This is a genomic window from Halorubellus sp. JP-L1, assembly GCF_011440375.1.
Classification (GTDB): domain Archaea; phylum Halobacteriota; class Halobacteria; order Halobacteriales; family Natrialbaceae; genus Halorubellus.
Genome location: NZ_JAAOIR010000001.1, coordinates 1 through 227721, shown reverse-complemented (window position 1 = coordinate 227721; position 227721 = coordinate 1). Strand labels below are relative to the sequence as shown.

At 66.8% G+C, this 227721-nt stretch carries 214 protein-coding genes, 4 tRNA genes, 3 rRNA genes, 1 other RNA gene and 1 pseudogene (1 of these 223 only partly in view); 108 read left to right on the top strand and 115 right to left on the bottom strand.

Going from position 1 to position 227721, the window contains the following annotated elements:
- From G9C85_RS01120 to G9C85_RS01110, 3 genes are all read right to left on the bottom strand, one after another.
- A protein-coding gene (locus G9C85_RS01120; protein WP_166036326.1) for a CAP domain-containing protein crosses the window boundary here: on the bottom strand, positions 1 to 2120 show its 5' end (the start). The gene continues 3799 nt to the left of window position 1, outside the view; 2120 of the gene's 5919 nt are visible here — the first part of the coding sequence; the start codon lies at positions 2118 to 2120; its stop codon lies off the left edge, out of view.
- Between the two features lie 646 nt (positions 2121 to 2766).
- On the bottom strand, positions 2767 to 3282 hold the full coding sequence (locus tag G9C85_RS01115) for a hypothetical protein (protein ID WP_166036325.1): 516 nt from the start codon (positions 3280 to 3282) through the stop codon (positions 2767 to 2769).
- Between the two features lie 318 nt (positions 3283 to 3600).
- The gene (locus G9C85_RS01110) at positions 3601 to 4839 is read right to left on the bottom strand and encodes a PQQ-binding-like beta-propeller repeat protein (protein WP_205254293.1); all 1239 of its coding nucleotides are present in this window, start codon (positions 4837 to 4839) and stop codon (positions 3601 to 3603) included.
- Positions 4840 to 4978: 139 nt separating this feature from the next.
- On the opposite strand from G9C85_RS01110, the gene G9C85_RS01105 reads away from it, so the two are divergent.
- Both G9C85_RS01105 and G9C85_RS01100 read left to right on the top strand, forming a co-directional pair.
- Positions 4979 to 5854, top strand: a complete 876-nt coding sequence (locus G9C85_RS01105) for a CbiX/SirB N-terminal domain-containing protein (RefSeq protein ID WP_166036323.1) — start codon at positions 4979 to 4981, stop codon at positions 5852 to 5854.
- A gap of 4 nt (positions 5855 to 5858) precedes the next feature.
- A complete protein-coding gene (locus G9C85_RS01100; RefSeq protein ID WP_166036322.1) occupies positions 5859 to 7022 on the top strand; it encodes a DR2241 family protein in 1164 nt (387 codons plus the stop codon).
- A gap of 191 nt (positions 7023 to 7213) precedes the next feature.
- Here G9C85_RS01100 and G9C85_RS01095 read toward each other — a convergent pair whose 3' ends face one another.
- From G9C85_RS01095 to G9C85_RS01085, 3 genes are all read right to left on the bottom strand, one after another.
- Entirely contained in the window at positions 7214 to 7546 is a 333-nt protein-coding gene (locus G9C85_RS01095) for a putative quinol monooxygenase (RefSeq protein WP_166036321.1), read from the bottom strand.
- A gap of 74 nt (positions 7547 to 7620) precedes the next feature.
- On the bottom strand, positions 7621 to 8181 hold the full coding sequence (locus G9C85_RS01090; protein ID WP_166036320.1) for a hypothetical protein: 561 nt from the start codon (positions 8179 to 8181) through the stop codon (positions 7621 to 7623).
- 32 nt (positions 8182 to 8213) lie between these two features.
- Positions 8214 to 8411, bottom strand: a complete 198-nt coding sequence (locus G9C85_RS01085; protein ID WP_166036319.1) for a methytransferase partner Trm112 — start codon at positions 8409 to 8411, stop codon at positions 8214 to 8216.
- Positions 8412 to 8547: 136 nt separating this feature from the next.
- On the opposite strand from G9C85_RS01085, the pseudogene G9C85_RS01080 reads away from it, so the two are divergent.
- Positions 8548 to 8904 (top strand): annotated as a pseudogene (locus G9C85_RS01080) (group 1 truncated hemoglobin); the annotation flags it as partial.
- Between the two features lie 61 nt (positions 8905 to 8965).
- Here the strand turns inward: G9C85_RS01080 and G9C85_RS01075 are convergent.
- The 3 genes from G9C85_RS01075 to G9C85_RS01065 all read right to left on the bottom strand — a co-directional run bounded on the left by G9C85_RS01075 (position 8966) and on the right by G9C85_RS01065 (position 11257).
- A complete protein-coding gene (locus G9C85_RS01075; RefSeq protein ID WP_193570580.1) occupies positions 8966 to 9523 on the bottom strand; it encodes an NUDIX hydrolase in 558 nt (185 codons plus the stop codon).
- Between the two features lie 103 nt (positions 9524 to 9626).
- A complete protein-coding gene (locus G9C85_RS01070) occupies positions 9627 to 9812 on the bottom strand; it encodes a hypothetical protein (RefSeq protein ID WP_166036119.1) in 186 nt (61 codons plus the stop codon).
- Between the two features lie 68 nt (positions 9813 to 9880).
- The gene (locus G9C85_RS01065) at positions 9881 to 11257 is read right to left on the bottom strand and encodes an adenylosuccinate synthase (protein ID WP_166036318.1); all 1377 of its coding nucleotides are present in this window, start codon (positions 11255 to 11257) and stop codon (positions 9881 to 9883) included.
- Positions 11258 to 11509: 252 nt separating this feature from the next.
- On the opposite strand from G9C85_RS01065, the gene G9C85_RS01060 reads away from it, so the two are divergent.
- The gene (locus tag G9C85_RS01060; protein ID WP_166036317.1) at positions 11510 to 11815 is read left to right on the top strand and encodes a hypothetical protein; all 306 of its coding nucleotides are present in this window, start codon (positions 11510 to 11512) and stop codon (positions 11813 to 11815) included.
- A 144-nt stretch (positions 11816 to 11959) separates the two neighbouring features.
- Here the strand turns inward: G9C85_RS01060 and G9C85_RS01055 are convergent, their stop codons facing one another.
- The gene (locus G9C85_RS01055) at positions 11960 to 14386 is read right to left on the bottom strand and encodes a transcriptional regulator (RefSeq protein WP_166036316.1); all 2427 of its coding nucleotides are present in this window, start codon (positions 14384 to 14386) and stop codon (positions 11960 to 11962) included.
- Positions 14387 to 14580: 194 nt separating this feature from the next.
- Positions 14581 to 14859 (bottom strand): UPF0058 family protein, encoded by a 279-nt coding sequence (locus G9C85_RS01050; protein ID WP_166036315.1) that lies wholly within the window; start codon positions 14857 to 14859, stop codon positions 14581 to 14583.
- Between the two features lie 122 nt (positions 14860 to 14981).
- Here G9C85_RS01050 and G9C85_RS01045 point away from each other — a divergent pair, with 122 nt between their 5' ends.
- Positions 14982 to 16109 (top strand): hypothetical protein, encoded by a 1128-nt coding sequence (locus G9C85_RS01045; protein ID WP_166036314.1) that lies wholly within the window; start codon positions 14982 to 14984, stop codon positions 16107 to 16109.
- A 24-nt stretch (positions 16110 to 16133) separates the two neighbouring features.
- Here G9C85_RS01045 and G9C85_RS01040 read toward each other — a convergent pair whose 3' ends face one another.
- Positions 16134 to 17765 (bottom strand): TrkA family potassium uptake protein, encoded by a 1632-nt coding sequence (locus tag G9C85_RS01040; RefSeq protein ID WP_166036313.1) that lies wholly within the window; start codon positions 17763 to 17765, stop codon positions 16134 to 16136.
- Positions 17766 to 17837: 72 nt separating this feature from the next.
- Positions 17838 to 18497, bottom strand: a complete 660-nt coding sequence (locus G9C85_RS01035) for a DUF998 domain-containing protein (protein ID WP_166036312.1) — start codon at positions 18495 to 18497, stop codon at positions 17838 to 17840.
- Positions 18498 to 18674: 177 nt separating this feature from the next.
- Between G9C85_RS01035 and G9C85_RS01030 the strand changes: the two genes are divergently transcribed.
- From G9C85_RS01030 to G9C85_RS01020, 3 genes are all read left to right on the top strand, one after another.
- Entirely contained in the window at positions 18675 to 18896 is a 222-nt protein-coding gene (locus G9C85_RS01030) for a DUF4175 domain-containing protein (RefSeq protein WP_166036311.1), read from the top strand.
- A gap of 45 nt (positions 18897 to 18941) precedes the next feature.
- Positions 18942 to 19292, top strand: coding sequence for a VOC family protein (locus G9C85_RS01025; protein WP_166036310.1), 351 nt, complete (start codon positions 18942 to 18944; stop codon positions 19290 to 19292).
- 197 nt (positions 19293 to 19489) lie between these two features.
- Positions 19490 to 20149 carry a dolichyl-phosphate hexose transferase gene (locus G9C85_RS01020; protein ID WP_240148796.1) on the top strand — a complete coding sequence of 220 codons (660 nt, stop codon included), beginning with the start codon at positions 19490 to 19492 and terminating at the stop codon, positions 20147 to 20149.
- A gap of 27 nt (positions 20150 to 20176) precedes the next feature.
- On the opposite strand, the gene G9C85_RS01015 is transcribed toward G9C85_RS01020, so the two are convergent.
- From G9C85_RS01015 to G9C85_RS00990, 6 genes are all read right to left on the bottom strand, one after another.
- Positions 20177 to 22375, bottom strand: a complete 2199-nt coding sequence (locus G9C85_RS01015) for a glycosyltransferase family 39 protein (protein WP_166036308.1) — start codon at positions 22373 to 22375, stop codon at positions 20177 to 20179.
- Positions 22376 to 23533 (bottom strand): ABC transporter ATP-binding protein, encoded by a 1158-nt coding sequence (locus tag G9C85_RS01010; protein WP_166036307.1) that lies wholly within the window; start codon positions 23531 to 23533, stop codon positions 22376 to 22378.
- 14 nt (positions 23534 to 23547) lie between these two features.
- The gene (locus G9C85_RS01005; protein ID WP_166036306.1) at positions 23548 to 25152 is read right to left on the bottom strand and encodes an iron ABC transporter permease; all 1605 of its coding nucleotides are present in this window, start codon (positions 25150 to 25152) and stop codon (positions 23548 to 23550) included.
- Positions 25152 to 26306, bottom strand: a complete 1155-nt coding sequence (locus G9C85_RS01000; RefSeq protein ID WP_166036305.1) for an extracellular solute-binding protein — start codon at positions 26304 to 26306, stop codon at positions 25152 to 25154. The genes G9C85_RS01005 and G9C85_RS01000 overlap by 1 nt, the downstream gene beginning before the upstream one ends.
- Positions 26307 to 26485: 179 nt before the next feature.
- Positions 26486 to 27655 (bottom strand): alpha-1 4-glucan-protein synthase, encoded by a 1170-nt coding sequence (locus tag G9C85_RS00995; RefSeq protein ID WP_166036304.1) that lies wholly within the window; start codon positions 27653 to 27655, stop codon positions 26486 to 26488.
- A 133-nt stretch (positions 27656 to 27788) separates the two neighbouring features.
- Positions 27789 to 28445, bottom strand: a complete 657-nt coding sequence (locus G9C85_RS00990; protein ID WP_166036303.1) for a MaoC family dehydratase — start codon at positions 28443 to 28445, stop codon at positions 27789 to 27791.
- Between the two features lie 218 nt (positions 28446 to 28663).
- Here G9C85_RS00990 and G9C85_RS00985 point away from each other — a divergent pair, with 218 nt between their 5' ends.
- The 5 genes from G9C85_RS00985 to fabG all read left to right on the top strand — a co-directional run bounded on the left by G9C85_RS00985 (position 28664) and on the right by fabG (position 32351).
- Positions 28664 to 28990, top strand: a complete 327-nt coding sequence (locus G9C85_RS00985) for an AbrB/MazE/SpoVT family DNA-binding domain-containing protein (protein WP_166036302.1) — start codon at positions 28664 to 28666, stop codon at positions 28988 to 28990.
- A 13-nt stretch (positions 28991 to 29003) separates the two neighbouring features.
- On the top strand, positions 29004 to 29447 hold the full coding sequence (locus tag G9C85_RS00980; protein WP_205254292.1) for a hypothetical protein: 444 nt from the start codon (positions 29004 to 29006) through the stop codon (positions 29445 to 29447).
- A 43-nt stretch (positions 29448 to 29490) separates the two neighbouring features.
- Positions 29491 to 30036 (top strand): poly(R)-hydroxyalkanoic acid synthase subunit PhaE, encoded by a 546-nt coding sequence (locus G9C85_RS00975; protein ID WP_166036300.1) that lies wholly within the window; start codon positions 29491 to 29493, stop codon positions 30034 to 30036.
- 1 nt (position 30037) lies between these two features.
- Positions 30038 to 31438 carry a class III poly(R)-hydroxyalkanoic acid synthase subunit PhaC gene (phaC, locus tag G9C85_RS00970; RefSeq protein WP_166036299.1) on the top strand — a complete coding sequence of 467 codons (1401 nt, stop codon included), beginning with the start codon at positions 30038 to 30040 and terminating at the stop codon, positions 31436 to 31438.
- Positions 31439 to 31607: 169 nt separating this feature from the next.
- On the top strand, positions 31608 to 32351 hold the full coding sequence (gene fabG, locus G9C85_RS00965) for a 3-oxoacyl-[acyl-carrier-protein] reductase (RefSeq protein WP_166036298.1): 744 nt from the start codon (positions 31608 to 31610) through the stop codon (positions 32349 to 32351).
- Between the two features lie 168 nt (positions 32352 to 32519).
- Here fabG and G9C85_RS00960 read toward each other — a convergent pair whose 3' ends face one another.
- Together G9C85_RS00960 and G9C85_RS00955 are read right to left on the bottom strand one after the other, a co-directional pair.
- Positions 32520 to 33431, bottom strand: coding sequence for a metallophosphoesterase (locus G9C85_RS00960; RefSeq protein WP_166036297.1), 912 nt, complete (start codon positions 33429 to 33431; stop codon positions 32520 to 32522).
- Positions 33432 to 33511: 80 nt separating this feature from the next.
- Positions 33512 to 34738 (bottom strand): orc1/cdc6 family replication initiation protein, encoded by a 1227-nt coding sequence (locus G9C85_RS00955; RefSeq protein ID WP_166036296.1) that lies wholly within the window; start codon positions 34736 to 34738, stop codon positions 33512 to 33514.
- 976 nt (positions 34739 to 35714) lie between these two features.
- Here G9C85_RS00955 and G9C85_RS00950 point away from each other — a divergent pair.
- Both G9C85_RS00950 and G9C85_RS00945 read left to right on the top strand, forming a co-directional pair.
- On the top strand, positions 35715 to 36878 hold the full coding sequence (locus G9C85_RS00950) for a thiolase family protein (RefSeq protein ID WP_166036295.1): 1164 nt from the start codon (positions 35715 to 35717) through the stop codon (positions 36876 to 36878).
- A gap of 122 nt (positions 36879 to 37000) precedes the next feature.
- Entirely contained in the window at positions 37001 to 37420 is a 420-nt protein-coding gene (locus tag G9C85_RS00945; RefSeq protein ID WP_166038895.1) for a nucleic acid-binding protein, read from the top strand.
- 50 nt (positions 37421 to 37470) lie between these two features.
- Here G9C85_RS00945 and G9C85_RS00940 read toward each other — a convergent pair whose 3' ends face one another.
- Both G9C85_RS00940 and G9C85_RS00935 read right to left on the bottom strand, forming a co-directional pair.
- Positions 37471 to 38277 (bottom strand): NAD(P)H-hydrate epimerase, encoded by an 807-nt coding sequence (locus G9C85_RS00940; protein WP_193570579.1) that lies wholly within the window; start codon positions 38275 to 38277, stop codon positions 37471 to 37473.
- Entirely contained in the window at positions 38274 to 39143 is an 870-nt protein-coding gene (locus G9C85_RS00935) for a hypothetical protein (protein ID WP_166036294.1), read from the bottom strand. The genes G9C85_RS00940 and G9C85_RS00935 overlap by 4 nt, the downstream gene beginning before the upstream one ends.
- 217 nt (positions 39144 to 39360) lie before the next feature.
- Here G9C85_RS00935 and G9C85_RS00930 point away from each other — a divergent pair, with 217 nt between their 5' ends.
- The 5 genes from G9C85_RS00930 (at position 39361) to G9C85_RS00910 (ending at position 45574) form a co-directional block, all read left to right on the top strand.
- Positions 39361 to 40044, top strand: coding sequence for a hypothetical protein (locus tag G9C85_RS00930; protein ID WP_166036293.1), 684 nt, complete (start codon positions 39361 to 39363; stop codon positions 40042 to 40044).
- Between the two features lie 152 nt (positions 40045 to 40196).
- Entirely contained in the window at positions 40197 to 42590 is a 2394-nt protein-coding gene (locus tag G9C85_RS00925; RefSeq protein ID WP_166036292.1) for a hypothetical protein, read from the top strand.
- 105 nt (positions 42591 to 42695) lie between these two features.
- Complete coding sequence (locus tag G9C85_RS00920; RefSeq protein WP_166036291.1) at positions 42696 to 43097, top strand: thioesterase family protein; 402 nt, start codon at positions 42696 to 42698, stop codon at positions 43095 to 43097.
- A gap of 115 nt (positions 43098 to 43212) precedes the next feature.
- Positions 43213 to 43992, top strand: coding sequence for a ribonuclease H-like domain-containing protein (locus G9C85_RS00915; RefSeq protein ID WP_166036290.1), 780 nt, complete (start codon positions 43213 to 43215; stop codon positions 43990 to 43992).
- Positions 43993 to 44086: 94 nt separating this feature from the next.
- Positions 44087 to 45574 (top strand): cytochrome P450, encoded by a 1488-nt coding sequence (locus G9C85_RS00910; protein ID WP_166036289.1) that lies wholly within the window; start codon positions 44087 to 44089, stop codon positions 45572 to 45574.
- A gap of 33 nt (positions 45575 to 45607) precedes the next feature.
- Here G9C85_RS00910 and G9C85_RS00905 read toward each other — a convergent pair whose 3' ends face one another.
- Positions 45608 to 46054: a Rossmann fold nucleotide-binding protein gene (locus G9C85_RS00905; protein ID WP_166036288.1), complete on the bottom strand. Its 447-nt coding sequence runs from the start codon at positions 46052 to 46054 to the stop codon at positions 45608 to 45610.
- Between the two features lie 102 nt (positions 46055 to 46156).
- Between G9C85_RS00905 and G9C85_RS00900 the strand changes: the two genes are divergently transcribed.
- Complete coding sequence (locus G9C85_RS00900; protein ID WP_166036287.1) at positions 46157 to 46717, top strand: hypothetical protein; 561 nt, start codon at positions 46157 to 46159, stop codon at positions 46715 to 46717.
- 27 nt (positions 46718 to 46744) lie between these two features.
- Here the strand turns inward: G9C85_RS00900 and G9C85_RS00895 are convergent, their stop codons facing one another.
- The gene (locus G9C85_RS00895; protein WP_166036286.1) at positions 46745 to 48730 is read right to left on the bottom strand and encodes a 3-hydroxyacyl-CoA dehydrogenase/enoyl-CoA hydratase family protein; all 1986 of its coding nucleotides are present in this window, start codon (positions 48728 to 48730) and stop codon (positions 46745 to 46747) included.
- A gap of 116 nt (positions 48731 to 48846) precedes the next feature.
- On the opposite strand from G9C85_RS00895, the gene G9C85_RS00890 reads away from it, so the two are divergent.
- The 4 genes from G9C85_RS00890 (at position 48847) to G9C85_RS18635 (ending at position 51674) form a co-directional block, all read left to right on the top strand.
- A complete protein-coding gene (locus tag G9C85_RS00890) occupies positions 48847 to 49998 on the top strand; it encodes an acyl-CoA dehydrogenase family protein (RefSeq protein ID WP_166036285.1) in 1152 nt (383 codons plus the stop codon).
- 264 nt (positions 49999 to 50262) lie between these two features.
- The gene (locus G9C85_RS00885; RefSeq protein ID WP_166036284.1) at positions 50263 to 50550 is read left to right on the top strand and encodes a winged helix-turn-helix domain-containing protein; all 288 of its coding nucleotides are present in this window, start codon (positions 50263 to 50265) and stop codon (positions 50548 to 50550) included.
- 54 nt (positions 50551 to 50604) lie between these two features.
- Positions 50605 to 50907 (top strand): hypothetical protein, encoded by a 303-nt coding sequence (locus G9C85_RS00880; RefSeq protein ID WP_166036283.1) that lies wholly within the window; start codon positions 50605 to 50607, stop codon positions 50905 to 50907.
- Positions 50908 to 51005: 98 nt separating this feature from the next.
- Positions 51006 to 51674: a hypothetical protein gene (locus G9C85_RS18635; protein WP_205254291.1), complete on the top strand. Its 669-nt coding sequence runs from the start codon at positions 51006 to 51008 to the stop codon at positions 51672 to 51674.
- Between the two features lie 16 nt (positions 51675 to 51690).
- Here the strand turns inward: G9C85_RS18635 and G9C85_RS00870 are convergent, their stop codons facing one another.
- The 3 genes from G9C85_RS00870 to G9C85_RS00860 all read right to left on the bottom strand — a co-directional run bounded on the left by G9C85_RS00870 (position 51691) and on the right by G9C85_RS00860 (position 53074).
- A complete protein-coding gene (locus tag G9C85_RS00870; protein ID WP_166036282.1) occupies positions 51691 to 52092 on the bottom strand; it encodes a hypothetical protein in 402 nt (133 codons plus the stop codon).
- A gap of 63 nt (positions 52093 to 52155) precedes the next feature.
- The gene (locus G9C85_RS00865; protein ID WP_166036281.1) at positions 52156 to 52563 is read right to left on the bottom strand and encodes a hypothetical protein; all 408 of its coding nucleotides are present in this window, start codon (positions 52561 to 52563) and stop codon (positions 52156 to 52158) included.
- Positions 52564 to 52666: 103 nt separating this feature from the next.
- A complete protein-coding gene (locus tag G9C85_RS00860) occupies positions 52667 to 53074 on the bottom strand; it encodes a hypothetical protein (RefSeq protein ID WP_166036280.1) in 408 nt (135 codons plus the stop codon).
- A gap of 168 nt (positions 53075 to 53242) precedes the next feature.
- On the opposite strand from G9C85_RS00860, the gene G9C85_RS00855 reads away from it, so the two are divergent.
- From G9C85_RS00855 to G9C85_RS00845, 3 genes are all read left to right on the top strand, one after another.
- Entirely contained in the window at positions 53243 to 53899 is a 657-nt protein-coding gene (locus G9C85_RS00855; RefSeq protein ID WP_166036279.1) for a DNA-3-methyladenine glycosylase 2 family protein, read from the top strand.
- Positions 53900 to 54078: 179 nt separating this feature from the next.
- Positions 54079 to 54801 (top strand): AzlC family ABC transporter permease, encoded by a 723-nt coding sequence (locus G9C85_RS00850; protein WP_166036278.1) that lies wholly within the window; start codon positions 54079 to 54081, stop codon positions 54799 to 54801.
- Positions 54798 to 55142, top strand: a complete 345-nt coding sequence (locus G9C85_RS00845; RefSeq protein WP_166036277.1) for an AzlD domain-containing protein — start codon at positions 54798 to 54800, stop codon at positions 55140 to 55142. The genes G9C85_RS00850 and G9C85_RS00845 overlap by 4 nt, the downstream gene beginning before the upstream one ends.
- Before the next feature lie 3 nt (positions 55143 to 55145).
- On the opposite strand, the gene G9C85_RS00840 is transcribed toward G9C85_RS00845, so the two are convergent.
- Together G9C85_RS00840 and G9C85_RS00835 are read right to left on the bottom strand one after the other, a co-directional pair.
- Positions 55146 to 56501 carry a RimK family alpha-L-glutamate ligase gene (locus G9C85_RS00840; protein WP_166036276.1) on the bottom strand — a complete coding sequence of 452 codons (1356 nt, stop codon included), beginning with the start codon at positions 56499 to 56501 and terminating at the stop codon, positions 55146 to 55148.
- Between the two features lie 179 nt (positions 56502 to 56680).
- Positions 56681 to 57436, bottom strand: a complete 756-nt coding sequence (locus G9C85_RS00835) for a GNAT family N-acetyltransferase (RefSeq protein WP_166036275.1) — start codon at positions 57434 to 57436, stop codon at positions 56681 to 56683.
- A 163-nt stretch (positions 57437 to 57599) separates the two neighbouring features.
- Between G9C85_RS00835 and G9C85_RS00830 the strand changes: the two genes are divergently transcribed.
- The 6 genes from G9C85_RS00830 (at position 57600) to G9C85_RS00805 (ending at position 62983) form a co-directional block, all read left to right on the top strand.
- Complete coding sequence (locus tag G9C85_RS00830; RefSeq protein ID WP_166036274.1) at positions 57600 to 58640, top strand: succinylglutamate desuccinylase/aspartoacylase family protein; 1041 nt, start codon at positions 57600 to 57602, stop codon at positions 58638 to 58640.
- A gap of 121 nt (positions 58641 to 58761) precedes the next feature.
- Positions 58762 to 59163: a succinate dehydrogenase, cytochrome b556 subunit gene (gene sdhC, locus G9C85_RS00825; protein ID WP_166036273.1), complete on the top strand. Its 402-nt coding sequence runs from the start codon at positions 58762 to 58764 to the stop codon at positions 59161 to 59163.
- Entirely contained in the window at positions 59163 to 59540 is a 378-nt protein-coding gene (locus G9C85_RS00820) for a succinate dehydrogenase hydrophobic membrane anchor subunit (protein ID WP_166036272.1), read from the top strand. Before sdhC ends, G9C85_RS00820 begins: the two co-directional genes overlap by 1 nt.
- A gap of 2 nt (positions 59541 to 59542) precedes the next feature.
- Positions 59543 to 60433, top strand: a complete 891-nt coding sequence (locus G9C85_RS00815; RefSeq protein WP_166036271.1) for a succinate dehydrogenase/fumarate reductase iron-sulfur subunit — start codon at positions 59543 to 59545, stop codon at positions 60431 to 60433.
- 6 nt (positions 60434 to 60439) lie between these two features.
- Positions 60440 to 62284, top strand: a complete 1845-nt coding sequence (locus G9C85_RS00810; protein ID WP_166036270.1) for an FAD-binding protein — start codon at positions 60440 to 60442, stop codon at positions 62282 to 62284.
- Between the two features lie 174 nt (positions 62285 to 62458).
- Positions 62459 to 62983 (top strand): DUF6789 family protein, encoded by a 525-nt coding sequence (locus G9C85_RS00805; RefSeq protein WP_166036269.1) that lies wholly within the window; start codon positions 62459 to 62461, stop codon positions 62981 to 62983.
- A 22-nt stretch (positions 62984 to 63005) separates the two neighbouring features.
- Here the strand turns inward: G9C85_RS00805 and G9C85_RS00800 are convergent, their stop codons facing one another.
- On the bottom strand, positions 63006 to 63200 hold the full coding sequence (locus G9C85_RS00800; protein WP_166036268.1) for a XapX domain-containing protein: 195 nt from the start codon (positions 63198 to 63200) through the stop codon (positions 63006 to 63008).
- Positions 63201 to 63402: 202 nt separating this feature from the next.
- On the opposite strand from G9C85_RS00800, the gene G9C85_RS18555 reads away from it, so the two are divergent.
- On the top strand, positions 63403 to 63708 hold the full coding sequence (locus G9C85_RS18555) for a TrmB family transcriptional regulator (RefSeq protein ID WP_193570578.1): 306 nt from the start codon (positions 63403 to 63405) through the stop codon (positions 63706 to 63708).
- Between the two features lie 48 nt (positions 63709 to 63756).
- Here the strand turns inward: G9C85_RS18555 and G9C85_RS00790 are convergent, their stop codons facing one another.
- The 3 genes from G9C85_RS00790 to G9C85_RS00780 all read right to left on the bottom strand — a co-directional run bounded on the left by G9C85_RS00790 (position 63757) and on the right by G9C85_RS00780 (position 65541).
- Entirely contained in the window at positions 63757 to 64071 is a 315-nt protein-coding gene (locus G9C85_RS00790; protein ID WP_166036267.1) for a hypothetical protein, read from the bottom strand.
- A 73-nt stretch (positions 64072 to 64144) separates the two neighbouring features.
- A complete protein-coding gene (locus G9C85_RS00785) occupies positions 64145 to 64966 on the bottom strand; it encodes an HD domain-containing protein (RefSeq protein WP_166036266.1) in 822 nt (273 codons plus the stop codon).
- Positions 64967 to 65064: 98 nt separating this feature from the next.
- Positions 65065 to 65541, bottom strand: coding sequence for a redoxin domain-containing protein (locus tag G9C85_RS00780; protein ID WP_166036265.1), 477 nt, complete (start codon positions 65539 to 65541; stop codon positions 65065 to 65067).
- Between the two features lie 188 nt (positions 65542 to 65729).
- Here G9C85_RS00780 and G9C85_RS00775 point away from each other — a divergent pair, with 188 nt between their 5' ends.
- The 10 genes from G9C85_RS00775 to G9C85_RS00730 all read left to right on the top strand — a co-directional run bounded on the left by G9C85_RS00775 (position 65730) and on the right by G9C85_RS00730 (position 77924).
- Entirely contained in the window at positions 65730 to 66047 is a 318-nt protein-coding gene (locus G9C85_RS00775) for a twin-arginine translocase TatA/TatE family subunit (protein WP_166036264.1), read from the top strand.
- A gap of 21 nt (positions 66048 to 66068) precedes the next feature.
- Positions 66069 to 66141 (top strand) — tRNA-Arg (locus G9C85_RS00770).
- Positions 66142 to 66679: 538 nt separating this feature from the next.
- The gene (locus tag G9C85_RS19170) at positions 66680 to 70552 is read left to right on the top strand and encodes an ATPase, T2SS/T4P/T4SS family (protein WP_166036263.1); all 3873 of its coding nucleotides are present in this window, start codon (positions 66680 to 66682) and stop codon (positions 70550 to 70552) included.
- On the top strand, positions 70549 to 72603 hold the full coding sequence (locus G9C85_RS00760; RefSeq protein ID WP_166036262.1) for a type II secretion system F family protein: 2055 nt from the start codon (positions 70549 to 70551) through the stop codon (positions 72601 to 72603). Before G9C85_RS19170 ends, G9C85_RS00760 begins: the two co-directional genes overlap by 4 nt.
- Entirely contained in the window at positions 72600 to 73109 is a 510-nt protein-coding gene (locus tag G9C85_RS00755; protein ID WP_166036261.1) for a hypothetical protein, read from the top strand. The genes G9C85_RS00760 and G9C85_RS00755 overlap by 4 nt, the downstream gene beginning before the upstream one ends.
- The gene (locus G9C85_RS00750; protein ID WP_166036260.1) at positions 73103 to 73723 is read left to right on the top strand and encodes a hypothetical protein; all 621 of its coding nucleotides are present in this window, start codon (positions 73103 to 73105) and stop codon (positions 73721 to 73723) included. The genes G9C85_RS00755 and G9C85_RS00750 overlap by 7 nt, the downstream gene beginning before the upstream one ends.
- Complete coding sequence (locus G9C85_RS00745) at positions 73717 to 74766, top strand: hypothetical protein (RefSeq protein WP_166036259.1); 1050 nt, start codon at positions 73717 to 73719, stop codon at positions 74764 to 74766. The genes G9C85_RS00750 and G9C85_RS00745 overlap by 7 nt, the downstream gene beginning before the upstream one ends.
- Positions 74763 to 75323: a hypothetical protein gene (locus tag G9C85_RS00740; RefSeq protein WP_166036258.1), complete on the top strand. Its 561-nt coding sequence runs from the start codon at positions 74763 to 74765 to the stop codon at positions 75321 to 75323. Before G9C85_RS00745 ends, G9C85_RS00740 begins: the two co-directional genes overlap by 4 nt.
- Positions 75320 to 76090 (top strand): hypothetical protein, encoded by a 771-nt coding sequence (locus tag G9C85_RS00735; protein WP_166036257.1) that lies wholly within the window; start codon positions 75320 to 75322, stop codon positions 76088 to 76090. The genes G9C85_RS00740 and G9C85_RS00735 overlap by 4 nt, the downstream gene beginning before the upstream one ends.
- Before the next feature lie 82 nt (positions 76091 to 76172).
- Positions 76173 to 77924 carry a bacterio-opsin activator domain-containing protein gene (locus G9C85_RS00730; RefSeq protein ID WP_166036256.1) on the top strand — a complete coding sequence of 584 codons (1752 nt, stop codon included), beginning with the start codon at positions 76173 to 76175 and terminating at the stop codon, positions 77922 to 77924.
- A 32-nt stretch (positions 77925 to 77956) separates the two neighbouring features.
- Here G9C85_RS00730 and G9C85_RS00725 read toward each other — a convergent pair whose 3' ends face one another.
- Positions 77957 to 79192 carry an NAD(P)/FAD-dependent oxidoreductase gene (locus G9C85_RS00725; protein WP_166036255.1) on the bottom strand — a complete coding sequence of 412 codons (1236 nt, stop codon included), beginning with the start codon at positions 79190 to 79192 and terminating at the stop codon, positions 77957 to 77959.
- A 189-nt stretch (positions 79193 to 79381) separates the two neighbouring features.
- Here G9C85_RS00725 and G9C85_RS00720 point away from each other — a divergent pair, with 189 nt between their 5' ends.
- Together G9C85_RS00720 and G9C85_RS00715 are read left to right on the top strand one after the other, a co-directional pair.
- Positions 79382 to 80416: an ABC transporter ATP-binding protein gene (locus G9C85_RS00720; RefSeq protein ID WP_166036254.1), complete on the top strand. Its 1035-nt coding sequence runs from the start codon at positions 79382 to 79384 to the stop codon at positions 80414 to 80416.
- The gene (locus G9C85_RS00715; RefSeq protein ID WP_166036253.1) at positions 80413 to 81189 is read left to right on the top strand and encodes an ABC transporter permease; all 777 of its coding nucleotides are present in this window, start codon (positions 80413 to 80415) and stop codon (positions 81187 to 81189) included. The genes G9C85_RS00720 and G9C85_RS00715 overlap by 4 nt, the downstream gene beginning before the upstream one ends.
- 56 nt (positions 81190 to 81245) lie before the next feature.
- Here G9C85_RS00715 and nucS read toward each other — a convergent pair whose 3' ends face one another.
- Together nucS and G9C85_RS00705 are read right to left on the bottom strand one after the other, a co-directional pair.
- Positions 81246 to 82013, bottom strand: coding sequence for an endonuclease NucS (nucS, locus tag G9C85_RS00710; RefSeq protein ID WP_166036252.1), 768 nt, complete (start codon positions 82011 to 82013; stop codon positions 81246 to 81248).
- 77 nt (positions 82014 to 82090) lie between these two features.
- Positions 82091 to 82714, bottom strand: coding sequence for a DUF420 domain-containing protein (locus G9C85_RS00705; RefSeq protein ID WP_166036251.1), 624 nt, complete (start codon positions 82712 to 82714; stop codon positions 82091 to 82093).
- A 183-nt stretch (positions 82715 to 82897) separates the two neighbouring features.
- On the opposite strand from G9C85_RS00705, the gene G9C85_RS00700 reads away from it, so the two are divergent.
- The 3 genes from G9C85_RS00700 to G9C85_RS00690 all read left to right on the top strand — a co-directional run bounded on the left by G9C85_RS00700 (position 82898) and on the right by G9C85_RS00690 (position 85473).
- A complete protein-coding gene (locus tag G9C85_RS00700; RefSeq protein ID WP_166036250.1) occupies positions 82898 to 83314 on the top strand; it encodes a cobalamin B12-binding domain-containing protein in 417 nt (138 codons plus the stop codon).
- Positions 83311 to 84366, top strand: coding sequence for a methylmalonyl Co-A mutase-associated GTPase MeaB (gene meaB / locus G9C85_RS00695; RefSeq protein WP_166036249.1), 1056 nt, complete (start codon positions 83311 to 83313; stop codon positions 84364 to 84366). Before G9C85_RS00700 ends, meaB begins: the two co-directional genes overlap by 4 nt.
- Before the next feature lie 123 nt (positions 84367 to 84489).
- A complete protein-coding gene (locus G9C85_RS00690) occupies positions 84490 to 85473 on the top strand; it encodes an alpha/beta fold hydrolase (RefSeq protein ID WP_166036248.1) in 984 nt (327 codons plus the stop codon).
- Between the two features lie 64 nt (positions 85474 to 85537).
- On the opposite strand, the gene G9C85_RS00685 is transcribed toward G9C85_RS00690, so the two are convergent.
- Positions 85538 to 85933 carry a Zn-ribbon domain-containing OB-fold protein gene (locus G9C85_RS00685; RefSeq protein WP_166036247.1) on the bottom strand — a complete coding sequence of 132 codons (396 nt, stop codon included), beginning with the start codon at positions 85931 to 85933 and terminating at the stop codon, positions 85538 to 85540.
- A 55-nt stretch (positions 85934 to 85988) separates the two neighbouring features.
- On the bottom strand, positions 85989 to 87155 hold the full coding sequence (locus G9C85_RS00680; RefSeq protein ID WP_166036246.1) for a thiolase domain-containing protein: 1167 nt from the start codon (positions 87153 to 87155) through the stop codon (positions 85989 to 85991).
- A gap of 143 nt (positions 87156 to 87298) precedes the next feature.
- Here G9C85_RS00680 and G9C85_RS00675 point away from each other — a divergent pair, with 143 nt between their 5' ends.
- From G9C85_RS00675 to G9C85_RS00660, 4 genes are all read left to right on the top strand, one after another.
- Complete coding sequence (locus G9C85_RS00675) at positions 87299 to 87739, top strand: cox cluster protein (RefSeq protein ID WP_166036245.1); 441 nt, start codon at positions 87299 to 87301, stop codon at positions 87737 to 87739.
- A gap of 69 nt (positions 87740 to 87808) precedes the next feature.
- Positions 87809 to 88213: a DUF6684 family protein gene (locus G9C85_RS18735; protein WP_193570577.1), complete on the top strand. Its 405-nt coding sequence runs from the start codon at positions 87809 to 87811 to the stop codon at positions 88211 to 88213.
- A 298-nt stretch (positions 88214 to 88511) separates the two neighbouring features.
- On the top strand, positions 88512 to 90368 hold the full coding sequence (locus G9C85_RS00665) for a cbb3-type cytochrome c oxidase subunit I (protein WP_205254290.1): 1857 nt from the start codon (positions 88512 to 88514) through the stop codon (positions 90366 to 90368).
- A gap of 213 nt (positions 90369 to 90581) precedes the next feature.
- A complete protein-coding gene (locus G9C85_RS00660; RefSeq protein ID WP_166036243.1) occupies positions 90582 to 90863 on the top strand; it encodes a cox cluster protein in 282 nt (93 codons plus the stop codon).
- A 15-nt stretch (positions 90864 to 90878) separates the two neighbouring features.
- On the opposite strand, the gene acs is transcribed toward G9C85_RS00660, so the two are convergent.
- On the bottom strand, positions 90879 to 92870 hold the full coding sequence (acs, locus tag G9C85_RS00655; protein WP_166036242.1) for an acetate--CoA ligase: 1992 nt from the start codon (positions 92868 to 92870) through the stop codon (positions 90879 to 90881).
- A gap of 178 nt (positions 92871 to 93048) precedes the next feature.
- Here acs and G9C85_RS00650 point away from each other — a divergent pair, with 178 nt between their 5' ends.
- Together G9C85_RS00650 and G9C85_RS00645 are read left to right on the top strand one after the other, a co-directional pair.
- Positions 93049 to 94440, top strand: coding sequence for a UDP-N-acetyl glucosamine 2-epimerase (locus tag G9C85_RS00650; RefSeq protein ID WP_166036241.1), 1392 nt, complete (start codon positions 93049 to 93051; stop codon positions 94438 to 94440).
- An 89-nt stretch (positions 94441 to 94529) separates the two neighbouring features.
- Positions 94530 to 95834, top strand: coding sequence for a hypothetical protein (locus G9C85_RS00645; RefSeq protein ID WP_166036240.1), 1305 nt, complete (start codon positions 94530 to 94532; stop codon positions 95832 to 95834).
- A gap of 45 nt (positions 95835 to 95879) precedes the next feature.
- On the opposite strand, the gene G9C85_RS00640 is transcribed toward G9C85_RS00645, so the two are convergent.
- The 4 genes from G9C85_RS00640 to G9C85_RS00625 form a co-directional block, all read right to left on the bottom strand.
- On the bottom strand, positions 95880 to 97580 hold the full coding sequence (locus G9C85_RS00640) for a methylmalonyl-CoA mutase (RefSeq protein WP_166036239.1): 1701 nt from the start codon (positions 97578 to 97580) through the stop codon (positions 95880 to 95882).
- Between the two features lie 79 nt (positions 97581 to 97659).
- A complete protein-coding gene (locus tag G9C85_RS00635) occupies positions 97660 to 98430 on the bottom strand; it encodes an ABC transporter permease (RefSeq protein ID WP_166036238.1) in 771 nt (256 codons plus the stop codon).
- Entirely contained in the window at positions 98427 to 99578 is a 1152-nt protein-coding gene (locus tag G9C85_RS00630) for an ABC transporter ATP-binding protein (protein WP_166036237.1), read from the bottom strand. Before G9C85_RS00630 ends, G9C85_RS00635 begins: the two co-directional genes overlap by 4 nt.
- Before the next feature lie 102 nt (positions 99579 to 99680).
- A complete protein-coding gene (locus G9C85_RS00625; protein WP_166036236.1) occupies positions 99681 to 100484 on the bottom strand; it encodes a CBS domain-containing protein in 804 nt (267 codons plus the stop codon).
- A 266-nt stretch (positions 100485 to 100750) separates the two neighbouring features.
- Between G9C85_RS00625 and G9C85_RS00620 the strand changes: the two genes are divergently transcribed.
- Both G9C85_RS00620 and G9C85_RS00615 read left to right on the top strand, forming a co-directional pair.
- Positions 100751 to 102514, top strand: a complete 1764-nt coding sequence (locus G9C85_RS00620) for a right-handed parallel beta-helix repeat-containing protein (protein ID WP_166036235.1) — start codon at positions 100751 to 100753, stop codon at positions 102512 to 102514.
- Positions 102515 to 102861: 347 nt separating this feature from the next.
- Complete coding sequence (locus G9C85_RS00615) at positions 102862 to 104649, top strand: right-handed parallel beta-helix repeat-containing protein (protein WP_166036234.1); 1788 nt, start codon at positions 102862 to 102864, stop codon at positions 104647 to 104649.
- A gap of 68 nt (positions 104650 to 104717) precedes the next feature.
- On the opposite strand, the gene G9C85_RS00610 is transcribed toward G9C85_RS00615, so the two are convergent.
- The 16 genes from G9C85_RS00610 to G9C85_RS18545 all read right to left on the bottom strand — a co-directional run bounded on the left by G9C85_RS00610 (position 104718) and on the right by G9C85_RS18545 (position 122763).
- Entirely contained in the window at positions 104718 to 106241 is a 1524-nt protein-coding gene (locus G9C85_RS00610) for a DHH family phosphoesterase (RefSeq protein ID WP_166036233.1), read from the bottom strand.
- Positions 106242 to 106350: 109 nt separating this feature from the next.
- Positions 106351 to 108078: an NADH-quinone oxidoreductase subunit N gene (locus G9C85_RS00605; RefSeq protein WP_166036232.1), complete on the bottom strand. Its 1728-nt coding sequence runs from the start codon at positions 108076 to 108078 to the stop codon at positions 106351 to 106353.
- Complete coding sequence (locus G9C85_RS00600) at positions 108078 to 109625, bottom strand: NuoM family protein (RefSeq protein WP_166036231.1); 1548 nt, start codon at positions 109623 to 109625, stop codon at positions 108078 to 108080. The genes G9C85_RS00605 and G9C85_RS00600 overlap by 1 nt, the downstream gene beginning before the upstream one ends.
- On the bottom strand, positions 109626 to 111743 hold the full coding sequence (nuoL, locus tag G9C85_RS00595) for an NADH-quinone oxidoreductase subunit L (protein WP_166036230.1): 2118 nt from the start codon (positions 111741 to 111743) through the stop codon (positions 109626 to 109628).
- 1 nt (position 111744) lies between these two features.
- Complete coding sequence (gene nuoK, locus G9C85_RS00590) at positions 111745 to 112050, bottom strand: NADH-quinone oxidoreductase subunit NuoK (RefSeq protein ID WP_166036229.1); 306 nt, start codon at positions 112048 to 112050, stop codon at positions 111745 to 111747.
- Complete coding sequence (locus tag G9C85_RS19325) at positions 112050 to 112652, bottom strand: hypothetical protein (RefSeq protein ID WP_240148763.1); 603 nt, start codon at positions 112650 to 112652, stop codon at positions 112050 to 112052. Before G9C85_RS19325 ends, nuoK begins: the two co-directional genes overlap by 1 nt.
- Entirely contained in the window at positions 112649 to 112918 is a 270-nt protein-coding gene (locus tag G9C85_RS00575; protein WP_166036228.1) for an NADH-quinone oxidoreductase subunit J, read from the bottom strand. The genes G9C85_RS19325 and G9C85_RS00575 overlap by 4 nt, the downstream gene beginning before the upstream one ends.
- Before the next feature lie 17 nt (positions 112919 to 112935).
- Complete coding sequence (locus G9C85_RS00570) at positions 112936 to 113397, bottom strand: NADH-quinone oxidoreductase subunit I (RefSeq protein WP_166036227.1); 462 nt, start codon at positions 113395 to 113397, stop codon at positions 112936 to 112938.
- Positions 113394 to 114473 (bottom strand): complex I subunit 1 family protein, encoded by a 1080-nt coding sequence (locus G9C85_RS00565; protein ID WP_166036226.1) that lies wholly within the window; start codon positions 114471 to 114473, stop codon positions 113394 to 113396. Before G9C85_RS00565 ends, G9C85_RS00570 begins: the two co-directional genes overlap by 4 nt.
- Positions 114473 to 116143 (bottom strand): NADH-quinone oxidoreductase subunit D, encoded by a 1671-nt coding sequence (locus G9C85_RS00560; protein ID WP_166036225.1) that lies wholly within the window; start codon positions 116141 to 116143, stop codon positions 114473 to 114475. Before G9C85_RS00560 ends, G9C85_RS00565 begins: the two co-directional genes overlap by 1 nt.
- The gene (locus tag G9C85_RS00555) at positions 116140 to 116841 is read right to left on the bottom strand and encodes an NADH-quinone oxidoreductase subunit B (protein ID WP_166036224.1); all 702 of its coding nucleotides are present in this window, start codon (positions 116839 to 116841) and stop codon (positions 116140 to 116142) included. The genes G9C85_RS00560 and G9C85_RS00555 overlap by 4 nt, the downstream gene beginning before the upstream one ends.
- Positions 116842 to 116853: 12 nt before the next feature.
- Positions 116854 to 117252: an NADH-quinone oxidoreductase subunit A gene (locus G9C85_RS00550; RefSeq protein ID WP_166036223.1), complete on the bottom strand. Its 399-nt coding sequence runs from the start codon at positions 117250 to 117252 to the stop codon at positions 116854 to 116856.
- A gap of 295 nt (positions 117253 to 117547) precedes the next feature.
- Positions 117548 to 118549 carry an alcohol dehydrogenase catalytic domain-containing protein gene (locus G9C85_RS00545; protein WP_166038887.1) on the bottom strand — a complete coding sequence of 334 codons (1002 nt, stop codon included), beginning with the start codon at positions 118547 to 118549 and terminating at the stop codon, positions 117548 to 117550.
- A gap of 111 nt (positions 118550 to 118660) precedes the next feature.
- Positions 118661 to 119299, bottom strand: coding sequence for an AIR carboxylase family protein (locus G9C85_RS00540; RefSeq protein WP_166036222.1), 639 nt, complete (start codon positions 119297 to 119299; stop codon positions 118661 to 118663).
- An 89-nt stretch (positions 119300 to 119388) separates the two neighbouring features.
- Positions 119389 to 120552 (bottom strand): 5-(carboxyamino)imidazole ribonucleotide synthase, encoded by a 1164-nt coding sequence (locus G9C85_RS00535; protein ID WP_166036221.1) that lies wholly within the window; start codon positions 120550 to 120552, stop codon positions 119389 to 119391.
- Positions 120553 to 120579: 27 nt separating this feature from the next.
- Positions 120580 to 122763 (bottom strand): flippase activity-associated protein Agl23, encoded by a 2184-nt coding sequence (locus tag G9C85_RS18545; protein WP_193570576.1) that lies wholly within the window; start codon positions 122761 to 122763, stop codon positions 120580 to 120582.
- A gap of 155 nt (positions 122764 to 122918) precedes the next feature.
- Between G9C85_RS18545 and ribH the strand changes: the two genes are divergently transcribed.
- Entirely contained in the window at positions 122919 to 123332 is a 414-nt protein-coding gene (ribH, locus tag G9C85_RS00525; RefSeq protein ID WP_166036220.1) for a 6,7-dimethyl-8-ribityllumazine synthase, read from the top strand.
- Positions 123332 to 124474, top strand: a complete 1143-nt coding sequence (locus G9C85_RS00520; RefSeq protein ID WP_193570575.1) for a pyridoxal phosphate-dependent aminotransferase — start codon at positions 123332 to 123334, stop codon at positions 124472 to 124474. The genes ribH and G9C85_RS00520 overlap by 1 nt, the downstream gene beginning before the upstream one ends.
- An 8-nt stretch (positions 124475 to 124482) precedes the next feature.
- Here the strand turns inward: G9C85_RS00520 and G9C85_RS00515 are convergent, their stop codons facing one another.
- Positions 124483 to 125163 (bottom strand): DNA methyltransferase, encoded by a 681-nt coding sequence (locus tag G9C85_RS00515; protein ID WP_166036219.1) that lies wholly within the window; start codon positions 125161 to 125163, stop codon positions 124483 to 124485.
- Positions 125164 to 125313: 150 nt separating this feature from the next.
- On the opposite strand from G9C85_RS00515, the gene G9C85_RS00510 reads away from it, so the two are divergent.
- Positions 125314 to 125688: a cyclic nucleotide-binding/CBS domain-containing protein gene (locus G9C85_RS00510; RefSeq protein WP_193570574.1), complete on the top strand. Its 375-nt coding sequence runs from the start codon at positions 125314 to 125316 to the stop codon at positions 125686 to 125688.
- Positions 125689 to 125705: 17 nt separating this feature from the next.
- On the opposite strand, the gene G9C85_RS00505 is transcribed toward G9C85_RS00510, so the two are convergent.
- Both G9C85_RS00505 and G9C85_RS00500 read right to left on the bottom strand, forming a co-directional pair.
- Positions 125706 to 126137 carry an adenylyltransferase/cytidyltransferase family protein gene (locus G9C85_RS00505; RefSeq protein WP_166036218.1) on the bottom strand — a complete coding sequence of 144 codons (432 nt, stop codon included), beginning with the start codon at positions 126135 to 126137 and terminating at the stop codon, positions 125706 to 125708.
- Positions 126134 to 126658, bottom strand: coding sequence for a Mov34/MPN/PAD-1 family protein (locus G9C85_RS00500; RefSeq protein ID WP_166036217.1), 525 nt, complete (start codon positions 126656 to 126658; stop codon positions 126134 to 126136). Before G9C85_RS00500 ends, G9C85_RS00505 begins: the two co-directional genes overlap by 4 nt.
- A 344-nt stretch (positions 126659 to 127002) precedes the next feature.
- Between G9C85_RS00500 and G9C85_RS00495 the strand changes: the two genes are divergently transcribed.
- Positions 127003 to 128904 (top strand): DHH family phosphoesterase, encoded by a 1902-nt coding sequence (locus G9C85_RS00495; RefSeq protein ID WP_166036216.1) that lies wholly within the window; start codon positions 127003 to 127005, stop codon positions 128902 to 128904.
- A 71-nt stretch (positions 128905 to 128975) separates the two neighbouring features.
- Here G9C85_RS00495 and G9C85_RS00490 read toward each other — a convergent pair whose 3' ends face one another.
- From G9C85_RS00490 to G9C85_RS00480, 3 genes are all read right to left on the bottom strand, one after another.
- Complete coding sequence (locus G9C85_RS00490; protein WP_166036215.1) at positions 128976 to 130736, bottom strand: phospholipase D-like domain-containing protein; 1761 nt, start codon at positions 130734 to 130736, stop codon at positions 128976 to 128978.
- 75 nt (positions 130737 to 130811) lie between these two features.
- Entirely contained in the window at positions 130812 to 132359 is a 1548-nt protein-coding gene (locus G9C85_RS00485; protein ID WP_166036214.1) for a HEAT repeat domain-containing protein, read from the bottom strand.
- 51 nt (positions 132360 to 132410) lie between these two features.
- On the bottom strand, positions 132411 to 133133 hold the full coding sequence (locus tag G9C85_RS00480) for a protein sorting system archaetidylserine synthase (RefSeq protein WP_166038881.1): 723 nt from the start codon (positions 133131 to 133133) through the stop codon (positions 132411 to 132413).
- 189 nt (positions 133134 to 133322) lie between these two features.
- Here G9C85_RS00480 and G9C85_RS00475 point away from each other — a divergent pair, with 189 nt between their 5' ends.
- Positions 133323 to 133748 (top strand): plastocyanin/azurin family copper-binding protein, encoded by a 426-nt coding sequence (locus G9C85_RS00475; protein ID WP_166036213.1) that lies wholly within the window; start codon positions 133323 to 133325, stop codon positions 133746 to 133748.
- 120 nt (positions 133749 to 133868) lie between these two features.
- Here G9C85_RS00475 and G9C85_RS00470 read toward each other — a convergent pair whose 3' ends face one another.
- The 4 genes from G9C85_RS00470 to G9C85_RS00455 are packed head-to-tail and all read right to left on the bottom strand — an operon-like array spanning position 133869 to position 136440.
- Positions 133869 to 134528 carry a 30S ribosomal protein S3ae gene (locus G9C85_RS00470; protein WP_166036212.1) on the bottom strand — a complete coding sequence of 220 codons (660 nt, stop codon included), beginning with the start codon at positions 134526 to 134528 and terminating at the stop codon, positions 133869 to 133871.
- Complete coding sequence (locus G9C85_RS00465) at positions 134525 to 134761, bottom strand: KEOPS complex subunit Pcc1 (RefSeq protein WP_166036211.1); 237 nt, start codon at positions 134759 to 134761, stop codon at positions 134525 to 134527. The genes G9C85_RS00470 and G9C85_RS00465 overlap by 4 nt, the downstream gene beginning before the upstream one ends.
- Positions 134758 to 135963: an exonuclease RecJ gene (locus G9C85_RS00460; protein ID WP_166036210.1), complete on the bottom strand. Its 1206-nt coding sequence runs from the start codon at positions 135961 to 135963 to the stop codon at positions 134758 to 134760. The genes G9C85_RS00465 and G9C85_RS00460 overlap by 4 nt, the downstream gene beginning before the upstream one ends.
- Positions 135964 to 135969: 6 nt before the next feature.
- The gene (locus G9C85_RS00455) at positions 135970 to 136440 is read right to left on the bottom strand and encodes a 30S ribosomal protein S15 (protein ID WP_166036209.1); all 471 of its coding nucleotides are present in this window, start codon (positions 136438 to 136440) and stop codon (positions 135970 to 135972) included.
- A 278-nt stretch (positions 136441 to 136718) separates the two neighbouring features.
- Here G9C85_RS00455 and G9C85_RS00450 point away from each other — a divergent pair.
- A tRNA-Ala gene (locus tag G9C85_RS00450) sits at positions 136719 to 136790 on the top strand.
- 215 nt (positions 136791 to 137005) lie between these two features.
- On the opposite strand, the gene G9C85_RS00445 is transcribed toward G9C85_RS00450, so the two are convergent.
- Both G9C85_RS00445 and G9C85_RS00440 read right to left on the bottom strand, forming a co-directional pair.
- Complete coding sequence (locus tag G9C85_RS00445) at positions 137006 to 137476, bottom strand: type IV pilin (protein ID WP_166036208.1); 471 nt, start codon at positions 137474 to 137476, stop codon at positions 137006 to 137008.
- Positions 137477 to 137543: 67 nt separating this feature from the next.
- Complete coding sequence (locus tag G9C85_RS00440; protein ID WP_166036207.1) at positions 137544 to 137969, bottom strand: type IV pilin; 426 nt, start codon at positions 137967 to 137969, stop codon at positions 137544 to 137546.
- Between the two features lie 553 nt (positions 137970 to 138522).
- Here G9C85_RS00440 and G9C85_RS00435 point away from each other — a divergent pair.
- The gene (locus G9C85_RS00435; RefSeq protein ID WP_166036206.1) at positions 138523 to 138663 is read left to right on the top strand and encodes a hypothetical protein; all 141 of its coding nucleotides are present in this window, start codon (positions 138523 to 138525) and stop codon (positions 138661 to 138663) included.
- A 109-nt stretch (positions 138664 to 138772) separates the two neighbouring features.
- On the opposite strand, the gene G9C85_RS00430 is transcribed toward G9C85_RS00435, so the two are convergent.
- The 8 genes from G9C85_RS00430 to G9C85_RS00395 form a co-directional block, all read right to left on the bottom strand.
- The gene (locus G9C85_RS00430; protein WP_166036205.1) at positions 138773 to 139576 is read right to left on the bottom strand and encodes a protein-glutamate O-methyltransferase CheR; all 804 of its coding nucleotides are present in this window, start codon (positions 139574 to 139576) and stop codon (positions 138773 to 138775) included.
- On the bottom strand, positions 139573 to 140094 hold the full coding sequence (locus G9C85_RS00425) for a chemotaxis protein CheD (RefSeq protein ID WP_166036204.1): 522 nt from the start codon (positions 140092 to 140094) through the stop codon (positions 139573 to 139575). The genes G9C85_RS00430 and G9C85_RS00425 overlap by 4 nt, the downstream gene beginning before the upstream one ends.
- A gap of 57 nt (positions 140095 to 140151) precedes the next feature.
- Positions 140152 to 141396, bottom strand: a complete 1245-nt coding sequence (locus G9C85_RS00420) for a chemotaxis protein CheC (protein ID WP_166036203.1) — start codon at positions 141394 to 141396, stop codon at positions 140152 to 140154.
- On the bottom strand, positions 141393 to 141998 hold the full coding sequence (locus tag G9C85_RS00415; protein ID WP_166036202.1) for a chemotaxis protein CheC: 606 nt from the start codon (positions 141996 to 141998) through the stop codon (positions 141393 to 141395). The genes G9C85_RS00420 and G9C85_RS00415 overlap by 4 nt, the downstream gene beginning before the upstream one ends.
- Before the next feature lie 13 nt (positions 141999 to 142011).
- Positions 142012 to 145689 carry a chemotaxis protein CheA gene (locus tag G9C85_RS00410; protein ID WP_166036201.1) on the bottom strand — a complete coding sequence of 1226 codons (3678 nt, stop codon included), beginning with the start codon at positions 145687 to 145689 and terminating at the stop codon, positions 142012 to 142014.
- The gene (gene cheB / locus G9C85_RS00405; protein ID WP_166036200.1) at positions 145682 to 146812 is read right to left on the bottom strand and encodes a chemotaxis-specific protein-glutamate methyltransferase CheB; all 1131 of its coding nucleotides are present in this window, start codon (positions 146810 to 146812) and stop codon (positions 145682 to 145684) included. Before cheB ends, G9C85_RS00410 begins: the two co-directional genes overlap by 8 nt.
- Positions 146809 to 147171, bottom strand: a complete 363-nt coding sequence (cheY, locus tag G9C85_RS00400; protein ID WP_166036199.1) for a chemotaxis protein CheY — start codon at positions 147169 to 147171, stop codon at positions 146809 to 146811. The genes cheB and cheY overlap by 4 nt, the downstream gene beginning before the upstream one ends.
- A 145-nt stretch (positions 147172 to 147316) precedes the next feature.
- A complete protein-coding gene (locus G9C85_RS00395) occupies positions 147317 to 147919 on the bottom strand; it encodes a chemotaxis protein CheW (RefSeq protein ID WP_166036198.1) in 603 nt (200 codons plus the stop codon).
- 171 nt (positions 147920 to 148090) lie between these two features.
- Between G9C85_RS00395 and G9C85_RS00390 the strand changes: the two genes are divergently transcribed.
- Positions 148091 to 148438, top strand: a complete 348-nt coding sequence (locus tag G9C85_RS00390; RefSeq protein ID WP_166036197.1) for a helix-turn-helix domain-containing protein — start codon at positions 148091 to 148093, stop codon at positions 148436 to 148438.
- Between the two features lie 210 nt (positions 148439 to 148648).
- On the opposite strand, the gene G9C85_RS00385 is transcribed toward G9C85_RS00390, so the two are convergent.
- The 4 genes from G9C85_RS00385 to lrpA1 all read right to left on the bottom strand — a co-directional run bounded on the left by G9C85_RS00385 (position 148649) and on the right by lrpA1 (position 151397).
- Positions 148649 to 149602 (bottom strand): DMT family transporter, encoded by a 954-nt coding sequence (locus tag G9C85_RS00385; RefSeq protein ID WP_166036196.1) that lies wholly within the window; start codon positions 149600 to 149602, stop codon positions 148649 to 148651.
- Positions 149603 to 149740: 138 nt separating this feature from the next.
- Positions 149741 to 150307, bottom strand: coding sequence for an FAD-dependent oxidoreductase (locus G9C85_RS00380; protein WP_166036195.1), 567 nt, complete (start codon positions 150305 to 150307; stop codon positions 149741 to 149743).
- 81 nt (positions 150308 to 150388) lie between these two features.
- Positions 150389 to 150868, bottom strand: a complete 480-nt coding sequence (locus G9C85_RS00375; RefSeq protein WP_166036194.1) for an SRPBCC family protein — start codon at positions 150866 to 150868, stop codon at positions 150389 to 150391.
- Between the two features lie 100 nt (positions 150869 to 150968).
- A complete protein-coding gene (gene lrpA1, locus G9C85_RS00370; protein WP_166036193.1) occupies positions 150969 to 151397 on the bottom strand; it encodes an HTH-type transcriptional regulator LrpA1 in 429 nt (142 codons plus the stop codon).
- A gap of 205 nt (positions 151398 to 151602) precedes the next feature.
- Here lrpA1 and G9C85_RS00365 point away from each other — a divergent pair, with 205 nt between their 5' ends.
- Positions 151603 to 152916, top strand: coding sequence for a sodium:proton antiporter (locus G9C85_RS00365; protein WP_193570573.1), 1314 nt, complete (start codon positions 151603 to 151605; stop codon positions 152914 to 152916).
- Positions 152917 to 152984: 68 nt separating this feature from the next.
- On the opposite strand, the gene G9C85_RS00360 is transcribed toward G9C85_RS00365, so the two are convergent.
- From G9C85_RS00360 to aroA, 5 genes are all read right to left on the bottom strand, one after another.
- Positions 152985 to 153920, bottom strand: coding sequence for a thiamine pyrophosphate-dependent enzyme (locus G9C85_RS00360; protein ID WP_166036192.1), 936 nt, complete (start codon positions 153918 to 153920; stop codon positions 152985 to 152987).
- A 3-nt stretch (positions 153921 to 153923) separates the two neighbouring features.
- On the bottom strand, positions 153924 to 155849 hold the full coding sequence (locus tag G9C85_RS00355) for a 2-oxoacid:acceptor oxidoreductase subunit alpha (RefSeq protein ID WP_166036191.1): 1926 nt from the start codon (positions 155847 to 155849) through the stop codon (positions 153924 to 153926).
- Between the two features lie 239 nt (positions 155850 to 156088).
- The gene (aroC, locus tag G9C85_RS00350) at positions 156089 to 157240 is read right to left on the bottom strand and encodes a chorismate synthase (protein ID WP_166036190.1); all 1152 of its coding nucleotides are present in this window, start codon (positions 157238 to 157240) and stop codon (positions 156089 to 156091) included.
- Positions 157241 to 157471: 231 nt separating this feature from the next.
- Complete coding sequence (locus G9C85_RS00345; protein WP_166036189.1) at positions 157472 to 158758, bottom strand: alkaline phosphatase family protein; 1287 nt, start codon at positions 158756 to 158758, stop codon at positions 157472 to 157474.
- Between the two features lie 111 nt (positions 158759 to 158869).
- A complete protein-coding gene (gene aroA / locus G9C85_RS00340; protein ID WP_166036188.1) occupies positions 158870 to 160192 on the bottom strand; it encodes a 3-phosphoshikimate 1-carboxyvinyltransferase in 1323 nt (440 codons plus the stop codon).
- 97 nt (positions 160193 to 160289) lie between these two features.
- Here aroA and G9C85_RS00335 point away from each other — a divergent pair, with 97 nt between their 5' ends.
- The 6 genes from G9C85_RS00335 to G9C85_RS00310 all read left to right on the top strand — a co-directional run bounded on the left by G9C85_RS00335 (position 160290) and on the right by G9C85_RS00310 (position 165541).
- Positions 160290 to 160808 (top strand): hypothetical protein, encoded by a 519-nt coding sequence (locus tag G9C85_RS00335; protein ID WP_166036187.1) that lies wholly within the window; start codon positions 160290 to 160292, stop codon positions 160806 to 160808.
- A gap of 31 nt (positions 160809 to 160839) precedes the next feature.
- Positions 160840 to 162021 (top strand): Xaa-Pro peptidase family protein, encoded by a 1182-nt coding sequence (locus G9C85_RS00330; protein WP_166036186.1) that lies wholly within the window; start codon positions 160840 to 160842, stop codon positions 162019 to 162021.
- A gap of 108 nt (positions 162022 to 162129) precedes the next feature.
- The gene (locus G9C85_RS00325; RefSeq protein WP_166036185.1) at positions 162130 to 162930 is read left to right on the top strand and encodes a prephenate dehydrogenase/arogenate dehydrogenase family protein; all 801 of its coding nucleotides are present in this window, start codon (positions 162130 to 162132) and stop codon (positions 162928 to 162930) included.
- Positions 162927 to 164384: a class I SAM-dependent methyltransferase gene (locus G9C85_RS00320; protein WP_166036184.1), complete on the top strand. Its 1458-nt coding sequence runs from the start codon at positions 162927 to 162929 to the stop codon at positions 164382 to 164384. The genes G9C85_RS00325 and G9C85_RS00320 overlap by 4 nt, the downstream gene beginning before the upstream one ends.
- 92 nt (positions 164385 to 164476) lie before the next feature.
- The gene (gene surE / locus G9C85_RS00315; RefSeq protein ID WP_166036183.1) at positions 164477 to 165277 is read left to right on the top strand and encodes a 5'/3'-nucleotidase SurE; all 801 of its coding nucleotides are present in this window, start codon (positions 164477 to 164479) and stop codon (positions 165275 to 165277) included.
- A gap of 33 nt (positions 165278 to 165310) precedes the next feature.
- Positions 165311 to 165541, top strand: coding sequence for a SelT/SelW/SelH family protein (locus tag G9C85_RS00310; RefSeq protein WP_166036182.1), 231 nt, complete (start codon positions 165311 to 165313; stop codon positions 165539 to 165541).
- Here G9C85_RS00310 and G9C85_RS00305 read toward each other — a convergent pair.
- The 3 genes from G9C85_RS00305 to G9C85_RS00295 form a co-directional block, all read right to left on the bottom strand.
- A complete protein-coding gene (locus G9C85_RS00305) occupies positions 165538 to 166485 on the bottom strand; it encodes a hypothetical protein (protein ID WP_166036181.1) in 948 nt (315 codons plus the stop codon). The two genes, G9C85_RS00310 and G9C85_RS00305, sit on opposite strands and share 4 nt — an antisense overlap.
- Positions 166478 to 169939: a PKD domain-containing protein gene (locus G9C85_RS00300; RefSeq protein ID WP_166036180.1), complete on the bottom strand. Its 3462-nt coding sequence runs from the start codon at positions 169937 to 169939 to the stop codon at positions 166478 to 166480. Before G9C85_RS00300 ends, G9C85_RS00305 begins: the two co-directional genes overlap by 8 nt.
- 203 nt (positions 169940 to 170142) lie before the next feature.
- Positions 170143 to 173361, bottom strand: coding sequence for a methyl-accepting chemotaxis protein (locus G9C85_RS00295; protein WP_205254289.1), 3219 nt, complete (start codon positions 173359 to 173361; stop codon positions 170143 to 170145).
- Between the two features lie 253 nt (positions 173362 to 173614).
- Here G9C85_RS00295 and G9C85_RS00290 point away from each other — a divergent pair, with 253 nt between their 5' ends.
- From G9C85_RS00290 to G9C85_RS00280, 3 genes are all read left to right on the top strand, one after another.
- Entirely contained in the window at positions 173615 to 174889 is a 1275-nt protein-coding gene (locus tag G9C85_RS00290; protein WP_166036178.1) for a hypothetical protein, read from the top strand.
- Positions 174890 to 174957: 68 nt separating this feature from the next.
- Positions 174958 to 175944: a glutathione S-transferase family protein gene (locus G9C85_RS00285; protein ID WP_166036177.1), complete on the top strand. Its 987-nt coding sequence runs from the start codon at positions 174958 to 174960 to the stop codon at positions 175942 to 175944.
- Positions 175945 to 176139: 195 nt separating this feature from the next.
- Positions 176140 to 179982, top strand: coding sequence for a VWA domain-containing protein (locus G9C85_RS00280; protein ID WP_166036176.1), 3843 nt, complete (start codon positions 176140 to 176142; stop codon positions 179980 to 179982).
- Between the two features lie 355 nt (positions 179983 to 180337).
- Here the strand turns inward: G9C85_RS00280 and G9C85_RS00275 are convergent, their stop codons facing one another.
- The 6 genes from G9C85_RS00275 to G9C85_RS00250 all read right to left on the bottom strand — a co-directional run bounded on the left by G9C85_RS00275 (position 180338) and on the right by G9C85_RS00250 (position 184011).
- Entirely contained in the window at positions 180338 to 181378 is a 1041-nt protein-coding gene (locus G9C85_RS00275; protein ID WP_166036175.1) for a site-specific integrase, read from the bottom strand.
- A 406-nt stretch (positions 181379 to 181784) separates the two neighbouring features.
- Positions 181785 to 182033, bottom strand: a complete 249-nt coding sequence (locus tag G9C85_RS00270; protein ID WP_166036174.1) for a hypothetical protein — start codon at positions 182031 to 182033, stop codon at positions 181785 to 181787.
- 31 nt (positions 182034 to 182064) lie between these two features.
- The gene (locus G9C85_RS00265; protein WP_166036173.1) at positions 182065 to 182382 is read right to left on the bottom strand and encodes a hypothetical protein; all 318 of its coding nucleotides are present in this window, start codon (positions 182380 to 182382) and stop codon (positions 182065 to 182067) included.
- On the bottom strand, positions 182379 to 182762 hold the full coding sequence (locus G9C85_RS00260) for a hypothetical protein (RefSeq protein ID WP_166036172.1): 384 nt from the start codon (positions 182760 to 182762) through the stop codon (positions 182379 to 182381). The genes G9C85_RS00265 and G9C85_RS00260 overlap by 4 nt, the downstream gene beginning before the upstream one ends.
- The gene (locus tag G9C85_RS00255; protein WP_166036171.1) at positions 182759 to 183103 is read right to left on the bottom strand and encodes a hypothetical protein; all 345 of its coding nucleotides are present in this window, start codon (positions 183101 to 183103) and stop codon (positions 182759 to 182761) included. Before G9C85_RS00255 ends, G9C85_RS00260 begins: the two co-directional genes overlap by 4 nt.
- Entirely contained in the window at positions 183100 to 184011 is a 912-nt protein-coding gene (locus tag G9C85_RS00250) for a hypothetical protein (RefSeq protein WP_166036170.1), read from the bottom strand. The genes G9C85_RS00255 and G9C85_RS00250 overlap by 4 nt, the downstream gene beginning before the upstream one ends.
- A 269-nt stretch (positions 184012 to 184280) precedes the next feature.
- Between G9C85_RS00250 and G9C85_RS00245 the strand changes: the two genes are divergently transcribed.
- Positions 184281 to 184544: an ArsR family transcriptional regulator gene (locus tag G9C85_RS00245; protein WP_166036169.1), complete on the top strand. Its 264-nt coding sequence runs from the start codon at positions 184281 to 184283 to the stop codon at positions 184542 to 184544.
- A 3-nt stretch (positions 184545 to 184547) separates the two neighbouring features.
- Here the strand turns inward: G9C85_RS00245 and G9C85_RS00240 are convergent, their stop codons facing one another.
- Positions 184548 to 184817 (bottom strand): hypothetical protein, encoded by a 270-nt coding sequence (locus tag G9C85_RS00240; protein ID WP_166036168.1) that lies wholly within the window; start codon positions 184815 to 184817, stop codon positions 184548 to 184550.
- 388 nt (positions 184818 to 185205) lie between these two features.
- On the opposite strand from G9C85_RS00240, the gene G9C85_RS00235 reads away from it, so the two are divergent.
- From G9C85_RS00235 to G9C85_RS00225, 3 genes are read left to right on the top strand one after another with little or no spacing between them, the layout of a single operon-like run.
- Positions 185206 to 186312 carry a DNA cytosine methyltransferase gene (locus G9C85_RS00235; protein ID WP_166036167.1) on the top strand — a complete coding sequence of 369 codons (1107 nt, stop codon included), beginning with the start codon at positions 185206 to 185208 and terminating at the stop codon, positions 186310 to 186312.
- Between the two features lie 3 nt (positions 186313 to 186315).
- Positions 186316 to 187677, top strand: a complete 1362-nt coding sequence (locus G9C85_RS00230) for an ATP-binding protein (RefSeq protein WP_166036166.1) — start codon at positions 186316 to 186318, stop codon at positions 187675 to 187677.
- 3 nt (positions 187678 to 187680) lie between these two features.
- Positions 187681 to 188640, top strand: coding sequence for an O-methyltransferase (locus tag G9C85_RS00225; RefSeq protein WP_166036165.1), 960 nt, complete (start codon positions 187681 to 187683; stop codon positions 188638 to 188640).
- Positions 188641 to 188727: 87 nt separating this feature from the next.
- Here G9C85_RS00225 and G9C85_RS00220 read toward each other — a convergent pair whose 3' ends face one another.
- A complete protein-coding gene (locus G9C85_RS00220; RefSeq protein WP_166036164.1) occupies positions 188728 to 189723 on the bottom strand; it encodes a Cdc6/Cdc18 family protein in 996 nt (331 codons plus the stop codon).
- Between the two features lie 125 nt (positions 189724 to 189848).
- Here G9C85_RS00220 and G9C85_RS00215 point away from each other — a divergent pair, with 125 nt between their 5' ends.
- Both G9C85_RS00215 and G9C85_RS00210 read left to right on the top strand, forming a co-directional pair.
- On the top strand, positions 189849 to 190208 hold the full coding sequence (locus G9C85_RS00215) for a hypothetical protein (RefSeq protein WP_166036163.1): 360 nt from the start codon (positions 189849 to 189851) through the stop codon (positions 190206 to 190208).
- 33 nt (positions 190209 to 190241) lie between these two features.
- Entirely contained in the window at positions 190242 to 191129 is an 888-nt protein-coding gene (locus G9C85_RS00210; RefSeq protein ID WP_166036162.1) for a hypothetical protein, read from the top strand.
- Between the two features lie 12 nt (positions 191130 to 191141).
- Here G9C85_RS00210 and G9C85_RS00205 read toward each other — a convergent pair whose 3' ends face one another.
- Positions 191142 to 191426: a hypothetical protein gene (locus tag G9C85_RS00205; protein WP_166036161.1), complete on the bottom strand. Its 285-nt coding sequence runs from the start codon at positions 191424 to 191426 to the stop codon at positions 191142 to 191144.
- 153 nt (positions 191427 to 191579) lie between these two features.
- Between G9C85_RS00205 and G9C85_RS00200 the strand changes: the two genes are divergently transcribed.
- The 15 genes from G9C85_RS00200 to G9C85_RS00130 all read left to right on the top strand — a co-directional run bounded on the left by G9C85_RS00200 (position 191580) and on the right by G9C85_RS00130 (position 205422).
- Positions 191580 to 191828, top strand: coding sequence for a hypothetical protein (locus G9C85_RS00200; RefSeq protein WP_166036160.1), 249 nt, complete (start codon positions 191580 to 191582; stop codon positions 191826 to 191828).
- Entirely contained in the window at positions 191825 to 192097 is a 273-nt protein-coding gene (locus G9C85_RS00195; RefSeq protein ID WP_166036159.1) for a hypothetical protein, read from the top strand. The genes G9C85_RS00200 and G9C85_RS00195 overlap by 4 nt, the downstream gene beginning before the upstream one ends.
- A gap of 112 nt (positions 192098 to 192209) precedes the next feature.
- Entirely contained in the window at positions 192210 to 193652 is a 1443-nt protein-coding gene (locus G9C85_RS00190) for a hypothetical protein (protein ID WP_166036158.1), read from the top strand.
- A 4-nt stretch (positions 193653 to 193656) separates the two neighbouring features.
- On the top strand, positions 193657 to 194088 hold the full coding sequence (locus tag G9C85_RS00185) for a hypothetical protein (RefSeq protein ID WP_166036157.1): 432 nt from the start codon (positions 193657 to 193659) through the stop codon (positions 194086 to 194088).
- A 92-nt stretch (positions 194089 to 194180) separates the two neighbouring features.
- Positions 194181 to 194603: a hypothetical protein gene (locus tag G9C85_RS00180; protein ID WP_166036156.1), complete on the top strand. Its 423-nt coding sequence runs from the start codon at positions 194181 to 194183 to the stop codon at positions 194601 to 194603.
- Positions 194593 to 195039 carry a hypothetical protein gene (locus G9C85_RS00175; protein WP_166036155.1) on the top strand — a complete coding sequence of 149 codons (447 nt, stop codon included), beginning with the start codon at positions 194593 to 194595 and terminating at the stop codon, positions 195037 to 195039. Before G9C85_RS00180 ends, G9C85_RS00175 begins: the two co-directional genes overlap by 11 nt.
- Positions 195036 to 195335, top strand: coding sequence for a hypothetical protein (locus tag G9C85_RS00170; RefSeq protein ID WP_166036154.1), 300 nt, complete (start codon positions 195036 to 195038; stop codon positions 195333 to 195335). Before G9C85_RS00175 ends, G9C85_RS00170 begins: the two co-directional genes overlap by 4 nt.
- A gap of 58 nt (positions 195336 to 195393) precedes the next feature.
- On the top strand, positions 195394 to 195765 hold the full coding sequence (locus tag G9C85_RS00165) for a hypothetical protein (RefSeq protein ID WP_166036153.1): 372 nt from the start codon (positions 195394 to 195396) through the stop codon (positions 195763 to 195765).
- Positions 195758 to 196066, top strand: a complete 309-nt coding sequence (locus tag G9C85_RS00160) for a hypothetical protein (RefSeq protein WP_166036152.1) — start codon at positions 195758 to 195760, stop codon at positions 196064 to 196066. Before G9C85_RS00165 ends, G9C85_RS00160 begins: the two co-directional genes overlap by 8 nt.
- A 5-nt stretch (positions 196067 to 196071) precedes the next feature.
- A complete protein-coding gene (locus tag G9C85_RS00155; protein ID WP_166036151.1) occupies positions 196072 to 197850 on the top strand; it encodes a hypothetical protein in 1779 nt (592 codons plus the stop codon).
- A gap of 83 nt (positions 197851 to 197933) precedes the next feature.
- Positions 197934 to 198161, top strand: coding sequence for a hypothetical protein (locus G9C85_RS00150; protein WP_166036150.1), 228 nt, complete (start codon positions 197934 to 197936; stop codon positions 198159 to 198161).
- Positions 198154 to 198975 (top strand): hypothetical protein, encoded by an 822-nt coding sequence (locus G9C85_RS00145; protein ID WP_166036149.1) that lies wholly within the window; start codon positions 198154 to 198156, stop codon positions 198973 to 198975. The genes G9C85_RS00150 and G9C85_RS00145 overlap by 8 nt, the downstream gene beginning before the upstream one ends.
- A gap of 1 nt (position 198976) precedes the next feature.
- Positions 198977 to 200725 carry a hypothetical protein gene (locus G9C85_RS00140; RefSeq protein ID WP_166036148.1) on the top strand — a complete coding sequence of 583 codons (1749 nt, stop codon included), beginning with the start codon at positions 198977 to 198979 and terminating at the stop codon, positions 200723 to 200725.
- A 321-nt stretch (positions 200726 to 201046) separates the two neighbouring features.
- Positions 201047 to 205114, top strand: coding sequence for a hypothetical protein (locus G9C85_RS00135; protein ID WP_166036147.1), 4068 nt, complete (start codon positions 201047 to 201049; stop codon positions 205112 to 205114).
- Positions 205111 to 205422: a hypothetical protein gene (locus G9C85_RS00130; RefSeq protein ID WP_166036146.1), complete on the top strand. Its 312-nt coding sequence runs from the start codon at positions 205111 to 205113 to the stop codon at positions 205420 to 205422. The genes G9C85_RS00135 and G9C85_RS00130 overlap by 4 nt, the downstream gene beginning before the upstream one ends.
- Positions 205423 to 205564: 142 nt before the next feature.
- Here the strand turns inward: G9C85_RS00130 and G9C85_RS00125 are convergent, their stop codons facing one another.
- From G9C85_RS00125 to G9C85_RS00110, 4 genes are all read right to left on the bottom strand, one after another.
- On the bottom strand, positions 205565 to 205858 hold the full coding sequence (locus G9C85_RS00125) for a hypothetical protein (RefSeq protein ID WP_166036145.1): 294 nt from the start codon (positions 205856 to 205858) through the stop codon (positions 205565 to 205567).
- Positions 205859 to 206081: 223 nt separating this feature from the next.
- Positions 206082 to 206552 carry a hypothetical protein gene (locus tag G9C85_RS00120; protein ID WP_166036144.1) on the bottom strand — a complete coding sequence of 157 codons (471 nt, stop codon included), beginning with the start codon at positions 206550 to 206552 and terminating at the stop codon, positions 206082 to 206084.
- 577 nt (positions 206553 to 207129) lie between these two features.
- On the bottom strand, positions 207130 to 208773 hold the full coding sequence (locus G9C85_RS00115; protein WP_166036143.1) for a hypothetical protein: 1644 nt from the start codon (positions 208771 to 208773) through the stop codon (positions 207130 to 207132).
- A gap of 197 nt (positions 208774 to 208970) precedes the next feature.
- Positions 208971 to 209045 (bottom strand) — tRNA-Arg (locus G9C85_RS00110).
- Positions 209046 to 209140: 95 nt separating this feature from the next.
- On the opposite strand from G9C85_RS00110, the gene G9C85_RS00105 reads away from it, so the two are divergent.
- The 3 genes from G9C85_RS00105 (at position 209141) to G9C85_RS00095 (ending at position 211310) form a co-directional block, all read left to right on the top strand.
- Positions 209141 to 210001 (top strand): geranylgeranylglycerol-phosphate geranylgeranyltransferase, encoded by an 861-nt coding sequence (locus tag G9C85_RS00105; RefSeq protein ID WP_166036142.1) that lies wholly within the window; start codon positions 209141 to 209143, stop codon positions 209999 to 210001.
- Positions 210002 to 210136: 135 nt separating this feature from the next.
- On the top strand, positions 210137 to 210769 hold the full coding sequence (locus G9C85_RS00100) for a recombinase RecA (protein WP_166036141.1): 633 nt from the start codon (positions 210137 to 210139) through the stop codon (positions 210767 to 210769).
- A gap of 130 nt (positions 210770 to 210899) precedes the next feature.
- Positions 210900 to 211310 carry a CoA-binding protein gene (locus tag G9C85_RS00095; protein ID WP_166036140.1) on the top strand — a complete coding sequence of 137 codons (411 nt, stop codon included), beginning with the start codon at positions 210900 to 210902 and terminating at the stop codon, positions 211308 to 211310.
- 72 nt (positions 211311 to 211382) lie between these two features.
- Here G9C85_RS00095 and G9C85_RS00090 read toward each other — a convergent pair whose 3' ends face one another.
- The gene (locus G9C85_RS00090; RefSeq protein WP_166036139.1) at positions 211383 to 212363 is read right to left on the bottom strand and encodes a PLP-dependent cysteine synthase family protein; all 981 of its coding nucleotides are present in this window, start codon (positions 212361 to 212363) and stop codon (positions 211383 to 211385) included.
- Positions 212364 to 212468: 105 nt separating this feature from the next.
- Positions 212469 to 212897, bottom strand: a complete 429-nt coding sequence (locus G9C85_RS18725) for a DUF5798 family protein (RefSeq protein WP_166036138.1) — start codon at positions 212895 to 212897, stop codon at positions 212469 to 212471.
- A 119-nt stretch (positions 212898 to 213016) separates the two neighbouring features.
- Between G9C85_RS18725 and G9C85_RS00080 the strand changes: the two genes are divergently transcribed.
- The 6 genes from G9C85_RS00080 (at position 213017) to G9C85_RS00055 (ending at position 218340) form a co-directional block, all read left to right on the top strand.
- Positions 213017 to 213460, top strand: coding sequence for a hypothetical protein (locus G9C85_RS00080; RefSeq protein WP_166036137.1), 444 nt, complete (start codon positions 213017 to 213019; stop codon positions 213458 to 213460).
- A 120-nt stretch (positions 213461 to 213580) separates the two neighbouring features.
- An RNA gene (gene ffs / locus G9C85_RS00075) (signal recognition particle sRNA) lies at positions 213581 to 213893 on the top strand.
- A gap of 200 nt (positions 213894 to 214093) precedes the next feature.
- The gene (locus G9C85_RS00070; RefSeq protein WP_166036136.1) at positions 214094 to 214681 is read left to right on the top strand and encodes an AsnC family transcriptional regulator; all 588 of its coding nucleotides are present in this window, start codon (positions 214094 to 214096) and stop codon (positions 214679 to 214681) included.
- A 199-nt stretch (positions 214682 to 214880) separates the two neighbouring features.
- Positions 214881 to 215147, top strand: a complete 267-nt coding sequence (locus tag G9C85_RS00065; RefSeq protein ID WP_166036135.1) for a HalOD1 output domain-containing protein — start codon at positions 214881 to 214883, stop codon at positions 215145 to 215147.
- A gap of 180 nt (positions 215148 to 215327) precedes the next feature.
- Positions 215328 to 217964, top strand: coding sequence for a heavy metal translocating P-type ATPase (locus G9C85_RS00060; RefSeq protein ID WP_166036134.1), 2637 nt, complete (start codon positions 215328 to 215330; stop codon positions 217962 to 217964).
- Between the two features lie 4 nt (positions 217965 to 217968).
- On the top strand, positions 217969 to 218340 hold the full coding sequence (locus G9C85_RS00055) for an SHOCT domain-containing protein (protein ID WP_166036133.1): 372 nt from the start codon (positions 217969 to 217971) through the stop codon (positions 218338 to 218340).
- 39 nt (positions 218341 to 218379) lie between these two features.
- Here G9C85_RS00055 and G9C85_RS00050 read toward each other — a convergent pair whose 3' ends face one another.
- From G9C85_RS00050 to G9C85_RS00040, 3 genes are all read right to left on the bottom strand, one after another.
- Positions 218380 to 219270 carry a mechanosensitive ion channel family protein gene (locus G9C85_RS00050; RefSeq protein WP_394352698.1) on the bottom strand — a complete coding sequence of 297 codons (891 nt, stop codon included), beginning with the start codon at positions 219268 to 219270 and terminating at the stop codon, positions 218380 to 218382.
- The gene (locus G9C85_RS00045) at positions 219267 to 219515 is read right to left on the bottom strand and encodes a YhbY family RNA-binding protein (RefSeq protein WP_166036132.1); all 249 of its coding nucleotides are present in this window, start codon (positions 219513 to 219515) and stop codon (positions 219267 to 219269) included. Before G9C85_RS00045 ends, G9C85_RS00050 begins: the two co-directional genes overlap by 4 nt.
- 90 nt (positions 219516 to 219605) lie before the next feature.
- Positions 219606 to 219884, bottom strand: a complete 279-nt coding sequence (locus G9C85_RS00040; RefSeq protein ID WP_166036131.1) for a ribonuclease P protein component 4 — start codon at positions 219882 to 219884, stop codon at positions 219606 to 219608.
- A 222-nt stretch (positions 219885 to 220106) separates the two neighbouring features.
- Between G9C85_RS00040 and G9C85_RS00035 the strand changes: the two genes are divergently transcribed.
- Positions 220107 to 221168 (top strand): glycosyltransferase family 4 protein, encoded by a 1062-nt coding sequence (locus tag G9C85_RS00035; protein ID WP_166036130.1) that lies wholly within the window; start codon positions 220107 to 220109, stop codon positions 221166 to 221168.
- 75 nt (positions 221169 to 221243) lie between these two features.
- Positions 221244 to 222344 carry a glycosyltransferase gene (locus G9C85_RS00030; protein ID WP_166036129.1) on the top strand — a complete coding sequence of 367 codons (1101 nt, stop codon included), beginning with the start codon at positions 221244 to 221246 and terminating at the stop codon, positions 222342 to 222344.
- A 161-nt stretch (positions 222345 to 222505) separates the two neighbouring features.
- Here the strand turns inward: G9C85_RS00030 and G9C85_RS00025 are convergent, their stop codons facing one another.
- The 5 genes from G9C85_RS00025 to G9C85_RS00005 all read right to left on the bottom strand — a co-directional run.
- On the bottom strand, positions 222506 to 222913 hold the full coding sequence (locus tag G9C85_RS00025; protein ID WP_166036128.1) for a hypothetical protein: 408 nt from the start codon (positions 222911 to 222913) through the stop codon (positions 222506 to 222508).
- A gap of 463 nt (positions 222914 to 223376) precedes the next feature.
- Positions 223377 to 223498, bottom strand: a 5S ribosomal RNA gene (rrf, locus tag G9C85_RS00020).
- Positions 223499 to 223617: 119 nt separating this feature from the next.
- Positions 223618 to 226542: ribosomal RNA gene (locus tag G9C85_RS00015) — 23S ribosomal RNA — on the bottom strand.
- 206 nt (positions 226543 to 226748) lie between these two features.
- Positions 226749 to 226820: transfer RNA gene (locus G9C85_RS00010), tRNA-Ala, on the bottom strand.
- Positions 226821 to 226934: 114 nt separating this feature from the next.
- Positions 226935 to 227721 (bottom strand): 16S ribosomal RNA (locus G9C85_RS00005); the annotation flags it as partial.

Genomic DNA, 227721 nt, shown 5'->3' with positions numbered 1-227721 from the left:
GCCGCCGCCACGACCTGCCGGGTCTCGCCCGCCGCGAGACCGGCCTGCACGGTCCCGTTCGGTCCGGTGACGTTCACCGTCACGGGCACGTCGTTCGGGTTCGTGACGGTCACGTTCTCGCAGTCCGTCGCGACCGCGAGCGGCGTGACCTCCGGCGGGTCGTCGGGGTCGAGTGGGTCCGTTCCCTCCTCGACCTCCGTCCCGTCGGAGATACCGTCGCCGTCCGTGTCGGGGTCGGTCACGTTCGTCCCGATGGCCTCCTCCGCCTCGTCCGGGAGGCCGTCGTCGTCGGCGTCTCTCTGGACCGGATCGTTCGGGTCGAGCGGGTCGGTGTCGTTCTCGACCTCCTCACCGTCGGGGAACCCGTCGCCGTCGGTGTCGTCGTCGAGCGGGTCGGTGAACGTGGACAGGACCTCTTGGCCGTCCTCCAGCCCGTCGTCGTCGGTGTCGGGGTCGTTCGGGTCGGTCCCGAGCCGCTCCTCCTGGGCCGTTCCCAGGCCGTCGTCGTCCGGGTCCGGCGGCGCGGGGTCGTCGGGGTCGGTCGGATCGGTGCCGCGGACGAGCTCCGCTCTGTCGGTGAGGCCGTCGCCGTCGGTGTCGGGGTCGGTCGGGTCCGTCCCGAGGTCGACCTCGCTCCCGTCGCCCAGGCCGTCGCCGTCCGTGTCGAACGCGAGCGGGCTCGAGCCGTAGGAGTTCACTTCGGTCCCGTCGTCGATGCCGTCGCCGTCGGTGTCGAGGTCGTTCGGGTCGGTGCCGAGTGCTCGCTCCTCGCGAAGCGTCAGGCCGTCGCCGTCGGCGTCGGTCTCGGCCGGATCGTTCGGGTCGAGCGGATCCGACCCCTGCTCGAGTTCGTCGCCGTCGTCGACGCCGTCGCGGTCCGTATCGGCGCGCGTCGGGTCCGTCCCGATCTCGACCTCCTCGCCGTCGTCGACGCCGTCGCCGTCAGTGTCGGGGTTCAGCGGGTCGGTGGACTCGATGAGGACCTCGGTCCCGTCGTTCAGGCCGTCGCCGTCGGTGTCGACGTCGTTCGGGTCGGTGCTGATGAGGCGCTCCTGGTCGTCGGAGAGGCCGTCGCGGTCGCGGTCGCCGGGCGAGCGGTACTTGTCCTTGCCCTTCCGCTCGCCGTCTCGCGTAATCTTCGACGGACTGGACTCCCCGTCCTTCACGGCCTCCTTCGTGGTCTCGGCGGCCGTGATCTGGACGAATATCTGTATCTGGACGATGTTCACGACCTGGACTTGCGTCACCTGCCCGAGGACGCCCCGGCAGGCGCCCCTGGCCGCGGACTGGATCTGCGTGACGCTCGCCGACTGGCTCTGGGAGAGCGCGCCGGACGCAGCACCCCCGGCAGCGATCTGTATCTGGACGACGTTGACGGTCTGACTCTGGGAGATCGCGCCGGCCGCACCGCCGTGGCTCGCGGCCTGCACCTGCCTGACCGTCGCCTGCTGGCTCTGGGAGACGGCGCCTTCCGCGCCGCCGAGGGCGGCCACCTGCACTTGCTTCACGTTCGCCTGCTGGCTCTGTTCGAGTGCGCCCTCGGCGCCACCTTTCGCCGCACCGTGAGTCTTCTCGGGCTTGCCGTCGCGTTCGAGCGCGCCGTACGCCCCGCCCTGGGCGGCCTCCTGGACCTTCCCGACGTCGGGGACCTTCTGCTTACCCGCGCCCCGGGCCGCGCCGGAGGCCGCCCCCGCCGCAGCTTGCTGTACCTGCGTCACCGAGACGCGCTGGGCCTGCGCGAGCGACCCGTGAGCCGCACCCCAGGCCGCGCTCTGCAACTGCGTCACGTTGGCCGACTGGGACTGAGTCAGTGCGCCGTCGAAGCTTCCGGCGACCGACGCCTGGATCTGCGTGACGTTCGCGGACTGGGCCTGCACGAGCGCGCCGTGGGCAGCGCCGCGCGCCGCGCGCTGGACCTGCGTGACGTTCACCTCCTGGTGCTGACTCGCCACGCCGACCGCGGCTTCCTTCGCGGCCGCGATCTGAGCCTGCGTGACGTTCGCACCCTGACGCTGGGCCAGCTCGGCCCCCTCCTCGACGCCTCGCTCGGCCGCGTCGCTACTGGACTGCAGGACGGTCGCGGGGGCGTCGAACCCCGTGACGTCTGCGGGCGTCTGCACGGCAGGCGTCGCCGAAACGTCAAGGTGTGTCGGATCGAGCGGTATCGACTCCTTGTTCGCCGTGGATGCCGCCGGGTGCGACGTCGCAGCCGAGTTCGACGTCGTGGCCGACTGCGTTATGGGGGCCGGGGTAGCGGCCGCGGGAGTCTGGGCCGTTGCGACACCGATCGCGGCGGCCGGTGCGCTCGCGACGACCGTCAGGGCGACGAGCGCGACCAGTAGCGGCTTCGCGGCCATCGCCGGTGGACGGTCGCGTCGACTCATCGTGCCCCTCGACGTGGAACCAGCGGGACGTTCGGACGCGTTCGACGCCCTCCGTTGCGGCGCGCGTTCGACCGAGCCTCGACTGGTTCGCGTCCAGTGACGACCCCCGGTACCGCGCTCTCGGCGTCCGCGACACCGGCGGGCCACCGACGACTGACCAAGTTCATGATAACAATTAGCACACATCGCTGGCTGGGGCTTTACTGTATTTTCGTCGTCTGCACCAGCTACCGCCCGAATGCCGTGGGACGCTGGTCCGTTCGTCCGAACCGGTCCCCCGAAGGCAGCGGGATGCGTAGCACTTTGCTCGAAAATATTACGGCGAACGCGCGGCGAGCCGTCCCCGACGGGGGAGCGCCGGAGCCGACCGAGCGGGCCCCGGTCAGGTCGTGACCGGGGACGTCGCGACGGCGTCGAACGCACCTTCGACTGCGCGGAGCGCGTTCGCGGCGTCGAGCTTCGGGACGACGACGGCGAGGACGTCGTCGGCGTGCGCGAGCGCGTCCACGGCGACGCCCTCGACGGCGAGCGCGTCGAGCGCGGCGCGGACGGCGTCCAGGTCGACGTCGCCAGTCGCGAGGACGGCGGTCTTCCCGTCGTCGGTCGCGCCGAACGCGCTCCCGGACACCGACAGGAGGACCTCGCGCGCGGAAGCGGTCCCTGCGTCCTCGATGCGTCCGACGCCCCGCTCCATCGTCACGCGAACGTCGCGCTCTGCGGGCGCGCGGTCGGGGAGGTCGTCGGCGTACCGGCGGAGCGCGGTCGCGACGGCGTCGGGGTCGCCGTCGACGTCGAGGTAGCGCGCCGCGGCGGCGTAGTTCGCGACGCCCGCACGGAGTGCGTCGACGAGGAACGGGTGGTCGCGGGCCGCGTCCCGGGTGCGTTCGGCGAGACTCATGCCGGAATCCGGGGCGCGCGCCGGCAAAAGCGACGCGGTCGCGGCCCGCGCTCCCGGGAGCGAAGAATGCGCGGCGTTCGGCCTCCCCGGGGAAGACGCGTCCGCGTCCACTCGAACGTCGCGTTCGCGTGCGAGTACTTCGCGGCGCCGTCGCTCTCCGCGTCGTCCCGGGCGCGAGCAGTCAGCGATGCGCACGGCCGCGACGAGTGCGGCCACGAGGAGGAACCGAGGACGCGCCGTACCGCCGTCAACACGTCGATCGTAGCGACTGCTGGTTTTGATCGGACTGCCTACTCCTCTAGCGCCCACCGTCTCGGCCTACCGCTGCGTCTCGACCCGGTACGCCGTGACTTCGTCGGCCGTCCCGACGAAGACGAGGCCGTTCTCCGGGTCCGCGGCGGTCGCGTCCACGCGCTCCTCTGTCAGCGTCTCGGACAGGAGGCCGCGTCCCGATTCGAGGTCGTTCGCGTACGCCATCCCGTACTCGTCGAACGTGAAGAGCAGGCCGTCGAGCGCGACGGGTGGCGCGTAGCTCGGCCCCGTCGTCGGGCGAGACCAGCGCCGCTCCCCCGACTCCGGGTCGAACGTCTCGACGACGTCGCCAGTTCGGACGACGAGGACGTCGTCCACCAGTCGCGGCCGGACCGTCGGCTGACCGCGCGTGCTCGCCGTCCACTGCACCGACCCGGAGGCCGCCGATACCGCCTGAACGTCCCCCATCAGCGGAACGTACAGGGTTCCGTCGACCGACAGCGGCGGCTTCACTGAAATCGCGTCGTCGAACCGCCAGCGTTCGGAGCGAGAGTCGACGTCGTACCCGACGACGGCACTCCCGAGGACGGCGAGCGTGCCGTCGTCGAGCGCTGCCCCCGAGACGGTCCCGTCGCCGCCACCGTAGCCCGTCGGCTGCCAGACGCGCTCGCCCGTCTCCCGGTCGAGGACCGCGACGCTCCCCCGGTTCTGTACTCCGTCCTGGTCCGGTTTCGCGTCCACCGCGCCCGTCGTGACGGCCACGACGTCGCCAGACGGCCTGGGGTCGTCGAACGAGTTCCCGTACTCGCCGCGCGCCGTCCACCGTCGAGTCCTCGATTCGCGGTCGTACGCCGAGAACAGCGCCCGTTCGTGATCGGCCTTCGTCGTGGCGACGAACACGTCCTCCGACGTGACCGTGAATCGGTCGACGGACCCCGACTCGTCGACGTCGATCGTCCAGTCCGTTCGGCCCGAAGCCGGGTCGATCCCCTGGATCGAACCCCACGAACCGACGTGGAGCCGGTCACCGTCGACCTCGAGTTTCCGCGCCTGAATGTCTCGCTGCCAGACTTCGGCGAGTTCCACCGCCGTGACCGCAGCCTCCGTCTCGGTCGGCTCCTCGTTCGTGGTCTCCGTCGACTCCTGCGTCGTCGGGTCGGCGGGTTCCCCGGAGCTCTTCGCCGTGGGTCCCGCCGCTCGAGTGGTCGTCGACCGACCGGTCGTGCTCGTCCCGTCGGATTCGAGCCGGAGGCAGCCCGCGACGGCCGCGAGCCCAAGACTCGACAACAACTGGCGTCGGTTCACGTTCCCGGCGTTCGAGAGCCCTGTCCAAAATTAGTTCGGCCAGACGACGTGTTTGGCTCGATCGACGCGGCCGGAAGCCGTCCGGAGCCGGAGTTCCGAAAGAGCAACCGTGATAGGGCGGTGGTACGTACGCTGAGACATGCAAGCGCTGGTCATCGTCGCGCACGGCTCGCACCTCAATCCGGAGTCGAGCACGCCGACGTACGCGCACGCCGACACCATCCGGGAGACGGCGGCGTTCGACGAGGTCCGCGAGGCGTTCTGGAAGGAGGAGCCGCATTTCCGGGAGGTCCTGCGGACCCTCGAGTCCGAGGAGGTGTACGTCGTCCCGCTGTTCGTCTCGGAGGGGTACTTCACGGAGGAGGTCATCCCGCGGGAACTCCGGCTGGAGGGCTGGGACCCGGACGCCTGGGCGTCCGACGGGACGAGTGCGACGCACGCGACGCTCCAGGCGAGCGACGTCGACAAGACCGTGCACTACTGCGGACCGGTCGGCACGCACGACGCGATGAGCGACGTCATCGTGCGACGCGCCGAGAGCATCACGGGCGACCCCGACGTCGGCGAGGGATTCGGCCTCGCCGTGGTCGGTCACGGGACGAAGCGCAACGAGAACTCCGCGAAGGCGATCGAGTACCACGCCGACCGCATCCGAGAGATGGACCGCTTCGACGAGGTGCAGGCGCTGTTCATGGACGAGGACCCGGAGGTCGACGACGTCACCGAGTTCTTCGAGAGCGAGGACGTCGTCGTGGTGCCGCTGTTCGTCGCCGACGGCTACCACACGCAGGAGGACATCCCCGAGGACATGGGGCTCACCGACGACTACCGAACGGGCTGGGAGACCCCGGAGAAAGTGAACGGCCACTACATCTGGTACTCGGGCGCCGTCGGCACCGAGCCGCTGATGGCGGACGTCGTCCTCGAGCGGGCGCTGGACGCGGGCGCCGACGTCGAGGCGGCCGTCGAGTACGTCCGCGAGCACACTCGCGACGCCGCGGCGACGGAGGCCTGATTCGATGGACGACGAGCAACTCGCCGCGCTCGCGGCTGCGGTCACGGTCGAGGACGACATCGCGTTCGACGGCCTGCACGTCACCCGCGAGGACGACGGCTACCGGTTTTCGCTCCCGGACCTGGAACGAGTCGGTCTCGACGAGGACGACCTCCGGCGGGTAGCGCGCGCGAACGACGAGTGGGTGACGAACTGGTACTTCTGGCACGACGTCGCGCCGCGAGAGGGGTCCGCACGATACGACTTCCTGCGGTTCCTCGAACGCGTCGCCGACCACGACGCGCCGACGCGGACCCGCGGCCGGGGCGGGGACGCGACCCACGGTACCACGTTCGAGCCGACGGAGGTCCCCGACCGGTACGACGCCCTCGAGCACGGGATCACCCGCGAGTGGGGGCAGCTCCACGTGTCGGTCGAGCTCGCCGAGGACGGCTACCGGCGGTACGAGGTCCGGCACGTCGCCGACGCGGACGCCGACCCCGACGACCTCGTCGACCACCTGGAGCCGCGCGAGGCTCGAGATATCGCGAAGTTCGACGCGCACGACCGGTATCGGCCGCTGAAGACCGCGCCGACGCTCGTCGACGGCTGGCGGTTCCCCGAGCTGACGAGCGCTGAGGTCCTCGAACTCGTCGAGACGGTGTATCCGGCGACCGTCGCGAACTGGCACCGGGAACGCCAGGGGAACCTCGACGTCGACCACTGGGAGTCGACGATGGCGCGCCAGTCCGGGATCTACGGCGTCGTGCAGACGTGGAACCGGGGCGAAGGCACCGAGCACGTCGAGCGCGTCGCGAACGCGTGCTGTGCGGACTCGCAGTGCCTGAAGCGCCGGGAGTGGCAGTACGACGACGACACGGAACTGGAGGCCGACGGCGGCGACGGCGCGTTCCCGTGCCGCGAACCGTGCTCGATGGTGGTGTCCGCGGCACGCCAGTGGACGAAGATCGAGGGCGAGGAGACTCGCACCTACGAGTTCGAGCTGACGCCGAGCGAGAAAGAACAGATCGAGGCGATCGTCGACCGGGTCGCGGACGGCGACGCCGGCGACGTCCGCGAGGCAGACTTCCGGGACGGCGCGAACCGCTGGCGCGCGCGATACCTCCGCGAGAAACGGATGGACGAGGACGGCAACCTCGGTGGCGTCCCGACCGACGACGCGGAGTAGGCTCACGCGGTCGGACCGTTCCGGCGGTCAGTCGTCGGCGGGGTCGCCACGCGCACTCGTAGAGTAGTCAGATCGCGCGGCGGAGGCCCGCCGGACAGTCAGATCGCGCGGAGGAGGCCCGCCGGACAGTTAGATCGAGTCGCCGAGCCCCGCCGGACAGTCAGATCGAGTCGCCGAGGTCCACCGGACAGTCAGATCGAGTCGCGGAGTTCCGCTGTCGTGAACGTGACTGCCTCGTGGTTCGCGACCTCGTACTGGTGAGTGGTCGTCTGGCCGTCGGCGAACTCGCAGACGGCGTCGACGAACGCCGCGTAGTGGTCGGTGTCCTGGTGGGAGCGGGCGGCGTCGACGTCTTCGTAGCGTTCGACGAACACGAGCGCGGGGTCGTCGCCGACGGTCGTCGCGGCCACGTACCCGAGCGTGCCCGATTCCTCGCGGCTCGCGGCGGCGACGCGGCGAGCCGCTGTGGTGGCTTCCTCGAACTGCGATTCGTCGACGGGGATCGTCGTCTGGACGACGAGCATCGACTACGTCGTCGAACGGTTGCGGCAAGAACGTTGTCGTCCCGTGGGGCGTGGTATCGCGGCTATCTGGTGCGTCACTCGGCGACGAGCGCGTAGATGGCGACGGCGACGCCCGCGAGGACGGCGAGCGCACCGACGGCGACGACGAGGTCGCCGATGGCGTACGCCGCGCCGACCGCGAGGAGGAGCGCGACCGCGCCGAGTCCGAGAACGGGGAGGCTCTCCTCGTCGAGGAGCGCGTCCACCGGCGACCCGGACGGCTTCTCCGCGCTCGGTTCTGCGAGCGTCTCGTCGACCGGGAGGTCGGGGTCGGGCGCCTGCACGATGCCGACGTCGACGGACGCCTCGGTCGCACCGTAGCCGGCCGAGACGTCCAGGGTCCCCCGGAGCGGCCGGGGGCCGTCCGGGACGGCCACTTCGACGACGCGGGTCGATTCCGTCTCCACGTAGAGGTTCGACTCCGCGACGCTGACGCCGCGTGCGAGCGCGTCGTCCGGGTGGACGTGGACGTGCGCGGCACGCCCGTGGTTCACGAACTCGAGCTCGAACGGGCCGTCCGTCTCGAAGTCCGCCGTCGCGGGCGCTACCTCGTGGAGTTCGCCGCGACTCAGATGGACGGTGAGCGTATCGACCACGAATCTATCTCACGACCGAGTCTCAAAAGTGTTCAGGCGGGGACGTCGTCGCGCATGTCCGGCGGGAGCAGGTTCGGGATGCCGTCCTCGATCGGGTAAGACTCGCCGCACTCCGTGCAGACGAGCGTCCCGGTGAGCACCTCGTCGTCGTCGGCGCGCTCGTCGACCTCCAGTTCGAGTTCGGACTTGTCCATCGGACAGCAGAGTACGTCCATCAGCGACTCCTTCATACCCGGAGCCTCGGGGACGGACAGCAAAAGGCTTCGGGAACGCGGTCGGCGAACGCGGACCGGCGGGCCGGTCCGCCGGGCGTTTCGAGACGGAACACAGTTAGTTTCTTGAACGACCAGGCCGGACGGAACGTCGATGGCAGACGAGACGCTGTACGCGCGACTCGGGGAGCGAGCAGGAATCGAGGCGGTTGTCGACGAGTTCTACGACCGCGTGCTGGGCGACGACGACCTCGAACATTACTTCGCGGAGGCTGACACCGACGCACTGCGGTCCCACCAGACCATGTTCCTCTGTCGCGTCACGGGCGGCCCGGCCGATTACGACGGCGACGACATGGCGACCGCCCACGACCACCTGGGCGTCACGCCGGCGCACTTCGAGCGAGTCGCCGAGCACCTCGACGGCGCGCTCCGCGAGTTCGACGTCCCGGACGCGGACCGCCGGGCCGTGATGGACGCGGTGGCATCCTACGAGGACGCGATCGTGACTGCGGACGACTGTCCGACGCCGACCGAGCGCTGTCGACTGTGCTCCGGGGCCTCCTTAGAGCCTACGCCGAGGGCTCTCGCTCGAACGCCTTCGCGATGCGTTCGCGGTCGGAGTCCCGCAATCGGACGTCGCCGGCGAGAACGTCCGCGACGGGCTCGCGCCGAACCTCGAACCCCTCGGCCTCGGGCCGCAGGTCGCCGGACGCGTCCGCGAGGTCGAGCGCATAGGTCGCGAAGTGATACGCGACCTCCGGCGTCTCGACGTGCCGGACCGTGACGAGCGAGAGCGCGTCGGGCGCGGCGTCGAGCCCCGTCTCCTCCGCGAGTTCGCGGAGGACGGCCTCGCGCGGACCCTCGTCGTGACCGGCGTGGCCGCCGGGGAGGCTCAGGACGCCCTCGTGCTGGGGGATCGGTTCGTCCAGCAGCAACACGTGGTCGTCGTCGCGGACGACCACGTGGACGGCCGCGAGCGGGTTCCGCGAGAACACCATCTCGCACTCCTCGCACCAGTCCATCGCTCCGGCGTCGAAATCGCGCGCCCCGACCGCGGTTCCACACTGCGGACAGTACTCCGGGTCGAGCGCGACCGAGTAGATCCGGAACCGATCGTAGTCCTCCATGTGCCACGGTAACGAGTAGTGCGTCGAAAGCGTTGCTACGTACGGAACAATCGGGAGGAACCGTCCGTGTGCCCGGACGAACCGCTCGCAGCGTAGAGAACCGTCAGCGCCCGTCGAGTGCCTCTGCTTGCTCCTGGACGTCCTGGATGGCGTCCTCCTGCTCCGAGCGAGAGAGACCGCCGGCCTCCGCGTGCCGACCGCCGTACTGGCGGCCGGGGATGGCGTTCCAGACGCTACCGTCGTCATCGGGCCAGTGCGACCGGACGAACGCACGGAGACGACCGAGCATGCCCGTTACGTGCAGCCGAGAACTAAAGAAACTAACTACTGCGTGGGCCGGTACGCTCCCGGTTGTGCTCAGTCGTCGTACGGCGACTCGACGACGACGGTCTGGTCGCGGTCCGGGCCGACGCCGACCGCGTAGACGTCCGTGTCGAGTTCGTCGCTGACGTACTCGAGGTACGTGCGAGCGTTCTCCGGGAGGTCGCCGTACTCGTCGACCGCGTCCCAGTCGACTTCCGGCCAGCCGTCGAACGTGCGCATGTTCGCCTCGCAGGCCGCCCACTGTTCGGTGGTCGACGGCAGCGTGTGGACTTCCTCGCCCCCGAGCGTGTACGAGTGCCCGACCTGGACCTCGTCGAGGCCCGCGAGGACGTCGACGTGGTTCACCGCGAGGCCCGTGAAGCCGTTCACGCGCGTCGAGTGCCGGAGCATCGGCATGTCGAGCCAGCCGACGCGACGCGGCCGTCCGGTGACGGTGCCGTACTCGCCGCCCTCGTCGCGGATGTACGTCGCGAGCTCCTCTTCGCGTTCGCCCGCGTCCCCGTCGTACCCCGGCGTCTGGCCCTCGACGCCCGCCAGCTCCGTCGGGAGCGGCCCGCGGCCGACGCGCGTCAGGTACGCCTTCACGATGCCGACGACCTCGCCCTGACCGATGACGCCGGGACTCAGCCCCGACCCTGTCGCCGCCCCGCCCGCGGTCGGGTTCGAGGACGTCACGTAGGGGTAGTTCCCGTGGTCGATGTCGATGATCGTCCCCTGTGCGCCCTCGAGCATCACGTTCTCGCCCGCCTCGTGCTTCGCCGCGAGGAACGGGCCGGCGTCCACGGTCATGTCCTCTTCGGCGAGCCGCTCGCCGTACTCGCGAGCGGTCTCGAACACCGCGTCCTCGTCGAACGCGTCCGGGTCCTCCAGGTCGTCGACGTCGACGCCGTAGACGTCCTCGAGGAGCGCGCGCTTCTGCGGGACGACGTAGTCGACGCGCTCGCGGAGCACGTCCTCGTCGAGGAGGTCGCCGACGCGGATCCCACGCCTACCAGCTTTGTCCTCGTACGTCGGCCCGATGCCGCGTCCGGTCGTGCCGACCGCGCTATCGGTCTCGCTCTTGACCTCCTCCTCGATGCCGTCGAGGACGCGGTGGTACGGGAGGATGACGTGCGCGCGCTCGGCGACGCGGACGTCCGGGTCCAGTCCGCGGTCGCGGAGGGCGTCCATCTCCTCGAACAGCGTCGCGGGATTCACGACGCAGCCGTTGCCGAGAACGCCGACCTTCCCGCGGACGGCCCCGCTCGGGACGAGCGAGAGCTTGTACTCGGTCCCGTCCTCGACGACGGTGTGACCGGCGTTGTCGCCGCCCTGGTAGCGGACGACGACGTCGGCCGGGTCGCCGTACACGTCGACGACGCCGCCCTTGCCCTCGTCCCCGAGCTGGGAACCGACGATGGTAACAGTCATTTACACCGGCGACTTCACGAGGCCCCGATAAACCGATTTCGATAGCGTCGGTCCCGCCCTCGATCGCGACTCGAATCTGCCGGATTCCGCGGGTGCGTTCGGCGCGTGCTCGGGACCGAAACGCGCGGGGGCGACGCTCCACCCGACCAGAAGACCTATAACCGGCGTGTGTCAAGTCTGAACACTGTTCTGTGGCCCCATGCCAATGGGAGAGTAAGGTTTAAAACCCCTAACGACAAGTTAACAAATGCCATGATAGACCGACTTGAGAAGGAAGTCGACATGCTGGAGCGGCATTTGCAGGTCCTGAAGATGGTCATCGAGAACGAGCCGATCGGGATCGTGAAGATGTCCAACGAGACGGGCTACCCCCACCACAAGGTTCGCTACTCGCTTCGCGTCCTCGAGGAGGAGAACCTCATCGAGCCCTCGAGCCAGGGCGCCATCACCACCGACCACACCAGCGAGTTCGTCGACGACCTCGACGAGAAGATCGACGAGATCGTCGACAAGATGGAGAACATGAAGATCGACGACGCCGCCGAAGTCGAGAACTAGGCCTTCGCTCTCTTCTCGCACGTACCTCGCGGCCAGAGCGACCGCGTTCGCGGGATCGCGAGCCCGAACGCGTTCGCAGCATCACGACGCGGCAGTATCGCGAGGCGCAGTATCGCGACGCCGAACTCCCGGCACGCCCGCCGCTCAGAGCTCGGGGACGTTCACGTGGAACTCGCCGTTCCGCGTCTCGACGAGACAGAGGTGATAGCCGCGCTTCCGGGAGAGCTTCACGTAGCTCTTCTTGGAATCCCGGCGGAGGAGACTACCGCTGGTCGCCTCGTCCGCGATCTCCAGCGCCTCCGGCTCGAAGAAGCTCGCCGTCACCATGAACGCGCCGGCGAGCGCGTCGCTCGTCCGCTTGACGCGACTCGCGCGCTCCTGCAGGTCGACCATCATCGACTCGGTCGCCGGATCCCGGCCGTCGTTGACGTTCGCGACCAGCAGGGGGTTCCCCATGCGGTCGCGGACGACGACGTCGAACGTCGTCTGCTCGCGGTGCTCCTCACCGTCCTCGTCGTACCGGAGGGAGACGTCCCCGTAGAGCTCGATCCGGTCGACTTTCGGGAACGCCTCGTAGAGGTCGCCGAGGTCGCTCTCGTTCCCGGTGTCGCGGATCTCGAACACGAGGTCGTAGACGAACCACTCGACGAACCGGTAGGGCGTGGAGTCGTAGAGGAACTCGTCGTACGGCTGGCCGTCGACGGCGGCGTCGGCCGCGTCGAACCCAGTGTGGTACTCGAGGCGGAGGTTCGCCTCAAGGTCGGCGACGGAGACGTCGGTGTCGTGGACGTCCTCGAGCGTCGTCGCGCTCTTCGAGCCGTACCGGACGAAGAGGTTCGTTCCCTCGAGAGCCTCTCGCGGCGACAGTTCGACGCTCGCGGCCGCCGCCGGCGACTCCTCGGCCTCCAGATGCTCCCGTGCGCTCGCGAGGTCGGCCTCGAGGTCGGCGACCTCGCTCTCGAGTGACTCCACGCGCGCCTCCAGTTCGCGGTTGCGTTCGCGGAGTTCGTCGCGTTCGCGCTCCAGGTCGTCGCGCTCGCTCGCGACGGCGTCGCGCTCCCCGCGGACGTCCTCGAGTTCCGACTCCAGTTCGGAGACGCGCTCCGGGGCGGCCCCGCTCGGCCCACCAGTGGACGCGGGCGCACCGCTTCGCTGACGACTCTCGGTCCGTTCCGCGCCCGAACTCCTGTTCCGCGACCGACCGCCGTTCGACCCGGTCGGCTCGCGACCGCTGGCGTCGCGACCGCCCTGCGTACGACTCGACGACGGCGACGCAGCGCTCGCCGAGAGCGGGTCATCGTCGTCGTCGTCCGTCGACCGCTCGGGGTTGATCGAGGGGATCGTCGTCGTCTCCCGCCACGCCGCCTCGTCGTCGATCTCCGACGTCTGGGCCTCGTCTTCGACCTCCGCCATCACCTCGTCGGGGACCTCCGCCATCGCGCCGCCTGCCTCGCCGTCGCCTCCATCGCGGCCGCCCTGCGGTTCGTCCGCATGCCGCCGCGTCGCGTCGTCAACGCCCTGGCCGGCATCCGCGCCGGCCCGTTCGCGATCGCCCTGGCCGGCGTCCGCGCTGACCCGTTCGCGATCGCCCTGGCCGGCGTCCGCGCCGTCTCGTCCGCCAGCGCCTCGGTCGTCCCTCCGCCCCCCGGACCGTCGCCGCTCGGGGTCCGTCCCCCGAGCGTTCCGCTGACTCTCCCCCTGCCGGTCTGGCTCGGCCTCGTCGACCGCCCCGGGCGAGTCCTCGGCGTCGTCGACCGGCGGGGCGGCGACTGCTCCGTCGTCGTCCGCCGCGCCCGCCGTCGCGTCCGACCCCACCGTCGCGTCCGACGCCGTCGCACCGCCCGTACCGGGCGTCGGCGAACTGTCCGCGCTCACGGCGTCGACGCCAGCATCCGAGTCGTCCTCGGCGTCAGGAACACCCACATCCGCGCCGCCAGCGGCATCTGCAGCGCTGCCGGACGCGCCGACGGCCGCACCGCCAGCGCCGCTCCCAGCGGCGTCGTCCTGGGAGTCGTCCTCGGGTTCGTCCTCGGCGGGCGGGACGTCCTGTACCTCGATGTCGACGTCCCAGACCGTGTAGATCCCGACCTCGTCGTTCGCGCGGTCGAAGGCGTCGTCGTCGGTCACGAGCTGCTCGGAGTTCCCGACGAACGCGCAACTCATCGACCGTCCGCCGTAGTAGACGACGTAGTAATCGCCCGACAGTACGTTCTCGGACAGCTCGACGTAGCCCGTGAACGACCCCGACGAGAGCGTCTCGTCGGCTTCGGAGATCGGCGTATCGTTCGTGTAGTACTTCGCGCGTTCCTCGCCGCCCTGCTCGCGCATCGCGAACAGGAGCGGGAGACTGGGATGCGGTGCCTCGTAGATCGTGCCGGATGCGCCCTCGAACGACTCGACGTCGCCACCGACGACGCCGACGACCTTACCGTTCAACACGAAGGCGGTCGTCGACCCCGTCTCCACGGCCCCAGAGAACTCCGCGTCCGCGAGCTCTCGGAGGTCCTCGTAGCCCGAGGAGAACGGACGCGACTCCCAGTCCTTGACGCGCTCTTCCGTACGCGAGTCCATGTACGCCCTTCGCCCCACGCGGACCAAATAGGTTCCGCCGTCGCGACCGGGTCCATCCCGCAAACTGTTCAGTTGGTCTACGAGTTCGGGCGCTTCGCGAGCAGATCGCGTCGATTCGGCCCCAACCACGTGCGGAGACGACGGCCGGGGGCATCGTCGTCACTACGCGGCGATGCGTCGAGAGAAGAGCGAGTTCAGATCTTGGACTCGGCGTCGTCGGCGAGCTCCTTCATGCGCTTGCCGATGCGGCCGGCGCTCGAGAACTCGTCCTCGCTCATCGCCTTCGCGAGCGAGTTCCCGAGCACGAACACCGCGTGCTTGTGCTCGCTCTTGGACTTGTGGACGTCCGTCGGGTCGATGTCGAGTTCTCGGTACGTCGAGAACAGGCCGTCGGGGACCTCGTCCTGGTCGGAGAAGTTCTCCATGATCGTAACCATGTGCTCGTGGAGTTCGAGGAGCTCGTCCTTGTGCATGACAGTTCGTATGTGTTCAGCGAGATTTAAGCGTTTGGCCGGTGCTTGCGAACGGTTTCCACGATTCTTTCGCAAGTGGTTTGCGCCACGATTTATGAGGGGGACGGGCGTAGCCGTGCGTGATGCCCGAGATACGCCTCGAACTCTCGCCGGAGGACGTCCGGAAGCTGGACACGGAGGTCGACCTCCTGGGCTTCGAGGACCGAGCGGCGTACCTGCGGTGGATCATCGGGAACCGCGCCGCGATCGAGCAGGGCACGGAGCGCGACCAGTTGCTGACGGAGTACCAGTCGCGCGTCGACGAACTGGAGGCGAAGCTCTCAGCACACGACGGCGAGGGCGACCAGCGAGTTGCGGACCCGGCGGACGCCACCGGTGCGGTGGACGCGGCCGGTAAGGCCGGTACCGTCGAGACCGACCGGACGCGGGCGACGGACGGGAGTGGCGCGACGACGGCCACGGCGTCCCAGGACGGCTCTCACGGCGGCGAGTCGACCGCGGACGCCGACCGGCCCGCAGCGACCGAACAGGGAGCCAACGCCGACCGACCCGCAGCGACCGAACAGGAGGGCACCGCCGACCGAGCCGCGGCGACCGAACAGTCGACGCTCGACGCGAGTACGGACGACCGCGACGAGCCCGAGAGCGTCGCGGCTGACGCTGCGCGCGGGAACTCCCGCGCGGAGAACGACGACCTCGGCGGGAACTTCGCGCCCGAGCGCGTCGAGCGCTTCGAGGACGAGTCGTTGGGGTCGCACGCGAACCAGCTCCGGGGCGTCGAGGGCGAGCGCCTCGACGAGTTCGCGCGGCGCGCGGTCGCGAAGACCCGCGAGCGACTCGGCCGGGAACCCTCCACGGGCCTGGACTACCGGTCGGGAACGCGCATCGCGCGGTCCAGTTCCGACGTCCGGCCCGGCGAGGACCTCGTCGACCTCGACTCGCTCGACGTCCCCGGCCGGTCGGAGTCGACGTGCGAGCCTCGGCGAGAGGCCGTCGGTGCGGCGCTCGCGTACCTCCGGGACGTGAGTCGCGCGAAGCGCGGGGACTTCGTCGACGAACTCTACGACGAGTACCCCGCGGGCTACGACAGCGAATCCGGCTGGTGGCGGTGCGTGAAACGCGGCCTGAAGGACGCGCCCGTCGTCGACGGCGGCGGCGAGGACTCGCGCGTCTGGCGGTACCGGCCGCCGGGGAGTCGCGAGGGCGAACTCGTCGGCGGCGGGCCGACGCGCGTCGTCGACCCCGAGTGACACGCAGCGACGGCGGCGACCGTCTTACCCGAGCAGTTCCTGGAACCGGTTCGTTCCGGCGTCCGTTCCGGCGACGACGAGGTCGTCGTTCGCTCTGATCTCCGTGTCCGGGCCGACGTCCGTCTGGAGCACTCCGTCACGTTCGAGCGCGACGACCGTGCAGCCAGTCCGCGACCGGACGAGCGCTTCGGCGAGCGTCTTCCCGGTCAACCCGGGCGCCTTCGTGCGAACGACCTCGATCTGGGTGTTCAGCGAGATCACGTCCTCGTCGAGCACCTCGGAGGCGACCATCCGGCCGGTGACGGTCGCGAGCGAGAGCACGTAGTCGGCGCCGGCCCGGTACATCTTCTTCGACGACTCGATCTGTTCGGCGCGACAGACGATCTCGATCGCGTCGGTCGCATCGCGCGCGACGAGCGTCGCGAACTCCGTCGCGGTGTCGTCGGGGAGCGCGAGGACGAGCGTCCGCGCTTCCTGGATGCCCGCCGCCTCGAGCGCGTCCGGGTCCGTCGCGTCCCCGACGACGTCGACGCCGTCCTGGTCCTCCCTGTCGAGGACCGTGTACGGGAGGTTCGCGTCCTCGAGGTCCGCGACGACGCGTCGACCGACTTCGCCGTAGCCGGCGACGATCGTCTCGCCTCTCGCGACCCGACGGGACTCGCTCAGCGTGAGTTCCTTCGCGCGCTCCAGCGCGGCCTCCTCGCCGGTCATCAGGAGGACGGTTCCCGCTTCGACCGTCGCATTCGGGTCGGGCGGGGACTCGAACTCGCCGTCGAACCACGCGCCGATGACGTTCACGCCCGCTCGCTCGCGGAGGCCGCTCTCCGCGATCGTCGTCCCGACGAGCGCGCTTTCGCGGTGGATGGGGAACTCGGCGACGTCGAAGTCCTCGCCGATCTCGACGGCCGCACCGATCTCCGCGGTGAGTGCCGCCGTCACCTTGTTCGCGAGGCTCTCGCCGAGGATCGACCGCGGCGACAGCACGACGTCAGCGCCCGCAAGTTCGTGGTATCGAGCCCTATCGGGGTCCTCGACGACGCTGACGCGGAGGACGTGCTCGGCGACCTCGCGAGCGCCGAGGACGATGCTCGCGTCCACCTGATCGGAGACGTCGGCGATGAGCGCTCTCGCCGCCGGGAGGTTCGCGCGATGCAAGCCCGCTTCGCTGTCGGGGTCCGCGTGGATGACGTCGTAGCCGGCCTCGAGGAGGTCCGTCGCTCGTTCGCGATCCGGTTCGACGATGACGTAGGGGACGTCGACGGAGTCGAGTTCGTCGACGAGCGGGTCGGCGCGCGGCGTGTACGTGCAGATGACGACGTGGTCGGTGACGTCTTCGTCGACGGCGGTCGGGACCGTCGTCGCGATCGCCTCCTCGAACAGCGGGAAGACGAGAACGGGGAGTGCGAGGAAGATGAGGACGACGCCGGTGAGGTCCATGACGATGACGAGCACGTTCATCGCGGCCGTCGACCACGGCGAATCGGACCCGAAGCCAGTGGTCGTGAACGTCTCGACGACGACCTGGAGCGAGTGAAGGAACGTCACGGGGTCGCCCTCGATCGCGTTCATCCCGTGATAGTAGAGGACGGCGTACGCGAGCATCACGAACGCGAGCCCGGCGAGGTAGTACGTCGTCCGCCGCTGCCAGGTGTCCATGGTTCCTGTACCCCGACGGGCGCTGAAAACGATTCCGGCGGAGAGTCGAGTGACGCCGCCGCGGCCGGCCGCTCAGGCGGCCCGTCGTTTCCGGGCGGCGAGCCACGCGGCCCAGCCGCCGAGGACGACCGCGCCGACGAACTCCGGGACTGCGAAGTACGTCCACGTGTCGCCGTCGCCAGTGAACGCGAACGCCTCGAGGACGATCCAGACGACCCACTGGACGGCGTAGAGGTTCGCGAGCCAGATGGTCGCCAGTCCAGCTCGCGCGTCGTCGGCGAGGACCATCCCGCTACCGTAGAGCCACGGGACGACGCCGATGGAGAAGAACAGGAGGACCGCGAAGAGGAAGTGGAGTTCGTCGAACGGCGCTGGTGCGGCGTCGGACTCGAGGAAGGCGACGCCGACGCCGGCCATGCAAACGAGCGCGACCCCGAACCCGACCGCGCCGACGCGCTCGAACGCGTTTCGGGCGTCGAGGACGAGCAGCGCGACGAACGGCAGGCCGAGGAGGCCGCCCGCGAACAGGCCGCCGTTGAACAGGAGCCACGCGAGCTGGTTCGCGGAGTCGACCGCGAACACTCCGAGGCCGGTCGATTCGCCCATGCTCGAGAGCGACCGCGTCGCCCAGGAGAACTTCGGGTCGACGAGCGTCGCGAGCGACACGAGCCCGATGGACGCCGCGGGGGCGGCGAACCCGAAGGACGTCAGCGTCCGACGAGATGGAGTCATCGACTTCGCGTTCACCGCCGGCGGGGAAAACGTTGTTCGCCGGGCTCCAGTTCGAATACACGCCGCGTCCCGCCAGAGCCGGGTTCGCTTCGTGTTCGGTATTCGCTACCGGATACCGACCACGTCCTCACTGTTTAGGGACGGCTTCGAAGACGCAGACGGCGACATCCATCCAGCATGGACGAAGCACTCGACGTCGTCGAGGTCGTCGCCGAATCGGGATTCGAGGACGCGTTCGCGTGGGTCCTCCGCGCGCTCGGCATCCTGCTCGTGCTCGCGGGACTCGGCGTGTGGCTGCTCACCGAGCTGATCTGGCTACCGGTCGCGCTCGTCGCCGCCGGCCTCATCTGCCTCGTCGCTCCCCAGATACTCCTGTTCCTCGTCGAACTCGCCGGCTGAACGCGGACGAGAACGCTTTTTTCGACCCGGGTCGAGGTCCGGGGTATGTCCGGGATCGTGTTCTTCGGGTGCGAGGACTACGAGGCGACGGCGTCGTTCTACGTCGACGAGGTCGGTGCGGAAGTCTGGCTGGAGCAGACGGCGTGTACGATCTGCAAGTACGACAACTTCCTGTTCGGGTTCTGTGCGAGCGACGAGACGGAGACCGAGGGCGTGCTGACGTTCGTGACCGAGGACCGCGCGGGCGTCGACGAGTTCTACGAGCGATTCGCCGACCGCGCGCGCTCGGAGCCGGTCGTGAACGACGAGTTCGACGTCTACCAGTTCTTCGCGGACGACCCGGACGGGCGGACGATGGAGTTCCAGACGTTCCTGCACGACACCGACCCCGTGTAGCGCCCGACCCAGATTTTTTGGTAAGCCTAAAGTCGCGCCGCTGGCAACGGGTTGGCATGAGCGACAGCGACGACGAGACAGTCGACGCGACCGAGAATCACGACGCCGGCGACGACTCCGCGCGCAACGATCGGGACGAGACGAGCGACGAGGCCACCTCGGCTGGCGAGTTCACGTTCGACGACCTGGCCGTGGTGATGGGGACGTACAACGAGGAGGCCGCCATCGGGACCGTCCTCGACGACGTCGAGCGCGTCTCGGACGGCCGCGCAGAGGTCGTCTGCGTGGACGGCTCTAGCGACCGAACGCCGGAAATCGCCCGCGAGAGGGGCGCGACGGTCATCGAGCAGGAACCACAGGGATACGGGGTCGCGGTCCGCGAGGCCGTCCTCACGCCGGACCGGCCCGTCGTCGTGACGACGGACTGCGACGACACGTACCCGATGGACGCACTCCCCAGGTTCCTCGAGAAGGTCAACGAGGGGTACGACGTCGTCTCCGGCGACCGCCTCTACCACGGCGCCGACGCGATGCCCGCGTTCAACCGCCTCGGGAACCACGCGTTCGCCGCGATAGCGAGCGCGCTCATGGGGACGCGCGTCCACGACACCACGACGGGGATGCGCGCGTACCGACGCGACGTCCTCCAGGAGATCACGTGGACGACGAACACCGCGCTGTCGGCGGAGCTGCTCATCCGGCCCACGATGCGCGGCCGTCGCGTCGTCGAGATCCCCATCGAGTACGGCGAGCGCGCCGGCGAGACGAAGCTCGACCCCATCCAGGGCGGCTGGGAGATCGGGACTGGCATCGTCCGCGTCTGCCTCGAGGAACGACTCCGTCGGCTGTTCGACTGACCGCGAGATCTCCTGGGGACCGTCTTCTCACGCCGTCGCGTTCGGCGACCGGTTCGCGAACCCGTTCGCCCAGACCGCGACGTCGACGGAGACGCCCGCGGGCGAGTCGCCGGGGCGGTACGCGGCGCCGCCGTCGCACGTCGCGTACTCGATGCAGGTCTCCACGTACGGCGTCATCGCCGCGCTCGGTGCGTCGCCCGCGCCGCCGCGCACCGGCGTCTCCACGCGGTACGTGAGGCCGCCGCTGCCGCGACTGCCGAGGAACGCGGTCACGGTCACGGTGTCCGTGTCCTCGACGGCGACGCTCCCGTTCCCGGTGCGGGCCTCGACGTCGTCGCCGACGAGGCGCGCGCGGCCGTCGGCGACGACGATGCGCGCGTCGATGCCGTCCGCGAGCGCACCATCGGATTCGTTCACGTAGTACGCGACGCTGTCCTCGTCGGTCGTCAACTCCACGGCGGCGCGTTCGGTCCACGACGGCGTGCCGAGCGAGGCGTCGACGCCCGCGCGCTCGCCGCGAGCGACGTCGACGCGCTGGACGCGCGGGTCGACGGACGCGCCGTCGAACGGCGCCCACCGCCCGCGATAGGTGTACCGGTAGTACGACCGGTTCGGGTACGCGTCGACGACCGCGAAGTTCTCGCCGTCGCGGTCGAGCGCGTACACGACGTCGCCGTCGAACCCGGGGTCGTTCCGGTACGCCTGCAGCGGGTGATTGAGCCAGTCGCCGTAGATCTGCGGGAGGAAGAGGACTGCGTCGTCGAACTCGCGGTCGGCGTCGTAGGCGTCGGCGACGTGCTGGCTCGAGACGTAGTTCGCCCCGAGCGGATGTGCGAGCGCGCCGACGCCGACGCCCGCGACGACGAGCGCGAGGACGACCGCGCCGGCGGCGACGGCCGTCCGGCGAGCGCCCGACGTCGCGGCGAGGCGGGCACGCACGCGAGCGACGAGATCGCGGGCGCCCCACGCGCCGAAGATCGCGGTCGGGGCGAGCACGTCGAAGTGGTAGTACGGGCCGAGCGTCCAGACGAGGCCGTCCGCGACGACGTCCAGGTTCCCGAGGACGTTCAGGTTCCCCCAGAACGCGACGTTCCCGACGACGACCGCGGGGACGACCGCGGCGAGGAGCAATCGGAGCGTGCGGTCGTCGAGCGAACTGGTAGCGCCATCCGCAGGAGACGCGTCGGCGAGCGCGCGACGGGCGCCCCACGCGGCGAGGGCGGTGCCGGCGACGCCGAGGGGAACCCAGCGGGCGAAGAGTCGGGCGGCGACCTCGGCGTTCGCGCGGACGGCGAGCGCGGGCGTGTAGTTCCGCGAGTAGTCGAGGATCTCGCGCGTCCCGAACCCGAGGCCGTCCCGCGGGGCGAACGCCTGGTAGGGGAACGTGAGCGCGTCGCCGGTGACGACGGCGTTGTACGCGAGCGCGAGCGCGACGAACCCGACGCCGAGCGCGCCCGTGACGGCGTTGGCCTCCAGCGCGGGCCGCGAGCGGCCGCGGAGGACGCACCAGGCGGCGTGCGCGACGAACGGCGACGCGAACAGGACCGCAGTGTAGGGTCGCGAGAAGAACGCGAGGCCGACCGCGACGCCCGCCACGGCCGCCCAGCCGAATCGTCGCGCGCGCGCTGTCCCGTCGGCGCGAGCGTCGGCGTTTCGACCGGTGCCGGTCCGTGCCGCACGAACGTACGCGTACGCGAACGCGAGGTTGAACAGGGTCGTCGGCGCGTACGAGAGGAACACGGACGAGGAGACGACGAACAGCGGCGACGCGAGCAGGAGGCCGCCCGCGAGCAGGCCGGTACGGTGGTCGAACGCCTCGCGGCCGAGCGCGACAGCGAGTGCGACGTTCCCCGCGGCGACGACCGCGAGCGCAACCCGGTACGAGCCCGCGACGGCCTTCCCGAGCGCGAACACGCCCGCCGCGACCGGCGTGTACTTCGAGTAGAGTGCGTCGCCGTCCCGCACGAAGAACCACGGCCGGACCGCGTCCGGGACCGCCGGACGCAGGAACAACTGGCCGTCCAGCAGCATCGCGGCCTGCTGGAGGTACACCGCCTCGTCGTGGTTCGTCGAGTGATAAGGAAAGACGACGACGGAGACGACGTACGCGAGCACGCCGGCGAGGAGCGCGAGCGCGAGCGTCGACGGCCGAACGGAGATCTGATCGCGAACGCGGAGCCGGAGGCGATCGCCGTTGGTCGCGTCCGCTCGGTCGCCGTCCGACATCTAGCGTGTCGGGTACCAGGCGATGGTATGATCGGCGACGAGCTCGACGTTCACGCGCTGCCCGAGTTCGAAGTCCGTGACGTGATTGTGCTGGCAGTGGACGACGTCGCCGGAGTCCATGCGGACGCGGTAGACGAACGACGGCCCCATGTACTGGCGGTAGATGATCTCGCCGTTCCCGCCGTCGTCGGCCTCCACGGGCGTCGCGCGCAGGTCGTCCGGGCGAACGAGCAGGTCGATCTCGGCGTTCTCGTACTCGGTCGTCAGCCCTTCGACCATCGACGCCGGGAAGTCGCCGAGCACCGTCTCGACCGCGCCGTCCGCGAAGTGCCCGGTGAGGAACGAGGCCTGGCCGAGGAAGGAGGCGACGAACCGGGACTCGGGGTGCTGGAACACCTTCTCGGGCGTCCCGATCTGCTCGACGTCGCCCTCGCTCATCACCGCGACGCGGTCCGAGATCGAGAGCGCCTCCTCCTGGTCGTGGGTCACCGAGACGGCGGTGACGTCGGCTTCCTTGAGGATGGCGCGGACCTCCTCGCGCATCTGCTCGCGCAGGCGCACGTCGAGGTTCGAGAACGGCTCGTCGAGGAGGAGGACGCTCGGTTCAGGCGCGAGCGAGCGCGCGAGCGCCACGCGCTGCTGTTGACCGCCCGAGAGCTGCGTGGGCTTCGAGCCGCGCTGGTCCTCCAGGCCGACGAGTTCCAGGAGGTCGTCGACGCGCGCCGCGGTCTCCTCGGCGTCGCGGTCCTGGAGGCCGAACGCGACGTTCTCCGCGACCGTGAGGTGCGGGAACAGCGCGAAGTCCTGGAAGACGATGCCGACGTCGCGGTCCTCGGGCTTCCGGAATGTATCCGCGTCCGCAATGGGCTCGCCGTCGAGGCGAACCACGCCCTCGTCCGGGCGCTCGAGGCCCGCGAGTACGCGCAGCGTCGTCGTCTTCCCGCAGCCGGAGGGGCCCAGGAGCGTGAGGAGTTCGCCGTCGTGCACGGACACCGAGAGGTCGTCGACCGCGCACTCGGGCCCGAAGCGCTTCGTGACGCCGTCGAGTTCGAGGACGACGGCGTCGCCGGCCGGATCCGTCCGTTCCTCGTCGTCGGCCGCCGGTCGTCCGTACGGGTCCTCGCGGTCGAGCCCTCGTGGAGATTCGTTACGTGACATGGATTCCACCCTCGTTACGCGACATCGTCGCCACCTCGCGACAGCAAGACCAGCATCGAGATCGCGGAGAGGCCCACCAGCGCCAGCGCGGGCACGGCCGCCTTCCCGTAGTGCCTGGACTCCTGTACCATCCAGATGTACGTGACGAGGGTTTCAAAACCTAGCGGTCGCAGCAGGAGCGTCGCCGGGAGCTCCTTCATCGTCGTCAGGAAGACGAGCGCAGCCCCGGAGACGACGCCGGGGACGACCAGCGGGAGCGTGACCTTCCGGAACGTCGCGGCGGGCGAGTGCCCGAGCGTGCGCGCGGCCTCGACGAGCCGGCCGTCGACCTGGAGGAGCGACGACCGGACGCTCCCGACGGCCTGCGGGAGGAACCGGACGACGTACGCGAACACCATGAGCGGGATCGTGCCGTAGATCGCGGGCGCGAACCGGTTCCCCATCGCGACGAGCGCGATGCCGACGACGATACCGGGGACCGCGTACCCGACGTACGTGCCGCGTTCGAGCAGGCGCGTGAGTCGGGAGTCGTCCGCGACGGACGTGTACGCGACGGGGAGCGCCATGAGGATGCTGCCGGCGGCCGCGAGGACGCTCACGGTGAGCGAGTTCCAGCCGTACTCCCAGGAGAACGCGTACCCGGAGCCCGCACCGCCGGTGTCGCGGACGAGCCAGAGGACGAGGAGGCCGACGGGGACGGCGAGGCAGGCGGCGACGACGAGCGCGCAGAACGCGAGCGCGGGCGCCTTCAGCCACCCGAGTTCCAGGCGGGTGCTCGCCCGCGGATTCGTGGACGCGTACCCGGAGGCGTCGCCGGACTCGACCGCGGATTCGAGCGCGATGACGACCGCGGTCACCGCGAGCAACTGCACGGATAGCAACGCGGTGAGCTGGATGTCGTAGTTCGACGTGTAGAGGACTTTCGTGAAGACGTCGTACCCCATGATCGCTGGCGTCCCGAAGTCCGAGAGCGCGTACAGCGCCACGAGGAGCGCGCCGGCGGCGACGCCGGGCAGGACTTGCGGGAGGACGACCTTCAGGAACGCCGAGCGCCGGGAGTGATTCAGGGTGCGTGCGGCCTCGAGGAGGGTGGCGTCGAACGATGCGAGGCTCGCGCGCGTCGCCAGGAAGACGTACGGGAACGTGAACAGGGTCAGGACGAGCACGGTCCCGAGAAGGCCGCGAATCGGGGGGACGTGGACGTCCAGACCGAGCGTGGCGAGCGTCGTCGCGATGTCGCCGTTCGGGCCGCTCGCGTTGAAGTACGCGAACGCGCCGATGTAGCTCGGGACGACGAGCGGGAGCGAGACGGCGACCGTCCAGAACCGACGGCCGGGGAGGTCGGTCTGACTGGTCAGGATCGCCAGTGGAAGGCCGAGGAGGATCGACGCGCCGGTGACGACGGCGACGACGAGGAGGCTGTTGCGGACCGTGTCGAGCTCGGCCGCGAACAGGTCGAAGGCGCCGTCGACCCCGACGCCGGCGGCCTCGACGACGATCCAGAGGACCGGCGACAGGACGAGCGCGGCGACGGCGGCGCTCAGGAGGGTGAGTGCGAGCGTGCCGTCGCCGCGTGCCTCGCGACGGAGCGCCGCGAGCAATCCCTCCTCGGTCGCCATCAGAGGACGCCGACCTCCCGCATCAGTTCGAGGGTCGGTTCGAGGTCGCTGAGCTTCGTGAGGTCGAGCTCCGGCGGGTTGAGTTCGTCGATGGTCGGGAGGTCACCGACGGGCTGGACGCCGGGAATCATCGGGTAAGCGTACGCGCGCGTCGCGAAGAACTCCTGGGCTTCCGCGGTCAGGAGGTGGCGCGCGAACAGTTCGGCGAGCTCGGCGTTCTGCGTGCCCTCGATGGCTTCGATGCCGGAGACGTTGACGAGCGCGCCGGCGTCGTTCTCCGTGAACGCCAGGTCGATCGGCGGGTCCTCGCGGGCGGCCTGCACGCGGAGGGCGTAGTAGTGGTTCGCGAACCCGGCGCCGACCGCGCCGGTGGCGACGCCGCGAGAGGTGAAGTACTCGTCGCGGAACTCCTCGACGTTCTGGTCGAGCATGCCCTGGAGCCACGTCTTCGTCGCTCCGCGGCCCTCCATGATGCGCATCGCGGTGACGAAGGACTTGAACGCACCGTACGTCGGCCCCCAGCCCATCGAGTCGGCGAACTTCGACTGGTTCGCGAACGCGGTGACGTCGCTGGGAATGTCGTCTTCGCTGAACTGGTTCGTGTTGTAGGGGATGGCGCGGGCGCGGCCGGCGACGCCGACCCAACGGCCTTCGGAATCCTGGAGTTCGCTGGGGACGGGACTCAGGACGTCGTCCGAGAGCGACGCTGCGTAGCCCTCGTTCGCGACGAGGCCGAGCGAGGACGCGTCGATGCTCCAGAAGACGTCCGCGCGACTCTGCCCGCTCTTCTTCTCCTCGATGATGGTGTTGGCGAGCTGCGTGGAGGGCGCGGACTTGAGGTTCGCCTCGAAGTCGGGGTACTTCTCCTCGAGGAGTTCGATGAGACCGCGGTAGAGGCCGCCTTCGCCGCCGCCGATGTAGATGGCGAGGCTCCCGGAGAGGTCGTCGAGGTCGTCCATGGAGGTGCCTTCGGGGGCTGCGCGGCCGGAGACGAACGGGCCAGAGCCCCGGAACTCGCTCAGGGAGAGGTCGTTGCTGCTTTCGTCGTCGAAGAGGCCGAGACAGCCCGCGGAGGCCGCGGCTGCACTGACTGCCGACGTCGCGAGGAGTTCGCGGCGACCGATCCGACCGACAGACGCGTCGTCGTTGCTCATACTGGATTTAGGCTGCCCTAAAACGTAAATAGTTGCCGATTCGGAGCCGTGCAGGCACTCGATTGCGTGCCGAGACAGCGACACGAGACGCTACCGGTGACCGCGGCCGCGGCGGCGTCACCGTCGTTGGCCGCGTCGGCCGTCGCGTCCACGCCGGCCGGCGACGCGTTCTCCGTCCGTCAGTCGTCCGCGACCGCTGGCGCGCGCTCGCGCGACGACAGCCCGTCGAGCGCGTCGAGGGCGTCCAGCCAGTCTTGCATGTACTCGCCGACGTGGTTCAGGAACGCACCGTTCTCCCAGTCCCCGAAGTCGCCGTCGGCGAGTGCGGTCGCCATCGCGTCCATCACCGCGGCGTAGGAGTCGGCGTTCGCGCCGGCGTCGTCGACGACCTCCCAGACGTGCTCGTTCAGTTCGAGCCCCGGCACCTCGTTCGCGAGGTCGCCGAACGTCGAGCGCGGGGCCTTGTCGTGGTGACAGAGCGGATCGCCGTTGTAGATGCGCTTCCCGAGGACGTCGCACGCGCGCTTGAGGAACAGCCCGCTCCAGATGTCGTCGAACCGGCCGACGTCCCACGCGTTGTCGTCCATCGGACACTGGTAGAACGCGGGCACGATCTCGCGGCGGAACGCGAGGTTCATCGAGCAGACCGTGAGGTAGTTGCCGCGCGCCGCGACGAAGTCCTCGCCGAAGTCTTCGACGCTCGTGCGGGTCTGGGCCTGCCCCTGGAGGTCGCCGTCCATCAGGATTCGGACCGCGTCGAGGTCGGGGACGTTCGTCCAGAGGCCCTGGGACGCGACGACCTCGGAGACCGTGGTCGTACCGACCTCGCGCTCCTCGTCCATCGCAGAGTACGGGTAGCCCCGCGGGTAGAGGTCGTGCTCGTCGAAGTTCTGGTAGAGGACGTTCACCCACTGCTCGTCCGAGGCCACCTCGGTCAGCTCGCCCTCGTAGGCGAGGTTCGCCATGTGCGTACCGAAGAAGTCCACGTCGTCGTGCGGCCGGGTGTCGTCGTCGACGAACACGCAGTAGGGGTGGTCCTGGGCCCAGAGGTACAGGAGGCCGAAGGAGGTCTGTGCGTGACTCGCCGCGGGCACGAGGTGCTCGTACTCGCCGATCCCGTGTTCTTCGTACCACTCCTCGCGCCCGTTTTCGTCGAACACCTCGCCCTCGACGTCGAGGTCGGAGAGCATGTCGCGCATCTCGTCGGTCGGACAGAAGTCCTCGGTGACGAGGACGAACTCCAGGCGGTCGGTGTCGAAGCCGTGGTCGCGGGCGTTCGCGACGTAGTCCTCGACGCAGTCCCACTCGCGTATCGTCGGCACGACGACGCAGACGTCGGGTTCAGTCATCCGTTGCCAGAACGGTGTTTAGGTATGCCTAAAAGCGTGTCCATTTCTTTCGGCCCGCCTAAAACGGATCCAATCCGGTGGATGCGGTACGCCTACCGCCGCTATCGGGTCGAACGACGCCTCGGACAGCGACTCACTCGTCGGGGAGTTCGTCGATGAGGACGACGGCCTCGCCGTCAACGACGGGCTCGTCCGAGGACTCGTCGTGGACGACAGTCGAGAGTCGATACTGGCGGTTCCCGAGGTCCTCGAGGACCTCGACGGTCGCGCTGACGCGGTCGCCGATCTGGACCGGCCCCTGGAACTCGAGGTCCTGCCCGAGGTAGATCGTCAGACCGGGGAGCCGCGCGAGCGCCGCGCTGATGAGTCCCGAGACGAGCGTGCCGTGTGCGATCCGGCCGCCGAAGCGCGTCTCGGCCGCGAACTCGTCGTCGAGGTGCAGGCGGTTCGTGTCGCCGCTCGCGCGTGCGAACGCTCGAACGTCGTCTTCGTCGATCTCCTTCTCGAAGCTCACCGTATCGCCGACCGTGATGTCGGCCGCCGCGTCGACGGTCCGTTCGAACGTCCAGTCGAGTTCCTCGTACGCGAGCGAGGGGATGGACGCATCGCGGACCTCCTCGACTTCGCTCGCGTCGTCGTCGTAGGCGTCCGCGTACCCGTCGACGGTGAACGCCGAGAACGCCGCTCGGTTCGCCGCCGTTGCTCCTTTCACCGCACTCTCCGCGAAGTTCGTCCAGGCAGACGCCATCGCGGTCAACGGCGTCGAAACGTCGCTGTGTCGTTCGCTCATTCTACCGACGATACGACGGTCGGCGTTAAGTCTCCTTTGGCTTACTGTATAGACCGCCGAATTCGCGCCCCAGAACCGGGTAATACCACGGTCGAGAGGTCGTCGTTCTGGGAGACGAGAGCGGAATCCGCCCCGCGTATCGGACTTCGATGGTAGCGAGGACCATCGAGAACCATTCAGCGGAACGCTTATGACGAGTGGGGTCGTACTGATTGGTGATGACGGACGATGCGCCGAAGATGCCCTGGTCGCCCGCGATGATGCGGCAGTTCCAGGAGCAGATGCAGGAAGCAGGCGAATCCGCGATGAGCACCCAGCAGGAACTGTTCCAGCAGGTCCTCCAGGCCTCCTCGGGCGGGTCCGACGCGATGACGGACCTGCGGGGGCTGACGATGGGATCGGCGATGTTCAAGACCCGCGTCCAGTCCGGCGGACGCATCAGCATCCCCGACGCCGAGCGCGAGGCGCTCGACATCGGCGAGGGCGACATCGTCCAGACGATCGTCATCCCAGTCAAGCGAAACGACAGTGATTCCAATGAGTGACACCACCAACCCCATGACCGCAGTCTTCGAGATGCAGCGCCAGATGATCGAGCAGACCCAGGAGATGACCCACGAAGCCGTCGACGTCCAGAAGGACGCCGTCCACCAGTTCGTCGACGCCCTCGAGAACGTCGAGACCCTCGCCGAGCAGAACAACGACGTCTCGAAGCAGGCCGTCCACGCCTACTTCGACGCCGTCGCGTCCGTGCTCCCCGAGGAGAGCGCCGACCTCTCCGAGTTCGAGCAGCAGGTCGACGACGGTTTCGACCAGCTCACCGAGACCCAGACGGAGGCCTTCGAGGCCATGCAGGACGCGATGCACGACGGTGCGAACGCGTACGACGAGTTCGCGGACGCGTACGTCGACGCCGTCGACTCCTCGTTCGACTCCTTCCTCGACACGCACGAGCGCGTCGAGGCGGACGTCGAGGACGCCACCGAGTCCGTCTCGGCCTGACGTCGACCCAATCGTTTTGAATACACCACCCGCAGTACTTACTATGCCAAACCAACAGACGGTCCCGACGGATTGGAACGACTTCGTCGCCGACATGAACGAGCAGTTCATGGACGCGATGGAGCAGAACATGGAAGCACAGGCGTCGTTCGTCGAGCAGTGGAGCGAGGCCGTGGAGTCCACGAGCATGCGTCAGCCCGAGATGGAGGAGGGCCTCGAGGGCTACAAGAACGCGTACCAGGCGTGGATGGACGCCGCCGACCAGATGGTCGAGCGCGTCGACGACTCGATGGAGGGCGAAGAGGTCGACCCGAGCGAGTTCCGCGACATCTGGCTGAACACCGCGAACTCCGCGTTCAAGGACGTCATGGAGACGACCGCGTTCGCCGCGTGGACGGGGTCGACCGTCCAGCAGATGATGGAGGCCCAGCAGCAGGCCGACCAGATGGCCGAGGACACCCTCCAGCAGCTCGGGTTTGCGACCGACGAGCACGTCACTGAGATCGGCGACCGACTCGTGGAACTGGAGCGCCGCCAGCACGCCGTCGAGCAGAAGCTCGACCGCGTCCTCGAACAGCTGGAGGAGTAACGTGCAGAACCCATTCGCAGCCACGATGGAGGCCCAGCGGCGGGCCTGGGAGAACGCGGCCGACCTCATCGAGAAGACGACGACCGCACCCGATCGCGCGGAGACGTTCCAGGACGTCGAGGTCGGCGAGACGCCGAGCGAGGTCGTCTACGAGGAGAACAAGCTCAGGCTCCTGCACTACGAGTCCCGCACCGAAGAGCAGCACGACGTTCCGATCCTCGTCGTGTACGCGCTCATCAACCGCCCGTACATCCTCGACCTCCAGCCCGAGCGCTCCGTGATCCGGACGCTGCTCGACAACGGGTTCGACGTGTACATGATCGACTGGGACGAGCCGTCGACGCTCGACCGGTCGCTGACGCTCGACGACTACGTCAACCGGTACATGGAGAACTGCGTCGACGAAGTCCGCGAGCGCTCCGGGCAGGACAGCATCAACGTCCTCGGCTACTGCATGGGCGGGACGATGTCGACGATGTACGCCGCGCTCCACCCGGAGAAGGTCCGGACGCTCGCGCTCATGGCCGCGGGCCTGTGCTTCACGGGCGACAGCGGCGTCCTCGAACTCTGGGGCGACGACGAGTACTTCGACCCGGAGGCGGTCACGGACACGTTCCACAACGTTCCCGCGGAGTTCCTGGACGTCGGGTTCGCGCTCATGGACCCCGTCCAGAACTACGTGACGAAGTACGTGAACCTCTACGAGAACGTCGAGAACGAGGACTTCGTCGAGAACTTCGCACGCATGGAGGAGTGGCTCGGCGACGGCATCGACGTCGCCGGCACCACGTTCAACGAGTTCATCACGGACATCTACCAGGGGAACAAGCTGATGGAGAACGAACTCCACCTCGGTGGCGAGCACGTCGACATCGAGAACATCGACATGCCCGTGCTCCAGATCGTCGCGGAGTACGACCACCTCATCCCGCCGGAGGCGTCGAAGCCGTTCAACGACGCCATCCCGAGCGACGACAAGACGATCCTCGAGTTCCCCACGGGGCACATCGGGATGAGCGTCTCCTCGAAGAGTCACGCCGAACTGTGGCCGGACGTCTGCGAGTGGTTCGAGATGCGGATGCCCGACGAGGCCGAGTCGGCCGCAGAGCATGCCGACGCGGAGACGGACGCGGACGCGGCCGTCGCCGAGGACGCGACGGACGCGGACGCCCAGGCGACGGAGGACGGCGTCGAGATCGAGGTCGAAGGCACCGAAGCCCCGTCACTGACGGATCTCAGCGGCATCGGACAGGCGTACGCGGACGACCTCGCCGACGCCGGCTACGAGACCGTCCTCGAACTCGCGAACGCGGACGCGGCGACGGTCGCCGCCGAAGCCGACCTCCCGGTGTCGCGCGTCGAGGACTGGATCGATCAGGCCAGCGCGTACCACGACGAGTAATCGGACCTCGACGCCGTCGACGTCACCGTCAGGTGACGGCGCCGTCGACTACGGGGGCGACGCGGCCGGAGTCACGGTTCTTCTCACGCGCTCGGGCGAACCATTAAGATGCTGTTGGGCGATTGTTCACGTACCCGCGGGTCACCATCGGTGACTCGCATCTCAACGCATGTCTATGGAAGGACGCACCTGTGTCATCACGGGTTCGGGGCGTGGCATCGGACGCGGCATCGCCGAGCACCTCGGGGAGCGAGGGGCGAACGTCGTCGTGAACTACCGGTCGTCCGACCAGGCGGCCGAGGAGACCGCGAACGCCATCCGCGAGAAGGGCGGGAACGCCGTGACGGCGAAGGCTGACGTCTGCGACCGCGACGAGGTGGAGGCGATGCGCGAGCTCGCGCACGACGAGTTCGGGTCGGTCGACGTCCTCGTGAACAACGCCGGCATCACGCAGGACACGCGATTCGTGAACATGACGCGCGAGGAGTGGGACCAGGTGATGGACGTGAATCTCGGCGGACTGTTCAACTGCACGCAGACGTTCTACGACGACATCTGGAACGCCGACGAGGGACGACTCATCAACATCTCGAGCATCGTCGGGAAGCAGGGGAACTTCGGGCAGGCGAACTACGCCGCCGCGAAAGCCGGCGTGTTCGGGTTCACGCGTACCATCGCCATCGAGCTCGCCTCGGGCGGGTCGACGGCGAACTGCGTCGCCCCCGGGTTCACGCGCACCGACATGCTCGCGGAGGTCCCCGAGGACGTGCAGGAGCGCATCGTCGCCCAGATACCGCTGGAGCGCTTCGCCGAGATCGAGGACATCGCGTGCACGGTCCGCTTCCTCGCGACGGAACAGTCGAGCTACATCACGGGCGAGGTCATCGACGTCAACGGCGGCATGGACCTCTGAGCGAACGCAATGGCGGTCGGTCGTCTTCTTTCGGTCGCCACGATCTGGGTCTGTGAGAGATCCTCGCGGGACGGTCCGTCAGCCTCCGGAGCCGACGAGCCGTTCACGTGAAAGAGTGGTGGGTGCGTCGCTGCCGGATCGCCCGACGGCGAGTCCCGTTGGAGCCCGTCAGTACGCGTAGCTCTCCGCAGCGAGCACGAGGCCGCCGTCGTCGCCGAGCGCGAGCGGCGCGTACCGGTCCGACTCGACCTCCTCGAGGTACGCGCGGAACTCCGTTCGGAACCCGTCCGGTGGGTCGTCCCAGAGGCCGACTGCTGCGTCGACGAGCGCGTCAACCTCGACTGTAGCCCCTTCCGCTCCACGGGTGATGCCGTAGAACGCGGACGCGGCCATCTCCCGCATGAGGATGCGAGGCTCGGCGCAGTACGTGCAGCCGTCGAACGCGGCCTGGTACTGGACGCCGCGTTCGTCGTGCTCGTCGCACTCGATCCGGTCGAGGTGATCGATCTCTCGCATCTCGACGTCGAACGGTGGTGCGTCGTCGACGTCGACGACGAAGTACCCGCCGAAGCGCTGTTCGCCCGTCTCCGGGTTCGTGTACTGGAGGAACGCCGAGTTGAGGCGTCGGTCGACGTGCCGGCCGAGGTGGGTGTTCCCACAGAAGTGCGCGCGGCCGTCGAAGTGATCGACGAGCCGCCACCGCTCCATGTGCGTGACGAGTACCACGTCGGACTCGACGGCGGAGATCGAGTTCGTGAACCGCTGCCCGCCGACCGAGACGCAGCCCTCCTCCGGAATTCGCGTGCCGACGTCCAGATCGTACTCGAAGTCACCGAAGCGATCGCGGTTCCCGTACACCCACACGAGGCCGTGACGGGCGTGTTCGGCGATGGCTTCGAGGTGCGGTTCGACCGCTTCGAGCTGCTGGGCCGCAGTCGGCCGGTCCGTCCGTACCGCGTTCGTGAAGTCGCCGACGTGGACGGCGAAGTCGAACGTCTCGCCCTCGACGTCGTCGAGGAGTCGCCGGAGCGATTCCGTGTCGCCGTGATGGTCCCCGAAGACGAGAAATCGCTGTGTCATCGGTCGCCGGTACGAGCAGTCACGTAGTAAACATTTTCCTGGCGGGCGGGGCCGTCGGACGACGGATCAGGGGGAGCCGATCAGGCGCCGTGGTCGCCGAGTGCGACCTGCGTGGTCTGCTCGAGGCCGTCCTCGATTCCGAGTTCGTCCTCGAGTGCGCGGCTCGCGGACTCGAGTGGGACGTCGAGTTCGTAACTGTAGAAGTTCCCGCGGCTCCCCGACCGGTTCTCGCGAGCGGTGAGGATGCCGAGCATCCGGAGGTCCGAGAGGTGATTGTGGACGCTCCGCTGCGCGAGACTGTCGACGCCCATCGCGTCGCAGACGTCGAGGTAGCGGTCGTAGATGTTCCGCGAGCGCTCGGGCGTGCGGCCGGCGCGAGCGAGAGAGACGACGGCGAGCAGCGCGAGGTGGCCGTGCTGAGTGAGCTGTCGAATGCCCTCCTCGACGCGTTCGCGTTCGAGTTCGTGCTGGGCCTGCTCGACGTGGCGTTCCTCGAGGAAGTCGTCGCCGCTGTTCTGTGCTTGCTCGCCGGCGAGCAGGAGGAGGTCCAGTGCCTGCCGCGCACTCCCGCGGTCCTTCGCGGCGAGTGCCGCGCACAGGCGGACGACGGCGTCGTCGTAGACGTCCTCGCGGAGCGCGATCTCCGCACGCGAACTGAGGATGTTCGAGAGCTCCTGGGCGTTGTACGGCGGGAACTGGAGTTCGCGCTCGCAGAGCGTGTCCTGCACTCGTGGGTCGAGCTGATCGCGGAACTTGAAGTCGTTCGAGATGCCGATGATGCCGACCTTCGCCTCCTCCAGGTCGCCCTTCGAGCGCGCTCGCGGGAGCTCGTACAGCAATTCGTCCTTCTCGCCGATCGAGTCGATCTCGTCGAGGACGAGGAGGACGGTGCCGCCGACGTCGTCGATCTCCTCGTAGAGTTTGTTGAACACCGTCTGCTGGGGGTAGCCGGTCGTGGATATCTCGCCGCCGTCGGGCCGAAGTTCGTTCACGAGCTCAACGGCGACCTGGTACGACGAGGAGAGCGGTTTGCAGTTGAGGGTGAGGACGGAGAGGTCGATGTCGTCGTAGCCGCTCGCGTCCTCGCGGAGTCGGTCGAGGAGGTACTCGGTGACGGCGGTCTTCCCGACGCCGGTGTTCCCGTAGAGGAAGATGTTGTTGGGCTCCCAGCCGTCGATGACGGGCTGGAGGGCGTCCATGTACGCGTCGATCTCTTCGTCGCGCTCCTGGATGCGGTCAGGCTGATAGCTCTCGCGGAGGGCGTCCTTGTTGGCGAATATCGTCCGCTTCCGCTCGAACCGACGCATGACTCGGACGGTAGCACTCCCCCTATTTAACGACCGCCTTTTCACGTGATTCACGTGATTCGAGTGAAGACCCGAACTGGGCCAGACAGCCGCCCCCTCCGCGGTACTTTGGTCGTCATTAGCTAGCACAGTTTGGTTCGTCGTTGTCGTTGATTGTCTAGCTAGTTGTAGTAGTAGACTAGGAATACAACGTATTTGAGATGCAACGTATTTGAGATGGGAATTGAGGTGAAGATGACGTGTGTAAGGGGTCGAGTTGGTTCGTCAGTCGTTCGCAGAGGGAGGTGAGAGACACCGTCGTTTCGTGTGAAGCGGGTGTTGGGCTAGGGGTCACGTGCGAGCACACCGGTGTTTCGAGTGAAGCGGTGACACGTTCGATAGGCTGGCCAGCGCGCGAACAGCGTCGGGTAGTAGAATCAGGTTCGAGAGGGCTTCTGACGGCCGTCTCCTCCGAACCCCCCACCACCGTTGCAGGTGAAGACGTCATTTCGACGAGAACCCCGCCGCGGCCACGACCCACGGACCCTGCCCCACCCTATCCACGCTTCACTCGCAACGGTGGTGTCTCTCTCCCCACTCTCTCACTCTCCCCACCCGCTCACTCCCCCACCCGCTTACCCCCCCACCCGATCACTCCCCCACCCGATCACTCCCCCACCCGATCACTCTCCACTCGGCCAGACGCGACCGTGCCATCGACCGATCCACGCACCCCACGCCGAACCATCACGGTCCTCCACTCGCAGCGGTGGTGGGGGTGGTACGTCGCAACCACTCCGGATAACCCTTCCTTCGACTGCACGTCGGCGCCGGGACCGACGTTTCACTCGCAACTCCGGTGGGGTCGTTTCGAGTCATCTGCACGAAGGCGGGCGACGTCCACTTCCCCGGAGACCGCCGTCATCCCCCCATTTCGAGTGGACGGGACCCTGCACCAACACGGACTTATAAGGCACGTCCGGGCGAGTTCCAACGCATGCGAGATGTTGCGATCATCGGCGCGTCCATGACCCAGTTCGGGCAGCGCGACGCGTGGATACGGGAGTTACTCGCCCAAGCGGGCGACGCCTGCCTCGAGGACGCGGGCGTGGAACCGTCGACGCTCGACCACCTCTACGTCTCGAACATGGCGAGCGGCGAGTTCGAGGGGATGACGGGCGTCCCGAACTCGCTCGCGCACGACCTCGGCTGCCTGGGTGCGTACACCCAACGCGTCGACCAGACGTCGAGTTCCGGCGGCGCCGGCATCTACGCCGCCTGGCAGTCGATCGCGAGCGGTGCGAGCGACGCGACGCTGCTCGTCGGCGGCGAGAAGATGACCCACCAGACGACGGCCGAGTCGACGGACGTGATCGCGTCGATCACGCACCCCGTGGAGTACAAGCACGGCGTCACGCTCCCGAGCTTCGCCGGCCTGACCGCACGACACTATCTGGAGCGGTTCGACGCACCCCGGGAGAGCCTTGCAAAAGTCGCGGTGAAGAATCACGAGAACGGAACGCGGAACCCGCACGCGCAGTTCCGGAAGGAGGTCGGGCTGGAGACCGTCATGGAGTCGCCGATCGTCGCCGACCCGCTACGACTCTACGACTTCTGTCCAATCACGGACGGCTCCGCGGCACTGATGTTCGTCCCCGTCGACGAGGCCGAGTCGTACGTCGACGGCCCCGAAGACTACGCGGTCGTCTCGGGCGTCGCCGGGGCGACGGACACGCACGTCGTGCACGAGCGCGAGGACCCGACCGTGATGGGCGGGGTCGTCGAGAGCGGCGAGCGCGCGTTCGACATGGCGAACCTGGACCCCGGCGACGTCGACGTCGCGGAACTCCACGACATGTTCACGATCCTCGAGTTCCTCCAGATGGAGGGCCTCGGGTTCGCAGCGCACGGCGAGGCCTGGAAGCGCGTCGAGGCGGGCGATACGAAGATGGACGGCGACCTCCCCGTGAACACCTCCGGCGGGTTGAAGTCGAAGGGCCACCCGCTGGGGGCGAGCGGGGTCGCGCAGGGCGTCGAGATATACGAGCAGATCGTCGGCGAAGCGGGGCCGCGCCAGGTCGACGCGGACGTCGCGGTGGCGTGCAACGTCGGCGGGTTCGGGAACTGCGTCATCACCACCATCCTGGAGGCAGCAGCATGACCGACCGAGAATCACGATACCACGGCGACCAGTCCAGCGATCGTGTGCGTACCGACGGCGGAGAACGGGACGACGACTTCGAGAGCGCCCACGACGGCGAAGCACCGGTCCGCGAAGGACATCTGTCCGGGGACGACCTGACGGCGTACGTCTGCACGAACGGGCACGCGACGTTCCCCGGCCACCAGCGGTGCCCGGAGTGCGGCGCGGTGCAGTCGACGACCCTCGACCTCTCGGAGACGCGCGCGTCGGTCGTGACGTGGACGACGAGCATGGCGACGCCGCCGGGCGTCCGCGAACCGAACCACCTCGCGATCGTCGAGTTCGACCTCGACGCGGCACTCGACGGATCGAGCGGCTTCACTCCGGGGACCGTCGAGGGGCCGGTGCGGACGCTCGCACAGTTGACGAGTGAAGACGTGGAGTCCGGCGACGTCGTCGAGCCGACGTACGTCGAGGAGCTCCGCGAACCGGGCGCGGGCATCCGAGAGCCCGACAGCCAGTCCTGGGACGGCTATCGGTTCCAGCCGGTGGACGACTGAGCGATCGACCGGTCTCGTTCTTCAGACTTCGGCGACGACCCGGTGCGTTCTCAGTCCTCGACGGCGGTCAGCGCGACGACGTACTGCGAGCCGAACACCGACGGGTCAGGTGCGGGAACGCCAGCGCGCTCGTATACCCCGACTGGGATGCCGACGTCGCCCAGCAGGAGGTCGCCCGGCACCGAATCGAGTCCGGTCTTCGGGAGGGCGAGTGCGAGCGTGGCGTTCGGGTGGACGGCACGCCCCGGCGCCTCGCCGGTGGTCGCGTCGAACCCGCTGGGGACGTCGAGCGAGAGCGCTCGCTTCGCGCCTTGGTCGACGACCTGCGCGAGGTCGCCGGCGGGGCCCTCGAGTGCGTCGGCGAGGCCGTAGCCGACGAGAGCGTCGATAGCGACGTCGGCGTCGAGGACGGCGTCGACGGCGGCGTCGACGACGTCGTCGGTCGCGTCCACGAGCGTCGCGTCGGTCCCGTCGAGCGCGTCGGCCTGCGCCGCGGGCGCAGCCTCGAGCTCCGAGTGAGCGCGGTCGAGCGCGACGGTGACGTCAGTGCCGTGGTTCTCGAGGTGCCGGGCGGCGGCGAGGCCGCCGCCGCCATTGGCGCCACCGCCAGCGGCGACGAACGCTCGCTGGGGGCGGTCGCCGACCACCGCGCGGCTCGCCTTCGCGAGGTTCCGACCGGCGTTCTCCAGCATCGACGGGAGCGACAGCCCGACGTCCTCGACGGCGACGCGGTCGACCTCGCGCATCTCGTCGGCCGTCACCGCCGGAACGGGCACGCCGCGCGTCGTCGCGAACGACGGATGCACGCACGACTCCTCGTCGGTCCCTTCCGGGTCGTTCTCGACGCCTCGCGTCATGCGTCCGCACCGTCGCTCGAACGCCCCGGGTCGTCGTCGCCGTCGCCGCTCCGATCGTCGTCAGATGCGCCGTCGCCGTTGCCGCCAGACGAACCGTCACCGTTGCCGCTCCGATCGCTCGCGTCACCGTCCGCACCGTCGCCGTCGCTGCCCGCAGCGGCACCGTCCGCCTGCTGGCCGTCGTCGCGCTTCCCGTAGCGGTCCTTGAGCGTCTCCAGTTCTGCGTCCACGTCGACTTGCACGCCGCCAGCGTCGTCCGTCCGTCCTCCGGTGGCGTCGTCGACGGCGTCCTCGTCCTCGACGGGCGTCGAACTCGCGGCGTCCGCTCGCCGCTGGTCGTCGGCGCGCGCGGCGCGGTCCTCGAAGTCGTCGAGCGTGTGGTCTCGTTCGCGTGCCTCAGCGAGCCGCCCCTGGACGTCGTCGCGGAGCGTCCGCGCCTGGTCGAGGAGGTCGCCCGCGGCGCCGTCGTCGGGGAGCGACCCCGACTCGAGCGCGGTCTGGAGGTCCGCGAGCGATCCCTCGAGTCGCTCGAGCGTCCGGTCGCTGACGTCCGCGAGCCGATCCGCGGACCCGCTGGCGCGCTCCCGTGCCTCGCCAGCACGCTCTCGCGCCCGGTTCCCGGTGCCGACGAGGCGGATCGCTCGCTGGACGGTCTCCAGGAGCTTGATGTTGACCTCGAGGATGGCGATGGTGCCGGGGATGGCCACCTCGTCGGCGAACCGGAGCACCTCGCCGGGCGACGGCGGCCGGGGGATGCCCATCGGCCCGCGGGGCGCCTCCCGCTTGAGTTCGTCGCGGAGGTCCTCCAGCGCCCGCGTCAGGTCCTCGGCGGCGTCCGCGAAGTCGTCGTCCCTGCGGTCGGTCATGCGCCACGCTTCTCGCCTGACGGACAAAAGTCTGGCCCGGTTCGCGGGCCACCCAGCGAGTCGCCATCGCCGCCTACGTCCCGGCACCCAGCGAGTCGCCATCGGCGCCTTCGCGTCGGCGCGTCGAAGATTCTGGTGGGTGCGGCGGCCGCTGGATTATTGAGCCAACCCGAATGCCACAATGTTTATTATATACTGTGTACCTAGTTCCGCAAGAATGCGGACCGACCACGGCGGGGGCGTGCCAGACAGTACTGCGTTCGCGCAGACGCTGTCCAGCCTGAAACAGGAGGGCAGCAACATCTTGCTCGTCGGGCGGACGAGCGGTTCGGCGCATCAGGCGGCGTGCGAGCGACTGCTCGGCGACGGCGAGGAGCTACGCCGTCGCGTCTACGTCTACACCGCCGAGAACGAAGCGTGTGGGTTCACGGCGACCGCGCCAGGCCCGGACGATTCGGCGTGTATCGTCGCACAGGAGACGGCGGACGGCGACGACGACGGCATGCACGACGCCGTGCCGTCGTCGATCGAGCGGACTGTCGTCGGCAACCAACTGCTCGCCTCTCTCGGCGCGGAGACCATCGACGCGGTCGCCGCGTACGACGACGAGTTCGACCTGGCGCCCGCGGAACTCCGCCTGTGCTTCGACTCGGTGACGCCGCTCCTCCGCGACCACAAGTCCGAGAACGTGTTCCGTCTCCTGCACATGGTGACCTCTCGCGTCCGCGAGGTCGACGGGATGGGTCACTTCCACCTCCCGCTGGGGCGGGACAGCGACTACGTTCACTTGCTCGAACCGCTATTCGACGCGATCGTCGAGGTCCGGGACGGCGACGATGGCCTCCAGCAGCGCTGGGACCTCCGGGATCGCGGCGCGGACACCGGCTGGATAGAACTGTAAGGTCGACCGGCCGCGGGGCGTGCGTGCGCTCCAGTACGGTACAGTCTCTCCCGTGCGTGCACTCCCCTACTCCCGCGATGACGAGGGTCGCGCGTATCGAGTCTCGATATCGGACGAGCCTCTTTACCGACGAGCGTGCTACGGCCAGTATCATGACCTCCGAGGTCGCCGATCAGCTCCCGACGGACGTCACCGATTCGCTTTTGGCCGGCGTCGCCGATCCGCTCCTGGCCGGCGTCGCCGATCCGCTCCTGGCCGGCATCGCGGCTGCGACGCCGCTGCAGGTCGAGTTGAGTGCGCAGTTCCTGGCGGGTATCGCCGGGACGATACTCCTGATGTTGTTGTTCCTCATGGTCGTCGTCCTCTGGGACATCGCGCTCGCGCTCAGGGACGTCGCCGAGAAGATCGACTACCTCGAGGACGACGTCGACTCGGACCTGGCGATGATCAACGGGACGTTGACGCGCATCTACGACCGAATGGGTGGCGGGTCGGCCGCCTCGGCGCCAGAGGGGCAGGCCGGGGCGGACGCCGGCGTCGGCGCGCCGGGGTCGCCGCCAGCCGGGAGTCGGCCGTCGAACGGGACGGCTGACGCCGCCGATGCGTCGATCCGTCGTGGTCGCGTGGGGGCGGACGCCACGGGGGCGACGGCTGGGGTGGGGGCCGCGGCACCCAGGGGTGGTGGCCGAGTCGATGGGGCGACGGCAGGTGCGGACGCGACTGGCGGAGCGAACGCAGCGACCGGTTCGGGGGCAGTGGCCGGAGCGGCTGGCGGGAGCAGCGTTGCGGACGACGCGGAGGCGGAGGAAGCGACCCCCGACTCGACCCCAGCCGAGACGGTCGACGAGCGAGGCGAGGGCGCAGACGCGGACGCCGAAGGATCGCCGTCCGACGAAGCGACCAGCGACGAAGCGGCGACTGACGAAGCGGCGAGCGGCGAGGTGACCACCGACGAGGCGGCGATCAACGACGACGCGACCGATGTCGACGTCGTCGAGGACGAGTCGGCCGTCGGCGACGAAAGCGTCGCGGGACCGACGGCCGGTTCCGATGGTGACGGAGCGACGCCCACTGCGCCACGGCGGAACGTCGGCCGGTTCGCTGGCGACGGCCGCGGCGACACGGCGTGGTACGACGTCCGCATGGACGTCCCCCCGGTCGCTCGCCCCGGTAGCGGCTCCGATGAACCCGCGGGCATCGAGGCTCTCGAGGACCGCGACGACGCCGGCCCGGGGCCGTTCGGACTGCACCGACCGGGGTTGCGCTCGCAGCTCCAGTCGGACGCGGACGACGACCACGCGAGTACCGAGCCGGTGGATGGGGACGACTCCGAGGTGGGGACTGAGGTCGACGAGGACGTGGATCCGAACCCCGTGTCCTCTTTCGGCGAGGAGGACATCGGCGAGACCACCGTGACCGACGTCGCGACGACGTCGCTCGCGGACCTCCACGACGACGGGGACGAGGCTGCCGGTTCCGATGACGAGGCGGTCGCCAGTGACGAGGCGGTCGACGGGGACGAGACAGTCGATTCCGGCGACGACTCGCTGGACGGTTCTGCCGGCGACGACGTCACGACCGGCCAGGGTGACGTCGCAGTGGCCGGTACGTCGGACGCGGACGACGAAGATGGCGCGGACGACAACGGTGACGTGGACGACGAAGATGACGCGGGCGCGGACGGTGCCGTCGCGGACGGCGTGGTCGCGGATCTGGCGGAGACGAAGGCGGAGATCCGGGCGCGCCACAGCGACGAGGACGGGGTGCTCGATTACGCGTCGCTCCAGCAGGAGGCTGCGGAGACGCCGGGCGTGAAGGGAAGCGGGATGCCGGCCGAGGAGATGCTCGACGCGCTCGCGGCCGCGGCCGTCCACGGCGACCAGCTCGCGGCTGACGCGGACGACGAATCCACTGACGAATCGAGAGCGGCGTCCGGGGAGAGCGAGCCGGACGCTCTCGAGGACGCACTCGCGGACCGCCGCAACGACGACGCGGACGACGACGCGACTGGCGACGACGCGACCAGCGACGGCTCACTCGACGCGGAGGAGTCGCCTTCGGAACTGGATGAGGCCGCCGTCTTCGAGGACGCGGGCGACGATGCGACCGACGACGACGGGATCGCGGACCTCGTGAATCGCGAACTCGATACGCTCACGCAGGAGGTCGGCGGGACGAGCATGACGCCCGACGTCGCCGACGAGGAGCTCGACGGCGCGGTCGACGCGCTCGACGACGGCGCGTACACGTTCCCGCTCTCCGGGTCGTCGTTCGCCGTCGGCGCATCCGCGGACGCGGAGACGGCGACGCTGTCGTTCACGCCGGACGAGTCCGTCGACCTCGGGGGTGCGCGCGAACGGCTCCTCAAGTACCAGCTCCGGAACTACCTCGACCGGGACGACACCGCGCACGCCGAGCTCTCCGTGGACGAGGGCACCGTCCGCCTCGAGATCCCGGGCGCGAACGGGGCCGCGGTCGACGCGTGGGCGGACGCCGCCGTCCAGATCATCGACCGGACGCTCTACCTCTCGAAGGACGACGACTGACGGCCGTACGCGGCCATATACCCGTATCGGCCGGGGGTTGGCGGGCCGACCGTTCGTCTTGTCGAGACCGAAAGACCGAGGGTCGGCGTCGGCGCATTGGACGGTATGGACGACAAGTCGTACGCGGTCGAGGTGGACGTCCGCTATCAAGACGTGGACGCGCTCGGGCACGTGAACAACGCCATTTACGCGACGTACCTCGAGGAGGCGCGCGTCGAGTACCTGCAGGACGTACTGGGTGACGTGGAGATCGAGGCGGTGATCGCGAACCTCGAGATCGACTTCTTGCGGCCGGTGACGATGGACGACGACCACGTGACGGTCCACATCGCGGTCGCGGACCTCGGCACGAAGAGCATCACGTTCGAGTACGAGGTGTACGCGACCGACGAGCTGGCGGCGACCGCGTCGACGGTGCAGGTGGCGTACGACCGTGAATCGCGGGAGGCCGTCGAGCTCCCGGACCGGTACCACGAGCGAGTACGCGAGTTCGAAGGCCTGGATTGACGGCGTCGCCGTACTGCCGTCCCGCCGGGGCCAGGACCCCTGCGGTCACGGACGGGCGCCTGGTCGACGGCGGCGGAAGCGAGGGCTTTTGACCGAACCCGACGAAGGCTTGCTCGTGCGACTGGAGAACAGCTTCATCGGCGTGCGTGGGGTGGGCGAGAAGACGGAGCGGAACCTGTGGCGCGAGGGCGTCACGCACTGGGACGAGTTCGAGCGGTCGCGGGTGTCGTCGACGCGCGGGCTCGGGGAGACGACCGCGGACCGCATCGAGTCGTTCCTCGCGGACGCCCGCGAGCGACTGGATGACGGCGACTCGCGGTTCTTCGGCGAGCAGTTCCCGAGCGACGAGCGCTGGCGGCTGTACGAGAACTTCCGTGACGAGACGCTGTTCTTCGACATCGAGACGACGGGACTGGACGAGCACCGGAACGACGTGACGACGGTGAGCTTCCACATGGACGGAGAGACGGAGACGCTCGTCCGCGGGCAGGACCTGACCGCCGAGCGCGTGCGCGAGCAGTTCGACGCGGCGTCGATGGTGGCGTCGTTCAACGGCGCGCGCTTCGACGTCCCGTTCCTCGAGGCGGAACTCGGCGTGACGCCGGACGTCCCCCACCTCGACCTCATGTACCCGTGCAAGCGCGTCGACCTCACGGGCGGCCTGAAGCGCATCGAGCGCGAGATCGGACTCGAGCGCGACCAGCCGGACATATCGGGGCGCGACGCCGTCCGGCTCTGGCACCAGTACCAGGACGGCGACGAGCGCGCGCTGGAGACGCTCGTCGAGTACAACCGCGACGACACCCGGAACCTCCGCGTGCTCGCGGACGAGGTCGTGACGCGACTCGACGACCACGTCCGCCCGTCGGACTTCGAGGCGCTCTCGAACGCGTAGGACGACTCACGGGCCGCCCTGTCGACACGCTACTTATGAACTATCTAGTCACTTCGACGGAATCTCCTTGCGGGAGCCCGTCGAACCGTCGGGTATGAGATCTCGTTCCAGGCCGGGTGGCGAGGCGAGCGACGGCGATGGGGTGACCGACGGCGATGGGACAGCCGACGGCAACGCAGCGGTAGGGGACGATACGGCTGATACGTCCACGGGGGAGCGTCGACGACCGCTGGACGCAGCAGCGACTCGTGGCGAGCGCGCGAAGCCACCGTACGTAGACGAACTCCCCGTCGTGGGGAAAGTCGTGCAGTTGATGCGGCACACGAACGAGTTCTACGAGGAGGTCGGGTACGGGTACGACGCGGACGTGGTCGCGTACTCGGTGAACCGAACGGACGCGGTGATGGTGACCCATCCGGAGTACGTCCAGCAGGTGCTCGTCGAGGAGGATGCGGACTACCGGAAGGGGAAGGTCCTGTCGCGCGCGTTCGACGGCCTCGCGCCGAACGGCCTCGTGGCGAGCGAGGGCGAGCAGTGGACGCGGGACCGCGCGCTCGTCCAGCCCGCGTTCTACCGGGAGCGGATCGAGACGTACGCGGACGCGATGGTGGACGAAACCGAGCGGACGACCGACGCGTGGGCCGAGGCCGACGTCGTGCGCGTCGACACCGACCTGAAGGACCTCACCCTGCGCATCATCGCTCGAACGATGTTCGGCACCGACCTCTCGGGCGACGGCGCGGTGATCAGGGACGCCGCCGAGGTGATCCTGGAGCGCTTGCAGCCGACGAACCCGAGTTCGTTCCTGCCGCCGTGGGTGCCGACGCCGACGAACCGCCGGTTCCTGCGGACGATGCGCGATTTGCGGGACGTGATGGACGACCTCGCCGACGAGCGGCGAGCGAGCGACGATACCGGCGACGACTTGCTCTCGATGCTCGTCGACGCGGAGTACGCGGACGGGTCGACGATGGACCGCGAGGTCCTCCAGGACCACCTCGTCACGTTCGTGTTCGCTGGTCACGAGACGACCGCGTTGTTATTGACGTGGGCGCTCTGGTTGCTCGCGAACGACCGGGACGCGCAGTCGCGCGTGCACGACGAACTCGACGAGGTTCTGGACGGCGACGCACCGACCGCGGAGGCGGTCGCGGACGCCGAGTATCTGGAGAACGTCGTCGACGAGACGACGCGACTCCGTCCGCCCGCGTACAACATGTTCCGGGAGACGAAGCGCGACGTCGAGATCGGTCCCTACGAGGTTCCCGAGGGAACGGTCGTCACCACCCCGCAGTGGGTCGTACATCGCGACGAACGCTGGTTCGACGACCCCCGCGAATTCGACCCTGCCCGGTGGACTCAAGAGACACGTGAAGCGCTCCCGGAGTACGCGCACTATCCGTTCGGTGGTGGCCCGCGGTCGTGTATCGGGAACCGATTCGCGACGCTCGAGGCGAAGCTCGCGCTCGCGACGATCCTCGACCGCTTCGCGGTCGAACCGGTCACGGACGAGGTCGACGTGTCGTTCAGCGCGACGCTCCAGCCGGACCGCCCGGTCGAGCTCGCGTTCACCGAGCGCTGAGGGCGCGTCGGCCGCGAGGCCCGCGGGTGCTCGCTACGCGTCGAGCGCGTCGGCGACGTACTCGACCGCGTCCGCGGGCGATTCGGCGGCGTACGCGCCATCGACGTCGTGCGTTCCGAGACCTGCGACCGGGCGGTCGTAGACGCCCGCGAACCCGAGTTCGCTGAGGGTGCCGTGGCTGCCGTCGATGGCTACCACGGCGTCGCCGTTCAGGGGGACGAGCGCGTTCCGCGCGTGGCCCAGTCCCGTCGCTATCACGACGTCGACGTGCTCGTTCGCGGCGTCGCGGTCCTCGCCGGGGAGGATACCGATGGTCGTCGCCCCCGCGGATTCTGCGCCCTCGCAGGCCGCGGCCATGACGCCGCCACGACCGCCACAGACGAGGTCGAACTCCTGCTCGCCGAGGAGACGGCCGACCTCGCGTGCAACCTCGTGGTCGTCCGCGCCGACGCTCCCGCCACCGATGACGCTCACTCGCATGTCGAACGTTCGGGACGGGACTGCAACCAACCTACCGATGCCCGGGGCGTCGACGACCGCGCCGGAACGTCTTTGTTTCGCGCCTCTGAACCGTCGATCAAGATGCGCATCGAGGACCAGCTGCCGGGGTTCGTCGAGCGCCGGATTCCGGACCGTCCCGACTGGGTCGCGGATAGCCCGCGCGACCCGCGGACCGCCGCCAAGGTGTATGGCGCGTTCGCGCTCGCGTTCTCGACGCTGTTCATCGGACTCCCCGCGTTGCTCGTCTCGGAACCGGCCGCATCGCTCTGGGTGCCCCTCGTCGTCGCGAACGCTGGTGCATGGACCTGGGCGCTCTGGCGGTGGCGTATTCCGGACGCTGGCCCGGTCTCGCGGCGGAACGCGTTCTGGACTGGACTCGGCATCGGGACGCTCTCCTGGCTGACCCTCGGCCCGCTGCTGTCCATGGGGTACACCGCCTACGTGTACGTCAGCGACGGCTCGTTCGTGCCGCTCAATGCACTCTGGGATGCGGTCGCATACGGCGTGTATTACTCCATCGGCGGATTCGTCGTCACCCTCGGTATCCCCACCGTCGCGAGCGTTGCCCTGGCGCTGTGGATGATCGACTACGAGACGCACCGTGGCCGCGAGAAACGAGAAGCGAACTACGACTTCCAGTGAAGGACCGACGACGCGGTCAGCCCGTGGCTACTTCCCTTCGAACTCGGGCTCGTCGTCGCCGAAGAACGCGTTGATGCCCTCGTGGACGTCCTCGGAGTTGACGACGTGGCCGAAGCCCATCGACTCGATCTCCAGGCCGGCGTCGCTGTCGTCCCAGCCCTTCAGCATCGCGCGCTTCGCGAAGCGCTGTGCGAGCGGTGGGCCGCCCGCGAGCTTCTCGGCGTACTCGACGGCTGCGTCCTCGAACTCGTCGGGCTCGTAGACCTCGTTCACGAACCCGAAGCGCTCCATCTCGTCGGCGGGGAAGCGCTCGGCGGTGAAGATGATCTCCTTCGCGCGCCCCATGCCGACGATGCGCTGGAGGCGCTGCGTGCCACCCCAGCCCGGGAGGAGTCCGAGGTCGAACTCGGGCTGGCCGAACTCGGCGCGCGTGGAGGCGACGCGGACGTCCGCGCACGTCGCGAGTTCCATGCCGCCGCCGAGACAGTAGCCGTCGATCGCGGCGACGACCGGCATCTCGATCTCCTCGAGGCGACCGAACGTCTCCTGGCCGTACTTCGAGAGCTCGACCGCTTCGAACGGGTCCGCGCCGCTGCCGGCGATGCTCATGAAGTCCGCGCCCGCGGAGAACGCCTTCGAACCCGCACCCGTCAGCAGGAGCGCGCGAACGCTATCGTCCTCGTCGACGACGTCGATGGCGTCGTCGAGCTCCTCGATGAGTTCGAGGCTGATGGAGTTCATCTGCTGGGGGCGCGAGAGCTCGATCTGCGCGACCTTCTCGCCGGGGTACGTCAGTTCGAGCGTGTCGAACGACGGCGCGCCGTCGTCCTCGGCACCGTCGTCGTCGTAGAATCCGCCGGCCTCGGCGAACTCGGCGAGGTGGTCGAACGCCTCGTAGCGCGGATGCCCGGACTCCTCGTGGGCAGCCTCGAGCGCTTCCGCGAGCCGGGCGACGCCGTACTCGTCGGCGAACTTCGCTGGGCCCTTCGGCCACCGCCCACCGAGTTTGACGGCGGTGTCGATCTCTTCCGGGGAGGCGACGTCGTCGCCGACGAGGTACGCGACCTCGTTCGCGAGCACCGCGAGCAGGCGCTCCTTGACGGTCTCGCTGAACAGGTCGTCGTCCATCGGGACGTCCGCGCCCTCGCCGTCCTCGTAGTCGTAGAAGCCCTTCCCGGACTTCTGGCCGAACTCCTCGTTCTCGACCTTCTCGACCATCATCGGCGCAGGCTCGTAGCGGTCGCCCGCGACCTCGTGCATGTAGTCGAGCACGTGGTAGCCGACGTCGATGCCGACGTAGTCCGAGAGCTCGAAGCTCCCCATCGGGAGGCCGATGTCGAACTTCGTCGTCGCGTCGACCTCCTCGATGGTGGCGACGCCGTCGTCGACGAGCCACGCGGCCTCGTTCATCAGCGGGACGAGGATGCGGTTCACGATGAACCCGGGGACGTCCTTGCGGACGCGGACGGGCGTCTTCCCGAAGTCCTCGGCGAGCGCTTCGACGAGGTCGAGCGTCTCCGTGTCGGTGTGTTCGCCGGAGATGACCTCGACGAGGTCCATGCGGATCGGCGGGTTGAAGAAGTGCATCCCGCAGAACGCCTCGGGGCGGTCGGTGAACTCGGAGAGGTCCGTGATCGACAGCGACGACGTGTTCGTCGTGAAGATCGCGTGGTCGGGCGCGTACGCCTCGACGTCCGTCCACGTGTCCTCCTTGATCTCCATCTTCTCGGGGACGGCCTCGATGACGACGTCGGCGTCGGCGACGGTCTCCTCGAGGTCGACGAGGGGTGTGACGCGGTCGAGCGCGTCGTCGGCGTCCTGTTCGCTGATCTGGTCGCTCTCGGCGAGCTTGCCGAGCGACCACTCGATCTTGTCGTAGCCGTCCTGGACGAACTCGTCCTTGATGTCACGCATGGCGACGTCGTAGCCGGCGAGGGCCGCGACCTCCGCGATACCGTGGCCCATGTTACCAGCGCCGAGAACTGCGACGGTGTTGACTTCTTCCAGCTCCATGGCCGAGAAGACAACTGGCAATCGTTTCAAGGTTTCCCTTACCGAACCCGGGAACTGCTCTCTAGTTTACGGCCGGGTACATAGCTTTTTAACGAACAATGCGTTAATGGTTTACTATGGACTTCGCGCTCTCAGACGAGCAGAAACAGGTCAAAGAGGAGGTCGCACGGTTCGCCGAGAACGAGGTCGAACCCGTCGCGAAGGAGTACGACGTGAACGAGGAGTACCCCTGGGAGGTCATGGAGAAGGCCGCCGATGCCGGCCTGCTCGGCGCACACATCCCCTTCGAGTACGGGGGCGCGGACTACGGCAACCTCGAATCCGCACTCATCACCGAGGAACTGTTCGCAGTGGACCCCGGCATCGGGCTCTGCCTGACTTCGGCGTCCTTCGGCGCGGACGCCATCATGGAGTTCGGGACGGAAGATCAGAAGGAGCGCTTCCTCGAACCCATCCCGAAGGGCGACGCCATCATGGGCGCGGCCATCAGCGAACCCGACACCGGGAGCGACGTCTCCTCGGTCTCCACGCAGGCCGAGAAGGACGGCGACGAGTGGGTGATAGACGGGAACAAGATGTGGATCACGAACGGCTCGATCGGCGACTACTACGTCGTCCTCTGCGAGACCGACCCGGACGCCGAGGGGCGCTACAACGGCTTCAGTCAGATCGTCGTCGAGGCCGACCGCGACGGGTTCGAGGCCGAGAAGATCACGGGGAAACTGGGCATCCGCGCGAGCGACACCGCGGAACTCATCCTGAACGACGTCCGCGTTCCCGAGGAGAACCTCGTCGGGACGCGCGGGATGGGCTTCCTCCAGCAGATGCAGTTCTTCGACGAGACCCGCACCGCCGTCGCCGCCCAGGGCGTCGGTATCGCGAAGGGCGCCGCCGAGGCCGCGCTCGACTACGCGCAGGAGCGCGAGCAGTTCGACCGCCCCATCGGCGACTTCCAGGCCATCCAGCACAAGCTCGCCGACATGCACACGCGCACGGAGGCGGCGCGCATGCTGACGTACAAGGCCGCGTGGAACGTCGACCAGGGCGAGGACATCACGAAACTCGCCTCCATGGCGAAGGAGTTCGCGTCGCGCGTCGCCGTCGACGCCGCGAACGAGGCCGTCCAGATCCACGGCGGCGCCGGCTACGTGAACGACTTCCCCGTCGAGCGCTTCTACCGCGACGCGAAGATCACGCAGATCTACGAGGGCACGACCGAGATCCAGAAGAACATCATCGCGCGCGAACTCCTCGGCAAGGGCTACTGACAACCTTTTTCTTCGCCGGGTCGGCTTCGCCGACCCTCCTCGAAAAACGTCGATGAAAAATGCCACTCGCGCCCCGCTGGGGCGCTCGCGGTGAACCGCGCTCGCTTTGCTCGCGCGGACATCGTGTGATCGATTGGGACATCGTCTGATTGTGCTGGTTTGTCACGCTAACTGACCGTTTTTCAGGCGGCCACGAGCACGCCGTCATATGACCGACTTCTTCGCCCGAGGCTTTAGGGCATCTCCCCGGGAATCTCCGCCCCGATGGAGGGCGTTCTGTGGTACGTACTCGCGAGTTCCCGCGGCGGGCCGACGCGCGTCCGCATCGTGCAGGCGCTCGACGAGCGACCGCAGAACGCGAACCAGCTCGCCGAGGAACTCGACATGGACTACACGACGATACGCCACCACCTGGACGTCCTCATGGAGAACAACGTCGTCCGGCGGACCGACGACGACTACGCCGCCGTCTACCTGTTCACGGACCAAGCGAAGTCGAACTGGGGGATCGTCGAGGAGGTACTCGACACCGTCGCGGAGGACGACCCATGAGTTCGGACGAAGTTTGGACAGCACATTTGGCGATGCCTTCCATAGGGGGTGACGATGGCCGTCTGGCTTGACGTCGCTCGCGTCGCCGCGGGCGCGAACGCCCTGCTCCTGCTCGCGTTGGGGAGCGTCTGGCTCCGGAACTACCGCCAGCACGGGGCGTCGCACACGCTCGCACTCCTCGTGTTCGCGGGGTTCCTCTTCGTGGAGAACTTGCTCTGGCTGTTCTTCTACGTCCTCCACCCGGCGTTCGTCGGCTGGTTCGTCGAGTCGAGCCTCGAGGTCCAGGTCGGTTTGACCTTCCTCTGCGGGCTGGAACTCCTCGCGCTCGCGTTCCTCGCGAACGTCACGCTCCGCTGAGAGTATCGGTCGTCCCCGGGCTCGCGAGACGCGATGTCGGACGAATTTTGGACCGAGTTCGGAATAGCTTCTTGCTCGGATGCGGCCCTCGTTGTACCATGCGCCTCTCACGACGCGCGGTCCTCGCTGGTGCCGGCAGCAGCATCGTCGTCGGCGCCGCCGGGTGCCTCACCGGCGGCGGCGACGCGACGGCGACCGAAGTCACCGACCAGGGGGCGGCGACCACCACCGCTCCAGGCGACGACGGAGCGGCTACCACCACCGAAACCGATACTCACGGGGAAACCGAGACCGACGCGGAGACGGATACCGACGACGGGACCGACACTGACGGAGAGACCGACACCGACGCGGAGTCGGCGACGGAAGACGGTGGGTCCGCTCGCGCGACGGTCCAGGTGCGCTCCCATTCCGAGCACGGCGACGTCCTCGTCGACGCCGACGGGATGACGCTCTACATGTTCGACAACGACGAGAAGGGAAGCGAGTCGAGTACGTGCAGCGGCGACTGCGCGTCGAACTGGCCGCCGCTCACCGTCGAGGGCGACCCGGTCGCGGGCGACGGCGTGACCGCCGAACTCACGACGTTCTCGCGGGACGACGAGTCGACGCAGGTCGCCGCGGCCGGCTGGCCGCTGTACTACTTCGCGCCCGACGAATCGCCCGGTGACGCGGAGGGCCAGGGCGTCGGGGACGTCTGGTGGGTGCTACGACCGGACGGCACGCCCGTGAAGCCGTCGACGTCCGGGCCCGAGTACGAGCTCTAAAGGACGCTTCCTGCGGTCAGGCGAGTGCGTCCTCCCCGACGTAGACGGCGACGTAGGCGGTCGCGAGCCCGAGGGACCACGCGGTGAGGATCGCGACCGGGTCTCGGGCGGCGAGCGGGAGGTCGAAGGCGTAGACGATGCTCCCGACGACGAGCACCCAGACCGCGCCGGCGCCGAGCGAGGCCGTCAGGAAGTGCCCCAGGTGCTCCGACGACCAGCCCTGGCCGACGGCGACCGCGGTCCCGACGAGGACGACGCCGACAGTGAGCACGGGGACGCCGGCCGCGAGCGGCGACCCGAGGACGCTGTTCGCGAGACCGATCGTGAAGAGGGAGACGAGGAGGAACGCGATGGCGGCGAGGGCGACTTCGACGCCCACGTCGAGGAACGCCTGCACGCGCTGTTCGAGGTCGGGCATGGTATGGTCGTCGCCGCTTCACTCCGTGAGAGTTTCGGTCCGCTGCGAGTCACCGACAGTGGATCACCGGAACAGTCGAATCGCTCGCCAGTAGACGACCGCGTACGCGGTGGCGAGCGCGAGCGTCCATGCGGTCGCGGCGGGTGCAGGGTCGGCGGGGTAGCTCGGAAGGTCGAGCGCGAGGACGACGCCGGCGACGAGGACGCCCCACGCGAGCGTGCTCGCGATGGCGACGAAGAGGAACTCGCCGAGGCGGCCGAGCGACCAGTCCCCGGCGACGTACGGGTAGCTCGCGCCGAACGCGAGCGCGAACGCCGCGAGCGGGACGAGTCCGCGCGGGACTGTCGGCCCGGCGAGTTCGGCGACGAGCCGGAGGGTCGGGTACGCGACGGCGCCGACGCCGACGAACGCGAAGACGAAGTCGAGCGTTGCGAGCAGCCAGGACGTGGCCTCGCGAGCGGCGCTTCCCATACTCGACGGTCGAGGTTCTCCTACCTGACACTACCGATCGGAGTGCTTCGAGGGCGCCGGTCTGGGACCCGCCCGCACTCGACCGGCCGTGGTCGAACGTCCGTCAGGACTCACTCCCGAACGAGGAGGGGTCCCCGGACTCGAACGTCGCGTCGACGGCGTCCCCGTACACGAACGTGTAGCCGGTGGCGAGCGCGAGCAGTCCGGCGTAGAGGAACGGCCGCCGGTCGCCCGCGGGGATAGCGACGCCGAACGCGGTCATGACGGCGGCGACGACGACGAGCCACCCGAACCCGCTCGCGAACGAGAATCCGAGGAACTTCGCGAGCCGCGTGAGCGACCGGTCGGTCGTGACGAAACCAGCCGCTCCGAGCGCACCAGCCGCGAAGGAGGCGAACAGGACGCCCCGTCCGAGCGGCGATCCGAGGACCGCATCCGCAAGCGCGGTGATTGGGAAGACGATAGCGACGATGCCCGCGAACGCGAGGGCGGCGTCGACGGCCGTGGTCACGGACGACCCAACGGATCGTTCGGTTCGTTCCATGTCTAGGGTTGTGTCACTCGCGACAGGTGTGGGTCCAGCCAAATCCTCTAGCCCGCCGCCGGGCGCATTGGCGACGCGGACCGCGAGCACCTCGAACCCGTGAACCATAACTCCGCCGAGCGGCTACGGGCGCCCGTGACGAACGACTCGGAAGCCACCGACGCTCCGGAAGCCGTCGACGACGACCCGCACCCGTTCCTCCGAGCGGACGAGTATCTCGGACCGGCCGTCGCCGAGCACGGCGAACTCTCCGTCGAGACCGCCGAGGACCTCTTCGAGCGCCTCGTCGTCTCGATCCTCCGACAGCAGGTGTCGATGGCGAGCGCGGCGGCGACCAGAGAGCGCCTGTTCGACGCCGTGGACGTCACGCCCGACGGGATTCGCGCCGCCGACGACGACGTTTTGCGGGACGTCGGGCTGTCCCGGCAGAAGACGCGGTACGTGAACGCGGTCGCCGAGACGTTCGCCGAGCGCGGGTACTCGGTCGACCACTTCGCGGACTGGGACGACGACGCCGTCCGCGAGGCTCTCACGTCGATCACGGGCGTCGGCGACTGGACCGCGAACATGCAGCTCTTGTTCGCGCTCGGCCGCGAGGATGTCTTCCCGGTCGGCGACCTCGGCGTCCGCAAAGGGATGCGGCGCGTGTTCCCCGACGGCGACGACCTCTCGCGCAGCGAGATGGTCGGGCGCGCCGAACGCTGGAAGCCGTACCGGAGCTACGCGACGCTCTACCTCTGGCGGATCGAGGAAGACGTCGTCGACGGCGTCGACGAAGTGGTGGAGGACTGACTCGCCGAGCCGGTGTGGCCGTCGACGAAGTGGTGGAGGACTGACCGGGTTCGGCGGTCGGCGCGCGTGGCCGCTTTCGCCCCGGGTCAGCGTCTGCCCCGACCCAAAGAGCGATTGGGCGTGCCTTCGTCGGCCCCGTTCATGCCTGCGTGTTACGCGACAAACCGGGGGGTGCCACCGTGAGTGATCGGGCGGACGCCATCGACGGCGCACGCGCGATCAGTCCGTTCCTCCTCGGCGTCGTCCCGTTCGGCCTCGTGTACGGTGTGACGGCGATCGACCGCGGGCTCGACCCGACGCTCGTCGCGGCGATGTCCGCGATCGTGTTCGCGGGCGCGGCTCAGCTCGCCGCGGTCGACCTCATCGCGAAGGGCTCGCCCGCGGTCGTCGTCCTCGCGACGATCCTCGTCGTGAACCTCCGGTACCCGATGTACGCGGCGAGCATCGCGCCGCACTTCCGCGCGTTCACCACGCGTTCCCGCGCGATCTGTGCGTACCTGATGACCGATCAGGCGTACGCCGTCGCACTCACCGAGTACCGCGAGCAAGACACCAGTCCCGACCGGCGGCTCTGGTACTACGTCGGCGCCGCCTTCACGCTCTGGATCGCGTGGCAGCTGTCCACGATCACGGGCATCCTCGTCGGCGCGCGCGTCCCACCGGGGCTCTCCCTCGAGTTCGCCATCCCCCTCACGTTCCTCGCGCTCCTCGTCCCGAACGTCACCGACAGGGCGAGTGCGCTCGCGGCGCTCGTCGGCGGCGTCGGCACCGTCCTCGGGGCGAACCTCCCCTACGACGTGTCGCTCGTCGCCGCGGCGCTCGCCGGCGTCGTCGTCGCGACGATCCTCGACGACGCACTCGCGACCGACGCCACCGACGGCTCGGCGGAGGAGGAGGCATGATCGACGACGCGGGCGTCCTCTGGCTGGTCGTGCTCGCCGGCGGCGTCGGCACGTACGCCCTCAGGGCGTCGTTCGTCGTCGTCGTCGGTCGCGTCGACGAGATCCCGCCACGCATCGAGCGCGCGCTCGAGTTCGTGCCCGCGGCAGTCCTCGCCGCACTCGTCGTCCCCGCCGTCGTCGCCGTCGACGCGTCCGGCGGGGCGCTCGTCCTCCCGACGGTGGCGTACTCGCCGAAGCTCCCGGCCGCGGCGATCGCGGCGCTCGTCGCCTGGAAGACCGAGAACGTGCTCGCGACGATCGCCGCCGGGATGGTCGCCCTCTGGACGCTTCAAGCCATCTAGGAGCTATTCCAGGCTCTCTTCTTCCTCCTCGTCGTCCGCTTCCTCGGTCGCGTCCACGCGCTTGGAGACGTCCACCTGGTAGTTCCCGAGGATGTCCCGGCCGAGGAGGAGCGGGTAGTCCATGTGACTGCGGTCCTCGACGCTCGCCGTGACCGTATGCTGGCGGCCGCCGACGCCGACGACGAGGTCGACGACCGGTCGCGACTTCCCGCTCTTCAGGCTCCCGGACTTCACCTTCATCACGGACTTGATCGGGCCGGCGCCGATCTCCGCGGCGAGGCTCGTGTCGATACTGGTGCGGGTCGCGCCCGTGTCGGACTTCGCGAGCACCGTCTTCGAGCCCTGCGTGCCGTGGACGACGACCTCCTCCGTGTACCCGACGACGACCGGTTCGTCGGACTCCGACGTCGGCGCGCGCGGCTTGCACGACGGCACGGAGTCGTCGAGCGTCGCCGAGAGTTCGCGAACGCGCTCCGCGTCGACGCTCCCACCGGCCCGTTCGATCGCGAGCTTCGCGATGTACGGCGCCGGACTCCGCCCGGTCGCCTCGTACAGTCCCTTGAATCCCGCCGTCGGGTTGACCTCGAGGACGAACCAGCCCTCGTTCCCCTCGACGATGTCGACGCCCGCGTAGTCCAGGCCGACGACGTCCGACGCCTCCGTCGCGATGTCGACGACCTCGTCGGGGAGGTCGCCGGTCGCGTCCTCGACGCTCCCGCCGAGCGCGACGTTCGTCCGCCAGTCGTTGTCGGGCGCGTACCGGTACATCGCGCCGACGACCTCGTCACCGACGACGTACACGCGGATGTCGCGGTGGTCCTGGTCGTCGCGCTCGATGAGGCTCTGGAGGAACGCGTACCGGTTCCCGACCTTCGGGTTCACGTGCTCGTCTCGCCCGACCTTCCACGTCCCGCCGCCGTGGGTCCCGATCGCGGTCTTGTACACGGCTTCGTCGCCGAACTCCTCCCGCGCGGCGTTCAGCGTCGTCGCATCGAGCGCCAGCAGCGCGTCCGGCACCTGGATGTCGGCTTCGGCGAGCGCGCCCGCGGTCGCGAACTTGTGGGACGCCCGGAGCGTCGCGTTCGGCGCGTTCAGCATCGGCCGCAGGCTCGCGATCGTGTTCGCGACCCCGAGGTCCTCGCAGGGCTGCTCGGTGTTCGAGAGCAGCATCCGGTTCGCCACGACGTCCACGTTCGGCGTCAACTCGACGTCGTTGCCGCGCACGCGGACGCTCGTGTTCTCCTCGCGCAGCCACTCGGGTTCGTGCCCGAGGTCCTCGATCGCGTTACAGATCGCCTTGGACTCCTTGCTGTTGTGGAAACTGAGAACACCGACGCGTACACCGGACGAACCGTTCATATACTACCCACTCGCGCTGGTTCCAAAAGCGTTCCCTGATAGCGCGGTCGCAAGTGCGTGTGCGTGCCACCCACGGCATCGCGGGTGGCGTCGAGATTGGCGTCGAGGTTGGCGTCGGGGCTGGCGTCGCTGTTCTGACACTTCCGCTGTGGCGAAGGCGTCACTCCGGCGATCGACTCTCAGAGGTAGGAGGCGTCCCAGCGGGTCGCCTTCCGGCGGTTCTCGCAGTCGTTGCACTCGACGACCCCCATCGAGCTCATCGACACGTCGAAGGAGTGACACGCGCCGCAGAAGTAGCCGTACTTGCGGTCGCGGTCGGGGTCGCTGTACGCCTGGTAGAGCGGCCCCTTCGACCCGCGGTCGGCCTCGCTGTAGCTCACGAACACCGACTGGCCGTCGACGTCGTACTCGTCGAGGCTCTCCCACTCGACCTCTCCGGCTTCCGCCTGCACGTACAGCGCCTCCGCGTAGGACTCGTCGCCGACGTCGACCGTCCGGTCGCCGGCGCGCGCGAACCCGTGGCCCTCGTAGAACGCCGTCCCGAGCTCGTTCCCCTCGAGGACGACGCCCGTGATGCGCTCGGCGCCCCGCTGGAGGAGTTCCTCCTGCGCGCGAACGAACAGCCGCGACCCGACGCCATCTCCCCGCGCTTCGGGATGCACGTGCAGCCAGAGGATGCGGCCCTCGACCGGGTCTTTCGTCACGACCTCCGCCTGCACGAACCCGACGACGCCGTCGTCGTCGGCCTCGGCGACGTACAGGAGCGCGTCCGCCGCGGACACCTGCGCGGCCAGCGTGTCCGCGCCGTACCATTCCTCGAGCGCCGCGTCGATCGTCTGCGGGTCCAGGAACGAATCGTAGGACTCGTGCATCGACGCTGCAGCCGTCCGCCGCATCGCCTCGAAGTCGTCCGCGGTGGCGTCACGTACTTCCATACCACACGTACGACACCAACCGTAATAACGCTCGGCCCCGGACGCGCGCTCGACTCGAAGCCGCGGCGGGCTCGACGTGGACCTGCAGTGGGCTCGCCGGTGACTTGCAGTGGGCTCGGCGGGGACATGCAGGCATTTACGTGCCGGCGCCAGAGGGGCGTGTATGAGCGACGACGACGCGGACGCCTTCACCTACAACGGCGGGCGGGTGGACCCGGGCGAGACCGCGAACATCCGCTACGGGATCAGCGAAACCTACCTCGGCGATCCCGTCCGCATCCCCGTCACCATCATCAACGGCGAACGCCCCGGGCCGACCGTCTTCCTCTCGGCGGCCGCGCACGGCGACGAACTGAACGGGATCGAGGTCGTGCGCGAGGTCGCCCACGAGTGGGATCTCGCTGACCTCCAGGGGACGCTCGTCTGCATGCCGGTCCTGAACGTCCCCGGGTTCCTCGCCCAGCAGCGGTACCTACCGATCTACGACCGCGACCTGAACCGGTCGTTCCCCGGGCACGAGGACTCGACGAGCGCGAAGCGGATGGCTCACCGCATCTTCACGAACTTCGTCGAACCGTGCGACCTCGGCATCGACCTCCACACGTCGACGCGCGGCCGAACGAACATGCTGCACGTCCGGGCGGACATGGCGAACGACGAGGTGTCGCGGCTCGCGAACGCGTTCGCGTCGAACGTCATCATCAGCAGCGACGGCCCCGACGGCACGCTCCGGCGCGAGGCGACCGACGCCGGTATCCCCACCATCACCATCGAGATGGGCGAAGCCCACCGGTTCCAGCGCCAGCTCATCGACCGCGCGCTCGGGGGCGTTCTGAGCGTCCTCGCCGAGTACGGCCTGCTCGCGACCGAGGCGGTGAGCTGGCCGGGGTGGCGGACCGTCGTCGAGGACAACGACGAGAAGACGTGGCTGCGCGCGGACGCCGGCGGCATGGTCGACATGCACTTCGAGTCCGGGTCGCTCGTCCACGAGGGCGACCGCATCTGCACCATCACCAGCCCGTTCAAGCTCGACAACACCGAGGTTGAGGCACCGTTCACGGGCGTGCTCGTCGGCGTCCTCGAGAACCCGGTCGTCTACCCGGGGAACCCGCTCTGTCACCTCGTCGAACTCGACGAACCGACGCGGCGCGCGCTCGAACGCGAGCAGACGCCGAGGGCGTCGACCGGCGGCGAATCCCCGTGACCCGGATGGACGGCCACCGCAAGTCGCGGTCGCGGGCGCTCGAACCGGCAACGTCGGGGCGTTTCGCGAGCGCGAGGTAGTAACTTCTATACCGGTACGGTCCAAGCGTCGCGTATAGAGCATGAGCCAGTCTTACAACCGCGGTCTCATCGAGGACTTCGGCCGCTGGAAGGAGTTCCAGGCCGGCATGTGGGCGTGGATCTTCCACAAGTTCACCGGGTGGATCCTCGTCGGGTACCTCTTCACGCACATCGCAGTTCTCAGCACGGCGACGACGGGCGCAGAAACGTACACGCAAACGCTACAGGGCCTCGAAAGCATCTTCGTCGTCCGCATCCTGGAGATCGGGCTGCTGGCGACGGCCGTGTTCCACATCCTGAACGGGACGCGACTGCTGCTCGTCGACCTCGGCATCGGTCTCGGGTCGCAGGACCGGAGTTTCTACGCGTCGCTCGTCCTGACGGGCGCGATCGTCGTCGCGAGCGTCCCGACGTTCCTCGCCGGGCTCGGAGGTGGCGCCTGATGGCGGCCGACACCGCCGGTGCGCCGACGTCCTTCGATCGCGGTGGCTGGGGCTGGCTCTTCCAGCGAATCACGGCGGCGTTCCTCATCGTCGTCCTCGCGTTTCACTTCTTCCTGCTGCACTTCTACAACCACGCGTACGAGGTCACGTTCGCCGGGACGTCCGCGCGGATGGGGGACCTCGCGTACTTCGCGACGATGTGGCTGTTCCTCGTCGCCGCGACGTTCCACGGCGTCAACGGCATCTACAACGCGATGCTGAACCAGGGCATCGAGGGCACGCAGAAGCGAGTGGCGCAGGGCGTCCTCGGCATCGCCGCCCTGCTCCTCGTGGTGCAGGGCACGCGCGTCGCACTCGTCATGAACGGATTCCTATAACAATGAGCACGCAAGTACCGGAGCAGGAGGGCGAAGCGGAGTCGAGCGCCGACGCGGAGACGGACGCGTCGGTCGAATCACCCCAGGAGCAGCGGATGGCGAAGAAGGCGACGGACCGCGCGTACCGGGACGCCCAGAAGAAGGCCCAGGAGGAGATCGCGGCGGCCGAGGAGGCCGTCCGGATGAAGGTGTTCCGGTACGACCCCGAGGTGGAGGGCAAGCAGGAGCCGCGGTTCGACGAGTTCCACGTGCCCTTCGAGAAGGGGATGACGGTGCTGGACGCGCTCATGTACGCGCGCGACCACTACGACCCGTCGCTGACGTTCCGGCACTCGTGCCGGCAGGCGGTGTGTGGGTCGGACGCGATGTTCGTCAACGGCCAGCAGCGCCTGTGCTGTAAGACCCAAATGAGCGACCTGGAGTGGCCGGTTCGCGTGGAGCCGCTCCCGCACCAGGACGTCGTGAAGGACCTGGTCGTGGACATGCAGCACTTCTACGACCAGATGCACTCGGTGGAGCCGTACTTCCAGGGCGAGAACGCGCCCGACGGCGAGGAACAGAAGCAGACGCGGGAGAACCGCGAGAAGATAAAGATGAGTACGCGCTGCATCTGGTGTGGTGCGTGCATGTCCTCGTGCAACATCGCTGCGGGCGACAACGAGTACCTGGGGCCGGCGGCGATCAACAAGGCGTACCGGTTCTACATGGACGAGCGCGAGGACGAGGCGGAACTCGAGGAGCATCGACTCCGCATCCTCGAGCAGGAGCACGGCGTCTGGCGCTGCCAGACTCAGTTCTCGTGCACGGAGGTCTGCCCGAAGGACATCCCGCTGACCGAGCACATCCAGGAACTGAAGCGCGAAGCGGTCAAGAGCAACCTCAAGTTCTGGTAACACATCATGTACGAACACGACGTTATCGTGGTCGGCGGTGGCGGCGCGGGGCTCCGCGCGGCGATCGCGGCCCACGAGGAAGGTGCGGACGTGGCTATCGTGACGAAACTCCATCCGGTTCGCTCGCACACGGGCGCGGCGGAGGGTGGCATCAACGCGGCGCTCCGCGAGGGCGACGACTGGGAGCTGCACGCGTACGACACCATGAAGGGGTCGGACTACCTCGCGGACGCGCCGGCGGTGGAGACGCTCGCGCAGGACTCCCCGGAGGAGGTCATCAACATCGAGCACTGGGGGATGCCGTTCTCGCGCGAGGACGACGGCACCGTCAGCCAGCGGCCGTTCGGCGGGTTGTCGTTCCCGCGGACGACGTACGCGGGCGCGGAGACCGGCCATCACCTCCTGCACACGATGTACGAGCAGGTCGTGAAGCGAGGGATCGAGGTGTACGACGAGTGGTTCGTGCAGGACGTCGCGGTGACGGACGAGGACGACCCGAGCGAGCGGTCGTGTCACGGTGTCGTCGGAATTGACGTCAAGACCGGCGATATTCAGGGGTTCAAGGCGAACGACGGCGTCATCCTCGCGACCGGTGGGCCCGGGCAGGCGTTCGACCACACGACGAACGCGGTCGCGAACACCGGCGACGGGTACGCGATCGCGTACCGCGCTGGCGTCCCCCTGGAGGACATGGAGTTCGTGCAGTTCCACCCGACGACGCTCCCGAGCACGGGCGTCCTCATCTCGGAGGGCGTTCGCGGTGAAGGCGGTATCCTGTACAACGCGGACGGCGAGCGCTTCATGTTCGAGCACGGGTACGCGAACAACGAGGGCGAACTCGCCTCTCGCGACGTCGTCTCGCGCGCGGAGCTGACGGAGGTGAACGAGGGCCGCGGGTTCGAGGACGAGTACGTGATGCTCGACATGCGCCACCTCGGCGAGGAACGCATCCTCGACCGCCTGGAGAACATCCTGCACCTCGCGGAGGACTTCGAGGGCGTCGACGGATTGAAGGAGCCGATGCCGGTCAAGCCCGGCCAGCACTACCAGATGGGTGGCGTGGAGACCGACGAGAACGGCCACACGTGCATCGACGGCCTGTACGCGGCCGGGGAGACGGCGTGCGTGAGCGTGCACGGCGCGAACCGCCTGGGCGGGAACGCGCTCCCGGAACTCATCGTGTTCGGTGCTCGCGCCGGCGTGCACGCCGCTGGCGGCGACATCGAGGACGCGAAGATCGAGACGGGCGAGCGCGGGAACATCGAGTACGACGACACCGAGATGCCCGTCCAGCCCGGCGAAGCCGGCATTGGTGCCGGTGGCGAGGCGTCGACGGCGACCGACGGGGGTGCGGTCACGCAGGACGCGACCGCGGTCGTCGAGCGCGAGGTCGAAGCGCAGCGCGAGCGCGTCGAGGAGATGCTGTCCCGCGAGGACGGCGTGAAGCACTCCCAGATCCGCGCGCGCCTCCAGAAGACGATGACCCAGAACGTGAACGTCTTCCGCGAGGAGGAGGGCGTTCGGCAGGCGCTCCGCGACATCCGCGACATCCGCGAGGCGTACGAGGACGTCTACGTCGAGGACCCGAGTCGGACGTTCAACACGGACCTCCAGCACACGATCGAGACGCGGAACCTCATCGACATCGCGGAGACGATCGCGATGGGCGCGCTCGTCCGCGACGAGTTCCGCGGCGCGCACTGGCGCAAGGAGCACCAGGAACGCAAGGACGACGAGTGGCTCAAGCACACGCTCATCGCGTGGCACGACGGCGAGCCCGAGGTGTTCTTCCGGCCGGTGATCCTCGAAGGTCAGAACAAGACCTACGAGCCGAAGGAACGCTCGTACTGACGACGCTCGCGGCTCGCGCCGTCTTCATTTCGTTGTCGTCCGGTCGTCGATAACGCGGGCTTACTCGCGAACGGTGGGTCCGTCCGGTGCCGGAGTCGATTCTCGCTCGACGGACCCGCTGGCCGTATATGTCCAGAATTACATTACGTCTCTCGCCCCTAGTGCGCTCGAATCATGGCAACCGAGACGGGGTCGTCGACGCCGGACGTCGCCAAGCTACTGGGTGGTGACTGGCGATTGGGTCTAGCCGCCGGTCTCGTCGCGGGACTGGCGTTCGGCGGGGTCGTCTCCGTGACGTCGCCGGACGTCCTGCGATCGACGATTCCGGCGGTCTACGGCGTCGCCCCACCGGACGATCCCGTGTTCGGGTGGATCGTCCACGTCCTGCACGCGTCGGTTCTCGGCATCGGGTTCTCGGCGGTCATCGGGCTCTCGGGGCTCTCTGGTGCCTCCGCCAGGGAACAGGTCGGTGCGGCGATCGTGTACGCGCTCGCCGTCTGGCTCGCGTTCGCCGTCGTCGCCCTCCCGGTCTGGCTCTCGCTCGTCGAATCCGGGGTCTCGGTCCCGTTCCCGTACGTCTCCTCCGCGATGCTCGCCGGGCACGCCGCGTACGGCGTCGTCCTCGGCGTCGTCTACTACGCGTTCGACGTCCCGGCGGACGAGGACGACCGCGATCGGTCCGCGACCGGGGGAAACTAGGCCGACTCGTTTCCGGTGGCACCTACAGCGGGATGGCGTTCGCGATGGCGCCAACGAGGTCGAAGTGCTCGACGAGCTTGTAGCCGAGGTAGATCCCGACGATCCCCATGACGCCGGCGAGCGCGGGCGGTGCCGGAATCGGAGCGTCCACGAGCGCGAACACGGCCCCGGCAACGAGCCCCGTCGTCGTCGCGAACGCAATCTCTGCGATGTTCATGGCGACCACCTGCTTGCCCGCACGCGCGCATAAGAAGTTCGCTTCGAATCCGGCGACGCGCCGTCGAAGGGCGCAGCCACGGCTCCCCGGTCGACCTTGTGGAACGCACGAGGTGACAGGGGTGCATCCATCACCCGGATAAGATTACGACGATCGACGATACAGAGATTTATGTTCGTCGAACAATTCGGAGGATGGTACGATGACCGCGAACACGACGCCGTCGGAACCGACGACACCGACCGACTCGAGATCGACCGACTCGAGTCCGACCGAGAGCACCGACTCGACGCCGTCCGAGACGACACTCACCGTGCCGACGGCGCTGGAATCGACGCAAGCGAAGCTCGTCTACGTCTATCTCGAGCGAGAGCGGGAGGCGACCGTCGACGGCCTCGCGTCCGCGCTCGACGTCCCAAAGCTCGGGCTGTTCACCGTCCTCTCGACGCTCGAGGCGGCCGGCTACGTCGAGCGGAACGCTGCCCGGATGGTTCGCTTCGCGAACTGACCGATCGTTCTGGTGGCCGCATCCTCCCGCACCTCGCGTCGACGAGCGCTATCGGTCGAGCACGTGATCGTAGACGAGGTCGCCGAGTAGGCCACCGACGAGCAGCGGCATGACGACGTAGCCGAGCGCCTGCAGGAGGACGAGCGTCGACCAGCGAGCGAGGGACGACTGCGGCGGCCACAGCATCCCGATCAGTTCGAACGCGTAGTCGCCCGAGAGCGCGAGGAACGCGAGGAAGACGACCGCGGAGCACGCGAGGCGGACGCGGAGCCGTCCCGGGTCGCGCTCGCGGTCGAGCGGCGGGTCCGGCCACTCGTCGTCGCTACCCGCGGGCGCGTCCGACTCGTCGTCGTCGCCGTACACGCCGTACCGTCCGGGCCGCGCGCGGAGAAACCTTGCGCTCGCGGCGGCCCACGCCGTCGCCGGGAGAGCCAGCTCAGAGCTCGATGCGTTCGACGAGTTCGTCGCCGTTGCTCGTCGCCTGGACGGCGACGATGCGGATGTCGCTCTCGAGCATCGACCCCTGGAGCTTGGCCTTCAGGAGGTTGTCGACCTGGTAGACGCCGGCCGCGGAGTTCATCTCGATCTCGACGAGGACCGCGTGGTCGTCGCCCTCCGAGAGCGCGACGTTCTCGATCGCCTGACTCGAGATCGTGTTGATGCCGCGTCCGCCGCGCTCGTAGGGCATCCGCGACCGACCGCTCTCCATGTCCAGGCCGTCCGCGATCCGCACCACGCCCGCCTCCTTCGTTAGCGGGATCTCCTCGGTGTGATGGCAGAGGATGGCGTGCAGGACCTCGCCTTTGACGCGCACGCACTCCGGCTTCGTGTAGAACTCGGGGAGGATGCGGTCGAGTTCGTCGGACGCGAGCGGGATCGAGTAGTACGAGTGGTCGTCGCGGTGCACGACGTGCCCGATGTCGTGGAGGGTGGCGGCGAGCGCAACGATCACCGCCTCGTCTGCCTCCTCGAGCCCCTGCTGGGTGGCGCCGTTGAACTCGACGCCCGCGCGCTTCAGGAGGTCGTAGAGGCAGAGCGCGCGATGACGGACGATAGAGATGTGCTTCGAACCGTGGTCGTTGTAGCCCTTCCTGGCCACGGCGTTGACGTTCTGTGCCTCCAGATACGTCTGGATCTCGGGGTCGTTCTCCACGAACTCCAGGACCGCGTTCAGCTTCTCGTCCGGGAACGAGTGCTCGGCCTTCGGCGAGTAAACGCGCCCGCTGGATTCATCGGTATCGGCTTCCACGTCGCTCATACCTCGACCTTGCAGGCCCCGCTAAGAAGAACCCTCGGTCGGCGTGCGACTGCTTCGCATCGCCCCGGCGTCGGCGTCGACGACTTGGGCGACACCCGCTAGGCGGCGTCGGCTGCGGCGGCCGCCACCTCGTCGTAGTCCGGTTCCACGCCGGGGTCGTCGCTCACCCACACGTACGTCACCGTCCCGTCGGCGTCGACGACGAACACGGCGCGTTTGGCGAGCCCGTGGACGCCGACGTCGTGGAAGCTCGTTCGGACGTCGTACCTCTCGACGAGTTCCTTCTCGAAGTCGCTGATCAGGCCGAACGGGAGGTCGTTCTGGTCGCGGAACTCGTTGAGCGCGAACGGCGAGTCGGTGCTGACCCCGTACACCGTCGCGTCGACCTCGGCGAAGGCACTCAGGCGGTCGCGGAACGTGCACATCTCTGCCGTGCAGACGCTCGTGAACGCGCCCGGGAAGAACGCGAACACGACCGGTGCGTCCTCGAGGGCGTCCGAGAGCGTGATCGACTCGACGTTCCCGTTCGCGAGCGGTGCGGTGAACGCGGGCGCGTCGTCCCCTTCCGTGATCATGTGGCGCCGGCTTGGGACGGGGGCCGGATACGCGTTCGGTTTCCGGCGACCGGGCCGACCTCCGCCAGGGGTTTCGGTTCCACGATGCACCGGCCGCCCAGTAGTGATATCTAAACTGGAGCAGTTGGTTAACGGAGGCGCAACGAGCAAAAAGCCTATATTCGGCGTCGGGTAAGCGTGAGGTAGAGATGGCACTCGAAACCGTCCCGACGTTCATTGGGGGGCTCGGTGGCCCGGAACTGGTCATCGTTTTCCTCATCGCAGTCCTGCTGTTCGGCGCGAACAAGATCCCCAAGCTCGCCCGCTCGACGGGCGAAGCGATGGGTGAGTTCCAGAAGGGCCGCGAGGAAGTCGAAGACGAACTCCAGGAAATGCGAGACGGACCGTCCAGCACGGAAGACAGCGCGTTCGACGACTCGACCGACGCGTCCACGGACACGGCGACGGAAACGTCGACGGACACGGCAACGGAGACGTCGACCGACGCGTCCGCGGACTCCAGCTAATTCTCCACTCACGTCCCTCGCGGGCGTGTGGCCTAGCGGATAGGGCGGGAGGTTCCTAACCCCCCGATCGCGGGTTCGAACCCCGCCGCGCCCGTGTCGCCACGAACGAAGGTGAGGAGCGTCACGGGAAGCGGGGTTCGAATCCTGTGAGTCGCAGCAGCCGAGCGAAGCGAGGCTGACCGTCTCACTTCGGTTCGAATCCCGTCACGCCCGCTACCCTCCCGATGGTCGGGTAGCGCGCGTTCCTGAGTCCCACTCGCTCACTGCGTTCGCTCGCGGGACTCCCGTCACGCCCGCTGCTCCGGTACGAACAGACGGGTGGTTTGTACTTCGAGGTGCCTGTGGTGGCGGTGCTCCGTTTCGTGGCGTGACGAATCGTCGTATGGTGGGCTTACCGGCCGGTCGGAGCGGAGCGCGATCTTGACCACCCCATCCCGGTACAAACCGGGATTTATATTCTGTATTAATGAGTGGAATAAAATTGACCCGTAACGAGGGCGTTTCTGATTGAATCGCTGTAAGGGGCGGTGATAGAGCGAAGATTAGACAAGCAGCTGACTGGATCGAACGGGCAGTATCAGTAGTGATAATCGGTGGAAGGTTTTTTGCTGGCACGCGTAAAGGGGTAGGCAATGGCTATCAACGACGCCGACCAGACGGGGCAAGACGGTCTCGATGGGGGCGATTCTGGGGCGTCGGACGAGTCGACGTCCGATGGCCCGACCGACGGTTCGACGGTTCGGGTTGGCGAGTACACGTGGCGGGAATTCATGCGGGAGTTCGGATACGAGGACGAGGTATCGACACTCTACCGGAACGTCGAAGACTCGACGAGCGAGGACTCGAGTCGGATGGGCTTGGGCACCCAAGAGGGCACGGTACAGACCGTTCCGGAAGACGGCGACTGGGATCGCGTCGACTTCGACCCGGAGACGTACCTCGGAGTTCACCCAGACGACCTCGCCGAGCACATCACGGAGGACGTCGCGCCCGGCGCGAAGTGGCTCTGGAACCAGTTCACTGACGCCGTCGACCCCGAGACCACGCCCGTCGTCAAGGACGAGTGGACGTGGGAGCACTTCAAGTGGCAGTACTACTACGAGGACGACGGCTCGTGTCCGACCGACGGCAACGGCGAGAAGGTCCAGTTCGACGAGACCGACCACTTGAGCTTCGAGGACGACGAGGTCGAGGGCGTGCTCAGTCAGGGCGACGACTTCGCGCAGGAACTCGCGGACGTCGTCGAGGAACGCACCGTGAACGTCAAGGAGGACGTCGACGAGGACGAGTTCTTCTCCGACCCGGGCGGGAACACGACGGTCGTGAACCGGTACGACCTCGAGAAGTCCGTCCCGCTGGAGAAGAAGACCCACTTTCGCGAGGAGGAGCGCTACTGGGTGAACAAGCCCTACGCGTTCGTCATTATCTTCCTCTCCGAGAAGGAGAACGAGGTGAAGTACTACGTCGTCCAGCCGTACATGAACCAGATCGAGGACGACCTCGAGGAGTTCATGACCGGGAAGCTTCGGACGGCGATCAAGTACTCCGACGAGGACGTCGCGGTAGAGAAGGACGAGGACGCTCGTCGCGACGTGATCGACCGCGAGACCAAGCGGCTCTTGAAGCGCTACGACCTCTTCGAGGGGACGCCCGCGACGTCGGACTCGGCGGGCGCGGCGTCCGGCACGCAGAGCATCACGGAGAGCATCCAGCGGTTCTTCGGGACCGCGGAAGCGGCGGGCGACGGCGCGCTCGAGACCGGCGCCGACGACGACGCGGAGGGATTCGGGCGCGAGCTCGATGGCATCGCGGCTCGCCCCGAACCGGCCGTGCTCGGGGAGGACGCGGAGACGCTGAACGAGTACCAGGTCGAGAAGCTCCTGTACTTCCTGAAGCGGGACTTCATCGGGTACGAGCGCATCGACCCGATCAAGCACGACATCAACGTCGAGGACATCTCGTGTAACGGCCACAACTCGCCGATCTTCGTCTACCACGGCGAGTACGAGCAGATCATCACGAACATCTATCACGGCGAACGGGAGCTCGACGACTTCGTCGTCAAACTCGCCCAACGGTCCGGGAAGGGCATCTCGAAGCGTCGGCCGCAGGTCGACGCGACGCTCCCGGACGGCTCGCGTGCGCAACTCACGCTCGGGAAGGAAGTGTCGGATCACGGGACGAACTATACCATCCGTCAGTTCAACGACGTGCCGTTCACGCCGGTCGACCTCATCAACTGGAACACGTTCAGTCTCGACGAGATGGCGTTCCTCTGGCTGTGCATCGAGAACCACAAGAGCCTCATCTTCGCGGGTGGGACGGCGTCCGGGAAGACGACGAGCCTGAACGCGATCTCGCTTTTCATCCCGTCGAACGGGAAGATCGTCTCGATCGAGGACACGCGCGAGGTCGAGTTGCCCCAGCGGAACTGGATCGCGAGCGTCACGCGGCCGTCGTTCAGCGAGGACAGCCAGGGCGACGTCGACGAGTTCGACCTGCTGGAGGCCGCACTCCGGCAACGGCCGGACTACATCGTGATGGGCGAGATCCGTGGGGAGGAGGGTCGGACGCTGTTCCAGGTCATGTCGACGGGGCACACGACGTACACGACGTTCCACGCGGACTCCGTCGGCGAGGTCCTGAAGCGGTTCACGACCGACCCGATCAACGTCTCGAAGACGATGTTCACCGCGCTCGACCTCGTCTCGATCCAGACGCAGACGCGCGTCGGCGGGCACAAGGTCCGTCGGAACCGGAACATCACCGAGATCAATCACTACGACGCGGAGAACGACGAGATCAACGTCCAGGACGTCTACCAGTGGCAGGCAGAGACCGACGAGTTCCTGAAGATGGGGGACTCGAACACGCTGGACGAGATCAAGTTCGACCGCGGGTGGGGTCAGGAGAAGCTGGAGGAAGAGCTGTTCAAGCGCCGCGTCATCCTGGCGTACATCATCAAGACTGGGTTGAACGAGTACGCGCAGGTGGCGGCGACGGTGCAGGCGTTCATCAACGACCCGGAGACGATCCTGACGTTGATCGCGAACGGCCAGCTGGAGGAGAGCCTGCAGGACCTCCGCGAGATGGAGTCGGTCCTGATCGACGTCGACCCTGAGGACGAGGAACTTGTGCCGCGGCCGGATCCGGACGACGAGACGTACAACCTCGCGCAGGACATCCTCGAGCGCGCGGAGGAGTCGATGTTCGAAGAGTACCGGGGGAAGATCCCGAGCGGGCTGGCGAGCGCGCTCAGTGGGGTGTCGGTCGAGGAGGACGTTGACGTGGAGGAGGCGGTGGAGTCGGACGACGAAGCGTTCGACTTCGGGAGTTCGCTCGACGACGTGGACGAGGACGGGTTCATGCTCGGTGGGGGCGACGACGGCGGCGACGACGACTTCTCGTTCGGGGAGAGCGACGACGCGGAGGGGCCGTCGTGGTTGAGTGACGACGGCGGCGGATTCTCGTTCGGCGAAGACGATGGTGACGCGAACCCCTTCCGTGGGTCGTCGGAGTCCGGCGAGGAGTCGGCGTCGCCGGACGCGGCGGACGTGGACGCGCCGCCAGCGGGGACGCCGGAGCTGGAGTCGGGTCGGTCCGGACAGGAGATGGGCGGGGACGCCCACACAGAGCCGTCAGACGCGACGGACGCTGGCGATCCGACGGTCGGCGACTCCGACTCCGTCGAGCCGGAAGCAGGTGTGACGGCTGAAGACGACGGCGTGGCGTTCGGTGAGGACGGTGCGGCATTCGAGGCCGACGAGTCCGCCTTCGATGGGGACGCTGGGGCGTTCGAAGGGGACGCTGGGGAGTTCGGAGAGGACGGGTCTGGCCCGGAGGACGATGCGGGCGACATCGATGCGGAGTTCCCCTCGTTGACCGACGAGACGGACGCCACCGAAGGAGAGGACGAGAAGGGGACTGAAGCGAACGAGGACCAGCCCGAAGCGGACGAAGACGGGAGCGACGCGGACGCGGACGGGACTGTAGGGACGTCAGGTGACCGGAGTGACGTCGAATCGGCGGACTCCGGCGGTGACACCGACGCCTCCGACGGCCCCACGTCGCCGGCCGATGCAGGGAGTACGGAGACGACACCTGCCGAAGCGTCGGCGGACGAGCCGGACGACGTCATCTTCGGCGAGGACGAGGAGACGACCGGGGCGGCCGTCGAGGACGATGGGGACGACGCGTTCTTCGGCGACGACGACGAACCGTTCTTCGACGAGAGCGAGGACGAATCCATCTTCGGAGAGAGCGACGGTTCGGTGTTCGACGACGGCGACGACGACAGCGTCTTCGGTGGCGAGGACGCCCAGCGTCGGGACGCCGACTCGGCGACGGACGAAGACTCCGTGTTCGGCGGCGGGGGCGGCGGCGTCTTCGACGACGGCGACGGATCGGAATCGATCGGCGAGGAGTCGAGCGGTGAGGAGCAGGACGGCGAAGATTCGAACGACGAGGAGTCAGCGTCCGGGTCGACCGACGGTGACGAGGAATGAGCCTGCAAACGACGGATCAAGACGGTGGGTTCGACGCGGGAAACGACTCCCTCGGGGACACGTTCTACCCGCTCTACGAGCGGCTGTTCGCGGACGACTCTGACTTCGTCGCGGACGTGGAGACGAAACTCGCCCAAGCGAGGATGACGGACACCGTCGAGATGTACCTCTCGCGCGCGCTCGCCATCGGCGTGCTCGCGGGCGGCATCCTCTGGCTGATGGGGATGCTCATCGGGTACCTCGTGTTCACGTTCCTCGTCACGTCCACGGAGAGCCTGACCGGGATCGGCATCTCGAACCCGGCGCTCGTGGACTTCATCAACCTGATCAAGGTCCCGGCGCTCATCCTCTCGAGCGGCGTCTTCCTGGGCGCGATCGGGTTCGCGCTCGGGTTCGGCGCGCTCGTCGCAGTGCCGTACTCGCAGGCGTCCTCGCGGAACCGCGAGATCAACATGCTCCTCACGGACGCGGTATCGTTCATGTACGCGCTGTCCGTCGGCGGCCTGAACCAACTCGAAATCCTGGAGGCGATGGCGGCCGCGGAAGACACGTACGGCGAAGTCGCAAAGGAGTTCCAGAGCATCGTTCAGGAGACCGAGTACTTCGACACCGACTACCGGACCGCGATACGGAATCAGGCGATGGAGACGCCGAGCGACGAACTGGCACAGTTCCTGACGGACATGCTCTCGATCGTAAACTCTGGCGGTGACATGGAGGGATTCCTCTACGACAAGAAGGAGAAACACATGCGGACTGCGAAACAGCAGCAGGAGCTCACGCTGGAGACCCTGGAGTTGTTCGGCGAGATGTACATGACGCTCTCGCTGTTCCCGCTCCTCCTCATCATCATCCTCGTCATCATGCAGATGCTCGGGGAGGCACAGGTGACGATGCTGTACGGGACCGTGTACGGCCTCATCCCCCTGACGGGCCTGGGATTCCTCGTGCTGGTGTCCACGGTGAAGGAGGACGAACCCGGCGACGGCTACCTCCTGCCGAGCGACGCGGACGAACGCCTCCTCCAGGAGCAGAACTCGGGGCTCCTGAACCTCGGCCTGATCGAGCAGTACGCGGACCGCGGGTCGATGTTCGAGCGCATCAAGAACAAGGAAGGGACCTACGAGACCGTGCGCGTCCTGAAGGCACCGCACCTGTTCTTCCGCGAGCACCCCTCGTATACCGCCGTGATTACGGTTCCGCTCGCGATCGCCATCCTCGTCCTCGCGGCGCTAACGGGATCGATGCCGACGAGCTGGGAGGGCATGCAGAACGCGCCCGTCTGGGGGACGTTCATGTACGTGTACGTGCCGTCGTACCTGATCTTCCTGCCGTTCGCGGTGTTCCGCGAGTGGAACGTTCGCTCGCGGAAGGCGATCGTGTCGAACATCTCGGACAACCTCCGGAAGCTCTCGAGTGCGAACGACACCGGGCTGACGCTCCTGGAGTCGTTCAAGACGGTGTCGGATACGACGAGCGGGAAGCTCGCGACGGAGTTCGACACGATGCACGCGAAAGTGAACTACGGGATGAGCCTGAAGGACGCACTCGTCGAGTTCAACAACAAGTACCACATGCCGCGGATGGCGCGGACGGTGAAGCTCATCTCGAAGGCCCAGGAGGCGTCGAGCCAGATCACTGACGTCCTGTCGACGGCGGCGCAGGCGTCCGAGAATCAGGACGACATCGAGCGCGAGCGCAAGTCCCGGACGCGGATGCAGGTCGTCATCATCATCATGACGTACCTGACCCTGCTCGCCGTGATGGCGATCCTGAAGACGCAGTTCCTGGACACGCTCCAGGGCGTGACCGGGAACTCGTCCGGTGGCGGCGGCGGTGCTGCGGCCGGCGGCGGAGCGGCGGGCCTGGGGAGCAGTATCAACGTCTCACTGCTCTCGATGCTGTTCTTCCACGCGGTCACGATGCAGGCCATCCTCTCGGGGTTCATCGCGGGCTACATCCGCGACGCGGACATCACGAGCGGCCTGAAGTTCGTGCTCGTGCTGCAGACGATCGCGCTCGTCGTCTGGGCGGCGGTGGGCGGAGGATGATGTCGGGGCGAGACCTCACCGGCCTCCGCGGCCGGGATCGCGGGCAGACGACCCAGGACTTCGCGACGGGCATCAGCGTGTTCCTGCTGACGGTGACGTTCACGTTCGCGTTCGTCCCGGCGACGGTGACGCCGTTCGGGTCGCCCGTGACGGACGCGATCCCCGCGAAGTCTGACCGGGTCGCGTCGACGATCATCGATACGAATGCCGTCGACGGGAGTTCGCGAACGCTGGACAATGAGTCGATAGACGGCCTCATTGGCGAAGGTGGCAGTGATCTCCGCGCCGAGTTCGGACTGCGGTCTACTGCGCAAGTGAACATCACGATTCAACGGCGAAATGGTGATATCGTGAAGGCGGATCTAACCGGGAGTGATCCCGGGTATCGACTCGTTGCGGGTGACGATTATCCGCAGAACCAGGCGGCGGCGTCGACGACGAGAGTGGTCCGCATGGACGTCGATGGCTGTCGAACCGGCTGCTTGCTGGTGGTGAGAGTATGGTGAGCGACGATCGCGCGCAAGCGTACACGCTCGAGGGATTCATCGGGTCGATACTGATACTGACCGCGGTGCTGTTCGCGCTCCAGTCGGTCGTCATCACGCCGACGACGGCAGGGACGGTCGACCGCGACGCCAGGGATCAAGTCCGCATCGAAGCCAACGACATGCTGACGTTGAGCGCGGAGTCGGGGAACCTCTCGAAGATGATCCGGTATTGGGATACGTCAACGAGCCCCGGTCAGTTCAACGCCTCCGATGGTAGAAGTCTCGGATACAGCAGCGATATTCCTCCAAAGTCTGCGCCGAGAGGTTTGTTCGTGCTCCTCGAAGATACCTTCGAAGACAAGAACGGGTACAACGTCATTCTAACCTACCAAAACACGACTGGAGCTCCCCAGGGTGGGAATCTGGTAATGGTCCGGAACGGATTCTCGACGGAGAGCGGCGTGGTGGCCTCGTACACGATTACCTTGTACGACGATCAACGGTTGACCGCCGACGACGACAGGACGCTCGCGGAGTGCGAAGCGGAGTCCGACTGTAATTACCCGATCCCGGACGCCTACGACGACAGTCCGGTGTACAACGTTGTGGTCGTGAAGGTGATCGTATGGTAGGATCCGCGTTTGACGAGCACTCGGAGCGCGCGCAACTCATCCTCGTCGGTGCGGTCGCGATTGCGTTCATCGTCCTCGGGCTCGCTGTCGTCTTCAACACGGTCCTGTACACGGAGAACGTCGCGTCGTCGGGCGCGGTGAACGAGCCTCGAGAGGCCCAGCAAATGAATCGCGAGGCAAGACTCGGAACGCAACGGCTAGTCGACCGTATCGGAACGGGTAACAACTGGACCAACGATGACGCGCTCGAGGACGCAATCGAGGGGAACGTATCAGCGTATTCGAGCGGACTGGCGAACGTCACCGGGAACTCAAGACCGACGATGGTATCGCTCCAGGTCGATGAGGTCACCCAGATGGGCGCGTACGTCCAGCATCGTGACGGCTCAGCGTTCGATGATGAATCGGCGATCGACGCGGACAGGAATTGGACCCTCGCGACGAATGACGCGAGGACTAGAGCGTTCGAGACGACGTTTCGGGTAGATTCACTCGATGGACCGCGTGGTGTAGGTGGAGATCCGTTCCGCATCGTTTGGGATTCTTCAGAGTCATCAGGGACTTACACCGTCTGGATTTACAGAACGGGAACGGGCCCAGACGACGATGTCGTCGTACAGCCCGTCGCAAACCGGTCGAACCCCAAAGTCGCCTGGGATGCTTCCGAGGCCTGTGTGCTCCCGGGATCGGCTGACAACGATACCGTAACGATAGACTTTGAGAACGGAGTCATCGACGGATACCCATCGTGTTCCGATGAGTTGGATGTGAATACCGCGGTTCAGCGATCAGAGGAACGTAGTATCGATTTCTTTAACGGTACGAAAGCAGCCGGGCAGTACGGACTCGTAGTCGACGACGACGGAAACGTCGGAAGTGACGTCTTCGATCCCACGACGCTCGGCGGTGGTCTCCTAACCGGTGACGAGACACCGTATTATACTCACGTCGCATGGTCGGTCGAATTCGAGATGACATATGGGTCGGGGTCGGTGACGTTTACCGAGTCGTACGAAATCGAGGTGTATAATCGATCACGATGAGAGATTCAACCTTCCACGCTGACGAGCGCGCGGTTTCGATCGCGGTGACGCACGTCCTGACCATCGGCATCACGACGATCCTCATCACGGGGCTACTCGTCGGTGGGAGCGGGCTGCTGGAGACCGAGAAAGATCGTGCGACGAAGTCTGAGCTCCGCACGATCGGGAATCGCATGGCGACGGAGATGTCGTCGACGTATTACAGCGGGGAGGCAGGGTCGTCCGGTAAAGTCGTGGTTCGTGTGAGCCATCCAGATTACGTCGCAGGCGACAACTATCGGGTGGAAATTCGAGAGGGTGACGCGAACTGCGACGTACCGGGGCAGGCTGCACCGATGCCAAGCGAAGAGCAGTGCCTCGTTCTTTCCACGTCCGGTGATACCGACGAGGTCTTCGTTCCGATCGATCCCAACATAGAGCTCCAGACGCCGTTGCCGGACGTGAACGGTGGGTCCTTTTATATTATCGTAGAGGAATCCGGTGGCACCCTTGAGTTGACGCTCTCCAACGACCCGTCGTCCCCGTCGCTGGCGCCGATGCCGGAGGTGCAGCGATGAGCGGTCCGTTCCGACGGGACGACCGTGCGGTGAGCGACGTGCTGGCGTTCATCATGGTGTTCTCGATCATCATCACGTCGGTCGCGCTCGTGTACGGGACGGGATTCTCGTCGATCAAGCAGGTGAGCGAGGGCGAGCAGAAGGCCAACGCCGAGCGGGCGATGGAGGCGTTGTCGTTGAGTCTGTCGGACATCGAGAAGGGCGAGGCGTCGCGGCGTGGCGGGTCGCTGAACCTCGGTGGCGGCCAGTTGGGGGCGACGGACTTGACGGCGATCGAGGTAATAGTCGACGGGACGACTGTGACGAGGGACGCGTCAGGTAGCGTTGGACCGAACGTGACCGGGTCGCTCGAGTACTCGGTGGACGATACGGCGGTGGCGTACGAGTCGGGTGGCGTGTTCCGTCGCGACGGGTCGGCGTCGGTGACGGTCGTGCGGCCGACGGTGACGTGCACGAGCGACCGCGCGATCGTCTCGCTCGTGAAGATAGAGTCCCCTGACGGTCGGATCGGCGCGGACGGAAACGTCGAGGTGAGCATGGCCGAGCAGGAGACGAGGTTGTTGTTCACCGATTCGAACGGTCCCGCAGACAATACCGTCAAGTTCGACGTGACGGGGACGGATTACGCACCGGCGTGGGAGCGGACGCTCGACGAGCAAGGGTGGGGCGCCAGCACGACTGGGTCGAACAGCGTGGAGGCGAGTTGCAATACGGAGCGCGTCGTCGTTCGCTTGGTCGTGATCGAGGTCACGTACGACACGCCGTAGCGCGAATCGCTTCCACGACCGCAGGGTCGGCCTAAGATATTAGGGGATTTCCTTTTGCGGGGATGGCTGGAATACCACCGCAATGAGCACCAACGCGAGCGGCGAGCGCAACGCCACGCGGGAGGACGCGCCGGTCGTCCTCGTCGTCGACGACGACGAGGACCTCGCGGAGACGTGCGTGTACTGGCTCGACGCCGGCCAGTACGAGGCTCGCGTCGCGAACAGCGGCGAGGACGCCCTCGAGCAGATGGACGAGTCCGTGGACGCGATTCTGCTCGACCGGCGGATGCCGACGCTCTCGGGCGACGAGGTCCTGGAGGCGTTCCGCGAGCGCGGGTACGACGTCCCGGTGGCGATGATGACCGCGGTCGCGCCGGACACGGACATCGTCGACATGCCGTTCGACGACTACCTCGTGAAGCCGGTGTCCCAGGACGACATCCTGGAGGCGGTCGACGAGATGCTCGCGCGGTCGTCGTTCGACGCGGACGTCCGCGAGTACTTCGCGATGAGTTCGACCGAAGAAGCGCTCGCCGAACGGGACGCCGAAGAGCTCCGGGACGCCGACGAGCTCGCGGCGTTGCGCGACGAAATCACCGAGCAGTACGAGGCGTACGAGCCGGTGATCGAGCGCCGCGAGGAGCAACTGGAGCGGTTGACGCACATCAATACGGTCATCCGCGAGGTCGATCGCGTGCTCGTGGACGCCGAGAGCCGCGAGGAGATCGAGTCCGAGGTGTGTGCGTCGCTCGCGGAGTCGGCGGCGTACTCGATGGCGTGGATCACGGAGTACAACGAGCGCACCGATCACTTCGACCCGCGAGTCGGTGCGGGGACGGACGTCGAGCGGGTAGCCGAGGAGTCCGCGGGCGTGAGCGAGGTCGGGACGCGCGTGAAGGACGCAGTGACGGCGAACGAGGTGACGGTCGTCGAGTCGCTCTCGGAGGCGCATCGCTCGGCGGTGTTCGGCGACGGTGACGTCGGCGAGTCGGCGTCGGTCGTGATCGCGCCGCTCTCGTACCGGGAGAAGACGTACGGGGCGTTGCTCGTGTACTCCGAGCGCGAGGAGGCGTTCGGCGAACAGGAGCTGTCGGTGTTCGGGGAGCTCGGCGAGCGCATCGGGAACGGCATCAACTCCGTCGAGCAACGCCAGCTCCTGCTGGCGGACACGATCGTCGAGCTGGAGTTCCGGCACACGGATCGCTCTGATCCGTTCGTGGACCTGTCGGCGACGACGGGTGCGACGACGAACCTGAAGGGCGTCGCGTCGACGAGCGATTCGTCGCTGACGGTGTACGTGGAGGCGGCGAACGTCTCCGGGGAGTCGTTCCTGGAGGCGGCGACGACGCACGACGACGTGGCGGACGTGCGGCTCGTGACGGAAGGCGACCCGTCGCTGCTGGAGGTGACTGTTCCGGAGTCGGCGGTCAACACGCTGGCGTCGGCGGGGGCGACGGTGAAGACGTTCCGCGTCGAGCAGGGCGAGGGGCGGCTCGTCGCGGAGGTCGCGCCCGACGCGGACTTGAAGGCGCTCGCGCGTGCCGTGGAGAGCGCGTACCCGGAGACGTCCGTGCTCTCGAAGCGGCGCGTGGAGCGGTCGGTGCAGTCCGACGAGTCGTTCCGGAAGGACCTCGAGGATCGGTTGACCGAACGCCAGCAGATGGCGATGGAGACCGCGTTCTCCGCCGGGTACTACGAGTGGCCGCGCGAGTCGACGGCCGAGGAGGTCGCGGCAGCGATGGACATCTCCTCGCCGACGCTCCACGAGCACCTGCGGGCGGGCGAACGAAAGCTCCTGCAGGCGTTCATGACGGAGGTCGACGAGGACGCGTAGGACACCTCTGGCGAGCGGTCGCGCGTTCGCGGTCAGGGTGCGTCGTCGGTGCCGGGGTCGAGGCCGAGTTCGTCGTTGACGAGGTTGGTGGCGTTCCGGAGGTCGCCGATCCCGGAGAGGTAGCCGGCGCCGACGCTGGCTTTGAGTGCGACGGCGGCGCGGCCGGTGAGGACGGTCGGGCCGACCTGTGCGACGGCGTCGTTCCCGACGGAGACGAGCCAGCCTGGCGAACTGAAGGTGAAGCGTTCGAGGGTCGGCTCGAACGCGCCCGGGTCGTTCTGCCGGCGGTGCTCGACGAGCTTCTGGAGGTTCGTCGCGGCGACGCGGGCCTCGCGGATGGCGGACTGGGCGCTCGCGGGGACGGCTTCGCCGTCGGCGTCGACGACCTCTCCGGCGTCGCCGACGACGAACGTGCTGTCGCCGACGCGGAGGTCAGCGCGGGCGTCGACGCGCTCGCCACCTGTCGCTGGAGTGCCGGCGATGCCGCCGGTCCAGACGAACGTGTCGTACTCGATGGCGTCGCCACCAGCGAGTTCGACGGCGTCGGCGGTGGCGCGTTCGACGGTCGCGTTCGTGCGGACGTCGACGTCGGCATCCTCGAGTGCGTCGTGGACCGCACGCTGGAAGGGCTCGGGGAACCCGGGCGCGACTGCGTCCTGCATCTCGAGGAGCGTGACCGACAGGTCGCTTCCTCCGCCACTGGCGTCGTCCGCGTCGTCGTCCGCGTTTTCGTCGACGGTGGCCTCGCCGTCGGTGTCGGCGTTTACGTGCTCGTCGCGGAGGGCGGCGAGTTCGCCGGCGACCTGGATGCCGGAGAGGCCGGCGCCGCCGACGACGGCGTGCCCGCCGAGCGCGATGGCGTCGAGGACCGATTCGCGGATCCGGCGGGCGTGCGAGACGCGCTTGCAGGGAATGGCGTGCTCGCGGACGCCGGGGAGGTCGTAGTACGCGGTCTCGCTGCCGAGGCAGACCGCGGCGGCGTCGTAGGCGAGCACGGTGCCGTCGGCGAGGTGGGCCTCGTTCGCGTCCGGATCGACGTCGACGACCTCGCCCTCGAGGATGGTCGCGGACTCGAGGACGTCCTCGAGGTCGAGCGTGATGTGTTCGGCGACGCGGGGTTTGCGGACGACGCGGTGGACTTCGTGCTGGACGAGGTGCGTGCCGGTGTCGTCGACGACGACGAGGTCGACATCGTCGGGGAGGGTGCGTTCGAGTTTCCGGGCGAGGGTGAGACCGGCGTACCCGGCGCCGAGGACGAGCACTCGCATGCAGAGGGCTTGGGACCGCGGCGGCATATGCTGGCGGGTGTCGGAACGACACCGTGACCGGACGGCGACGGAACCGATCGGCGACGGTACCGACCGGTAATGGAACCGACCGGTGATGGATCCGACCGGTGACGGGGCGTCCGGTCGAGACCGGGACGCATTAGCGGGCGCGCGCCGAAGCGATGGGCGATGACTGACGCGCTCGTCGCGAGGGACGTCCGCAAGGCGTACGGGGACGTCGTCGCGGTCGATGGGGTGTCGCTCTCGGTCGCCGAGGGCGAGGTGTTCGCGCTCGTGGGACCGAACGGCGCGGGGAAGACGACGCTCGTCCGGGCGTTGACGGGGACGACGGAGCCGGACGCGGGGACCGTCGAGCTCCTCGGGTCGGTACCCCGGCGCGCGGACCCGGAGCGCCTCGGCGTGCTCCCGCAGTCGTTCGCACCGCCGGAGCGACTCACGGGACGCGAGGTGGTGGCGTACTACGCGGGCCTGTACGACGACGCGCGCAACGTGACGGACGTGCTCGAGGCGGTGGGGGTGACGGCGGCGGCGGACACGTCCTACGGCGACCTCTCGGGCGGCGAGCAGCGGCGGGTCTGTCTGGGGAGCACGCTCGTGAACGACCCGGACGTGCTCTTCCTGGACGAGCCGACGACGGGCATCGACCCCGCCGGGCGACGGACGGTCTGGAGCCGCATCGAGGAGCAGGTCGCTGGCGGGACGACGGTCGTCCTGACGACCCACGACATGCGGGAGGCTCAGCGGCTCGCGGACCGCGTCGGGTTGCTCGCAGACGGCGACCTGGTCGCGGTCGGTGCGCCGGACGCGCTCGTCGCCGAACACGCGGGCGCACCGAGCGTCGCCGTGACCGTGGGCGCGACCACGTCGACGGACGGCGAGGACCCGGTCGCGACAGCGATGGACGCGCTCTCGGACGCGAGACTGGACCCGGACCGCCACGGCACCGAGGTCCGCGTTCGCGGCGTCGAGGCGCGTGACGTGGCCGCCGTCGCCGACGCGCTCGACGACGCGGGCGTTCCCTACACCGGCCTGTCCTGGCGCGAACCCGACCTGGAGGACGTCTACCTCGAACTCGCGGGCGAACCGTACGAGGCCGGACGGCTGGACGGCGTCGCAGGAGAGCGCGCAGGCGGTCCTACGCGACGCGCGGCCGAACCCGACGACGACGCGTCCGCCACGGTCCCGGGAGGTGACGCGACGTGAGTCGCGTCGGCCGGGTCCGGTCGGCGTCGACCGCGGCGGCGCGGTCGTTCCTCCGGCGGCGAGTGGCCGTGTTCTTCACGTTCTTCTTCCCTGCCATCCTCGTCGGCATCTTCGGTGCACTCGTCCAGACCGACGCCGCCGGCGCGGGCCTGTTCACGAAGCCCGCGTCGTACTACGTCCCCGGGTACGTCGCGGTCGTCGTCCTGTTTACACCGCTGTCGCGCGTCGGGAGCGAGGTCGCGCGCCACCGCGAGCACAACCGCTTCGAGAAGCTCGCGACCACGCCGCTGCGGCGCTGGGAGTGGCTGCTCGCACAGACGCTCGTGAACGTGGGCATCATCGGCGTCGCGACCGTGCTCGTGCTCGCACTCACCACCGCCCTGACGGGGGCGACCATCACGTTGTCGCCGCTCCTGCTCGTCTACGTTCCCGTCGGAGTCGCGTGCTTCTGTGGCGTCGGCGCGCTCCTCGGCGCGTTCGCGGACAGCCAGGACGGCGCGGTCACCGCGAGCAACGCAATCGGCCTCCCGCTCCTGTTCCTCTCGGAGACGTTCGTCCAGCCGGCGCTCCTCCCCGAGTGGTTCCACCCGATCGTCGCCCTCAGCCCGCTCACGTACTTCTCGCAGGGACTCCGGCAGGCCATCGCGCCCGCGTCGACCGACGCGGGCACCGTCGTCCTCGACCTCGGGCCGCTCGCCGCGCTCGGCGTCCTCGCCGTCGCCGCCCTCGGGTTCCTCGCCGCCGGCGCGCTCGCAATTCCACGGACGGACTGACGGAACTCGGCGGACGCGTCCGGCCAGCGACCGCTGTCGGCGACCCGTGAACGCGATCAGGAGAAGTCCGTGAGCGTCGTCTCCGACGCTTCGCGCGTCTCGACGTCGAACTCCGCGAGCCGCACGAACTCCATGTCGTTGTCTCGGAGCGCGCGCTTCACGCGATCGCTCGTCGACGGTGCGACGAGCATCCCCCGGACCTCGGGGTTTGACTCGCGGTAGAGCTCCATGTAGCGCTTGAGCTGGTCGAAGTGATTCAGGGTCGCCTGCCGACGCTTCACTTCGACGACGACCGGCACGCCAGTAGCGTCCTGCGCGAAGAAGTCGAGGAACCCGTACTGGGTCTCGCGCTCGTGCTCGACGATCCGGATGCCTTCCTCCAAGGCGTCCTCGGGGTTCTCCTGGATGTACTCGTGCATCTCCGCCTCCGTTCCGCGCTCCTGATAGTCGACCGCGTCCTCGGCGTCGAAGCGAGACAGCGAGTAGACGTCCTGGAGGTAGACGCGCAGGAACTCGTTCGGGTTCGACCGGCGCGCGTACAGCAGCGGCGCGTCGTCGTCGCTCTCGCCCGGGTCGACCTTGATCGTCGCGCCACTCGGCATCCAGTTCACGGGCTTGTGGCCCGACGGCCGATGCACGAGCAGCGTCCCGTCGGGCTTGCAGACGACGAGTCGGTCTCCCGGTCCGAGGTAGCCGCCAGAGCGGCCGTCGTACTCGACCTCGCACTCGGCCTCGACGGAGACGACCGCGCCCTCCCGGAGGCCCGCGGCGACGACCCGCGCCACCGTCTCGGCGTCCGGCGACTCGAAGCGTTCGACAGTCACGACCGCCCCGTACCCGAGGCGGCGACAAAAGCCTATCCGTTAGCGGGAGCGTGGACGGAGCGGGTCGTTAGCACTCGTCAGACGGGGAGCGGTACGGCGACGACTGCCTTCACGAACTCGAACCCGTAGAGGTGATTCAGCATGAGGTACGTGACGACGCCGAGCGACAGCGAGACGATCCACGCGCTCGCGGCGACGCGTCCGACGCGCCGGTGCGGAGTCTCCTCGCGGAGTTCCCGCGGCGTGTGCGTGACGCCGAGCAGTAGTGCATAGAGGACGACCGGGACTGAGACGATGGAGAGGAGGATGTGGACGGCGAGCATCGCGAGGTACGCGTAGTACATCGCGCCCGGTTCGAGCGCGATCTCCTTCGTCCCGCCGCCACCGGTCTTCAGGAGGTAGAGGACGAGGAACACGAGGATGAGCGCGAACGCGCCCGACATGAACCGCCGGTGTGCGTCGACGTTCCCCCGCCGGATCGCGTACCAGCCGAGGACGAGACTGGTGGTCGCGAGCGTATTGATGACCGCGATGGCGTCGCTCAGCGCGTTCACCGTCTCCAGGCCCACGTCGGGATAAATGGGGAGGCCGAGGTAGAGCGTCCCGAGCACGAGCCCGTACCCGACGACCGTGAGCGCGATCGTCAGCGGCAGCACGGACCCCTTCAGGTCCCGGAGCGGCGGCGTCGTCGTTTCCGTCATCCTCCGGGGGTTAGGAGAGCGCGAGTAATTGCTTTGGCATTCCTCGCCGGCAGTTCGACCCGGACGTGGACGCGTCGCTGGTCGACGTCGGGACCGAAGGTGGGCCGAACCCACCGAGAACCCCTACCCGTAGGCGGTCACACTTCCGTTAAAGTAAAACCTGCCGGAAGGGAACAGTTGGCCATGAGCCAGAGCCAGGAGGAGCGGTCCATTCGCTGCCTCGTCGCGAAGGTCGGCCTCGACGGGCACGACCGCGGCGCGCACGTCATCGCTCGGGCGTTCCGCGACGCCGGGTTCGAGGTCATCTACTCGGGCCTGCACAAGGCCCCGGACGAGATCGTGCAGGCGGCGGTCCAGGAGGACGTCGACGTCGTCGGGATCAGCATTCTCTCGGGCGCCCACAGCACGCTCGTCCCGAAAGTCATCGACGGCCTCAAGGAGTACGACGCGTTCGAGGACACGCTCATCCTCGTCGGCGGCGTGGTCCCCGACGACGACAAGGCCGAACTGAAGGAGATGGGCGTCGCCGAGGTGTTCGGGCCGGGGACGCCGATGGCGGATACCATCGAGTTCGTCCGGGAGAACGTCCCCGAGCGATGACGCTCTCCACCGAGGAACTCCTCGAGGGCATCCTCGACGGGAACCATCGCGCGCTCGCGCGAGCCATCACGAAGATCGAGAACCGCCAGGACGGCTACCGCGAGATCGTCTCCGGGCTCTACGAGCACACCGGCAGCGCTGACGTCATCGGGGTCACTGGTAGTCCCGGCGCGGGGAAGTCGACGCTCGTCGACAAGATGGCGAAGACGTACCGCGACCGCGGACTCACCGTCGGCATCGTCGCGATCGATCCGTCGTCGCCGTACACGGGCGGGGCGGTGCTCGGCGACCGGATCCGGATGGCGTCGAACGTCGGCGACATGGACGTGTTCTTCCGGTCGATGTCGGCGCGCGGGAGCCTCGGTGGGCTCTCGACGGCGACCGCGGACGCGGTGAAGGCCCTGGACGCGTTCGGGAAGGACAAGGTGATCATCGAGACCGTGGGCGCGGGCCAGAACGAGATCGACATCGTGCGGGCGGCGGACACGGTCGCGGTCCTGGTGCCGCCGGAGTCCGGGGACAACGTCCAGATGCTGAAGGCGGGCATCCTCGAGATCGCGGACGTGTTCGCGGTGAACAAGGCGGACATGGACGGCGCGGACCGGACCGTCCAGGAGTTAGAGGAGATGGTGCACATGGACGACGGACACGTGAGCGTCGCCGGCGGCCATCACGGCATGGGCATCGAGACGGATGTCGACATGCCGGAGACGGGCGACGAGTCGGCGGACGCGCCCGAGCCATGGAAGACGCCGGTATTGGAGACGGTGGCGACGAGCGGCGAGGGCGTCGACGAGTTCCTGGCGACGCTCCAGGAGCACGCCGACTGGCTCGCCGAGACCGGGCAGATGACGGCCAAGCGCCGGCAGCGGACCGCCGAGGAGATCAGGACGCTGCTCCGCGAGGACGCGGCGGCGCTCGTCGCTGGCGAACTCGAGGACCACGGGGGCGTGGACGCGCTCGCCGACAGCGTGCTCGCCGGCGACACCGACCCCTACTCGATCGCGGACGACGTCCTCGCACCGGTCGCCGAGTGCCTCGACGAGGACTGACGGACTCGCGGCCGGTCGGTCCGGCCGAGACGGTAGCGGGCCGAGACGCGAGCGGGCCGAGACGCGAGCGAATCGGCGGACGCCGGCACGAGGTTGAAGTCGCTCCCGGTCCTATGTGCGGACATGCGAGCCAAGAAGGCGCTGTACGCCGCCGGTGGCGTCGTGGGTGCCATCGGCGTCGGCGTCCTGACAGACCGGTTGCTTCGACGGCGCGCCGGCGACCTGCCGCGGCCGCTCCCCGGCGCCGGGGAGACGTACCGCTGGCGCGGCATGGACACGTACTACACGGACCTCGGGAACCCGGACAATCCGACGCTCGTGCTCGTGCACGGCGTGAATGCGGCGGCGTCGAGCAACGAGTTCGTCTCGATCGCCGAGGCGCTCGCGGCGGACTACCACGTGGTCGCGCCCGACCTCCCCGGGTTCGGGCGCTCGGACCGCCCGCCCATCCAGTACACGAACGAGCACTACGAGGACTTCCTCCGGGCGTTCCTCGAGGACGTGGCTGGCGAGGACGCGACCGTCCTCGCATCTTCTTTGTCCGCGGCGTACGCCGTCGAAGCCGCGAAGGGCGCGTCGGTGAGTCGACTCGTGCTCGTGTCTCCGACGGCGTCGACGATGCCGGGCGGCGAGAAACCGATGGTCCGGCGATTGCTCCGGTCGCCGGTCGTCGGGACGCTCGCGTTCGACGCGATCGCGAGCGAGCGCTCGCTCGAGTACTTCAGCGCCGACCACTCCTACTACGACGCCGACGCGTACGCGACCGACCGGAAGCGCTACGACTGGCAGACCACCCACCAGTCCGGCGCGCGCTACGCGCCCGCCTCGTTCGTCGCCGGCTATCTCGACAGCGACGTCGACCTCGGCGCCGCCATCGCCGACCTCGACGTCCCGACGACGCTCGTCTGGGGTCGCGAAGCCGAAACCACGCCGCTCTCGACGGGCCGCGAACTCGCCGACCGCGCGAACGCGAAGCTCGTCGTCGTCGACTACGCCGCACTCCTCCCCCACGACGAGCACCCCGAGGCGTTCCTCGACGGCATCGCGGACGACCTCGACCTCGACCGCGACGTCGAGGCCGACCGCATCGCCGTCGAACGCGAATAGCACGAACGGTGCTCCGGACGGAGAGTCCGGATTCGAAGGCCGTCCCGAGAACGAGTCCGCTCTCCTACCGCGGCCGGAAGACGACGAGGTCGTCCCCGGTCGTCTCCGTCTGGGCGACATCGATCTCGACCGTGAGCCCGACCTCGACGTCCTCGACCGCGACGTCCCGCATCTGGCCGGTGACGCGAACGTCACCGAATCGAGCGATGCAGACCGCGTACGGCGTGTCCTCCGTGAAGTTCGGCGTCGCGACGTGCGTGACCGTGAACGTCTGGATCTCGCCGGCCTCGGGGAGCGGGACCTCCGCGATGTCGAGGGACCCGCAGTGCGGGCAGACCCGACGCGGCGGCAGTGACCCGTGGTCGTTCTCGCACTCGAGGTAGTAGCCCTCGCCGTCGGCGACGGCCGTCACCCACTCGTCGTACCCGGCGTCCACGACCTCCTCGTCGGCGTCGCTCATGAGTCCACCTCCCGAACTGCGTTCGGGCGTACTCGCATTCGCTCGCGACGCTCGCTCATGCGACCACCTCGAGCACGTGAACGACCGCGGACGCGACCGTGCCGCCGGCATTGTGCGCGAGTCCGCACTCAGCCTCGGGCACCGCGTCGCTGTTCGGGTGGTCGCCGCGCAGGAGCATCGTGAGTTCGCAGATCTGGGACGCGCCCGTCGCGCCCACGGGGTGACCCTTCGCCTTCAGGCCGCCCGAGAGGTTCACGGGCATCTCGCCGTCCTTCGTCGTCACGCCGTCCGCGGCCGCAGACACGCCCTCGCCGACCTCGCAGAGGCCGAGCGACTCCAGGGCTAGCACCTCCGCGATCGTGAAGCAGTCGTGGACCTCCGCGACGTCCACGTCGCCGGGGCGGACGTCCGCGTCGGCGTACGCTTCCTCGGCGGCCTCGTCCGCAGCCGGCGACCGCGCGAGGTACTCGCGGTCGTGCAGCGCCATCAGGTCGCCACCCTGGCCGGTGCCGGTGATCGAGACGGACGCGTCCAGACCGTGCTCGGCCGCGAACTCGTCGCTCACGAGCACGACCGCCGCCGCGCCGTCGCTGATCGGGCAGGAGTCGTACAGCCCGAGCGGTTCGGACACCATCGGCGCGTCGACGACCGTCTCGACGTCGATCTCGCGCTGGTACTGGGCCTTATCGTTGATCAGGGCGTTGTCGTGGTTCTTCACCGCTATCTCCGCGAGGTCCTCGCGGGACCCGCCGTACTCCGCGAAGTACGCCTGCGCCATCAGGGCGTAGGCGCCCGGGAACGTCATGCCCGCGCTGACCTCCCAGAGGTCGTCCGCGGCGATCGCGAGCGCCTCCGTCGCCCCCGCCGTCCCGAGGTTCGTCATGCGCTCCGCGCCGCCGACCATGAGGACGTCCGCCTCGCCGTTCCGGACGCGCTTGACGCCCTCGCGGACCGCGACCCCCGAGGACGCACAGGCCGCCTCGAACCGCGTCGCGGGCGCGTCGACGCCGACGGCCTCAGCCATCAGCGGCCCCTGGTGACCCTGGTGTTCCGCCAGTTCTCCCATGAAGTTCCCGTAGAGGAGGGCCTCGACGTCGTCGCGGTCGACGTCGGCGTCCGCGAGCGCGTCACAGCCAGCTTCGGCGAACAGATCCCGGCCCGTGCGCTCCGGGGACGCACCGAACGGAGTGAGTCCGACACCTGCTACTCGTACACCTGACATGGCGTAATCTTCGCCATCGACCACTTAATATGTCGTGGTTAACGGCGCGCTCCGTACACGACCGCCACTCCTCGAGAACGGTGCCGGAACCGGGACGCGGGGGTTCCGTGACGTGTTTATGCCTGAACCACTTACGTGACGGCATGGCAAAGGAGAGCGTCGAGAACGCGGGTACCGGGAGCGAAGACGGGAACCGCGCCGTGACAGACCACAAGCCCTCCGCGTCGCTGTGGCCGATGTTCGTCGCGTTCGGGCTCGCCATCGCGGAGGTGGGCGTCGTCGTCGGCGTGTACGTTCTGACCATCGTCGGCGTCCTCACGTTCACGGGCGCGGTCGCCGGCATCCTCCACGAAGCCGGGTACGTGGACGACGCCTGGACGACCCTCGGCGTGCTCGCCGTCGTCGTCCTCGTCGCCGGGACGGCCGTCTTCGCGCTCTACGGTGGCGCCGTCGGTGGCCCAGCACTCGTCGCCGTCCCGAACGCAATCGCGTACCGTGGGCTCTCGATGATGGCCGCGGGCGGCATCACCCTCCTCGCGTCCGTCGCCGGGTTCACGCGGAAGGAACTCGCCGTCGCCGGCTGAGATTCTACGTTCCACGCCGGGTGCGAACCGACAACCTATTTGTCCGGGCCTCAATAGCCACCGATAGCAATGGCACAGCGCGTCTTCACGAAGGACACGATGCTCGACCTCGTGGTGAACATCATTCCACTGGGCATCCTGGCCTTCTTCATCGGCCTGTTCGTCCTCGCGGGTCCGTTCAGCTGGGACCCGCTGTACAGCACGCTCATGCTCGGCATCATCGGGGGGTCGTTCGTCCTCCTCACCGTCCTCACGTACTTCTCCGCGATCGCCATCGAGGGCGACGCGATCGCGAGCGAAGAGGCGGGTCGTGCGGCTCACGCCGAGGAGAAACCCGGCGTCGAGGACACCTCCGAGACCGCGGGGACGGAGTCCCCCGAGGGAACGCCGTCCGTCACGGGCGACGACGCCGAATCCGACGACCGCGCGGAATCGGCCGACTCCGACGACGGCGAGCACGAACAGGTCTTCTGACCGACCCCGTCCCGTTCGCGAGTCACTCCTCATAGCGACGACACCGCCGTCCCGCGCCGTCGCCGAGGTCGACTCGACGTGACGCCGTCGCTGGTGCCTGCTGGAACCGTCGAACCCACGGAGCGGGCGGCATGCGAGCGGTCAGTGACTCAGTGATTGTCGACCGGCAACCGACACCCTTAGGGTGCCGGCATCCGGGAAGCGAAACCGGTGCGAGCGCCGACCCGAACCTTTCTTTAGGGTGCAATCCTGACCGTCTTCCATGGGTCTTAGCGGAGAGCTTGCAATTACACTCCTGATGGCCGTGCTCCTCGTCGTCGTCTTCGCGCTCGCGTCGCGAGCCGACGACTGGCGCGCGTACACGCCGCTGGCTGGCGGCGGCGCCCTCGGGGGCGAAACCGGGTACTCGCACGACGAGAAGCCCGGTGGTATCGTACGGTGGTTGACGACGGTCGACCACAAGGACATCGGCATCCTCTACGGCGTCTACGCGATCGTCGCGTTCGCGTGGGGTGGCCTCGCCGTGATCTTGATGCGGACCGAGCTGGCGACGCCCGCGATGGACGTCCTCGCTGTCGTCGGCGGCGAGACGTTCTACAACGCGCTGCTGACGAGTCACGGCATCACGATGCTGTTCCTGTTCGGGACGCCGATCCTCGCTGCGTTCTCGAATTACTTCATCCCGCTCCTCATCGGCGCGGACGACATGGCGTTCCCGCGCATCAACGCCATCGCATTCTGGCTCCTGCCGCCGGGCGCGGTCCTCATCTGGTCGGGCTTCTTCCTCGGACCGTTCTTCGAGTCGATCAGCGCGTCGATGGCGTCCTGGACGATGTACCCGCCCCTGGCGGCCGGACAGACCGCCGCCGGTGGGGACGCGATGACGTACGAGTACGCGGGTCGCGTCATCGCGTCCACGGAGATCGACACGTCCGCGTTGAACGTCGGGACGGACCTGATGCTCCTCGGCCTGCACCTCACTGGCGTCTCCGCGACGATGGGCGCGATCAACTTCATCGCGACCATCTTCACGGAGCGCGCCGAGGACGTCGGCTGGGACAAGCTCGACATCTTCTCGTGGACGATCCTCACGCAGTCCGCGCTCATCCTGTTCTCGTTCCCGCTCCTCGGGAGCGCGCTCGTGATGCTCCTCCTCGACCGTAACTTCGCGACCGGGTTCTTCATGGTCGAAGGCGGTGGGACGATCCTCTACCAGCACCTGTTCTGGTTCTTCGGTCACCCCGAAGTGTACATCCTGGTGCTCCCGCCGATGGGCATCATCAGTTACGTCCTCCCGCGGTTCTCTGGACGGAAGCTGTTCGGGTTCAAGTTCGTCGTGTACTCGACGCTCGCCATCGGCGTCCTCTCCTTCGGCGTGTGGGCGCACCACATGTTCGCGAGCGGCATCGACCCGCGCCTGCGCGCGGGGTTCATGGCGGTCTCGCTCGCGATCGCGATACCGAGCGCGGTGAAGACGTTCAACTGGATCACGACGATGTGGAACGGGAACCTCCGGTTGACGACGCCGATGCTGTTCTGCATCGGGTTCATCGCGAACTTCATCATCGGTGGCGTCACCGGCGTGTTCCTCGCCGCGATTCCCGTCGACCTCGTGCTCCACGACACGTACTACGTCGTCGGGCACTTCCACTACGTCATCATGGGCGCCATCGCGTTCGCGGTGTTCGCGGGCGTCTACTACTGGTTCCCGATCGTCTCCGGGCGGATGTACCAGCGGACGCTCGGGAAGGCGCACTTCTGGCTGACGATGGTCGGCACGAACCTGACGTTCTTCGCGATGATCCTGCTGGGGTACGGCGGGATGCCGCGCCGCTACGCGACGTACAGCGGGATCACCGTCGACGGCATCCTCGGTTACTTCACGAGCCTGCACGTGCTCTCGACCGTCGGTGCGTTCATCCTCCTCGTCGGGCAGCTGATCTGGCTCTGGAACATGGTTCAGTCCTGGCTCGAGGGGCCGGTCGTCGGCCCGGACCCGTGGAACCTCGAGGAGGACGGCGTGCCGAGTCGCGAGTTCGACTGGCACGCGGACCGCCTGGACACGACGCTCGCCGACGGCGGCGAGCCCGAGGACGAGACGGCGATGACGGACGGCGGCCAGCCGGACGACGACGCGTCGTCCGAGGACGCCTGACGCGGCGGTCTGTTCTTCGCTTCGAGTTCTCGACGAGTGCGTTGCGAGGCGAGTCAGTCAGGGGTCCTCAGACGGTCGCGAGCACGAACCCGGTGGTGAACATCATGATTGCGACGAGTCCGAGGACGACGAGCAGGAGCTCCTTCTCGTTCATGTCGCGGGCTACGGGACCCAAAGCCAAAGGCTAATCGTTACTCGCACCAACTGTCGCGTGTGACTGAGAACGCTCGCCTCTCGACGGTGCTCTCCGGGAAGCGCGTGGTCGTGGTCGTCTACGTCGGCGTGGTCGCACTCGCTGGCGTGCTCGGGTACGTGCTCGGGATCATCCTGCCGGCACAGAAGGGCGTCGAGATGGCGGCGTTCGGTCCGATCGCGTTCGAGATCACGCCCGTCTCGTTCGCGCTGTACGGGATGGCGATGCTCGCTGTCTCGCTCGGCGTGCTCCTCGCACTCGTCCAGTTCGTGGCGCGGTACGACGACGCCGCGGTGGAGTGAGGAGGGGGTCGCGGGCTACTTCTCGACGGCGGCCTGGATGTCGTCGACGACGTCGGGGTTCCGGAGCGTGGAGGTGTCGCCGAGGTCGTCGCCGTTCGCGACGTCGACGAGGAGCCGACGCATGATCTTCCCGGAGCGCGTCTTCGGGAGTTCGGGCGTGAAGACGACGGATTCGGGGCGGGCGATCGGGCCGATGGCGTCCTCGACGCCCTGGATTATCCGTTCGCGGAGGTCGTCGCCGGGCGTGGCGTCGTCTTCGGTGATGACGAACGCGTGCACGGCTTCGCCCTTGACGTCGTGGTCCGCGCCGACGACGGCGGCTTCGGCGACGCCTTCGACGCCGACGATCGCGCTCTCGATCTCCATGGTGCCGAGGCGGTGCCCGGAGACGTTGATGACGTCGTCGACGCGGCCGAGGACGGTGATGTAGCCGTCGTCGTCTATCTTCGCGCCGTCTTCGGGGAAGTACGTCCAGTCGTCGGGGTCGTCGCTGTCGACGTCCGAGTACTCCGCCCAGTACTCCTGGACGTACCGCTCGTCGTTCTGGTAGAGCGTGCGGAGCATCCCCGGCCAGGGCTTCTCGACGGTGAGGTAGCCGGCGTCGCCGGCGTCGACGGGGTCGCCGTCGACGTCGACGACCTCGGCGCCGATGCCGGGGAGCGGCGGGCCGGCGCTCCCGGGCTTCATCTCGCCGACGCCCGGGAGGGTCGTGATCATCATCCCGCCGGTCTCGGTCTGCCACCACGTGTCCACGACCGGGCAGTCCTCGTCACCGATGTGCTTGTAGTACCACTTCCAGGCGCGCGGGTTGATCGGTTCGCCGACGGTGCCGAGCAGGCGGAGGCTCGAGAGGTCGTGCCGTTCGGGGTACTGGTTCCCCCACTTCATGAACGATCGGATGGCGGTCGGTGCGGTGTAGAGCTGGTCGACGCGGTACTTCTCGACTAACTCCCAGAGCCGGTCGCGCTCGGGGTAGTCGGGCGTCCCCTCGTACATCACAGTCGTCGTGCCGAGCGCGAGCGGGCCGTACACGATGTAGGAGTGCCCGGTGATCCAGCCGATGTCGGCAGCGCACCAGTACGTGTCCTCGGGCTTCACGTCCAGGACGTTCTCGGTCGTCCACGCGGCGTACGAGAGGTAGCCGCCCGTGGTGTGCTTCACGCCCTTCGGTTCGCCCGTGGTGCCCGAGGTGTACATCAGGAAGAGCATGTCCTCGGCGTCGCGACTGACGGGGTCGACCTCGGCGCCTTCGTGCTTGTCGACGAGGTCGCCGTAGTCTCGGGCGTGGTCGCCGAGGAAATGCGTGAGTTCGTCGCCGAGGCGGTCGACGACGACCGTCTCGACGTGGTGGTCGACGCCGCGCAGGCCCTCGTCGGCCTTCCCCTTGTGGTTGAGGGCGTCGCCGCGGCGATAGTAGCCGTCGCACGTGACGAGGTACTCGGAGTCCGCAGCGTTCATCCGCGTCGCGAGCGCGTTCGCTGAGAATCCCGCGAAGACGACGCTGTGGGGGGCGCCGATGCGCGCGCACGCGAGCATGGCGATGGGGAGTTCGGGTACCATCGGCATGTACAGCGTGACGACGTCGTCCTCGCCGACGCCGATGTCGCGGAGACCGGCGGCGAACGCGTTCACTTCCCGGTAGAGGTCCTGGTACGTGTACGTGCGCGTCTCACCGAGTTCGCCCTCCCACTTGATGGCGGCGCGGTTCTTCGCACCGTTCTCGACGTGCCGGTCGATGCAGTTGTAGCTCGCGTTCAGCTCCCCGCCCGTGAACCACTCGAAGAACGGCGGGTTCGAGTCGTCCAGCACCTCGTCGTAGTCGTCGTCCCAGTCGACGAGGTCGGCGGCTCGCTCCCAGCACTCGGGCCAGTTCTCCGCGAACGCGTCGTAGATGCCGTCGTCGCTGACGTTCGCCTGCTCGACGAACGCCGCCGAGGGCTCGAAGGTGTCCTGTTCTGCGAGTCGTGCTTCGAGTTCCACCTCGCCGTCCTCGGTATCGTCGGCCATAGTTCGTGCTAGACCGACGACGATAACCGGGATAAGCGTTCCCCCGCCGCGGGCGGACGGTTCTCGGACTGCGCCCGTCGCGAGCACCGCGTGGACGACCCCGGAGCGCGGACGCTCGCCGCGCGAACGAAGCAGTAGATGGACAACTACTCGGTCCTCGAACGACGAGCAGGTGGCAATGAGTTCTGCGTACACGGTCCACGCGGACCGACTCGACGCCAGACTGGAGGGAGAGGACTTCGCGATCGCCGTCGTCACGGCGACCAAGCCCGACTTCTACAAGCAAGCGCCGGTCGTGACCGCCGCCGAGGACCTCGGGGTGCCGGCGTTCGTCCTCCACACCGGCCAGCACTACGACGACCTGCTCGGGCACGGGCTCGCGGAGTACGGCGTCGAGGACCGCGTCGGCGTCGACCTCGGCGTCCGCGGCGACCTCTCACAGAAGACCGCGGAGGTGACGACGCGCATCGACGCGTTCACGGACTACCTCGACGAGCACCACCCGGACACGACCGTCGTCCCGCTCGTGCACGGGGACACGCACGCCGCCGCGACCATCCCGCAGGCGTGGGCGTTCGCGACCGGCGAGCAGGTCGCGCACAACGAGGCGGGACTGCGCGGGATGGCGCCGGACTACGACGCCGTCGACCGCGAGGGGCTCGCGGTCGGTGACGACGCCGCGGTCGACGCGTTCGTCGACGCGCAGTGGACCGGCGACTGGCACGTCGATCGCTCCGAGCCGTTCCCCGAGCAGTACGACACGTTCGTCGGGTCCGCCGCGTCGCTCTATCACTTCGCGCCCGTCGAGTTGAACCGCGAGCACCTCGTCCGCGAGGGCTACCCCGAGGAGCGCGTCCCCGTCGTCGGGAACAGCGTCGTCGACGCGATCGACGCGAAGCGCGCCGCGGAGCTCGACGAGAGCGTCTTCGACGTGTACCCGACGCTGGAGGAGCGCGACGACTGGATCCGCGTGGACGTCCACCGGCGCGCGAACCTGCTCCCGGGCCGGTTCCGCGCGGTCGTCGAGGGCGTGATCGCGCTCGTCGAGGACGGCTTCAACGTCAACTTCGTCGAACTGAACGCCACCCGGTCGGCGCTAGAGGCGACGGGGTTGCGCGAGCGGCTGCTCGAACTCGACGCCGAGCGCGAGAACTTCCTGTTCACGGGCCTCTGGAAGAAGCACGCGCACGTCTACGAGTTCCTCGAGTCCGGGCAGTGCCTCGCGGAGTTCACGGACTCGGGGAGCATGCAGGAGGAACTGAACCACATCGAGGAGACCGTCTGCCTCACCGCGCGATTCAACACGGACCGCCCGGAGACGGTGTTCGAGGCGAACACGAACCTCCTCGTCCCGCCGATCTCCGGCGAGTTCGTCCAGGCGGCAGTCAGTCGCGTGGCCGACGACGACGCGCTCCGCGAACGGATGCGCGACGGCCCGGAACTGTACGGCGCGGACGTCGGCGAGGAGATCGTCTCGTTCATGGACGCACACCGCGACGAGCCCGTCGAGTGGTCGCACGAACGCGCCGGGTTCGACCTCGGCGAGACGACGGGGATGGAGTACCTATAGGGCGTCGCCGGGACCTGAATTTACGGCGGCGGTGGTCGGCAGTTACCGGTTAGCCACGTTCAAGTAGGTTCGGGGGGAGGGTTCGACCAATGACACGCAGATTCGCGACGGTGCTGGTGGTGGCGGTCGTCGTGCTCGCGGGCTGTAGCGGCGGGCCGGCGACGTCGACCACGCCGGACGCTGCGACGGACTCGCCGACGACGACGTCCGAAACGGCGTCGAATGGGGATTCGAACCGTGTGACGGTGCCGTCGACGCTGGTGGCGCCGGGCGCGGGACCGCGTGGAATCCCGAACCCGCGTCGCTTGCTGCAGGCGCACTTCGCGTCGGTCTCCCAGTCGACGTACCAGTCGAACCTGTCGTACACGCGCCTCCGCGGTGGCGGCGCGGCGGACGATCGCGCGACCGTGTTCGCGAACGTCACGCGCGGCCCGAGCGGGTTCGCGAACGAGACGCGGACGGTCGGGAACGGCACGGCGTCCGCGAAGCGCGTCTACCGGTCGGGGAACACGGTGTACGCGCAGACGGTCGGCGCGAGCGGGACGACGACCGAGTACGGGAGCGGGCCGGTCCGGAGCGTGATGCAGACGTACCGGCAGCCGTCCCAGTCGATGCCGTCCGTCGCGTTCCTCTACTTCCAGCTGTCCGACCGCATGCGACCGACGGGGTTCGACACCCGCAGCGGCGAGAAGGTCGTCCGGTACGAGACGACGGCGGTGAACGAGACGCAGTTCCAACGGGTCCGTGGCGTGCTCGGCGCCCCGAACAGCTCGCTCTCGGACATGTCGTTCGCGGTGTACGTCGACGCGAGCGGGACGATCCACGACGCCGAGGCGGCGCTCGCGATCGAGTCCGCCGACGGGTCGATGGCGCGCACGCAGATGGACTACCGACTCCGCGGAGTGAACGACACCGAGCTGTCGACGCCGGCGTGGACGAGCGAGGTGACGCGGTTGAACGGGACACTTGCCGCGAACGGCACCGTGCTCGAACTCGAGAACACGGGCGAACGGACCCTGTCGAATCACTCGGTCGGCGTGCTCGGGAACGTCAGCGCGCAGACGGCCGTGAACCGATCGCTCGCGCCCGGCGAGACCGCGTACGTCTACGCGACCGGCTCGGAGAACGACACGACGCTACACGTCGTCGACTCCCGTTCGGCCGTCGAGAGCGACGCTCGCGTCCTCCCGCGGCGATCCGCCGTTCGCGCGTACGTCGGCAGCCCGAACGTCTCCATCGCGCTCGCCGTGCTCGACGAGGCGAACGCGACCGCTACCGTCCGCTCGTCCGACTACCGCGCATCGGTCGGTGCTCTCGGCGACACCCGGGCACCGTCGCTCGAAGCGGCAGTCCTCGACCGTCAGCAAGAAGCGATCCGGCACGAGCGCGCCTGAGCGTCGGTCAGCCGTACTGCATTCTGGGAGGCCGACGCGAACCGTTCAGGCGAGCCCGATCTGTTCTGAGTACGCGCCGTACGCGTCCTCGAACACCTGCATGATCTCGCCCATCGTCGCGTACGCCTTCACCGCGTCGACGATCGCGGGCATGACGTTCTCGTCGTCCTCGATCGCTACGGCGAGGTCCTCGAGGGCTGCGTCGACGGCGTCGTCGTCCCGTTCGTCCTTCACGCGCTCCAGCCGGTCGAGCTGGGTTCGCTCCGTCTCTTCGTCGACCTTGAGGATTTCGGGCTCGGTGTCCTCGTCGATCGTGTACTCGTTCACGCCGACGACGACCTCCTCGCCGTCCTCGACGCGCTCCTGGTACTCGTAGGACGCCTCCTGGATCTCCCTGAGGAAGAAGCCCTGGTCGATGCCTTCGAGGATGCCGTCGCGCACGGAGCCGTCGCCCATCTCCTTGATCGTCTCGATGTACTCCATCGCTTGGGCCTCGACCTGGTCCGTGAGCGCCTCGACCGCGAAACTCCCACCCATGGGGTCGACGATGTCGGCCGCGCCGGACTCCTCGGCGATGATCTGCTGGGTGCGGAGCGCGACCCGCACCGCCTTCTCGCTCGGGAGCGCGAGCGCCTCGTCGAAGGAGTTCGTGTGCAGCGACTGCGTGCCGCCGAGGACGCCAGCGAGCGCCTGGATCGTCACGCGCACGACGTTGTTCAGTGGTTGCTGGGCGGTGAGCGATTGGCCAGCGGTCTGCGTGTGGAACTTCAGGCGCTTCGACTCGGGCTTCTCGGCGTCGTACCACTCGTCCATGACGCGCGCGTAGATGCGGCGCGCTGCGCGGAACTTCGCGACCTCCTCGAAGATCGAGTTGTGCGAGTTGAAGAAGAAGGAGAGCCGCGGCGCGAAGTCGTCGACGTCGAGGCCACGGTCGACGGCGTCCTCGACGTACCCGAACCCGTCCGCGAGCGTGAACGCGAGCTCCTGGACGGCCGTCGAGCCCGCCTCCCGGATGTGGTACCCCGAAATGGAGACGGGGTGGAAGTTCGGCGTCTCCGTCGTGGAGTACTCGATGGTGTCCGTGACGAGGTCGAGACTCGGCTCGGGTGGAATGACCCACTCCTTCTGTGCGATGAACTCCTTGAACATGTCGTTCTGGAGGGTCCCGCGGACGTCCTCGCGGGGAACGCCCTGCTCGTCGGCGAGCGCGACGTACATCGCGTAGATGACGGGCGCGCTCGGGTTGATCGTGAAGCTCGTCGAGATCTCGCTCAGGTCGATGCCGTCGAACAGCACCTCCATGTCCGCGAGCGTGTCGACGGCGACGCCCTCCTTCCCGATCTCGCCCTCGGCCATCGGGGCGTCGCTGTCGATCCCCATGAGCGTCGGCATGTCGAACGCGGTCGACAGTCCCGTCTGGCCGTTCTCGAGGAGGTAGTGGAAGCGCTCGTTCGTCTCCTCGGCGGTCCCCATTCCGGCGAACTGCCGCATCGTCCACGTCCGGCCGCGGTACATCGTCGGATACGGTCCTCTCGTATAGGGTTCCTCGCCGGGGAAGCCGAGGTCTTCGTCGTAGTCCAGGTCGGCGACGTCCTCGGGGTCGTAGACGCGGTCGACCTCGAGGTTCGACACGGTCGCGAACCGGTCCTTGCGTTCCCCGTACGAGTCGAGGACGGGGTCGAGCGTGTCCGAGGCCCACTCCTCGCGGGACGCGCGGATGTCCGCGAGGTCGTCGTCGTCGTACATGGACGTAATTTTCACCGACCACGACTATAATCGTTCGGTAGCGGTCGATCCGGTCCGTCGACGGAGGACGCCGTCGTCGTCAGTACTGCCCGAGCAGTCCGTCGCGGCGCGCGCGTGCTTCGGCGACCCTGAACGCGACGACGCCCGCGAGGACGTAGCCGACGGCGGTCGCGACGAGGACGGCGAGGTCGACGGCGGGGAGGTTCCAGATGGCGACGCCGTCGGTCATCGCGCGCTGGAGGAGCGCACTGCCCTGCGAGAGCGGGAGCGCGGCGAGCGCGGGGTACTCGTCGACGGGGGCCGCGACGAGGAACAGCAGGCCGAAGTTGAGGAGTCCGAAGAGGTTGTCGATGCGCTTGTAGACGAGCGCGAGCCCCGCGAACACGAACCCGACGCCGAGCGCGCTCGCGACCGTGAGGACGACGAGCGGGACGACGGTGAGCACGTCGAGGGTCAGCACCTCGCCCGTCGTCGCGAGCATCGCGGCGAGGATGGCCGCGCCCCACGCGAACGACTCCAGCAGGCGGACGAGGGCGTTGACGGCCATCACGCGCTCGAACCCGTACGGCGACATGTACAGCTGTTCGAGCGTCCCCCACTGGGCCTCCTGCATGATCGAGCGCGCCGCGCCCGCGAACGCCGTTATCGCCATCGTCCACACGAAGAACCCGACGATGATGCCGGGGAGGCTGTCCGTGATGGCGGGGCCGGCGACGGCCTTCCCGCCCAAGAAGATCCCGGCGAAGAACAGGTACGTGACGGCGAGTTGCGTCAGCGTGTTCACGGGGTACTCCTTCAGGATGACCAGACGCTTGCGCGCGAGCGCACCGAAGAGGACGCGGTAGCTCACGACTCCTCACCACCGTCCGTCGCGGGCTCCGGCGGTGACCGTTCCCTTCCCGTGTCGTTGCCGTCGTCCGAATCCATCGCTGTCGCGTCGTCGTCGCTCGTGAGTTCGACGAAGACGTCCTCGAGGTCGGGGTCGACGGACTCGAACGAATCCAGGGTCGCTCCGGTCTCGCGGACGGCGTCGACGAGGTCGTAGAACGCGTCCTGGTCGGGGACGACGACCTCGAAGCGCGCGAGGCCGTCGTGGACGGTCCACGATTCGACGGTGCCGGCGGCCGCGACGGCGTCGCGCAACCCCGGTTCGTTCGACGCTCGCAGCCGGTAGGCTTGCGTGGCGAACACCGACACGAGGTCGTCGACGCGCTCGTCGGCGGCGACGCGACCGTTCGCGAGGATGACGACGCGGTCGCTGACGCGCTCGACGACGTCCATGTCGTGACTCGACAGCACGACCGTGACGTCGTCCTCGCGCGCGAGACGCGTCAGTTCCCGCTGGAGGGAGAGCGAGCTCTCGACGTCGAGGCCGAGCGTCGGCTCGTCGAGGAAGAGGACGTCCGCGCCGCGGGCGAGCGTGCACGCGAGCGCGACCTTCTGCTTCTGGCCGCGCGAGAGTTCGCGGACCGGGACGTCCGCCTTCTCGGCGATGCCGAGTGTCGAAAGCAGTTCGTCGTGCCGTTCCCGGACGTCGCTCGGGTCCGCGCCGCCGATCGCCGCGAAGAACCGGAGGTTCTCGCGGACGCTCAGCCGCCAGTAGACGTTCCGCGCGCCCTCGAGCATCGCGCCGACGTGCTCGTAGACCGCTCGCTCGTCGGTGGCGACGTCGACGCCCGCGACGGTCGCGGACCCCGCGGTCGGCGTGACGAGACCGAGCAGCATCTTGATCGTCGTCGTCTTCCCGGCGCCGTTCGGGCCGAGGACGCCGACGATCTCGCCGCTCGCGACCGCGAACGAGACGTCGTCGACCGCGAGCACGCCGTCGGCGTCCGGGTCGCCGAAGGCCTTCCGGAGACCGTCGGCCCGGACCGCGACCTCGCTCTCGTCGGGCGAGCCGTCACGGCCGACGGCGTCGACGCGGCCGGCACTGGCGTCCCCGTCACCGTCAGTGCCTCCGCGACCGTCGCGGGCGTCGCCTGAAGGACTCGATTGCACGACTGAACGAAGGGTCCGACGAAGCCTAAACTTTCCCTTCGATCGAGAGAGTGGCGAATACTGACAGGAAACGGGCGTCGGTTCCGGACGACTGGACGTTCGCTACTGCAGGCGCTTGGTCGTCTCGACGAGCGGGTGCCGCGCGTAGTCGACGACGTTCACGTCCGCGAGCGATTCCAGCCCCTCCCGTTCGGCGGTCTTCGCCATCCCGAGTTCGATCGGGTCCGCGATGACGATCACGTACGCGTCCATGGACTCCATCCCGAGTCTGTCCGCGGCCATCACGCGATGGTGGCCGTCCGCGAGCAGCATGTCGCCGCCGTTGTCGATGACGACGAGCGGCTCCGCCAGCCCGCGCTCTAGCTCGTAGCGCCGCCCCTCGAGTTCGTCCGCGTACACCTTCGTTTGCGTCGGCGTCAACCCGTCGAGGTCGACCTTGTGACGCTCCTGGTCGAGACTCACGCCGTGGATGTTCTCCAGGGTCCGCCGGAGCTTCCCGACCTTCTCCGGCGTCGCCCGCTCTATCTGACTGCGGATGACGTCCGCGTTCGAGATGATGCCCACGAGGTTCCCCGCGTCGTCCACCACGGGGAGCTTCTGGATGCCCGACCTGAGGATGACCCTGGCGGCGTCCGTCACCTTCATCTCCGGGTGCGCGACGATGAGATCCGTCGTCATCACCTTGAAGATCGGCTCGTCGTCGTCCGCCAGCAGGAGATCTCTCGCGGACACGAACCCCTCGACGCGACGGCGCTCGCACACCGGGAACCCGCTATGTTCCTCGCTCTTCGCGATCATCGCCGCGACCTCGCCGACGGTCTCGTCGGGCGACACCGTCACCACGTCCTGGGTCATGTAGTCCTTGACGTAGGGCTTGCTTCGGCCGTCGCCGTCGTCCCCATCCATACCCGCCACGTTCGAGGTGGGCGAGGAAAAGTCTCCCTGTCCCGTCGGGGAGCGCGGTCGGTTCCGGACTCGCCAAGGGTCGCTCGCCGGAGTTTCGTCCCGCCGCGCGACCGTTGCATCTGGCATCGGACGTGTTTATCCAACGGCAACGGAGGACAGATTCGCTCCGCTCTGCCGCTATGCGGAGGGTATCGAGGTCGAACCGACGGTCTCGCTCGCCATTCCGTAACCACGCTTAGAGGCTCGGTCGCCGACCACACTGGTGCATGCTACCACGACACGCAGTGGCCCTGGTCGTCACGGTCGGGGTCCTCCTCGCCCCGGCCGTCGGCGTCCTCCCGGCGACGGTCGCCGCGTCTGACGCGGCGAACCAGCCGGTCCGAATCGACTCGTGTACCGTCATCGACGAACCCGGCGAGTACGTCCTGACATCTGACATCGAGGACAGCACAGCGGGCGTCTGCATCGACATCCGGTCGAGCGACGTCCACTTCGACGGGGACAGACACACCGTCTCTGGCAACCTCTCGCGGGAAGCCATCAACGAGACCATTACCGGACCACCGCCGCGGACGCGCGTCGGGGTCGGCGTCACCGTCCGGTCGAACGAACGCGTCGAGAACGTCACCGTCCACCACGTCACGGTGACGAACTGGAATCACGGACTGCTCGCCGAGAACGTCACGAGCGCCAACGTCTCGGGCGTCCACGCGTTCGAGAACGGCGGCGGCATCGTCCTCGACGACGCGAACGACGTCACGGTCCATGAGTCGAACGCCTCCCGGAACCTCATCCTCGGCGTCATCGTCGACGCCCGCTCGGGGAACCGAACGGCGAACAACGCGATCGTCGGCAACGAACTGAAGGACAACGGCGTGTTCGGCGCGGCGATGTTCACGTCGAGCAACGCCACGATCGCAGACAACACCGCGTTCCGGAACGCGTTCGGCATCTACGCGTTCGGCGTCCAGAACTCGACGATCGCGGCGAACTCGGTCTGGGACAACCGGTACGGCGTCGTCCTGGAGGGGTTCCGGTCGAACGCGACGAACGTCGCCGACGCGAACGGCACCGACGCCGACGCAAGCGCCGCCGACGCGAGCGCCGCCGACCTCGGCGTGCAACCCGAGGCCGTGAACGCGACGAACGCTCGGTCGAACGTCCTCGTGAACAACGTCGTGCGGAACAGCACCGCCGCCGCGCTCGCGTTCGTCGCTGCAGACGACAACGTCGCCCTCGGCAACGACCTCTCGGACACCGGCCCGGCCGACGGCCAGTACTATCCGTTCCGGACGAACGCGTCGGCGGCGGTCGTCGCGGAGGATGCCCGCAACAACACGATCGTCGACGCAAGGGCGAGCGACGCCGCGGACTGGATCTACGCGGGGTTCAACGGGTCGTCGACGGCGGTCCTGAACGCGACGACCGACGCCGGACCGGTGTCGTTCTCCGGGAGCGACGTCGGCGTCGGTCGAGCCGTCGAGACGCCGCCGTTCCCCCGGAACAATTACTCGGTGGGCGTGGACCTGAACGTCACGACGTTCGGAGAGAACACCTCGCTCCAGGTGGCCTTCCAGTACGACGACGCCTCGCTCGACGCGTTCGCGGCGAGCGAGGACGACCTCGACGTGTCCCGGTACGACGCCGACGCCGCGAACTGGACAGTCGTCGCCGGTGACGTCGAGGTCAACCCGAACCTGAACACGGTCGCCGCCTCGCTCGACGGTGTCGAGGGGCTCGTCGTTCTACTCGCCGAGAAGGGCGATTACGAGAACGAGACCGCCGGCGGAAACGAGACGGCGAACGGCACCACGACAGAAACCGGGAACGAGACCACGAACGCGAGCACGACGGAGGCCGGGACTGAGAACGAGACGGGTCCCGAGAGGGCCGCCAGGACTGCGGGCGCGAGTCTCGCTCCCGCAATCGGTGTCGCCTCTGGACCCGACGCCGTCGTACCGAACTCCGGGCTCGCGACCGAGCCAGCGGTCGCGGCGCCGTCACCACGTCCGGGGTCATGGAATCCGTGACGTAGGGGTTGCTTCGGCCGTCGCCGTCGTCCCCCTCCTTACCCGTCACGTTCGAGGGGGGCGAGGAACCGTCTCCCTGTCCGGGCGTCGGCCGCGTCGCGTTGCTGATCTTCGAAGAGTCGCGTCACCGAGTCGCGTCGACAAGGTCGCGTCGCCGAGTCGCGTCGCTTCGGTCGCGGACCGTCGCTCGACGGTTGTCTCTGCGTGCATCGGTAATTATCCAACGCCAACTGTATGCGATTCGTTCCGATTCGAGGACAACGTGCCGGTTATCGGTCTCAAAGCCACCGTCACGCTCGCCACCCCGTAACCAGCCTTAGAAGCCCGGTCATCAACCGTTGGTACGTATGCCAAATAGAAGCACGATGGTTCTCGTCGCGACGGTCGGGATCGCCCTCGCGCTGTGGGCGGGGGTCCTCCTCGCGCCCTTCGTCGGGTTGGTTCCCGCGACCGTGTCCGACGTGAGCGCGACCGACGGGAGCGCGAGCGGCGAGAGCGCAACCGACGAGAACGCGACCGACGAGAGTCGGAGCGACGAGCGTGCGTCGACCCACCAGCCCGTCCAGATCGACTCGTGCACCGTCATCGACGAACCCGGCGAGTACGTCCTGACGGCGGACGTCGAGGACAGCACCGCGGGCGTCTGCATCGACATTCGGTCGAGCGACGTCCACTTCGACGGGGACAGACACGCCGTCGCGGGGAACCTCTCGCACGCTGGGATCGGCGAGACGATCGACGGACCATCGTCGCAGGACCGCGTCGGCGTCGGCGTCACCGTCCGGTCGAACGAACGCGTCGAGAACGTCACGATCCATCACGTCACGGTGACGAACTGGAGCCACGGCGTGCTCGCCGAGAACGTCACGGACGCCAACGTCTCGGGCGTCCACGCGTTCGAGAACGGGGGCGGCATCGTCCTCGACGACGCGAACGACGTCACGGTCCAGGAGTCGAACGCCTCCCGGAATCTCGCTCTCGGCGTCGTCGTCGACGCTCGCGCCGGGAACCGGACGACGAACGACGTTGTCGTCGGCAACGAACTGAAGGACAACGGCGCCTTCGGCGCGGCGGTGTTCTCGTCGAGCAACGCCACGATCGCGAACAACACCGCGTTCCGGAACGCGTTCGGCATCTACGCGTTCGGCGTCCAGAACTCGACGATCGCGGCGAACTCGGTCTGGGACAACCGGTACGGCGTCGTCCTGGAGGGGTTCCGGTCGAACGCGACGAACGTCGCCGACGCCGTGAACGTCACCGACGCCGACGCGAGCGCCGCCGACCTCGGCGTGCAACCCGAGGCCGAGACCGCGACGACCGCCCGGTCGAACGCCGTGGCGGACAACGTGATCCGGAACAGTACCGCCGCCGCGCTCGCGTTCGTCGGCGCCGACGGCAACGTCGCCACGGGGAACGACCTCTCGGACACCGGGCCGACTACGGAGCAGTTCTATCCATTCCAGGCGAACGCGTCGGCGGCGATCGTCGCGGTGGACGCTCGCAACAACACGATCGTCGACGCCAGGACGAGCGACGCCGCGGACTGGATCTGCGCCGGGTTCGACGGCTCGTCGACGACGGTCCTGAACGCGACCACCGACGCCGGCACGGTGTCGTTCGCCGGGAGCGACGTCGGCGTCGGTCGCGCGATCGAGACGCCGTCGTTCCCGTGGAAGACGTACTCCGTCGGCGTGGACCTGAACGTCACGACGTTCGCGGCGAACACCACGTTGCAGGTGACCCTCCAGTACGACGACGCGTCGCTCGAGAGGTTCAACGCCAGCGAGGACGACCTCGACGTGTACCGGTACGACGCCGACGCCGCGAACTGGACGACCGCCGGTGACGTCGACGTCAACGCAACCCGGAACACCGTCAGCGCGTCACTCGACCGCGTCGACGGGTTCGTCGCCGTGCTCGCCGAGACGGGCAACTACGCAACCGAGAACCAGTCCGCGAGTGAGAACGAGACCACGACCGACGACGAACGAGTCACGATGGCGCCCGGAGGAGTCGCTGGGGCCAACGCCGTCGCGAATGCGGTCGGTGGAGTCGCTGGGGCCGACGCCGTCGCGATGGCGCCCCTGACCGCGAGAGAGTCGACGTATGCGATGGCGTCCGCGACCGGTTCGTAGACGGGAGGTTCGACCTCCGAAATCCCGGTCTCGAGTCCAGGCGGTGACGTGGACGCGGGCGACGGTGGTCAGTCGTTCACGTCGAGCACGCGCTCGAACCCGAACCCCGCGGACGTCTCCCGCCCTTCGACTTGGCCGCCCGTCGTCGGCCGAGCGTGGAGCGCCTCGAAGAACGCCTCCGTGACGACGTCCCGGACCGCCGCGAGTCGCTCGTCGTCGGACTCGAACGCCCCGAACGCGTCCGTGATCGGGACCTGCGCGCCCGCCATGTCCGCGTGCCCGCCCGCACTCCCGATGTGGTCGAACGCGATCCGGAGCGTCTCCCCGAGGTCGACGTCCACGCCGCGCGCTCGCGCCGACATCACGACGTCGTTCTCGAGGACGCCGTAGACGAGCACGGTCGTGATGCCCTCCATCGTCAGGAGCCTGTCCGCAGCCTGCGGGAGCGCGTCCCGGTCGTTGATCTCCCCCGCGAACGACACGAGCACGCTCCCGCGCACGGTCCGGTCCTCGATCGCGGACGCGAGCGTGTCCATCGTGTCCGCGCTCACGCTCGGCGACTCCACCTTCTCCAGGAGCGGGCCGTCGACCGACGGCAGGATCGACGCCGCCGCCTCGAAGTCCAGCGTCGACACCTCCCGCGAGAAGTCGTGGGTGTCCACCTGGATGCCGTACATGAGTGCCGTCGACACCGTCGCCGACGGCACGATACCGTACCGGTGGAGGTGATCGAGGACGAGCGTGCTCGTCGCGCCGACGTCCGCCCGGAGGTCAGCGTACCGCGCCGGCACCCCACCACGCGGCGGATGATGATCGACGACGACGTCCACCTCGAGGTCCTCCGGGAGCTGGTCGTTCACGCCCGGCCGCGAGTGGTCGACGAGCGCGAACCCACCGAAGCGCTCGCGGACGTCCGCGTCCACGTCGAGGTTCTCGAGATCCAGGTCCAGCAGATTCACCATCGCGCGGTTCTCCTGATGACTGATATCCCCGTAATAACACGGTCGTGCCGGCGTCCCGAGTGCGTTCGCGAGCGTCGCCAGCGCCACCGCACTCGCGATCGCGTCCGGGTCCGGGTTGTCGTGCATCACGACCGCCAGTTCGCCGTCGACCTCCCGGAGCGTCTGCCGGAGACGGCGCGTGTCCTCCGCGCGGTCCCCGACGACCTGCTCGGTGACCGAGTCGACGACGACCGCAGTCGGATCCACGACCACGTCCGCCGCCGCCTCGAGCGCCTCGCGCACGCCGTCGCCAGCGGCGGACCCCCCGGCGTCCCTCGAGTCGTCCCCGCCGTCGTCGCCCGCGTACGCCAGTACGAACGCGTCCCCGTACCGCTGTCGTGCCGCACGTACCACCGCGAGATTCCTCGCCGAGTCGTCCGTCGCAACCATGACCGTCGTCGCCGCGGGAAGCTCGGCGAGCACCGTCGGGTCCGTCGGGTCCCCGATCGTCGCGGTCACGTTCTCCGAGCGGAGCGTCTCCACGTGGCTCTCGCTCTCGCAGACCACCGCGTCGACGCCGTCGCGCTCGCCGAGCCGACCGACGAGTCGCTGGCCGACGGCGCCACACCCGAGAACCACCCGCGAAACCATACTCGAGTTATCGACTCGGCAGGCTAAAACCCTCCGACCTGCGCGAGAACCCGCGTGTCCGTCCGCGTCAAAGAACCGCGCGAGAACGCGTCCGAAAAGCGACCGGCGGCTACCCGAAGAACGCGGTCGTCGTGTCGCCCGCGTTCGGGAGCAGGCCGTTCGCCGCCTCGATCGCGGTCTCGGCGATGGGGAAGAATCCGGGGAGCAAGAGGACGGTGACGACCGCCGCCGCGACGACCGCGGCGTACAGTCCCGTCGGCCGCCCCTGCAACTCCAGATCGTCGGCCGGGTCCTCGAGCCACATCGCCTTCACGACGCGCGTGTAGTAGTACAGGCTGAGTGCACTGTTCAGCGCGCCGACCGCCGCGAGCCACCAGAATCCGGCGCTGACCGCGCCGAAGAACAGGACGTACTTCGAGAGGAAGCCCGCCCCGACCGGGAGGCCCGCGAGCGAGAACAGGAACACGGTCATCGCGGCACACGCGACCGGTGCCTTCCGACCGAGGCCGTTGTAGTCCTCGAACGTCCGACCGACGTCCCAGTACTCGACGAGTGCAATGAACAGGAACGCGCCCGTGTTCATGAACCCGTACACGAACAGGTGCATGATGCTCGCACCCAGGACGGTGTCGCCCTGGGACGCGACGCCGCCGAGGGACGCCAGCCCGATGAGGACGTAGCCGGCGTGCCCGATCGAGGAGTACGCGAGCATGCGCTTGACGTTCTCCTGGGTCGCCGCCGCGAAGTTCCCGAGCGTCATCGTCACGACCGCGAGCACCTGGAACGCGAGCACCCAGTCGACGGTCGCGAGCACTTCGGGCGCCATGAACGACGTCGTGAACACGCGGATTGCGATGACGAACCCGGCGGCCTTCGACGCCGAGGACAGGAACGCACTGATCGGTGCGGGTGCGCCCTCGTACGCTTCGGGCGCCCAGAAGTGGAACGGCACCGACGCGGTCTTGTACGCGAACCCACCGACGAGCATGAGGACGCCGAGGCCGAGCATCCCGACGAGGTCGGTGCCGCCAGCGAGCGCGTCGCCGACGGCGACCAACTGGAGCGACCCCGTGACCGCGTACACGAGACTGATCCCGTACGCGAAGAACGACGAGGAGAGCGCGCCGATGAGGAAGTACTTCAGACCCGCCTCGACGCTCCCCCGGTTCTTCTTGAGGATGGCAACGAGCGCGAACGACGGCAGGCTCGCGAGCTCCATCGCGACGAACACGGCCGCGAGCGAGTTCGCGGCCGCCATCAGGCTCATCCCCGTCGCCGCGAGGAGGACGAGCGCGTAGTACTCCGCCTGGTACGCGTGATCGCGGAGGTAGTCGTAGGACGCGAGCGCCACGAGCGCCGTGACGCTCGCCGCGATCGCCATGAAGATGAGGCTCATCTCGTCGACGACGAGCTGCGCCGTCATCTGGGTCGTGTCGCTCCCACCGAAGAGGTACGCCGGGCCCGCGCTGTCGTCGACAGCGAGGAACGCCAGGTAGTACATGGCGTTCGCGAACGACGCGAGCGCACCCGTGACCGCGACGGACGCGACGAGCGTCCGGTTCGACCCCGTCGGATCGACGAGCAAGACGAGGAACGCGACCACGAACGCACTCACCGCGGCGAACGCGTGCGCGCCGACGCCGATACCGAGCGGCGTTCCGCCAGTGAACGCGGCGTACGCCGCGACGCCAGCGGCGAGAACGCCGAACGCGATCGACCCGACCGCGAACGGAACTCGCGTCCGCTTCCCGATCGAGTCGAGGACGAGCACGAGCAGGCCGGCGGCTGCGAGGTACAGCGCCGGTCCGAGTGCGAACAGCGAGACGTGACTACTCATCAGGCACCACCTCCGACGTCAGCGACCGGCTCGATCGCTCGTTCGATCATCTCCATGAACAGGTCCGGGAACACGCCGAGCGTGATGACCAGCAGGAGCAGGACGAACAGGGGTGCGACGTCGTGGAACGCCGCCCGGTTCACGTCGTACTCCGTGTCCAGCCGGAACTCGCCGAACAGCGTCTTCTGCATCGCCAGCAGCAGGTAGCCGGCGACAATGACGATACCGAACATCGCCGCGGCCGTGAACACCGGCGCCGACGGCAGCACCGTCGACTGGAACGACCCGACGAACACGAAGAACTCCGCGGCGAACCCGCTCATGAGCGGGAGGCCCATGTACCCGAACGCGCCGGCGACGAAGATGCCGACGGTCACGGGCATCCTGTCGGCCATCCCGGACATGTCCGAGACCATCCGCGTGTGCGTGACGTTGTAGATGACGCCGACCGCCATGAACATCAGGCCCGAGATGAGGCCGTGCGAGATCATCTGGAACGTCGCGCCGCTCACGCCGATCGTGGTGTACGCGACGAGTCCGAGGATGACGTACCCCATCGAACTCACCGAGGAGTACGCGACGATGCGCTTCAGGTCGGTCTGTGCGAGCGCGAGCATCGCGCCATAGATGACCGACACCACCGCGAACACGGCGATGGGGACCGCGAGGTCGCTCGCGATGTCCGGCAGCATCGTGAAGTTGAACCGCAGGAGCGCGTACGTCCCCATCTTCAGGAGGACGCCCGCGAGCAGCACCGACACCGGCGTCGGCGCCTCGACGTGCGCGTCCGGCAGCCACGTGTGGACGGGCACGACGGGTACCTTCACCGCGAACCCGACGAACATCGCGAGGAACGCGAACAGCTTCAGGTCGCCCGCGCCGACGCCCGGCAGGCCGTCGGGGGCGACCCCCGCACGCAGCGCCTGCGTGATCTCCGGCAGGCCGAACGTCGAGACGCTGTCACCGAGCCCGAACACGAGCGCCACGAACCCGATGAACAGCACGAGGCTCGCCACGTTCGTGTACACGAACATCTTGATCGCGGCGTACTTCCGGCGCGGGCCACCCCAGACCCCGATGAGCAGGTACATCGGGACGAGGACGGCCTCCCAGAAGACGAACCAGACGAAGAAGTCGAGCGCGGTGAAGACGCCGAGCAGCGACGCCTCGAGGAACAGCACCAGGCCGTAGAACTGACTCTGGCGCTCGTCGATCGGCGTCCACGCGCTCACGAGCGCGAGCGTCGTGAGCACCGTCGTCAGGACGACCAGCGGCATCGCGACGCCGTCGACACCGACGAACCACTGCAGGCTGATGCCGCCGAGGTCAATCCACTGCACTTGACTCATGTACCCGATGGCGGACTCGCCGTCCACCAGGGCGTTCCCGGCCGGCTCGAACCCGCTCCACATCACCAGACTGCCGGCGAGCGGCAACAGCGAGAGCGCTGTCGCCAGCTTCGCGGCGTACCGGTCGGGAGCGACGAGCACGGCGAACGATGCGACCAGCGTCACCGCGATGAGCGCTTCGATTGTGCCGTCTATCATCTAGAACCACCCCCCCGCGACCGCCATGGTCACGAGCAGTACCAGGAACCCGAGCGTCAAGAGGAGGGCGTAGTTCGTCACCACGCCCGTCTGAACGCGCCGGATGCGACGCCCGGAGAACAGGCTCACGCTCGACGTGCCGTTGACGGCGCCGTCGATGACGCCCTGGTCGAACGTGTCCGCGGCCTTCGCGAGCGGCATCGTGACGCGCTCGGCCAGGAACACCTGGAACTCGTCCTGGTAGTAGTTGTTGAAGAGGACGTCCTTCGCACCGCCCAGCTTGTCCGTGTGCTCGACGGGGTCGTCGACCGCGTACAGCCGGTACGCGAGCAGCGACCCGGCGAGCGCGAGACCGAGCGAGACGGCCGCGGAAATCAGGACGGTCCCGATCTCGCCGCCGGCGAGGACGCCCGACGTGTAGTGCGCGCCCTCGTGCAGGAGACTGTCGTCGGCGTCCGCGTAGTGGTAGACCGACGTCTGGGACGCGAGCGAGTCGGGGCCGACGAGCCACTTGTGGAGGAAGTCGATCTCCGCGCCACCGAGCAGCTTCTTCACCGGCACCATGTTCACGAAGCCGGCGACGGCCGCGAGCGTCCCGAGCACCACGAGCGGACCCTTGACGTTCCAGCGAACGCCGTGGGGATTCTTCGCCGTGTCAGTCCGGGGTTCGCCGTGGAAGGTGAGGAACACCATCCGGAACGTGTAGAAGCCCGTGAAGAACACGGCGAGCAGCCCGAACCCGTACGCGACGAGCAGGAGCGTCCCCTGCGTGCCCGCGGTCCCGAGCCCGTGGACGAGCGCCTCGTAGAGCACCTCGTCCTTCGACCAGAACCCCGAGAACGGGACGATGCCGGCGAGCGCGAGCGAACCGGCGAGGAACGTCCAGTACGTGACTGGCATCTTGTCCTTCAGGCCGCCCATGTCCCACATGTTCTCGTTGTGGTGCATCGCGATGATGACCGACCCGGCGCCGAGGAACAGCAGCGCCTTGAAGAACGCGTGAGTCATGAGGTGGAAGGTCGCCGCGACGTACCCACCCGCACCGAGTGCGAGCATCATATACCCGTACTGGGAGATGGTGGAGTACGCGAGCACCTGCTTGATCTCCTTCTTCACGACGCCCATCGACGCCGCGAACAGCGCCGTGAACCCGCCGACGAGCGCGATGATGCCGAGCGCCGTCGGGGAGAGCAGGTAGAAGCCGTACATTCGAGCGACGAGGTACACACCGGCTGCGACCATCGTCGCCGCGTGGATGAGCGCGGAGACCGGCGTCGGACCCTCCATCGCGTCGGGCAGCCACGTGTGCAGCGGGAACTGCGCGGACTTCCCGACCACGCCACCGAGGACGAGGAGTCCGAGGATCGTGAACCACAGCTGGGGGTCCATCCCGCCAGGCAGTACCGCGGCCGCCGAGCCCTCGGTCACGCCGAGGACCTTCGCCGCGACGACGGGGAACGCCGCCGCCCCCGAGTCGCTCGCGACCGCGAACCGGCTCGTGCCGAACGTCGCGATGATGCCGACCACGCCGACGAGGAAGAAGTAGTCCCCGAACCGCGTCACGAGGAACGCCTTCTTCGCCGCACTCGGCGGCGCGTCCTCCCGGAACCAGAACCCGATGAGGAGGAACGAACAGAGGCCGACGAGCTCGAAGAACATGAACGCCATGAGGAGGTTGTCCGCCATGACGAACGCGAGCATCGAGAACGTGAACAGGCCCAGGCCGGCATAGTACCGCGGCAGGCCCGTCTCGCCCTCGTCGTTCATGTACCCGAGACTGAACACGTGCACGAGCAACGCGATGAGGCTCACGATGACGAGCATCATCGCCGAGAGCGGGTCGAGCAGCAACCCGAAGTGCAAGTTCAGGTCGCCGAGGACGCCACCCGCGTCCAGGACCGTCCACGTGTGGATGTCGTGCACGTACGCGCTGCCACCGGAGACCGTGACGAACACCCAGATGGACGCCAGCAGCGACCCGGCGGTCGCGAGGATGCCCGCGAGCGCACCGCCCTTGGGCATCCGGTCGCCGAATGCGAGTGCGATCAGGAACGATACGAACGGGAGCGCCGCGATAGCCGGCGCGAACTCGAACGCCAATGGTGTCGTACCTACCATCTTACCACCTCATCCCCGTTGCATCGGTCACGTCCACGTCCCCGAAGTTCCGGTAGAGGACGAGGATGATGCCGATACCGATGGCGACCTCCGCGGCCGCCAGCGCCATCGTGAACAGTGCGAACGTCTGCCCGGTGAGGTTCCCCCAGTACAGGCTGAACGCGACGAAGTTGATGTTCGCCGCGTTCAGCATGAGCTCGACGCTCATGAGGAACATCAGGGCGTTCTTCCGCGTGAGGATGCCCGCCAGGCCGATGCAGAACAGGCCGGCCGAGAGCACGAGGTAGTACCCCGCGGGTACCGCCATCAGGCGTCACCTCCGTCGAACGCCTCGCCGTCCTCGGACCCGCCGTCGGCCGCCACCGCACCGCTCGCGCTGGCGTCCTCCGTGGACGCGAACAGCGCGACGACGGTCCCGGGCTCCTCGCGCCGCGCGAGCATCACCGCGCCGACGAGCGCGGCGACGAGCACGAGCGCGATGATCTCGAACACCGCGAGGAAGCTCTCGCTCTGGAGGTCGACCGGGAGCTGGTCGGTCAGTCCGAACATCGCGTACCCGATCGTCTCCGTCACGCTCACGGACTCGGTCACGACACCGTACGTCTGCCCGCCAGCAGTTACGATCGACGCGTTCACGCCCGTCTGGTCGGCGAGCGTCGTGTTCACGACCTCGCCGGACTGGTTGACCGACGCGATCGTCGTCTCGTTCGTCTCGCCGACGGACGCGTTCGTGATGGACGACGACTCGCCGAGGGACTCGTTCGCCACCTCGACGTTCTGCGGGAAGCCAGCAGCGTCCCCGACGGGTGCGCCGAGGAACACCGCCGCCATCACCACGAACAGGCCGACTGCCGCCACCGCCGGCAGTAGCGAGCCCGTGTCACCGCGTAACTCCGGTCTCGTCGTCATGTCTGTACCACCCCTTCGTCGTCGCTTTCGCGCGTCAGCATCACGGCGAACGTGATGAGGATGAGAACCCCGCCGACGTAGACGAGGATCTGCATCGCTGCGAGGAATTCCGCCTGCAGCATCACGAAGTGAACCGCGACGCTGAGGAGGGAAATCCCCGTGAAGAGTGCGGCGTGCCACACGTCCTCGACGAGGACCACCCCGGCCGCCGCCCCCAGTGTCACGAGGGCGAACAGCGCGAACGCGATGAGTTCTGCTGATACCATTGTTGAATTGTGCTCTGTTACTGGTAGTCGATCTCGCCTTCGCCCTCACCGATCCACGCACCACGGTCGGGTTCGCGGGACTCGAGCGGGTCGATGTCCTTGTACCACGGAACGCTCTTCAGCTGTTCCTTGTTGTACACGAGTTCGTCCTTCGTGTCGCCCGTGAACTCGAAGTTCTGCGTGAGCAGGATCGCGTCCACCGGACACACCTCCTCGCACAGTCGACAGTAGATGCACTGCCCTATGTGGAGGTTGTACTCTTCGCCCTGGCGCTGGTCGTCGGTGACGATGTGGATGGTGTCGTTCGGGCAGACGTTCTCGCACTGCCGGCACCAAATGCATCGCTCCTGACTGAACTTGTGTACCCCACGGAATCGCGCGGAGACCTCCGGCGTCTCCTCGGGGTATTGCACGGTGAACTTCTCGCCGTCCAGCGCGTGCTTCATCGTCGTCGCCATACCTTTCAGAATACCAATCATACTATCACCCCGACGAGCACTGCCGTCAGGATCAGGTTCACGAAGGACAGCTCGAGCATGCCCTTCCAGCCGATGTTGATGAGCTGGTCGATGCGGACGCGCGGCACCGCGGAGCGAGCCCACTGCGTGAACAGGAACACCGCCCAGATCTTGATCGTGAACCACACGAACCCGGGGAGGACCGGACCGGCGGGACCGCCGAGGAAGACGGTCGCGGCGATGGCGCCCCCGAGGAAGATGTGGAGGAACTCACCGAGGTACATGAGGACGAAGTACACCGACGAGTACTCCGTCTGGTACCCGGCGACGATCTCGGTCGGTGCCTCCGGGATGTCGAAGGGATTCCGACCGACTTCCGCGAGGTTCGCGATCATGAACAGCACGAACGCGAACGGGTTCACGAACGCGAACCACGGCGGGATCTCGAGCCCGCCGATCGCGAACAGCGGCTCGGTGCCGCCACCGATCGTCTGCGCGGCGACGATCTCGCTCGTCTGGAGCGACCCCGCGAAGATGACGACCGACGCGGCGGTCAGCACGAGCGGGATCTCGTACGCGATGTTCTGCGCGATCGCACGCAGCATCCCCATGAACGAGTACTTGTTCGAGCTCGCGTACCCCGCCATCGCCAATCCGAGCGTCGCGATCGACGCGATCGCGAACACCCACGCCAGTCCCGCCTCGGGGTCCGCGAGCTGCATGTTGACCCCGAAGATCGATCCCATCGGGATGAACGCGAACCCGAGCATCGCACTCCCGGCGAGCACGATCGGCGCCAGGTCGAACGCGGGCCGGTCGACCTCTTCGGGAATGATGAGTTCCTTCGAGAGCAGCCGCACGGCGTCCGCGACGATGATGAGCAACCCGAACGGACCGATGCGGTTCACGGCGTACCGGTCGGTGAACGCGGCCGTGATCTTCCGCTTCGCCCACGGCCCTGCCACGCCCGTGTACGCGAGCAAGATGTTCCCGACGAGGAACGCACCGAGGAACGCCGCGAGGAACTCGCCGGCGACACCGAACTCGCCGAGACCGGTGACGTCGGCGATGAACTCCGGCAGGGTCTGTTCGGCCATCAGCGATCCACCTCCCCGAGCACGATGTCGAGGCTGCCGAGGCTCGCGATGAGGTCAGGGACGTACTCGCCCTGGGCCATCTCCGGGAGCGTCTGCAGGTTCGAGAAGCACGGGCTCCGGATCTTGAAGCGCGCGGGCTTGTCCGTCCCATCGGCCCGCATGTAGATCCCGAGTTCGCCCTTCGCGGCTTCGACCGCACGGTACGTCTCCGTGTCGTTCTCCGGCTTCAACGTCCGGGGAACGTTCGACTGGATGGTGCGCTCGTCCTCGGGCCACTCCTCGAGGAGGTCCACGCACTGCTGGATGATCTTCGCGGACTCCTCGACCTCCTGAAGCCGCGTGAGGACGCGCGCGTAGTTGTCCTTCCCGTCCTCCGTGATGACGTCCCAGTCGAGTTCGTCGTAGTAGCCGTAGGGGTCGTCCCGCCGGAGGTCGTAGTCGACGCCCGACGCTCGCGCCACGGGCCCGGTCGCGCCGTAGGACTTCGCGACCTCCGGCTCGAGGATGCCCGTGTCGACGCACCGCAGCTGGAAGATCTCGTTGCCCGTGATGAGGTCGTGGTACTCCTCGAGCTTCCCCGGGAGTTCGTCGAGGAAGTCCCGCGTCTTCTCGAAGAACTCGTCGCGGGGCTCGGGCAGGTCCCACGCGACGCCACCGAGCCGGAAGTAGTTGAACATCAACCGCTGGCCGGTGAGGTCCTCGAGGATGTTCTGCACGACTTCGCGGTCGCGGAACGCGTACTGGAAGATGGCGGTGAAGTCGCCGTACACGTCCAGTGCGAACGTCCCGACCGCGAGCATGTGCGCGGCGATCCGGCAGAGTTCCGCGCCCATCGTCCGGATGACTTGCGCGTACTCGGGGACCTCGATGTCCGCGAGGTCCTCGGCGGCGCGAGCGTACGCGTACTCGTTGAGCAGGCCCGCGGAGACGTAGTCCCAGCGGTCCGGGTACGGCATGATCTGGTGCCGGTACGTCCCGGACTGAGCCATCTGTTCCTCGCACCGGTGCAGGTACCCGATGTCGGACTCGACGTCCGCGACCGTCTCCCCGTCGAGGACGGTCTTCACGTGGAGGACGCCGTGCGTCGCCGGGTGGTGCGGGCCGATGTTGAGGAACATCGTGTCGCTGTTCTCGTCCCGGTGGTCGTCCTTCAGCGGGTTGTCGTGCTCGCCGAGCGTGACGACCTGCGGGCGATCCTGGTCGTAGTCCATCGACAGCGGGTGGCCCTGCCAGTTCTCCGGCATCAGGATGCGCTTGAGGTCCGGGTGGTTCTCGTACTCGATCCCCACCAGGTCGTACGCTTCGCGCTCGTGCCAGTCGCAGGTCCGGTACGCGGCGTTCCCGGACTCGCTGACGGGGTCGTCCTTCGTCGCTGGCACGACGACGCTGACCTCGTTCGTCGGGTCGTCGTACTGCTTGAGGTGGTAGATGGACTCGTAGCGGTCCTCGTACTCCTGGGCGGTGACGAGCGAACAGTGGTCGAACCCGGCTTCGTCGCGGAGCGCGAGCAGCGTCTCCTCGACGGCGTCCGGTCGGACGACGACCGCGACGGCAGCGTTGAGGTGCTCCTCGGTGTCGAGGACGCGATCCCCGAGCAGGTCGAGGATCGCCTGCTCGTCGACGTCGCCCGCCGCGTCGAGTGCGGTGTCGCGCGGTTTCTCGAGACTCATGGCGAATCAGCCCAGTTGTACCGCATCGCGAGCGTGTCTTCGTCGATCTGGTCGGCGAGTTCGTCGATGACCTCGTCGTCGTCCATGTCCCCGAACTGCTCGAGTTCGTAGGGCTTGACGGTGACGGGCGTGGACTCGCCGTTCGCGACGCGCTCCTGGAGTTTCGCGACGCCGTAGATGAGCGCTTCCGGCCGCGGCGGACACCCGGGGACGTGGATGTCCACGGGAATGACCTCCTCGGCGCCCTTCACGACGTTGTAGCCCTCCTGGAACGGGCCGCCGGAGATCGTACACGACCCCATGCCGACGACGAACTTCGGTTCCGGCATCTGGTCGTACACGCGCTTCATCCGCGGCGCGAACTTCGACACGATCGTTCCCGGCACGATGATGACGTCGGCCTGTCGCGGGCTCGCACGCGGGATGCCCGCGCCGAACCGGTCGAGGTCGTGCTTGATCGCGTACGTGTGAATCATCTCGATGCTGCAGCACGCGATACCGAACTGCAGCATGAACATCGAGGACCCCCGGACCCAGTTCATGAACTTGTCGAACTTGGTGAGGATGAACGGGGATGCGCCGAACGCTTCCCGTAGCTTCGAGTTGAAGCGGTCGTCGAGTCCCTCGCCCATCCGCGCTTCGCGGGTCTTCGTCAGTGCGTCTGTACTGCCGCCGTCCGTGGTGTTGTCGGAACTCATTGTTTGACGGGGTTACTGTGTCTCGCTCGCTTGCGGGCCGCGTGCCCACTGGACGACGCCTTCCTTCCACGCCCAGGCGAGCGGTACCACGAGGATGCCGATGAACAGGAGCATCGGCGCCAGCACGGCCACGATCCCCTCGCCGCCTTCGAGAGCAGATCTGTAGATGACCGTCCAAGGGAAGATGAGGACGGTCTCGATGTCGAAGACGACGAACAGGAGCGCGACCATGTAGTACTGGATGTTGAAGCGGATTCGAGTCCCGCCGGTGGGGACCTCGCCGCTCTCGTACGTGGTGCGTTTACTGTCTTCTGGAACGCTCGGGCGCAGCAGCCACGATACCAGCATCATCCCGACTGGTATCAGTACCGCCACGGTCGCGAGCGCCCCGACTGCTATCCATGGATTCATACCGTATACTCCGTATCATCTGCGGGTTTGAAGCGCACCCATATAAGGGTTGATTCTTGGGGTTTTCGGCGGCTGGGAGGGGTTTCGGACGGGAAGAAGCGAGAATCCCCGTACCGTCCTTCGATGCGTGGGGTTTGTTTCATTCGGGTGCTCGTGCGCACGCGGGGGAGACCGGAGTTACCACGTCGGTGGTCGATCGGGAGGCTGGCCGGCGGGGAGGCTGCCAGGGAGGTAGCATAGCAGACGGGGAGGCTGGTAGGCGGGTATGGTGGCACCGGTGGACGCTGACGCCGGCTCAGGGGGTGAGGACCGCGCGGAAACGGACGTCGCCGTCGGTCATGCGGCGGTAGGCGGTGGGGGCGTCCTCGAGGTCGTACGTCTCGACGCGCGGACGGACGGCGCGCCGCTCGCTGAACGCGAGCGTCTCCTCGGCGTCGATGGGTGTCCCGGAGGCCCAGCCGGAGACGCTCGCGCGGGCGTCGACGAGGCGGCCGACGTCGACGGGGACGGGGTCGTCGGGGACGCCGACGTTGCAGAGGTCGCCGCCGGCGGCGAGGCCGTCGACGACGGGGGCGACGGCGTCGGCGACTGGGGCGGTCGAGAGGACGAGGTCGGCGCCGCCGAGCGCCTGGAGTTCCTCGCCGGGGTCGGTCGCGTGGGCGTCGACGTAGTGGTCGGCGCCGAGGTCGCGCGCGGCGGCGTGCTTGGCGTCGCCGCGCGAGACCGCGACGGTCCGGAACCCGGCTTCGTGCGCGTACTGGACGGCGAGGTGGCCGAGCCCGCCGACGCCGAGGACGGCGACGAGGTCACCGGCGCCGACGTCGGCGTGGCGGAGGGCGTTGAACGTCGTGAGGCCCGCACAGAGGAGGGGTGCTGCGTCGACGGCCTCGAGGGCGTCGGGGACGGCGGCGAGGGCTTCCGTTCGAGCGAGTGCGTACTCGGCGTACCCGCCGTCGCGGTGGACGCCCGTGATCGGTTTCTCATCGCAGTGCAGGAACTCGCCGTGCCGGCACGCCTCGCACGCGAAGCAGTGGCCGCCGTGCCAGCCGACGCCGACGCGGTCGTCGACGCGCCAGTCCGTGACGTCGCGCCCGACGGCGTCGACGACGCCGACGAGTTCGTGACCGGGGACGCGCGGGTAGTCGACGCCGGGGGTTCCGTCGACGACGACGTCGTCGCCGCCGCAGACGCCACAGGCCTCGACGCGAACCCGCACTTCCCCGGGCCCGGGGTCCGGTACGGGGCGCTCTCTGATCTCGAGTCCACCGTCGGAGTCGGGAACCACGGCCGCCCGCATGGTGTCTGTCGACATGGACGGCGCTGCTCGGCGCAGTCACTTGATGGTTCGCTGAAAGACCGTTTTGTTCGACGGACGAGACGTTCCCGGGCGAGCGTCCCCGCGACGGGGTCAGTCGTGGCGGTCGCGGAATCCGGGCGTGCCGAGCGTGTGGAGGTCGTGGGAGACGTCGGCGACGTCGCCCTTGAGGCCCTCGTGGTAGTCGACGAGTCGGTCGCGGAGGTCGTCGTCGTCGCGGGCGAGGATCATCGCGGCCGAGAGCGCGGCGTTGAACGACTTCCCGGCGTCGACGGCGGTGAGCGGGGCGCCGGTGGGCATACCGATGACGGAGTCGACTGACTTTTCCTGGACGGGGACGCCGATCACGGGGAGCGGGTACGCGATGCTCGCGGTCATGTTCGGGAGGTCCGCGGACTTCCCGCCCGCGCCGGCGATGACGACGTCGACCCCGCGGGCCTCGGCCGTCTCGGCGTACGCGTACATGAGTTCGGGCGTGCGATGCGCGGAGACGACGAACGTCTCGAACGTGAACCGCGCTTCTGGCGGGTCGTGGTAGTTGGTCTGCTCGGCGAACCCGAGTTCGTCGACGAGCGCGTCGTACGCGCCGGCGTCGTCGTCGGTGCCCATCATCACGTCTAGGTCGGAGTTCGACCCCATGACGATGCCGACGTCCGGCGTGTCCTGTGGGTCGGTGTCTGCGTCGGCCTGTGCGTGGAGGTCGTCGATGAGGTCCTGGAGTCGGTCTGTCATGGCGTAGTGGTGTCGCGTGCGCGGTCGGTCGCGTCTGTTCGAGTTGTCGGTTGCGTCTGTTCGAGTTGTCGGGCGAAGTCGGCGAGTGGTCAGGCGAAGTCGACGCCGTCGCGGAGTGCGCGCGCCGTCGAGAGGAGGTCCTCGCCGCTCTCGTCGTCGGTCTGGACGCACGTGACGTGGCCCATCTTCCGGAGCGGGCGAGTCTCGCGCTTGCCGTACCAGTGGAGGTGCGCGCCCGGCGCGGCGAGGACGTCGTCGACGTTCTCGATGGACGCGTCCCGCGAGCGCTCGCCGTCTCCGAGGAGGTTCGCCATCGCGGTCGGACATCGCAGGTCCGTTGCGGCGAGCGGCCAGCCGAGGACGGCGCGGGCGTGCTGGGCGAACTGACTGCTGTGTGCGCCCTCGATCGTCCAGTGCCCTGAGTTGTGCGGGCGGGGCGCGATCTCGTTCACGGAGATGGAGCCGTCCGCGTGCTCGAACAGCTCGATGCCGTAGACGCCGCGGCCGTCCATCACGTCGAGGACGTCCTCGGCGACGTCGCGAGCGCGCTCGCGGACGGCGTCCGTGGTTCGCGCCGGCACGACGGTCTCGCGGAGGATCTGCTCGCGGTGGACGTTCTCGCCGACGGGGAACGCCGCCGTCTCGCCGTCGCCCTTGACGGCGATGACGGAGAGTTCGCGCTCGTACTCGACCAACGACTCGACCATCGCGTTCCCCTCGCCGCCGACCTCGGCGAGCGCGGCGGCGTGGTCGGTGTCGCGGTCGACGGGGACGTTCCCGCGGCCGTCGTAGCCGCCGGTACGGGCCTTCAGCATCGCGGGCGATCCGAGGTCGTCGAGCGCGTCCGCGACCTCGTCCGGGCTCTCCACTTCGCGGAACGCCGGCACGGGGATGCCGGCGTCGTCGAGCGCGCGCTTCTGGACGAGCTTGTCGTGGATCAGGTCGAGCGTCGACGGCTTCGGGTGGCACGGGACGCCGGTGTCGCGCTCGATGCGCTCCAGGGCCGCCTGGTCGGCGAGCTCGATCTCGAACGTCAGGACGTCCGCGCGCTCGGCGAGCTCGCGGATCGCGTCGACGTCGTCGAACTCCGCGACGATCTGGTCGCCCGCCGGCGGCGCCGCTGGACAGTCCGGTGTCGGGTCGAGCACGATCACGTCGACGCCGAGGGGCGCGGCGGCCTCGGCGAGCATCCGCCCGAGCTGGCCGCCACCGACGACCCCGAGCGTCGGGCCGGGAGTCGAGAGCGTCGTCATCACGCGAGGGGTTCTTCCGGTCCCCGCTTAACGCTTCCTTCTCGAGTTCCGCGCGACGGTCGACGCTGGCTCGCCTTCGACGTGCGTGGTCGGGGAGCGCGAGATCTTCGAGTCGAACGGGACGATCGATCCTGTCGCGGCTGGTGAGCCGGCGAGGCTGGCTCGTGGCGGGGTCGCGGTGTCGTCGAGGAAGACGGTGACGGTGACGTTGTGCTGGGTGAGGTTGAACGTCGTCCGCCGGTAGCCGCCGCCGAGGACGGTCGAGACGTTCTCGGCGAGCTGCGAGCGGACGACGACCACGGGCGGGTCGGTCGCGGCGAGGTCGTCCAGTCCGGCCCGGGTGTCCGCGCTCGCGGTGGTCGCACCGAAGGACTCGGTGTACCACGGGAGCGGGAGTCGGTTGTACCAGCCCTCGTTCTCCTCGACGATCTCGTACTCGCCGCCGTCGTTCTGCACGTAGACGTCGCCGACGGGGAGGCGGTCCGCGCGCTCGGGGTTCTCGACGTGGAAGTATTCGCCGTAGTAGACGACGTCGGGGCCGTCGTCGTTCGCCGCGGCGCCGGCGTCGATGGCGGCGAGCGTCTCGCGGAAGTCGTCGCTGGGCTGGCCGTACTGGACGAGCGGGTTGTCCTGGCTCTGCGGGTGGAGGTACGACGTGCCGGCGGCGGCCGCGAGCGGAGCGCCGAACGCGACGCAGAGGACGAGGACGGCGACGCCCGCGACCGCCGGGTCGGCGTCGCGGACGCCAGCGAAGAGGCGGCGGGCGACGGCGGCGACGGCGACGGCCGCGGGGACGGCGAGCGGGACGACGACGTGGACGGCGTGCCAGGGCGCGTTCACGAGCGCGGCGATGGGGTAGACGAGCACCGACAGGCCGGCCCAGACGAGCGCGAACTCGACGACCTCGTCCCGGTCCCCGTAGCGGTTCGCGAGGAACCCGATCGTGCCCGCGACGGTCACCGTTACCGCGGCGAACGCGAGCGTCAGCAGGAGCGGGACGGCGAACGAGAGCGCGTCGTTGCCGTTGCTCGACAGCCAGACGCGACCGTACTCCGACAGCGGCGTGATCAGCCCGGCCTCGACGAGCGCGGGGAGCGTGCTCGGGGCGGTGAGCGAACTCCAGAGGCCGAGGCCGTCGGGGTTCCGGGGGGCGAACAGGACGAGCGTCAGGACGAGGAACCACGCGACAGCGAGCGTCGCCGGCCCCCGCCAGCGACGGATCCGCGCGCCGGTCGGCGTGCCGCTCGCGAGGACGCCGACGATGCCGGCGGCGGCCGCGAGCCACGTGAGCGCGAACGCGACCTGCCGGCCGCCGCTCGCGAGCGGGTCGCCGAGGAATCCCGACGCGGCGACGTACGCAGCGACGACGCCGCCGATCAGCCAGACCGCGTTCCGGTCGACGATGCGGCCGTGGTCCTGGAGGACGAGCCCGGCGAGCAGGGCGACGACGGCAACGAGGATGGCGACGACGACAGTCGAGAACGGCCCGAACGCGAGCACGAAGACGGGATTGAACAGCGCGACGACGGCCATCTCGGGCGTCCCGGATGCGCGAGCCTTCGCGACGAGCGCGGCGCCGCGCTCGTGGTCGAAGATCGGGCGACCTGCGACCGCCCGGACGAACGCGCGCTGGTCGAGGACGACGAGTCCAGCCGCGATCCAGAGGAGGGCGTAGAGGAGGGCGTTGGCCTTCGACGCGAACGCGAGCGCGCCGACGGTGCTGGCGGCGTAGAGGTACCGGGCGTCGCCGGTCGTTCGCGTCCGCAGCAAGAACCCGAGCGCGGTGAACGCGAACGCGGCGACGAGGACGTCGTTCCCGAGGAATCGCGAGTAGTAGACGAGCACGGGACTCGCGGAGAGCAGCGCGCCGAGCGCGACGAGTTCCAGGTCCCGGAGGTGGTCGCGGTAGAGCCAGGCGGCCAGCGGGAGCAGGCCGCCGACGACCGCGACCGGGAGGCGCGCGGCGAAGTCCGACGCGCCCACGAACTCGAAGAGGACGCGGTCGACGTGGTAGAGGAGCGGGCCGTGCGTGACGGGCCGGTACTCGTAGACGCCGGTCGCGGCGTACCGGAGGACGTCGTACCCGAGTCGCGCCTCACCCCAGTGCGCGATGCGGGCGTCGAGCGCGAGCAAGCGAGCGAGCGTGCCGCCGACGGCGATGGCGAGGAGAGCGGCGAGCGGGCCGCGTCGGTCGGTCCGACGAGTGATCATCGTTCCCCCACTCTCCCCCGGCCGGTAAGGGCTTTGTCAATCTCCCGCGTCGCCGTCCCCGGTCGACCTCGGCGGTACAGGTCCCGTCGCCGGCAACGCTTGCACCGTCGCGTGGTCCCGGTAGGTTCTTGTGGCGTCTCGGCCACCGGTCGTGTATGGTACGGCTCGGACTGGTGGTCGCCGAATTCAATCGGTCGGTCACGGAGGAGATGGAGACCGCGGCGCTGTCGGCGGCGGAGGCGCGCGACGCCGAGGTCGTCGACGTCGCGTCGGTGCCGGGCGCGTACGACTCGCCGCTCGCGGCCGACCGGCTGGCGCGCCGGGACGACGTGGACGCGGTCGCCGTCGTCGGCGCCATCGTCACCGGCGACACGAACCACGACGAGGTCATCGGGCACGCGATCGCCCAGAAGCTCACTGACGTGAGCCTGGAGCGGGACACGCCCGTCACCCTCGGCGTCACCGGCCCGGGCATGAGCGGTGCGGAAGCCAGGGAGCGCGTGGAGAACGCCGCGACGGCGGTCGACAGCGCGCTCGACCTGGTCGCAGCACTGGAGGACTCATCATAATGGACTTCGCATCTCGCGTGGAACGCGTGGAACCATCCGCGACGCTCGCCATCTCGAACGCCGCCTCCGAACTCGAAGCGGAGGGGCACGACGTGGTGGACCTGAGCGTCGGCGAACCAGACTTCCCGACCCCGGAGAACGTCGTCGAGGCGGGGAAGGCCGCGATGGACGCCGGCCACACGGGCTACACGTCCAGTAACGGCATCCCCGAACTGAAGGACGCGATCGTCGACAAGCTCGCAGCGGACGGTCTCGATCACTCGACCGACGAGCTGGTGGTGACGCCGGGCGCGAAGCAGGCGCTCTACGAGATCGTGCAGACGCTGATCGACGACGGCGACGAGGTCGTCCTCCTCGACCCAGCGTGGGTGTCCTACGAGGCGATGGTGAAGATGGCTGGCGGGAGCCTCTCTCGCGTCGACACGTCGCCGTACGACTTCCAGCTCGAGCCCGCGCTCGAGGACCTCGCCGCGGCCGTGAGCGACGACACCGAACTCCTGGTCGTGAACTCGCCGAGCAACCCGACGGGCGCGGTGTACTCGGACGCCGCCCTGGAGGGCGTGCGCGACCTCGCGGTCGAGCACGACGTCACCGTCATCAGCGACGAGATCTACAAGGAGATCACGTACGGCGTCGAGCCGACGAGCCTCGGGACGTTCGACGGGATGGCCGACCGCACGATCACCGTGAACGGGTTCTCGAAGGCGTACTCGATGACTGGGTGGCGCCTGGGGTACTACGCCGCGCCGCAGGCGCTCGTCGACCAGTCGAGCAAGCTCCACAGTCACTCGGTGTCGTGTGCGACGAACTTCGTCCAGCACGCGGGCGTGGAAGCGCTCCGGAACACGACCGACGCGGTCGAGGAGATGGTCGCGGCGTTCCAGTCCCGTCGCGATCTCCTCGTCGACCTGTTCGACGACCACGGCGTGCACGCGGCCACCCCCGACGGCGCGTTCTACCTGATGCCCGAGGTCGGTGGAGACGATCAGGCGTGGTGCGAGGCCGCCATCGAGGACGCGCACGTCGCGACTGTTCCCGGGAGCGCGTTCGGGACGCCCGGCTACGCGCGACTCTCCTACGCCGCGAGCGAGGAGCGCCTCCGCGAGGGCGTCGAGCGACTCGCCGACGAAGGCCTCCTGTAGTCCGTCCGCTAAGCGCCGTTTTTCGTGAACGTGAGGCAGTACGAGTGGTCGTAGCCGTAGCCGAAGCGGCCGTCGCCGTGGTCTCGGTCCTCGCCGCCCGTCCACGTGACGACGACTTCTCCGTCGAAGTGGAGGACGTTCGAGACGCGGTCGGCGACGTCCCACGCCAGCGGCGTAACGCGCCCCTCGTGCTTCATGTTCGAGACGTCGACGACGACCCGTGCGCCGGGTGCGAGCACCGACTGGACCCGCGAGAACGCGGTCTCGACGTCGTCGAGGTAGTCCGCGTACGTGCTCTCGCCCGCGTAGTTCTCGAAGGGGTTCCGGTCGTCCTCGCGTTCCATGAACGGCGGGGACGTGAAGCAGCAGTCGCACGCGGGGACCCACGACGGGTCGAGGTCGAGCACGCTCCCGTGACGAACGCGGTCGTCGTCCTCGTCGGGGATGTGCCGTCGCGCGTACGTGACCATCTCGTCGTCGTACTCGACGCCGTAGGCCGTCCGACCGAGGCGCTCGGCGACGGCGAGCGTCGTCCCGAACCCCGCGAACGGGTCGAAGACGCGGTCGCCGGGGTCGGTGTACTCGTCGAGGAATCGCTCGACGAGCGCGTGGGGCGTCCGGAACTCGTCGTCGAATCCCTCCGGGAGCGGCGTGTCGTGCTCGTACTCGAGCGCGAGGTACGTGTCCATGTATCGGCGGTCCACGACGGCCCGAATCAGTCTTGGGGCGGTGCCCGGCGTGGTACGAACTGTCGGACTCCTCGCCGACCCTCGGCGTCGCGCGACACACCGCTCCGTCCGAGGGCAAACCCCTTCACGTCGGGCGTCGTGAGTTTGCTTATGAGTTCTAGCGACAGAGTCACCGTCGCGGACGTGATGTCCTCGCCCCTGGAGACCATCTCGAAGGACGCGACCGTCGAGGAAGCGGCCGAGCGGATGCGCGAACTGGACATCAACGCGCTCGTGGTGCCGACGAACCCGCGCGCGATCGTGAGCAGCACGGACGTCCTGGACGCCGTCGCCGAGGGCCGGAACGTCGCTGATCTCACGGTGTCGGACGTGATGACGGAGGACGTGGAGACCGTGAGTCCGGACCTCTACATGGAGGAGGTCGCGGCGATGATGGAGACGTACGGCATCAAGCACCTCCCGGTCGTCGACGACGACTACGTCGGGATGATCTCGTCGACGGACGTCACCGCGACGCTCTCCTGACGGCCGGATCGAACGAATCAGTCGCTGCGCTCTTCGAGGATACGGTCGACGATGCGGCCCGTCGAGAGGAGTTCGTCGTCGTAGCGCTTCTCGCGAGCGCTCGCGCGCCGCACTTCGCAGTCGATGCCGCGGTCGTCGAGCGCGCGCTGGATGGCGTCGTCGTCGTGGTGCTGGTCGTGCCCGAGCACGACGTAGTCCGGGTCGATGCGCTCGATCGGGACGAAGATGTCCTCGCGGTCCCCGAGGTGGGCTTCGTCGACGACGTCGAGCGCGGCGACCATGTCGCGGCGCTGGCGGTCGGCGAGGATCGGTTTCTCCTTGTGCGTGACGTTCCCGCGGCGGGCGATGATGACGTGGAGTTCGTCGCCGAGCGCCGCCGCCTCCTCGAGGTAGTGGACGTGCCCGGGGTGGAGGATGTCGAACGTGCCTTGCGCGATCGCGCGCGTCATCGGTACCCGCCCTCCGACCGGATCTCTTCGTCGATGTCGAACTGGTCGAAGTCGAAGAACGACTCCGGGTCGTCGAGCGCGACGTCGAGCACCGGGAGTTCGGTGACGTCGCCGCTCTCGTCGAACGCCTCCCAGTCGTTCGACCGGTAGGGCGCCCCCATGATGACGTGCACGCTCCCCGACGTGAACGTCGCGAGGTCCTCGTCGCTCGGCCGGAGGACGCCGTTCGGATGCGAGTGGATCGACCCGACCGTCCGCATGTCGTTCGGTATCATGTTCGAGTCGACGGTCGCACTTACTTCGTTCGAGGACGTGCCAGGGATGACGAGCACGTCCGTGACGACGTAGTCGTCGGGATGCACCGCTTCGCCGAGGTCGAACTCGCCCGCTGGCGTCCCCCGCATGAATCCCATGTACTCGTTCGGGTGCGTGTCCTCCGCCGAGGAGAGCGCGAACTCCAGCGTGTCCCTGGCGATGCCGGCGACGTCCCGCGACCGGAAGAACCGGTCGAACAACCCCATGCCGTCCACTCGTTGGCTTGGATACCTGAACGTTGCGGATGCGGCCGCACCAGCATACGGCGACCTCCAGGTCGCCGTTTCCCGCGGGGCTGCTTGCGGTCGGCGATCGTCTGCGGTCGGATGCGGCCGCACCAGCATACGGCGACCTCCAGGTCGCCGTTTCCTGCGGAGCTGTTTGCGGTCGGCGATCGTGTGGGCTGCGAGCGAGGCTGCTGGGGATGGCGTGTACGAGCGGTATCGTGGGTTGGCGCGGGGTGGTCATCAGTTGGTGCTGGTTGGTGTGAAGCGGCTGGCTGGGCGTCTTGGCAAGGATTAAACGGCGGCGGAGCGAATCCGGTGACAACATGACTGCTGAATCTGCCGGTGAGGGTGCGCAGCGCCCGGTCGTCTACGACCTGGCGCCGGAGTGCACCGTCGACGACGTCGACGCGGACGTGCCGTATCTGGCGACGGTGAACGGGGTCGTCGAGTACGGCGTGTTCGTGGATCTGTCCGAGTCCGTGTCCGGGCTCGTTCACGAGTCGAATCTCGATCGAACGTACTCGGTCGGCGACGACCTCGTCGTCGAGCTGGAGGCTGTCCGCGACAACGGCGACCTGTCGTTCGTGCTGGCGGACGTCGCCGACGAGTACGACGTGGAGCGCGTGAGCGAGGACGTGGCGTTGACGGCGACGAGTGCGTTGTCGACGCAACTCGGAGATCGTGTGCACGTGGAGGGCGAGGTGACCCAGATCAAGCAGACTGGGGGGCCGACGGTGTTCCAGGTGCGGGACGAGCACGGTGTGGTGCCGGCGACGGCGTTCGAGTCCGCTGGCGTGCGCGCCCATCCGGGTATCGAGGTCGGTGACGTGGTTCGGGTCGCTGGCGAGGTCGAGAAGCGCGAGGGCACGCACCAGATAGAGGTAGAGCACATCGAGGTGCTCTCTGGCGAGGCCGGTGACGCGGTCCGGGAGCGCCTTGAGAGCGCGATGCTGGACGCGGCGGCGCCGAACGACGTGGAGCCGCTCGTGGAGTGGGAGGCGTTCGAGAAGCTCCGCGGCGACCTGGAGGCGGTGGCGCGAGAGCTCCGGAAGACCGTCATCGAGGGCCGGCCGATCCGGCTCCGTCATCACGCGGACGGCGACGGGATGTGCGCGAGCGTGCCGGTGCAGGCGGCGCTGGAGGCGTTCATCGAGGACGTCCACGAGGACGGCGACGCGAAGCGCCACCTGTTCAAGCGATTGCCGAGCAAGGCGCCGTTCTACGAGATGGAGGACGCGACGCGCGACCTGAACTTCGCGCTCGAGGACCGCTCGCGGCACGGCCAGAAGCTCCCGCTCCTGCTCATGCTGGACAACGGGAGTACGGCCGAGGACGTGCCAGCGTACGAGACGCTCGCGCACTACGACATCCCAATCGTCGTCGTCGACCACCACCACCCGGACCCGGAGGCGGTCGAGGACCTCCTGACGCATCACGTGAACCCGTACCTGTACGACGAGGACTACCGCGTGACGACGGGCATGATGTGCGTCGAGCTGGCGCGCATGATCCACCCCGAGTTCGCGGACAAGCTCGATCACGTGCCCGCGGTCGCTGGGCTCGCGGACCGGTCGAAGGCGGAGGCGATGACGGACTACCTCGAGCTGGCCGCGGAGGCTGGCTACAGCGAGGACGACCTCCGGGACATCTCGGAGGCGCTGGACTACGGCGCGCACTGGCTCCGGTACAACTCCGGCCAGCACCTCATCAACGACGCGCTGAACGTGCAGTGCGACGACGACGACCGCCACGAGCGACTCGTGGAGTTCCTGTCGTCGCGCTCGGAAGCGCGCGTGGACAAGCAACTCGACCGGGCGATGCAGCACGTCGAGCACGAGGAACTCGACAACGGCGCGCAACTGTACCGGCTGGACGTCGAGAACCACGCCCGCCGGTTCACGTACCCGGCGCCGGGGAACACGACCGGTGAAGTCCACGACCGGAAGGTCAAGGAGACGGGCGGTCCCGTGATCACGATCGGGTACGGCCCGGACTTCGCGGTGCTGCGCTCCGACGGCGTTCGCCTGGACATCCCGAACATGGTGAGCGAGCTCACGGAGGAGGTCCCCGAGGGCGGCGTGTCGGGTGGTGGACACCTCGTCGTCGGGTCGATCAAGTTCGTGAAGGGCCGCCGCGAGGCGGTCATCGACGCGCTCGTGGAGAAGATGGCGGAGGCGGACATCGACGAGGACGTCTCCAGTCTCTCCGCCGTCGACGAGGTGTAGGCGCGACGGCGACCGACCGCTCGCTGTCCTGTGACGGTCGATTGCTTTTTTGACGAGCTCGTTTTTCGCGGTCACGTTCGGGGGTCGAAGTCGACGCGTCGGGCGAGGACGACGAGGAGTGCGAGGACGGCGAGTGCGGTGAGGGCGGCGAGCCACCGTGGTACCCGGGGGTCGGGGCCGCCCGTCCAGTCCGCGCGGAAGGCGTCGGCGTAGTAGGTGGCGACGGCGTCGCCCTCGAGGACGACGGCGACTTCGCGGTTCTCGCGGAGCGAGTGGTCGTTCCAGTTGACTGAGCCGAGGACGACGGCGTCGTCGACGACGACGCCCTTCGCGTGAACCTTCCGGAAGCGACCGCCGGGGTCGACGAGGCGCGCCGCGAGCGGGAGGTCCTCGCGCTCGGCGAGCGCGTTCAGGGAGTCGACGACGCGCCCGTTCTCCTCGCGCGCGTACCACGCCGACGAGAGGAGGACGTCGACGTCGACGCCGCGGCGAGCGGCGGCGATCGCTTCCCGGAGGAGGACGCCGTCGCGCTCGGCGCTCATCTGGAGGACGCGCACGCGGTCGGTCGCGTTCCGGAGGCGTGCAGTGTAGGTGCGCTCGGCGTTGTCGGGCGCGACGACGACGGTGACGGCGTCCGCGGTGACGTTCGCGGACTCGATCCGCGTCGGGTACGAGCCGTTCGCGGGCGGTTCCTCCTGGTCGTCCCCGTCGGGGTCGGGGTCGACGGTCGACCAGGGGCGGGCGTCTGGCACGCGCCAGTCGCTCTGGAAGACCGTCGCGAGGTCGCCGGCGGTCTGGGCGTCGTCGAGGACGACGCCCCAGCCACGGTTGGCGTGGCCGCCGGTCCCGGATGGCTTGAAGTTCTCGGTGAGGACGACCGCGGCGTCGTCGGCGACGAGGTACTTCGCGTGGTGGTAGTCGTAGCGGGCGCGAGACCCGCCGAGTGCGCGTATCTCGACGTCGGTCCCGTCGAGTGCGTCGAGGACGCGTACCTGTCGCCGCGTCACGCCGCCGACGGGTGCGTCGTCGAGGAGGACCTGTACGTCGACGCCACGGGCGGCGGCGCGTTCGAGCGCGCGGGCGACGCGCTCGGACGCGAACGTGTACCCGGCGAGGTAGACGCGGTCGTCGGCGCGCTCGATTGGCGCGAGCGGAACCGCGGAATCGGGCGTGACGAACGTCCGGGTTCGGACGTCGCGGGTCGTCCGCGGCGGGTGGTCGGTCTCGCCGAGGGCGTGGAACGCGCCGTCGCGGTAGCGTTCGCCCTCGGGCGCGTCGGCGTACGCGAGCTCGCCGACGACCCGGCCGTCCGGGGTCGCGAGCGAGAGCGTCTCCCCGCCGTTCGCGAGCGCAAGACCGGGCGCCTCGACCGCCGCGACGGCGCCGGCAGCGGCAGTGGTCGCGCTGTCGTTACCTGGGCCGCCGCTGGCGTCGCCGATGGAGTGGTTCGCGAGGAGCGAGCGCGCAGCGGAGACGTTCGCGGCCACGAGCACCCGCCCGGACAGCGTACGGTTCGGGAACCCGACGGTCGTCTCGCCGTCCGAGAGCGTCCAGTTCCCGACCGCCGTCGGCTCGGGGAATCGGAGGAGGACGTACTCGCCGACGTCGCCGTCGACGACCGGATTCGGATACGCCGCCACGACGGCAGCGTCGTCCGCAGGTGCGACTGCGTCGGCTCCACCAGGCGATAGTGGTGTCGACGTCGTCGCCGCCGACGCCGTTGCCGTCGACGCAGTCACGGTCGCATTCGACGCGCCCGCCGCTGCGGGCGCAGTGGCTGGTGCGACGAGCAACGCGATCACGAACGCGACGTGGAGCGGACGCGATGGCACGCTCTGGCTGGCCGCCCGCTCACGTAAGAAGAATCGGGTGGCCCGTCGAGGCTCGTGGACGGGACCGGGCTGGGTTTACGCGACCTTCTCGGCTTCGGCCTGCACGATGTACGCGCGATCCTCGGTGTAGCCCTTGACTTCCTCGAGAGCTGCTTCGGTCCCGATCTGGTTCAGCGCCCAGGCGGCGCTGGCGCGAACGCGATCGGCTTCGTCGTCGTCGGCGAGGACGTCCGCGAGCGCGTCGATCGCGCGCGTGTCACCGATGAGACCGAGTGCGCGAGCAGCGCGCGACCGCGTGTCCTCGCTGTCCGCGACGAGCTTGTCCGCGATCGGCTGCGTCGCCTCTTCGCTCCCGATCTCGCCGAGCGCACGGAACGTCACCTTCTGGAGTTCCGGGTCGGAGTCCGCGTCGACGTACTCGACGAGCGTCTCGACTGGCTCCTCGCTCCCGATCTTCCCGAGCACGCGGATGGCGGCCTTGTCCCGGCGCTGGGCGCGCTGGCTCATCTCGTCCAGGGCTTCCTCGGGACCGAGCTTCTCCAGGACCTCGAGGCAGTGCCGTTCCATGAAGTCCGAGTCCATCCGGTCGAGGACGACGAGGACGCCCTCGGCGTCGAAGTTCTTCTCGTACACCTTGAGCGCGTGCCACTCCGGCGGGAAGTCCTTCCGGTGGTCGAGCTGGTCGTAGACGCCGTGCCAGGCGAGCTGCTCGCGGATGGAGAGGTCGTCCCACTCCTCGGCGTCCTCGACGCCGGCCTCGAGTTCCTCGGTCGCCTCGACGAGCCCCTGGATGGTTTCGGCGTCGTCGTCCGGGTCCAGGCCCGCGGCCTCGATGGCTGCCGCGGCCTCCTCCAGGGCGGCGGCGAGCGAATCCGGGTCCTCTTCGTCGACGTCGAACGTCTCCTGGAGCGTTGACGCGGCGGTCGCCAGGAACGACTCGACGACGGCCACGACCTCGTCGTGTCCGTCCTCCGTCCAGCGCGTGTCCGCGACCGTGCCAGCGACGGCCTCGACGTCGCTCGCGACGTCCTCCGCGTACGGGCCGCGAGCCTCCTCGATGTCGCCCTGGACGTCTTCGATCTCGCCCGCGAGCTCCTCTGCGGGCGCGTCCTCGTCCTCGTCGTCCGGTTCCGGGAGGTCCGCGGTGTCGACGTCGGCCTCGAGTGCCGCGACCTCCGCTTCGACGTCGTCGAGAGCCGCTTCGGTCTCGGCGTCGTCGAGTCGCTCGCGGATGGCGTCCAGGCGCTCGCGGAGGTCCTCGACCGTGAGCTCTTCGGCGGGCAGTTTCTCCTCCTCGGTCTCGCCGTCCTCGGCCTCCGACTCGACGGCAGCCGCCTCCGCGGCTTCCTCCGTCGACTCGTCCTCCGGACCCGTGTCGGCCTCGACGTCGGCGTCCGCGTCCTCGACGTCGGCGTCCGCGTCCTCGACGTCGGCGTCCGCGTCCTCGGCGGCGTCTCCGTCTTCGTCGACCGATTCCTCGGCCAGTTCCTCGGCGGTCTCGCCGTCCCCGGCGTCGGCGGGCTCCTCGCCCGGCGTCCCCTTCCCCTCCTGGGTGTCGGAGACCTCGTTCTCTGGGGGTTCGCGGTCGTCGTCGGCGTGGTCCTCGGCGTCGTCCTCGCTCATGGGCGACCACCAGCCGTGTGAGTCATACGGAAACCTGGGGCCAGCGGTTTCCTAAGCGTTTCCATACAGGTTCGGGGTCGGCTGGTCGTCGTCGCGCCAGTAGAACCACGGGCCGCCGAGGAGGTACGCGACGCCGAGCGTGAGGATCGCCCACGGGAACGTCCGCCCGAACGCGTGCGGGACGAGGACGGCGAGCGCGTGCACGATCCCCATGAGGAGCGCGTCGCGCGCCAGGAGGTCCGGGTAGCGGACCGTGGACACCATGAGGTAGACGAACGCGGCGGTCGCGACGACGAGGACGCGCGGGTCGGTGACGCCGGAGAGGACGGCGGCGGCGAGGATGGTCGCGGCGAGCGTCGTCTGGACGCCCTCCGTGTAGTCGTCGGCGGTGTCGTGTGCGGTGTAGAGGCCGAGGCGGACGACGCCCATCGCGACGAACAGCGCGGGAACGACGAGCGCGACCGCGAGCAACGGTTCTGGGTTCGCGACGGAGATCCCCCAGGCGTCGGTGACGGTGACGTAGACGACGACGGCGGGTGCGACGCAGAACGACGCGACGTCCGCGAGCGAGTCCAGGTACGGGCCGGCCGCGGACCCGCCCGAGTAGCGTGCGACGACGCCGTCGAGGCCGTCCGCGATGCCGGCGAGCAGGACGACGCGCGCCGCGAGCGCCGGGTCGGCGAACGCCGTCACCACTGCGACGAACCCCAGCGAGGCGTTCGCGGTGGTGACTGCGTCCGCGAGACTCAATCGCCCGACGAACCGCGGCAACATATCGAACGACTGCGTGAACCGCACCAATAGGACTTGCGTTCTCCCCATCGACGATCGCGTCCCCACGCTTGCGACGTGAATCAGTCCGCAGGTCGCGGTTGGGGACCGCGACCGCGGACCGGTGGTTCGGGCGTCGAACGCGACGGCGGAACCGTGGTGCATTTGTCGGGGCCACCCGTACCCGAGCGCATGAATCGTCGCTCGGTCCTCGCTTCGGGCGCGCTCGCGACGGCGGGCGCGGTCTCGGGCTGTCTCGCGATGTTCAACAGCGCCGGTGGCGACGCCGACGACTACGACGTCGGGATGACCGACAGCGCGTTCGACCCGGAGACAGTCACGGTCGCCGTCGGCGACACCGTCGTCTGGAAGAACACGAGCGGGCGCTCGCACACCGTCACCGCGTACGACTCCGGCCTCCCCGACGGCGCCGACTACTTCGCGTCCGGCGGATTCGAGGACGAGCAGGCGGCGCGGGACGCCTGGAAGCGCGGCGCCGGCGGCATCGTCTCCGGCGACACGTACGAGCACGCGTTCGACGTCGCGGGCGAGTACGAGTACGTCTGCATCCCGCACGAACGCCAGGCGATGACGGGCACCATAGTCGTCGAGGAGTAGTTCGTCGGTCGCGGCGTCCTCCCACCGACTGACTGCCCGGCGCAACCGCTCTCGAACGCACACCACCGTTGCACGTGAAGAAAGGCGTCTCGGGCACGCGAACGTCGCGTGCGTAGCGGATTACTCCTCTGCGTCCGTTTCGATCTCGTCCGCGACCTCGTCCTCGTCGACCTCGACGGCGGTCTCCTCCTCGGCAGCGACCTCCTCGGGACGCGCCTCGAGCGTCATCTTCTGGATCTCCACGCGACGCAGCGGGTAGATCGTCTTCGCGTCGCTGTAGATCGCCGAGGACATCCGGCCCTCGACGACGCTGTCGACGAGCGCCTCGAACGTGCGCTCCTCGCCAGCGGCCTCGACCTGGTCGATCATCGCGCGACGGATCGCCTTCTCCTGGCTCGCGTCGGCCTTCTTCGTCGTGAACGCGACCGGCTGGATCTGGACGCGGTAGTCGTCCGTCGACAGCACCGTCACGTACGCCTCGACCTTCGAGGCGCCGCGGCGAACGAGACTACGGAGGTAGTCCCGCGTGAGTTCGTGGGACACGAACTCCGTGTACGCCGCGTCGCTGCCCACGTCGTTGATCTTGAACGTGAGCTTCGTGTTGTTCTCGCTGGCGTCCTTGTTCAGGTCGCCGAGCGTGGTTTCGATGGTGCGACCGAGCACCTGATCCGGTTCGTCTGCGGGCGTGGTACCGAGCTCCTCGCGACCGAACTGCTCGGGCGCGTGAATCGTGTACCAGCGCTTCTGGTCCTTCGTACGGGAGACTGATCGTTCACTCATGTGTCTTTGGTAGGTATCTGGTTGGCGTGCTGTGCGATCTGTACCGCGACGTCCACGTTCACCACGTAGTCGTCGACCGTCGACTGCAGGCCGCTGGTCGTCTCGCGCTCGATGCGCGTCACGACGCGGTCCCCGTCGACGGTCGTCTGCATCTCGCTCGTGTCGTCCGGTGCGAGCGCCGCCGCGACGAGCGCGGCGTCCTCGTGCGTGGTGGTGATCGTCGCAGTTCTCATAGTTCCTCTCTGAGCGTCGTCACGAACTGGTCGGTGTCGCAGTCGATGGTCGCGTACCCCGCGTCGGCGGTCCCGTCGTACTCGCCACCGGTCTGGGTGGTGACGCGCGCGAGCACGTCCTCGACGTCGAATTCGGGAGTGGCCGCGAGCGCGACCGCGTCTCCGTCGGTGTCGACCGCGGCGACGACGGGCTCCGGCGACCGGTAGTCCCGGACGAGACGCGCGGTCGTCGACAGCGGCGCGTCGACGTCGCGAACGACCACGACGCCGTCGTGCCGCGACCGCTCGCAGGACGCGACCGCGTCGTGGACGGCGAGCGAGTGCTCGCGCCACGCCGCGAGCGCGCCGTCGCGGACGTCGTGCCCGAGCGCCACCGCGACGCCCGTGCCGGGCGCGCTCGACGCGAGCGCGGACAGCACGTCCGCGTACCCGACGACCGTCGCGAACGGCGCGTCCGAGTCGGTGAGGACGTACGGGCGGAGCGCGCGCTCGACGGCCTCGCCGGCGCGCGCCGGTGCGTCGCTCGCACCCGTCGTCGCGACGGCGACGAACGACGCGACGCGCCGCTGGACGTCGTCCGAGAGGTCCGCGGAAGCGCTGGCGTCTACGTCGGCGTCGACGTCCACGCCGAGGGTCGAGAGCGCGCTGCGCGCGCTCGCTTCGTCGCCCGAGAACGACGCGTGGACGAGCGTCGAGTGCACGAGCACGTCCACGACGTCGTCGACGGGGCCCGCGACGCCCGGGCGGCGATCGAGTCGCCCCCCGGCCTCCGCGGACTCGACGAGTCGCGCGCTCGACCCCGCGCCCGGCGTCACGCCGGCCGCGGCGACGCCGACGAGCGCGAGCACGGAGTCCGCGGTCGCGCCGAGTTCGCCGGCGAGCCGCCACGCGGCGACGCTCGCCGGCTCGTCGTCCGGGTCGAGATGGACGGCGTCGGTCGCCTGCGACGACCCGACGACGACCGCGGTCGACGAGTCGTCGGCCTCGGCGACGCGACGCGTCCGGTCCTCGATGGTCCGGCCGACGCTCACCTGGAACGGCGTCCCCTGGGACGCGAGCACGCGCCCGAGCAGTCCCGCGGCGGCGACCGCGTCGCCGCTCGCGCGAGCGATCACGCGAACGAACGGCGCGTCGGCTATCTCGGCCGCGACGCTCGCGGCGTCGAGCCCGCCGTCGGTACCACCGGGGCCTGACTGCGACATCGACGCTTACTCGTACCCGAGGACTTCCTTCGCTTCCTCGTACTCGTACGTGAACTCCGCGTCGAGCTCGTCGCCACGGTAGTAGTCGACGAGACGGCGGACTTTCGACTCCGTGTTCTGGAGCGCGCGCTTGTTCGACGCGTCCAGCGGGTGCTCGTCCATGTGCGCGCGCAGGCGGACGGCGCGCTCCATGAGACTCCGGAGGTCCTCGGGGAGGTCAGCGGTCGCGTCGTTCTCCGCGAGGATCTCCTTGACCTTCTTCCCGGTGGCGAGCTTCACGTCCGGGATCGGCGTGCCCTGCACGCCCTCGTCGCGTAGCTTCATCCCGATCTGGGACGGGGTGTGGCCCTGTTCTTTCAGTTCGACGACGCGGTCCTCGATGGCGTCGGCGTCGACGTCGCTCCACTCCGGCGGTTCGTCTGCCGCTGGCTTGTCCGAACCGGACGAGCCTCGGCGGCGAGTATGCATTCGTGCCATTGTCTTGAGGATAGGAACCGCATCGGCGCAGATAGTCCTCCGACCGCCACCCCACCCTACAGGTGGGGCTCGCGGTCGGGCCGCACTATCGCAATCCCAAGCCACCCGAAGCCGGGCGGCGAGTCAGATTTGCGACCGTGCCGTTCCCGCCAGTACCTCCGTCAAGCACGCTCAAAAGGGTTTCCAAACGAACCACGCAGCGCGCCGGCAGCACACCGAACCGGAACGCAATCCGAGAGGTTTATCAATAACCCACGGACAAGTAGGTGACGCGAAGCGGGCTTGTAGATCAGCGGTAGATCATCCCCCTGGCACGGGGAAGGCCTCGGGTTCAAATCCCGACAAGTCCACTCCCATTTTCGCGCCTCCAGCCGACGAGCGTAGCGAGTCGTCGGAGCCGTCAGAATTGACCGTCGCAGGCGAGATTTGAAGTCCTACCAGTCGCGCGCAGCGGACGACCAGTGGGCTTCCCACCGAGTTCATCTAGGTTTCGATTGGCTGGGTATCGGACGTGGCGGTGGCTCGGTGCCGAGTGAGCTCGGAAGAAGGGTGTTGTGGGAAGCGGTTAGTTGCTGAGGGTTGCGGAGCCGTGGACCTGGGACTTCTGGCCGTTGTTCCAGATGACCGGGATCGTGTCGCCTTCGTTGAGACTCGTGCCGTCCTCTTTGAGTCCGAGGGTGTCCCCGGACTGGATCTTATCGGCGGTCCACTCCTTGCCGTCGTAGTGCGTCAGTCGGCCCGCGGCGTCTTCGTCTGCGTCGTTCCACACTTCGGACCCCTCAAGTTCGACGGTTACGAACTTCGCCTCGACACCATTACCGCCCTGCATCGTCACGTCCACGACTGTATCTCCGCCATCGAGACCCCATTCTACTTCGAACGACGCCGACGGGGTCTCCTCCGCGGAAGTCTCCGCCAGGCCGAGCGCGAACGTCCCCACTGCCGCCGCGAGGATGACCGTCACCGCGACCATCAGAACCACACCGATGGTCGAGGAAACAGCATCATCCTCGGTGAGAAGTATGGTCAGTTTCATGCTTGATTGCGCTTCGAATATATGAGAGAGTTCGAATCTGCAGTGGAAAAGAGAGAGTTAGTCGTGGTTAGATGTCGAAGCTCGAAATGATGCTCGTGTCATCGCTCGAGGGACTCTTCCAGACGAGGTTCACCGTGGTGCCCGGGTCTACGTCGGTGACGTGCAGCGAATCACCGGCCGTTATTGCGTCGTCGTTGTCACAGTCTTGACCGCCGATTGCGAGATCGTCGTCATTGACGGAGTCACCTCCCGTGTGCGCGACACTCACGGGGACCGAAGATGCACCACCGCTTGCAGAACCACAATTCGTGCCATCAGCGGTATCATTCGTCCATTCCCAGCTTGCCTGGGGAACCTGTTCCTGACTGCCACCGATGCCGAGGACGAACGCGCCGATTACGGCCGCGAGGATGACAGTGATCGCGACCATCAGGATGACCCCGATGACCGGTGACACGGCGTCCTCGTCCGCGAAGAGGTTCTTCAGTTGCATGTTGTGTATATCCCACACCGGGTTGCGGCGTCACCCACGCAGCTACGGTGCTGATTCATTCCATCTTTGCTACAAATATATAACCATCGGCCAGCCCGGTCGGTTGGGTGTGTTCAAGCATGTCGGGAAGATTCGTATAGGTAGGCTTTACGGGGTTCAAGACGGTCTTGAATTCGTTTCGAAACCGGCGCTATCCTGCGGTTCGTTCGCGTCGTTCACTCCCACCAGAATTCGTTGATGTTTTCTTACCATTGTGCCAGTATCGAAAGCCTCGTCGCTGGATTTATATACGAGTTCTCGCGAGTGGGTGTCGTCCGCGTCGCGCGCGCTCTCGAGTAACAGTCGCTTACGCCACCCCACCACGTGACGGGACCGCTGTTGGCCTGGAAAATACGCACCCTGGTGCGGGGCGGGACGCGGGTCGTACGCCGTGCTTACGGGTGCCAAAGCGCGAATCCACGGCCAGCGGTAGGCCAACCGTGCGACCGCGCTCGACGCCGACCCGACGTGTATTGCCCGTGTACTCACGTGTCCTCCGACCCTCCAGTCGACCATGCTCGGCACCAGTCTCGTCGTGCAAGCAGCGAAGAAAGGCAAACAGAAGTACGGCTGGAAGGGCCTGATCGCGGCCGGCGCACTCGCGTTCTTCGGGCAGCGCGCCGTGAAGAAGCGCCTGAAGCGCCGGAGCGCCTGACCCCTTCCACGGTACTCGCGCCCGCACCCGTTCTCGCTTGAGGTTAGTCCTCTGACAAGCGGAATAAAGATGTGAACGAGCCGATACGAGTCGGTGGTGGGTCTCGACGTCAGTCGCGACGGTAGATGCGGAGTCGGCCGTCCAAGACCTCGAACGCCGACTTCAACTGCGGCGGGATCGTCTCCGCCTTCCCAATTACCAGGTACCCGCTGGGCTTCAGCGAGTCCGCGATCGTCCGCAGGATTGGCTGCTTGTACTCGTTGTCGATGTAGATGAAGAGGTTCCGGCACACCACGAGATCGAACCCGCTCTTCGGGTCGTCGTTGATGAGGTCGTGCTTCGCGAACGTCACCTTCCGCCGGACACCCTCTCGCATCCGGAACGAATCCTCGTCCCGCTCCACGTACGCGTGGAAGTTCGAGAGGAAGGAGAGCTGTTCCTCGATGTCGACCGTCCGCGAACTCGAGTATTCGCCGTACTGCGCGGTCGCGAGCGACTCGTCGTTGATGTCCGTCCCGTAGAAGTGGAACTTCTCCGCGTCCACGCGCGGGTCGTCCATCGCGAGCATCGCCAGCGAGTACGGCTCTCGGCCGTCCGCGCACGCAGCAGACCACACGTACACGTGCTCGTTCTCCGCCGAGAGGTCCCGGAGCACGCCACGGATCCCCTCCCAGACGTCCGGATTCCGGAAGAACCCCGTGACGTTGATCGAGAACGCGTCGAGGAGCGCTTGCGCTTCCTCCTCGTTCCCGGCGAGTATCTCGAAGTACTCGTCGTAGTCCGCCGCCCCCGTGCGGCGCATCCGGCTCGCCAGCCGACGCTGCAGGTAGCTGTCGTTGTAGTGGCTCGTCGCGAACCCGATCTCGTCCTCGACGTACGCCGTCACTCGCTCGTAGGCAGCGTCACCGCTCACAGCTCGACCACTCCACGGTCGCCGTCGGCGGTTCGAACCGTGAGCGTCCCCGTGCCCGTGTCGAACTCGACCGTGCGACCGCGCTGCCCGCCCGTGTCCTCGGCGACGACCGGGACGCCGAGCTTGTCGAGCTCCTCCTTCGCCGCGGCCGTGTTCCGCTGGCCGACGCCGTCACCGAAGGACTCGAACTCGAACATGTCGCTCCCGCCCGCGATCCGCGCCTCCACGCTCGTGTACGCCGCCCCCTTCTCCACCATCCGACGGAGCATCGCGCGGATTGCGGTGTCCGCGTACTTCCCGGGCTTCTCGTCCGCACCACCCGCGGAATCGCCGTCCGGGAGCATCACGTGCGCGAGCCCACCGATCTTCGAGTCCGGGTCCCAGAGCGCGACCGCGAGACACGACCCGAGCCCGTACGACTTCAGGGTGTCCTCGGCGTCCCGCCCGCGGACCACGAACTCCGAGATCCCGACCTGGACCGGCTCGGGCGCACCGGGTTCGCTACCGTACGTCTTCATACCTCCTCCATCTCACGTCCACCATCCTCGCGTTCGTCGTCGTCACGTTCGTCGTCCTCATGCGTTCTCCAGTTCGTCGATCGAGACGTCCGCCTTCGTCTCGGCGTCCGCGACCTTCTCGACGTCCAGTTCGTTCAACGCTCGCTCCAGGTCGGCCTGGTCCGGGATCGCGTAGATCGAGCAGTCGAACTCGCGGTCGTTCGCGCGCATCACGGTGTCGAACACGAACGCGAACTCCTGGTCCTCGCCGAGCTGGATGACGACGGGGTCGATGACGGCGGCGCCGTAGTCGTGGATGTACTCGGGCGGCGAATGATCGATCGTCGTGTCGAGGACGTTCGCCCACCCGTCGATGAACCCGCTCGCCATGATGTTCCCGAGTTCCTTGATCGCGGAGACGCCGAGGTCGCCGAACTCGTCGTCGGGCGGACTCGGCACGGTCGCCTCCACGACCTCGCGCGCACTCTGCTCGTCGAACAGGAACAGGAGGTACCCCGATGGGTTGCCGTCGAGTTCGTGCGCGACGCCGACGAGCATCTCGTCGTCAATCTCCTCCGGGATCGCTTCGAGGCTCGCGAAGTTCAACCGCCGGACCTCGACCTCGGTATCGATGCCGGTGAGCGTCGTGATGTTCGACGCGACCTCCTTCGCGCCCTGTTTCGCCATCTCGTCGAACCCGGCGAGCTTGTCGTACTCGATCCCGACCGAGTTCGGGTCGCGGTGCCGGTCGAGGACGCGCGCCATCGACTCGCGCTCCGGGAACAGGTAGTGCCGGAACTCGATCTCGGTGTCGACGGCCTCGATCCGGCTCTGGAAGAGGAGCGCGAAGTCGTCCGCGTTCGGTGCCTCCGCGAGGTCGCCGATGAACGCGTCCGCGGTCGCACCCTCGACGAACTCCGGGGTCTCCACGTCGATCGCGGTCTCGAGGACGTCCGCCCAGCCGTCGATGAACCCGGCGTTCATGATCTGGCCGACCTCCGTCACCGCGCTCCGACTCATGTCGTCGAACTCGTCGGCGTCCGCGCTATCCAAGAGGATGCGAACGACCTCGAGCGCGCTCTCCCGGTCGAAGACGATCACGGAGTGCCCGTCGATCCCGTCCGACAGTTCGACGCGGATGCCGACCTTGTCGCGGCCGTCGTCGAACTCCTTCTGGATCTCCGAGCCCCGCATGAAGTTCAGTTTCGTCACGCCGACGCGCGTCTCCACGCCCGTCATCCGCGTGAGTCGGCCCGCGGCGAGGCCGGCGCCTTCGCGCGCCATCTCGTAGAAGGTCCCGAGTGCCTTGATGTCCAGTTTCATTGGGGCTGGGCCTCGATGCTGTTGACCATCTCCACGAATTCCTCGAGGTCGGGGAACGCGTAGATCTCCGCTGCGATGTCGTAACTCGGGACCGTGAGGTTCGAGTCGAAGAACAGCGCGAGGTCCTCGCCGCCGAGACCCGCCGTCCGCTCGACGATGTCTCCAGCGGGCGCGTACACGAGCTGGGGCGTCGCGATGTCGATCGTCCGCCCGAGCACGTCCGCCCACCCGTCGATGAACCCGCTGGCCATCATGTTCCCGAGTTCCTCGACCGCGGACCGCGCCATCTCGCCGGACACGTCACCCATGTCGTCGACCATGTCCGACAGCATCAGCGCCGTCACCTTCTTCGCGGACGATTCCGGGAAGAGGATGAGGACGTGCCCGTGTGGCGGCTCCATCAGCCGCACGCGGACGCCGACGCGCTTCCCGTCGTCGAGCTGGGACTTGATGTCCTGGACGTCGATGAAGTTCGTCTTCGTCACCTCCATCTGGGCGTCCTCGCCCGTCAGTTTACTCATGTTCTCGGCGACGCCGTTCGTCCCCACCTTTGCCATCTCGTTGATGAAGCTAAGCTTCCGAATGTCGACCATCAAGCTCATGGATTGTAGTCGTTCATAGCGTTTTCACGTCGAGGATGTTCACGACCTCGCCCTCGCCGAGGACCGTCGCGCCCGAGAGCCCTGGAATCCCACCGAGGACGTCGTCGTACGGCTTCACGACGACTTCCTGTTGGCCCTGAACGCGGTCGCAGTGCAGCGCCACGTCCCTGACGTCCCCGCGGACGTGCAGGAGCATGCCGCCGCCGTCCGCCCGGGCGCTGCCCGGCGATTCGAGCGCGTCACCGAGTCGGACGAGCGGGGTCTCGTCCCCGTCGTCGGTTCGAACGACCTCGCGGTCGCCGACCTGTTCCACCGCCGCCGCCGAGCCGATGTCCCGAACGACCTTCGTCGGGACGCCGAACTCCTCGTCGCCGCACTCCACGAACAGGACGTCGTCGATCGCGACCGACACCGGAAGCACGAGCCGTATCGTGGTGCCCTCGCCGAGTTCGCTCTCGATCTCGACCTCGCCGTCGAGGTCTTCGACCGTCGACCGGACGACGTCCATCCCCACCCCACGACCGCTGACGTCCGTCACTTCCGGCGCCGTCGACAGCCCCGGATGGAACACGAGCTCGCGCGCCTCGTCGTCCGTCATCGCGTCCGCCTCCTCGCGATCGAGGATGCCCTCCTCGACGGCTTCGTCGCGGAGGACGTCCGGGTCGAGGCCGCGGCCGTCGTCGCTGACTTCCACGACGACGCGATCCCGCGCCCGACGCGCTTCGAGCCGCACGGTTCCCGCGTCCGGTTTCTCCAATTCCTCGCGTTCCTCGGGCGATTCGATGCCGTGGTCGACGGCGTTCCGCACGAGGTGCACGAGCGGGTCGCTGATCTCGTCGAGGATGGTGCGGTCCATCTCGACGTCCTCGCCCTCCATCTCGAAGTCGACGCTCTTGCCCTGTTCGCGCGAGACGTCGCGGACGACCCGCGGCAGGTTATTCGCGACCATCTTCAGGGGGACGAGCCGGATGTCCATCACGGTGTCCTGGAGTTCGCCCGTGATGTCCTCGAGTTCGTCGAGGTCGTCGTCGAGCGTCGCGGCGCTCGCGCCCTCCTCGACGGAGCGACGCAACCGGACGCGGTTCGTGACGAGTCCCTCGACGAGGTTCAGCAGGCGGTCGACCTGGTCGACGTCGACGCGAACGCTCTGCACGTCGCCGTCGCCGTCGTCGTCGCCGCCGCGCGGGAGCGTCGCGTCGACGAGCGCCCGCGCTTCGTCGGGGTCCATCTCGCCTTCGGGCGCGTCGGCAGCGTCGCCACCCGCGTCGTCGGGCGCGTCGTCGAACCCGCCAGCGTCGACGTCGCCGTACTCGACGCCGGCGTCGACGCCGTCGTCGAACCCGCCGGCGTCCGTCCCGAAGTCACCGGTCTCGACGTCCGCACCGGCGGTCCCGGCGTCCGCGTCGGGGTCGTCGAGTTCGAACTCGCCGACTTCGACGCTATCGAGGTCCTCCTCGTCTGCGCCCGCGAGCGGGCCGGCGGTCGGGTCGGTCTCGGGCGTCGCGTCGTCGGCGTCCCGAGCCGCGGCTTCGATTTCGGAGTCGCTAGCCCCGAGGTCGAGGTCGTCGTCCCCGAGATCGGGGTCGTCGTCGAAGCCGTCCGCGTCGAGGCCGTCCGCGTCGAACTCGCTGCCGAGGTCGTCCGCGTCGACGTCACTTGAGAGGTCGTCATCGCCGGTCGCGCTCGACAGCGTATCGTCGGCGTCCGCGAACGCGTCGTCGACGTCGTCGAGGGACGTGCCGGCGTCCGGGTCGGCGGCGTCGAGGTCGAACTCGTCGTCGCCGAAGTCGTCGCCGAACCCACCCGCGTCGGCGTCGGTGTCGGCGGTCGTCGGATCGTCGAAGTCGTCGACGTCCGGCGCGCTCTCGAACCCGTCTGCGGACTCCAGCTCCGGCTCGTCCTCGTCGGACGCGCCGGCTTCGACGGCTTCGGTCGCGTCGGCCGTCTGCGCTTCGTCGAGCGCGTCACTGGCGTCTGCGACGGCACCGTCGTCCGCGTCTCCAGCGACGTCGTCGTCGACGCTCGGTGCGTCGGCCTCTACGTCCGCTGCGTCGGCGTCGACCGTCTCGGCCTCCACGTCCGCTACGTCCGCGTTCGCTTCGACTTCGGTAGCGTCCGCGTTCGCTTCGACTTCGGTAGCGTCCGCGTTCGCTTCGACTTCGGTAGCGTCCGCGTTCGCTTCGACTTCGGTAGCGTCCGCGTTCGCTTCGACTTCGGTAGCGTCCGCGTTCGCTTCGGCAGCGTCCGCGTCGTCGGCTTCGTCGAACCCGGTGACGTCGTCGACGAGGATGTCTTCGAGGTCGTCGTCCCCGATCTCGGCGTCGCCGCCGAAGAAGTCGTCGTCGCCCTCCTCGAAGTCGTCGCCGAGGAGTTCGTCGAACCCGACCTCCTCCTCGTCGCTGTACTCGTCGAACTCGAGTTCGTCGAGCTCGTCCTGAAGTTCGTCGAACCCGACCGGGTCGACCTCCTGTTTGAGTTCGGCGAACGTCTCCGCGGCGTCCTCGACTTGCTCGTCCTCGTCGGCGTCGTCCGCCCCGGCGTCGGCGCCGTCGCCGAGATCCAGGTCGTCGTCGCCCGCGAGGTCGAGGTCGTCGTCGCCCGCGAAGTCGAGTTCGTCCTCGCCGTCGAGGTTCGTCCCGTCGTCACCGGCGAGGTCGAGGTCGTCCTCGCCGCCGAGCGGGTCGGCGGCGGGTTCGTCCGCCGGGTCCAGGTCGTCGCCGAGGTCGAGGTCCTCGAACGACCCGGCCTCGCCGAGGTCGTCGAACCCGGACACGTCGTCCATCTCCTCGACGAGCGCGTCCAGGTCGTCGTACTCGTCGAACTCGCCGAGGAGTTCGTCGACGGACATGTCCTGGGCGACGTCCTCGTCGATCTCCGCGGCGGGGTCGTCCGGAATCGCGCCGCCGTCGTCCCCGGCCGCCGCAGCATCGGCGGCGTCGACGGCGTCAGCGTCCTCCGCGGCGTCGACGGCGTTGTAGCGGTCGGTGACGTCGGAGATGATCCAGTTGTCGACCGCGCCGACGGGCTCTAGCGCCGCCTCGATCGCCGACGGCGTCACCGCCGACCCGAACACCGCGTCGATGCGGCCCGACGCGTCGTCCGCGTCCACCACGTCCCGGGACGGCGTCGTCCCGAGCAAGTCGAACGCGTCCTCGAGCGCGTCCACGACGAGCGCGGCGTTGTTCACGTCGTCGTCGCGGACGATCGAGAGCCGGACGTGGTACAACGTCTGGTCCGCCTCGTCGAGCGCGTCCGCCTCGCGGACCGCGTCGTCGAGATCGCCGCCCGACGGTTCCGTGATCGATGGCGCACCCGTCGCGTCCGCCTCGACCGCCCGCAGGCGCTCGATCGTGTCGCTCGGATCCGTTCGAATCTCACCGTGCGCGCGCACGTCGTCGAGCATCGACTCGAACTCGTCGACGGCCGCGAACACGTCGTCCATCAGGTCCGCGGACACCGCCATCTGGCCCGACCGGACCGCGTCCAGCAAGTCCTCGATGGCGTGTGCCAGGTCGCTGGCCTCGTCGAACCCCATCGCGCCCGCATTCCCCTTCAGCGTGTGCGCCATGCGGAAGATGCGGTCCATCGCCTCCTCGTCACCCGGTTCGCGCTCCAGCTCCAGCAGCGCGTTGTTCAGCTCGGTGACGTTCTCTTCGCCCTCCTGCACGAAGTCGCGTACGTACTCATCCATGGGTCGGAGCCTCCTGCGCGAACGCGTCACAGATGGCGCCGGGGACGTCGTCCGCAGCGCAGACGCGATCGACGCACCCGGTCGCGATCGCTTGCTGCGGGATCCCGAACACCGGACTGGACGCCTCGTCCTGAGCGATCGTCGCCCCACCTGCTCGTTTGATGGCCTCGATCCCGGCCGCGCCGTCCTTCCCCATGCCCGTCAGCGCGACGCCGACGAGTGGATCGGAGACGACGTCCGCGGCCGTCCGCATCGTCACGTCGATCGCCGGCCGGACGCCGTGCTCGCGCTCGCGCTCCGTCAGGCGAACGCGAAGGTTTCCGGCGACGTTCGACGCCACCTCGAGGTGAAAGTCGCCCTTCGCGACCACCACGTCGCCGTCGCCGACGCGCTGGCCGTCCGACGCCTCGGTGACGGAGAACGGCAGGAGCGTGTCGAGTCGCGCCGCGAGCCGGTTCGTGAAACTCGCGGGCATGTGCTGGACGACCAGCACCTTCGGATCGAGCGTCACCGGGAGCGCGCGCAGGACGCCCTCGAGGATCTTCGGGCCGCCCGTCGACGCCCCGATCACTATCGTGGGGTGCTCGACGAACGCTCGGTCGGGCTCCGGTGCTGGTCGGTCGCCGGCTGACGACGCCGATCGCGAGTCGTCGTTCTCAGCGCCGGCCGACGCTGCTGTCGGCGTCCCAGCAGTCGCTTTGGTCGCGGGCGTCGCCGGCGTAATCGACGCCAGGTCCGCGCCCGCGACCGCGTCGATCTTCTCGACGATACGGTCGCCGAGGGACTTCAGGTCCCGCGTCACCTCCCCGCCGGGTTTCGGGAGGAAGTCGACGGCGCCGCGCGCGAGCGCGTCGAGCGTCGCCTCCGCGCCCGTCTCCGTGTGCGCGGACAACATCAGGATCGGCGTCGGCTTCGACGCCATGATGCGCGACACCGCCTCGATGCCGTCCATCCCGGGCATCTCCACGTCCATCGTGACGACGTCCGGGTCGTGATCGTGCACCATCTCGATGGCTTCCTGGCCGTCGCTGGCGCTCATGACCCGGTACCCGTGGTCCGCGACCACATTCCCGATGACCGTGCGCATGAACTGCGAATCGTCGACGACCAGCACGCTCGTCATGCAGGCACGACGTCCTTCAACGCCTTCCTGACGCTGGGTTCCTCGAACGGCTTCGTGACGTACCCGTCGGCGCCCGCCTTGACGGCGAGTTTCATCTTCTCGCGCTGGCCGACGGACGTGCACATGATGACCCGCGAGTTCGGATCGAGTTTCTTTATCGCGGCTGTCGCCTTGATGCCGTTACACTTCGGCATCACGATGTCCATCATGACGATGTCCGGGTCCTGTTCCTTGTACAACTTCACCGCTTCGGCCCCGTTGGACGCCTCTCCCAGTATCTCGTAATCGTCCTCCAGAATCTGTCTGAGGAGATTCCGCATAAAATGAGAGTCGTCCACGATGAGCACCCCTGTCGACATTCGGTTAATACACCACGCAATCGTAGACGAAGCAAAAACATAAATGCTATTGCCCGGTTATCAAACGCGATAATCTCCGGTAGGTGGCTCCTACTGTCCGCTCTCGGGCGTCCTCGTCTCCTTTGCGATGCGAGTCGCGACGCGACTATGACACGTTCGACGGCGCGTCGTCGGACTGGCCGACCGGACCGGACGCCTCGACGATCCCCTCGACGTCGACGAGTCCGACCGGGTCGGTCTTCTCGCCGTTCTCCACGCGATGCAAGAGAGCGGCGACGAGCGGGTGGTCGGCGGCCTCGTCGTCGACCGTCTCGCTCGGCGTCACGTACTTCAGCGGGAACAGCTCCACGCCCTCGACCGCGTCGACGCGGATCCCCGCGGACTGTCGCCCCTGGGGCATGTCGAAGACGATGATGCGCTGGTCGCTCGTCGCGGGCTCGGCGGCTCGCGTCGGGAAGTGCGACCGGGCGTCGATGATCGCGGTGATCTCCCCGCGGAGGTCCATGATCCCGTCGATGGCGCTCGCGGCGCGCGGGACGCGCGTTGTCGCGCCGACCGTGACGATGTTCCGTACGGCGTCGACGGACACCGCGAGCCGTCGGTCGCCGACGGCGAAGACGACGAAGTCCTCGAACTCGTCGGGGTCGCCGTCGCCGTCTCCGCGGTCCGTGTCGGACTCTCTCGTCTCGTCGTCGGACGGCGACGAGACTTCGACGTCCTGTAACTCGTCGGGGAGGTCGGCGGACATACTCGTGTTCGAGAATCCGTAGCCATCGATAAAAACCTGACCCCCGAACGGTCGGCGTCCGAGAGCAAGCGGCCACCACCAGCGGACGACGCCGAAGCTATCGTCGTGTCGCGGGCGGTATCTCTTCGCCAGCCACAAGTTTCAAACGTGATAATCGTAAACGACGGGTACATGAGTGGGAGTGCTCGGTCGGGAGACGTCGCGGCCAACGTCCTCTCAGCGCTCGGGAGCAAGTACAGCGCCGAGATCCTCTGCGCGGCCCGCACGCCGACGTCCGCCCAGGACCTCGCGGACGAACTCGGCGTCCCGATCGCGACGTGCTACCGGCGCATCGAGGAACTGGAGTCCGCCGGGTTGCTCCAGTGCGAGGGCCGCCAGCTCTCGGACGAGGGGCGTCGGACGAACGTCTACCGGCGGACGCTCGACGAGTTCGCCATCGAGTTCTCCGGCGACGCGCCCCTCCTGACGACCGAGGATCGGTCCGCTGCGAAGAACGAGATACAGGAACAGATGGACTGAGACCCGCGGACCGCTCCCCACCGACCCGACCCTCATCACTCCCGCCTTCATCACTCCCGGCTCCCGTCAATCGCACTTCGAGCCTTCGCGTTCTCTCACCAATCTCGATTCACACCGTCCCGGAGCCCAGCCCGTGATGCGCCCGACGCGACCGGAATCGTTCACTTGCATCGGGGGTGTGTGTCCGGCGATGCTGGAGCGCACGCTCCCTCAGTCGGTCGGGGAATCCACGCCGTCGACGTCGGCGTCGGGGTCAGAGTCGGCGTCGCGTTCGCGCGCCCAGACGGTGACGCCGATGCCGGCGAGCGCGACTGCGCCGCCGACGACGGTGAGCCAGCCCGGGACCTCCGCGAAGAGGAGGAGTGCGAGGACGGCGGCGCCGACGGGTTCGCCGAGCAGGGAGACGGAGACGACCGCTGACTCGACGCGCTCGAGCAGCCAGTTGATGACGGTGTGCCCGAACAGGCCCGGGCCGACGGCCATCGCGAGGAAGAGCACGTACTCCACCGCCTCGTAGCCGAGGAGCGCGTCCCCCTGGAGGAGGACCGCCGCGAGGAGCGCGACCGTGCACGCACCGTAGACGACCGTGACGTACGGGAACACGCGAATGCGCTGACGGAGCGACCGGCCGACGAGCACGTAGCCCGCGGCCATCGCGGCGGAGACGACCGCGAGCGCGTTCCCGAGCAACGGCTGTGGCGCACTGGAGGCGCTGACACCCGAGGCGTCCATGCCGATGAGTGCCGCGCCGACGACCGCGACGAGGATGCCGACGACGACGCGGGACGTGACGCGGTCCGAGAGCACGAGCCACGCGCCGATGGCGACGAACACGGGCTGGGTCTGGACGAGCGTCGCGCTCGCCGCGATCGTCGTCAGGTCGATGCTCGCGAACCAGAGCGCGAAGTGCGCGGCCAGCGCCACGCCCGCAACGACCGCGACCGCGAGGTCGCGGGTCGTGATCGCCGAGAAGTCGCCGGGGTTCCGGCGGAGCGCGACCGGCGCGACGAGCGCCGTCATGAAGAGCACGCGATAGAACGCCTTCACGGTGCTCGGCGCACCCGACAGCTCGACGAGCGGCGCGCTCGTCGAGACCGCGAGCACCGCGACGACGAGCCCGACGACCGGCCGCTCTGCGACGAGCCCGCGAAGCCTCGCGAACACGCCTCGACGTCGGCCCAGGTCCGAAAAAGCGGTTCCGGTACCGGTCGGCTCGGCCGCCACCGACCGCTTCGGCCGCAATCCGTCGGCTCGGCCGCCACCGGTCGCGTGACCGACCGTATCAGCCGCCGACCGATCGCGTCACTCGGCGTCGCCCGGGACGTCGAAGTCGTGGAAGTGCTCGCCCTCCTCCTTGCTGAGGACGTCGAGGGCGGCCGCGCCACCGTCGCCCGCGGAGATGATCGCCTGCCACTCCTGGTCGCGGACCATCGCGCCGGTCGCGTAGGCGTCCGCGACGCTCGTCTCCATCGAGAGGTTCACCGACACCGTCCCGTCGTCGTCGAACTCGCACCCGAGGGACTCGGCCAGGTCGCGGTTCGCGCCCGTCGCGAGCACGACGTAGTCCGCCTCGTACTCGCTCTCCGCTTCGTCGCTCGTGCGGACGACGAACCCGTCGTCGGTCGACTCGACGTCCGTCACTTCCTCGGCCTGGTTGCGTTCGACGCCGTAGGAGTCGGCGTGCTCGCGGGCGTCCTCCAGGAACCGGCTGCCACCGATCGACTCGATGCCGAGGTAGTTGAACAGGTGGGCCTTGTGCATCCACGTCTCGTCGGTGTCGAACACCGTCGTGTCGAGCCCGTTCTTCGCGGTGAACAGCGCGGCGCTCAGGCCGGCGGGACCGCCGCCGACGACTACTACGCGTGCCATGCTATCGAACCACGGGCTGGACGGGAAAAAGCGTACGCGTCCCGGAACCCGTCGAATCCAGCCTGTTCGAGCACGTCCCGCCTACTCGAGGAGCCGCTTCGTTCGCCCGTGTCGGTCCCGGAACATCCCCTCGAAGCCGAGTTTCGCGAACGGCCCCACCGCGTCGCCGAGCGCACCGAACGGCAGCCGGTAGTCGACGCGGTCGCGAACGATCGTGTCGCCGTCGTCCGCGTAGAACATGTGTGCGTGCCGCCACTCGCGGAACGGCCCGTCGCGCATTTCGTCGACGAAGTACGCCGACCCGTCGGTCTCCTCGCGCTCGACGATGACGGACGTCCACGACAGCGCAGGCGTCACGCCCAGCGGGTGCATCCGCATGTCGATCTCCGCACCTGTCTCCAGGACGTCGGGCTCCGGTTCACCGTCCGGACCGCGGACCGAGACGACCTCCAGTCGCATGAACTCTGGCGTCAACGCCTCGAGACCGGCGACGTCGGAATGGAAGTCCCAGACGGTCTCGAACGGCGCGTGCACGCGGACGTCGCGCTGGAACGTCGGCATGTACAGAACTTACCGCTGGACCGGCAAAACGTCGCGGGTACTGGAACTCACCAGGGGAACGAAAAACGGCCGCTCGAAGCGACAGGGGTCCGCCGGTGGGTCACTTCAGTCGTTCCTGGAGGAACGAGGGGTGTGCTGCCGTCACGCCGTCGATCGCGAGGATCTCGTCCTCGATGATCGCCCCGACCGCGTTCCCGTCCTCCGCGCGGACCTCCGCCATCAGCATGTGGTCGCCGCTGGACGTGTACAGCGACTCGACCTCGTCGAGCGCTTTCAGGGCGCGCGTCCCCTCGACGTACTTCTCGCTCGCCACGTCGATGCCGACGAGCGCGATCGACTGACTGGAGAGCTTCTTCGGGTCGACCTCCGCGGAGTACCCGACGATGACTCCCTCCGATTCGAGTTCGTTGATATACTTCCGTACCGTCGGCTTCGAGACCCCCGCGCGGTCGGCGATCTCCGCGTGGGACGCTTGCGCGTCCTCCTCGAGGATGGAGAGGATGCGGTCCGCCGTGGACTCCGTACTCATATGTAGAACAAATTTGGGTGGACGCGAAAGAACCTTTCGGACCACGGAACTGGAACGTGCGAAGTGGGAGATTCAGCGAACGTCAGAGCGACTCCGTCGACAGTCGCGTCGTCGAACGTACTCGACGATCCACCCGTCAAACGGACGTCGGCCGTCGCCCATTGCAAGGTCACACGTTTTGGATGGATAGCCCCACTCAATCCGCATGGCGCTCTACGAAGTTATGCTGCTCTTCACGGGACTCGCCATCGCCGGCGCGGTCGTCCTCCCGAGGTACGTGTCGGACAAACCGATGTCGTTCCCGATCATCTACGTCCTCGCCGGCTTCGTCCTGTTCTCGCTACCACTCGGCGTCCAGTACCCGGACCCGATAGAGCACGTGGAGGTGACCGAGCGACTCACCGAACTCGTCGTCATCATCGCGTTGATGGGCGCGGGACTCAAGATCGACCGCCCGTTCTCCTTCAGAGGGTGGGGGTCGACGTGGCGACTGCTCGCCATCGCGATGCCGCTCACCATCGGTGCGGCCGCACTCCTCGGCTGGGGACTCCTCGGGACGCTTCCCGCGACGGCGATACTGCTCGGCGCGGTCATCGCACCCACCGATCCCGTGCTCGCGTCCGACGTCCAGGCGACCGAACCGACCGAAGACGTCGACGAGGACGTGAAATCGAGCGACCAGGGTGGAAACATCAGGTTCAGTCTCACGTCCGAAGCGGGACTGAACGACGGCCTCGCGTTCCCGTTCACGAACCTCGCGATAGCGGTCGCCGCCGCGAGCGGGGTCGCCGGCTACGCGTGGCTAGGCGAGTGGTTCCTGATCGACGTCGCGTACAAGCTCGGCGTCGGCGCGATCGCCGGGTACGCCGCCGGGTGGGCGCTCGCGTGGGTGATCTTCGGCGCACCCGCGAGCACCGACCTCGCCCGGGTGCTCGCCGGTGGCGAAGCCCTCGCGGGCACCCTCCTTACGTACGCCGCCACCGAACTCGTCGGCGGGTACGGGTTCCTCGCGGTGTTCGTAGCCGCGATCACGCTCCGCCACTACGAGTGGACCGACGACTACTACGTCAACCTCCACGACTTCGCCGTCATCGTCGAACGACTGCTGATGGCCGCCGTCCTCGTCCTCTTCGGTGGCGCGATCGCCGGCGGTCTGCTCTCACCGCTCGACTGGCTGGACGCCGTCGTCGGCCTCGCGCTCCTGTTCGTCGTCCGCCCGCTCGCTGGCCTCCTCAGCTTCCTCGGGTCGAGCGTCGACTGGGACGAACGACTCGTCGTCTCGTCGTACGGCATCCGCGGCATCGGGTCGTTCTACTACCTCGCGCACGCGCTCAACGAGGCGTCGTTCCAGGAGGCCGAGCTCGTCCTCGCCGGCGAGCGTCTCTGGGCGCTCCTCGGGTTCGTCGTCCTCGTCTCGATCGTCGTCCACGGCATCAGCGCGAACTACGTCATGAACGTCGTCGACAGGCGACGGCACGGGCACGAGGCCGACGAACCGACGGTGTCGGGGATGGACTGACGACTCACCGGACGCGAAACCGGAGCGAAGACGGGTCCCGACTCGGATCGAAGGAAGGGGTCGGCGGCTCAGGTGTGGCGCTCGAGCAGGTCGTAGCTCCGCTCCCACTCGTAGTCGTCGTCGAAGTACCGCTCCGCGAGCGGTTCCTCGGGCATCTCGCCGATCTCCCGCTTCTGTTGCTGGTAGGACACTGACTCGTCGTCGACGTAGTACCGGCCCGTGAGGACCTCGCCCTCGTAGAGGGCTTCCTCGGTCTTCGTCATCATCTCCTGGGCTTCGGTCCGCGAGCCCGTGTCGAAGTCGTAGTCGTCGGACTCCTGGACGTCGATGTACGGCACGTACTGGCGCGCGTCCTTGTTCCACGTCGGGCACTGCGTGAGGAAGTCGATGTGCGCGAACCCGTCGTGCTCGATGGCTTCCTTGATGATCTCCTTGGCCTGGTTCGGGTTCACCGCGGCCGTGCGGGCGACGTACGTCGCGCCGCTCGTGAGCGCGAGCGACAGCGGCCGGATCGGCGTCTTCGTGTTCCCGTGGGGCTGGGTCTTGGACTTGTGGCCCTTCGGGCTCGTCGGGCTCGTCTGGCCCTTCGTCAGCCCGAAGATCTCGTTGTTGAACACGATGTACGTCATGTCGTGGTTCTCGCGAGCGGTGTGCATCGTGTGGTTCCCACCGATGCCGTACCCGTCGCCGTCGCCGCCCGCGGCGATTACCTCGACGCCGGGGTTCGCGAGCTTCGCCGCCCGAGCGACCGGGAGCGCGCGGCCGTGGATCGTGTGGAACCCGTACGTGTCGAGGTAGCTGTTCAGCTTCCCAGAGCACCCGATGCCCGTCACGGTGAGCACTTCCTCGGGGGTCTTGCCGACCTCCGGGAGCGCCTGCTTCAGCGCCTTCAGGACGCCGAAGTCACCGCACCCCGGACACCACGTGGGCTGGGGTTCGATACCGGGCGTGAACTCGTCCCGGTCGATCTCGCGTTCGTCGTCGACTGCGTTGAATGCACTCATGGATTAGTCACCTGCTGCGGGTTCGATGCGGACCTGCGCGGTGAGGTCCGTGGCGTCCCCGTTCACGTTCGCCTCGAAGCCTTCGACGACCTCAGCGGGCTCGAAGGGATTGCCGTTGTACTTCAGGAGGCTCGTCATCTTGTCGCCGAAGCGACCGAGTTCGCGCTGGACGTGCCCGCGGAACTGCGCGGTCGCGTTCATCTCGACGACCATCGCTTCGTCCACGCTCTCCAGCCACTCCGTGACCTCGGTGGCGGCGAACGGCATCATGTCCGACACCGAGAGCGCCTTGACGCTCTCGCCGTCCGCGTTGAGGCGGTCGACCGCCTCGAACACCGCACCCTGACTCGACCCCCACGTGAGGATGCCGTAGTCGGCCTCCTCGGGGCCGTAGTACGTCTGCTGGGTCTCGTGCTCCTCGTCGAGTTCGCGACGGATAGCTTCCTTCTTGCGCTTCCGGCGGTCCATCTGCGCGACGCGGTTGTCCGGGTCCTCGCTGATGTGCCCGGACGCGTTGTGCTCGTTCCCGCTCGCGAGGAATCGGCCGCCCTTCTGACCGGGGAGCGACCGCGGACTCACGCCTTCCCCGAACCGGTCGCCGTAAGCGGCCTCGGGGTCGTGCTGGAAGCGGTGGAACTTCCCGGAGTCGTCGTGTGCGGCCTCCCGGAGTTCCTCCTCGCTGAGCGTCGACCCGAGGTCGGGCGCGGGCTCGCGGTCGAAGAACTCGACGTCGACGTTCGTGTTCTCGCCACCGAGCTTCTGGTCGTAGACGAGGATCGCGGGGATCTGGTAGTCGTACGCGATCTTGAACGCCATCCGCGTCTGCTCGTAGGCCTCGCGGATGTTCCCGGGCGCGAACACGACGCGCTGGGAGTCGCCCTGGCTCGTGTAGAGGACGTGCTCCAAGTCGCCCTGTTCGGGCTTCGTCGGCATCCCCGTGGACGGGCCGGCGCGCATCGCTTCGACGAGCACGAGCGGCGTCTCCGTCTGCTCGGCGAGCCCGAGGGGTTCGCTCATCAGCGCGAACCCGCCGCCGGAGGACCCGGACATCGCCTTCGCGCCGTTGTGGCTGGCGCCGACCGCGAGCGCGGCCGCAGCGATCTCGTCCTCGACCTGCTCGGAGATGCCGCCCATCCCCGGGAGGTTCTGGCTCATGATCGTGAAGACGTCCGTCCACGGCGTCATCGGGTAGCCCGCGATGAACCGACAGCCGGCGTCGATCGCGCCGTACGCGATCGCGTTCGACCCGGAGAGCAGCGCTTGCTCGTCCTCGTACTCGCCCGTGGGGGCGCGGAGGTCGTGGGTCATGTCGGTGTTCTCCTTGACGTCCTCGTACGTGTCCTCGAGGATCGTGACGTTCGCGTCGAGGATGTCGCCGGACATCGCCTCGCCCATGATCTCCTTGATGTGCGCGAGATCCATGTCCAGCAGCGCGGCGGTCGCGGCGACGCCAGCGGTGTTCCGCATGACCTCGCGCCCGTGTTCCTTCGCGATCTCGCGGAGGTCCATCGGGTAGAGGTGCCAGTCGTTCTCCTCAGCGCGCTCCTCGAGGTTCAGCTCGGCGACGTCCTCCTCGTCGAGCAGGCCGGTGTCGTAGACGACGACGCCGCCCTCCCGGAGGTCGTCGAGGTTCTCGCTGAGCGGTTTCAGTTCCTCGTTCCCGTAGTAGGCGTTCTCCTTCGGGTTCCGCGCGAAGGAGTCGCCGAGGGCGAGGAGGAAGTTGTATCCGTCGCCGCGGGAGCGGACTTCGTGGTCGGCCGCACGGATCTCGACGTACGTGTGGCCACCGCGAATTCGAGACGGATAGTGACGGTGCGTGAAGATGTTCAGCCCCGACCGCATCAGGGCTTTCGCGAAGTTCTGGCTCGTCGAGTCGATCCCGTCGCCGGAACCGCCAGAGACGCGCCAGATGAGTTCGTCGTCAGTCATTGTTGGAATCACGGCCCCTGGTGGACCTAGGTAGGTGGAGATTCACGTGAAACGGACTAAAGCCTTTGCTATCCATTAGCACACAATAATTGTGAAGAACCGCTGAACCGTTGTAGCGTTGTCGCAGACGGCGTCGCCACGTGGTATTCAAAACGGACGTTCATTTCAGTTCCAGGTCTGGATTCGACGGCGGCACACCCGCCGCCGGTGGTCGCCCCGCCGCGCCCTCTCGTCCGGGGCTACTCGTTCCGTGGACTGCTCGGGTGGTAGTCGGTGTCGTACTCGCCGACGTCGCCGTCGGCGCGGTCCGGGTTGATGCGCCCCGCGAGCAGCATGAAGTCGACGAGCGTCAGCGCGAGCATCGCCTCGACGACCGGGACGCCACGCGGCGGCAACACGGGGTCGTGGCGCCCGATGACCTGCTCGGTCTTCTCCTCGCCGGTCTCCCAGTCCACCGTCTCCTGCTCGATCGGGATCGACGTCGGCGCGTGTAGCGTCACCTCGCCGTAGATCGGTTCGCCCGACGAGATGCCACCCTGGATGCCGCCGTGGTCATTCTCGGTCGGTACCGGCTCCCCGTCTTCGCCGAATTCCCACTCGTCGTTGCGCTCGCTACCCGTCCACTCCGTCGCGTCCGTCCCCAGCCCGAACTCAAACGCGGTCGTCGCCGGAACCGCCATCATCGCCTGCCCGAGACGCGCCGACAGCGAATCGAACCGCGGCGCACCCAAACCGCGCGGCACGCCCTCGACGCGGAACTCGATGCTCCCGCCGATCGAGTCCCCGGCCTCCTGATACTCGTCGATGCGCTCGCGCATCCGCTCCGCGGTCTCCGGGTGCGCACACCGCACCGGGTTCTCCTCGCTGTACTCCAGCATCTCCTCGAACGACACCTCCGGCGCCTCGATATCGTCGATCTGGTTCACGTGCGCCTTCAAACGGACGCCTTCGCGCTCCAGGAGCTTCTTCGCGATCGCGCCCGCCGCCACCCAGTTCACGGTCTCGCGCGCCGACGACCGACCGCCGCCGCCCCAGCTCCGCGTCCCGAACTTCGACGAGTACGTGAAGTCGCCGTGGGAGGGGCGGGGCGCCGTGACGAACGGCTCGTACTTCCCCGACCGGGCGTCCTTGTTCTCGATGACCATCCCGATCGGCGTCCCCGTCGTGTAGCCGTCCTGGATGCCGGACTTGATGGAGACGGCGTCCGGTTCGCCTCGACTCGTCGTGATCTTCGACTGTCCCGGCTTGCGCCGATCGAGGTCCCGCTGGACGTCTTCCTCCGAGAGCTCCAGGCCCGCGGGACACCCCGACACCGTCACGCCCATCGCGTCGCCGTGGCTCTCCCCGAACGTCGCGATCTGGAAGAGCCGCCCGAACGAGTTCCCGTTCATGCCGCCACCTACGCGCCCCACCCTTTCAACCCTGCCGTAGATGCAATTCCGACCCACTACCACGAGCCCTCGACGGCGTCGCGACCGAGGATTGATGAACGGGGCCGCGGCCACCCTCGCCATCACTTGACCGACGCCGCCGGCGGGCCAGGGCGGGAGCGTGACGACCCCGCCGGCGACAAGCCGCGACCGTCACCTGCCAGCCAGCGAGAGACAGTCCGCCAGCGACCGCTACGAGAGCGCGTCCGCGACCTCGTCGAGGCGACCGGCAGCGAACGGCACGAGCATCTCGTCGGGGTGGAGGCCGCCGTGCATTCCGACGAACTCGAGGCTCGCCGGCGCGGCGTCACCGCCGAAGTAGACGCCGAGCGTCGGGTGGAGGACGACGAGGTCGCCAACGCGCCGCTTCGTCTCGGGCGCGACCGGGCCGTCGCCGTAGAGCCCAGCGTCTATCGCCTCCTTGCCGTCGAGGACGAACGCGCCGACGTCCTCCTCGAGGACGCGCCGGACGTCCGTTTTCGCGTCGTCGCGGACGTGCAGTTCCACGCTCCGCGGCCCCCCGGAGAGGTACACTGGCGACCCGTCCTCGAAGCGTTCGAGCCCGTCGACGACGGTCGGGTACGTCGTGAGGTCGACGTTCCGCTCGGGGTCCGTGTCTATCTGGCCGTGGTCGGCGGCGAACGCGACGAGGACGTCGTCGTCCGCGCCGAGCGCGTCGTCCGCGGCAGCGACGGCGTCCGCGACCGCCTGCCACGTCTCGTCGACGACGTCCGCGTACGTCCCCGAGTGGTTGCCGTCGTGGTGGCCGCTCGCGTCGATCTGTGGCAGGTAGACGTAGACGTAAGCCGGGTCGTCCGCGGCCCCGAGCGCGGTACTCACGGTCTCCGGAAGTGTCGCGAGGTCTTCGCCGTCGTACTGCGAGGGGGTCGCGCCCGAGTACGACCCCGGGAACGGCGCGACGGTCCGACAGTCGACGCCACGCGCGTCGAGCCCGGGGTAGATGGCGTCGACTGCGAACGCGTCCTCGGCCCCATACTCGGACACGTCGCTGCCGCCCGTGCCGTCGAACTTGAGCCCCAGGAACGAGGCGTCGAGAGCGGGATCGTAGACGTCCCAGCCGAGGACGCCGTGCTCGGCGGGATAGGCGCCGGTGTTCAGGGTCGTGATGGCGGCGGCCGTCTCGCTCGGGAACACGGACGTCAGCGGCGTGACGGTCGTCGACGCTTCGATTCCGGTGACGACCGGGTGGTCGCGGTGGTCGTGCCACTGCGCGAGCCCGAACCCGTCGACGAGGAACAGGAGGACGTAGTCGACGTCGCGCGCGCCGTCCACGGCGACGCCGTCGACGCCGTCGTAGACGTCGGCTGGGAGTCGTCGCGTTCCGGTGGGTTCGCCGAGCGCGCTCGTGAGCGTCCCGGGGACGTTCCCGAAGCAGTAGTCCTCGTACGCCGGGTAGAGCCGCGGGCCGTCCTCCTGGAAGCGGTCCCGGAGGTCGGCGGCGACCTCGTCGCGGAGCATGGTCACGACGAGGGAACCCCGGCACAAGAAATCGACGGCGCCACGCGACCGAGTGTCACGAGGCGCCCGCTACCTCTCACCGACCGTCGCCGCGATCGGACGTCGTCGCGATCAGTCGATCGGGTGGGCGTGCGCGCCGAGGTCCGCGAGAGCGTCGAAGAACCCGGGGAAGGAGACGTCGACGTGCTCGCAGCCCCGAACGGTCGTATCTCCGTCGGCGGCGAGTGCTGCGACGGCGAGCGCCATGACGAGACGGTGGTCGGCGCGGCCGTCGACGGTCGCCCCCTGGAGGTCGGTGTCGCCGCCGTGCACGGTGAGCGCGTCGCGTTCCTCGGTGACGATCGCGCCCATCTTCGAGAGTTCCTCGGCCATCGCGGTCACGCGGTCGGTCTCCTTGTATCGGACGTGCTCGGCGTTCTCGATTCGGGTGTCGCCGTCGGCGACCGCGCCGAGTGCAGCGATCGTCGGGAGGAGGTCGGGGGTAGCGCCGACGTCGACGGTGACCCCGGAGAGCGCGCTCCGTTCGACGGTCGCCGTCCCAGACTCGCGGTCCCAGTCGATTGGCGCTCCCATGCGCTCGATGACGTCGATGATGGCGGCGTCGCCCTGCGCGCTCGGGACCGCACCCTCGACGGTCACGGACGGGTCACCGGCGACGGCGCCCGCGCCGAGGAGGTACGACATCGACGAGAAATCCCCCGGAACCCGGTACTCGCCGCCCGCGGGGTCGTAGGACTGCCCGCCGTCGACGCGGTAGCCCGCGACGCTCCCGACCTCGGCGTCGCCGCCAGCGGACTCGGTCGCGTCGACGCCGAACGCGTCGAGGACGTCGAGCGTGACGTCGACGTACGGCGCGGACTTCAATTCTGTCTCGAGGGCCACTGTCACGCCGTCGTCGGTGAGCGCGCCCGCCATCAGGAGCGCGGTGACGAACTGCGAGGAGACGTCGCCGGGGATACTCGCCGTCCCGCCGTCCATCGGGCCGTCGACCACGAGTGGCGCCCGTCCGTTCGAGCGCGTGCTTCGCGCGGTGGCGCCGAGCTGTTCGAGCGCGTCGAGCAACGGACCCTGCGGGCGCGACCGGAGCGACGAGTCGCCGGTGAGGACGGTCGTGCCGTCGACGAGTCCGGCGACCGCGGTCACGAGCCGCATCGTCGTGCCGCTGTTCGCGCAGTCGACGACGTCCGCGGGCGTGCCCGGCGATCCGGCGACGCCATCGACGTCGAGTTCGGTCTCGTTGTCCGTGACGTCGACGCTCCCGCCGAACGCTTCGACGGCTCGCGCGGTCGCTCGCGTGTCAGCGCTCAGGAGTGGGTCGCGGACGGTCGCTCCATCGCCGAGTCCGGCGGCGAGGATGGCGCGATGCGTGTAACTCTTCGACGGCGGCGCTCGCGCCGTCCCCGAGACGGCCGACGGCGAGACGTGTGCGTCCATGCTCGAGGCGTGGACGGCCGGCGAGTTATGGGTACCGACGTCGTCAACGTCAGCCAGCCAGGTCCGTTCCGCCCCAGCAGCGTGGGACGCCGCGGGCGTGCGAGTGAAGTTCCTCGCCGCCGGACGTACGGACGTGTCCAGGGGGTCGGCGGACCCGCGAGTCGTGGACGTGCTCGTCGTGCACGCCGACGACGTGGTGACGGCGCTCGCAGCGACCGCGCAAGGCCGGGAGACGGTGCTGCGCGTGACCCCACCGTTCCGTCCACGACAACGGGCTCGCATTCACGTTCCCGGTGGCGACTTCTCCGGCGAAGACGACTCCAGGAGCGAGCACTCCGCGAGCGACCAGGACGCAGCTGGAACGCCGTTGCTCGTTCCACCGAGCGCGTTCCTCGATGCGGACGCGCCGTCGTTCCCGCGAGCGCCCGACACCGAACCCGCGCCAGCCGACTCGCCGTCCTACGACGTCGACGAGCACTTCCACCGGCACGAGGACACCGTCACAGAGTGGCGCGAGACAATCACCGAGCACTTCCGCGAGCAAACCGCGGTCGCCGGACCCGACGGCGCGGACTGTCGGTTCGAAGTCCGGTACCTCGGTGCTGGAAAACAGTAGACGTAAGCCGAGGGCTGCCGTCGATGCGCGCATGGAACCGGACCTCTCCGGACTGGACGCGTACCTCGACGAGCAGGGCGTCGACGGCTACGCGTTCTTCGACGACGACTCGAACTCGGACCTCTACTACACGACCGGCTTCGGGGCCCCCGACCCGTTCTTCGCGGTGTACACGCCCGAGGAGACCGCGATACTCGTCTCATCGCTCGAGTACGGGCGAGCACGCAAAGAGAGCCGGGCCGACGTCGTCGAGCGACAGGCGGCGTACGATCCCCGGGAGAAGCGCGAGGAGTACGGCGAGGAACTCGTCCAGCAGAAGGTCGTCTCTGCGTTCTTGGAGGACGTCGGCGTCGAGTCGGTCGCGACCCAGTTCGGGTTCCCGGCGGGGCTCGCGGACGGACTCCGCGAGGAGGGCGTGACAGTCGACCCCGAGTACTCGCGGCACAGCGAGATCATGGGCGTCCGTGCGGTGAAGACCGACGAGGAACTCGAGCACGTCCGCGACGCCCAGAAGGCCAACGAGGAAGCGATGCGGGCGGCGGAGGCGCTCATCCGCGACGCGTCCGTCGAGGACGGCGTCCTTTACCACGACGGCGAGGCGTTGACGAGCGAGCGCGTGACCGAGGAGATCGAGGTGACGCTCCTCCGCCAGGGCTGTGCGCTCGACGAGACCATCGTCGCCTGTGGCTCGGACGCCGCAGACCCGCACGACCGCGGGGGGGGCCCGCTCGAGGCCGGCGAGACGATCATCGTCGACATCTTCCCGCGGAGCAAGGCGACGAAGTATCACGCAGACATGACGCGGACGTTCGTGAAGGGCGATGCGACCGAAACCCAGAAGGAGTGGCACGCGGTCACAGACGAGGCACGGAAGGCCGCGCTCGACGCTGTCGAAGCGGGCGTGAGCGGCGAAGAGGTGAACCAGGCGGTCGTCGACGTATACCAGGATGCCGGCCACCCGACGGTGTTCACCGACCCGGAGACCGAGACGGGATTCATCCACTCGACGGGTCACGGCGTCGGACTGGACGTCCACGAAGCCCCCTCGATCTCGCGGAACGGCCCGGAACTCGAGGCCGGGCACGTCATCACGATCGAACCTGGGCTCTACGACCCCGCGGTCGGTGGCGTCCGAATCGAGGACATCGTCGTCGTCACCGAAGACGGATACGAGAACCTCACCGACTACCCGATCGAACTCGAGGTCGAGTAGCGACCACGCGAGGCGGGTCCGTCGCCGCGAGTCGGCGCCGACGACCGCCACGTCGTCGAGTGGCGGTATCGAACGGCTTTTCTCCCGCGGTCGGCTATCCGCGTCCAGATGCGAGTGCTCGTCGTCGGTGCCGGACGGATGGGCCGCTGGCTCGGCGCGGCCGTCGACGCCACGGTGGCGTTCGCGGACGCCGACCCGGACGCGGCCGAGCGTGCAGCGGCCGCCGTACCCGACGCCGAACGTGCACCACTCGATCCCGGGGACGACGAGACGACGTACGACGTGGTCTGCGTTGCGGTCCCGTTGCCGGCGGTCGACGACGCGATCGCGACCCACGCTCCTCGCGCCGAGCGGGCGGTCGTGGACGTCGGCGGCGAGATGGCGGCGCCCGTCGCCGCAATGGCCGAACACGCCCCCGGCCGAGAACGACTGAGTCTCCACCCCCTGTTCGCGCCGGAGAACGCGCCCGGGTCCATCGCCGCGGTCCACGACGAACGCGGCCCCGTCACGGACGCCCTCCGCGAGTCGCTCACAGCCGCCGGGAACGACGTCTTCGACACTACCGTCGCGGAGCACGACGACGCCATGGCGTCCGTGCAGGCGGCGACGCACGCCGCCATCCTCGCGTGGCGCCTCGCCACCGAGGATGTCCGCGACGAGTTCCACACGCCACTCTCGCGGGAACTCGCCGACCTCGCCGAGCACGTCACCGGCCAGGATTCGCGCGTGTATGCCGACATCGCCGACCGCTATCCGGACGGCCGCGACGCGCTCGCCGACGCCGCCGCACGAATCGCTGACGCCGACCGCGACGCGTTCCTCGAGGCGTTCGCCGACGCCCGAGCCCGCGCCGAACGGGGAACCGAGTCACCGACCGAACCACCCACCGACCGAGAGCACGACCAGTGACAGACAGAGACGCAATCCGGAACAACGCGAAGTACCTCCAGCACGTCCGCCCCATCGACCCCGAGAAGATCTGCGAGTACGTCGACGGCCACCCGCATCCCGCCGTCGTCAAGCGAATCCTCCACGAGGAAGCGCTCGACCTGGGACTCGTCCAGCGGGCCGACGGGACGTTCGTCCCCGTCAGCGACGACCCCGTCCCGCACCGCGAGGGAACCGTCGAACGCTTCCCCATCGCGTACGCGCGAACGTTCGAGGACGAGCTCGTCGCCGCCTACGGCCCGGACTGGCATCGCGGCGACAGCGGCGATGCGCTCCGCACGACCATCCGCCGCTTGAAGGACGACTACTTCCACCAGCGCGACGTCACGTACGACGAGCGGGCCGCACTCGCGTACGGCTGCTATCACCTCCCGGACTTCTACGCCGCCATCCAGTACGTCCTCCGTGACCTCACCGAGAAACACCTCCTCGACCACGACCTCCGCATCCTCGACGTCGGCGCCGGCGTCGGCGGCCCCGCACTCGGTATCAACGACGCCCTCCCCGACGACGCGCTCGTCGACTACCACGCGCTCGAACCGAGCGCGAACGCCGACGTCCTCGAGACCATGCTCGCCGAGACCGGCGACAACTTCCACACCACCGTCCACCGCGACCGCGCCGAAGCCGTCGACCCCACCGGAATCGACATCGACGGTTCAGCGGATAACCCATCCGAATTCGACCTCGTCCTGTTCGCGAACGTCCTGAACGAACTCGAGGACCCCGAATCCGTCCTCGAGACGTACGCGAACGCCGTCGCCGACGACGGTGCACTCGTCGCGCTCGCACCCGCCGACGAGAACACCGCCACCGGCCTCCGAACGGCCGAACGCGCCGTCGTCCAGACGACCGACGCGACCGTCTACTCGCCGACCGTCCGACTCTGGGCCGGCCAGGAGCCCACCGACCACGGGTGGACGTTCGACGTCAAACCCGACCTCGACGTCCCCGAGTTCCAGCGCCGACTCGACGACGCCACCCCCGAGTCCGACACCGAGCACACGCCCGGCGAGTTCGTGAACGTCGACGTCCAGTACGCCTACAGCATCCTCCGCCGCGACGGCGCACGTCGCCTCGACGTCACCGCAAGCTCCTCGAAGTACGCGCGCATGGCCGACACCGAATCGCACGTCCCCAACCGGATCAAAGCGATCGCCGTCAAGCTCTCGCACGACCTGACCGACCGGGACGACGCCAACCCACTCTACAAGGTCGGGGACGGCAGCCAGGGAACCGACCACTACGCCGTCCTCACGAACGAAACCGCACTCAACGACGCCCTCGCGTACGCCGACTACGGCGACCTCCTCACGTTCGACGGCGTACTCGCCCTCTGGAACGACGACGAGCAAGCGTACAACCTCGTCGTCGACGAACAGACCACCGTCGACCACGCACCCGCACCACTGTAGCACGCTCGCTCGAATCGATCACCGACTCCCTTCGCGGGTCGCGAACGCCCGCGACCCACACGCTTAACCACCACACCGCCACAGACTCGGACATGACAAGCGCCGACGCCGACCGCTCGATCCTCCTCACGAACGACGACGGCATCGACAGCCCCGGCCTCCACGCGCTCGCCGACGCCCTCGACGACCACGGCGACGTCACCGTCGTCGCCCCAGCAGACGACCAGAGCGCCGTCGGCCGAAGCATGTCCACAACCGCCGAACTCACCGAGCACGAACTCGGGTACGCGGTCGAGGGCACTCCCACGGACTGCGTCGTCGCCGGCCTCACGGAGTTCATCGACGACCCAGACCTCGTCGTCGCCGGCTGCAACCGCGGCGCGAACCTCGGCCACTACGTTCTCGGACGCTCCGGTACCGTCTCAGCTGCCGTCGAAGCCGCGTTCTTCGGCCTCCCGGCAATCGCCACGAGTCTCTACGTCCCCATTCCCGGCGACGTCCAGTTCTCTGACGTCCAACCCGAGAAGGAAGACTACCGCGAAGCGGCCACCGCAACCGCGTACCTCGTCGAGCACGCCCTGGACACCGGCGTCTTCGACCACGCGGACTATTTGAACGTCAACGCCCCCATCCCCGAGAACGGCCCCGCGGAAATGGAGATCACGCGTCCCTCGCACTCCTACCACATGGACGCCACCCACGACGACGGCCGCATCGTCCTCCACGACCACATCTGGGAGCGCATGGCCAGCGGCGACGTCCCAGACGAACCCGGAACCGACCGCTACGCGATCGTCAACGGGAACGTCAGCGTCTCTCCACTCACCGCCCCCCACACGACCGAACACCACGACGCACTCGACGCCCTCGCAGAGACCTATACCGGACGATAACCCTTACCCAATACCAGACCGAACACAAGAGCGATGACGACCGTCGAAATCGAATTCTGCCTTCCCTGTGGGTACCTGAACCGTGCCGAAGACGTCCAGCACGTCCTCGTCCAATCCTTCGGCGAAACCATCGACGAAGTCACGCTCGTCCCCGGCGACGACGGCGTCTTCACCGTCACCGCCAACGGCACCACCGTCTTCGACATCGCAGACGACGACTACGACGTCGACGAGATCGTCCGCGACGTCAGACAGCACGCCTAAGTCCGCCGTCGTTGCGCAACCAACACAGCAACCACGATCAGGACGAACGACGCCGCGGCGACCCCACCAATGATAGTTCGATACTGTTCACTCAAAACCGAATCTTCAGGTCTCTGCGCATCGCGACTCTCGTTCCTATACGAGTAGTCGTCTATCTTCTCGATATCCATCGGTTCGAACGGCACTCGATCGAACTGCTCCTGGCCAGGATGTCCATAGTACTCCCACTGTGCGTGCAACGGCCCAGATTCATTGAGCCAACCTGTGTGCGCTTTGAGTTCCCCCTCGAAAACATCTCCTTCTTCGACGGGGACGATTATCGAAGCCGTAGTTACATTCTCCCCGTTCTCACGGATCGCTTGTAGATACTTACCTTGGACACCCGGCGCCCAGATCTGGAAATAGACCGGGTAATAATACTTGGAGTCCGATCGAACTGTTACCGTCACTCTTCCGTGTGATTCGTTGATTTGGTTGAGATCCACATCCGTAACTGTGGGACGGAGGTATCGCCCCTCGTACGTTCGTGGAACCGTGAAATTGTACGATAGGGATGTGGACCCGTAGAACGTGCTCAGCGTAATGTTTCGGACTCGTTCTGTTGCATCATATTGATATATCAAATTCGCCTGAGACCGGCTCGTTTCCCCTTCAGAGGCATTCCAACCCTGATTTATCACAATTTGATTGTCGAGGGAGACAGCGTACCTTGCGTTCGTTTCGTTTGCAGCTAAGTGTTCGGCGAACACCGAGACGGTATGGTTGGAGGTGTTGACCCGGAGTTGGTATTCCGTCCCTCGAACTTGGAGGGTCCGTTCGAGTACTTCGTCTTTGGGTTCTTTGAGCGTAGCTGAAGTGTCTTCGATGGGTGCATGCGCCGCTGCTGGAAGTACAAGTGACTGTGCGAGTAACAGTCCAGCGAGAAGTGCGGCTGCGTTATTCATGACAGGTCCCCGTCTCCCGCTCGCAGGTGATCGTTCGGTTCATGGCAACGTCTATGATTTCGTCTTTGCTTGCGTAACCACTTAGTTCAATATTAATTGAGAACGGTCGCATCTCTCCGGAGTTCGGACCGTACACGAGCGTCCCCTCCACGGTAGCGAACGTCGTATTGACGTTCTCCTTGTCGTCGTACGTCCGGACGACCTCGGTGACGGTTTCGTTCTTGCTGAGCGTCCATTCGGTATCGCGTTCGATAGTCCCGATTCGTGTGTCTTCCCCGACTGCAAGAGAGCGTGCCTTCTCTAACGAAGCCACTTCCGTCATGAACGTCCACTTCTCTCGTGTCTCCGTGATCTGGCGGGACACGACGTATCGCTGGCGGGTCTTCGTGTTCGTAACCGGTGTATTGACCAGATACTCGGTTGCGTACTCCCGAGGTTCGGTCCGGTGGTGTCGGGTCTCACCAGTGAAATCGTGAGATGGCGATCGAGCCCGCTTCGCCCAATAAGAGTGGGTTGTCTGCTCTGTCTCAGTGACCTGCTTTCGGATATTTCGTGTTACCTGCTTCGTCACCACCTTCGTGACGGTCTCCGTCTCGACGTGGCAGCCGGCGAATTGGCGACATTCCACGCTGGTAATGGTCTCTTCTTCCGTCGTATTTATCGTAATCGTCTTGGATACGTCCTTCCAAGTCGTAACTTCTTCCGTCGTCGTATATTCGTACTGTCGCTGTTTGACGTACGCGTTCGGGTTCGTGACGACTCTCCGCGTACTCCCCGTCGGTCTTCCAGCGGCCGGATCGCGCGTCCACCTCTGCTTGATCTTCTCCTCGGTTTCCTCGTAGGATTCCGAGCCCTCGTACGACCATTCGTCACGTAAGCCAGCGAACCGTCGAGCACCACTCTTCGACTCGAAGTTCCGCCGCCGGGTCTCAGTGTACTCTTCGGCTTCTTTCGTCTCGACTTCAACCGATTCGACCACATCGGTAGTAGCCTCTCGCACCCAGCCGTCCTCGGTCAGTCGTTCGTAGGTATCCTGCTCAGTCACCTTTCGAGTCACTCTCCCACTTTCGTTTACCACCTCGTATGCCGTACTTGTCACATTTAGACCACGTTTCTCCTTCGAAGACCGCAAATCCACGTCACCCAGTTCCTCCGACACGTAGATTCGCTCTGGATTCTCCTCGTTGTATAACGTGAGCCAGTGTTCTCCATCCTCAAGCGCTCCCGCCTGTACGCGAACCTTGACGGCCCACTTGTGCAAACGATCCTTGATTGCATTATTCCCCTCGACGTCCTCTATCGGAACCTTTCGCTTCTCGACGGATAGAATATCTACCGCCGTCGAGTTAGTCCTCGCATCGAGCGTGATGTTGTATCGGTTCGTATTCTTCGTGAACGCATAGGACTTCGTTTGGACCGTCATTACGACATCCTCACTTCCGTTGTATGGTCCAACCGTCTCTTCTTGTATTCCAGAAATCCGAGGCACGTAGTACGGTAAGAAACTATCCTGTTCCTCAGTGTACGCTCCAGATTCGTCTTTTAAACGAACGCCAGCCTCATCCGTAGGCTCCAACGTCGCAACCCACTTCCGTTGTTGCAACGAGCTTGCCCCTTCAAGCCAATCGATGCGTAGATTATGACCGTCAGGATCGAATGATTGACTTGCATCAACTACCATCGCCCAGTTCTGCACTACTCTTTTTGTTCCCTCAGTCGGTGACGTAATGCGAAGTTCTGGCGGACTCGGCGTTACTCGAAAATCGGATTCTTTCTCCGAGATGGTTTCACCGCCAGTTTTCACGGCGGTTGATATATAATAGGACCCGGGGGTATGACCACTCCAGTCCGATGTAACCATTAATATGTCCGTATCCTTGTTATACGATCTCGACTTTTCATCCAGCCGGCGGAATCCATCGACGAGCTCCAGATTCTCGACGGATACTTTGTGTTGGTCGTACCCGTTCAGATCGATCTTCACGACGTGCGTCGCAGTGTAGCGATCGCTGTCGATTCGTGGGTGGTACGAGTCGACTGGGTCGTTCCGGAAGCCGATGGAGAGTATCTCCGGGCCGTCGTCGGTAGTGATGGTTCGGGTGGCGGTTCGGGTCTGGTTGCGTGCGTCCGTTGTGGTGAGTTTGATGGTATACTCCGTCTCGGGGGTAATGTCGTCGTATCGGTAGTTGTCCTCGACGCGAGTTGGTTGGAGGGCTCGTTGTGGTGGGTAGTCCCCGTCGAAGACTTGAGCGCCGTCGATGGTGACGGTGACGTCCTCGAGGTTGCCGTACCCGTCGGTTGCGATGAAGTCGCCGGTGAGTCGAGTTGCGTCGGTGGTGATCGACGAGAGCGAGGGTTCTGGTGCTGGGTCGGCGACGACGTCCGTGGTGCCGTCCGGGAAGCGTGCGACGTCGCTGCTGCCGTCGTCGTAGAAGAGGGTTGCTTCGATGGTGTGGTCGCCGGGCGTCCACGTGGTCTGGATGGCGAACGCGCTGGTGGCGGGGTCGCCGTTGACGCGCCACTGGATGCGAGTGATCTTCGATGCGGGTGGTGCGCCTGTGACTTCGTATGCCGCATCGAGGGGTTCGTCGCCGGTAACGAGCCGAGGCCCCGAGATCGCAGGGTCGTACTTGGTTGCGAGTGTGGCGTTCGTGCCGTTGCCGTCGGAGCCGTCACCGGGCGACTGAGGGGGTGCTCCGGGCTCGCCCTGGTTTGGTGGGTCGGTTCCGTTTTCCGGGTTGGGGTCGGGAGTGATGACTGGGTCGCTCGGTGGTGTGGTGCCATTCGGTGGTGGTGTCCCTGGACCTGGTGTCGTTCCGTTTCCGGGATCTGGGCTGGGGTCGGTGACTTCCAGTTGGTGGGTGGCGCTGTTCGTTCGTCCGATATCGTCGGTCACCGTGACGGTGATCTGTCGGCTGCCGGTGTCGGCGAACGACCGCGTGAACGTGGTGTCGTCCACGGGTTGGACGGCCTTCCCGTCGACGGCCCAGGAGACGTCGGTAATGGGTTCGCTGCCGGGGGTCGCGTTCGCGTCGAACGTGACAGACGAACCCGACGTCGTCTGGTCCGAGCCGGTAACGGAGACGCTCGGTCCGTCGTCGGCGGTCACAGTCACGTAGAGGTGATCGGTGCTAGCTGCTCCATCGTCGTCGGTTACAGTGAGAGAAACGTTGTACGTCCCGACTGTTGTGGCTTCGAAACGCGTGCGGGCGCAGTCCGGACAGTCGGGTTCGATGCGCTCTCCGTCCGGAGTCTCGATCTGCCAGGCGTAGGTCTCGATCTGCCCGTCTGGGTCGCTGCTTTCGTGTCCGTCGAGGAGGACGGTTGCGCCGGCTCGAACGTGCTGGTCGAGTCCGGCGTCGACGTTCGGCGGAGCGTTCGGGGGTGCATGCAAGAGGCCGGGGGTTGCCGACGTGGTGACGAGGAGGGCCGCCACCACAATCTTCCAGTCCATCGTTGCCGGAATCTAGATTCGTTACGTGGTATAAGTCCGTGGAATCTGTAGTGGGGTGGGGTATGAAACGAATTTGGCGACACCTTGGGAAGACAGAGTGCGATCGAGGGTCCTTCGTCGGATAGAGGGAGTGACGGTGGAGGGAACTGTCGAGGAGGACGTTCGTATCCAGAAGAAAAGGACCGGTTCGGAGACCGGCGGGGTCAGTCGTCGTCTTCGTCGGGGTTGGTCTGGGCGAACGAGAACATGTCGTCCTCGTCCGGTTCGTCGTCGCCGTCGCCGTCGTCGCTGCCGTTTGCTTCTGCGTCGGTGTCGTCGTCGGACTCGTCGTCGACCCCGGCGGTGTCGCTGCCGAAGTCGATGTCGTTCGCGCCGGCGAGCGGGTCGTCGTCGTCGAACTCGTTCACGTCACCGTCGTCGCCACCTGCTCCGTCGCCGTCGTCGCTATCGGCCGCGTCGCCTGCGACGTTGGCGTCCTCGGTGTCGTCGGCGAGCGGGTCCTCGTCGAAGTCGAGGGCGTCCTCGACGCCGTCGTCGAGCGGGTCGGCTTCCGATTCGGGCGTCGAGTCGGGATTCCAGTCGGACTGGGCGTCGGTCGCCGCGTCCGCTTCGACCTCGGTCGGGTCGTCCCGAGAGTCGGTGGTGTCCGATTCGTCCGTGCTGGAGTCCGTCGCGTCGGCGAGCGGGTCGACGTCGGACTGCGTGTCGTCGACTGGGTCATCGAGAGTTTCCTCGAAGGACGGGCCATCCGTCGGCTCGTCGTCCGCTGATTCCTCGTCGAACGTTGCGGGACTGCCGAGTTCGTCGCCGCCCACGCCGCCGTCGTCGGACGCATCGCCGACTGGTTCGTCCGGGACGTCGGCGAGCGGGGTGGCGCTCGCGTCGGCGTCACCCTCGGATTCGTCGGAGCGGTCAGCGAACGGGCTGTCGGCACCCGGACTCGGTTCCGCGGAGACGGGCTCGCTCGTCGAATCGTCTTCGCGCTCTCGCCCAGCAACGGTGTCGGCACCATCGTCGTCGGTGGCGCCATCGTCGGTGGTGGCGTCGGACGCGTCGAGCTCCGCTGCGTTCGTCGCGTCGTCGCTGAGTTCGCCGACGGCCGCGACGGCCTCCGCTTCCACGTCCACGTCGGTCTCCGTGTTTGCGAGGAGGTCCGCGGCGTCCATCTCGAACCCGGTCGCGTCGCCGGCGTCCGTGTCGAAGCGATCCAGCGCCTCGGAGAGCCGCGACGCCTGGTTCGCCAGGTCGCTCGCACTCCGCGACACTTCCGTGAGCGCGGTCGTCTGCTCTTCGGCGGCGGCGGCGACGTTCTCCGCCTCCGCGGTCGTCTCCTCGCTGATGGTCGCGGCCTCGTCGACCATCGCGACCACTTCCTCCGTACTCGCCGCCTGCTCTTCGGTCGCCGCCGAGATCTCCTGGACGCCCGTGTTCGTCTCCTGGGCGTACCCCGCAATCTCGTCGAGCGCTTCCACGGTGTCCTCGACCGCGTCGGTCGTCGCCGCGATCTGCTCGCTCGCCGCTTCGACGCCCCGCACGGACTGCTTGGTCTGATCCTGGATGCGCTCCAGCCGCTTCTCGATGTCCTCCGCGGCGTCCTTCGTCTCCTCCGCGAGGTCCTTGACCTCCTGGGCGACGACGGAGAACCCTTCGCCGGACTCCCCGGAGCGCGCCGCCTCGATGTTCGCGTTCAGCGCGAGCATGTTCGTCTGCTCGGCGATCTCCGTAATGAAGTCGATGAGCTCGTCGATCTGCGCCATCTCGTCCTCGAGCTGGCCCATCTGGTCGGTGACGACCTCGCGCTCGTCCTCGAGCTCGGTGATGCGATCGATCGCCTCTTCTGCTGCGTCGCGGCCGTCGCGACCCGTCTCCGCCGTCCGCTCGGCGAGGTCCGCGACCTCGTTCGACGAGGACGCGATCTCCTCGATGGTCGTCGACAGGCCACTCATCTCCTGACTGACGTCCTGGAGGCTGTCGTTCTGGCGTTCCGCACCGTCGCTAATCTGCTGGATGGATTCCGTGACTTGCTCGCTCGCGGACCGCACTTCCTCGCTGGAGGCCGTGACCTCCTCGCTGGAGGTCGCGACCTCGTTCGCGAAGTTCTTGAGGTGCGCGGTCGTCCGCTCGATCTCGCCTATCATCTCGTTGAACTCCATCGCGATTTCGACCATCGCGTCGGACTCGGACTCGCCGTCGAGTCGTTGCGTGAGGTCACCGGCGGCGCACGCCTGCATGACGTCCGCGTACTCGTCGGCCTTCCGTTCGAGATGTTGATTCATCTGCTCGGCTTCGGCACGGGCCAGCTCCGCCTCCTCGCGGGCGTCCCTCGCCTCTTGGATCCGCTCGCGGAGTGCGTCGCGCATCTCCGCGAACCCGTCGTAGAGACGACCGATGCTGTCGATCCGTTTGGTCTCGAAGTCGACTTCGAGTTCTCCCTGCTCCATCTTTTCGGTCTTCGACGTCAGTCGGTCGATGGCGGTCGCGGTGTTGCGACCGAGGATCATCCCGATGAGGAGCATGATCGCGATGGCGCCTAGCGTCGCGCCCAGCCCCCACTGTTCGACGTCCTGCACGAACCCGTACGCCTCGCTGATCGGCGTGTGCGTGAGGACGTACCAGTCCGTTCCTTCCGCGTCGACTTTGGAGTAACTGACGACGTACTCGTCGTCCTCGTAGCCAGCGGGAACGAACCCTGCGACGGAGCCGGTCGGAACGCCCATTTCGAGGACGTGGTTGTTGCCGCTGGACGTCACGTTGTTCGTAACGCCCTGGACGACGGTGTCGTCGTCGTACGCGGCACCGACGAGTTCGCTATCGCTCGCGAACGTGACTCCACCCGTCCTGTGGTCGTAGACGGTCGTGAACTGGCCGTCGCCCTGTTCGAGCGTCTCACTGAAGCTGTCGGTGTTCACGACGTACACGACGACGAGGTTGGCGCGACCGGGGAGCGAGTGCGTGTACGCGACCGCGGACTCGTTCTCGCCGGTGAGCATGTAGTCGATCGTGTAGCGTTCGGTGACGGCGCCCTGGGTCCCCGAGATGTTCTCGGTCGCCCAGGGTTCGTCGAGTTCGCTCAGGCGCATCCCGTCGAATCTCGTGGTGGTGGATGCGTTGACGGTCCCCGTCTGCGTGTTGACGTAGTGGATCCGCATGCCGTTCGGGAAGTCAGACACGCGGTCGTCGAGGACGTCACCGACGTCGCTGTCGGACGTCGCGTCGTTGATCCCCTGTGATTGGGTGAGCGACGTGATGATGGCGACGTTCTTCTCGTGCCACGCGACGAGGTTCTGCGCCTGTTGGTTCGCGACGTTGTCCAGTCCGTCGTTGACGGACGTCTGGACTTGGTCGGTGATTGCGCCGGTGGCGACCAATCCAATGGTCGCAACGACGACCCCCATGAGGAGAAGTGCGATACCGAACTTCAACGCGTAACTTCGGCGAATAAAGTTCGGCGTAACTGTTCGCAACGGGCCCAGCATATGTGAACAACGGTAGCCAGCGGGCTATAAAATCCCTCCGGCCGTTATCACCGATGAAAACATTGGCGCGCTAGAAATTACGGATAGGTTGGGGATAGTTCAGCCCCGGCGACGTGGAATTCAATATGGCTACACCACGTGGACGTGTTCGTGCTGCGTGGAGGAAGGTTCAAACGGTCGGTGGCCGTAGCGGTCGGTCATGAAACGGTCGGACGTCGCGTCGTTCGTCGAGGACGCGTCGGACGCCATCGCGGCGTCCGAGGACCTCGGGAAGCGGAACACGGAATTGCGCGTTGTCGAGCCGTTCCTGTCGACGCTCGGGTGGGACGTTCGGTCGTCGTCGGTAACGGCAGCCTACGCGGCTGCGAACGACGCGCTCGTGGATTACGCGTTGTGTCCGGACGGCCGTGTCGGGGCGTTCGTCGCTGTGGAGGCGTGTGGGGCGGCGCTGTCGGCGGAGCGACGCGACGCCTTGCTCGCGGCGATGCACGCAGAGGGCGTGGACCGCGGCGTGTACACGAACGGCCGCCAGTACCTCTTGCTCGCAGTCGGTTCGGCAAGCGATCCGGGCAGGAGTTCGGCGGGCGATTCGGGCAGGAGTTCGGCGGGCGATTCGGGCAGCAGTTCGGCGGGCGATTCGGGCGACGTGGAGCGCGTTCGGATGACGCTCGAGTCGTTGCCCGAGCACGTCGACGCGCTCTCGGCGTTGACGTACGACGGGGTGGCGGCGGCGAGCACTGACGTGCGTGCGGTCGCGGCGGCGCTTGCGTCGGCCGACGAAGCGGCGGTCGACCGAGTGACGCGGGCGGTCGCCGATGTCGCCGACGACCACGGAGAGATATCCGCGCAGGCGACAGCGAGGGCCGTGCGGCCGCTGACGCGACGGTTCCTCGCAGGCGTCGTCGACGAGTTCACGTCCGAGGGCGTCGACGCCGACGCAAGTTCGCCCGAGCGCGACGGCGCGCAGACCGCTCCGGAAGGCGGGCAACAACTGCCCGAGGCGGGCGATGGGGCGGCCGATTCGAGCAAGCACCGGGGCGGGTCGAGCCAGCGAGCGGCCGATCCGAGCCACCAAGCAGGCGTGTCGACGCTCGCGGGGGCGAGCGACGCCGCGGGAGCGGAGTCGGACGGAGAGTTCGTGCTGCGGTTCTTCGAGGACGGCCGTTCCGTGGGTGCCGTTGGGAGCTCCAGCGTGGCGGTGGCGGTGGCTCAGGGCGTCCAGTACCTCCTGACCGAGCGCGGGCTCGCACCCCGCATCGAGTTGCCGTACGCGCCGGTCGAAGACCGGGTGGCGTTCCTCGCTCGCGATCCGAAGCATCCGGACGGTCGCGCGATGGGGTCGGCGATCGACCTCGATGGCGTGTACGTCGAGACCGGCGCGGACGTGGCGACGCTCCGTGAGTCCATCGAGGCACTCGCCGGCCGCGGCGGGTTGCGCGTGATGTTCGCTGGCGACTGGCCCGACACCGAGTGAGTCGGTGACGTCGGTCGACGATGGGGGCGAGGCAAGTCCTCTTGAGCGCTCGGCCCCAAGTCGGTCCCATGAACATGCTCGTTGACGGCGAGTGGCGGACGGGCGCCTACGAGTCGACGAACGACGACGGCGAGTTCGACCGACAGGAGACCTCGTTCCGCGACTGGATCCAGGACGACCCGAGCGCGCGGTTCCCCCCGGAGGCGAACCGATACCATCTGTACGTGTCTCGTGCGTGCCCGTGGGCGCACCGGGCGGCGATGACGCGAGCCATCCTCGGGCTGGAGGACGTCGTCTCGATGGACGTCGTCGACCCGTACCGCGACGCCGACGGCTGGCAGTTCACGCCCTCGAAGGACGACTGCACGGAAGACACGGTGACGGGTGCGGACTATCTCCGAGAGGTGTACACGGCCGCTGACGACGACTTCACTGGTCGCGTGACGGTTCCCGTGCTCTGGGATCGCGAGGAGGAGACGGTCGTGAACAACGAGTCCGAGGAGATCGTCAAGATGCTCGCGGACGCGTTCGGCGAGTTCGCGTCGAACGACGTCGACCTCTACCCCGAGGGGCGACGGGACGAGGTCGACGCCGTGATCGACGCCATCTACGAGCCGATCAACAACGGCGTCTACCGCGCCGGATTTGCGGGGAGTCAATCCGCGCACGAGGCGGCCGTCGAGGAGCTGTTCGAGGCGCTCGAGCACTGGAACGACGTCCTGTCCGACCAGCGCTGGCTCGTCGAGGACCGGTTCACGCTCGCGGACGTCTGCCTGTTCACGACGCTCGTCCGCTTCGACGAGGTCTATCACACGCACTTCAAGTGCAACGTCGCTCGCGTGACGGACTTCGACGCGCTCTGGGGTCACACGCGTGACGTCTACCAGACGCCTGGCGTCGCCGCGACGGTGAACATGGACCACGTCAAGGAGCACTACTACACGACGCACACGGACCTCAACCCGACGCAACTGGTGCCAGTCGGTCCCGGTCCGGCGTTCGACGCCCCGCACGATCGGGACGCGCTCGCTGGTGTGGCCCCGCTCTCAGAGTGAATAAACGTCGAAAAACACCCTCGTAGTTATAGGAAGAATCGGCCGGCCCGGACGAATAGTCGAATGGGCCCCCGCCCGGCACAAATCACGTCCGAGAGTCATTATATTATTAATATTCTCTTAAAATTATCCCACCAGAGGAGCCAACACGCTTTTGTGCGTATGTAATATTAACGTTAACAACAACTGGCTCCTATGTATCAAACCCGGCACTCCAGTGACGGAACCGACAATCGAGCAGCGTCCGCACTCGTCGGCCTGGTCCTCCTCTTCGGCCTCGTCATCGCGGGTGCCGGCATCATCTTCTGGGCGGGCATGGACGCACAGCAGTCCGTCCAGTCCACGGCCGAAGTAGACACCGCAGAGACGTCCCTTCAGGAGGTCAGCAGTACGCTCTCCACGCTCTCGTTCAAGGGCGACGACTCCGTCACGGAGTTCGACCTCAGCGGGAAGGACTCGAGCGACGCGTCCATCGAGAACGACGGCGAAGTACAGTTCACGGTTCACGGCCTCGAGGACTCCTGTTCCGCCGACGTCGACCTCGGTTCGATCGTCTACGAGACCGACGACGGTGGAACGGTGGCCTACCAGGCCGGAGGTGTATTCAAGCAGACCGAGTCCGGAACCACGATCGTTCAGAGTCCGTCGCTCCAGTACCGAACCCGGAACCTCGATGGTCGTGAACTCAATACGCTCCAGTTCCCGGTCACGAACGTGTCAGGCGACGTCGACTCGTCCGGGACCGTGACGGCAGAGACCGCCGGAGGCGGAGACGACGCTCTCGCGACGGAACTCTGCCTCGCGGGCGAGAACACCGACCAGATCCAGTGGGTCCAGAGCATCACCATCACTGTCGAGGGGAGCGACTATCAGGCGGGCTGGAAGCGGTACTTCGAGCGAGAGTTCGTCGACGAGTCACCGGACCACGTCTCGGCGACCGTCGTCGAGAGCGGGGACGAGGTCTCCGTGACGGCGCCCCTGGGAGCGGGCGTCATCCCCGAACAGTTCCCGGTCGACGACGCGACGATCTACGGCGGGATGATGATGGGGTCCTCGAGCGGGACGATCGACGTCCAGGCGGGGAACCCGAGTCAGGCCGACGTGGACAGCTACGATTCGACCGACGGCCCATATCCAGTCTCGAAGGGGAAGCACGGGCACGTACTCACGCGAGGGAACGTCGAGATAACGGCGAACAGTGGCACCATCGAGGGAACGGTCGTCGCCGAGGGTGACGTCGAGTTCTCGGGTGGAGCCTGCGGCAACGGCGACGACGAGTACTGCATCGACGGCGACGTCTATCACGACGGGACGATAGACGAGAGCCCTAGCAAGACGCTCGTCAACGGCACGAAGACGAACTCGGCCACGCTCCCCGATCTCGACCCCATGGACGACCGCATCGAGCTGACGATCGACGTCACCGAAGACGACAATCACAACGACCGCGACGACGTCACCGCGATCGACGCCGACAGCGAGACGCTCCACGCCGGGGACGTGACGCTCTCCGACGGCGTCTACCACCTCCAGGAACTCACGGTCGCGGACGGTGACACGCTCACGCTCGACGCGAGCAGCGGGGACGTCGTCATCGCCGTCGAGGACGGCGTCACCATCGAGGGCGACGTCGAAGTCGAGGGCGATGGACAGGTCCGTACGTTCGTCGGTGCGGACAGCGATCACGTCACCGTCGGCGAGGACGCGTCGGTGACCGTTCGCGACGCCGACGGCGACCGAACGCACCGCTCGAACGCATTCTGGCTCGTCTGCAAGGCCGGCTGCCAGGCCACGTTCGAGGGGAGTCCCGGCGCCTCCAGTGACGGAGCCGAGTTCACGGGCGTCGTCTACGGCCCGGGAGGAACCGGGAACGTCGAACTCCAGACGGACAGCGAGGTGTACGGTGCGCTCGTCGCCGGCACCGTCACGTTCGACCAGGCGTACTTCCACTTAGACCAGGGCCTCCCGTCGACCGCCGTGGACGTCGACGGCGACGGCGACCCCGACCTCGGCGGCGACGCCGGTGACGAAGGCGGCGACGACGGCGACGGGCCCGACGAATTCGAGTGCTCCGAGACCGACGACGGCTACGACTGCTCGGTCACGTACGACGAGGACGAGAACGCGCTCGTCGTCAACCAGTCCCAGGCCGAGGTCACGCTCCTCGGGTCGCGCATCGCCGAACCGAAACTCGAGCGAATCGAGACCGACGTCCGGAACCCGATGAACATCTCCCTCGTCATCGACGACTCCGGGTCGATGAACCACCTCACCAACTACGGGAAGTATAACGATGGAGAGAAGACGTACGAGCACGTCTCTGGCGCTCACTCGCTATGGAGTTACAGTTCCTGGTCCCCGGAGAAATCCGTTTCCGCCGCATCCTACGCGTCCGCTGGCGAAGACGGGCCTGCAGCGGGAAGTAACGAACAGTGGGAAGTCACCACTGAGAGCTGCATTGGCGGATTCTGCTGGTCCTCTACGGAAACGTTGAACCCTGGCGAAACGGCAGAGCTCGAGCCGAGTGATACGGTACAGAAACGGACGTTCGGCGAAGAGACGACGACCGTTCCCGAGGGGTACGCGTACGTAGGCGACGACGACGGCGACGGCGACATCGAGGGAGACATCCCTGCTTCGAGAGTCTACTATCCCGGTGAGACCATCTCGGGCACCGACCACGACTACTACCACGAGATACGGATCGACGGCAACGACCCCTCTTTCGAGCGGCTCGACGCAGCCCAGCAGTTCGTCGGCGCAATGAACGACACGAAGGACCGCCTCAGCGTCGTCCGGTTCTGGGGCGTCGAACCGAACGAGCAAGCGCAAACGAAGATCTCACAGTCGTCGGACTTCGGCGCCGTCAACGGCACGCTCGATACGGACGCGGCAACGTGGGAGTCCAGTAGCGGAACGCCGATGTTGAAGGCGCTGAACGCCGGTATCTCGGACGTCGAGACGGACAAGACGCGCGACGACGGCAAGAACGTCACCGAGACCGTCGTATTACTGACCGACGGTCGACCGTCCGACGATTCCGCCGCGAACCTGCAGGCCATCCGAGACGCTGCATCAGCCGCTCACGAGAACGGCATCCGAATCTACGTCGTCGCACTCGGCGACGAAGGAGACTACAACAAAGCGTTGCTGGAAGACATCGCGAACGTCGACGGCGAGAACCCCGACCGCGTCGGCAAGGTCTACGAGGTCGACAACGCGGACGACCTCTCGGAGACCTTCCAACGAGCGGCGAACGACAGCCAAGAGAGTACGAGGAACGTCATCGAGTACAAGAACACGACGACGTCCGTGAACGTCGGCGGGAGTGACGTGGACTTCGGTTCGAACACGAACGACCCAACGGACACGGGGTACACGTCGATCCCCCTCGATTCAGCGCTCGACCCCGGTGACCTCGTGCACTTCGCGGTGTCGACGCGTACGTGTGCGGACTACGAGAACCTCGGCGCCGTCAACGACACGAGCGACGTCCAGGAGACGCGGTGCGCCGGGACGAACGGGACCGCGAACCAGACCACGCACGACTCCGAAACGCAACACAAGATATACACGAACGGCGACGACGTCCCCGAACTCGACGCCAGCGCGTGGTACGTGGAGGAACGGTACGACGAGACCACCGTCGAGGAGATCGTCGAAGCATACGACCCGAGCATCACGAACGGCGATACGTTCAGCCTCCCCGAGAACGACGCCATCGTCGTCGTCGAGGTAGACGACGGTGACAGCGGGACGCCCGACTTCATGGTCCTATACTTCGACGCGAGCACGTACGACCCCGACGAGGACGACGCACCCGACGGCGACGAGGCACCCGACGACGACGACACCGGATCGACCGACGGCACCCGGAACGGCTACGTCATCGACGTCGGATCGAAAGACGTCAACGTCTCCTCGAGCGACCCCCGGGTACTGTCGGGGAATCCCTCTCTCGGTTCACCGACGTCGTCTTCGGACGATAGCCCATCGTGGCCGCCCCGCTCGACACAGTACGTCAACGCACGAGACTGACCGGACAGCACCCCCCGGCAAACCTTCGTTCACAGGGCAACGGACCGACCCAGAGAGCGCCGTACCCCGAAGCGAACCGCTATCGGTCCAGCAGCGGATCCTTCGAGGTGCACTCGCCCCCGAAACCGTCAGGGTCACGGTTCCACTCCTCACCTCCGTTCGACGAGAGAACATGGGCGCCGCAGGAATTTGAACCACGGTCGCTCCCGGTGGTCGCTCACTGATTCAAATCCTTCGCGGTCCAGTTCCACTCCTCACCTCCGTTCGCCGTGAAAACATGGGCGCTGCAGGCATACACTAAGCCGGATACAAAAGGGACGGTTCCCCATCATGTCGGCCGGTATATTCATGACTGTCATCTGTTGAGTTCGCGGAAGCGTCGCTTCGCACGTTGTTTCTGGCTGGCACGGTCGTAGTGCAGGTCGAGGATCTGTTCGCTGGCGTCGAGCTCGTCGGAGACGACGCCCTTCGGGACGTTGTCGTTCCGGAACTTGGTGACGCGAGCCTTCCGGAAGTCGTGGGGACTGCGGGTGCTCGGGCACTTCGAGGCGTCGTGGTAGGTGTTGTACTCGCAGGTCTCGATCTCTTTGCCGTGCGGGCAGCCCTCGCCGATCCAGCACGGGCGCGTGACGCGGTAGATGGTGTTCCGGATGCTGGACCGCGAGATGCGGCCCTGGTTCGTGGTGATGAGCGGGTCACGGCCGTTGTCGTCCTGGATGTCGCGGCGCTTGTCCTCGATGTAGCTCCGGAGGACTTTCGCGACGCGCTTGCCGAGGCGGTTCGCGCGCTCGCTCTTCTCGTCGTTCTTCAGCGGCGTCCCGGTGTCGGGTCGGTGGACGAATCGAACCATCGGAGCGTCGGCGTCGAGGTCGACGTCCTGGAGGTCGAGGGCGCGGACGGCCGCGTTCCGCGCACCGCAGTGCCAGAGGAGCAGGGTGACGACGTGGTCGCGGCTCGCGTAGTGGTACGTCGTCAGGTACTCGAGGATGGGCGGGATGCGTTCGGGGACGATCTTCGAGTCCGAGACCTCGTCGCTCCGGGAGAGTTCGGGAATTGGAACCTTGAGATAGAGGTCTTCGGGGACGCCCTCGATGGTGTGGCAGAACCGAAGGAACCGCCGGAGCGTCGACAACGAGGTCTTCAGGGTCTTCGGGGCGAGTTCTTCGACCTTCCCCTCGGAGTAGTTGCCCTCGCGTCGCCAGACGCGGTACTCGTAGAGGTCGCGACCGGTCAGGTCGTTCATGTCGTCGATGTCGTTGTCGTCGCACCACTCCACGAACGGCCGGAGTCGGCTAGTGTGACTCGTCAGCGTCCACTCGGCCGCGTCGTCGCGTCGCGAGTCGAGGTAGAGCTCGAAGGCGTGCTCGGGGGCGATGCTCTGCAGGTCGGAGCTCATCGACTCCCCTCCTGGTCGATCTCCGTCTGAATTAATCGCCGCTTTGTGGAGCAACGTGGGTTGTAACAATGGTTGTGGCTGGTGAGATGACTAAATATGCCTGGAGTAATCTCACCGCTGATCATCCTGTTTTTAATCGGTCTATGGGTTCTATTCGCGGTTCTAACTCTATCTCTGTTGTACGCCCATGGGGAACGAACCAGAGCTCTCCAGGCCGATTCTCGCCACCGCCATCCGAGAGACTGAGAGGTGTCGCTCTCAGACATACCACTCACCACCGATGGCTCTACGGTCAGTATCGGCAGGACGCGAGGGGGGTAGAATGGGGGGATCTCCCGCGCCCAGCCATACCTGTTAGAGGGATTACTGATGCCGTTTCGGAAAGGGGTAAATTCTGACATCCCGCTCATGCATCTATCACCTCGTCAGACTGGGGAGTGGCGGCCTCGTTAGTCGGGACTTCCTCCTGGTCGTCGGTCTCCCAGACCACGCTCGCGTCGGCGAGGTCGTAGACTCGCGTCGGCGTGTGCTCGGGAACGGGACAGTCCAGCCGTCCATCCTCGACGTTCAGGCAGATCCCGCTGTGGCCGTGCTCGCACCGTGGTCGCGTAGCCTCGGCGAGGATGGACGCCAACCGCTCGGACTCGTCCGTCATCGCCCCGCCTCCGTCGGTTCGGCGCTGGAGTTCATCGAATCACCCCGCCGCAGAGCTGGCAGCGGTCGACGTCCTCGGTCTGGTCGGTCTGCGGGATGCACTCGTGGGCGTCGACGACGACGCGGTCCTCCGCTCGCCCGCCGTCGGTGACGACGACGGCCTCGAGGGCGGCGGTGCAGCCGTCGCCGGGGCAGGTGTCGGGCGCGGTCTCGCCCGGTTCGAGCGTGAGCTCGCAGCCGTCGCGATAGCGGGCGATGCGTCCCGGTCGGACGTCGACGTCGGCGATGGCCTCGGCGGCAACCTTCCGAGGGTTCGGTTCGTCTCCGTAGTTCCGGACGATGTGGTTCACGTCCCGTCACCTCCCTCGAGGACGGTGACGTCGGTGACGTGACCGAGCGCGCTCCGGGCCTGGATCTCGTCGGGGTACTTCACGAGGTGCGCGTACGCCGCCAGCGTGAGTCGGTGCGGGACGAACTCCTCGGCGTCGAGCGTGTCGAGGTCCATCGCGCGGAACCGGAACGGGCCGCCGGTCTGTTCGTCCTGATCGACGACCTCGAACTCCGCGGTGTGCTCGGTTCGATCGAGCGCGTCGAGGTACGTGACCTGGACGCGAGCGCCCTCGATGCGCACGTACTTCGCGAGGTTCAGGAGGTTCATCTCGGGGGTCAGATCCTCGGGAGCGTACTCGGGGACCCGCGCGTCCGCGTTCCTTTCGCCGTCGGTGCTCACGCGCTCTCACCTCCGAGGTCCTCGTCGGTGGGGTCGCCATCCGACTGGACCTCCGGGGCGGGGATGGGATCGACGACGTCCCGGCCGCCGTCGGTCACGAGGTCGTTCGGGTCGGCGGCGTCGAGCTTGCCGGCGAGCGTGTTCTGGCGGACGTTCGCGGGCTGCTGGCGCTCGCGCTCGGTCGGCTCGTCGAACGTCGCGCCGCAGTCGTTGCACTTCCAGTCCTTCCGGGGGTCGTCCTCGCGGTTCGCTTCGGAGCCGGACGTGCGCCGGTAAAGCGCCGCGCCGGCGGCGTCGCACTCGGGACACGCCTGCGTGGTCCCGTGGCCGTCCGCGCTCATGCTCGCCCCCCGTCGTTGGCGACGTCGCCGTACTTCCGGCGGAGTGCGTCGAGTTCCTCCATGAGGTCGCTCGTCTCGGAGAGCGAGAGCCCGCTGACGTCGCTGAGGAGTCGCTCGGTGGGGTCGCGCTTGGTGTGGCCGTCCGCGAGCGCGTCGATGGCGTCGAAGACCGCCTCGATGTCGCGCTTCGGGATGCCGTTGTTCCGGCCGTAGATGAGGTCGCGGGCGTCGTCGTCGGTGAGCCCGGTCTGGCGGAGGCGTTCGAGGTCGTTCGCGAGGGCTTCGACGGCCTCGGCGGCGCGGCCGAGGGCCTTCAGGCGACCGACGAACTCGCTGGCGTCCATGGTGGTGACCTCGTCGACGACGACGCGGTCGGGGCGCTCGGTGACGTCGTCGACGAAGAGACGGTCGAGCGGGTTCGGTTCCTGGCCGCCGTCGGTGACGATCTCGTGGTCGGCGTACTGGAACGTCGGCGAGCTGATCGCGTACGTGCTGGCGTCGTCGACGAGCGCGTACTGGTAGGCCTCGTCGCTGTGGTCGTCGTCGCGGCCGACGTACTCGGTCTCCTGGCAGCCTTCGGCGAAGACGTTCCACTTGGCGGGGTTCGCGGGCGTCGGCGTGAGCGTGACGGCGCCGTCGCAGTCGGGGCAGTCGAAGTGCGCGTCGGTGCCGCCGAACCCGTAGAGGCCGTCGAAGTCCATCTCGGTGCTGCACTTGCACGCGACCGTGACGCGGTGGCCGCGCACGACGAGACCGTCGTCGCGCCACCACTCGAGGTGCTCGTCGTGCGGATTCGCGTGCGGCCCGGAGTTGTCGAAGCCGCCGTCCGCGAGAAGTCGCTGCTCGTCGTCCGGTTCTGCTCGGGTCGATGCAAGGGCTTCAAACCCCTGCAGGTCGTAGCATTTCATGGCTGCGTCGCCCACTTCGACGGAGCCCACGCGGGCCCGATGTGCTCGCATCGGGGCCCGCAGTTTTCGTGAGGACCCACGCTCGATGAGCGACGGGTCCGCGTGGAAGCTCGCGTCGTACACAGTCCCGTGCATGGGATGGCAGTTAAGCCTTATGCACAGTATAATGGATAGTATACACAGTATGTTGTAGCAAATAGGTGTCATGAAAACGCTCAAACCCCCGGAGTGTGGTGGAGGTAGTAATGCGGCCACCCCTGGCTTCTTGGATGACTCCTGTTGACCGCGATATTTTGGAGTTGTTCGAGAATCAGGGAGGGTCAGACGAACTACGATTGACTCCTCGGGTTGTAGCAGCCAACACCGATTGGGGGAGGGACGCGATTCGAAAACACCTTTTGACCCTCCGGGACGCCGATTTGCTCGAATACTACGACGAGGATGCTGGACTCTACCAACTCTCAGAACGCGGGCGGGCGTACCTCGCTGGCGAGGTCGACGTCGAGGAGCTCGAGGACGACGACGACGAGTGAGCGTCACGCGCGGACCTCCGTAATCTCGAGTTCTCCGAGCGTCGACTCCGCCCAGTCCGGCTGGACTGAGTCGCCCCCGATGCCCTGGAGCGAGTCGTCGTCGTAGCTCGCGACGAACTCCGCGACCGTCTCACCCCGATCACGCCGAATCCCGTACACGACCGTCCGCCCCTCGTACGAGAGCTCGACGCGCTTCCGATACTGTCGCCCATCCTCGATCTCGAGCCGGACGATCTCCCCCGACAAGGTCTCGATTTTCGCAGTGCGTGGCATACACCACTTCTTTCCATAGACACCTCTTCAACAGCAGAGCGAACATGCCACTTGACTAGGTAGACAGCCTAAAGTGATCCTTCTCGGGTATGAGCCTCTTCAAAGCGGAATTCAACTGGCAGCCACTTGGTGCCACTTTTACACGGAAATACGCCAATTTGGAAAAGTGCCATCAACGTCCTCTAGAGCCGAAGGGTTAGATTCCACAACATTCTGTCATATAAAGACTGGATCTTGGTGGAGGAACCTCATATCGAACAAAACCTTTCACCGTAGAGGAGATCACGACCGACAGACGATGAAGCATGCCAACCAATAGCGGGCCAAAGGACTGTTAACTTTTAACGGCCGCAAGTTTATAAGTTATGTCTTCAAATATATGGGCAAGATGACTACAAACCAGGTCGGCGTGGTGGACCTTTATTGTGGTGTTGGTGGTTTTTCTCTTGGGTTTGAAGTAGCAGACCTCTCGACAACAGTTGCGGTCGATAAGGATGAGACGATCCTCTCGACATACAAGGAAAACTTTCCAGACACTATTGCGAAGCAACTTGACTTAGGTACTTGCGAGACGACAGATATCCTACGAGATACTGGACTCTGCAAGGGAGACGTGGATATAGTGATTGGTGGACCACCATGTCAGGGCTTCTCAGTGATGGGGAAACGAGATAGCGACGATGATCGAAATGATTTACTCCTGAGCTTTGCCGACCACGTAGTCGAATTGTCGCCCGATTACTTCGTCATGGAAAACGTAGACGGGCTACTCCAAGGAGAGGCACGTGATTACTTAGATGAATTTCTAGGAATCATCAGGGATGGTGGGTTTGAGGTTCGTGAACCGATTAAAGTTCTGAATGCTGCAGACTTCGGTGTCCCTCAAAACCGAAAGCGCCTCTTCCTGTTGGGGAATAAGGAAGGCTTGCCTCAGCTTAACTATCCTATGGAGGACGAAGAAAGCCCCTCTGTAGAAGAAGCGTTCAAAGATCTGCCAGAGGGGTTGAATGACCTTTCGCTAGAGAATGGGCAATATAAAGGTCCACTCAATGCGCCGTCCGACTATGTCAAAGAGATCAATTCTTGGGAGCCGCTGGCCTCTGATACCCCAAATGGACTTACATCACTTGAAACGGTCAATCATTCCGAAGAAGTCCAAGAGCGATATGAGAATACTGAACCTGGAACGTATGAAGATGTCAGTCGGTACCGTCGGCTAGAATCGTGTAATCCCTCTACGACTCTCCGTGCTGGTTCGAGCAGAGATAGAGGAACACATACAGCTGCAAGACCAATACATCCGACTGAGCCCCGAGTTATTTCTGTTCGAGAAGCTGGTCGCCTGCAATCGTTCCCGGACTGGTTCCAATTCCACGAAACCAAATATTACGGGATGCGGCAAATTGGGAACTCCGTACCACCGTTACTTGCCTCAAAATTGGGCGAAAGGGTAAAGAGGGTGTTAGATGATGAAGTTACCAAGACAGCGATTTGAACAATGAATGACAGCAATCCCCCGGAAGCAAACGCGACGCCAGTCAAAGAATTTTTCGTAGACATACTAACACAGGACGTGGAATTGGTCGATACAATTCCAGAATTTGTTGATAATAGCATTGATGGGGCTGCTAGGCAGGTTTCGGAAACGACCGAATATCCCAACTATCGTTGCGTCATCGATATGGACTCTTCCTCTTTGGAGATCACAGACAATTGTGGGGGCATCCCTCTGGAAGTCGCCGAGGAATATGCATTCCGGTTCGGTCGACCCGATGGACTTGATCGTGAGATGCCCTCAAAAATTGGGGAATTCGGGATTGGAATGAAGAGATCACTATTCAAAATAGGCTCCTACTTTGAGATCGAATCCAAAACATCGGATTCTCACTACAGGATTGAGGTTAACATTGAGGATTGGTTGAATGACAAAGAAAAGTGGGACTTTCCCATTGAGATGCTCGACGAACAGTCTGACGGAGAATTAGATGAGGAAGGCACGCGAATTCTGATCACTGACCTCAGAGACAAACCGAGCGAAAAATTCGGGGATGAATCATTTGAAAGTGAACTCGCAGAAAAACTCACTTCGAAAAATAGGCAATATCTGAACTGGGGTTTCGAGGTAATTTTGAATCGGCAAAACTTGACGTATAGACAAATGGAAATCTTCCAATCAGACGAGCTTGAACCAGCATACGACGAATTCACCTTCCATACCAAAGACGGTGATGTTGATGTGAAGATTGTATGTGGACTCGGTGACAAGTCCAATCAAGAAGGTGGGTGGTACGTATTCTGCAATGGTCGTCTTGTGCTGGAAGCTGACGATACGGCAACGACTGGTTGGACTGGAGAGAAATCAGTCGAGTTCCTTCCAAAGTTCCACGGTCAATTTAACCGGTTCCGAGGGATGGTGTACTTCGAGAGTGATCAATCTGGCACATTACCCTGGAATACGACCAAGACGGGCGTAAACGAGGATTCAGAGGTGTTCCAAAAAGCTCGACAAAAGATGATTTCTATGGCTAGGCCAGTAATCAATTTCTTGAACACAGTAAGAGATCAACAGAGAGAGTTAGAAGATGAAGATGAGGAACCCGAGTTAGAGAAGAGGGTAACTCAATCCGAAAAAACGGATATCATGAGCGTCGAATCAGAGGATACTCAGAATTTCAAAGGTCCCTCCCCAAAGGAAGAAGAGGAAGAAAGCGCAGATGATACCTCACCGGGAACGGTTCGTTATACGAAGCCGAAGAAGGAATTAGAAAGAGCAATGGAGGAACTTGAAGTAAGTTCTTATCGAGCAGTCGGTGAGGCGACCTTTGACTACTTCTGGGAACTGGAAGGGATGGAGGAGTAATAGATGCCAAAGGCGTTTGAGGAGATCAATTACAGGCTAAGGCCTGCGAAAAGTGTAGAGAGAAACATGATGACCGATCTCCTCCTGCGTATACCTTCGGTGCAGCCCATGAGTCGTTACCGCTATATCGGATTTGGATCCCCATTCTTCACTGACGTAAAATCGTTCCATGAGAAGCTACACATAGATGATATAATTAGCATCGAACGGGAAGATGATGAGCGGGAGAGGTTCGAATTCAATAAACCATTCGACTGTGTCGACTTGAGATTCGGAAAGTCGACAGAGGTCCTCCCAGAGATAGAATGGGACGAACCAACGATCCTTTGGTTAGACTATACTGATCAACTCACTACATATATGCTGTCTGATATAAGAGAATTCGTTACTAATGCCCCCGAAGATAGCTTACTGTTCGTAACTATAAACGCTCATCCGAGTACGCCGAACCCCTCTGGAGATGATGGCGATAACCTAACTATGATGGAGAAGCTGGAGGAAAATCTTTCACGGGAGGTAATACCGGAAGACGTAACCAGAAAGGATCTCCGAGGATGGGGCTATGGAAAGGTCTGCAGGAGGATTATGTTAAACCAAATTCAAGAAAAATTCCTTCCTACGCGAAATGCCGGAACAACCGAGTCAGATTTGAGGTTTGAGCAACTGCTGAACATCAGATATAGCGACGGGGCGAAAATGAGGACTGTTGGAGGGATTCTTACACGGAGTGATATTACCCAAACAGAATTAGGTCCGAACCTTGACGAAATCTCGTATGTTAAACGAGGAACGGAGGCCTACAACCTTAAAACTCCCACCCTCACCTTTGACGAAATGAGGAGCTTGAACAAGCAACTCCCAACAGATCCGAGCAATATTGATTCCCATGCCCCAAACCGCCACGTGGAACGGTATGCCGAACTATACCGATATTTTCCCAAATTTGTAGAATCCGAGATCTAGATATCTTCTGTTGTGAGTCGGTTTCAATAAGCAAGTTCTAGCGGGGCCAAAATATAGAATTTGCTAGATGAGGCGGTGCTTTGGCTTTCAAACGAGGTCGTATTCTGTATATCTGCCACCACCCTCCTTCTCGACGAGCCCCTCGCGCTGCATCGAGTTGAGGTAACTCCGAAGCGTGCGATCAGCCTTCGGATCCGTCGCACGCTTGCGGTACTCCGCATACAGGTCGCCCGCCTGGATCGGGCCCTCCTCCCGGACGACCTCGTAGAGGATGCGTTGGTGCGTACTCAGTTTCTCGATGTACCTGGAGGCGATCTCGTTCCGTGCGGCGTCGGCGACGTCGTCGACGACGTCGATCATGATCTCCTCGTCACGGAGGTCGAAGCACTGTTTCGCGGCGCGCCGGAGTATCGCGATGGCGAGGCGTGCATCGCCGGCGGCCTTATCCGCGATGTACCAGATCGTCTCCTCGTCGATGGAGCCTGGGAGAAGTCCGACCTCGGCGCGCTTCGAGAGGATGTCGGCGAGCTGGTCGTCGCCGTACGAGTCGAACTCGACGTGCCGGAACGTCCGGATGCGCTTCTGGATTCGCGTGTCGCAGTTGATGAGGAGGTCGTCGTAGTTCACGCAGACCAGCGCGGTCGTCACGTTCGGCACGCTGTAGAGCGCCTGGATGATCTGCTTGTCCTCGAGGACGTCGGCTTCGTCCAGAACGGCGACAAACTCCTTGTCCATCTCGCGTAGCCGCTCGATCAAGACCGTCCGCGCGTTCGCTCGCGGATCCAGGGGAGCGCTCCGGTCGGACGCACGAACGAGGCCGGCGAGCGCGCCCGTACTCGAGTTCGCCCCGATGCAGTCCACGAACCCGGTCTCGACGTCGAGTCTCGCCTCCTCGAGCTTCCGTAGAACGTACCGGGTCGTCGACGTCTTCCCAGCGCCGGACGGACCGGTGACGATGACGTCCTCGAACAGATTGCTCCGTCCACCACCGAGCGCCGCGGTGAGCGCGTCGATCTCACCGTCGCGGTGTACGAGCTCGCTCGGGACGTGCTCCTGTCGGAGAGCGCGACCGTTCTGTATCATACTCCAGTCTCTGTGAGAGGCAGGAATGTAAGCGGGATCCAGGCGGGGTGAAAGTGAAAGTGAAACAATGGGATAGCACTGGCCAGAATACCTAAATTATTGGCGCGGAAGGAATCGTCTGTCGAATGATTGAACTGAGTAACCTAGAAGAGGACATCCTCTCCTTAGCAGCCCACGAACCAGACTACACAGAGCGCGAACTCGCAAGAGAATTAAATTGCTCCATTACCGAAGTCGAAGACGTTCTGGAAAAATACGGTGATAAGGTCGACGACGAGGAAGTAAAACCACGAGACGAAATCAAAGGAAAGTCCTCTGGCGGCTCGGTACTACTCTGGCTGTTTCTCCTGCCCTTCAAAATCTGCTGGTGGGGATTCGTATTTAGCATCAAGGCGATGTTTTGGATGCTAGAAGTGAGTATCGGGATCATGTTCTGGTTCCTGGGACTCATATTCGGATCACCCAAATCTGAGGACAACAGCTGAGAATACACCGTCAATAGCGAAGGATAAGATCTCATGGCCGATTCAAGTAGGCAGGAAGATATAGATCGGCTCCCTGAGGCCGAGACCATCAAGAGCGATTATTCAAGAGGGACGTTTGTCGATTTCGAAATAGCCTTTTATACCTTAATCTTAACAATCGTCCTCGCATATCCGGAAGATTCGACTGTCTATCAGAGTTTGAAAATACTACTGATAGGACTGGCTCTTCTCACAATAATTCGCCGCGCAGTGGTGATGACGACGTATTATACCGATGGTACCGGTTTTATGACTTGGTCGAAAGAGCTGATGACCGAAATCAGCGCGTTGGGATTCATATATGCATTGATGAAAATTTCGGAGATTGTCTCGACTACTTTCCAGTATATCGGGCCAACACAGGCTTGGTTTGCTCTTACGATCGGGGCTGCAATGACGCCGATGGCACTCAGGATTAAGTTCGCAAGACAGGATGTTCGATATTACCAAACGATTCTGGCAACTCAAGAAGCGAATAGGCATCCGATTAGTTACTGGCGGCGGATCAACCGGAACCGAGCTATCAGGTCAGCACGGAAGTTAGAGCTACCAGAGGAGGACGTTCCTGAATCGGTTAAAAAGCTCCGAGAGATGAAAGACCGGCGGGTAATCCCATATCTTGGAGAGACTGCTCAATTGATTCACGGACTGTTTCTCGGAATGACTCGAAGATCCTTCGGCGTCTTATTTGGATGGCTCATTTTTGGGAATCTCCTAACGTCTCTACTACTGTTTGGTGTTACAACATTGTTAGCGTCTCAAGTGTTCATGTTATATCGAAGGTACGGATTAGAAGAAATGGACGAAAGACCAAGTAGATTTACCAGAAGGCTGATTCAGAATGCAGGTGTGATTTTCGCACACTTCATTGTCTTAGGGTAACTGATTTATGACTCAATCGCTCAGTGCACTCACGCCCGAATTATCCATGAGGTTCATCGCCCGCTGTGCAGCCAAGCGTTCTACTGGTTCACAATCCTCGAGTTGAGAGAGATCGCCTCTGTCGTCCGTTGGTCGAATTAAGATAGCACCATCGCCGAGGGTATCCACAGCGAGAGTCCCGTTGAAAGTTACCTCGTCGCCCCCCTCCTCGGCGTACCCGTTTCGACGAAGCCAGTTAATAGGAAGCGACAGGTACCCGCTTCCGTTCATCCCCTGGATTGTGCGGAGGTCAGTCATGGTATGTACTGATTGTCGGGTGCTAGCTACTTATCCTCGAGGTTTCCTTAAGGATTCGTTGAGGTTTCCTTTAGGTTTCCGGACATCTTAGCGACCGTGTGGTAATGCGCGGGTGACGCCGTCGGGAGCGACCCGAGGGCGCGACCCCTACCCATGACTGGTAGAAATCACCCGCCAGCGCGCGGGAACGACCCAGCAGTCGCGAGCGACGACGAGCTCGCGCGCGAACGCCGCGAAGAGACCACGTTCGACGATCTCGACGTCCAGGAGGGACGAGCGGACGTCATCGACTACGGTGACGTCCCCACCGACGTCGTCGACGAGCAACCCGCACAGCCCGACCGGCCGCTTCGCCACGTCCGCCCCGACCTCGAGACCGGCGCGGATGGAGGACGGGCATGACCGACAGTACGCCCGATCGGTTGCGGGCCCTCGGTCACGCATCGATGTCCCTCGCGGCCGTCTGCTTCGGCGGTACCGCCGCGGCAGTCCTGGTCACGAACGGCGGAGTCGGTCTCCCCGAGCTCGGTCTCGCCGCCGGCGCTATCCTCGGGGCCGCCGCGTTCGCCCTCAACTTCGCCGGTGAGGCCGTCGCGGACCTCAACAGCGAGACGGACGAAGACAACGTCACGGTCGGAGACGCCGGCGCGAGCAAGGAGGCCGCAGCATGACGGACGTCGACCCCGGTGACGTCGCCGACGCCGTCGAAGAGAACGGCCTCGAGGCCGTCCGCGAGGACGCGATCGTCGACGCGCTCCGCAGCAACGACGAGCGAGGTGGAGCATGAGGGGGCGTCGCTTCCTCGCCGCGTTCCTCGCTGTCCTCGTCGTCGGCAGCGCCGGCGCCGTCGCCGCCAGCGAGCTCGTCGTCAACCACGAGTCCGACGTCGCGCCCAACCCCGAGACGTCCACGTGGGTCACCAAGAGCGCGCACGACGTCGGCGACGCCCCCACCGACTACGAGGGCGACAACGGCGAGACCAAATCGCTCAACGCGAGCGTGAACGCCTCGTACGACAACCCCTACCGGTACACCGCGACCGACGTCAACTTCTCCGATCGGGACGCCTTCCCGCACGACAAGAGTGACGTCTCCGCGATCGACGCCGGCGAGTGGGCCGACTCCGGCCTTACGAGCTCGGACGTCGAGACCGCGCCCGGCGTCGACGCCGTCCGCTTCTCGACGAGCGGGACGATGACGAGCGGCGACTCCGCATCCTCGACGTTCAACAACTTCACCGTGACGAGCGACGAGAACAAGCGGATGCTCCAGCTCGTCCTCGACGTCGAGAGCGTCGACTCCGCCGCCACCGTCTACGTCAACGTCACCGACGCCGACGGCGACGTCAAGTCCGCCGTCGTCGACCCCGACCGCGCCAGCGGCGAGGACCTCATCGGGAACGCCACCGGCGAGGGCCTCATCTACCAGCGCCAGCTCGGCAAGATGGACACCGACGGCTCCGGCGACGGCAACTTCGACGACGTCGAGAGCGTCACCGTCGAGGTCGTCGACGGCGACGCCACCCTCGAGGTCGCCGGCCTCAACCTCGAGAAGATGAGCCAGTGGTCGTTCGGCGACAAGCTCGCCGACACCGACGGCGACGACGAGCTCGAGACCACCACCATCCACGAGACCAAGACCGGCGGCGACCTCGAGCTCGAGGCCGTCGACTCCGTCGGCAGCGCCCTCCAGGGCGCCACCATCAACGACCTCCGCGTCGCCATGCAGTTCCGCGCGAGCGACCTCTCCACGGCCGACGAGAAGGTCAACGTCTCCCAGAGCGACCAGTACCCCGCGTACGCGGGTACGTCCACGGTCTACTACCGCCTGAGTCTGCCCGACGCCTACGACCTCGGCTACGCGAACGCGAACCTCACGGACACCCAGACGGTTACGAGCGACCGCCTCATGTCCGTCGAGTACGCCGAGGGCACGGGAGACACCAACTTCTCGGACATCTCCAGCTGGACCGACAAGACCGGCGCCTACGGCAACGAGGGCACGAACGTCACCGTCGACGACACCCTCCAGCCCGGCCAGAACGTCGTCATCAAGTATCAGATGAAGCTCACCGACAGCGAGCTCCAGGCGATCGCGTCGTCGCCCGGCGGTGGCGGCCCGATGGCACAGGAGAGCGGCGGCATCTGGGACACCATCTTCGGGCTCCCCGGCGCCATCGCGTCCATCCTCGGGATCGCCGGCATCCGCAAGAAGTTCGGAGGGTAGACCGATGGCTACCGACTGGATTGCCCAGTACGAGCGCATCAAGACGGCCGTCGGCGGAGACGGTGGCCCATCGGCCGTCATCCAGCGCGTGCTGTTGCTCCCCATCATCGCGTTCGGGCTCCAGACCGCGAACATCATCGAAGCCGTGACGTCGTTCTTCATCGAGCCGACGACCGCGCTCATCGGTGGCATCAGCAACGACGTCATCGGCGAGCTCCTCGGCGGCGTCGGGAACATCCTCGGCGCCGGCGCCGGCGCCAGCGCCGACGGCGTCGACGCCTTCTGGGTGCTCGGCTTCCCCGCCTCCATCGCCGTCATCCTCGCCGGTGGGTACCTCGTCGCGCGCTACCTGAGCGAGGACTCCACGGGCGACACCATCCCGTTCAGCTTCACCGACTTCCCGCTCATCGGCACCGAGGAGGACTCGGACAGTTAGACCGATGGCCCGACCCAGCCGACGCAACGCACTCGCGACCGCGCTCGGCTCCTGGAGGGCCACCTACGACGATCGCCTCGAGGTGACCGCGCGTGGCGCCTGACTGGTTCGACAAGCACAGTCAGTATACCAGCGACAGCTTCCCGTTCCTTCAGCTCGGGAAGCTCGCTGCGGCCACCGTGGGCGCCGTGACCCTCGCGGTGACCTCCGGCGTCGCCGACGTCCTGGAGGCCAACTTTGCGCTCCCGATCGGCGCGTTCAACTGGCTCACCCGAGCCGGCACCACGCTCGTCACCCGCATCCTCGAGGGCGCTCCCGTCGCCAGCCAGCTCTCCGGCCACGCCAGCGACGGCGTGCGCCGCGTCGGCGGCGTCGGCGACGCACTCGCGCAGGCCTTCCGACAGACCGCCAACTCTGGTATCTTCGACGGCTTCTGGGGGTTCGTCCTCGCGGTCGCCGTCGTGCTCGTCCTCGGCTACGCGGTCGCCTGGGGGGTGACTCGCCTTGTCCAGTAGCGGCGACGACGACGGCACGCTCTCGCGGCTCCGCGTCCTCGAGGCCTACGTCGGCGAGCTCATCGCGCTCGCGAAGTTCTTCGGCACGAACCCGGTCGGCCGGCTCGGGCAGGTCGTCGGCACGCTCCTCGCGGCCGTCGCTATCATCATGGCGCGCACCACCGCCGGGTTCGTCGAGAGCGCCACGACCGCACTCGCCACCGCGTACCGTGCGATCGGTGACGGCGGCGGCGAGCTCGGCGACGTCGTGCTCGCGGCGCATCGCCAGCTCGTCGACCTCAACAACCAAGTTCTGTTGGGGCTCGTCGACGCCACCGGCCCGTTCGCCGCGCCGATCGTCGCTGGCCTCATCGCGCTCGAGCTCGCGCTCCTCGGCGTCGTCCTGAAGCGCGCCCTCGAGGCGCTCCTCACCGCGATCGGAGGAATCAACCCATGACCGAAGACACCGACTCCCGGCTCGCTCGCGCCGTCACGCACCCGTTCACCACCGTCACCGCCGGCCTCGCGTGGGTCTGGGGGTTCATCGACCCCCTCAACGCGCTCCTCACCGTCGGGTGGCAGCACGTCGGCGCGCTCGCCGGCGCCGCCGGCATCGCCGAGAGCTACTTCGTCGGCGAGGTCGCGTGGCTCGCGAACGTCCCGGTCCAGCAGATCGCGATGGTGCTCGCGGTGCTCTACCTGATTCGGCGCCTCATGCCGGTCTGGCACTCCCTCGAAGACCGATTCCTATGAAACATGACAGACACATCCACGATACGAACGAATCGCACGCCGGCGGCGGTGGTCGCACGTGATCGTGCGCATCGTCGCCGGCCTGATAATCGTCGTCCTCGGCTACGCCATCATCGGTGCCTGGCTCGATCGACGCTCGGGCGAAAGCCCCGACCGCACCGCCGAGCGCGTCGGCGACCGCATCCAGGCGGTCACCGCCGGCGTGCTCTCCGTCACCCGCGTCTTCGTCCTCACGGTCGCCGGCCTCGCCTTCATCGTCCTCGAGCAAGGCGCGTCCACCCTCGCCGAGGGCCCGCTCATCGCCGTCGACCTCGCCACGATCGGGCTCGGCTACGCCGCGCTCACGGGCGACCTCGGCCTCGACGCGAACGGCTTCGCCATCCTCGCGCTCGTCGCCGTCATCGTCGGGGTGGTCTGGCGTAATGCCTGACCTCGGTGCAATCCCACCCGTCGCCCGGTACGCCGTCGCTGCGGCCATCATCCTCTGGCTCGCGTGGCGGACGTTCGTCCGCTTCATGATGCCCGAGGACGACGACGACCCGAGCGTCGACGTCGGCGGTGACTGGTTCCTGTTCCGCGCGAGTGGCCCCGCGCTGGTGGCGCTGGCCGCCGGCGTCGCGGCGCTCCTCGTCGGCCCCGACCTCCTCACCGCCGACTGGGGCTGGCGCGTCTCCGCGATGCTCGTCGTGCTCGTGGGCGCGTGGGGCGTCGGCAAGTGGAGGAACCCCTAACAGACATGACTAATCGAACGTTCATCGCGCTCGGCGTGCTCATGCTCGTCGCCAGCGCCACCATCGCCGTCGTCGCCGTCGACGGCGCCGGCGCCGGCGCCGGCGCGAGCACCACGTCGAACGACACCGCCGACTACAGCCTCGAGGAGCTCCGCCAGGGCGGCGTCAAGCCCGCGGGCGCTCCCGACTCCGCACGCCAATTCTCCTGGGGATTCGTCTCCGTCCGGCACTCCGAGCCGAACCCGATGGTGCCGGGATGGAAGTACCTCGAGTCCGGGTCGACCGTGAAGACCGACGAGCTCACCGTCTACTCCGGGCGCTTCGGTGACGTCGACGACATGGACGCCGAGCTCGTCGTCGTCTACTACGACACCGAGCGCGTCACCGTCCAGGACGGCAACACCACGCGCCGCGAGACCGTCGTCGCGAACCAGACGACCGAGCGCAAGGAGATCGACCTCCAGAGCGGCTACGCGACGACGAACGTCTCGCTCCAGAGCCACTACGACGACTCGAAAGAGGTCACCATGTGGCTCGAGAACGGCGACGGCGACCCCCTCGAGGGCGCGCGATGGACGTTCACCCACCGGAGCATCCCGACCACCCAGAGCATCGGTTTCAGTACCTGGGGCGGCCTCTCCATGTTCCTTTTCTGGAACGTCATTGGGCCGGGCATCCTCGGCACGCTCGCCGGGTTCAAGCAGGGCCACAGTATGCTCAAACAGGCCGGACGCGGCCCCGGCCTCGGCCTCGGCGGCTGGGGGTTCATCGCCATCGTCGGCATCATCGGCGTCGCCTGGACCGCGTGGTACGACCTCGCGGTCGTGCTCACGACGCTCCCCATCATTTCCGGGCTCACGATCGCCGCGGTCGCGTTCGTCGCCTACCTCGAGGTCGGCGGCGGCGAGACAAAGCGCGCGCTGTTCCGCCGGGACGAGCTCGGCGACGCCCAGAGCCCCACCGGCGAGGACGCCAAGCACGTCACCTATACCGAGACGGATCGGTTGGAGTTCGTCGAGACCGACGACGGCGACCTCATGCCCGTCAAGCCCGGCATCCTCCCGTTCATCGCGCGCTGGCGAGGCACCGCACCCACGCTCTCGGTCGACGAGCTCCAGACGCGACTGGAGAACCAGGGCGACGCCAGCGACGTCGAGTTTGTCGCCGACCCGCTCGAGGACGAGGCCGTTCACTATACGGCGCCGTCGCTCGGGTTCGACCTCGCGCTCAGTAGCGAGCTCGACGACGACGAGCTCGAAAGCCTCGAGGACCGCCCCGAGTGGGCCAAGAGCGCCGCCCGCATCAACTGGGGCCGCATCGCCTCGCTCGTCGCGCTCCCAACGGTGGCGTTCTACGCGACCCGCGCGTACTTCGGGCTCTTCAGCGCGGCGTCTCTCGCCGCGCTCGCGACGTTCCTCGTGCTCGCCATCCGCGTCGACACCGGGAGCGTCAACTTCGAGCCGGCGCCGTACCACCAGCTCAACGCCCGCGCAGCCGTCGCCGAGGGACGGACGACCTACGACGACGCGAAAACGATCGAGGCGCTCGAGGAGATCGCGTGGCGCGAGCAGAGCACGACCGCCCTCGAGGCACGGGCGCTCGCCTCGCGCCGTGACAAGACCGTTACCGAGCGCATGAACGAGGGCGACCTCGGCCTCGAGGACGACACCAGCACCGACGTCGACGAACAGAGCGACCGCGCTCGCGAGGACGAACGCGAGCGCCAGCGCCGTCGACAGTCACCCGACCCCGACGACGAGGACTTGGTGGTCGCCGATGACTGATGTTATCCTCGTATCCGGGATGGGTCTCGGTACCTCGGTCGCTGCTGCGTGGTATGCGGCCAGAAAGAGTGAGGGGAACGACGATGACTGAGGGCGAGTCACTGGTCGACGACGTCCTCGCGTTCACCGCCGTCTTCGCCGGCACCTACGTCGTCATTTCGCTCCTCGGATTCGCGTTCATCGCGCTCGTCCACGTCACGTTTGGGGGGAGCATCGGCGCCTGGATCGTGATGGTTCCGGCGTGGGCCGGCGTCGTCACCCTCGTCCAGGTCGTCGCAATCGAGAACGCTCAGGAGGCCAACCATGCCTGAGGCCATCCACGCCGACGAGGCGCCGACGCGACCGGCGCTCCTCACGCTCCTGCACGACCAGCGCGTCCTCCTGGAGGGTGACGACGACCGCGTCGAGTACGGCCTTCGCGACGGCTTCCCCGATCGGCGCGCCGCCATCGATTGGTATCAGCGCGCCACCGTCCGCACGCTCGGCTATCTCGCCGACGCCTGGAGTCCCGTTGACCTCGCTCGCGACCGCGTCCTTATCACGGCGCTCGTCACCGGCCCCGAGCGCCGTACGTTCGTCGACGACTCCAGCGAGCTCCTCGGCGCCGACGCCGCCCGCGACTACCGCGACCGCCTCGAGCGCAACCTCGTCCTCCCCGCCTCGCATCGCGCGTACAACGACCTCCGGCGCCGCAGCGGCGAGTATATCGAAACCCAGGACGGCGACGAGACCGACGTCAACCCGGCCGACATCGACCCGAGCGGCCAGGACCACGTCGCGATGCGCCCCGGCTTCCAGCAGGCCGACGACCGCCAGCATCGCGCGCTCGCCCGGCTCTGGGGTGGCTTCGACGATGACCGCGCCCTCATGGACTGGCTCCACGAGCTCAACGCCGCCACGAACGGCGCCGTCGACGAGGAGCTCCCCGCGCAGGTCGGCCGCGACGAGGTCGCCCGCCAGTTCCTCCTGGACGTCGACGTCGACGACGAATCCCACGCCCGGCGCTACCGCGAGCGGTTCGCGGTCCACACCTTGCTGCCCGCGTTCGTCCGCGGCATCAAGCGCATGAGCGCCGGCGAGCTGGCCCAGCAATCCAAAGACGGCCTCACCTTCGCACAAGGCTAACATGAGCACTCACGACACCAACACGACCACGACCGACACGAACGGCAGCGCCGAGTGGAGCCCGCCCGACGACTACGACTGGGGCGAGGGCACCCGCCAGGGCCGTCGCATCCTCGAGGACGAGGACGTCGACGACGCGCCCGAGTGGTGGACCGATGCCTACGAGATGCGCATGCGCTTCGGTATCCCCGCATTCGACCCCGACGCCCACGACCACGAGGTCTACCCCGACACCCTCATCCACGAGAAACCCGCCGACGAGTGGACGTCGAGCGGTGGAACCAACTGGCTCAAGGTCGGCGAGAAGGGCTGCGGCAAGTCGACGGACAACCTCAACTGGGGCATCCGCCTCATGGACGAGAACGACGAGACCGTCGTCTGGGCGGCCTCACCGCACCGCAGCGAGTGGCTTCCCGTCCGCGACTACGTCACGCTCTGGCTCCCCGCGAACGCCTCTGTGGACGCCTCGTGGGTCTACGACGCCACCGGGCGCGAGCCCGAGGACGTCGACGACATCGCCGACCTCGTCCGCGACGTCCGCTACTACGACGACGTCCTCGAGTGTGCCGAGGCCATCCAGCGCCACCCGAACGGCACGTTCAACGTCGTCTACCCCGACCCGTCCTTCTCCGGGTGCGAGGAGCTCACCGCCGCGTCCTCGAGGACCGGCGAGACGCTCCCGTTCACGCCCGAGTGGCACGCGATGGGCGACGAGGGCGGCACGCCCCTCACGCACTGGTGGGTCGCCTACTGGCTCGCTCGCGTCGACGAGGTCACCAACCGCGACTGGACGAGCGTCATCTACGACGAGTTCCATCACCTGTTTCGGTCAGACACCGAGCAGGACGCACACCGATCGTACCGCAAGATGGTGGTGTGGTGCGAGGCGTTCGACGACTCCCGGCGCGCCCGAGCGAGCTGGTTCGGCGTCATCCACCGCGAGAACAAAGCGCACTGGATGCCGCGCGAGGAGTTCGACGTCCGTATCGATATGCCGGACGGCACACCGAACCCGCGCAGCGGGCAGGCTCGCTCCATCCCGCAGGGGTTCTCGACGGTACCGATGTACGCCGACATCATGTCAGACCGAAAGGTCGGTCGAGCCATCATGTACGACCAGAGCGAGTTTAGCCCGTACGCCTGGACGGACGTGAAGGCCGGTACCGAGAGCGAGGACCGGAAGCTCGTCCTCGAGCTCGGCGAGCCCGACGACGCCGACGACGATCGTGGCGACGACGCCGAGGACGGCCTCCAGTACGATCGGGGCGTCTGGAACCGCTGGCAGCGCAACGACAAGGACCGCCTCTACGTCTCCGACCCCGGCGACGGCTACATCGACCTCACGAACGGCGAGGTCGTCGAGCGCCTGGAGAGCCCGAGCGAGGCGCTCGCGTTCGACGGCACCGAGGTCGTCGACGGCGAGCGCGTCGTCTGGATGGAGGACCTCGGCCGCAGCGAGCGCGTCGTCGTTGCTCGCATCCCCATCCCGAGCATCGGCCTCGAGGGCACGCCCGGCCTTGAGGACGACGACGTCGACGACGATCGTGGCGACGACGTCGACGACGCGGACAATACTGACCGGCCAGCGATCGTAGCCGCGGACAATAGTGACCGCGCCGAGCTCGAGGACGATCGGGACGACGCAGAGACCACGCTCGGGAGCGAGCGCCCGCACGGGGAGGGCCTCGACGAGGACGACCTCGACGTCGACGACGTCGAGAGCGCTGCGGAGGTGATTCGCCGTGGATAGATTCGCGAATCAGCCGACGGCACCGGGGTACCCCCGTCGCCGGCGCTCGCGGCGCGGCGGCCGGCCTCGCTCGCCCTCATACGCGCGCGTATCGAGAGCGAACGCACGGGGGGGCACGCATAAACACGCCTCTGGGCGTTCGCCCCAACGCGCGAGCGCGCCGTCGCTGGCCAACCCCATACGCGGGCGCGGCCTCGCGGCAATCGCACAGGCGCGGCTCCGCGGGGTTCGCGCACCCGAGCGGTTCGCGCGTATCCACGCTCGTGGGTTCGCTCGTGCGCTTCCACGCGGGAACGCTCGTGCGGACGGAGGTGCGTGGACGTGAGCGACCGCAGCCGGGCGCTCGTGCTCGCTCTCGTGCTCGTGACGTCCGTCGTCGCCGGCGCCGGCGTCGCGCCAGCACTCGCCGCCTCGAGCTCGGCGCCGTCGTCCCTCGACGCCTCGAGCGCGACCTCGCCGCCCGACGGCATGACCGTCATCCCCGACGGCAACATCCAGACCGTCCAGCCAGAGAACGGAACGCTCCCGATCGACGCCAGCGACCTCCGCGGCGAGGTCCTCACCACCGACCACCCCGAGACGCTCAACGTCACCGTCACCACGCCCGAGCAAGCCGACGAGCTCGCCGGCGAGAACACGAGCGTCTTCCAGAGCGGACAGGTCGCCATCATCCTCGAGGACCGCGCGAACCACGACGGCCGCCGCATCGCGATGAACGCAAAAGCCCTCGAGACCGCCCTCGGCTACCAGCCCCGCGTCATCCACGGCGCGCACTCCTCGGGCGAGACGTGGCGCTCGGTCGCCACCTACTCGGACGGCTTCATGGAGTTCGGCGTCGAGAAGTTCTCGACGAACACCGTCACGTTCGACGGCACGCTCTCGCTCTCCTCACCGAGCGCGACGAGCGGCAGCACGTACACGTACGACGTGAACGACGTCGACGCCGTCACCGACTACAACGTCTCGGTGACCGGGCAGACCGCCACCGAGTGGGACAACGAAACCGCGCTCCTCGCGAACGGCGAGAGCGGCACTGTCTCGCTCGCCGGGAACGCGCCCCTGCGCGGCCCCGGCACCGACGGCGCGCCCGTCATCGTCCTCGAGGGGCAGCGCTCGACGACGCTCGACTCCTGGACCGGCACCACCGCCAGCGACGACACGATCGTCGTCGACGGCAACCAGCAGCCCGAAGACGAGAACATTACCTTTACCGGGAGCACGTCGACGACGTCCGACTCCGCGAGCGCCACCGCCGCCACGACCGGCCAGACGACGAGCGTCGACGTCAACGGCAACCTCGCACCCACGGACCCGACGGTCACCTTCACCGGCTACAGCACGACGACGGCCGACTCGGTCGCCTTCACGGGAGCGGGGAACGGCGCGAGCAAGAGCATCGACGTCAACGGAAACCTCGCCCCGACCGACGAGAGCGTCAGCTTCACCGGGAACACGCAAACCACGTCTAACGACCACTCCGGTTCTTCCCTCTCGCTGGACGCCAGCGATGGTATCTCAGTGACCGGGAACATCGACCCGACCGGACCCGCGAACAACAACCCCGAGGTCTCCGTGACGGCGAACCAAGGAACCCATCAAAGTTGGGACGGCACCGACGACATTTTCGCTCGTGCGTTCGGTGATTGGACGCCTGAAGCAGAGCTTACTAACGTCCCCGATGGACGACTGTCAGCGGTTTCCTTCAAGACTCGAGACGGTTGTGCAGACCTCGGTCAGATAACCACTGATATTTATGTGGTAGAGGAGGGTGCTGATACTGATTTCAACGACGGGACCAAGGTTGCGGACGGAGCCACTTTCGAGTATCAATCTGGATGGATGACCCTTCAATTCGATACTCCGACTGACGTCTCGTCTAACAACATAGCGGTCAGGTTCGACACGCAAAGCACCGAAAACGGCGGGAGCTGTAACTTCCTAAGCGACGAATCCCCGACCGACACGCGGCATACCTACACGTCGGGCGGGAGTACGTACACGAGCAGCAAACAGGTTGCCATCCGAGTCATCGGCGGGCCGTCGTCGGTCTCGGTCTCCGCGAACGGCGAAAACAGCGCCAGCGCGTCCATCGGTAGCCTCGAACCGGGCGAGACCCAAACGACCGGCTTAAACATCGGCTCCAGCGCGTCATCGCTTACGTTCTCGGGCGGGGCCCTCGGTTCGATAGATTACACCCTCACCAAGACCGACCGGACGGCGACCGAAAACCCGAGCATCGACGTCGACGGCGACGGATCGCCCGACGCCAGTTACTCGGGTATCCTCACCGAGGGCGAGACCGTCACGCGGTCGTTCGACCTTTCGACAACCGACTCCACCGTCGACGTCCAGCTCGCCGACGGCACCGTCGACCTCGACGCCTCATGGACCGAGAACACCGCCACCGAGAACCCGAGCCTCGACGTCGACGGCGACGGCAACAGCGAGGCCTCATATGCGGGCATCCTCAACCAAGGCGAGACCGCCGAGGTCGCCGTCAGCGAGTGGACGACCTCGGTCTCGAGCGTCGAGCTCAACGTCGGCTATCAAGCCGACTACACGCTCGACTGGAACGAACGCACCGCCACCGAGGACGTCGGCGTCGACGTCGACGGCGACGGCTACGACGACGCCAGCGTCGACGGCCTCCTCAAAGAGGGCGAGACCGCCTCGCGGACGCTCGACCTCTCCACGGGGAGCAACACCCTCGGCTGGAGTGGGACCGGCCCGAGCGCCGACTACGAGCTCGAGGCGACCGAGGTCAACGTCACCGAGGACCCCGACGTCGACGTCGACGGCGACGGCACCTACGAGGTCACGCACTCCGGCCTCCTCACCGACGGCGAGACCGTCGAGTACGACGCCAGCGAGGTCACGCGCTCGACCGATGCGCTGGACGTCGTGACGAACGCCGCCGAGGTCCGCGTCACCCTCGAGGTCCAGGAGGTCACCGAGACCGAAGACCCCACCGTCGTCGTGAACGGGAACGCGACCGACTACACCGGCCGCCTCGCGGACGGCGAGACCGCGGACCTCACCACCGACACCGCCTGGGTCCAGGAGGGCACCAACGACGTCGAGATACAGCTCGCCAGTGTCTCCGCCGACGCCCCACAGCCCTCGGTCGGCTTCAACTACAGCCACGGCGCGCAAGCGTCCCAGACCGTCGACTACGAGGCCACCCAGTGGACCGAGCGCTACAGCGTCTCGAAAAACTACGCCTCCTCGACGAGCGGCGCCGAGCTCACCATTCCGTTCACCGGCGAGGTCGTCGAGGTCGGGAACCTCGAGATGCGCACGAACGGCAGCACGTGGAGCGACGTGGAGAGCGCGGACTACTCGCTCGAGAACACCACGCTTACCGTCTCACTCGGCGAGGTCGGCGCGAACACCAGCGTCGACGTCCGCTCGGAGGGCCGGAAGGTCGACGTCCAGAACGGGAGCATCCAGGTGCTCGAGCCGACGACCGACGGCTCGACGCTCGACTCCCGCATCAAGCTCGAGAGCTGGGCGGGCGACTCCGCGATCGTGCTTCCGCACGACGGCGATGAGACGCTCGTGCGCTACTCGAGCAACGAGAGCTGGACGGGCGCGGACTCCCGGCAGGTCATCCAGCACGATGGCGACAGTCGCCTCGAGCTCCCGAACGCGCCGGAGGGTGGCGAGGCGCGCGTCTCAACCATCCCCGTCGAGGTGAACAGCGAGGGCGACGTCGTCCTCGAGGTCGAGGACCCCCGCAGCACCGAACCCCAGTTCGTCGTCTCACCCGGCGACCACGCCGGCGACGAGGTCGCGTTCACCTACCTCGAGGCGAAGGACGGCGCGAGCTACGTACTGTGGTCGGTGACCGACGGGATCGCGCGAGACTCCGGGACCGCCAACTCGCCGATTACGCTCGTCGACGACGACTCCAGCGAGGTGCTCGTCTTCGAGCTCGACGACGACGAGGAGACCGACCCGCTCAGTAGCCCGGCCGACGTCTCCGGCCCCGGCGGCCCCGTCGAACAGGAGTCCAGCGGCGGCAAGACCGTGCTCCTGTTCGCGACGTGGGTCGCCGCGGTCCTCGGTACGTGGTTCGTCGCCCGGAGCCTCGGTCGTGGTCGCGACGACCGCCGCCGCATCGGCATCCCGTTCGCCGGCTCCATCGCCATCCCGCGCCGGAGCAAGACGCTCCCGTTCGGCGTCGCCGTCGGCGGCGGCCTCTTCATCATGGAGAGTCTGAGCGGTGGAGCAATCTCAGCTGGCATCGGGCGAGCAATCTCCGCGTTCGCCATCAGCTCCCGCGAGGTCATCCCCGGCGTCGTTATCATCGTCGTGATCGGCGCCGTCTACATCGTCTACTCGTACTTCAAGCCGCGACCCATCAACCTCGGAGGTGACGGCAATTGACGTTCGCGGCGCCGTTGCTCGTCGGCGGCCTCCTGGAGGCCATCGGCGTGCCGGGGAGCATCGCGGTGCTCGCGACCGGCGTGGTCGCCGTGAAGCACCTGCGCGACGGCCTCACCATCGCGGCAGCCGTCGGCCTCTGGCTGCGCTTCGGCGCCGTCCTCGTGCTCGTGGGGCTCGTCGCGGTCTCCGGCGTCGTTCCGGGGTTCCGTCTCGTCGTCGACCTCGGCGCGATCGCCGACGCGATCGCGTGGTTGCTCGAGAGCGTGGACCGCGGCCTCGAGGCCGCCCGCGGGGTGCTCCCGTCGTGAACCCGCTGGACCTCCACGAGCTGTAGACGGGAGCTCCCGCAGCGGGAGCGCGGTCACTATTGTCCAGTTCGTCGACGTCGACGACGCGGCCACTACTGTCCTCGCGTCCATCGCGACCAGCGATGGATTAGAAAATTATTTTCTATTCGTCGGGAGCGACGCGGACGTCGTCGACGACCTCGACGTCGACGCCCTCGAGGCGCTTGCTGGCAGCCTCGGCGAGTTCCTGGCGCTGCGCGACCGTGAGGTCGTCGCGACCGAGGACGTCCTCGACGAACGCCACGGCGCCGGTGACGTCCTCGCAGGCGTACGCCACGGCGTCGCTGCGGTTCGCATCGTAGTACCGCGAGGCCGCCTCTATCGCGTCGTATCGCCACTCATTGCCGTCGCCGGTGCGGATGCGGACGCTTCCCGGTATCTCGCTGGTGCGGGTCATGCTCGTGTTCACGAGCGCCTGACGGTAGTTCTCTGCGGTGACAAAAGCTTGTGAGATATATAAAGAAAGTCGCGAACCGTGTTCGTCGACGAGCTCGGCGCCGGCCCGATCGGGGCGCTACCCCCGCGCTCGTGAACACGACGGTTGGCCTCGAGCCCAGACTCGTGTTCATATTCGGTCGAGCCGGTCTCTCGACGTGCGACCCCCTGGGTTGTCGTATAGCTTAGTCCGATTCTGTATTTAGAACCCAATGAACAACAAGCACGGACCAGTAAACTCTGCCAAGAATATCTTCGTAGGTCGAAATAGTGGCGTCCTGAGCGATTACGGGGATTATAGCGTGGGCTACCATCATAGATATCACTAATCGGTTTCCTGCATCTGTTATCATCTCTTCTAAAAGTAGTGACAACGTCTGACTAGTAAATATAATCTGTTCAGGGACAGAGACCTCTGTGCCCTCAGAAGTATTATTTAACTCCTGGAATTCTTCAAAAGCTGGTTCGTAATCAGAATTTTCCAGATACTGCTTATAGTTTTCATTCGAAAGTGCGTCTTCAATCAGGTGCTCCGCCTCGTCCAGTTGTTCGTCAGAGAGATTCTCTACCTCAATCTGAAGTTCAGAAACGTCTTGAGTTATCTTCTGCAGTTGCTCATCCAATTCCTCCATATTATATCCAACTGAAGGACCCATAGCCCCAACCAATAATCGAGTTATCATAAATCATCCGCTGGAGAAACCCGACGGGCCAAGTTGGTCTCTTTGAAGTTATCTAAAACCCCAACAGAAACCATGGTTTGTTGTACGCTTTCTTGCGGTTTCACACCCCTTCTCTGTATTTCCCCTCCTCAGACAAAGAGGGAAGAAAATAGAAATGGAGTTGTGATTTATGAAACCGACAGAGAACCGCTGAACTACCGGTTTCAGACTTATGGTAAGGTATCGAACAGTTTTCCGAGCCGGTTCTTCGTACTTCACGTATACTGTATAGAAGCAACCAAATACTATGCCTGGAGCTCTCTCTGATGTAGATAGGCTCCCGAAGGGAGCCGTTGAGATTTTTGCGCTAGCAAAAATCGACCCCAGTTCATACTCATCCTGCCCGCGCGGCGGCCGGTTCGGGGGGTGGTCCGGCGCCGATCTCGAGCTCGCGGCGCCGGTTCGCGGGAGAAACAGCAGTTCAGCAACAACTACGCCCGAAAACAAGCATCAGAGGATAGAGCAGCCGCTGGGGTCCACCCGCTACGAGGCGGGCTATCGAGGGGCTACGTCAGGCTGCGCCGATCGCTTTCCCTGGAGGCGTCCCGAAGGGGACGAGTTCGTCCGGGTACTCGCGGTGTGCGGCGAGCGCGTCGGCGGCGAAGGGTGCCTGGTCGAGCCACTCGTCGTCGTCCAGGAGGCCGCGCTCGCGGGCTTCCTCCAGGGGAACGAGCGTGCCGTCGCAGGTCTCGTCGCCGTCGTCGTCGTCGTGCTGGTCGTCGCCGTGGTCGTGGTCGCAGTCGCCGTCGCACTCCTCGTCGTCGACGACGTCGTCCTGACGGAGCGGTCGCGACCGGAGGTCCTCACTCGAGCTCGCATAGTCGAAGGGGTCCGTCGCGAGGTCGGGGACCGAGCCGGCGGCGCCGGTGAGTCGGTTCCCGTCCGAGTCGGTCACGGTGACGTCGTAGCCACCGCCGCTGCTCGAGGACGTCGACACGCGGATGGTGCCCTCGCTCACGTGCGCCAGTACGGTATCGGTCTCGACGTCGACGGGCTCGTCCTGTGGCCAGATCTCGTCGACGATCTTCCGGGCGAGCTCGTCCGGGTCCGACACCGCGGGCATCGTGGCCCCGCAGTCCGTCGTTCCCGACCTGAGGCCGAGGATGCGCGGGGCGTGCTTCCTGATGACGGCGTCGCTCCAGTCGAGGTCGTGGTCGCGGCTCGCGAAGGTGTCGCTGGAGCGGATGGCGTCGCCCTTGTACGCGCCGACCTCCCAGACCTTGCTCTGGTTGTGGCCGTTTTCGCGGACCTCGATGTCGGCGTGCGAGAGCGAGTACATGAGCGCCCGCGCCATGGCGCCGTCGTTCGGGAGGCTCTTGCCGTCGTCGTCTTCGATGCGGTGGATGACCCAGCCGGTCGCCTCTTCGACGTCGGCGGAGAGGTCGCGAGTCTTCAGCTCGTCGCCGACGACGATGCAGTGGTAGTGGGGCTTCCAGGCGAGGTCCTCGCGGACGTCGGTGACCCACTTCCGGTCGGAGTTCAGTCGCTGCTTCCAGGCGCCGCGATCGTCGTGCTCGGACTGGATGGAACCGTCGGGGTTCGAGCCACGGAACGAGTGTCGGATGAGGACGCCCTGGCAGCGGAGTTCCTCGAGGATGGACTTCACGACCTCGCGGGTCTTCTCCTGGGCTTCCTCCATCGTGAGGCCGGCTGCGGCGAGATCGTAGTACCACGACAGCGGCGCGCTGATGACGGCGTGGTGCTCGAACTGGTTCACGTGACTGGGCGAGCGCTTGTACTTCTCCTTGCGGACGCGGCGGACCTTCGCGCTCTTCTTGATGGCGGCGTCTCGGACCCACGCGACCCCGCAACGTGCGCAGACGCTCATCGAACACGTGGAGCCGAACTCGACGGTGTTCGCGCAGTCAGAGCAGACGAACGGGTGTGGGTTCCCGCAATCTTCGCGAGCGTTCTCCCCGCGTCCCTGCGGTCCAAAGCCCGGCAGGAGCGCCTCCTGTTTTCGCGCTATCTCACGGGCGTTCTCCTCGAACTTGTCGCGGACCCAGAGCCGATGCTCTGGGTTGTTCCACTGTAGGGACCGGGCGTTGTTCCGTTCATGTTCGATGCCGACGCTAGCGAGCTTCCGGTTCACCGCCTGGACGATCTTCCGCGGAGTCGCCCGGCTCCCGCTCTCGGGATGGTCCCATCCCGTCACGAGCCACCACCCCGAACCGCGGTCTGAGAACCGGGGTTTGCACGGGAGAACGGGAGACTGCGAGGGGGTGCGTTACGATATTGCCTTGTATCGCGAGTTTCGGCCGAATCGTAGAATCGGAATACTGCTGTCTGTTGTCGCCTGAGGCCGGTGAGCGCCCGGGACTGGAAAAGCCCCGAAACGTCACAGAACTGAAATGGGCGCTGCAGGATTTGAACCCGCGACAGCTTGGTCCGAAGCCAAGCACTCTGTCCAGACTGAGCTAAGCGCCCTGTGTATTCTCCTGAATTGACTCGGGTGTTTAAATGATGTGGTTTCGGGGTGGAATCGGGTGGCTTTTTGCCGGGTGCGGGGGTGGGTCTGGTGTATGTCGAGTGTGGGCGCGACCGTGCGTGGGTTGGTGGAGATGACGCGGCCGTCGAACTCGGTGGCGGCGGGCGTGTTGACGTTCGTCGGTGCGTTCGTCGCTGGTGGGGTCGGGTCGGCGCCGGTGGCGACGGCTGCGGCGGTCGCGGCGACGGTGTTCGCGACGGCGGCGGGGATGGCGATCAACGACTACTTCGACCGAGACATCGATGCGGTGAATCGGCCGACGCGGCCGATTCCGCGCGGTGCGGTGAGTGCGCGCGGGGCGCTGGCGTGGAGTGGAGTGTTGTTCGCGGGAGCGGTGGCGTGTGCGCTGGCGTTGCCGGTGCTCGCGCTCGCGATCGCGGTCATGAACTTGCTGGCGCTGGTGGCGTACACGGAGTGGTTCAAGGGCCTGCCCGGGGTGGGGAACGTGGTGGTGGCGTACCTCGGCGGGAGCACGTTCCTGTTCGGCGGGGCGGCCGTCGGGGCGCCGCTGGCGCCGGCTGTACTGTTCGTGCTCGCGGCGCTGTCGACGGCGAGCCGGGAGGTCATCAAGGACGTCGAGGACGTGGCGGGGGACCGCGAGGAGGGCTTGAACACGCTCCCGATCGCGATCGGCGAGCGGCGGGCGCTGCACGTCGCGTCGGCGGCGCTCGTGGTGGCGGTGATTGCGAGTCCCCTCCCTTACGTGTTCGGGACGTTCGGGCTCGCGTACCTGGTCGTGGTGGTGCCGGCCGTTGCGGTGATGCTGTACGCGGCCTACGAGTCCTATGGGGACGCGAGCGCGGGCCAGGCGCACTTGAAGTACGCGCAGTTCGCGGCGGTCGTGGCGTTCCTCGCCGGACGAATCGTCCCGGTGGGATCGCTCGCACTCCCGTGAGGGTGCCGTCGCGCATTCGTGGGCGTCGACGACGCCCCAATCAAAACTTCTATATGCTGCATACTGCATTCTCCTATCAACCAGGGCGCCGGTGGGTGACAGTCGTGCGGGCGGCGTCTGCGACGAGGATTCGACATGTACGAGCTCCCAGACGAACTGTCTGACGCGTCACTGCAGGCTGGCACGAACCTCCTGATTGCTGGCCCCCCACTGACGGGTAAGCGCGACATCGCGTTCGAGATCCTGGCGACGGGGTCGCGTGCCGGCGAGGGCTCGATCGTGGTGACGACGAAGGACGACGCGGAGAAGGTCCTCGAGGAGTACGCTGGGTACGTCGAGGACGTCGCGGAGTTCGACATCGGCGTGGTGGATTGCGTGACGAAGCAACGCGGTGTCGGGAACGTCCGGGACGACCCGCGCGTGAAGTACGCGTCGTCGCCCGTGGACATGACGGGAATCGGGATCAAGCTCTCGGAGTTCCTCGAGGAGTTCTATCAGGTCCGCGGGCACGAGCGAAACCGCATCCTCATGCACTCGGTGTCGACGCTGTTGATGTACTCGGACCTCCAGACGGTGTTCCGGTTCATGCACGTGTTCACGGGGCGCGTGCAGAGCGCGGACGCGCTGGGCGTGTACGTGATCGACTCGACGGCGCACGACGACCAGACGATGAACACGCTCAAGCAACTGTTCGACGCGGTCGTCGAGGTGACCGACGAGGGCGACGGCGAGACGTCGATCGAGACGGCCGGGTTCCCGACCGCGTAGGGACGCGTCGTAGGGACGCGTCGTCGACTCGCTGGCGTTGGGGCGCATCGTGGGGTCGCTGGTCGTTTGGGCGCTGGCGTTGGTGTTCGACGGCGGTATCCTTTTGCGGTCTCTCGACGTCGGTTCTCGTATGGCTGCCGCCACGGATTCGGAGTTGCGCGAGGTACTGGACGCGGAGACGATCGCGGTCGTTGGGTGTTCGTCGACGCCAGGGAAGGCCGCGCACGACGTGCCGAAGTACCTCCTGGAGCACGGGTACGACGTGATCCCCGTGAATCCATATGCGGAGGAGGTGTTTGGGATCGAGGCGGTGGATTCGCTCGCTGACGTCGACGCGCGCGTTGACGTGGTGGACGTGTTCCGGCCGAGCGACGAGGTGCCGGGGATCGTCGACGAGGTGCTGGCGCGCGAGGACGTCGACGCCGTGTGGCTCCAGCTCGGTATCAGTCACGACGAGGCCGGGACGCGCGTCGAGGAGTCCGGGCGGGCGTTCGTACAGGACACGTGTATCAAGGTCGAGCACTCGCGGCTCGTCGCCTGATAGAGAGAGTACTGCTTCGTTCGACGGGACGGCGGGACGAGACTAGCGAACGGAACTGCGGGCTGGCGGCGGTTAGCCTTCCCACTCCTCGTAGTCGCGGTAGACGCCCTTCGAGAGGTAGCGTTCGCTGGAGTCCGCGAACACGGTGACGACGGCGTCGTGGGGGGCGTCGATCTCGCCGGTGGCGATGCGGTCTGCGATCTCGCGTGCGGCGAGGGAGTTCGCGGCCGACGAGGACGCGACGAGGTGGCCTTCTTCGGCGGCGAGACGCTGCATCTCCGCGTGGACTGCGCGGTCGTCGTACGAGAGGAGTTCGTCGACGACGTCGGGGTCGAACAGCTCGTTCGTGTCGGGATCGTGCGTCCCGATGCCTTCGATCTTGTACTCGGCCTCTTCGGGGTCGTCGCCGAAGAACGCGGCGTACATCGAGCCGCGTGGTTCGACGGCAACGACGACGACGTCGTCGTCGTGCTCGCGGAGGTACTTCGCCGTCCCCATGAGGGTGCCGGCGGTCCCGCAGCCGGCGACGACGGCGCCGACGTCGCCGTCGAGCGCGTCGTGGACCTCCGGGCCGGTGGTCTCGTAGTGCGCTTCGACGTTCAGTGGGTTCTGGAACTGCTGGGGGACGACCGCGTCGTCGAGTTCGTCCGCGAGCTGGTGCGCGCGGTCGATCGCGCCACCCATGCCGTCCTCGGTCGGCGTGTTGATGACTTCGGCGCCGAGGGCGCGCATGAGCTGTTGCTTCTCGACGCTGAAGCGCTCGGGGACGACGAACATCGCGGTGACGTCCAGTTGCGTGGCGGCGACCGCGAACCCGATGCCGGTGTTCCCGGCGGTCGGTTCGATGACGGTCCCGCCAGGCTCGAGGTCGCCGCGGTCGAGCATCGCCTCGAGCATGTACTTCCCGATGCGGTCCTTGATGCTCGCGCCGGGATTGAACGACTCCAGTTTCGCGTACACGTCGACGTCCTCGGGCGACGCCTGCACGCGGACGAGCGGGGTCTCGCCGACCGTCTCGTTGACGGACGCGAGCGGTTCGCGGTGCGTGGTCATCGAGTTGGCAAACGTTGCCGGCAGTGTTATGTCCTTCCGTTCGACGACGGCCGGGCGGTCGGTCCTTCGTCGGTCGCTCAGTTGGACGGCCGCCGAGTCGAGGAGTCAGGCGTCGCTGGCGTCGCCGTCGCTCGCGGCCGCGGGCGCGTCGTCAGCGCCGTCTGCTGGCTCGCCCGCGCCGTCTGCTGGCTCGCCCGCGCCGTCCCCTGCGTGGTCGCTCGCGTCCATCTCATCGCCGTCGTCGCTGGCGGTTTCGACGCCGGTTTCGGACGCGGTAGTTCCATCGTCGGCGTCTTCGATGGCGGCCTCGGCGACGACGGCGTCGACGTCCAGGCCCTGTTCCTCTGCGATGGCCTCGATGACGACGCGCTGGTGCTCGAGTGTGTCCTCGAGTTCGCCCACGCGCTCCTGGGTGTCCTCGACGGTCCCCTCCACGCTGAGCACGCGCTCGTGGACTTCCTTCAGTTTCACGTAGAGCTGTTCGGCGCGGTCGGCGAGCGTCTGGATCTTCTTCGCGGTCGAACCGAGTCCCATGGTCGAGCGCAGGCGAGCCATCCAGTAGTGCCTTCCCCTTCGACCGGCCGAAACCGGGGGTCGTTCGTCGTTGAGCGGACAGCGAGGTACTTAACGGAGTGCGGTCCGCAGTGGGGGGTATGGTCGATGTGCAAACGCCGGCGTCGGTCGGCGTCGTGTCGGCGGCCACGTACGCGGCCGCGATGGTCGTGCCGTACGTCGCCGGTGGCGTCCCGGGTGGGGCCGTGGAGACGTACTACACCGAGTTCGGGATCGTGGGCCCGCCGTACGTCGCCGTGCTCGCGCTCGTCTGCCTCGTCGTTCTCGGCGCCGGGCGTGCGGGGCGGACGGCGCCGGACGTCGCGGCGGGCGTCGCGCTCGTCCTCGGGTTCGTCGTGACGCTCCTCACGGCGACGTGGGCGTTCGGCGGCGTCGGCGAACTCGTCGGGAGCCTGTCGACGGCGGCGTGGCTCGCGTACCATCGCTGGGTGCTCCTCGCCGCCGCGCTCGGACTCCTCGGGAGTTCGCTCTGGTTCGCGGACGCGATCGGCGTCCTCCGGGTGCGTCCCGAACCGGCGTCCTGATGCGACCCGAACTGGCGTCCTGACGCCCGTCGAGGGTGCGGTTCTCCTGCATCGACCGCGGCGCCGCCCCGCGAATCGTCCGGGAGTCGAAAGGCACTTACCGGGCAACCCGCTATCTCGGAGTGGACTAGGTCGGGCAGTTAGGCCCTGCTCGCCACCCCCACTATGGTCTTCAGGGGGGACCGAACCCCTGGTGCGTCCGGACAGACCCGGACGGGCCTCGGGAGCCGACGTGGAAGCCTCGTCCGTCGGGGATGGCGGTCGTCGGGCGTCGTCCGCAGGGACGGCGTCCCCGACGTTAGTCGGTGGTAATGGGTCAGGCACGGAAGTGAGCAGCCCACCGCCGGACAGCGATCGCTCGCCGGGTCGCGGGGTGGAGGAGGCAACCGGGATCCCCCGTCCGGGAACGCCGGGCCAACCAGCCCGTCCGCATTCATACCGTCTTCACGATCCGTCAGCGACCGCGTTCGCCGTCGTCGCGGCGGTTCGTGGTCGCGACGGCGTTTATTCTCGTCGCGGCGGGTCGTGGTCGCGACGGCGTGCGCCGTCGGGTCGACGTTGGATTCGAAAGCGAGAGCGGCTGCGCACGCAGGGATGCGAAGGTGCTTTGGGATGGCGTGCGTTCGTGGATGCGTGCGCGACCTCGACGATATCGACATGGAGATCCTGGAGTTGCTCGCGGACGACGCGAGACGCCCGTTCAGTGACATCGGCGATGTCGTCGGTCGGTCCGGGCCGGCGGTGTCCGAGCGCGTGTCCAAGCTCGAGGAGGCCGGCGTCCTGCGTGGGTTCACGGTGGACGTGGACCGCTCGCAGTTGCGCGATGGCGTACCCGTGCTCGTGGAGTTATCGGTCGCGTCCCAGCGACGGGAGCCGGTGAAGGACGCGCTCCGAGCGACGGACGCGGTCGAGCACCTGTTCACGACCGCGAGCGGCGACGTCGTCGTGCAGGCGTCGCTCCCGAACGCGGACGCGTACCGGTGGGTGGAGGACGTCCTCGACCCGAGCGACGCCTCGGTCGTCGACGTGACGTTGCTCGCCGAGGTGGAGTGGACCCAGTCCGTGGGCGCGACGGACTTCGCGGTGTCGTGCGCGGAGTGCGGGAACACCGTGACGAGCGAGGGATCGAGTGCGACCCTCGGCGAAGAGACGTATCGGTTCTGCTGCGAATCCTGCGAGGGCGCGTTCCGCGACCGCTACGATCGATTCAGCGACGAGTGAGCGCGGACCAGCTGGACGGGGGTCCGACGGCATCCGTCCTCGGTGGGGCTGTCCGCGACGACGACGTAGTCCGGGGATTTCGTGTGCGTTTCCCCTATTTTCCCCGGGTTTCGAAATTAGGCAGTGGTAATAGTGGGTTCGTCGTACACGATTGGAGAGACTTATGACCGTGGATGCCTTCGGGACGAGTAGACAATCGATGGCCTCGACAACAGCGACCCTCCACTCAGAGTCACGAGAGAGCGTGAGCATGGCCGTCGTTCACGCCGTCGCCGACGAGAAGGACGTCTCGCCCGTCGACGTCGACCCGCTGTACGAAGTGGTCGATCCCGATGCGCTGAACCGCTTCGTCGGTAGCCTGTCGTCGACGCCGCCCGAGGACCCCGGGTGCGTCTCGTTCCCCTACGCCGGGTGCGACGTGACGGTGTTCGCCGACGAGACCGTCTCCGTCTCCACACGGGACTGAGAGGCCCTCGCTGGCGCCCCGTTCGCCGACAGGTTTCGTTCCGGGCGACCGTCAGCCGGCGACTTCCTTGCCAGGCGACCGCCAGTCGACCACTCACTTTGCATTCGTAAGTTCGACGGTCGATCGACGCCGGGGGCGCGAAGCACAAACCGGTTGAAGGTCCATCCCCTACGTACTACCATGAGCGAGCGAAGCGTCCACGTCGACGTCGTGGGGATGTCCTGTGCGAACTGCTCGGACACCGTGACCGAGGCGGTCGAAGGAGTCGACGGCGTTCGGGAAGCGTCAGTGAACTTCGCGACCGACGACGCCGCCGTCACGTACGACCCCGAGCGAACGTCGCTCGCGGCGGTGTTCGACGCGATCGAGTCCGCGGGCTACGAGCCGGTCGTCGAGACAGTCACCGTCGCGGTGACGGACATGTCCTGTGCGAACTGCGCGGACACCATCGACGAGCGCCTGCGCGAGGTGGACGGCGTCGTCGACGCCGACGTGAACTTCGCGACCGACGAGGCCACCGTCACGTACGCGCCCGGCGTCGTCGACCGCGAGCATATCCACGAGGCCATCGAGGCGGCCGGGTACACGCCCGTCCGCGACGACGAGGAGAGCGACGCGGAGCGCGGCGGGCGCGAGGAGTCCGCCGCCGACGTCGCCCGCCGCGAGGAGATCGAGCGCCAGAAGCGCCTCACCATCTTCGGCGCCGTCCTCTCCGTTCCGTTGCTCGGGATGCTCGCCGCGCACCTGTTCGCTCCCGACCTCCTCCCCGACACCATCCCCGGCCTCGGCATCCAGTTCGAGTGGATCGGGTTCGCGCTCGCGACCCCCGTTCAGTACGCGCTCGGCAAGGAGTTCTACGAGAACTCCTGGACCGCCCTCGCGAAGAACCGGACCGCGAACATGGACGTCCTCATCGCGCTCGGCTCCACGACCGCGTACGGCTACTCCGTCGCGCGCCTGCTCGGGTTCCCCGGCGCCGGCTACTACTTCGACACCGCTGCGCTCATCCTCGTGTTCATCACGCTCGGGAACTACCTCGAGGCGCGCTCGAAGGGGCAGGCCGGCGACGCGCTCCGGGAACTCCTCCAGATGGAAGCCGACACCGCGACGCTCGTCCGCGACGACGGCAACGAGGAGGAGGTGCCCGTCGACGAGGTCGAAGTCGGCGACCGCATGAAGGTCAAGCCCGGCGAGCAGGTCCCGACCGACGGCGTCGTCGTCGACGGCCAGAGCGCGGTCGACGAGTCCATGGTCACCGGCGAATCCGTGCCCGTCTCGAAGGAACCCGGCGACGAGGTCGTCGGGTCGACGATCAACGAGAACGGCGTGCTCGTGGTCGAGGCGACGAAGGTCGGCGCCGACACCGCCATCCAGCAGATCGTGCAGACCGTCAAGGACGCGCAGTCCCGCCAGCCCGAGATCCAGAACGTCGCCGACCGCATCAGCGCGTACTTCGTCCCCGCCGTCATCGCGAACGCGCTCCTCTGGGCGGTCGTCTGGGGGGTCGCGCCGCAGTTCATGACGGACCTCGTCGGCGGCCTGCTCCCGTGGGGACTCGTCGGCGGCGGCCCGCTCGAGAGCGCCGGCGGGGCCGCGGGCGTCGGCGTCCTCGAGTTCGCGGTCGTCGTGTTCGCGTCCTCGGTCCTCATCGCGTGCCCGTGCGCGCTCGGCCTGGCGACCCCGGCCGCGACGATGGTCGGCACCAGCATCGGCGCCCGCAACGGCGTCCTCTTCAAAGGTGGGGACGTCCTCGAGCGCGTCAAGGACACGGACGCGGTCGTCTTCGACAAGACCGGCACGCTCACCGAAGGCGAGATGGAGCTCACCGACGTCGTCGCGCTCGACGCCGCAGGCGTCGAGACGGACGGCGGCGAACCCGCGGCCGACGGCGGCGCCGTAGAGACCACGGCCGAGGACCGCTTCGACGCCGACGAACTCCTCCGGCTCGCCGCGAGCGCGGAGTCCGCGAGCAGTCACCCGCTCGCGGACGCCATCGTCGACGGCGCGCACGAACGCGGCATCGACGTCGTCGACCCCGAGGAGTTCGAGAACGTCGCCGGGAAGGGCATCCGGGCGACCGTCGACGGCCGCGACGTCCTCGTCGGGAACCCGACGCTCCTGCGCGAACGCGACGTCGACCCCTCGCCCGCAGACGCCGACCGCGAACGCCTCGAGTCCGACGGGAAGACCGCGATGCTCGTCGCCGTCGACGGCCGCGTCGTCGGCGTGCTCGCCGACGCCGACACCGTCAAGGAGTCCTCGAAGGCCGCCGTCGCCGCGCTCCGCGACCGCGGTCTCGACGTCCACATGATCACGGGCGACAACGAACGCACCGCGCGCGCGGTCGCCGAGGCGGTCGGCATCGATCCCGAGAACGTCCGCGCCAGCGTCCTCCCGGAGGACAAGGCCGACGCCGTCGACGCCATCCAGGACGACGGCACGCGAGCGATGATGGTCGGCGACGGCGTCAACGACGCCCCCGCGCTCGCGACCGCGTTCGTCGGCGTCGCCATCGGCTCCGGAACCGACGTCGCGATCGAGGCCGCCGACGTCACCCTCATGCGCGACGACCCCATGGACGTCCTCAAGGCGATCCGCGTCAGCGAGGGTAGCCTCTCGAAGATCAAGCAGAACCTCTTCTGGGCGCTCGGGTACAACACCGCGATGATACCCCTCGCATCGCTCGGGTTCCTCCAGCCCGTGCTCGCCGCCGCCGCGATGGCGCTGTCCTCGGTGAGCGTCCTCGCGAACAGCCTCCTCTTCCGCCGGTACAGCCCGGACGAGGACTACGAACTCCTCGGCGGCCTCCGACCCTGACACCATGCGACGCAACACCGCCATCGTCGTTGCCGTCTCCGTGCTCGCCCTCGTCGTGCTGTTCGCAGTCCCAGTGCTCGCGTTCCTCCTCGGGTTCGGAACCATGGGGATGCCGATGGGCGGCTGGACGTGGGGGACGGTCATGCACGACGGCTGGTTCGGCGGGAACGCACCCATCTGGTTCGCGCTCCTGGGCGTCCTCTCCCAGCTCGCGTTCTTCGCCGTCCTCGCCGGCGGCGTCTACCTCCTCTACCGCGCCGTCACCCGTGATCGGACCGACCCCGCACTCGAAGAACTCAGAGCGGCGTACGCCCGCGGCGACGTCGACGACGACGAGTACGAACGCCGACGGAATCGACTCGAAGAAGACCGCTGACCGACCGGCAGAAGGAGAATCGGACCGCAATCCGACCGATCAGTCGTCCGCGGCCGTCACGACTTCCTCCGACAGATCGATCGCGCCCGACAGCTCGCGGTTCGGGTACGGGATGTCGATGCCCGCCTCGTCGAACCCCTCCTTGACCGCCTGCACGTACTCGCCGCGCGTCGCCACGAAGTCCGACCGCGACGGATCCGCGATCCACACGCGCGACGTCAGCCCGACCGACGAATCGCCGAGTTCCGTCAGGCGAACCGACGGCGCCGGATCCTCCAGTATGCCCTCGTGTGAGACGGCCTCCTCGACGATGATGTCCGTCGCCGCGTCGATGTCGTCGTCGTACCCGATCCCGAACAGGACCTGCATCCGGAGCTTGTCCTTCGCGACCGGATTCTTGATGACGTCCGCCGTCAACTGCGAGTTCGGGACCGTGAGGAGCTCGTTGTCGAACGTCCGCACGCGGGTCACGCGGAGACTGATGTCCTCCACCACGCCCGAGTTCCCGTCCCACTCGATCCAGTCACCGATGCGGAACGGCTTGTCCGTGAAGATGAAGATCCCGGCAACGAAGTTCGAGAGCACGTCCTGCATCGCGAACCCGATCGCAAGCGTCGCCGCCGCACCGATCGTCGCGATCGCCGTCAAGATACTCCCCAGGCCCGCGAACGCGAACGCGATACCGATCGCCGCGAAGTACACCACGAACGACACCAGCTTCTTCAACGGCACCTTCGCGTGCCGGTCCAGACCGCGCCGATCGAGGAGTCGATCCACGAGCGGCAACACGACCACGCGACCGAGCAAGACAACCCCCACGAACGCCACGACGAACAGCGACATCTTCGCGAGCGTCTCCGCGAACGGAACCCCGAGGTCGCTGTAGGCCCTCGCCAACCCGGACAACTCGGCCTGACCCTGCAAGATCACTTGTGGAACACCCCGGTGTTCCCACGCGTCTCCACGACGTCCGAGCCCGTCACCTCCGCGAGCTCCTCCGCGAGTTCCTCCGTTGACGTTCCACCACGAGCCGCCCGCAGGAACTTCACCTTCACCAGATTGCGTGCCGCCAGCTGGTCGTTCAACTCGTCGATTACCGCCTCGATGCCCGCCTTCCCGACCCAGACGGTCACGTCCAGGTCGTGTGCCTCCTTCCGCAACTCCTGTTCGTCCATAATCGTCTGCAAGCATAAGCACGGCCGCCTTTTAAACCCTTAGCACAACCAGCGAGCGTCTCGCCCGCACGGACGCCGAACCGCAGCCGATCAGTCCCCGTACGGGTACCGGGCTTGCTCACCGCAGTCGCACGTCACGACCACGTGCCCCGAACGCGTCCGGACGCGCGCGTTCCGCCCCGGGCGCAAGTACGCGTCGCAGGCGTCACACGCGAACCGACGGAAGTCCCGCGGCAACGACAACCGCTGACGCTCCGCGATCCGGCGCGCCAACCGCACGTACGACCGCGCGCGGTCGTCCTCGCCCGCGATCGTCGCCGACCGCGCCAGCGCCTGCAACCGCTCGATGCGTTCCTCGGCGACGCTCATACCACGCCTAGCGCACTCGCCCGATTAAACGTTCCCTCATCCGGACAGCACCGACATCGACTCCGGGAGGCGATCCGGACAGCACCGACATCGACTCCGGTGAGGCGATCCGGACAGCACCGACCGCGACCCGAGCGAGCCAATTCGGACACCACCGACTACGACACCAGCGAAACAATCCGGAAAGATTACACGCGTCTGCCGACCAGCGAGCACCAACGAATGCGCGTTCTCAATCACCTCGAGCTCGAATCCAGGCTCCATCGCTCCGGCATGGGCACCGCCGCCGCCCAGCAGCGTAAGGCGCTCGCCGCCGCCGACGCCGACGTCGACGTCGTCACCACGCCCTGGCGCGACGGCAACCCCCTCGACGCCACCTTCGCCAACCTCGCGTTCGAAGAACCGTTCTTCGAAGAGTACGACGTCGCGCACCTCAACATGGCCGGCCCCATCAGTCTCGCCCTCGCCCGGCACGCCAAAGCGAACGACGTCCCGCTCGTGCTGCACACGCACGTCACCGCCGAGGACTTCCGGGACTCCTTCCGATTCTCGAACGCCATCGCCCCCGGACTCAAAGCCTACCTCAAGCGGTTCTACTCGCAGGCCGACCTCGTCCTCTGCCCGAGCGAATACACGAAAGGCGTCCTCGAGGACTACCCCGTCGACGCCCCCATCCAGCCGGTGACGAACGGCATCGACGTCGAGAGCCTCGACGGCCACGAACGCTTCCGCGACCAGACCCGCGAGCGCTACGACCTCGACGGCACCGTCGCCTTCGCCGTCGGGAACGTCTTCGAACGCAAGGGCGTCACCACGTTCTGCGAGCTCGCGCAAGCGACCGAGCTGGAGTTCGCGTGGTTCGGGCACTACGACGAGGGCCCCCAAGCGAGCAAGACCACCCGCAAGTGGACCGAGAACCCACCGGAGAACGTCACGTTCACCGGCTGGGTCGACGACAAGCGCATGGCGTTCGGCGCCGGCGACGTCTTCTGCTTCCCCGCGAAAGTAGAGAACCAGGGACTCGTCGTCCTCGAAGCCATGAGCTGCGGGAAGGCGTGCGTCCTCCGGGACATCCCCGTCTTCCGCGAGTACTTCACCGACGGCGAAGACGCCATCCTCTGCGACTCGTTCGACGAGTTCGTCGACGCCCTCGAACGCCTCGACGACGACCCCGCCCTCCGCGAACGCCTCGGCGCGAACGCCAGAGAGACAGTCAAGGAGCACGCACTCGACCGCGTCGGGAACGAACTCGTCGACGCCTACCGACGCGTCCTCGCGAACTGAGAACGCACGCGACGCCAATCGAACAGCACGCGTCGTATCGAAGCCACTAAGCCACCGAACGCACACTCGCCAACAATGACACGGGTCGCCGCCTTCACCGACACCTACCTCCCCACGGTGAACGGCGTCACGTACACCATCGAAGCCTGGCGCGACCACTGGAACGACGACCACGGCCGCATGGACGTCGTCTACCCGGGCACCACCGAGTACACCCCGCGATCGCGCGAGCACCCCGTCCGCTCGCTCCCGTTCCCGTTCTACGACGGCGTCCGCGTCGGCGCCCCCAGCATCCCCGACACCGTCCCGAACGCCGACGTCGTCCACGCCCACACCGCCTTCGGCCTCGGACTCGCCGCCCGCCGGTACGCCCGCAAACGCGACCTCCCCCTCGTCGCCTCCTACCACACGCCCACCGCCGAGTACGCCGAGTACATCACGTCGCGCGACCGCGTCCTCGCCAGCATCTCCACCGCCAGCGAAGCCTACGAACGCTGGTACTACGACCGCACCGACCTCGTCCTCGCCCCGAGCGAACCCACGAAACGCCACCTCGTCGACGACCTCGAGATCACCACGCCCGTCCGCGTCGTCCCGAACGGCATCGACACCGACCGCTTCCAGCCAGTCGACGGCGACGCCTTCCGCGAGCGATACGACCTCGAAGGCCCACTGGTCGGCTACACCGGCCGCCACGGCTTCGAGAAACGCCTCGGCGACGTCCTCGACGCCACCGACGGCATGGACGACGTCACCGTCGTCTTCGGCGGCGACGGCCCCGCCCGCGAACGCCTCGAAGCACGCGCCCGACGCGCCGACGTCGACGTCCGCTTCCTGGGGTTCCTCGACCGCGAAGAACTCTCCGCGTTCTACAGCGCACTCGACGTCTTCGCATTCCCCTCCCCCGTCGAAACCCAGGGGCTCGTCGCGCTCGAAGCGAACGCCTGCGGCACCCCCGTCGCAGGCGTCGACGCCGGCGCGCTCGCCGACACCATCGACGACGGCACCACCGGCTACCACTACGACCCCGGCGACATCGACGGATTCGGGGACGCCATCGAGCGCGCGCTCGCCGAGCACGACAGACTCGCCGAGAACTGCCTCGACAGGCGCGACTCCATCAGCATCGACACCGCCGTCGACGAACTCGAACGCCACTACGACGCCGTCCAATAGCACGCCGTCGGCGCGAACGACACCCCCCACCGCGAGCACTCGCACCGCAACCCCCAGCGCCAGCAACGACACCGACATCTGTACCCACGAGAGGAACCCACACGCCACGATAGCTACCGCTATTCGTTACTCTATCACGGAGAACGCGACCGCGACCAGCCTCAGTCGTCCTCGAGCGCGTCAGCGATCCGCTTCAGCGCACGCGTCTGATCGCGCATCTCGTCACGCATCTGCCGGACCTCGCGAACGAGCTCCTCGTTCCCCGAATCCTCCTGCCGGCCACTCGGACCGCCACCCATGCCGCCAGGACCACCGGGACCGCCGCCACCGCCCATCATGCCACCCATCATCTGCGCGAACGGATTCCCGCCACCGCCGCCCATACCGCCGCCACCCATGCCGCCAGGGCCGCCCTCGCCGCCCATCATCTCCTCCATGCGCTCCCGTCGCTCCTCGTCACCCTCCTCCTCGCGACGTTCGCGGATCTCCTCCACGCGCTCGCGGAACGACTTCTCCTCTCCATCCTCGCCCTCAACCTCCTCGCCGTTCTCGGAATTCTCGTCTGCCATACCCCCACTTTCCACTCCCGTCCGAAAAGGGTTTTCGTCCCCACCCACCACACGCACCGAAACCACCCCACACCACCGGTTCGGCGCGCGAGCGAGCCCGCTCCGGCGAGCACCGCGCGAACGCAGTGAGCGCGTCGCGAGCCGGCGCGGGCCACACACCCGCGAGGGACGCCGCCGGCGCGGGCGAGCACCGCGAGCCCGTCCCGGCAGCGTCGGCTGGGGAGGCCGAGGCCTGCGGTGCAGCGCGATCCGCGCCATCGCCCACCAGCGTCGCCACTCCGGAACGTTCGAATACAACGCACAATCCTCCACTCCCCTCGATCGCCACCGAATCCACTCCGCGCCACGAACTACAGACAAAAAGCCCGACACCCCCTCAGGGGTGCCGGGCGCTACCGCTCCACGACCCAAATGCAAAAACGCCCACCACCCCCAACGGGATGGCGGACGTACAGTATGAATGGCGAGGCAGCGAACCGCGTTTCCCAGAGGCTCGCGCACTCCAGTACTCCCCGGTACGCAGATGGGCTTAACTTCCGTGTTCGGGATGGGTACGGGTGTCACCCCATCGCTCTGGCCGCCTCAACGCCGACCCACGGAATCGAACCGTGGCGATGGTACCAACATCGGTAACGATCGTATGTAAGCACAATCCAGTTAACACCTGGACTCGTACAGCACGAGTCAGCACAGAATCCACAAATGAATGGTGGCTCGAGTGATTAGTTCTCGCGGGCTCAACACCTCGTTGCCTTGGTGCGTACACCCCGAGTCTATCTACCTCGTCTTCTACGAGGACTCTCAAGCGGAACCTCTTTTCCAGGTGGGTTTCGAGCTTAGATGCGTTCAGCTCTTACCCCGTGTGACGTAGCTGCCCGGCACATGCCCTCTCGGACAACCGGTACACCAGTGGTCACCACTCGTAGTTCCTCTCGTACTATACGAGCGTTCCCGTCAGGTTCCATAACACCCCCAGTAGATAGCAGCCGACCTGTCTCACGACGGTCTAAACCCAGCTCACGACCTCCTTTAATAGGCGAACAACCTCACCCTTGCCCGCTTCTGCACGGGCAGGATGGAGGGAACCGACATCGAGGTAGCAAGCCACGCGGTCGATATGTGCTCTTGCGCGTGACGACTCTGTTATCCCTAAGGTAGCTTTTCTGTCAGCAATGGCCCGCATCAAGCAGGCAAATTGGTTCGCTAGACCACACTCTCGTGTCAGTGTCACTCGTTGGGAATGACACTGTCAGACCACCTTATGCTCTTGCGCTCTTCATCGCGTCTCCGACGCGATTGAGGTGATCTTGGGGCACGCTCGATATCTTTTCAAGCGTGTACCGCCCCAGTCAAACTGCCCGGCTACCGGTGTCCTCCTCCCGGAGTGAGAGTCACAGTCACTAGTGGGTAGTATTTCACTGATGGCTCGGTGGCCCGCTAGCGCGGGTACCTGTGTAACGCCTCCTACCTATGCTGCACACTAGCGACCGTGTCTCAGCGACAGCCTGCAGTAAAGCTCTATAGGGTCTTCGCTTCCCCCTGGGGGACTCCAGACTCCGCACTGGAACGTACAGTTCACCGGGCCCAACGTCGGGACAGCGAAGCTCTCGTTGATCCATTCGTGCAAGCCGCTACTGAAGCGGCAAGGTACTACGCTACCTTAAGAGGGTCATAGTTACCCCCGCCGTTAACGGGTCCTTCGTCCCATTGTACTGGGTGTTCAGATACCCGCACTGGGCAGGATTCAGTGACCGTACGAGTCCTTGCGGATTTGCGGTCACCTATGTTGTTACTAGACAGTCGGAGCTTCCTGGTTACTGTGACCTGCCTCTATCCAAGGCAGGCACCCCTTCTCGCGAACTTACGGGGCTAATTTGCCGAATTCCCTGACGTCGGTTGTTCCCGACAGACCTTAGCTTTCTCAGCTAGAGCACCTGTGTCGGATCTCGGTACGGTTCGTATGCTTGCCTTTTCACGGGCCCTTGATACGGTCGACTTACGCTATCTCTGGTTTCGTCCGCTTCCTGCCATTACGGCGTCCACGGAGTTCCCGGATTCGACTGGGCGAAAGCCCAGCTCGACTGTCTCGAAGGCGTCGGCGTTCACTGCATACGAGCACTGGAATATTAACCAGTTTCCCGATTCGTCCCGGTCGAATTACGGCGGGACTTAGGGCCGGCTAACCCTCGGCTGAACGGCATTGCCGAGGAACCCTTGCTCTTTCGGCCGTCGGGGGTCTAACCCGACTAACGCTGCTACTATGGCCAGGATTTTCGTCACTATATGGTCCACACGACCTCTCGGCCGTGCTTCCACCCATACAGAGCGCCAATCTAATCGATCACCCCTATGGGGGGTGCGGCCAGGTCTCGGTGGTGGATTTGAGCCCCGATCATTTTGGGCGCCTCAAACCTCGGCCGGTAAGCTGTTACGCTTTTCTTAGAGGGTAGCTGCTTCTAAGCTCACCTCCCGGCTGTCTAGGGCTTGAGACCACCTTCGATCGCACTTAATCCACACTTGGGGACCTTAACCCGGCTCTGGGTTGTCTCCCTCATGGTGCACAGGCTTACCCCGCACACCGGACTCCCTGTGTCAGCGGCGCCCGTAGGTTTGGAGTTTGACAGGGAGGTCCACTTCTCTCGAAGTGGACGCTCCCAATCGGTTGCTCTACCCCACGAGCTACCTCGACAGAGGTCATGCTTCGACATGTTTCGATTGGAACCAGCTGTTGCCAGATTCGATGGGCCTTTCACCCCTACACCTAGGTCACGCGAGGGTATTGAAGGACACCAACGCTAACAGGCCTCCACGTGCCTTTCGGCACGCTTCACCTTGCCCAGGCGTAGATCATCTGGTTTCGGGTCGCATCCGGCTGACTCCCCGCGCTTGAACACGGTGGCCCTGGTCGTAAGACTGCGGCCGTATCGGTTTCCCTGTGCCTTCCCTGCGAGAAGCAGGTTAGACTCGTCAGACAGATGCACTCCCTGGCTCGTTTTTCAAAACGCACGATGGCACACCGGCTTCCACTACGTCCTACTGTGGGCTCGCGCCCGGGTCGTTTGGTAGTGGACCTTGTATGCACCATCGCTCTATCGCCAACTGATTTCAGGCCCTATTGCACCTCCCTTTGTGGGGTGCTTTTCAGCGTTCGCTCACGCTACTTGTTCGCTATCGGTCTTGAGGAGTGTTTAGTCTTCGCGGTCGATGCCCGCGTGGTTCACGAGGGATATCCAACCCCCGCTACTCTGGAGCTGACGCACAACGTACTTGTTTGGTCTACGGGGCTGTCACCCTGTGTCGCGCTCCGTTCCAGGAGACTTCGATCAAACGTTCTGATGCTGATTGTCAGTCCGTACACCACATTGCCCGTGAGGGCTTCGGTTTGGACTGGGTCGCGTTCACTCGCGGTTACTGACGACATCGCGGTTTTGCTTTCTTTTCCGGCCGATACTAAGATGTTTCAGTTCTCGGCGTTCCCCATTGCGCGAAGCAATTGCGGTGGGGATTCCCATTCGGAGATCCTATGTTCTTTGCCTCCGTGCGGCTCCCATAGGCTTTTCGCAGCTTGGCACGTCCTTCGTCGGCTCTCAAGCCGAGCCATCCACCAGTTGGCACAGTAGCCACGTCTGTTGGAATGTGTTGACTCGATGGTACGAGTCCAGTATATGTCTGGATTGTGCTTACATACGGTCTCGTCACGTCCCCTGGTAGTTGCCAGGCGAACGTTCGACCCTTCCCACTCGCGCTTGCGCGGAGTGGTGCATCAGTCGTCGTCAAGTCATCCTCTCTCCTTCCCACACTTAAGGGGACGGATTCGGGACGACTCGAACGTACATGGACCCACTGGGATTCGAACCCAGGGCATCCTCCTTGCAAAGGAGGCACTCTACCACTGAGCTATGGGCCCACCTCCCTCGCGGGAGGATAGTTAGCCCTGGTAGTTCAAAGGTGCCCGGTCGGGCGACTCGACGGTACCGAACTCGGAAAGGTGGGTCGACCCGTGTGGGTCGATCCCGGTCAGTGGAGGTGATCCAGCCGCAGATTCCCCTACGGCTACCTTGTTACGACTTAAGCCCCCTTGCGGAGCCCAGATTCGACCACCGGACGGTGGCCTCATCCGGACCCCACTCGGGTGCTTTGACGGGCGGTGTGTGCAAGGAGCAGGGACGTATTCACCGCGCTCTTCTGAAACGCGATTACTACCGAATCCAGCTTCATGCGGACGAGTTTCAGTCCGCAATCCGAACTACGATCGAGTTTCGGAGATTAGCGCCCCCTCTCGGGGTTGCATCCCACTGTCTCGACCATTGTAGCCCGCGTGTTGCCCAGCTCATTCGGGGCATACTGACCTACCGTTGCCCATTCCTTCCTCCGCTTTAGCAGCGGCAGTCTCCTTAATGTACCCAACCACCACAAGGGTGTTGCTGGCAATTAAGGACGTGGGTCTCGCTCGTTGCCTGACTTAACAGGACGCCTCACGGTACGAGCTGACGGCGGCCATGCACCTCCTCTCAGTGGCTCAGGTAAGCTCATCACACTGACCGTCACTGCACACTGTCGGAGCTGGTGAGATGTCCGGCGTTGAGTCCAATTAAACCGCAGGCTCCTCCGGTTGTAGTGCTCCCCCGCCAATTCCTTTAAGTTTCATCCTTGCGGACGTACTTCCCAGGCGGCTCACTTCACGGCTTCCCTACGGCACAGCACTGGCTCGTAGCCAGTGCCACACCTAGTGAGCATCGTTTACGGCTAGGACTACCCGGGTATCTAATCCGGTTCGTGACCCTAGCTTTCGTCCCTCACCGTCGGAT

Coding starts and splice junctions, on each gene's coding strand:
- G9C85_RS01115 (WP_166036325.1), bottom strand. CDS start 3,282: ATGAGTCTCGCCGAACGCACCCGGGACGCGGCCCGCGACCACCCGTTC.
- G9C85_RS01105 (WP_166036323.1), top strand. CDS start 4,979: ATGCAAGCGCTGGTCATCGTCGCGCACGGCTCGCACCTCAATCCGGAG.
- G9C85_RS01100 (WP_166036322.1), top strand. CDS start 5,859: ATGGACGACGAGCAACTCGCCGCGCTCGCGGCTGCGGTCACGGTCGAG.
- G9C85_RS01095 (WP_166036321.1), bottom strand. CDS start 7,546: ATGCTCGTCGTCCAGACGACGATCCCCGTCGACGAATCGCAGTTCGAG.
- G9C85_RS01085 (WP_166036319.1), bottom strand. CDS start 8,411: ATGAAGGAGTCGCTGATGGACGTACTCTGCTGTCCGATGGACAAGTCC.
- G9C85_RS01075 (WP_193570580.1), bottom strand. CDS start 9,523: ATGGAGGACTACGATCGGTTCCGGATCTACTCGGTCGCGCTCGACCCG.
- G9C85_RS01070 (WP_166036119.1), bottom strand. CDS start 9,812: ATGCTCGGTCGTCTCCGTGCGTTCGTCCGGTCGCACTGGCCCGATGAC.
- G9C85_RS01065 (WP_166036318.1), bottom strand. CDS start 11,257: ATGACTGTTACCATCGTCGGTTCCCAGCTCGGGGACGAGGGCAAGGGC.
- G9C85_RS01060 (WP_166036317.1), top strand. CDS start 11,510: ATGATAGACCGACTTGAGAAGGAAGTCGACATGCTGGAGCGGCATTTG.
- G9C85_RS01055 (WP_166036316.1), bottom strand. CDS start 14,386: ATGGACTCGCGTACGGAAGAGCGCGTCAAGGACTGGGAGTCGCGTCCG.
- G9C85_RS01050 (WP_166036315.1), bottom strand. CDS start 14,859: ATGCACAAGGACGAGCTCCTCGAACTCCACGAGCACATGGTTACGATC.
- G9C85_RS01045 (WP_166036314.1), top strand. CDS start 14,982: ATGCCCGAGATACGCCTCGAACTCTCGCCGGAGGACGTCCGGAAGCTG.
- G9C85_RS01040 (WP_166036313.1), bottom strand. CDS start 17,765: ATGGACACCTGGCAGCGGCGGACGACGTACTACCTCGCCGGGCTCGCG.
- G9C85_RS01035 (WP_166036312.1), bottom strand. CDS start 18,497: ATGACTCCATCTCGTCGGACGCTGACGTCCTTCGGGTTCGCCGCCCCC.
- G9C85_RS01030 (WP_166036311.1), top strand. CDS start 18,675: ATGGACGAAGCACTCGACGTCGTCGAGGTCGTCGCCGAATCGGGATTC.
- G9C85_RS01025 (WP_166036310.1), top strand. CDS start 18,942: ATGTCCGGGATCGTGTTCTTCGGGTGCGAGGACTACGAGGCGACGGCG.
- G9C85_RS01020 (WP_240148796.1), top strand. CDS start 19,490: ATGGGGACGTACAACGAGGAGGCCGCCATCGGGACCGTCCTCGACGAC.
- G9C85_RS01015 (WP_166036308.1), bottom strand. CDS start 22,375: ATGTCGGACGGCGACCGAGCGGACGCGACCAACGGCGATCGCCTCCGG.
- G9C85_RS01010 (WP_166036307.1), bottom strand. CDS start 23,533: ATGTCACGTAACGAATCTCCACGAGGGCTCGACCGCGAGGACCCGTAC.
- G9C85_RS01005 (WP_166036306.1), bottom strand. CDS start 25,152: ATGGCGACCGAGGAGGGATTGCTCGCGGCGCTCCGTCGCGAGGCACGC.
- G9C85_RS01000 (WP_166036305.1), bottom strand. CDS start 26,306: ATGAGCAACGACGACGCGTCTGTCGGTCGGATCGGTCGCCGCGAACTC.
- G9C85_RS00995 (WP_166036304.1), bottom strand. CDS start 27,655: ATGACTGAACCCGACGTCTGCGTCGTCGTGCCGACGATACGCGAGTGG.
- G9C85_RS00990 (WP_166036303.1), bottom strand. CDS start 28,445: ATGAGCGAACGACACAGCGACGTTTCGACGCCGTTGACCGCGATGGCG.
- G9C85_RS00985 (WP_166036302.1), top strand. CDS start 28,664: ATGACGGACGATGCGCCGAAGATGCCCTGGTCGCCCGCGATGATGCGG.
- G9C85_RS00980 (WP_205254292.1), top strand. CDS start 29,004: ATGACCGCAGTCTTCGAGATGCAGCGCCAGATGATCGAGCAGACCCAG.
- G9C85_RS00975 (WP_166036300.1), top strand. CDS start 29,491: ATGCCAAACCAACAGACGGTCCCGACGGATTGGAACGACTTCGTCGCC.
- fabG (WP_166036298.1), top strand. CDS start 31,608: ATGTCTATGGAAGGACGCACCTGTGTCATCACGGGTTCGGGGCGTGGC.
- G9C85_RS00960 (WP_166036297.1), bottom strand. CDS start 33,431: ATGACACAGCGATTTCTCGTCTTCGGGGACCATCACGGCGACACGGAA.
- G9C85_RS00955 (WP_166036296.1), bottom strand. CDS start 34,738: ATGCGTCGGTTCGAGCGGAAGCGGACGATATTCGCCAACAAGGACGCC.
- G9C85_RS00950 (WP_166036295.1), top strand. CDS start 35,715: ATGCGAGATGTTGCGATCATCGGCGCGTCCATGACCCAGTTCGGGCAG.
- G9C85_RS00940 (WP_193570579.1), bottom strand. CDS start 38,277: ATGACGCGAGGCGTCGAGAACGACCCGGAAGGGACCGACGAGGAGTCG.
- G9C85_RS00935 (WP_166036294.1), bottom strand. CDS start 39,143: ATGACCGACCGCAGGGACGACGACTTCGCGGACGCCGCCGAGGACCTG.
- G9C85_RS00930 (WP_166036293.1), top strand. CDS start 39,361: ATGCGGACCGACCACGGCGGGGGCGTGCCAGACAGTACTGCGTTCGCG.
- G9C85_RS00925 (WP_166036292.1), top strand. CDS start 40,197: ATGACCTCCGAGGTCGCCGATCAGCTCCCGACGGACGTCACCGATTCG.
- G9C85_RS00920 (WP_166036291.1), top strand. CDS start 42,696: ATGGACGACAAGTCGTACGCGGTCGAGGTGGACGTCCGCTATCAAGAC.
- G9C85_RS00910 (WP_166036289.1), top strand. CDS start 44,087: ATGAGATCTCGTTCCAGGCCGGGTGGCGAGGCGAGCGACGGCGATGGG.
- G9C85_RS00905 (WP_166036288.1), bottom strand. CDS start 46,054: ATGCGAGTGAGCGTCATCGGTGGCGGGAGCGTCGGCGCGGACGACCAC.
- G9C85_RS00900 (WP_166036287.1), top strand. CDS start 46,157: ATGCGCATCGAGGACCAGCTGCCGGGGTTCGTCGAGCGCCGGATTCCG.
- G9C85_RS00895 (WP_166036286.1), bottom strand. CDS start 48,730: ATGGAGCTGGAAGAAGTCAACACCGTCGCAGTTCTCGGCGCTGGTAAC.
- G9C85_RS00890 (WP_166036285.1), top strand. CDS start 48,847: ATGGACTTCGCGCTCTCAGACGAGCAGAAACAGGTCAAAGAGGAGGTC.
- G9C85_RS00885 (WP_166036284.1), top strand. CDS start 50,263: ATGGAGGGCGTTCTGTGGTACGTACTCGCGAGTTCCCGCGGCGGGCCG.
- G9C85_RS00880 (WP_166036283.1), top strand. CDS start 50,605: ATGGCCGTCTGGCTTGACGTCGCTCGCGTCGCCGCGGGCGCGAACGCC.
- G9C85_RS18635 (WP_205254291.1), top strand. CDS start 51,006: ATGCGCCTCTCACGACGCGCGGTCCTCGCTGGTGCCGGCAGCAGCATC.
- G9C85_RS00870 (WP_166036282.1), bottom strand. CDS start 52,092: ATGCCCGACCTCGAACAGCGCGTGCAGGCGTTCCTCGACGTGGGCGTC.
- G9C85_RS00865 (WP_166036281.1), bottom strand. CDS start 52,563: ATGGGAAGCGCCGCTCGCGAGGCCACGTCCTGGCTGCTCGCAACGCTC.
- G9C85_RS00845 (WP_166036277.1), top strand. CDS start 54,798: ATGATCGACGACGCGGGCGTCCTCTGGCTGGTCGTGCTCGCCGGCGGC.
- G9C85_RS00840 (WP_166036276.1), bottom strand. CDS start 56,501: ATGAACGGTTCGTCCGGTGTACGCGTCGGTGTTCTCAGTTTCCACAAC.
- G9C85_RS00835 (WP_166036275.1), bottom strand. CDS start 57,436: ATGGAAGTACGTGACGCCACCGCGGACGACTTCGAGGCGATGCGGCGG.
- G9C85_RS00830 (WP_166036274.1), top strand. CDS start 57,600: ATGAGCGACGACGACGCGGACGCCTTCACCTACAACGGCGGGCGGGTG.
- sdhC (WP_166036273.1), top strand. CDS start 58,762: ATGAGCCAGTCTTACAACCGCGGTCTCATCGAGGACTTCGGCCGCTGG.
- G9C85_RS00820 (WP_166036272.1), top strand. CDS start 59,163: ATGGCGGCCGACACCGCCGGTGCGCCGACGTCCTTCGATCGCGGTGGC.
- G9C85_RS00815 (WP_166036271.1), top strand. CDS start 59,543: ATGAGCACGCAAGTACCGGAGCAGGAGGGCGAAGCGGAGTCGAGCGCC.
- G9C85_RS00810 (WP_166036270.1), top strand. CDS start 60,440: ATGTACGAACACGACGTTATCGTGGTCGGCGGTGGCGGCGCGGGGCTC.
- G9C85_RS00805 (WP_166036269.1), top strand. CDS start 62,459: ATGGCAACCGAGACGGGGTCGTCGACGCCGGACGTCGCCAAGCTACTG.
- G9C85_RS00800 (WP_166036268.1), bottom strand. CDS start 63,200: ATGAACATCGCAGAGATTGCGTTCGCGACGACGACGGGGCTCGTTGCC.
- G9C85_RS18555 (WP_193570578.1), top strand. CDS start 63,403: ATGACCGCGAACACGACGCCGTCGGAACCGACGACACCGACCGACTCG.
- G9C85_RS00785 (WP_166036266.1), bottom strand. CDS start 64,966: ATGAGCGACGTGGAAGCCGATACCGATGAATCCAGCGGGCGCGTTTAC.
- G9C85_RS00780 (WP_166036265.1), bottom strand. CDS start 65,541: ATGATCACGGAAGGGGACGACGCGCCCGCGTTCACCGCACCGCTCGCG.
- G9C85_RS00775 (WP_166036264.1), top strand. CDS start 65,730: ATGGCACTCGAAACCGTCCCGACGTTCATTGGGGGGCTCGGTGGCCCG.
- G9C85_RS19170 (WP_166036263.1), top strand. CDS start 66,680: ATGGCTATCAACGACGCCGACCAGACGGGGCAAGACGGTCTCGATGGG.
- G9C85_RS00760 (WP_166036262.1), top strand. CDS start 70,549: ATGAGCCTGCAAACGACGGATCAAGACGGTGGGTTCGACGCGGGAAAC.
- G9C85_RS00755 (WP_166036261.1), top strand. CDS start 72,600: ATGATGTCGGGGCGAGACCTCACCGGCCTCCGCGGCCGGGATCGCGGG.
- G9C85_RS00750 (WP_166036260.1), top strand. CDS start 73,103: ATGGTGAGCGACGATCGCGCGCAAGCGTACACGCTCGAGGGATTCATC.
- G9C85_RS00745 (WP_166036259.1), top strand. CDS start 73,717: ATGGTAGGATCCGCGTTTGACGAGCACTCGGAGCGCGCGCAACTCATC.
- G9C85_RS00740 (WP_166036258.1), top strand. CDS start 74,763: ATGAGAGATTCAACCTTCCACGCTGACGAGCGCGCGGTTTCGATCGCG.
- G9C85_RS00735 (WP_166036257.1), top strand. CDS start 75,320: ATGAGCGGTCCGTTCCGACGGGACGACCGTGCGGTGAGCGACGTGCTG.
- G9C85_RS00730 (WP_166036256.1), top strand. CDS start 76,173: ATGAGCACCAACGCGAGCGGCGAGCGCAACGCCACGCGGGAGGACGCG.
- G9C85_RS00725 (WP_166036255.1), bottom strand. CDS start 79,192: ATGCGAGTGCTCGTCCTCGGCGCCGGGTACGCCGGTCTCACCCTCGCC.
- G9C85_RS00720 (WP_166036254.1), top strand. CDS start 79,382: ATGACTGACGCGCTCGTCGCGAGGGACGTCCGCAAGGCGTACGGGGAC.
- G9C85_RS00705 (WP_166036251.1), bottom strand. CDS start 82,714: ATGACGGAAACGACGACGCCGCCGCTCCGGGACCTGAAGGGGTCCGTG.
- G9C85_RS00700 (WP_166036250.1), top strand. CDS start 82,898: ATGAGCCAGAGCCAGGAGGAGCGGTCCATTCGCTGCCTCGTCGCGAAG.
- meaB (WP_166036249.1), top strand. CDS start 83,311: ATGACGCTCTCCACCGAGGAACTCCTCGAGGGCATCCTCGACGGGAAC.
- G9C85_RS00690 (WP_166036248.1), top strand. CDS start 84,490: ATGCGAGCCAAGAAGGCGCTGTACGCCGCCGGTGGCGTCGTGGGTGCC.
- G9C85_RS00685 (WP_166036247.1), bottom strand. CDS start 85,933: ATGAGCGACGCCGACGAGGAGGTCGTGGACGCCGGGTACGACGAGTGG.
- G9C85_RS00680 (WP_166036246.1), bottom strand. CDS start 87,155: ATGTCAGGTGTACGAGTAGCAGGTGTCGGACTCACTCCGTTCGGTGCG.
- G9C85_RS00675 (WP_166036245.1), top strand. CDS start 87,299: ATGGCAAAGGAGAGCGTCGAGAACGCGGGTACCGGGAGCGAAGACGGG.
- G9C85_RS18735 (WP_193570577.1), top strand. CDS start 87,809: ATGGCACAGCGCGTCTTCACGAAGGACACGATGCTCGACCTCGTGGTG.
- G9C85_RS00665 (WP_205254290.1), top strand. CDS start 88,512: ATGGCCGTGCTCCTCGTCGTCGTCTTCGCGCTCGCGTCGCGAGCCGAC.
- acs (WP_166036242.1), bottom strand. CDS start 92,870: ATGGCCGACGATACCGAGGACGGCGAGGTGGAACTCGAAGCACGACTC.
- G9C85_RS00650 (WP_166036241.1), top strand. CDS start 93,049: ATGAGTTCTGCGTACACGGTCCACGCGGACCGACTCGACGCCAGACTG.
- G9C85_RS00645 (WP_166036240.1), top strand. CDS start 94,530: ATGACACGCAGATTCGCGACGGTGCTGGTGGTGGCGGTCGTCGTGCTC.
- G9C85_RS00640 (WP_166036239.1), bottom strand. CDS start 97,580: ATGTACGACGACGACGACCTCGCGGACATCCGCGCGTCCCGCGAGGAG.
- G9C85_RS00625 (WP_166036236.1), bottom strand. CDS start 100,484: ATGGATGGGGACGACGGCGACGGCCGAAGCAAGCCCTACGTCAAGGAC.
- G9C85_RS00620 (WP_166036235.1), top strand. CDS start 100,751: ATGCTACCACGACACGCAGTGGCCCTGGTCGTCACGGTCGGGGTCCTC.
- G9C85_RS00615 (WP_166036234.1), top strand. CDS start 102,862: ATGCCAAATAGAAGCACGATGGTTCTCGTCGCGACGGTCGGGATCGCC.
- G9C85_RS00610 (WP_166036233.1), bottom strand. CDS start 106,241: ATGGTTTCGCGGGTGGTTCTCGGGTGTGGCGCCGTCGGCCAGCGACTC.
- G9C85_RS00605 (WP_166036232.1), bottom strand. CDS start 108,078: ATGAGTAGTCACGTCTCGCTGTTCGCACTCGGACCGGCGCTGTACCTC.
- G9C85_RS00600 (WP_166036231.1), bottom strand. CDS start 109,625: ATGATAGACGGCACAATCGAAGCGCTCATCGCGGTGACGCTGGTCGCA.
- nuoL (WP_166036230.1), bottom strand. CDS start 111,743: ATGGTAGGTACGACACCATTGGCGTTCGAGTTCGCGCCGGCTATCGCG.
- nuoK (WP_166036229.1), bottom strand. CDS start 112,050: ATGGCGGTACCCGCGGGGTACTACCTCGTGCTCTCGGCCGGCCTGTTC.
- G9C85_RS19325 (WP_240148763.1), bottom strand. CDS start 112,652: ATGACGACGAGACCGGAGTTACGCGGTGACACGGGCTCGCTACTGCCG.
- G9C85_RS00575 (WP_166036228.1), bottom strand. CDS start 112,918: ATGGTATCAGCAGAACTCATCGCGTTCGCGCTGTTCGCCCTCGTGACA.
- G9C85_RS00570 (WP_166036227.1), bottom strand. CDS start 113,397: ATGATTGGTATTCTGAAAGGTATGGCGACGACGATGAAGCACGCGCTG.
- G9C85_RS00565 (WP_166036226.1), bottom strand. CDS start 114,473: ATGGCCGAACAGACCCTGCCGGAGTTCATCGCCGACGTCACCGGTCTC.
- G9C85_RS00560 (WP_166036225.1), bottom strand. CDS start 116,143: ATGAGTCTCGAGAAACCGCGCGACACCGCACTCGACGCGGCGGGCGAC.
- G9C85_RS00555 (WP_166036224.1), bottom strand. CDS start 116,841: ATGAGTTCCGACAACACCACGGACGGCGGCAGTACAGACGCACTGACG.
- G9C85_RS00550 (WP_166036223.1), bottom strand. CDS start 117,252: ATGAATCCATGGATAGCAGTCGGGGCGCTCGCGACCGTGGCGGTACTG.
- G9C85_RS00545 (WP_166038887.1), bottom strand. CDS start 118,549: ATGCGGGCGGCCGTGGTTCCCGACTCCGACGGTGGACTCGAGATCAGA.
- G9C85_RS00540 (WP_166036222.1), bottom strand. CDS start 119,299: ATGACAGACCGACTCCAGGACCTCATCGACGACCTCCACGCACAGGCC.
- G9C85_RS00535 (WP_166036221.1), bottom strand. CDS start 120,552: ATGACGACGCTCTCGACTCCCGGCCCGACGCTCGGGGTCGTCGGTGGC.
- G9C85_RS18545 (WP_193570576.1), bottom strand. CDS start 122,763: ATGATCACTCGTCGGACCGACCGACGCGGCCCGCTCGCCGCTCTCCTC.
- ribH (WP_166036220.1), top strand. CDS start 122,919: ATGGTACGGCTCGGACTGGTGGTCGCCGAATTCAATCGGTCGGTCACG.
- G9C85_RS00520 (WP_193570575.1), top strand. CDS start 123,332: ATGGACTTCGCATCTCGCGTGGAACGCGTGGAACCATCCGCGACGCTC.
- G9C85_RS00515 (WP_166036219.1), bottom strand. CDS start 125,163: ATGGACACGTACCTCGCGCTCGAGTACGAGCACGACACGCCGCTCCCG.
- G9C85_RS00510 (WP_193570574.1), top strand. CDS start 125,314: ATGAGTTCTAGCGACAGAGTCACCGTCGCGGACGTGATGTCCTCGCCC.
- G9C85_RS00505 (WP_166036218.1), bottom strand. CDS start 126,137: ATGACGCGCGCGATCGCGCAAGGCACGTTCGACATCCTCCACCCCGGG.
- G9C85_RS00500 (WP_166036217.1), bottom strand. CDS start 126,658: ATGGGGTTGTTCGACCGGTTCTTCCGGTCGCGGGACGTCGCCGGCATC.
- G9C85_RS00495 (WP_166036216.1), top strand. CDS start 127,003: ATGACTGCTGAATCTGCCGGTGAGGGTGCGCAGCGCCCGGTCGTCTAC.
- G9C85_RS00485 (WP_166036214.1), bottom strand. CDS start 132,359: ATGAGCGAGGACGACGCCGAGGACCACGCCGACGACGACCGCGAACCC.
- G9C85_RS00480 (WP_166038881.1), bottom strand. CDS start 133,133: ATGTTGCCGCGGTTCGTCGGGCGATTGAGTCTCGCGGACGCAGTCACC.
- G9C85_RS00475 (WP_166036213.1), top strand. CDS start 133,323: ATGAATCGTCGCTCGGTCCTCGCTTCGGGCGCGCTCGCGACGGCGGGC.
- G9C85_RS00470 (WP_166036212.1), bottom strand. CDS start 134,528: ATGAGTGAACGATCAGTCTCCCGTACGAAGGACCAGAAGCGCTGGTAC.
- G9C85_RS00465 (WP_166036211.1), bottom strand. CDS start 134,761: ATGAGAACTGCGACGATCACCACCACGCACGAGGACGCCGCGCTCGTC.
- G9C85_RS00460 (WP_166036210.1), bottom strand. CDS start 135,963: ATGTCGCAGTCAGGCCCCGGTGGTACCGACGGCGGGCTCGACGCCGCG.
- G9C85_RS00455 (WP_166036209.1), bottom strand. CDS start 136,440: ATGGCACGAATGCATACTCGCCGCCGAGGCTCGTCCGGTTCGGACAAG.
- G9C85_RS00445 (WP_166036208.1), bottom strand. CDS start 137,476: ATGAAACTGACCATACTTCTCACCGAGGATGATGCTGTTTCCTCGACC.
- G9C85_RS00440 (WP_166036207.1), bottom strand. CDS start 137,969: ATGCAACTGAAGAACCTCTTCGCGGACGAGGACGCCGTGTCACCGGTC.
- G9C85_RS00435 (WP_166036206.1), top strand. CDS start 138,523: ATGCTCGGCACCAGTCTCGTCGTGCAAGCAGCGAAGAAAGGCAAACAG.
- G9C85_RS00425 (WP_166036204.1), bottom strand. CDS start 140,094: ATGAAGACGTACGGTAGCGAACCCGGTGCGCCCGAGCCGGTCCAGGTC.
- G9C85_RS00420 (WP_166036203.1), bottom strand. CDS start 141,396: ATGAAACTGGACATCAAGGCACTCGGGACCTTCTACGAGATGGCGCGC.
- G9C85_RS00415 (WP_166036202.1), bottom strand. CDS start 141,998: ATGAGCTTGATGGTCGACATTCGGAAGCTTAGCTTCATCAACGAGATG.
- G9C85_RS00410 (WP_166036201.1), bottom strand. CDS start 145,689: ATGGATGAGTACGTACGCGACTTCGTGCAGGAGGGCGAAGAGAACGTC.
- cheB (WP_166036200.1), bottom strand. CDS start 146,812: ATGACGAGCGTGCTGGTCGTCGACGATTCGCAGTTCATGCGCACGGTC.
- cheY (WP_166036199.1), bottom strand. CDS start 147,171: ATGTCGACAGGGGTGCTCATCGTGGACGACTCTCATTTTATGCGGAAT.
- G9C85_RS00395 (WP_166036198.1), bottom strand. CDS start 147,919: ATGTCCGCCGACCTCCCCGACGAGTTACAGGACGTCGAAGTCTCGTCG.
- G9C85_RS00390 (WP_166036197.1), top strand. CDS start 148,091: ATGAGTGGGAGTGCTCGGTCGGGAGACGTCGCGGCCAACGTCCTCTCA.
- G9C85_RS00380 (WP_166036195.1), bottom strand. CDS start 150,307: ATGGCACGCGTAGTAGTCGTCGGCGGCGGTCCCGCCGGCCTGAGCGCC.
- G9C85_RS00375 (WP_166036194.1), bottom strand. CDS start 150,868: ATGCCGACGTTCCAGCGCGACGTCCGCGTGCACGCGCCGTTCGAGACC.
- lrpA1 (WP_166036193.1), bottom strand. CDS start 151,397: ATGAGTACGGAGTCCACGGCGGACCGCATCCTCTCCATCCTCGAGGAG.
- G9C85_RS00365 (WP_193570573.1), top strand. CDS start 151,603: ATGGCGCTCTACGAAGTTATGCTGCTCTTCACGGGACTCGCCATCGCC.
- G9C85_RS00360 (WP_166036192.1), bottom strand. CDS start 153,920: ATGAGTGCATTCAACGCAGTCGACGACGAACGCGAGATCGACCGGGAC.
- G9C85_RS00355 (WP_166036191.1), bottom strand. CDS start 155,849: ATGACTGACGACGAACTCATCTGGCGCGTCTCTGGCGGTTCCGGCGAC.
- aroC (WP_166036190.1), bottom strand. CDS start 157,240: ATGAACGGGAACTCGTTCGGGCGGCTCTTCCAGATCGCGACGTTCGGG.
- G9C85_RS00345 (WP_166036189.1), bottom strand. CDS start 158,758: ATGCTCCGCGACGAGGTCGCCGCCGACCTCCGGGACCGCTTCCAGGAG.
- aroA (WP_166036188.1), bottom strand. CDS start 160,192: ATGGACGCACACGTCTCGCCGTCGGCCGTCTCGGGGACGGCGCGAGCG.
- G9C85_RS00330 (WP_166036186.1), top strand. CDS start 160,840: ATGGAACCGGACCTCTCCGGACTGGACGCGTACCTCGACGAGCAGGGC.
- G9C85_RS00325 (WP_166036185.1), top strand. CDS start 162,130: ATGCGAGTGCTCGTCGTCGGTGCCGGACGGATGGGCCGCTGGCTCGGC.
- surE (WP_166036183.1), top strand. CDS start 164,477: ATGACAAGCGCCGACGCCGACCGCTCGATCCTCCTCACGAACGACGAC.
- G9C85_RS00310 (WP_166036182.1), top strand. CDS start 165,311: ATGACGACCGTCGAAATCGAATTCTGCCTTCCCTGTGGGTACCTGAAC.
- G9C85_RS00305 (WP_166036181.1), bottom strand. CDS start 166,485: ATGAATAACGCAGCCGCACTTCTCGCTGGACTGTTACTCGCACAGTCA.
- G9C85_RS00300 (WP_166036180.1), bottom strand. CDS start 169,939: ATGGACTGGAAGATTGTGGTGGCGGCCCTCCTCGTCACCACGTCGGCA.
- G9C85_RS00290 (WP_166036178.1), top strand. CDS start 173,615: ATGAAACGGTCGGACGTCGCGTCGTTCGTCGAGGACGCGTCGGACGCC.
- G9C85_RS00285 (WP_166036177.1), top strand. CDS start 174,958: ATGAACATGCTCGTTGACGGCGAGTGGCGGACGGGCGCCTACGAGTCG.
- G9C85_RS00280 (WP_166036176.1), top strand. CDS start 176,140: ATGTATCAAACCCGGCACTCCAGTGACGGAACCGACAATCGAGCAGCG.
- G9C85_RS00275 (WP_166036175.1), bottom strand. CDS start 181,378: ATGAGCTCCGACCTGCAGAGCATCGCCCCCGAGCACGCCTTCGAGCTC.
- G9C85_RS00270 (WP_166036174.1), bottom strand. CDS start 182,033: ATGACGGACGAGTCCGAGCGGTTGGCGTCCATCCTCGCCGAGGCTACG.
- G9C85_RS00255 (WP_166036171.1), bottom strand. CDS start 183,103: ATGAGCGCGGACGGCCACGGGACCACGCAGGCGTGTCCCGAGTGCGAC.
- G9C85_RS00250 (WP_166036170.1), bottom strand. CDS start 184,011: ATGAAATGCTACGACCTGCAGGGGTTTGAAGCCCTTGCATCGACCCGA.
- G9C85_RS00245 (WP_166036169.1), top strand. CDS start 184,281: ATGACTCCTGTTGACCGCGATATTTTGGAGTTGTTCGAGAATCAGGGA.
- G9C85_RS00240 (WP_166036168.1), bottom strand. CDS start 184,817: ATGCCACGCACTGCGAAAATCGAGACCTTGTCGGGGGAGATCGTCCGG.
- G9C85_RS00235 (WP_166036167.1), top strand. CDS start 185,206: ATGACTACAAACCAGGTCGGCGTGGTGGACCTTTATTGTGGTGTTGGT.
- G9C85_RS00230 (WP_166036166.1), top strand. CDS start 186,316: ATGAATGACAGCAATCCCCCGGAAGCAAACGCGACGCCAGTCAAAGAA.
- G9C85_RS00225 (WP_166036165.1), top strand. CDS start 187,681: ATGCCAAAGGCGTTTGAGGAGATCAATTACAGGCTAAGGCCTGCGAAA.
- G9C85_RS00220 (WP_166036164.1), bottom strand. CDS start 189,723: ATGATACAGAACGGTCGCGCTCTCCGACAGGAGCACGTCCCGAGCGAG.
- G9C85_RS00215 (WP_166036163.1), top strand. CDS start 189,849: ATGATTGAACTGAGTAACCTAGAAGAGGACATCCTCTCCTTAGCAGCC.
- G9C85_RS00210 (WP_166036162.1), top strand. CDS start 190,242: ATGGCCGATTCAAGTAGGCAGGAAGATATAGATCGGCTCCCTGAGGCC.
- G9C85_RS00205 (WP_166036161.1), bottom strand. CDS start 191,426: ATGACTGACCTCCGCACAATCCAGGGGATGAACGGAAGCGGGTACCTG.
- G9C85_RS00200 (WP_166036160.1), top strand. CDS start 191,580: ATGACTGGTAGAAATCACCCGCCAGCGCGCGGGAACGACCCAGCAGTC.
- G9C85_RS00195 (WP_166036159.1), top strand. CDS start 191,825: ATGACCGACAGTACGCCCGATCGGTTGCGGGCCCTCGGTCACGCATCG.
- G9C85_RS00190 (WP_166036158.1), top strand. CDS start 192,210: ATGAGGGGGCGTCGCTTCCTCGCCGCGTTCCTCGCTGTCCTCGTCGTC.
- G9C85_RS00185 (WP_166036157.1), top strand. CDS start 193,657: ATGGCTACCGACTGGATTGCCCAGTACGAGCGCATCAAGACGGCCGTC.
- G9C85_RS00170 (WP_166036154.1), top strand. CDS start 195,036: ATGACCGAAGACACCGACTCCCGGCTCGCTCGCGCCGTCACGCACCCG.
- G9C85_RS00160 (WP_166036152.1), top strand. CDS start 195,758: ATGCCTGACCTCGGTGCAATCCCACCCGTCGCCCGGTACGCCGTCGCT.
- G9C85_RS00155 (WP_166036151.1), top strand. CDS start 196,072: ATGACTAATCGAACGTTCATCGCGCTCGGCGTGCTCATGCTCGTCGCC.
- G9C85_RS00150 (WP_166036150.1), top strand. CDS start 197,934: ATGACTGAGGGCGAGTCACTGGTCGACGACGTCCTCGCGTTCACCGCC.
- G9C85_RS00145 (WP_166036149.1), top strand. CDS start 198,154: ATGCCTGAGGCCATCCACGCCGACGAGGCGCCGACGCGACCGGCGCTC.
- G9C85_RS00140 (WP_166036148.1), top strand. CDS start 198,977: ATGAGCACTCACGACACCAACACGACCACGACCGACACGAACGGCAGC.
- G9C85_RS00125 (WP_166036145.1), bottom strand. CDS start 205,858: ATGACCCGCACCAGCGAGATACCGGGAAGCGTCCGCATCCGCACCGGC.
- G9C85_RS00120 (WP_166036144.1), bottom strand. CDS start 206,552: ATGGGTCCTTCAGTTGGATATAATATGGAGGAATTGGATGAGCAACTG.
- G9C85_RS00105 (WP_166036142.1), top strand. CDS start 209,141: ATGTCGAGTGTGGGCGCGACCGTGCGTGGGTTGGTGGAGATGACGCGG.
- G9C85_RS00100 (WP_166036141.1), top strand. CDS start 210,137: ATGTACGAGCTCCCAGACGAACTGTCTGACGCGTCACTGCAGGCTGGC.
- G9C85_RS00095 (WP_166036140.1), top strand. CDS start 210,900: ATGGCTGCCGCCACGGATTCGGAGTTGCGCGAGGTACTGGACGCGGAG.
- G9C85_RS00090 (WP_166036139.1), bottom strand. CDS start 212,363: ATGACCACGCACCGCGAACCGCTCGCGTCCGTCAACGAGACGGTCGGC.
- G9C85_RS18725 (WP_166036138.1), bottom strand. CDS start 212,897: ATGGGACTCGGTTCGACCGCGAAGAAGATCCAGACGCTCGCCGACCGC.
- G9C85_RS00080 (WP_166036137.1), top strand. CDS start 213,017: ATGGTCGATGTGCAAACGCCGGCGTCGGTCGGCGTCGTGTCGGCGGCC.
- G9C85_RS00065 (WP_166036135.1), top strand. CDS start 214,881: ATGGCCTCGACAACAGCGACCCTCCACTCAGAGTCACGAGAGAGCGTG.
- G9C85_RS00060 (WP_166036134.1), top strand. CDS start 215,328: ATGAGCGAGCGAAGCGTCCACGTCGACGTCGTGGGGATGTCCTGTGCG.
- G9C85_RS00055 (WP_166036133.1), top strand. CDS start 217,969: ATGCGACGCAACACCGCCATCGTCGTTGCCGTCTCCGTGCTCGCCCTC.
- G9C85_RS00045 (WP_166036132.1), bottom strand. CDS start 219,515: ATGGACGAACAGGAGTTGCGGAAGGAGGCACACGACCTGGACGTGACC.
- G9C85_RS00040 (WP_166036131.1), bottom strand. CDS start 219,884: ATGAGCGTCGCCGAGGAACGCATCGAGCGGTTGCAGGCGCTGGCGCGG.
- G9C85_RS00035 (WP_166036130.1), top strand. CDS start 220,107: ATGCGCGTTCTCAATCACCTCGAGCTCGAATCCAGGCTCCATCGCTCC.
- G9C85_RS00030 (WP_166036129.1), top strand. CDS start 221,244: ATGACACGGGTCGCCGCCTTCACCGACACCTACCTCCCCACGGTGAAC.
- G9C85_RS00025 (WP_166036128.1), bottom strand. CDS start 222,913: ATGGCAGACGAGAATTCCGAGAACGGCGAGGAGGTTGAGGGCGAGGAT.